The 225,971-nt window shown below is 64.6% G+C and carries 213 protein-coding genes, 1 tRNA gene and 2 pseudogenes (2 of these 216 running past the window's edge); 105 read left to right on the top strand and 111 right to left on the bottom strand.

Annotated elements, in window-relative coordinates:
• Both CIT39_RS05390 and CIT39_RS05385 read left to right on the top strand, forming a co-directional pair.
• Positions 1–706: the 3' portion of an EAL domain-containing protein gene (locus tag CIT39_RS05390; RefSeq protein WP_094973069.1), read on the top strand. The gene continues 815 nt to the left of window position 1, outside the view; only the last 706 of its 1,521 coding nucleotides appear in the window; its start codon lies beyond the left edge, outside the window; the stop codon is at positions 704–706.
• Positions 707–721: 15 nt separating this feature from the next.
• Positions 722–1,576: a TIGR01459 family HAD-type hydrolase gene (locus CIT39_RS05385; RefSeq protein WP_094973070.1), complete on the top strand. Its 855-nt coding sequence runs from the start codon at positions 722–724 to the stop codon at positions 1,574–1,576.
• 177 nt (positions 1,577–1,753) lie between these two features.
• On the opposite strand, the gene CIT39_RS05380 is transcribed toward CIT39_RS05385, so the two are convergent.
• Positions 1,754–2,149, bottom strand: coding sequence for a response regulator (locus tag CIT39_RS05380; protein ID WP_008567674.1), 396 nt, complete (start codon positions 2,147–2,149; stop codon positions 1,754–1,756).
• A gap of 230 nt (positions 2,150–2,379) precedes the next feature.
• On the opposite strand from CIT39_RS05380, the gene CIT39_RS05375 reads away from it, so the two are divergent.
• From CIT39_RS05375 to CIT39_RS05325, 11 genes are all read left to right on the top strand, one after another.
• On the top strand, positions 2,380–3,351 hold the full coding sequence (locus CIT39_RS05375; RefSeq protein ID WP_094973071.1) for a bifunctional riboflavin kinase/FAD synthetase: 972 nt from the start codon (positions 2,380–2,382) through the stop codon (positions 3,349–3,351).
• Between the two features lie 203 nt (positions 3,352–3,554).
• Positions 3,555–6,554 (top strand): isoleucine--tRNA ligase, encoded by a 3,000-nt coding sequence (ileS, locus tag CIT39_RS05370; RefSeq protein ID WP_094973072.1) that lies wholly within the window; start codon positions 3,555–3,557, stop codon positions 6,552–6,554.
• 10 nt (positions 6,555–6,564) lie between these two features.
• Positions 6,565–7,059: a signal peptidase II gene (lspA, locus tag CIT39_RS05365; RefSeq protein WP_094973073.1), complete on the top strand. Its 495-nt coding sequence runs from the start codon at positions 6,565–6,567 to the stop codon at positions 7,057–7,059.
• A 95-nt stretch (positions 7,060–7,154) separates the two neighbouring features.
• Positions 7,155–7,883 (top strand): hypothetical protein, encoded by a 729-nt coding sequence (locus CIT39_RS05360; RefSeq protein ID WP_162308361.1) that lies wholly within the window; start codon positions 7,155–7,157, stop codon positions 7,881–7,883.
• Positions 7,884–8,072: 189 nt separating this feature from the next.
• Positions 8,073–9,467 (top strand): M16 family metallopeptidase, encoded by a 1,395-nt coding sequence (locus tag CIT39_RS05355; protein WP_414645234.1) that lies wholly within the window; start codon positions 8,073–8,075, stop codon positions 9,465–9,467.
• Positions 9,464–10,831 carry a M16 family metallopeptidase gene (locus tag CIT39_RS05350; protein WP_162308360.1) on the top strand — a complete coding sequence of 456 codons (1,368 nt, stop codon included), beginning with the start codon at positions 9,464–9,466 and terminating at the stop codon, positions 10,829–10,831. Before CIT39_RS05355 ends, CIT39_RS05350 begins: the two co-directional genes overlap by 4 nt.
• Positions 10,832–10,948: 117 nt before the next feature.
• Entirely contained in the window at positions 10,949–11,371 is a 423-nt protein-coding gene (arfB, locus tag CIT39_RS05345) for an alternative ribosome rescue aminoacyl-tRNA hydrolase ArfB (protein ID WP_094973076.1), read from the top strand.
• Positions 11,372–11,513: 142 nt separating this feature from the next.
• A complete protein-coding gene (locus tag CIT39_RS05340) occupies positions 11,514–11,900 on the top strand; it encodes a c-type cytochrome (protein WP_094973077.1) in 387 nt (128 codons plus the stop codon).
• Positions 11,901–12,296, top strand: coding sequence for a VOC family protein (locus CIT39_RS05335; RefSeq protein WP_094973078.1), 396 nt, complete (start codon positions 11,901–11,903; stop codon positions 12,294–12,296).
• A 44-nt stretch (positions 12,297–12,340) separates the two neighbouring features.
• Positions 12,341–12,889 carry a Twin-arginine translocation pathway signal gene (locus CIT39_RS05330; protein ID WP_094973079.1) on the top strand — a complete coding sequence of 183 codons (549 nt, stop codon included), beginning with the start codon at positions 12,341–12,343 and terminating at the stop codon, positions 12,887–12,889.
• A 30-nt stretch (positions 12,890–12,919) separates the two neighbouring features.
• Positions 12,920–14,488 carry a GMC family oxidoreductase gene (locus CIT39_RS05325; protein WP_094973080.1) on the top strand — a complete coding sequence of 523 codons (1,569 nt, stop codon included), beginning with the start codon at positions 12,920–12,922 and terminating at the stop codon, positions 14,486–14,488.
• Between the two features lie 224 nt (positions 14,489–14,712).
• Here CIT39_RS05325 and CIT39_RS05320 read toward each other — a convergent pair whose 3' ends face one another.
• On the bottom strand, positions 14,713–15,030 hold the full coding sequence (locus CIT39_RS05320; RefSeq protein WP_094973081.1) for a ribbon-helix-helix domain-containing protein: 318 nt from the start codon (positions 15,028–15,030) through the stop codon (positions 14,713–14,715).
• A 230-nt stretch (positions 15,031–15,260) separates the two neighbouring features.
• Between CIT39_RS05320 and mutL the strand changes: the two genes are divergently transcribed.
• Positions 15,261–17,072 (top strand): DNA mismatch repair endonuclease MutL, encoded by a 1,812-nt coding sequence (gene mutL / locus CIT39_RS05315; RefSeq protein ID WP_094973082.1) that lies wholly within the window; start codon positions 15,261–15,263, stop codon positions 17,070–17,072.
• 105 nt (positions 17,073–17,177) lie between these two features.
• On the opposite strand, the gene rsmD is transcribed toward mutL, so the two are convergent.
• Both rsmD and CIT39_RS05305 read right to left on the bottom strand, forming a co-directional pair.
• Entirely contained in the window at positions 17,178–17,732 is a 555-nt protein-coding gene (gene rsmD, locus CIT39_RS05310) for a 16S rRNA (guanine(966)-N(2))-methyltransferase RsmD (protein ID WP_094973083.1), read from the bottom strand.
• 285 nt (positions 17,733–18,017) lie between these two features.
• The gene (locus CIT39_RS05305) at positions 18,018–20,126 is read right to left on the bottom strand and encodes a pseudouridine synthase (RefSeq protein WP_162308359.1); all 2,109 of its coding nucleotides are present in this window, start codon (positions 20,124–20,126) and stop codon (positions 18,018–18,020) included.
• A gap of 120 nt (positions 20,127–20,246) precedes the next feature.
• On the opposite strand from CIT39_RS05305, the gene CIT39_RS05300 reads away from it, so the two are divergent.
• On the top strand, positions 20,247–20,705 hold the full coding sequence (locus CIT39_RS05300) for a nucleoside deaminase (RefSeq protein ID WP_094973085.1): 459 nt from the start codon (positions 20,247–20,249) through the stop codon (positions 20,703–20,705).
• 100 nt (positions 20,706–20,805) lie between these two features.
• Here the strand turns inward: CIT39_RS05300 and CIT39_RS05295 are convergent, their stop codons facing one another.
• The gene (locus CIT39_RS05295; protein ID WP_094973086.1) at positions 20,806–21,708 is read right to left on the bottom strand and encodes an alpha/beta fold hydrolase; all 903 of its coding nucleotides are present in this window, start codon (positions 21,706–21,708) and stop codon (positions 20,806–20,808) included.
• Between the two features lie 370 nt (positions 21,709–22,078).
• On the bottom strand, positions 22,079–23,362 hold the full coding sequence (purD, locus tag CIT39_RS05290; RefSeq protein WP_094973087.1) for a phosphoribosylamine--glycine ligase: 1,284 nt from the start codon (positions 23,360–23,362) through the stop codon (positions 22,079–22,081).
• A gap of 364 nt (positions 23,363–23,726) precedes the next feature.
• Between purD and CIT39_RS05285 the strand changes: the two genes are divergently transcribed.
• From CIT39_RS05285 to CIT39_RS05275, 3 genes are all read left to right on the top strand, one after another.
• Positions 23,727–24,359 carry a DUF5343 domain-containing protein gene (locus CIT39_RS05285; protein WP_162308358.1) on the top strand — a complete coding sequence of 211 codons (633 nt, stop codon included), beginning with the start codon at positions 23,727–23,729 and terminating at the stop codon, positions 24,357–24,359.
• Between the two features lie 5 nt (positions 24,360–24,364).
• Entirely contained in the window at positions 24,365–24,880 is a 516-nt protein-coding gene (locus CIT39_RS05280; protein WP_202975548.1) for a hypothetical protein, read from the top strand.
• A gap of 131 nt (positions 24,881–25,011) precedes the next feature.
• Positions 25,012–26,169: a PIN domain-containing protein gene (locus CIT39_RS05275; protein WP_094973089.1), complete on the top strand. Its 1,158-nt coding sequence runs from the start codon at positions 25,012–25,014 to the stop codon at positions 26,167–26,169.
• Positions 26,170–26,403: 234 nt separating this feature from the next.
• On the opposite strand, the gene CIT39_RS05270 is transcribed toward CIT39_RS05275, so the two are convergent.
• Positions 26,404–27,060, bottom strand: a complete 657-nt coding sequence (locus CIT39_RS05270) for a hypothetical protein (RefSeq protein ID WP_148667278.1) — start codon at positions 27,058–27,060, stop codon at positions 26,404–26,406.
• A gap of 313 nt (positions 27,061–27,373) precedes the next feature.
• Between CIT39_RS05270 and CIT39_RS33145 the strand changes: the two are divergent.
• Together CIT39_RS33145 and CIT39_RS05265 are read left to right on the top strand one after the other, a co-directional pair.
• Positions 27,374–27,496: pseudogene (locus CIT39_RS33145) on the top strand (REP-associated tyrosine transposase); the annotation flags it as partial.
• Positions 27,497–27,752: 256 nt separating this feature from the next.
• Positions 27,753–28,919 (top strand): hypothetical protein, encoded by a 1,167-nt coding sequence (locus CIT39_RS05265; protein ID WP_148667277.1) that lies wholly within the window; start codon positions 27,753–27,755, stop codon positions 28,917–28,919.
• Positions 28,920–29,086: 167 nt separating this feature from the next.
• On the opposite strand, the gene CIT39_RS05260 is transcribed toward CIT39_RS05265, so the two are convergent.
• On the bottom strand, positions 29,087–29,275 hold the full coding sequence (locus CIT39_RS05260; protein ID WP_094973092.1) for a hypothetical protein: 189 nt from the start codon (positions 29,273–29,275) through the stop codon (positions 29,087–29,089).
• 417 nt (positions 29,276–29,692) lie between these two features.
• On the opposite strand from CIT39_RS05260, the gene xseA reads away from it, so the two are divergent.
• Positions 29,693–31,315 (top strand): exodeoxyribonuclease VII large subunit, encoded by a 1,623-nt coding sequence (gene xseA / locus CIT39_RS05255; protein ID WP_094973093.1) that lies wholly within the window; start codon positions 29,693–29,695, stop codon positions 31,313–31,315.
• Positions 31,316–31,544: 229 nt separating this feature from the next.
• Here xseA and CIT39_RS05250 read toward each other — a convergent pair whose 3' ends face one another.
• Both CIT39_RS05250 and CIT39_RS05245 read right to left on the bottom strand, forming a co-directional pair.
• The gene (locus tag CIT39_RS05250; protein WP_101635014.1) at positions 31,545–31,691 is read right to left on the bottom strand and encodes a hypothetical protein; all 147 of its coding nucleotides are present in this window, start codon (positions 31,689–31,691) and stop codon (positions 31,545–31,547) included.
• A gap of 251 nt (positions 31,692–31,942) precedes the next feature.
• Positions 31,943–32,767 (bottom strand): dienelactone hydrolase family protein, encoded by an 825-nt coding sequence (locus tag CIT39_RS05245; protein ID WP_094973094.1) that lies wholly within the window; start codon positions 32,765–32,767, stop codon positions 31,943–31,945.
• Between the two features lie 321 nt (positions 32,768–33,088).
• Here CIT39_RS05245 and CIT39_RS05240 point away from each other — a divergent pair, with 321 nt between their 5' ends.
• Positions 33,089–33,313 (top strand): DUF2093 domain-containing protein, encoded by a 225-nt coding sequence (locus tag CIT39_RS05240; RefSeq protein WP_094973095.1) that lies wholly within the window; start codon positions 33,089–33,091, stop codon positions 33,311–33,313.
• 218 nt (positions 33,314–33,531) lie between these two features.
• Here CIT39_RS05240 and lpxK read toward each other — a convergent pair whose 3' ends face one another.
• The 6 genes from lpxK to CIT39_RS05210 form a co-directional block, all read right to left on the bottom strand.
• Entirely contained in the window at positions 33,532–34,548 is a 1,017-nt protein-coding gene (gene lpxK / locus CIT39_RS05235; RefSeq protein ID WP_094973096.1) for a tetraacyldisaccharide 4'-kinase, read from the bottom strand.
• Positions 34,541–35,899, bottom strand: a complete 1,359-nt coding sequence (locus CIT39_RS05230; protein WP_094973097.1) for a 3-deoxy-D-manno-octulosonic acid transferase — start codon at positions 35,897–35,899, stop codon at positions 34,541–34,543. Before CIT39_RS05230 ends, lpxK begins: the two co-directional genes overlap by 8 nt.
• Positions 35,862–36,581 (bottom strand): lysophospholipid acyltransferase family protein, encoded by a 720-nt coding sequence (locus tag CIT39_RS05225; RefSeq protein ID WP_094973098.1) that lies wholly within the window; start codon positions 36,579–36,581, stop codon positions 35,862–35,864. Before CIT39_RS05225 ends, CIT39_RS05230 begins: the two co-directional genes overlap by 38 nt.
• Positions 36,578–36,820, bottom strand: a complete 243-nt coding sequence (locus tag CIT39_RS05220) for a DUF4170 domain-containing protein (protein ID WP_094973099.1) — start codon at positions 36,818–36,820, stop codon at positions 36,578–36,580. The genes CIT39_RS05225 and CIT39_RS05220 overlap by 4 nt, the downstream gene beginning before the upstream one ends.
• A gap of 62 nt (positions 36,821–36,882) precedes the next feature.
• The gene (locus CIT39_RS05215) at positions 36,883–37,629 is read right to left on the bottom strand and encodes a 3'(2'),5'-bisphosphate nucleotidase CysQ (protein WP_408612847.1); all 747 of its coding nucleotides are present in this window, start codon (positions 37,627–37,629) and stop codon (positions 36,883–36,885) included.
• Positions 37,630–37,687: 58 nt separating this feature from the next.
• Positions 37,688–39,106 carry a TldD/PmbA family protein gene (locus tag CIT39_RS05210; RefSeq protein ID WP_162308357.1) on the bottom strand — a complete coding sequence of 473 codons (1,419 nt, stop codon included), beginning with the start codon at positions 39,104–39,106 and terminating at the stop codon, positions 37,688–37,690.
• 265 nt (positions 39,107–39,371) lie between these two features.
• Here CIT39_RS05210 and CIT39_RS05205 point away from each other — a divergent pair, with 265 nt between their 5' ends.
• Positions 39,372–39,890 carry a DUF6101 family protein gene (locus CIT39_RS05205; protein ID WP_094973102.1) on the top strand — a complete coding sequence of 173 codons (519 nt, stop codon included), beginning with the start codon at positions 39,372–39,374 and terminating at the stop codon, positions 39,888–39,890.
• A gap of 103 nt (positions 39,891–39,993) precedes the next feature.
• Here the strand turns inward: CIT39_RS05205 and ubiA are convergent, their stop codons facing one another.
• Positions 39,994–40,926: a 4-hydroxybenzoate octaprenyltransferase gene (ubiA, locus tag CIT39_RS05200; protein WP_094973103.1), complete on the bottom strand. Its 933-nt coding sequence runs from the start codon at positions 40,924–40,926 to the stop codon at positions 39,994–39,996.
• Positions 40,923–41,585, bottom strand: a complete 663-nt coding sequence (locus CIT39_RS05195; RefSeq protein WP_094973104.1) for a hypothetical protein — start codon at positions 41,583–41,585, stop codon at positions 40,923–40,925. Before CIT39_RS05195 ends, ubiA begins: the two co-directional genes overlap by 4 nt.
• A gap of 210 nt (positions 41,586–41,795) precedes the next feature.
• Here CIT39_RS05195 and CIT39_RS05190 point away from each other — a divergent pair, with 210 nt between their 5' ends.
• Positions 41,796–42,551 carry a 16S rRNA (uracil(1498)-N(3))-methyltransferase gene (locus tag CIT39_RS05190; protein WP_094973105.1) on the top strand — a complete coding sequence of 252 codons (756 nt, stop codon included), beginning with the start codon at positions 41,796–41,798 and terminating at the stop codon, positions 42,549–42,551.
• Here the strand turns inward: CIT39_RS05190 and CIT39_RS05185 are convergent.
• Positions 42,548–43,558, bottom strand: coding sequence for a helix-turn-helix domain-containing protein (locus CIT39_RS05185; protein ID WP_094973106.1), 1,011 nt, complete (start codon positions 43,556–43,558; stop codon positions 42,548–42,550). The genes CIT39_RS05190 and CIT39_RS05185 overlap by 4 nt on opposite strands.
• A 10-nt stretch (positions 43,559–43,568) precedes the next feature.
• Positions 43,569–44,075 carry a hypothetical protein gene (locus CIT39_RS05180; protein ID WP_094973488.1) on the bottom strand — a complete coding sequence of 169 codons (507 nt, stop codon included), beginning with the start codon at positions 44,073–44,075 and terminating at the stop codon, positions 43,569–43,571.
• Between the two features lie 739 nt (positions 44,076–44,814).
• On the opposite strand from CIT39_RS05180, the gene CIT39_RS05175 reads away from it, so the two are divergent.
• From CIT39_RS05175 to CIT39_RS05155, 5 genes are all read left to right on the top strand, one after another.
• A complete protein-coding gene (locus tag CIT39_RS05175; RefSeq protein WP_094973108.1) occupies positions 44,815–45,966 on the top strand; it encodes an ATP phosphoribosyltransferase regulatory subunit in 1,152 nt (383 codons plus the stop codon).
• A 3-nt stretch (positions 45,967–45,969) separates the two neighbouring features.
• A complete protein-coding gene (hisG, locus tag CIT39_RS05170; protein WP_094973109.1) occupies positions 45,970–46,947 on the top strand; it encodes an ATP phosphoribosyltransferase in 978 nt (325 codons plus the stop codon).
• A 99-nt stretch (positions 46,948–47,046) separates the two neighbouring features.
• The gene (locus CIT39_RS05165; RefSeq protein ID WP_094973110.1) at positions 47,047–48,084 is read left to right on the top strand and encodes a glycosyltransferase family 2 protein; all 1,038 of its coding nucleotides are present in this window, start codon (positions 47,047–47,049) and stop codon (positions 48,082–48,084) included.
• On the top strand, positions 48,081–48,926 hold the full coding sequence (locus tag CIT39_RS05160) for a ChbG/HpnK family deacetylase (protein WP_094973111.1): 846 nt from the start codon (positions 48,081–48,083) through the stop codon (positions 48,924–48,926). Before CIT39_RS05165 ends, CIT39_RS05160 begins: the two co-directional genes overlap by 4 nt.
• A 126-nt stretch (positions 48,927–49,052) precedes the next feature.
• Positions 49,053–49,895 (top strand): DUF2076 domain-containing protein, encoded by an 843-nt coding sequence (locus CIT39_RS05155; RefSeq protein WP_094973112.1) that lies wholly within the window; start codon positions 49,053–49,055, stop codon positions 49,893–49,895.
• A gap of 128 nt (positions 49,896–50,023) precedes the next feature.
• Here CIT39_RS05155 and CIT39_RS05150 read toward each other — a convergent pair whose 3' ends face one another.
• The gene (locus tag CIT39_RS05150; RefSeq protein ID WP_162308356.1) at positions 50,024–50,833 is read right to left on the bottom strand and encodes a L,D-transpeptidase family protein; all 810 of its coding nucleotides are present in this window, start codon (positions 50,831–50,833) and stop codon (positions 50,024–50,026) included.
• Positions 50,834–51,147: 314 nt separating this feature from the next.
• Here CIT39_RS05150 and CIT39_RS05145 point away from each other — a divergent pair, with 314 nt between their 5' ends.
• A complete protein-coding gene (locus CIT39_RS05145) occupies positions 51,148–51,936 on the top strand; it encodes a protein phosphatase CheZ (protein WP_162308355.1) in 789 nt (262 codons plus the stop codon).
• 181 nt (positions 51,937–52,117) lie between these two features.
• On the opposite strand, the gene CIT39_RS05140 is transcribed toward CIT39_RS05145, so the two are convergent.
• A complete protein-coding gene (locus CIT39_RS05140) occupies positions 52,118–52,639 on the bottom strand; it encodes a hypothetical protein (protein ID WP_162308354.1) in 522 nt (173 codons plus the stop codon).
• A gap of 316 nt (positions 52,640–52,955) precedes the next feature.
• Between CIT39_RS05140 and CIT39_RS05135 the strand changes: the two genes are divergently transcribed.
• The 3 genes from CIT39_RS05135 (at position 52,956) to CIT39_RS05125 (ending at position 56,489) form a co-directional block, all read left to right on the top strand.
• Complete coding sequence (locus CIT39_RS05135) at positions 52,956–53,252, top strand: co-chaperone GroES (protein WP_094973116.1); 297 nt, start codon at positions 52,956–52,958, stop codon at positions 53,250–53,252.
• Positions 53,253–53,427: 175 nt separating this feature from the next.
• Entirely contained in the window at positions 53,428–55,056 is a 1,629-nt protein-coding gene (groL, locus tag CIT39_RS05130) for a chaperonin GroEL (RefSeq protein WP_094973117.1), read from the top strand.
• Between the two features lie 221 nt (positions 55,057–55,277).
• Complete coding sequence (locus CIT39_RS05125) at positions 55,278–56,489, top strand: hypothetical protein (RefSeq protein ID WP_094973118.1); 1,212 nt, start codon at positions 55,278–55,280, stop codon at positions 56,487–56,489.
• Between the two features lie 151 nt (positions 56,490–56,640).
• On the opposite strand, the gene CIT39_RS05120 is transcribed toward CIT39_RS05125, so the two are convergent.
• The gene (locus tag CIT39_RS05120) at positions 56,641–57,039 is read right to left on the bottom strand and encodes an META domain-containing protein (protein ID WP_162308353.1); all 399 of its coding nucleotides are present in this window, start codon (positions 57,037–57,039) and stop codon (positions 56,641–56,643) included.
• Between the two features lie 130 nt (positions 57,040–57,169).
• On the bottom strand, positions 57,170–58,834 hold the full coding sequence (locus tag CIT39_RS05115) for an L-lactate permease (protein ID WP_094973120.1): 1,665 nt from the start codon (positions 58,832–58,834) through the stop codon (positions 57,170–57,172).
• 312 nt (positions 58,835–59,146) lie between these two features.
• On the opposite strand from CIT39_RS05115, the gene CIT39_RS05110 reads away from it, so the two are divergent.
• Positions 59,147–60,907, top strand: a complete 1,761-nt coding sequence (locus tag CIT39_RS05110) for an ABC transporter ATP-binding protein/permease (protein WP_094973121.1) — start codon at positions 59,147–59,149, stop codon at positions 60,905–60,907.
• A gap of 253 nt (positions 60,908–61,160) precedes the next feature.
• Here CIT39_RS05110 and CIT39_RS05105 read toward each other — a convergent pair whose 3' ends face one another.
• The 5 genes from CIT39_RS05105 to CIT39_RS05085 form a co-directional block, all read right to left on the bottom strand.
• Positions 61,161–62,195, bottom strand: coding sequence for a TorF family putative porin (locus CIT39_RS05105; protein ID WP_094973489.1), 1,035 nt, complete (start codon positions 62,193–62,195; stop codon positions 61,161–61,163).
• 390 nt (positions 62,196–62,585) lie between these two features.
• Entirely contained in the window at positions 62,586–62,984 is a 399-nt protein-coding gene (locus CIT39_RS05100; protein WP_094973122.1) for a histone, read from the bottom strand.
• 84 nt (positions 62,985–63,068) lie between these two features.
• Positions 63,069–64,391 carry a glycolate oxidase subunit GlcF gene (gene glcF, locus CIT39_RS05095; protein WP_094973123.1) on the bottom strand — a complete coding sequence of 441 codons (1,323 nt, stop codon included), beginning with the start codon at positions 64,389–64,391 and terminating at the stop codon, positions 63,069–63,071.
• Positions 64,388–65,626, bottom strand: coding sequence for an FAD-binding protein (locus CIT39_RS05090; protein WP_094973490.1), 1,239 nt, complete (start codon positions 65,624–65,626; stop codon positions 64,388–64,390). Before CIT39_RS05090 ends, glcF begins: the two co-directional genes overlap by 4 nt.
• 72 nt (positions 65,627–65,698) lie before the next feature.
• Complete coding sequence (locus tag CIT39_RS05085) at positions 65,699–67,192, bottom strand: FAD-linked oxidase C-terminal domain-containing protein (protein WP_094973124.1); 1,494 nt, start codon at positions 67,190–67,192, stop codon at positions 65,699–65,701.
• 281 nt (positions 67,193–67,473) lie between these two features.
• Here CIT39_RS05085 and cycA point away from each other — a divergent pair, with 281 nt between their 5' ends.
• Complete coding sequence (cycA, locus tag CIT39_RS05080) at positions 67,474–67,869, top strand: cytochrome c-550 CycA (RefSeq protein ID WP_094973125.1); 396 nt, start codon at positions 67,474–67,476, stop codon at positions 67,867–67,869.
• An 866-nt stretch (positions 67,870–68,735) separates the two neighbouring features.
• On the opposite strand, the gene CIT39_RS05075 is transcribed toward cycA, so the two are convergent.
• Positions 68,736–69,692, bottom strand: coding sequence for an alpha/beta fold hydrolase (locus CIT39_RS05075; protein ID WP_162308352.1), 957 nt, complete (start codon positions 69,690–69,692; stop codon positions 68,736–68,738).
• Positions 69,693–70,034: 342 nt separating this feature from the next.
• Here CIT39_RS05075 and CIT39_RS05070 point away from each other — a divergent pair, with 342 nt between their 5' ends.
• Positions 70,035–70,217 carry a hypothetical protein gene (locus tag CIT39_RS05070; protein WP_094973127.1) on the top strand — a complete coding sequence of 61 codons (183 nt, stop codon included), beginning with the start codon at positions 70,035–70,037 and terminating at the stop codon, positions 70,215–70,217.
• Positions 70,218–70,224: 7 nt separating this feature from the next.
• On the opposite strand, the gene CIT39_RS05065 is transcribed toward CIT39_RS05070, so the two are convergent.
• The 3 genes from CIT39_RS05065 to ykgO all read right to left on the bottom strand — a co-directional run bounded on the left by CIT39_RS05065 (position 70,225) and on the right by ykgO (position 71,581).
• On the bottom strand, positions 70,225–70,485 hold the full coding sequence (locus CIT39_RS05065; RefSeq protein ID WP_094973491.1) for a hypothetical protein: 261 nt from the start codon (positions 70,483–70,485) through the stop codon (positions 70,225–70,227).
• A 226-nt stretch (positions 70,486–70,711) separates the two neighbouring features.
• On the bottom strand, positions 70,712–71,350 hold the full coding sequence (locus tag CIT39_RS05060; RefSeq protein WP_094973128.1) for a tetratricopeptide repeat protein: 639 nt from the start codon (positions 71,348–71,350) through the stop codon (positions 70,712–70,714).
• Positions 71,351–71,455: 105 nt separating this feature from the next.
• Positions 71,456–71,581: a type B 50S ribosomal protein L36 gene (gene ykgO, locus CIT39_RS05055; RefSeq protein WP_006611362.1), complete on the bottom strand. Its 126-nt coding sequence runs from the start codon at positions 71,579–71,581 to the stop codon at positions 71,456–71,458.
• Between the two features lie 310 nt (positions 71,582–71,891).
• Here ykgO and CIT39_RS05050 point away from each other — a divergent pair, with 310 nt between their 5' ends.
• Positions 71,892–72,776, top strand: a complete 885-nt coding sequence (locus CIT39_RS05050; protein WP_094973129.1) for an amidohydrolase family protein — start codon at positions 71,892–71,894, stop codon at positions 72,774–72,776.
• Between the two features lie 200 nt (positions 72,777–72,976).
• On the opposite strand, the gene CIT39_RS05045 is transcribed toward CIT39_RS05050, so the two are convergent.
• A complete protein-coding gene (locus tag CIT39_RS05045; RefSeq protein WP_162308351.1) occupies positions 72,977–73,711 on the bottom strand; it encodes an SDR family NAD(P)-dependent oxidoreductase in 735 nt (244 codons plus the stop codon).
• A gap of 147 nt (positions 73,712–73,858) precedes the next feature.
• Between CIT39_RS05045 and CIT39_RS05040 the strand changes: the two genes are divergently transcribed.
• The 4 genes from CIT39_RS05040 to CIT39_RS05025 all read left to right on the top strand — a co-directional run bounded on the left by CIT39_RS05040 (position 73,859) and on the right by CIT39_RS05025 (position 76,662).
• A complete protein-coding gene (locus CIT39_RS05040; RefSeq protein ID WP_181955160.1) occupies positions 73,859–74,230 on the top strand; it encodes a winged helix-turn-helix transcriptional regulator in 372 nt (123 codons plus the stop codon).
• A 321-nt stretch (positions 74,231–74,551) separates the two neighbouring features.
• Entirely contained in the window at positions 74,552–75,292 is a 741-nt protein-coding gene (locus tag CIT39_RS05035) for a haloacid dehalogenase type II (RefSeq protein ID WP_094973132.1), read from the top strand.
• Between the two features lie 21 nt (positions 75,293–75,313).
• Entirely contained in the window at positions 75,314–75,781 is a 468-nt protein-coding gene (locus CIT39_RS05030; RefSeq protein WP_094973133.1) for a YbaK/EbsC family protein, read from the top strand.
• 59 nt (positions 75,782–75,840) lie between these two features.
• Positions 75,841–76,662 (top strand): adenylate/guanylate cyclase domain-containing protein, encoded by an 822-nt coding sequence (locus CIT39_RS05025; RefSeq protein ID WP_094973492.1) that lies wholly within the window; start codon positions 75,841–75,843, stop codon positions 76,660–76,662.
• Between the two features lie 68 nt (positions 76,663–76,730).
• On the opposite strand, the gene CIT39_RS05020 is transcribed toward CIT39_RS05025, so the two are convergent.
• Complete coding sequence (locus CIT39_RS05020) at positions 76,731–77,093, bottom strand: hypothetical protein (RefSeq protein WP_094973493.1); 363 nt, start codon at positions 77,091–77,093, stop codon at positions 76,731–76,733.
• Positions 77,094–77,202: 109 nt separating this feature from the next.
• Positions 77,203–77,346, bottom strand: coding sequence for a hypothetical protein (locus tag CIT39_RS05015; protein ID WP_155526010.1), 144 nt, complete (start codon positions 77,344–77,346; stop codon positions 77,203–77,205).
• A gap of 163 nt (positions 77,347–77,509) precedes the next feature.
• On the opposite strand from CIT39_RS05015, the gene CIT39_RS05010 reads away from it, so the two are divergent.
• Positions 77,510–77,767 carry a hypothetical protein gene (locus tag CIT39_RS05010; protein ID WP_094973134.1) on the top strand — a complete coding sequence of 86 codons (258 nt, stop codon included), beginning with the start codon at positions 77,510–77,512 and terminating at the stop codon, positions 77,765–77,767.
• A 140-nt stretch (positions 77,768–77,907) separates the two neighbouring features.
• On the opposite strand, the gene CIT39_RS05005 is transcribed toward CIT39_RS05010, so the two are convergent.
• Together CIT39_RS05005 and CIT39_RS05000 are read right to left on the bottom strand one after the other, a co-directional pair.
• Positions 77,908–78,429 carry an REP-associated tyrosine transposase gene (locus CIT39_RS05005; RefSeq protein WP_181955138.1) on the bottom strand — a complete coding sequence of 174 codons (522 nt, stop codon included), beginning with the start codon at positions 78,427–78,429 and terminating at the stop codon, positions 77,908–77,910.
• A 57-nt stretch (positions 78,430–78,486) separates the two neighbouring features.
• Positions 78,487–79,422, bottom strand: coding sequence for a LysR family transcriptional regulator (locus CIT39_RS05000; RefSeq protein WP_094973136.1), 936 nt, complete (start codon positions 79,420–79,422; stop codon positions 78,487–78,489).
• Between the two features lie 118 nt (positions 79,423–79,540).
• Here CIT39_RS05000 and CIT39_RS04995 point away from each other — a divergent pair, with 118 nt between their 5' ends.
• The 3 genes from CIT39_RS04995 (at position 79,541) to wrbA (ending at position 81,777) form a co-directional block, all read left to right on the top strand.
• Positions 79,541–80,293, top strand: coding sequence for an SDR family NAD(P)-dependent oxidoreductase (locus tag CIT39_RS04995; protein WP_094973137.1), 753 nt, complete (start codon positions 79,541–79,543; stop codon positions 80,291–80,293).
• Positions 80,294–80,322: 29 nt separating this feature from the next.
• Entirely contained in the window at positions 80,323–81,021 is a 699-nt protein-coding gene (locus CIT39_RS04990; RefSeq protein ID WP_094973138.1) for a pirin family protein, read from the top strand.
• A gap of 156 nt (positions 81,022–81,177) precedes the next feature.
• The gene (wrbA, locus tag CIT39_RS04985; RefSeq protein ID WP_094973139.1) at positions 81,178–81,777 is read left to right on the top strand and encodes an NAD(P)H:quinone oxidoreductase; all 600 of its coding nucleotides are present in this window, start codon (positions 81,178–81,180) and stop codon (positions 81,775–81,777) included.
• A gap of 60 nt (positions 81,778–81,837) precedes the next feature.
• On the opposite strand, the gene CIT39_RS04980 is transcribed toward wrbA, so the two are convergent.
• The 3 genes from CIT39_RS04980 to CIT39_RS04970 form a co-directional block, all read right to left on the bottom strand.
• On the bottom strand, positions 81,838–82,983 hold the full coding sequence (locus CIT39_RS04980; protein ID WP_162308350.1) for a GNAT family N-acetyltransferase: 1,146 nt from the start codon (positions 82,981–82,983) through the stop codon (positions 81,838–81,840).
• A gap of 119 nt (positions 82,984–83,102) precedes the next feature.
• Complete coding sequence (locus CIT39_RS04975) at positions 83,103–84,455, bottom strand: O-antigen ligase family protein (protein WP_101635015.1); 1,353 nt, start codon at positions 84,453–84,455, stop codon at positions 83,103–83,105.
• A gap of 15 nt (positions 84,456–84,470) precedes the next feature.
• Positions 84,471–85,571 carry a glycosyltransferase gene (locus CIT39_RS04970; RefSeq protein ID WP_094973495.1) on the bottom strand — a complete coding sequence of 367 codons (1,101 nt, stop codon included), beginning with the start codon at positions 85,569–85,571 and terminating at the stop codon, positions 84,471–84,473.
• A gap of 245 nt (positions 85,572–85,816) precedes the next feature.
• Here CIT39_RS04970 and CIT39_RS04965 point away from each other — a divergent pair, with 245 nt between their 5' ends.
• Entirely contained in the window at positions 85,817–86,806 is a 990-nt protein-coding gene (locus tag CIT39_RS04965) for a glycosyltransferase (RefSeq protein ID WP_162308349.1), read from the top strand.
• A gap of 3 nt (positions 86,807–86,809) precedes the next feature.
• Here the strand turns inward: CIT39_RS04965 and CIT39_RS04960 are convergent, their stop codons facing one another.
• On the bottom strand, positions 86,810–87,838 hold the full coding sequence (locus CIT39_RS04960; RefSeq protein ID WP_094973140.1) for a glycosyltransferase family 2 protein: 1,029 nt from the start codon (positions 87,836–87,838) through the stop codon (positions 86,810–86,812).
• Between the two features lie 395 nt (positions 87,839–88,233).
• On the opposite strand from CIT39_RS04960, the gene CIT39_RS04955 reads away from it, so the two are divergent.
• From CIT39_RS04955 to galE, 4 genes are all read left to right on the top strand, one after another.
• On the top strand, positions 88,234–89,034 hold the full coding sequence (locus CIT39_RS04955; protein WP_094973141.1) for a class I SAM-dependent methyltransferase: 801 nt from the start codon (positions 88,234–88,236) through the stop codon (positions 89,032–89,034).
• A 291-nt stretch (positions 89,035–89,325) separates the two neighbouring features.
• Positions 89,326–91,695, top strand: a complete 2,370-nt coding sequence (locus CIT39_RS04950; RefSeq protein WP_094973142.1) for an exopolysaccharide transport family protein — start codon at positions 89,326–89,328, stop codon at positions 91,693–91,695.
• Positions 91,688–92,491 carry a WecB/TagA/CpsF family glycosyltransferase gene (locus tag CIT39_RS04945; protein ID WP_094973143.1) on the top strand — a complete coding sequence of 268 codons (804 nt, stop codon included), beginning with the start codon at positions 91,688–91,690 and terminating at the stop codon, positions 92,489–92,491. The genes CIT39_RS04950 and CIT39_RS04945 overlap by 8 nt, the downstream gene beginning before the upstream one ends.
• Positions 92,492–92,505: 14 nt before the next feature.
• Positions 92,506–93,498, top strand: a complete 993-nt coding sequence (galE, locus tag CIT39_RS04940; RefSeq protein ID WP_094973144.1) for a UDP-glucose 4-epimerase GalE — start codon at positions 92,506–92,508, stop codon at positions 93,496–93,498.
• Between the two features lie 54 nt (positions 93,499–93,552).
• Here galE and CIT39_RS04935 read toward each other — a convergent pair whose 3' ends face one another.
• The gene (locus CIT39_RS04935; RefSeq protein ID WP_162308348.1) at positions 93,553–97,668 is read right to left on the bottom strand and encodes a bifunctional diguanylate cyclase/phosphodiesterase; all 4,116 of its coding nucleotides are present in this window, start codon (positions 97,666–97,668) and stop codon (positions 93,553–93,555) included.
• A gap of 297 nt (positions 97,669–97,965) precedes the next feature.
• On the opposite strand from CIT39_RS04935, the gene CIT39_RS04930 reads away from it, so the two are divergent.
• Genes CIT39_RS04930 through CIT39_RS04920 form a run of 3 tightly spaced genes read left to right on the top strand, consistent with a single transcriptional unit; the run spans position 97,966 to position 101,208 of the window.
• Complete coding sequence (locus CIT39_RS04930) at positions 97,966–99,018, top strand: Ldh family oxidoreductase (protein WP_094973146.1); 1,053 nt, start codon at positions 97,966–97,968, stop codon at positions 99,016–99,018.
• Between the two features lie 21 nt (positions 99,019–99,039).
• The gene (locus CIT39_RS04925) at positions 99,040–100,407 is read left to right on the top strand and encodes an LLM class flavin-dependent oxidoreductase (protein WP_094973147.1); all 1,368 of its coding nucleotides are present in this window, start codon (positions 99,040–99,042) and stop codon (positions 100,405–100,407) included.
• Between the two features lie 15 nt (positions 100,408–100,422).
• On the top strand, positions 100,423–101,208 hold the full coding sequence (locus CIT39_RS04920; protein ID WP_094973148.1) for a fumarylacetoacetate hydrolase family protein: 786 nt from the start codon (positions 100,423–100,425) through the stop codon (positions 101,206–101,208).
• 111 nt (positions 101,209–101,319) lie between these two features.
• Here the strand turns inward: CIT39_RS04920 and CIT39_RS04915 are convergent, their stop codons facing one another.
• Positions 101,320–101,775, bottom strand: coding sequence for an Lrp/AsnC family transcriptional regulator (locus CIT39_RS04915; protein ID WP_094973149.1), 456 nt, complete (start codon positions 101,773–101,775; stop codon positions 101,320–101,322).
• A 153-nt stretch (positions 101,776–101,928) separates the two neighbouring features.
• Between CIT39_RS04915 and CIT39_RS04910 the strand changes: the two genes are divergently transcribed.
• Together CIT39_RS04910 and iaaH are read left to right on the top strand one after the other, a co-directional pair.
• The gene (locus CIT39_RS04910; protein ID WP_094973150.1) at positions 101,929–105,375 is read left to right on the top strand and encodes an indolepyruvate ferredoxin oxidoreductase family protein; all 3,447 of its coding nucleotides are present in this window, start codon (positions 101,929–101,931) and stop codon (positions 105,373–105,375) included.
• A 76-nt stretch (positions 105,376–105,451) separates the two neighbouring features.
• Positions 105,452–106,873, top strand: coding sequence for an indoleacetamide hydrolase (gene iaaH / locus CIT39_RS04905; RefSeq protein ID WP_094973151.1), 1,422 nt, complete (start codon positions 105,452–105,454; stop codon positions 106,871–106,873).
• On the opposite strand, the gene CIT39_RS04900 is transcribed toward iaaH, so the two are convergent.
• Positions 106,870–107,895, bottom strand: a complete 1,026-nt coding sequence (locus CIT39_RS04900) for a DUF3616 domain-containing protein (RefSeq protein ID WP_162308347.1) — start codon at positions 107,893–107,895, stop codon at positions 106,870–106,872. The two genes, iaaH and CIT39_RS04900, sit on opposite strands and share 4 nt — an antisense overlap.
• A gap of 374 nt (positions 107,896–108,269) precedes the next feature.
• The gene (locus CIT39_RS04895) at positions 108,270–109,181 is read right to left on the bottom strand and encodes a LysR family transcriptional regulator (RefSeq protein WP_094973153.1); all 912 of its coding nucleotides are present in this window, start codon (positions 109,179–109,181) and stop codon (positions 108,270–108,272) included.
• Between the two features lie 134 nt (positions 109,182–109,315).
• On the opposite strand from CIT39_RS04895, the gene CIT39_RS04890 reads away from it, so the two are divergent.
• From CIT39_RS04890 to CIT39_RS04880, 3 genes are read left to right on the top strand one after another with little or no spacing between them, the layout of a single operon-like run.
• On the top strand, positions 109,316–110,467 hold the full coding sequence (locus CIT39_RS04890) for an HlyD family secretion protein (RefSeq protein WP_094973154.1): 1,152 nt from the start codon (positions 109,316–109,318) through the stop codon (positions 110,465–110,467).
• A 4-nt stretch (positions 110,468–110,471) separates the two neighbouring features.
• A complete protein-coding gene (locus CIT39_RS04885) occupies positions 110,472–112,082 on the top strand; it encodes an MDR family MFS transporter (protein WP_094973155.1) in 1,611 nt (536 codons plus the stop codon).
• A 29-nt stretch (positions 112,083–112,111) separates the two neighbouring features.
• On the top strand, positions 112,112–112,573 hold the full coding sequence (locus CIT39_RS04880; RefSeq protein ID WP_094973156.1) for a carboxymuconolactone decarboxylase family protein: 462 nt from the start codon (positions 112,112–112,114) through the stop codon (positions 112,571–112,573).
• A 131-nt stretch (positions 112,574–112,704) separates the two neighbouring features.
• Here CIT39_RS04880 and CIT39_RS04875 read toward each other — a convergent pair whose 3' ends face one another.
• From CIT39_RS04875 to CIT39_RS04850, 6 genes are all read right to left on the bottom strand, one after another.
• Positions 112,705–113,565 carry a D-amino-acid transaminase gene (locus tag CIT39_RS04875; RefSeq protein ID WP_094973157.1) on the bottom strand — a complete coding sequence of 287 codons (861 nt, stop codon included), beginning with the start codon at positions 113,563–113,565 and terminating at the stop codon, positions 112,705–112,707.
• Positions 113,566–113,751: 186 nt separating this feature from the next.
• Entirely contained in the window at positions 113,752–114,483 is a 732-nt protein-coding gene (locus CIT39_RS04870) for an amino acid ABC transporter ATP-binding protein (RefSeq protein ID WP_094973158.1), read from the bottom strand.
• A 12-nt stretch (positions 114,484–114,495) separates the two neighbouring features.
• Positions 114,496–115,188, bottom strand: coding sequence for an amino acid ABC transporter permease (locus CIT39_RS04865; RefSeq protein WP_094973159.1), 693 nt, complete (start codon positions 115,186–115,188; stop codon positions 114,496–114,498).
• Positions 115,189–115,190: 2 nt separating this feature from the next.
• Complete coding sequence (locus tag CIT39_RS04860; RefSeq protein ID WP_094973160.1) at positions 115,191–115,922, bottom strand: amino acid ABC transporter permease; 732 nt, start codon at positions 115,920–115,922, stop codon at positions 115,191–115,193.
• 119 nt (positions 115,923–116,041) lie between these two features.
• On the bottom strand, positions 116,042–116,953 hold the full coding sequence (locus tag CIT39_RS04855) for an amino acid ABC transporter substrate-binding protein (protein WP_094973161.1): 912 nt from the start codon (positions 116,951–116,953) through the stop codon (positions 116,042–116,044).
• Positions 116,954–117,054: 101 nt separating this feature from the next.
• Positions 117,055–118,440 (bottom strand): M20 family metallopeptidase, encoded by a 1,386-nt coding sequence (locus tag CIT39_RS04850; RefSeq protein ID WP_094973162.1) that lies wholly within the window; start codon positions 118,438–118,440, stop codon positions 117,055–117,057.
• Positions 118,441–118,693: 253 nt separating this feature from the next.
• On the opposite strand from CIT39_RS04850, the gene CIT39_RS04845 reads away from it, so the two are divergent.
• Complete coding sequence (locus tag CIT39_RS04845) at positions 118,694–120,073, top strand: LLM class flavin-dependent oxidoreductase (RefSeq protein ID WP_094973163.1); 1,380 nt, start codon at positions 118,694–118,696, stop codon at positions 120,071–120,073.
• 3 nt (positions 120,074–120,076) lie between these two features.
• On the opposite strand, the gene CIT39_RS04840 is transcribed toward CIT39_RS04845, so the two are convergent.
• The 4 genes from CIT39_RS04840 to CIT39_RS04825 form a co-directional block, all read right to left on the bottom strand.
• On the bottom strand, positions 120,077–121,738 hold the full coding sequence (locus CIT39_RS04840) for a thiamine pyrophosphate-binding protein (RefSeq protein ID WP_094973164.1): 1,662 nt from the start codon (positions 121,736–121,738) through the stop codon (positions 120,077–120,079).
• A gap of 161 nt (positions 121,739–121,899) precedes the next feature.
• Positions 121,900–122,403 (bottom strand): GFA family protein, encoded by a 504-nt coding sequence (locus CIT39_RS04835; RefSeq protein ID WP_094973165.1) that lies wholly within the window; start codon positions 122,401–122,403, stop codon positions 121,900–121,902.
• A gap of 155 nt (positions 122,404–122,558) precedes the next feature.
• Positions 122,559–123,686 (bottom strand): alkene reductase, encoded by a 1,128-nt coding sequence (locus CIT39_RS04830; RefSeq protein WP_094973497.1) that lies wholly within the window; start codon positions 123,684–123,686, stop codon positions 122,559–122,561.
• A 120-nt stretch (positions 123,687–123,806) separates the two neighbouring features.
• On the bottom strand, positions 123,807–125,303 hold the full coding sequence (locus CIT39_RS04825; RefSeq protein ID WP_162308346.1) for an aldehyde dehydrogenase family protein: 1,497 nt from the start codon (positions 125,301–125,303) through the stop codon (positions 123,807–123,809).
• 183 nt (positions 125,304–125,486) lie between these two features.
• Between CIT39_RS04825 and CIT39_RS04820 the strand changes: the two genes are divergently transcribed.
• Positions 125,487–126,332 carry an SDR family NAD(P)-dependent oxidoreductase gene (locus CIT39_RS04820; protein ID WP_094973167.1) on the top strand — a complete coding sequence of 282 codons (846 nt, stop codon included), beginning with the start codon at positions 125,487–125,489 and terminating at the stop codon, positions 126,330–126,332.
• A 190-nt stretch (positions 126,333–126,522) separates the two neighbouring features.
• Here the strand turns inward: CIT39_RS04820 and CIT39_RS04815 are convergent, their stop codons facing one another.
• The 3 genes from CIT39_RS04815 to CIT39_RS04805 all read right to left on the bottom strand — a co-directional run bounded on the left by CIT39_RS04815 (position 126,523) and on the right by CIT39_RS04805 (position 127,917).
• Positions 126,523–126,729 carry a hypothetical protein gene (locus tag CIT39_RS04815; RefSeq protein ID WP_008145196.1) on the bottom strand — a complete coding sequence of 69 codons (207 nt, stop codon included), beginning with the start codon at positions 126,727–126,729 and terminating at the stop codon, positions 126,523–126,525.
• A 176-nt stretch (positions 126,730–126,905) separates the two neighbouring features.
• A complete protein-coding gene (locus CIT39_RS04810; protein WP_091966026.1) occupies positions 126,906–127,181 on the bottom strand; it encodes a YiaA/YiaB family inner membrane protein in 276 nt (91 codons plus the stop codon).
• A gap of 40 nt (positions 127,182–127,221) precedes the next feature.
• Entirely contained in the window at positions 127,222–127,917 is a 696-nt protein-coding gene (locus CIT39_RS04805) for a PspA/IM30 family protein (RefSeq protein WP_094973168.1), read from the bottom strand.
• Between the two features lie 104 nt (positions 127,918–128,021).
• On the opposite strand from CIT39_RS04805, the gene CIT39_RS04800 reads away from it, so the two are divergent.
• The 3 genes from CIT39_RS04800 (at position 128,022) to CIT39_RS04790 (ending at position 131,819) form a co-directional block, all read left to right on the top strand.
• Complete coding sequence (locus tag CIT39_RS04800) at positions 128,022–128,654, top strand: TetR/AcrR family transcriptional regulator (protein WP_094973169.1); 633 nt, start codon at positions 128,022–128,024, stop codon at positions 128,652–128,654.
• 131 nt (positions 128,655–128,785) lie between these two features.
• Positions 128,786–130,057 (top strand): DUF892 family protein, encoded by a 1,272-nt coding sequence (locus CIT39_RS04795; protein ID WP_094973170.1) that lies wholly within the window; start codon positions 128,786–128,788, stop codon positions 130,055–130,057.
• Between the two features lie 142 nt (positions 130,058–130,199).
• Positions 130,200–131,819, top strand: coding sequence for an ABC transporter substrate-binding protein (locus tag CIT39_RS04790; protein ID WP_094973498.1), 1,620 nt, complete (start codon positions 130,200–130,202; stop codon positions 131,817–131,819).
• Here the strand turns inward: CIT39_RS04790 and CIT39_RS04785 are convergent.
• Complete coding sequence (locus CIT39_RS04785) at positions 131,795–133,159, bottom strand: glycoside hydrolase family 3 N-terminal domain-containing protein (protein WP_094973171.1); 1,365 nt, start codon at positions 133,157–133,159, stop codon at positions 131,795–131,797. The genes CIT39_RS04790 and CIT39_RS04785 overlap by 25 nt on opposite strands.
• 190 nt (positions 133,160–133,349) lie before the next feature.
• Here CIT39_RS04785 and CIT39_RS04780 point away from each other — a divergent pair, with 190 nt between their 5' ends.
• Genes CIT39_RS04780 through CIT39_RS04770 form a run of 3 tightly spaced genes read left to right on the top strand, consistent with a single transcriptional unit; the run spans position 133,350 to position 137,158 of the window.
• Positions 133,350–134,858 (top strand): DUF4153 domain-containing protein, encoded by a 1,509-nt coding sequence (locus CIT39_RS04780; protein WP_094973172.1) that lies wholly within the window; start codon positions 133,350–133,352, stop codon positions 134,856–134,858.
• A gap of 12 nt (positions 134,859–134,870) precedes the next feature.
• Positions 134,871–135,575, top strand: coding sequence for a response regulator transcription factor (locus CIT39_RS04775; protein ID WP_094973173.1), 705 nt, complete (start codon positions 134,871–134,873; stop codon positions 135,573–135,575).
• A complete protein-coding gene (locus CIT39_RS04770; protein WP_094973174.1) occupies positions 135,572–137,158 on the top strand; it encodes an ATP-binding protein in 1,587 nt (528 codons plus the stop codon). Before CIT39_RS04775 ends, CIT39_RS04770 begins: the two co-directional genes overlap by 4 nt.
• Here CIT39_RS04770 and CIT39_RS04765 read toward each other — a convergent pair.
• Complete coding sequence (locus CIT39_RS04765) at positions 137,155–137,295, bottom strand: hypothetical protein (protein ID WP_162848615.1); 141 nt, start codon at positions 137,293–137,295, stop codon at positions 137,155–137,157. The two genes, CIT39_RS04770 and CIT39_RS04765, sit on opposite strands and share 4 nt — an antisense overlap.
• Before the next feature lie 79 nt (positions 137,296–137,374).
• Between CIT39_RS04765 and CIT39_RS04760 the strand changes: the two genes are divergently transcribed.
• From CIT39_RS04760 to CIT39_RS04745, 4 genes are all read left to right on the top strand, one after another.
• Positions 137,375–137,944, top strand: coding sequence for an alpha-ketoglutarate-dependent dioxygenase AlkB (locus tag CIT39_RS04760; protein ID WP_094973175.1), 570 nt, complete (start codon positions 137,375–137,377; stop codon positions 137,942–137,944).
• Between the two features lie 201 nt (positions 137,945–138,145).
• Positions 138,146–138,544 carry a DUF3606 domain-containing protein gene (locus CIT39_RS04755; protein WP_094973176.1) on the top strand — a complete coding sequence of 133 codons (399 nt, stop codon included), beginning with the start codon at positions 138,146–138,148 and terminating at the stop codon, positions 138,542–138,544.
• 24 nt (positions 138,545–138,568) lie between these two features.
• Positions 138,569–139,063: a hypothetical protein gene (locus CIT39_RS04750; protein ID WP_094973499.1), complete on the top strand. Its 495-nt coding sequence runs from the start codon at positions 138,569–138,571 to the stop codon at positions 139,061–139,063.
• 144 nt (positions 139,064–139,207) lie between these two features.
• Complete coding sequence (locus tag CIT39_RS04745) at positions 139,208–140,137, top strand: alpha/beta hydrolase (RefSeq protein ID WP_094973500.1); 930 nt, start codon at positions 139,208–139,210, stop codon at positions 140,135–140,137.
• A 73-nt stretch (positions 140,138–140,210) separates the two neighbouring features.
• Here the strand turns inward: CIT39_RS04745 and CIT39_RS04740 are convergent, their stop codons facing one another.
• A complete protein-coding gene (locus CIT39_RS04740; RefSeq protein ID WP_162308345.1) occupies positions 140,211–141,773 on the bottom strand; it encodes an adenylate/guanylate cyclase domain-containing protein in 1,563 nt (520 codons plus the stop codon).
• 191 nt (positions 141,774–141,964) lie between these two features.
• Here CIT39_RS04740 and CIT39_RS04735 point away from each other — a divergent pair, with 191 nt between their 5' ends.
• Positions 141,965–143,056 (top strand): enolase C-terminal domain-like protein, encoded by a 1,092-nt coding sequence (locus CIT39_RS04735; protein ID WP_094973502.1) that lies wholly within the window; start codon positions 141,965–141,967, stop codon positions 143,054–143,056.
• Positions 143,057–143,065: 9 nt separating this feature from the next.
• On the opposite strand, the gene CIT39_RS04730 is transcribed toward CIT39_RS04735, so the two are convergent.
• The gene (locus tag CIT39_RS04730; RefSeq protein ID WP_094973503.1) at positions 143,066–143,488 is read right to left on the bottom strand and encodes a RidA family protein; all 423 of its coding nucleotides are present in this window, start codon (positions 143,486–143,488) and stop codon (positions 143,066–143,068) included.
• A 215-nt stretch (positions 143,489–143,703) separates the two neighbouring features.
• Between CIT39_RS04730 and CIT39_RS04725 the strand changes: the two genes are divergently transcribed.
• Positions 143,704–144,165, top strand: coding sequence for an NUDIX hydrolase (locus tag CIT39_RS04725; RefSeq protein WP_094973177.1), 462 nt, complete (start codon positions 143,704–143,706; stop codon positions 144,163–144,165).
• An 80-nt stretch (positions 144,166–144,245) separates the two neighbouring features.
• Here the strand turns inward: CIT39_RS04725 and CIT39_RS04720 are convergent.
• Both CIT39_RS04720 and cpdR read right to left on the bottom strand, forming a co-directional pair.
• Positions 144,246–144,320: transfer RNA gene (locus CIT39_RS04720), tRNA-Val, on the bottom strand.
• Positions 144,321–144,395: 75 nt separating this feature from the next.
• Positions 144,396–144,755: a cell cycle two-component system response regulator CpdR gene (gene cpdR, locus CIT39_RS04715; RefSeq protein ID WP_007597092.1), complete on the bottom strand. Its 360-nt coding sequence runs from the start codon at positions 144,753–144,755 to the stop codon at positions 144,396–144,398.
• 330 nt (positions 144,756–145,085) lie between these two features.
• Here cpdR and CIT39_RS04710 point away from each other — a divergent pair, with 330 nt between their 5' ends.
• From CIT39_RS04710 to CIT39_RS04700, 3 genes are all read left to right on the top strand, one after another.
• Entirely contained in the window at positions 145,086–145,976 is an 891-nt protein-coding gene (locus CIT39_RS04710; protein WP_094973179.1) for an N-formylglutamate amidohydrolase, read from the top strand.
• Positions 145,977–146,507: 531 nt separating this feature from the next.
• Complete coding sequence (hisN, locus tag CIT39_RS04705) at positions 146,508–147,290, top strand: histidinol-phosphatase (RefSeq protein ID WP_094973180.1); 783 nt, start codon at positions 146,508–146,510, stop codon at positions 147,288–147,290.
• Between the two features lie 17 nt (positions 147,291–147,307).
• Positions 147,308–148,273 carry a Bug family tripartite tricarboxylate transporter substrate binding protein gene (locus tag CIT39_RS04700; RefSeq protein WP_094973181.1) on the top strand — a complete coding sequence of 322 codons (966 nt, stop codon included), beginning with the start codon at positions 147,308–147,310 and terminating at the stop codon, positions 148,271–148,273.
• A 108-nt stretch (positions 148,274–148,381) separates the two neighbouring features.
• Here CIT39_RS04700 and CIT39_RS04695 read toward each other — a convergent pair whose 3' ends face one another.
• Positions 148,382–149,272 carry a LysR substrate-binding domain-containing protein gene (locus CIT39_RS04695; RefSeq protein ID WP_094973182.1) on the bottom strand — a complete coding sequence of 297 codons (891 nt, stop codon included), beginning with the start codon at positions 149,270–149,272 and terminating at the stop codon, positions 148,382–148,384.
• A gap of 89 nt (positions 149,273–149,361) precedes the next feature.
• Between CIT39_RS04695 and CIT39_RS04690 the strand changes: the two genes are divergently transcribed.
• Positions 149,362–150,114, top strand: coding sequence for a sulfite exporter TauE/SafE family protein (locus CIT39_RS04690; RefSeq protein WP_094973183.1), 753 nt, complete (start codon positions 149,362–149,364; stop codon positions 150,112–150,114).
• A 54-nt stretch (positions 150,115–150,168) separates the two neighbouring features.
• Here the strand turns inward: CIT39_RS04690 and CIT39_RS04685 are convergent, their stop codons facing one another.
• Positions 150,169–150,801, bottom strand: coding sequence for a LysE family translocator (locus CIT39_RS04685; RefSeq protein ID WP_094973184.1), 633 nt, complete (start codon positions 150,799–150,801; stop codon positions 150,169–150,171).
• A gap of 222 nt (positions 150,802–151,023) precedes the next feature.
• Between CIT39_RS04685 and CIT39_RS04680 the strand changes: the two genes are divergently transcribed.
• Together CIT39_RS04680 and CIT39_RS04675 are read left to right on the top strand one after the other, a co-directional pair.
• Positions 151,024–152,820: an adenylate/guanylate cyclase domain-containing protein gene (locus CIT39_RS04680; protein ID WP_094973185.1), complete on the top strand. Its 1,797-nt coding sequence runs from the start codon at positions 151,024–151,026 to the stop codon at positions 152,818–152,820.
• A 195-nt stretch (positions 152,821–153,015) separates the two neighbouring features.
• Positions 153,016–155,781 (top strand): di-heme-cytochrome C peroxidase, encoded by a 2,766-nt coding sequence (locus tag CIT39_RS04675; protein WP_094973186.1) that lies wholly within the window; start codon positions 153,016–153,018, stop codon positions 155,779–155,781.
• Positions 155,782–155,826: 45 nt separating this feature from the next.
• On the opposite strand, the gene CIT39_RS04670 is transcribed toward CIT39_RS04675, so the two are convergent.
• Positions 155,827–156,774: an alpha/beta fold hydrolase gene (locus tag CIT39_RS04670; protein ID WP_094973187.1), complete on the bottom strand. Its 948-nt coding sequence runs from the start codon at positions 156,772–156,774 to the stop codon at positions 155,827–155,829.
• Positions 156,775–156,993: 219 nt separating this feature from the next.
• Between CIT39_RS04670 and CIT39_RS04665 the strand changes: the two genes are divergently transcribed.
• On the top strand, positions 156,994–157,464 hold the full coding sequence (locus CIT39_RS04665; RefSeq protein WP_162308344.1) for an Hsp20 family protein: 471 nt from the start codon (positions 156,994–156,996) through the stop codon (positions 157,462–157,464).
• A gap of 151 nt (positions 157,465–157,615) precedes the next feature.
• A complete protein-coding gene (locus tag CIT39_RS04660) occupies positions 157,616–158,386 on the top strand; it encodes an alpha/beta fold hydrolase (protein WP_094973189.1) in 771 nt (256 codons plus the stop codon).
• 126 nt (positions 158,387–158,512) lie between these two features.
• Here the strand turns inward: CIT39_RS04660 and CIT39_RS04655 are convergent, their stop codons facing one another.
• Positions 158,513–159,286, bottom strand: a complete 774-nt coding sequence (locus CIT39_RS04655) for a hypothetical protein (RefSeq protein ID WP_094973190.1) — start codon at positions 159,284–159,286, stop codon at positions 158,513–158,515.
• Positions 159,287–159,776: 490 nt separating this feature from the next.
• On the opposite strand from CIT39_RS04655, the gene gltB reads away from it, so the two are divergent.
• The 3 genes from gltB to CIT39_RS04640 all read left to right on the top strand — a co-directional run bounded on the left by gltB (position 159,777) and on the right by CIT39_RS04640 (position 166,637).
• Positions 159,777–164,522 (top strand): glutamate synthase large subunit, encoded by a 4,746-nt coding sequence (gene gltB, locus CIT39_RS04650; protein ID WP_094973191.1) that lies wholly within the window; start codon positions 159,777–159,779, stop codon positions 164,520–164,522.
• A gap of 158 nt (positions 164,523–164,680) precedes the next feature.
• Complete coding sequence (locus tag CIT39_RS04645; RefSeq protein ID WP_094973192.1) at positions 164,681–166,132, top strand: glutamate synthase subunit beta; 1,452 nt, start codon at positions 164,681–164,683, stop codon at positions 166,130–166,132.
• A gap of 97 nt (positions 166,133–166,229) precedes the next feature.
• A complete protein-coding gene (locus tag CIT39_RS04640; RefSeq protein ID WP_244607516.1) occupies positions 166,230–166,637 on the top strand; it encodes a hypothetical protein in 408 nt (135 codons plus the stop codon).
• Positions 166,638–166,654: 17 nt separating this feature from the next.
• On the opposite strand, the gene CIT39_RS04635 is transcribed toward CIT39_RS04640, so the two are convergent.
• Positions 166,655–168,412, bottom strand: a complete 1,758-nt coding sequence (locus CIT39_RS04635) for an outer membrane beta-barrel protein (RefSeq protein WP_094973193.1) — start codon at positions 168,410–168,412, stop codon at positions 166,655–166,657.
• Between the two features lie 192 nt (positions 168,413–168,604).
• Here CIT39_RS04635 and CIT39_RS04630 point away from each other — a divergent pair, with 192 nt between their 5' ends.
• The gene (locus CIT39_RS04630; RefSeq protein ID WP_162308343.1) at positions 168,605–169,612 is read left to right on the top strand and encodes a KpsF/GutQ family sugar-phosphate isomerase; all 1,008 of its coding nucleotides are present in this window, start codon (positions 168,605–168,607) and stop codon (positions 169,610–169,612) included.
• 156 nt (positions 169,613–169,768) lie between these two features.
• Here the strand turns inward: CIT39_RS04630 and CIT39_RS04625 are convergent, their stop codons facing one another.
• Positions 169,769–170,326, bottom strand: coding sequence for a carboxymuconolactone decarboxylase family protein (locus CIT39_RS04625; RefSeq protein ID WP_094973194.1), 558 nt, complete (start codon positions 170,324–170,326; stop codon positions 169,769–169,771).
• 72 nt (positions 170,327–170,398) lie between these two features.
• Here CIT39_RS04625 and CIT39_RS04620 point away from each other — a divergent pair, with 72 nt between their 5' ends.
• Entirely contained in the window at positions 170,399–170,764 is a 366-nt protein-coding gene (locus CIT39_RS04620; RefSeq protein WP_094973195.1) for a winged helix-turn-helix transcriptional regulator, read from the top strand.
• A 24-nt stretch (positions 170,765–170,788) separates the two neighbouring features.
• Here CIT39_RS04620 and CIT39_RS04615 read toward each other — a convergent pair whose 3' ends face one another.
• The 4 genes from CIT39_RS04615 to hemH form a co-directional block, all read right to left on the bottom strand.
• Positions 170,789–171,232 (bottom strand): NfeD family protein, encoded by a 444-nt coding sequence (locus CIT39_RS04615; RefSeq protein WP_094973196.1) that lies wholly within the window; start codon positions 171,230–171,232, stop codon positions 170,789–170,791.
• A gap of 54 nt (positions 171,233–171,286) precedes the next feature.
• A complete protein-coding gene (locus tag CIT39_RS04610; protein WP_094973197.1) occupies positions 171,287–172,288 on the bottom strand; it encodes an SPFH domain-containing protein in 1,002 nt (333 codons plus the stop codon).
• A gap of 226 nt (positions 172,289–172,514) precedes the next feature.
• Positions 172,515–173,483, bottom strand: coding sequence for an ABC transporter substrate-binding protein (locus CIT39_RS04605; RefSeq protein WP_094973198.1), 969 nt, complete (start codon positions 173,481–173,483; stop codon positions 172,515–172,517).
• 10 nt (positions 173,484–173,493) lie between these two features.
• Entirely contained in the window at positions 173,494–174,531 is a 1,038-nt protein-coding gene (gene hemH / locus CIT39_RS04600; RefSeq protein WP_094973199.1) for a ferrochelatase, read from the bottom strand.
• Positions 174,532–174,615: 84 nt separating this feature from the next.
• Between hemH and CIT39_RS04595 the strand changes: the two genes are divergently transcribed.
• Positions 174,616–175,014: an MAPEG family protein gene (locus CIT39_RS04595; RefSeq protein WP_094973200.1), complete on the top strand. Its 399-nt coding sequence runs from the start codon at positions 174,616–174,618 to the stop codon at positions 175,012–175,014.
• 150 nt (positions 175,015–175,164) lie between these two features.
• On the opposite strand, the gene CIT39_RS04590 is transcribed toward CIT39_RS04595, so the two are convergent.
• The 3 genes from CIT39_RS04590 to CIT39_RS04580 are packed head-to-tail and all read right to left on the bottom strand — an operon-like array spanning position 175,165 to position 179,005.
• Positions 175,165–176,289, bottom strand: coding sequence for a nickel/cobalt transporter (locus tag CIT39_RS04590; RefSeq protein WP_181955137.1), 1,125 nt, complete (start codon positions 176,287–176,289; stop codon positions 175,165–175,167).
• Positions 176,286–176,924, bottom strand: coding sequence for a DUF1007 family protein (locus CIT39_RS04585; RefSeq protein ID WP_094973202.1), 639 nt, complete (start codon positions 176,922–176,924; stop codon positions 176,286–176,288). The genes CIT39_RS04590 and CIT39_RS04585 overlap by 4 nt, the downstream gene beginning before the upstream one ends.
• A complete protein-coding gene (locus CIT39_RS04580) occupies positions 176,924–179,005 on the bottom strand; it encodes a M3 family metallopeptidase (protein ID WP_094973203.1) in 2,082 nt (693 codons plus the stop codon). The genes CIT39_RS04585 and CIT39_RS04580 overlap by 1 nt, the downstream gene beginning before the upstream one ends.
• 138 nt (positions 179,006–179,143) lie before the next feature.
• On the opposite strand from CIT39_RS04580, the gene CIT39_RS04575 reads away from it, so the two are divergent.
• The 5 genes from CIT39_RS04575 to CIT39_RS04555 all read left to right on the top strand — a co-directional run bounded on the left by CIT39_RS04575 (position 179,144) and on the right by CIT39_RS04555 (position 183,966).
• On the top strand, positions 179,144–179,398 hold the full coding sequence (locus CIT39_RS04575) for a hypothetical protein (protein ID WP_094973204.1): 255 nt from the start codon (positions 179,144–179,146) through the stop codon (positions 179,396–179,398).
• Between the two features lie 684 nt (positions 179,399–180,082).
• On the top strand, positions 180,083–181,225 hold the full coding sequence (locus CIT39_RS04570; protein ID WP_094895989.1) for a type III PLP-dependent enzyme: 1,143 nt from the start codon (positions 180,083–180,085) through the stop codon (positions 181,223–181,225).
• A gap of 130 nt (positions 181,226–181,355) precedes the next feature.
• A complete protein-coding gene (locus tag CIT39_RS04565; protein WP_094973205.1) occupies positions 181,356–181,943 on the top strand; it encodes a GNAT family N-acetyltransferase in 588 nt (195 codons plus the stop codon).
• A gap of 146 nt (positions 181,944–182,089) precedes the next feature.
• The gene (locus CIT39_RS04560) at positions 182,090–182,479 is read left to right on the top strand and encodes a RidA family protein (protein ID WP_094973206.1); all 390 of its coding nucleotides are present in this window, start codon (positions 182,090–182,092) and stop codon (positions 182,477–182,479) included.
• A gap of 44 nt (positions 182,480–182,523) precedes the next feature.
• Positions 182,524–183,966, top strand: coding sequence for a homospermidine synthase (locus CIT39_RS04555; protein WP_094973207.1), 1,443 nt, complete (start codon positions 182,524–182,526; stop codon positions 183,964–183,966).
• Positions 183,967–184,079: 113 nt separating this feature from the next.
• Here CIT39_RS04555 and CIT39_RS04550 read toward each other — a convergent pair whose 3' ends face one another.
• The 11 genes from CIT39_RS04550 to CIT39_RS04500 all read right to left on the bottom strand — a co-directional run bounded on the left by CIT39_RS04550 (position 184,080) and on the right by CIT39_RS04500 (position 192,118).
• On the bottom strand, positions 184,080–184,406 hold the full coding sequence (locus CIT39_RS04550; RefSeq protein ID WP_162308342.1) for a hypothetical protein: 327 nt from the start codon (positions 184,404–184,406) through the stop codon (positions 184,080–184,082).
• A gap of 102 nt (positions 184,407–184,508) precedes the next feature.
• The gene (locus CIT39_RS04545) at positions 184,509–185,225 is read right to left on the bottom strand and encodes an MgtC/SapB family protein (protein ID WP_094973209.1); all 717 of its coding nucleotides are present in this window, start codon (positions 185,223–185,225) and stop codon (positions 184,509–184,511) included.
• Positions 185,226–185,256: 31 nt separating this feature from the next.
• A complete protein-coding gene (locus tag CIT39_RS04540; protein WP_162308863.1) occupies positions 185,257–186,276 on the bottom strand; it encodes a WD40 repeat domain-containing protein in 1,020 nt (339 codons plus the stop codon).
• Positions 186,276–187,316, bottom strand: coding sequence for a CobW family GTP-binding protein (locus CIT39_RS04535; protein ID WP_094973211.1), 1,041 nt, complete (start codon positions 187,314–187,316; stop codon positions 186,276–186,278). Before CIT39_RS04535 ends, CIT39_RS04540 begins: the two co-directional genes overlap by 1 nt.
• A gap of 54 nt (positions 187,317–187,370) precedes the next feature.
• Positions 187,371–188,234: a metal ABC transporter substrate-binding protein gene (locus CIT39_RS04530; protein ID WP_162308862.1), complete on the bottom strand. Its 864-nt coding sequence runs from the start codon at positions 188,232–188,234 to the stop codon at positions 187,371–187,373.
• Between the two features lie 5 nt (positions 188,235–188,239).
• The gene (locus CIT39_RS04525; RefSeq protein WP_094973213.1) at positions 188,240–189,109 is read right to left on the bottom strand and encodes a metal ABC transporter permease; all 870 of its coding nucleotides are present in this window, start codon (positions 189,107–189,109) and stop codon (positions 188,240–188,242) included.
• Between the two features lie 6 nt (positions 189,110–189,115).
• Positions 189,116–189,871, bottom strand: coding sequence for a metal ABC transporter ATP-binding protein (locus tag CIT39_RS04520; RefSeq protein ID WP_162308341.1), 756 nt, complete (start codon positions 189,869–189,871; stop codon positions 189,116–189,118).
• A 2-nt stretch (positions 189,872–189,873) separates the two neighbouring features.
• Positions 189,874–190,110 (bottom strand): hypothetical protein, encoded by a 237-nt coding sequence (locus CIT39_RS04515; RefSeq protein ID WP_094973215.1) that lies wholly within the window; start codon positions 190,108–190,110, stop codon positions 189,874–189,876.
• Positions 190,111–190,154: 44 nt separating this feature from the next.
• Positions 190,155–190,655 (bottom strand): hypothetical protein, encoded by a 501-nt coding sequence (locus CIT39_RS04510; RefSeq protein ID WP_018316197.1) that lies wholly within the window; start codon positions 190,653–190,655, stop codon positions 190,155–190,157.
• The gene (locus CIT39_RS04505; protein ID WP_094973216.1) at positions 190,652–191,263 is read right to left on the bottom strand and encodes a permease; all 612 of its coding nucleotides are present in this window, start codon (positions 191,261–191,263) and stop codon (positions 190,652–190,654) included. Before CIT39_RS04505 ends, CIT39_RS04510 begins: the two co-directional genes overlap by 4 nt.
• Before the next feature lie 258 nt (positions 191,264–191,521).
• The gene (locus CIT39_RS04500) at positions 191,522–192,118 is read right to left on the bottom strand and encodes a superoxide dismutase (RefSeq protein WP_094973217.1); all 597 of its coding nucleotides are present in this window, start codon (positions 192,116–192,118) and stop codon (positions 191,522–191,524) included.
• Between the two features lie 243 nt (positions 192,119–192,361).
• On the opposite strand from CIT39_RS04500, the gene CIT39_RS04495 reads away from it, so the two are divergent.
• From CIT39_RS04495 to CIT39_RS04485, 3 genes and pseudogenes are all read left to right on the top strand, one after another.
• On the top strand, positions 192,362–192,889 hold the full coding sequence (locus CIT39_RS04495; protein WP_094973218.1) for a GNAT family N-acetyltransferase: 528 nt from the start codon (positions 192,362–192,364) through the stop codon (positions 192,887–192,889).
• 81 nt (positions 192,890–192,970) lie between these two features.
• Positions 192,971–194,356 carry an MATE family efflux transporter gene (locus tag CIT39_RS04490; RefSeq protein WP_162308340.1) on the top strand — a complete coding sequence of 462 codons (1,386 nt, stop codon included), beginning with the start codon at positions 192,971–192,973 and terminating at the stop codon, positions 194,354–194,356.
• Between the two features lie 18 nt (positions 194,357–194,374).
• A pseudogene (locus CIT39_RS04485) lies at positions 194,375–194,525 on the top strand (DUF2147 domain-containing protein); the annotation flags it as partial.
• Here the strand turns inward: CIT39_RS04485 and CIT39_RS04480 are convergent.
• Positions 194,522–195,673 (bottom strand): DUF3095 domain-containing protein, encoded by a 1,152-nt coding sequence (locus tag CIT39_RS04480; protein WP_094973220.1) that lies wholly within the window; start codon positions 195,671–195,673, stop codon positions 194,522–194,524. The pseudogene CIT39_RS04485 and the gene CIT39_RS04480 overlap by 4 nt on opposite strands.
• Before the next feature lie 224 nt (positions 195,674–195,897).
• Between CIT39_RS04480 and CIT39_RS04475 the strand changes: the two genes are divergently transcribed.
• The gene (locus CIT39_RS04475; protein ID WP_094973506.1) at positions 195,898–196,296 is read left to right on the top strand and encodes a hypothetical protein; all 399 of its coding nucleotides are present in this window, start codon (positions 195,898–195,900) and stop codon (positions 196,294–196,296) included.
• Between the two features lie 6 nt (positions 196,297–196,302).
• Here the strand turns inward: CIT39_RS04475 and CIT39_RS04470 are convergent, their stop codons facing one another.
• The 12 genes from CIT39_RS04470 to CIT39_RS04415 all read right to left on the bottom strand — a co-directional run bounded on the left by CIT39_RS04470 (position 196,303) and on the right by CIT39_RS04415 (position 206,621).
• Positions 196,303–196,512: a hypothetical protein gene (locus CIT39_RS04470; protein WP_094973221.1), complete on the bottom strand. Its 210-nt coding sequence runs from the start codon at positions 196,510–196,512 to the stop codon at positions 196,303–196,305.
• Positions 196,513–196,638: 126 nt separating this feature from the next.
• Entirely contained in the window at positions 196,639–197,364 is a 726-nt protein-coding gene (locus tag CIT39_RS04465; protein ID WP_094973222.1) for an SDR family NAD(P)-dependent oxidoreductase, read from the bottom strand.
• Positions 197,357–198,739 (bottom strand): class I adenylate-forming enzyme family protein, encoded by a 1,383-nt coding sequence (locus CIT39_RS04460; protein ID WP_162308339.1) that lies wholly within the window; start codon positions 198,737–198,739, stop codon positions 197,357–197,359. Before CIT39_RS04460 ends, CIT39_RS04465 begins: the two co-directional genes overlap by 8 nt.
• Positions 198,726–198,971: an acyl carrier protein gene (locus tag CIT39_RS04455; RefSeq protein ID WP_025032285.1), complete on the bottom strand. Its 246-nt coding sequence runs from the start codon at positions 198,969–198,971 to the stop codon at positions 198,726–198,728. Before CIT39_RS04455 ends, CIT39_RS04460 begins: the two co-directional genes overlap by 14 nt.
• Before the next feature lie 141 nt (positions 198,972–199,112).
• Positions 199,113–200,927 (bottom strand): long-chain-acyl-CoA synthetase, encoded by a 1,815-nt coding sequence (locus tag CIT39_RS04450; protein ID WP_094973223.1) that lies wholly within the window; start codon positions 200,925–200,927, stop codon positions 199,113–199,115.
• Positions 200,928–201,084: 157 nt separating this feature from the next.
• Positions 201,085–201,573: a hypothetical protein gene (locus CIT39_RS04445; protein WP_094973224.1), complete on the bottom strand. Its 489-nt coding sequence runs from the start codon at positions 201,571–201,573 to the stop codon at positions 201,085–201,087.
• Between the two features lie 145 nt (positions 201,574–201,718).
• Positions 201,719–201,991, bottom strand: coding sequence for a DUF3551 domain-containing protein (locus CIT39_RS04440; protein ID WP_094973225.1), 273 nt, complete (start codon positions 201,989–201,991; stop codon positions 201,719–201,721).
• Positions 201,992–202,024: 33 nt separating this feature from the next.
• Complete coding sequence (locus CIT39_RS04435) at positions 202,025–202,306, bottom strand: DUF3551 domain-containing protein (protein ID WP_094973508.1); 282 nt, start codon at positions 202,304–202,306, stop codon at positions 202,025–202,027.
• Positions 202,307–202,426: 120 nt separating this feature from the next.
• Positions 202,427–204,304, bottom strand: coding sequence for a molecular chaperone HtpG (gene htpG, locus CIT39_RS04430; RefSeq protein ID WP_094973226.1), 1,878 nt, complete (start codon positions 204,302–204,304; stop codon positions 202,427–202,429).
• Between the two features lie 122 nt (positions 204,305–204,426).
• Positions 204,427–204,825 (bottom strand): hypothetical protein, encoded by a 399-nt coding sequence (locus tag CIT39_RS04425; RefSeq protein WP_094973227.1) that lies wholly within the window; start codon positions 204,823–204,825, stop codon positions 204,427–204,429.
• 250 nt (positions 204,826–205,075) lie between these two features.
• Positions 205,076–205,669 carry a nuclear transport factor 2 family protein gene (locus CIT39_RS04420; protein WP_094973228.1) on the bottom strand — a complete coding sequence of 198 codons (594 nt, stop codon included), beginning with the start codon at positions 205,667–205,669 and terminating at the stop codon, positions 205,076–205,078.
• A gap of 145 nt (positions 205,670–205,814) precedes the next feature.
• Positions 205,815–206,621, bottom strand: coding sequence for a response regulator (locus tag CIT39_RS04415; RefSeq protein ID WP_162307352.1), 807 nt, complete (start codon positions 206,619–206,621; stop codon positions 205,815–205,817).
• 219 nt (positions 206,622–206,840) lie between these two features.
• Here CIT39_RS04415 and CIT39_RS04410 point away from each other — a divergent pair, with 219 nt between their 5' ends.
• Positions 206,841–207,071, top strand: coding sequence for a NepR family anti-sigma factor (locus CIT39_RS04410; protein WP_162308338.1), 231 nt, complete (start codon positions 206,841–206,843; stop codon positions 207,069–207,071).
• On the top strand, positions 207,071–207,619 hold the full coding sequence (locus tag CIT39_RS04405) for a sigma-70 family RNA polymerase sigma factor (RefSeq protein ID WP_084251855.1): 549 nt from the start codon (positions 207,071–207,073) through the stop codon (positions 207,617–207,619). Before CIT39_RS04410 ends, CIT39_RS04405 begins: the two co-directional genes overlap by 1 nt.
• Before the next feature lie 70 nt (positions 207,620–207,689).
• On the opposite strand, the gene CIT39_RS04400 is transcribed toward CIT39_RS04405, so the two are convergent.
• From CIT39_RS04400 to CIT39_RS04365, 8 genes are all read right to left on the bottom strand, one after another.
• Positions 207,690–208,388: a nitroreductase gene (locus CIT39_RS04400; protein ID WP_094973230.1), complete on the bottom strand. Its 699-nt coding sequence runs from the start codon at positions 208,386–208,388 to the stop codon at positions 207,690–207,692.
• Between the two features lie 137 nt (positions 208,389–208,525).
• On the bottom strand, positions 208,526–209,770 hold the full coding sequence (locus tag CIT39_RS04395; RefSeq protein ID WP_094973231.1) for an acyl-CoA dehydrogenase: 1,245 nt from the start codon (positions 209,768–209,770) through the stop codon (positions 208,526–208,528).
• A gap of 9 nt (positions 209,771–209,779) precedes the next feature.
• Entirely contained in the window at positions 209,780–211,024 is a 1,245-nt protein-coding gene (locus CIT39_RS04390) for an acyl-CoA dehydrogenase (RefSeq protein WP_094973232.1), read from the bottom strand.
• A 141-nt stretch (positions 211,025–211,165) separates the two neighbouring features.
• Positions 211,166–212,293, bottom strand: a complete 1,128-nt coding sequence (locus CIT39_RS04385; RefSeq protein ID WP_094973233.1) for an acyl-CoA dehydrogenase family protein — start codon at positions 212,291–212,293, stop codon at positions 211,166–211,168.
• Positions 212,294–212,446: 153 nt separating this feature from the next.
• Complete coding sequence (locus CIT39_RS04380; protein WP_094973234.1) at positions 212,447–214,318, bottom strand: AMP-binding protein; 1,872 nt, start codon at positions 214,316–214,318, stop codon at positions 212,447–212,449.
• A gap of 43 nt (positions 214,319–214,361) precedes the next feature.
• The gene (locus CIT39_RS04375; RefSeq protein ID WP_094973235.1) at positions 214,362–215,168 is read right to left on the bottom strand and encodes an enoyl-CoA hydratase/isomerase family protein; all 807 of its coding nucleotides are present in this window, start codon (positions 215,166–215,168) and stop codon (positions 214,362–214,364) included.
• A 210-nt stretch (positions 215,169–215,378) separates the two neighbouring features.
• Positions 215,379–216,137 (bottom strand): SDR family NAD(P)-dependent oxidoreductase, encoded by a 759-nt coding sequence (locus CIT39_RS04370; RefSeq protein WP_094973236.1) that lies wholly within the window; start codon positions 216,135–216,137, stop codon positions 215,379–215,381.
• Between the two features lie 54 nt (positions 216,138–216,191).
• On the bottom strand, positions 216,192–216,770 hold the full coding sequence (locus CIT39_RS04365; protein WP_244607515.1) for a TetR family transcriptional regulator: 579 nt from the start codon (positions 216,768–216,770) through the stop codon (positions 216,192–216,194).
• A 232-nt stretch (positions 216,771–217,002) separates the two neighbouring features.
• On the opposite strand from CIT39_RS04365, the gene CIT39_RS04360 reads away from it, so the two are divergent.
• Positions 217,003–218,175, top strand: coding sequence for an acetyl-CoA C-acetyltransferase (locus CIT39_RS04360; RefSeq protein ID WP_094973238.1), 1,173 nt, complete (start codon positions 217,003–217,005; stop codon positions 218,173–218,175).
• Between the two features lie 117 nt (positions 218,176–218,292).
• Positions 218,293–219,837, top strand: a complete 1,545-nt coding sequence (locus CIT39_RS04355) for an acyl-CoA synthetase (RefSeq protein WP_094973239.1) — start codon at positions 218,293–218,295, stop codon at positions 219,835–219,837.
• 119 nt (positions 219,838–219,956) lie between these two features.
• Here the strand turns inward: CIT39_RS04355 and CIT39_RS04350 are convergent, their stop codons facing one another.
• Positions 219,957–220,499 (bottom strand): methylated-DNA--[protein]-cysteine S-methyltransferase, encoded by a 543-nt coding sequence (locus CIT39_RS04350; protein WP_094973509.1) that lies wholly within the window; start codon positions 220,497–220,499, stop codon positions 219,957–219,959.
• 137 nt (positions 220,500–220,636) lie between these two features.
• On the opposite strand from CIT39_RS04350, the gene CIT39_RS04345 reads away from it, so the two are divergent.
• From CIT39_RS04345 to CIT39_RS04320, 6 genes are all read left to right on the top strand, one after another.
• The gene (locus CIT39_RS04345; protein WP_094973240.1) at positions 220,637–221,455 is read left to right on the top strand and encodes an alpha/beta fold hydrolase; all 819 of its coding nucleotides are present in this window, start codon (positions 220,637–220,639) and stop codon (positions 221,453–221,455) included.
• A gap of 2 nt (positions 221,456–221,457) precedes the next feature.
• Positions 221,458–222,270 (top strand): alpha/beta fold hydrolase, encoded by an 813-nt coding sequence (locus CIT39_RS04340; protein ID WP_094973241.1) that lies wholly within the window; start codon positions 221,458–221,460, stop codon positions 222,268–222,270.
• Positions 222,271–222,436: 166 nt separating this feature from the next.
• Positions 222,437–223,114 carry a GntR family transcriptional regulator gene (locus CIT39_RS04335; RefSeq protein WP_094973242.1) on the top strand — a complete coding sequence of 226 codons (678 nt, stop codon included), beginning with the start codon at positions 222,437–222,439 and terminating at the stop codon, positions 223,112–223,114.
• Between the two features lie 149 nt (positions 223,115–223,263).
• Complete coding sequence (locus CIT39_RS04330) at positions 223,264–224,064, top strand: phytanoyl-CoA dioxygenase family protein (RefSeq protein WP_094973243.1); 801 nt, start codon at positions 223,264–223,266, stop codon at positions 224,062–224,064.
• A 166-nt stretch (positions 224,065–224,230) separates the two neighbouring features.
• Positions 224,231–225,544 (top strand): NAD(P)H-dependent oxidoreductase, encoded by a 1,314-nt coding sequence (locus CIT39_RS04325; protein ID WP_094973244.1) that lies wholly within the window; start codon positions 224,231–224,233, stop codon positions 225,542–225,544.
• Positions 225,545–225,726: 182 nt separating this feature from the next.
• Positions 225,727–225,971, top strand: partial view of a TRAP transporter substrate-binding protein gene (locus CIT39_RS04320; protein ID WP_094973245.1) — the 5' end (the start) only. Its footprint extends 844 nt past the window's final position; only the first 245 of its 1,089 coding nucleotides appear in the window; the start codon lies at positions 225,727–225,729; its stop codon lies beyond the right edge, outside the window.

The following is a 225,971-nucleotide window of genomic DNA, read 5'->3' as shown; positions in this document are numbered from 1 at the left end:
CATGGTGATGCTGCGCTGCGTGCAGGTGCTGCGGCGCCTGATGGTGCGCAACAAGGACGTCGGCGTGTTCTGCAACGTCGCGGCGTCCACGCTCGGCAATTCCACCACCTTCGCGCAATGCCTCGACTTCCTCGAAGCCAACCGGGCGCTGGCACCCTCGCTGGTGCTGGAGTTCAAGCAATCGACCTTCCGCAATCTCGGCCCGGCCGAGACCGAGAACCTCGCCGCACTGGCCCAGCGCGGCTTCCGTTTCTCGATCGACCACGTCACGGATCTCAGGATCGAGCCGCGCGAGCTGGCCGACCGCGGCGTGCGATTCATCAAGGTGCCGGCCACGTTGCTGCTCGACCCCCGGCAGGCCTCGGCCTCGGACATCCACCCTTCCGACCTCTCCGACCTGCTTGGCCGCTTCGGCATCGACCTGATCGCGGAGCGGATCGAAGGCGAGCGCGCGGTCGTGGACCTGCTCGACTATGACGTGCGGTTCGGCCAGGGCTTCCTGTTCGCGCCGCCCCGACCATTGCGGCCGGAGGGGGCATCTGCTACCGGCGGGGCCTCGCCGAACCAGGCGCAGGACATTCAGGGATCCAATGGCTCCGCTCCCCCCAGCCAAGGTAGGATATCTGGCGCGACATCTGCCGCGACGTCAGCCGCTCCTCCGACACAACGCATCACCGGCAACGCGGCTCTCGCGCGCCGCATCTGACCGGCCGCGCGCATCATGACCACGCTGCATTTCGCCGAAAGCCTGCGCGAGCTCGTGGGTGGTGTCGATGTCGTGCTCAGCGACATCTGGGGCGTCGTCCACAACGGCCTCGAATCGTTCCCCGAGGCCTGCGAGGCGTTGCACACCTATCGCAGCCACGGCGGTACGGTGATCCTGATAACCAACGCACCGCGTCCGGCCGACAGCGTGCAGCGGCAATTGCGCAAGCTCGGCGTCGCCGACGAGACCTATGACGCGATCGTGTCGTCCGGCGACCTGACCCGGCTCTATGTCGCCGAGCATCCCGGCCGCAAGATGTTCTGGCTCGGACCCGAGCGCGACAACTCGATCTATCGCGGCCTCGATGCGAAAACCGCGCCGCTGGAGGAAGCCGATTATATCGTCTGCACCGGCCTCTATGACGACGAGACCGAAACGGCGGAAGACTATCGCGGCATGATGCTGAAGGCGCGCGAGCGCAAGCTGACGCTGGTCTGTGCCAATCCCGACATCGTGGTGGAACGCGGCGACCGGCTGATCTATTGCGCCGGCGCCATCGCGGAGCTCTACCGCGAACTCGGCGGCGAAGTGATCTTCTATGGCAAGCCGCACCGCCCGATCTACGAACGCGCAATGACGCTCGCCGGTGAACGCCAGGGCCACCCGATCGACCGGAAAAAAGTGTTGGCGATCGGCGATTCCGTCCGCACCGACTTAACCGGCGCGCGCGAATTCGGCATCGACTGCCTGTTCGTGACTCGCGGCATCCATGCCGAGGAGTTCGAGGGCCTCGACCAGCTCGACCCGAATTCGGTGATGGAGTTGTTCGGCCATCCGCCGAAGGCGCTGATGCGCGAATTGAAGTGGTAGAGAGCCGGCCGAGCGGGACGGCCAGCTCGGACCGATTGCTGACGGCTCAGAGCCGTCATGGTCGGGCTTGACCCGGCCATCCACGTCTTTCTTTGCGGATCCAAGAACGTGGATGCCCGGGACAAGCCCGGGCATGACGATCACAATGGAAAGATTGTTGTTTGGCGAAGAGCGCGCTTACGCGCTCGCCATGTCCGGGAAGACCGCCTCGATCTTGGTCTTCAGCGTCGCCGCGTTGAACGGCTTGACGATGTAGTTGTTCACGCCGGCCTTCTTGGCCGCGATCACGTTCTCGGTCTTGGATTCCGCCGTGATCATGATGAAAGGCGTGGTGGCGAGGTTCGGATCCGCGCGCACTTCGCGCAGCAGGTCGTAGCCCGTCATCGGCTCCATGTTCCAGTCGGAGATCACGAGCCCATACTTCTTGCCGCGCATCTTGTTCAGCGCTGCCGAACCATCGCTGGCATCATCGATGTTCTCGAAGCCAAGCTGCTTCAGCAGATTCCTGATGATACGGATCATGGTGCTGTAGTCATCCACCACCAAAACCGGCATCGACAAATCAACCGCCATCTCGACTCCCCCAACGCAAACCAGGAATATTACGATCGGATCTGCCCAAGCCCGGAGCCCCGGCAGTTCCACGCCCAAGCACTAGCACCAAGGCGTTAAACAGCGCGTTAATTGGGGGCGTCGCCCAAGGACTGAAATCGCATTCGATCCGGCCGCCCCCTCCCGCTTGACTTCATCCGGCGGGTCGCGCCACGGTCCCGGCCGGTCCCGCCGGTTCGAGAATTCCCCTGATGGCTCCGCATTTTACCGTTATCCGTGACACCACGCCGGACTCCGCCATTCCAAGAGGTGCCGTGGTCGCCATGGGCAATTTCGACGGGGTTCATCTCGGCCACCGCGCCGTGATCGCCGCAGCCCTGGAAATGGGCCGGGCGCAGGGCCGACCCGCCCTGGCATTGACCTTCGAGCCGCATCCGCGGCGGTTTTTCAGCCCCAATACCCCTCAATTCCGCCTGACGGACGAGCGAGCCAAGCTGCGGCTTCTGGCCGGCACCGGGCTTGCCGGCGCCGTGGTCATGACCTTCGACAAGGCCCGTGCCGGAACCAGCGCGCAAGACTTCATTCACCATGACCTGATCGGGCGGCTCGGCGTCAGCGGGATCGCGGTCGGCTACGATTTCCATTTCGGCAAGGGACGGGTCGGCTCGCCGAGCCTTCTCGTCAACGAGGCGCCCCGGCTCGGCATCGAGGTCGACGTGCAGCCCCATGTCGATTTCGACGAGCGGCCGGTGTCCTCCAGCGCGATCCGGATGGCGCTCGCCGAAGGTCTGCTCGACGAGGCCACCACCATGCTGGGGGCGCCCTGGTTCGTCACCGGCGAGGTGATCCATGGCGAGAAGCGCGGCCGCGATCTCGGCTATCCCACCGCCAACATCCGCCTGGACGCGAATTGCGGGCTGAAGCACGGCATCTATGCGGTACGTGTCGGCCGCGGGCCCGAGCGGCTCGAGGGGGTGGCAAGCTTCGGCCGCCGCCCGACTTTTGATAATGGCGCGCCCCTGCTCGAAATCTTCCTGTTCGACTTCAAGGGCGATCTCTATGGGCAGCAGCTGGATTGCGCCTTCGTCGGCTTCATCCGCGAGGAGGTGAAATTCGATGGTCTAGAGGCCCTGATCCGGCAGATGGACGACGATTCCGCCCGTGCCCGTGCCATCCTGTCCGCCGCCCCGGACGCGTTTCCGCGGCTCGGCATTGTCGATTGAGGGCCGAACCCGGCGTCCCCGAACCTTTGCGCTTCCCTTGGCCCCCTGCTATGGAGTGCCCATGTTTGCGCGGCGCATCATAGGGATTAGCGGCCCGGCTTCCGCCTGAGCTTTCGGCTCGGCGCAAGACCGGGATTTTGACGTTTCACCCCGCGATTCCGCATCGCCATCCGTTCCCGCGCCCTTCCGAGCCAGTCAGCCTCATGTCCGAAAAGCCGCAAAAGTCAGACGCCAAAGACTATTCCAAGACCCTGTTCCTGCCGCAGACCGAATTCCCGATGCGCGCCGGCCTGCCGCAGCGCGAGCCGGAGATCCTCAAGCGCTGGTACGAGATCGGCCTCTACGAGAAGCTGCGTGAGAGTGCAAAGGGCCGCGCCAAGTTCGTGCTGCATGACGGCCCGCCCTATGCCAACGGCAACATCCATATCGGCACGGCGCTGAACAAGATCCTGAAGGATCTCGTCACCAAGAGCCAGCAGATGCTCGGCTTCGATTCCAACTACGTGCCGGGCTGGGACTGCCACGGCCTGCCGATCGAATGGAAGGTCGAGGAAGAGCACTATCGCAAGAAGGGCAAGCAGAAACCCGACTTCCGCGACTCGACCGCGATGATCGATTTCCGGAAGGAATGCCGCGCCTACGCCACGCATTGGCTCGGCGTGCAACGCGAGGAGTTCAAACGCCTCGGCGTCATCGGCGACTGGGATCATCCCTACGCCACCATGAGCTATCCCGCCGAAGCCCAGATCGCGCGCGAGTTGATGAAGTTCGCCGCCAACGGCACGCTCTATCGCGGCTCCAAGCCGGTGATGTGGAGCGTGGTCGAGAAGACCGCGCTCGCCGAAGCCGAGGTCGAGTACGAGGACCACACCTCCGATACGGTGTGGGTGAAGTTTCCGGTTACCTCGCCCGCGCATGGCGCGCTTGCCACCGCAAGCGTCGTGATCTGGACCACCACGCCCTGGACGCTGCCGGGCAACCGCGCCATCTCGTTCTCGCCGAAGATCGCCTACGGCCTGTACAAGGTGACGGACGCGCCCACCGACAATTGGACCAGGACCGGCGATCTGCTGATCCTCGCCGACGCGCTCGCCGAAGAGGTCTTCAAGCAGGCCCGTGTGACGGCCTTCGAGAAGGTGCGCGACGTGCCCGGCGACACCATGGACGCAATCGAATGCGCCCATCCGCTGAAGGGCCTTGCCGGCGGCTACGATTTCGTCGTGCCGCTGCTGCCCGGTGACCACGTCACCGACGACACCGGCACCGGCTTCGTGCACACGGCGCCCGGCCATGGCCGCGAGGACTTCGATGTCTGGATGGCACAGGCGCGCGATCTCGACGCGCGCGGCATCACGACGGCGATCCCCTATACCGTCGACGAGAACGGTGCCTACACCGACCACGCGCCGGGCTTTACCGGCAAGCGTGTCATCAACGACAAGGGCGAGAAGGGCGACGCCAACGAGGCCGTGATCAAGGCGCTCGTCGAACGCGGCATGCTGATCGCGCGCGGCCGGCTCAAGCATCAATATCCGCACTCCTGGCGCTCCAAGAAGCCGGTGATCTTCCGCAACACGCCGCAATGGTTCATCGCGATGGACAAGGACGTGGCGCAGGGCGGCAAGGCGAAGAACGGCGACACGCTGCGCGCCCGCGCGCTGCACGCGATCTCGGTGACGCAATGGGTGCCGCCGTCGGGCGAGAACCGCATCAACGGCATGATCGAGGCGCGCCCCGACTGGGTGATCTCGCGCCAGCGCGCCTGGGGCGTGCCGATCGCCGTGTTCGTGCGCGAGAAGGGCGACGGCTCCGCCGAAATCCTCCAGGACGAGGCCGTCAACAGCCGCATTGGCGAAGCGTTCGAGCAGGAAGGCGCCGACGCCTGGTACGCGAAGGGCGCCCGCGAGCGCTTCCTCGGATCCCGCGCGAGCGAGGACTGGCAGAAGGTCGACGACATCCTCGACGTCTGGTTCGATTCCGGCTCGACACACGCTTTCGTGCTCGAAGACCCCGTGCACTTTCCCGGCCTCGCCGGCATCAAGCGCAAGGTCGACGGCGGCACCGACACGGTGATGTATCTCGAAGGCTCGGACCAGCATCGCGGCTGGTTCCACTCCTCGCTGCTGGAGAGCTGCGGCACCCGCGGTCGGGCTCCCTACGACATCGTGCTGACCCACGGCTTCACCCAGGCCGAGGACGGCCGCAAGATGTCGAAGTCGCTCGGCAACACCATCGAGCCGCAGTCGGTCATCAAGGAATCCGGTGCCGACATCCTCCGGCTCTGGGTCGCGTCCTGCGACTACACCGACGACCAGCGCATCGGTCCCGAGATCCTGAAGAACACCGTCGAGACCTACCGCAAGCTGCGCAACACCGTGCGCTGGATGCTCGGCACGCTGCATCATTACAAGCCGGCTGACGCGGTCGCGCCCGCCGAGATGCCCGAGCTCGAGCGGCTGATGCTGCACGAGCTCGCGATCCGCGCCGCCGCCATCGGCAAGGCCTATCGGGAGTTCGACTTCAAGTCGGTGGTCGCGATCCTGTCCGCTTTCCTGAACAGCGAGCTCTCGGCGTTCTATTTCGACATCCGCAAGGACACGCTTTATTGCGATCCGCCTTCGTCGCCGACGCGCAAGGCAGCGCTGACGACGATCGACCTGTTGTGCGCTTCGGTCCTGAAATGGCTGGCGCCGGTCCTCAGCTTCACCGCGGAGGAAGGCTGGCGCATGTACCGGCCCGATGCCGAACCGTCGGTGCATCTGACGCTATTCCCGACCGATCTCGAAGGCTTGCGCGACGACAAGCTTGCTGCGAAATGGGAGACGATCCGCAACGTCCGCCGCGTCGTCACCGGTGCGCTCGAGCTCGAACGCGCCGCCAAGAACATCGGCTCGTCGCTGGAGGCGTCACCGGTGATCTACGTCGCCGACCGGGACATGCTGATGACGCTGTTCGACGTCGACCTCGCCGAAATCTGCATCACCTCGAATTACGAGGTGCGTGAGGGCGAAGCTCCGGCTTCGGCATTCCGTCTCGATGCCGTGCCTGGTGTCGCGGTCGTGGTGGAGAAGGCGGTCGGCACCAAATGCGCCCGCTCCTGGAAGATCTCCCCGACGGTCGGCGAAGACGCCGAATACCCCGACGTCACCCCGCGCGATGCGAGGGCGCTGCGCGAGTGGAAGGCGCTGGGGGTGGGGGTCTGATCCCCCGGCCATGACCCCGCTCCGCGCCGGCATCCTCGCGGCCCTGGTCACGCTGGTGGCCGACCAGGCCTCAAAGCTCTGGCTGCTGAACGTGTTCGACCTCGCCCGTCTCGGCGTGGTGAAGGTGACGCCGTTCTTCGACCTTGTGCTGGCCTGGAACATCGGCATCAGTTTCGGCTGGCTCCAGAATGACAGCCCGGCAGCGCAGCTGGCGCTGATGGGGGTCAAGGCCATCGCCGTGGTCGCGCTGGCGATCTGGATGGCCCGCTCGCAGACGCGATTGGCCACGGTCGCGCTGGGGCTGATCATCGGCGGTGCCATCGGCAACGGCATCGACCGCCTGGCCTATGGCGCGGTGGTCGATTTCGCCCTGCTCCACATCGAGATCGGCGGAAATACCTATAATTGGTATGTGTTTAACCTCGCGGACGTGGCCATCGTTGCTGGGGTGGCGGCGCTATTGTATGATTCCTTCCTGGGGGTACCCGCCGCAAAAGCGCCCTGATCCCGGCCGATACGGACCGGCAGGTGGAACCCGGCCTTTGCGAGGGTTTGCCGCATACGCGCGGCGATCTGACACAATATGGAACAGGTACAGTGATGCGCAGCTCGAAGACCAGCATTTCGATGGTTCGAGACCCCCAATCGGGGCTTTGGCGGGCATTGAAATTGTCCGCTGTCGCGCTCGGCATCGGTCTCGTCATGTCGGCCGGGGCAGCCCGTGCCGGTGACGACGACGATGATGATGACGGGATGACCTTCGAAGAGAAGATCATCGACAATCTGATGTCCGGCATCGGCGCCAAGAGCATGGAAAAGCCCGGCATCGAATACCGCGAGCGCTCGCCACTGGTCGTGCCGCCCAAGCTCGACCTGCCGCCTCCCGCGACCCAGGCCAAGGCCGCTCCGAACTGGCCCAAGGACCCCGAGGAGAAGCGCCGCAAGGAAGCCATCGCCGCACGCAAGAAGGCAACCAAGGAAACGGAAATCTGGCAGGTCGCCCGGCCGCTGACGCCCGCCGAGATGAAGGCCGGCGAAGTTGCCGCAGCCCCCCGGACAAGCAACGACCCAATCCAGCCGGGCACCAACGGCAATCCGTCGCTCAGCCCCGCGGAGCTCGGCTTCTCCGGCGGCCTGTGGAATATGATGAGGGGAGTCGGAGGCAAGGCCGAGGCCAAGCAGTTCACCAGCGAGCCGCCGCGCCAGTCGCTGGTCGAGCCGCCGCCAGGCTACCAGACCCCGTCTCCGAGCTATGCTTATGGGGCCGGCGAGGACAAAACGCGGCGGACCTATTTCGACATCATGTCGGGCAAGGACAAGGAACAATAGCGTTCCTGTTTGCAGACCTGAAACCCCGCGCCGGCGATTCATGTCCGCCGGCCGAGGTGCATAAATTGCTGATCAGTAACTTGCCACCGCGTTGAGTTCTCTGCTTCGTGACGCGAAGCCTCAGCCGCACGGTGTAGCATGCCGTGCCTCCGAGCCGGGCATCCGGACCTCGGTCATCCCTAAAGGATCATGATGTCCGCAAACCGATCGGCTGCCTGTCTCCTTGCCGCGCTGCTTTCGACCAGTGTCCTGACATCAGGCGCGGCCCTTGCCCAGACCACGGTCACGTCGGCCCCGCCAGCCAGCTTCACGCTCGCCAACGGCATGCAGGTCGTGGTGATCCCCGATCACCGCACGCCCGTCGTCACCGAGATGATCTGGTACAAGGTCGGTTCGGCCGACGAAACGCCGGGCAAGTCCGGCCTCGCCCACTTCCTCGAGCACCTGATGTTCAAGGGCACCTCGAAGCATCCGGTCGGCGAATTCTCCCAGACCGTGCTTCGCGTCGGCGGCAACGAGAATGCCTCGACCTCGGTCGACTACACCAACTATTACCAGCGCGTGCCGAAAGAGCAGCTGGCGACCATGATGGAGTTCGAGGCCGACCGCATGACCGGCCTCATCCTCAAGGACGAGAACGTGCTGCCCGAGCGCGATGTCGTGCTCGAAGAATACAACATGCGCGTCGCCAACAATCCGGACGCGCGGCTGAACGAGCAGATCATGGCCGCGCTCTATCTCAATCATCCCTACGGCCGTCCCGTGATCGGCTGGCATCAGGAGATCGAGAAGCTCGATCGCGAGGACGCGCTCGCCTTCTACCGCCGCTTCTACGCGCCGAACAACGCGATCCTGGTGATCGCCGGCGACGTCGAGGCCGCCGACGTCCGCCCGCTGGTCGAGCGCAATTTCGGTGCGATCCCGGCCCAGCCCGCGATCCCGGCACGGCGCGTCCGTCCGCAGGAGCCGGAGCCCGCCGCGCCTCGCACCGTCACGCTGGCCGACCCGCGCGTCGAGCAGCCGAGCATGCGGCGCTATTATCTCGTGCCCTCGGCGACCACGGCTGCTGCCGGTGAGAGCGCCGCCCTCGACGTGCTGGCGCAGCTGATGGGCAGCGGCAGCAATTCCTATCTCTACCGCGCCCTCGTCGTCGACAAGCCGCTCGCGGTCTCCGCCAACGCCAGCTATTCGAGCATCTCGCTCGACCCGACCCAATTCGCGGTCTCGGCCTCGCCGAAACCCGGCGTCAGCTTCACAGAGGTCGAGCAGGCGGTCGACGCCGTCATCGCCAATGTCGCGCAGAACCCGATCCGCGCAGAGGATCTGGAGCGGGTGAAGACCCAGCTGATCGCGGAAGCGATCTACGCCCAGGACAACCAGGCGGTGCTGGCACGATGGTATGGCGGCGCGCTGACCACGGGCCTCTCGGTCGAGGACATCAGGAGCTGGCCCGACCGCATCCGCGCGGTCACCGCCGAGCAGGTCCGCGCCGTCGCCCAGAAATGGCTCGAGAAGAAGCGCTCGGTGACGGGCTATCTGATCAAGGACACCGGTGCCGCCAAGCGCGAGGAGAAGCGTTCGTGACCTATCCCTTTCTTCGACGCGCTGCATTCTCCCTTGCCACCGGCGCTGCGCTTGCGCTCGCTTCGCTCTCGCCGTCACAGGCCGCCGCAAAGATCCAGCGCCTGGTTTCACCCGGCGGCATCGAGGCCTGGTTCGTGCAGGACGCAACCGTGCCGCTGATCGCGATGGAATATTCCTTCGCCGGCGGCTCGGCCCAGGATCCCAAGGACAAGTCGGGCGTCGCCAACCTGGTCGGCGACCTCCTCGACGAAGGCTCCGGCGATCTCGATTCCAAGACTTTCCACGAGCGGCTCGACCGCCGCGCCATCGAGCTCTCCTTCAGCGCCACCCGCGACACCTTCCGCGGCAGCCTGCGCATGCTGCGCGACAACAAGGACGAGGCTTTCGACCTGCTCAGGAGCGCGCTGACCTCGCCGCATTTCAACACCGCCGATGTCGAGCGCATCCGCTCGCAGGTCATCTCGGGCCTGCGCCGCGAGACCACCAACCCGACCTCGCTGGCGAGCCGCAAATTCCTGGAGGTCGCCTTCGGCGATCACCCCTATGGCCGGCAGACCAACGGCAATCTCGACAGCGTGCCGACCATCACGGTCGCCGACATGAAGGACTATGTCGGCCGCGTGCTTGCGAAGGACGGACTGAAGATCGCAGTCGTCGGCGATGTCGACCCGGCGACGCTCGGCAAGCTGCTCGACCACACGTTCGGTAGCCTGCCCGCCAAGGCCAACCTCACGCCGGTCCCCGACGTCGAGGCTGCAAAGCCGCCGCAGCGCGCCTTCGTCACGCTCGACGTACCGCAGACCGTGATCACGTTCGGCGGCCCCGGGGTGAAGCGCAACGATCCGAACTTCATGGCTGCCTACGTCGTCAATCACATCCTCGGCGGCGGCGGATTGTCTTCGCGCCTTTATCGCGAGGTGCGCGAGAAGCGCGGGCTGGCCTATTCGGTGTTCGAATCGCTGCTCTGGATGGAGCATTCGGCGATCTTCATCGGCAACACGGGCACGCGTGCCGACCGTGCCGGCGACACCATCGACGCCATCGACAAGGAAGTGCGCCGGATCGCAGAAGAAGGTCCGACCCAGAAGGAGCTGGACGAGGCCAAGTCCTACCTCAAGGGCTCGCAGATGCTGGCGCTCGACACCTCCTCCAAGCTGGCGCAGGCGCTGCTGCAGTATCAGCAGGACAAGCTGCCGATCGACTATATCGAGAAGCGCAACGCCATCGTCGATGCCGTGACGCTGGACGACGCCAAAGCCGCCGCCAAGCGCCTCTGGGGCCAGGGCCTGCTGACCGTCGTCGTCGGCCGCGCCCCGCAGGCCGCGGCGCAACCGTCGGCAGCGCCGGCGACGAAGTCGAACTGACGTCTCTCTCAGACGTCCGAAATGGCCGGGCTCGCCCGGCCATTTGCGTTTCCAGCAAGCACCATTGCCGAACGTGGATGTTCCGCGATATGTCCTGATATCACGAATGGTGCCACCATGCTGCGGATATCCCGCGATCTCGTCATCGACGAGGACGACATCGAGATCGGCTTTGTCCGCGCCTCCGGCCCGGGCGGGCAGAACGTCAACAAGGTCGCGACCTCGGCACAGCTGCGCTTCGACACCCGCAAGCTGACTCTCCCCGATGATGCGGCTCTCCGCCTTGCCCGCCTTGCCGGTCAGCGCATGACCAAGGACGGCGTGATCGTGATCCAGGCGCAGCGCTTCCGCACCCAGGAGCGCAACCGCCAGGATGCCATCGACCGCCTCACGGAAATGCTGCGCGAGGCCATGGTGCGGCCAAAGCCGCGGCGCGCGACGAAGCCGACTTTCGGCTCCAAGCAGCGCCGCCTCGAGGGCAAGAAGCGTCGCAGCGACGTCAAGGCCGGACGCGGCGGGGGCCGCAGTTTCGACGACTAGATCAAGCCCCGTGACCGCGCCGAACCACGTCGTGCGTTGTGCGCTTTGTTCCCGGTCGAAATAGCCCGCTACTACCACCGCATGTTTGGCGGCGCCTAGAGTTTGCGCACGCTGAATTTGACATGGATGCGGGTTCTTGGCGATGCGCGCGATCGTGCTGGGATTGTGCACCGCAGTAGTGCTGACGGTGCGGGTTGCCGACGCGCAAATGCCTCTGCCGGCCGCAAAGCCGCCGGATGGCGCGACGCTCTTCAAGCAACAATGCGCGGTGTGCCACACGTTGAGCCTGTCGGAGCCGGCGCGCCAGGGACCGCCGCTGCTCAAGGTCGTTGGCCGTCCCGCCGGCAAGATCGAGGGCTTTCGGTATTCGCAAGGCCTCGCCAACGCGGACTTCGCCTGGGACGAAGCCCGGCTCGACGCGTGGCTGACCAATCCGCAAGCCGTCATTCCTGGTGTGATCATGGCCTATCGGCAAGGCAAGCCGGAGACGCGCACCGCCATCATCGCCTACCTGAAGGAGCAGAACTGAATGGCAAAGCCCGTTCATTCCATGATCCGCGTGCTGGACGAGGCACGCGCGCTCGACTTCTACAGACGCGCCTTCGGTCTCGAAGTCGCCGACCATCTGAAGTTCGCAGACTTTGCCCTGATCTATCTGCGTCACCCTTCCTCACCTTTCGAGGTCGAACTGACGGTGAACTTCGATCGCAAGGAGCCTTATGCGCTCGGCGACGGCTATGGCCATCTGGCCGTGGTGGTCGAGGATCTCGATGCCGAGCACGCCCGCTTCGAGCGCGAGAAGCTCGCGCCGGGGCCGTTACGCGATTTCAAGCACGGTGGCAGGACGCTGGCGCGCTTCTTCTTCGTCAGCGATCCCGATGGCTACAAGATCGAAGTGATCCAGCGGGGCGGACGCTTCGGCTGATCAAGCTACAAAAATCAAAATCACAAAAATCAACGGAGGAACCCATGAGAGAAGTCGATCGTCGAAGCAAGCACAGCCGCCGTGTCTTTCTCAAGGGCGCGGTGACGGCCGTTCCGGTCGTCGCTGTCGCGACCAGCGTCGCCGTCAGCATTGAGGACGCCTGGGCCGAGGATGCGAGCGCACTCTCGCCCGCGACGATGAAGACATTGCTGAAGGTCGCGCGCGACATCTATCCGCATGATGTGCTCGGAGACAGCTACTACATCACCGCGATCAAGCCGTGGGACAGCAAGGCGGCCAAGGACGCGTCCGTCAAGTCGCTGATCAGCGACGGCATCACGCGGCTCGATCAGAACGCGCGGGACCGGCACAAGGTGGCCTACATCGAGGTGCCCTGGGAAGCCGACCGCGTGGTGCTGCTGAAGGAGATCGAGGGAAGCGACTTCTTCCAGAAGGTGCGCGGCGACCTCGTCGTATCGCTCTACAACCAGAAAGAGGTCTGGCCGCGGTTCGGCTACGAGGGCTCCTCGGCCGAGCACGGCGGCTACATCAACCGCGGCTTCGCCGACATCGACTGGCTGCCGAAGGCTTGAGATCCACCCCAACGGTTCAGGAGAACGCATATGGCAAAATTCGATCTGAACGACTCCAGCGTTGTGGTGATCGTCGGCTCCGGTGCGGGCGGCGGCACGCTGGGCAACGAACTCGCACAGAAGGGCGTCAAGGTGGTCATTCTCGAAGCGGGTCCCCGCATCGAGAACCACGACTTCGTCAACGACGAATGGGAGAGCTTCTCCCAGCTCGCCTGGACCGATGCGCGCACCACGTCGGGGACGTGGCGCGTCGCCAAGGATTTTTCCGGCCTTCCCGCCTGGATCGTCAAGGCGGTCGGCGGCTCGACGACCCATTGGGCCGGGGCGTCGCTGCGCTTCGACGAGCACGAGTTCAAGGTGAAGAGCACCTATGGTGGCCTGCCCGGCGCAAACCTGCTCGACTGGCCGGTGACGCTCGCGGAGATGGAGCCGTGGTACGCCAAGGCCGAGAACAAGATGGGCGTGACCCGCACCAACGGCATCCCCGGCCTTCCCGGCAACAATAACTTCAAGGTGCTGGAGGCCGGCGCCAAGAAGCTCGGCTACAAGACCGTGCACACCGGCAACATGGCGATCAACAGCCAGCCGCGCGATGGGCGCGGCGCCTGCCAGCAGATCGGCTTCTGCTTCCAGGGCTGCAAATCCGGCGCGAAATGGTCGACGCTCTACACCGAGATCCCGAAGGGCGAGGCGACGGGCAATCTCGAAGTCAGGCCGAGCAGCATGGCGATCAAGATCGAGCATGATGCCGGCGGCAAGGTGACCGGCGTCGTCTATGCCGACGGGAGCGGCGCGATGCAGCGCCAGAAGGCGCGCATCGTGGCGGTCGCCGGCAACTCGATCGAGAGCCCGCGGCTGCTGCTCAACAGCGCCTCGACCATGTTTCCCGACGGCCTCGGCAATTCATCGGGCCAGGTCGGCCGCAACTACATGCGGCACATGACCGGCAGCGTCTACGCCGTGTTCGAGAAGTCCGTACACATGTATCGCGGCACCACCATGGCCGGCATCATCCGCGATGAAGCCGCCAACAATCCGAAGCGCGGCTTCGTCGGCGGCTACGAGATGGAGACGCTGGCGCTCGGGCTGCCGTTCATGGCCGCGTTCCTCAATCCCGGCGCCTGGGGCCGCCCGTTCACCGCAGCGCTCGACGGCTATCCCAGGATGGCTGGCATGTGGCTGGTCGGCGAGGACATGCCGCAGGAGACCAACCGCATCACGCTCGACCCTGTCGTGAAGGACAAGTTCGGGCAGCCGGTGGCGAGCGTGCATTTCGACGATCATCCCAACGATCTCGCGATGCGCGCGCACGCCTACAAGCAGGGCGCTGCAGTCTACGACGCCGTCGGCGCCACCGTGACCTATCCGACGCCGCCTTATCCGAGCACCCACAATCTCGGCACCAACCGAATGAGCGAAAAGCCCAGGGACGGCGTCGTCAACAAGTTCGGCCAGAGCCACGACGTCAAGAACCTGTTCGTCTCCGACGGCAGCCAGTTCACCAGCGGCGCGGCCTGCAACCCGACGCTGACCATCGTCGCGCTGGCGATCCGGCAGGCGGATTACATGGCGGGCGCGATGCAGAAGAAGGAGATTTAATCTCTCGCAATCATCGCATGGAAGATCTTGGCAGGAAGTTCGCCTGTACCCATCCTTCGAGACGCCCGCCTCCTGCGGGCCCTCAGGATGAGGTCCGGTTTTGCGGCGAGATATCAAACCCTCATGATGAGGAGCCCGCCAAGGCGGGCGTCTCGAACCATGCAGGCCGAACACGTTCGACAGGACGACGTTGAAAATGCGGGTGCCGGCTCTCGCTGTCGTGGCTATTCGGCCGCGTCGAGCATAGGCGCGACTGTTCCCTTGAACTCCTGCACCGGCGCCACGTTCCGGGATCGATAGATCAGGCAGGAGCATCGCAGCAGCGAGGCGAAATTATTGACCTCGCCGTGATGGTCGAGCACCTCGTTGTAGAGCGTCGTCAGGAATTTCCCGACGCTCATGCTCTCCTTGACCGCGATCTCCTCCAGCGTATCCCAAAACGCCATTTCCAGCCGGATCGAGGTACAGTGCCCTCCGATCCGCAAGGAGCGGGTCTGGGATTCGTAGTCACGTTGGGGCTGGTGCGCGAAGAGATGGCACATGGCGTCCTCCCGTCCTGTTGCTATTTTTTCACGATGCTACACCGCTGCCCGCCACCCCACAATCAAGTCTGAGGGAGGAGGACAGCCGGCGCGATTTGCTCGAACGTCCAATGGCTTCAGGGCAATCGTCCACAACCCTCCCCGGCGGGCCGGGTTGCCTGTTGCTTGGCACATGCTTTTGACGCAACACGGCATAGAATAGCGCGTCCAGCGAATCCAAGAACCAGCCCATGCCCGTCCGCCAGCTTCCAGAGCAGGTCGTCAACCGCATCGCCGCCGGCGAGGTGGTCGAACGTCCTGCGAGCGTAGTCAAGGAACTGGTCGAGAACGCCATCGATGCCGGCGCGAGCCGGATCGACGTGTTCACCGACGGCGGCGGCCGGCGGCGAATCGGCATCACCGACGACGGCGGCGGCATGACCGCGAAGGACCTTGCGCTTGCGGTCGAGCGTCACGCGACCTCCAAGCTCGACGACGAGGATCTGCTGCAGATCCGCACCCTCGGGTTCCGCGGCGAGGCGCTGCCCTCGATCGGTTCGGTGGCACGGCTGTCCATCACCACCCGGCATGCCGGCGAGCCGCATGCCTGGGCACTCAATGTCGAAGGCGGCGAGAAGTCCGAGATCATGCCGGCGGCGCTGGCGCATGGCACCCGCGTGGAGGTCAACGATCTCTTCTACGCGACACCGGCCCGGCTGAAATTCCTGAAGACCGACCGCACCGAGGCAGAGGCGATCCGCGAGGTGGTCAGGCGGCTGGCGATGGCGCGGCCCGATATCGCGTTCACGCTGGCCGGCGAGGAGCGCGCGCCGGTGACCTGGGCCGCGGCGCTGCCCGGCGCCGCCGGCCGCCTGACCCGGCTTGGCGACATCCTGGGCGCCGAGTTTCGCAGCCACGCTTTCGAGGTCCATGCCGAACGCGAGGGCGTGGTCGTCGCCGGCTATGCCGCGGCGCCTGCGCTGACCAAGGCCAACGCGCTCGGGCAATACCTCTTCGTCAACGGGCGTCCGGTGCGCGACAAGCTGATCTTAGGCGCGGTGCGCGGAGCCTATGCCGACTATCTGCCGCGCGACCGCCATCCGGTGCTGGCGCTGTTCGTCACGCTGGATCCACGCGAGGTCGACGCCAACGTCCATCCGGCCAAGACCGAGGTGCGATTCCGCAATGCCGGCCTCGTCCGCGCGCTGATCGTGCACGGGCTGAAGGAAGGGCTCGCGCGCGAAGGCCGCCGCACAGCCGCCAATAGCGGCGAGAGCGCCCTGTCCGCGTTCCGGCCCGCCTTCGCGCCGCGTCCCGCAAGCTGGGACTGGCGGGCCTCGCCGTCCGCGCCTGTCGCGCCGATTCCGTCTTTCGAGGGCGCCGCCGCGCCTGCCTTTGCCGAGCGTTCGCAGGCGGCCTTCGACGTCGGCGCGCCCAGCGCGGACGTGCGGTTCGAGTCGCAGCCCATCAGCGATCTCGTCGACCGCCCGCTCGGCGCTGCGCGCACGCAGATCCACGAGACCTATATCGTCTCGCAGACCCGCGACGGTCTCATCATCGTCGACCAGCATGCCGCGCATGAGCGCATCGTCTATGAGCGGCTGAAGGCCTCGCTGGCCGCGAACGGCGTGCAGCGGCAGATCCTCCTCATCCCCGAGATCGTCGAGATGGACGAGGCGACGGTCGAGCGCCTGCTCGAGCGCAGCGAGGAGCTGGCGTCATTCGGCCTCGCCATCGAATCCTTCGGCCCCGGCGCAGTCGCGGTGCGCGAAACGCCCTCGCTGCTCGGCAAGACCAATGCGGGCGGCCTGCTGCGCGATCTCTCCGAGCACATGGCCGAGTGGGACGAGGCGCTGCCGCTGGAGCGCCGCCTGATGCACGTCGCGGCGACCATGGCCTGCCACGGCTCGGTGCGCGCCGGCCGAAGGCTGCGGCCGGAGGAGATGAACGCCCTGCTCCGCGAGATGGAGGACACCCCGAACTCCGGCCAGTGCAATCACGGCCGGCCGACCTATGTCGAGCTGAAGCTGAGCGACGTGGAGAAGCTGTTCGGGCGAAGGTGATTTTGTAGGGTGGGCAAAGGCGCGAAGCGCCGTGCCCACGAGCTCTGCATGATCGAGACAGGTGGTGGGCACGCTCCGCTTTGCCCACCCTACGGCAGCGCCGCGCTACGGCTTCCTCAAAAAAACGAACTCCGTGTCGTCATACGCGCGCCGCTCCAGTTCCTCGTAGCCTTCCGGCGTCACGAACTGCGCGGCCTTTGCCTCTTCCACCACGAGCAAAGCGCCCGGGGTGAGCCAGCCGCCGTCGCGCAAGCTTGCGAGCGCCTTCTCCGCGAAGCCCTTGCCGTAGGGAGGATCGAGGAATGCCAGCGAGAACGGCTCGACGGGATGCGCGGGGCCGAGATCGGTGGCATCGCGGCGATAGACCTTGGTCACGCCGCCGAGGCCGAGCGACTCGACGTTGTTGCGCAGCAGCGCCCGCGCCTCCGCGCCGTTGTCGACGAACAGCGTGAACTTCGCGCCGCGCGAGGCCGCCTCGATGCCGAGCGCGCCGGTGCCGGCGAAGAGATCGAGCACGCGCGCGTTCGCAATCGGATCGTCATAGGCGTGCACGAGGATGTTGAAGACGGATTCGCGCAGGCGGTCCGCGGTGGGGCGGATGTCGCGCGAGGACGGTGAGGCGAGATTGCGCCCCTTCAAACGACCGCCGACGACGCGCATTACATGGCCCGTCCTGTGGCCACACGAACGGTCGCCTCCCTCCCCCGCTTGCGGGGGAGGGTCGGGGTGAGGGTTGTCTCAGCGATGGGACCATCGAGACGCGCCGAGGAAATCCCCCAGAGGTGAGAACCCTCACCCGCCGCGCTCTGCGAGCGCGTCGGCCTCTCCCGCAAGCGGGAGAGGCGGAGCAAGCCCGCAGGCCGCCGCCGTGAAAGCAAATGCGATTCCCCTGCCGGCAAGAGTGAAGGGAACGAAGCAGTGCGGAGTGACCGACCGCTCAGCATGTCAGTCCTCCTTCGGCGACAGGTCGCGCTTGCCGTGATAGCCGCGCTTGGGACGGCGCGGCGGGCCGTAGCCGCTGGCCTCGGCCTCGTTGCGCTCGCGCGCCTCCTCGCTGCCGGTGCGCTGCACCAGCACGCGGCGGCCCTTGCGGTCAGCGATCACGTCACGCTTGCTGGCGGGCTTCTTCTCGCGCGGCGTTTCGCCCTCTTGTGAAGAAGATTTCTGCGGCACGTCGAACTGCGCGCCCGACTTCTCGATGATCTTGTCGCCGAGCTGGTCGCGCAGCACGCGCGACTTGATCTCCTCGACCTCGCCTTCGGGAACTTCGCCGAGCTGGAACGGGCCGTAGGAAACACGGATCAGCCGGTTCACCTCGAGCCCGAGATGCGCGCAGACATTGCGCACCTCGCGGTTCTTGCCTTCGCGGATCGCGAACACCAGCCAGACATTGGCGCCCTGGTCGCGCTCCAGCGTCGCGTCGATCGGGCCGTATTTGACGCCCTCGATCTCGACGCCGTCCTTGAGCTCGTCGAGCTGCGCCTGGGTGACGTCGCCATGGGCGCGAACGCGGTAGCGGCGCAGCCAGCCGGTGTCCGGCAGTTCGAGCGTGCGCGCCAGCCCGCCGTCGTTGGTGAGCAGCAGCAGGCCTTCGGTGTTGAAATCGAGCCGGCCGACGCTGATCAGCCGCGGCAGGCCTTCGGGCAGATTGTCGAACACGGTCGGACGACCCTCGGGGTCGTCATGCGTGGTCATCAGCCCGCGCGGCTTGTGATAGAGGAACAGCCGCGTGCGCTCGCGCTCCGGCAACGGCTTGCCGTCGACCAGAACGACGTCGTTCCTGGTGATGTCGAGCGCAGGCGAGTTGATGACGCGGCCGTTGACGGTGACACGGCCCTGCGTGACCATCTCCTCGGCATCGCGGCGCGAGGCAAGCCCCGCGCGGGCCAGCGCCTTGGCGATGCGCTCGCCGGCCTTCTTCGGCTTCGGCTCTTCCTCCCGGCGCGGGCGGCGATCGGAGTCACGATCGCGCTCGCGATAGGCGCCGCGGCCGCCGAAGGCGGGGCGCTTCTCGAAGATCCGGCTCTCGTCCTCGTTTTCACGGCGCGGACGATCGCCAAAACGGCCCTCGTTGCGCGGATGCTCGTGCCAGTCGGAGCGCCCCTCGGAGCGCTCGCGCGGCCGGTTGAATTTCGGGCGATCACCGCCGCGTTCGCCGTCGCCACGGGGCCGATCGAATTTGGGACGGTCGTCGCGGGGACGATCGAATTTCGGCCGCTCGCGGAACGGACGATCGCCCGACGGACGATCATCGCGCGAACGCGAGAACCGGGGACGGTCATCGCCGCCTTCGCGCTTCTGCCAGGGCTTGTCCCCGCCGCGGTCACGACCGCCGAAATCCTTGCGCGGCCCGCGATCGCGATCCGGTGCGCCTCGCGAAAACTTTCGCTCGCCGTCGAACTTGCGCTCAGGACGGTCGCCGCGTGGCGCACGATCACCGCGATCGAAATTCGGGCGGTCTCCGCGCGGCTTGAAGCTGCGCTCGCCACGATCCTCGCGCGGTCCGCGGTCGGGTGCGCCGCGCGAGAATTTCCGCTCGCCGTCGAACTTGCGTTCCGGACGATCGCCCCGCGGGGCGTAGGGCTTCTTGTCGCCAAACTTTCTGTCACCGGTCCGGCCGGCGGGGCGGGAATCGTCGCGATCCCGGCGCGGCGGACGGTCGTCGCGGCCAAAGGACGGGCGATCACCACGCGGCTTGAACGGGCGCTTCTCGCCATCGCGCGAGGAGCGATCGGAGAAAGGCCGGTCGCCACGCGGCTTGAAGCTGCGCTCGGCGCGATCTTCCCGGGGCCGGTCGTCGCGATTGAATTTCGGCCGCTCGCTGAAGTCGCGGCGCGGGGCATCGCCGTCCGCGCGGGGGCGGAACGGACGGCTGTCGCGGTCGCCACGGGGTGGGCGGGCGTCGCTCCTGCCCTCGGGGCCGCGCTTGGCGAACTTCTTGTCCGGGCCGCGCGGCTTGCCGGACCGGCCCTTCGGCGGTCCCTTGTGCGGACCTCCCCTTGCCGGGCCTCGCCGGCCGCGGGAATCGTTGTCTTTGTCGCTATCGCGAGGCATGAATGATCTCACTCGAGGGGGTGGCCATTGGGCATTGTGCGCGCTCGTTGGGAGCCGCAGGCCCAGGCAAAACCGGTAAGCACTTCTGCTGAAGGCGCAGCTACTAGCAGGTTTCTTGCGATGATACGAGGCTTGAAAGCCCCCTCTTTCATGGATTTGGCGCTTCTGGCGGCCGAAAATGCCGGAAAAGCGGGCGAAGTTCCTGTTGGCTGCGTGGTGGTCCGCAATGACGAGGTCATCGCCACCGCCGCCAACCGGACGCTGACCGACCGCGACCCCACCGGCCATGCCGAAATCGTCGCGCTGCGCGAGACGGCGAAAAAGATCGGCAGCGAGCGCCTGGTGGACTGCGACCTCTACGTGACGCTGGAGCCCTGCACCATGTGTGCGGGCGCGATCTCGTTTGCAAGGGTGAGGCGGCTCTATTACGGCGCCGCCGACCCCAAGGGCGGCGCGGTCGACTCAGGCGTGCGCTTCTTCGCCGCTCCGACCTGCCACCACGCCCCGGACGTCTATTCCGGCGTCGGCGAGAGCGAGGCGGCGCGGCTGCTCAAGGAGTTCTTTCGGGAGCGGCGGTGACGGCTTCCGTCATTGCAGGCGCAGTGCGTAGCCCGGATGAGCGCAGCGACATCCGGGATCACCGCGAAAGATGTCCCGGGTGTCGCTGCGCTCACCCGGGCTACGAGGAGAAGAACTCGCGCAGCGCCTTCGCGGTGACGTCCGGGTTCTCCTCGGTCAGGAAGTGCCCCGAATCCACCGGCATGCCCTCTACGTTGGTCGCCCACTGCTTCCAGATATCGAGCGGCGTCGCGGCGGCCTGCGCGATGCCGACGCCACCCCACAGCGCCAGCATCGGCACGGTGATCTTCTTGCCGGCTTCGAAATCGGCCTTGTCGAGATCGTAGTCGAAATAGGCGCCGGCGCGGTAATCCTCGCACATCGCATGGATGCGGGCGGGATCGCGGAACGGGGCGAGGTAGTGCTCGAGCGCGCGCGGGTCGATGGCATCGAGCGTCTTGGATTTGGTCTGGCTCGCCATCTTGAAGCGCAGGAAGAACTCGCCCTGCCCTGAGATCAGCGTCTCCGGCAGCGGCGCGGGCTGGGCCAGGAAGGTCCAGTGATAGATCTTCAGCGCATAGGCGCGGTTCATCCGTTCCCAGTAATTATAGGTCGGCAGGATATCGAGCACCGCGAGCTTCGACAGCCGGCCGGGATGGTCGAGCGCCAGCCGATACGAGACGCGGCCGCCGCGGTCGTGGCCGGCCAGCGCGAAGTGCACGTGACCGAGCCGCTCCATCACTTCCACCATCGCCTTGGCCATGGCGCGCTTGCTGTAGGGCATGTGCAGCGCGTCGCTCTCGGGCATGTCGGACCAGCCGTAGCCCGGCAGATCCGCGATGATCAGCGTGAAGGCGTCCGCCAGCTGCGGCGCCACGCGGTGCCACATCACGTTGGTCTCGGAGAAGCCGTGCAACAGCAGCAGCGGTGGGCCCTTGCCGCCGACGCGGGCGAAGATGCGGCCGAACGAGGTATCGATCCACTCGGACGCAAAGCCCGGATAGAGGTCGGCGAGATCGGACATCTTGTTGCATCCTTGATGGGTTCAGGCGGGGTCGGCCCCCGACCCCAAAAGTGCGAAAACAACCCCATGCACAGTACCGGTATTATCATCGGGGCCACTAACCCCTGATGGCGATTGTACATTCTGGCGGGCGGATGTGGCGATCCGGTGACGCGATCATCGAGATTCCGCTGCGGGTTGTCACCTCTCCCGCTTGCGGGAGAGGTCGGCGCGTCCGGGCGATGCGCAGCATCGTCCCGCGCGCCGGGAGAGGGCTATCTCCTCTTGGGGATTCTCCCATTGCGGAAACAACCCTCTCCCCACCCCTCTCCCGCAAGCGGGAGAGGGAGCGCACCTTCCTTGTCGCGATCAAGCCTGATCACATCACGCGCTAATTCTTGGCCTTCTCCGCCTCGACCGCCTGCCAGCCGATGTCGCGGCGGCAGAAGCCCTCGGGCCAGTTGATGCGGTCGACGGCCTGGTAGGCGCGGGCCTGCGCCTCGGTCACGGTTGCGCCCAGCGCGCAGACATTGAGCACGCGGCCGCCATTGGCGAGGATCGCGCCGTCCTTCGCGACCGTGCCGGCGTGGAAGATCTCGACCGTGTCGACCTCTGCCGCGTCGTCGAGCCCGTCGATCCGCGTGCCCTTCTGATAGTCGCCGGGATAGCCCTTCGCCGCCATCACCACGGTGAGCGCGGTTTCCTTGTGCCAGCGCAGGTCGAAATTCTTCAGCTGCCCGTCGCAGGCGGCGAGCAGCGCCGGCACGATGTCGCTCATCATGCGCAGCATCAGCACCTGGCATTCAGGATCGCCGAAGCGGACGTTGAACTCGAACAGCTTTGGCCCCTGCGTCGTCAGCATGATGCCGGCATAGAGGATGCCGCGGAACGGCGTGCCGCGCTGCTTCATGCCCGCGACCGTCGGCAGGATGATCTTCGCCATGATCGCGTCGTGGACCTGAGGCGTCACCAGCGGCGTCGGCGAATAGGCACCCATGCCGCCGGTGTTCGGCCCGACATCGTGGTCGAACACGCGCTTGTGGTCCTGCGCGGAGGCCAGCGGAATGGCGGTCTCGCCGTCGCACAGCGCAAAGAAGCTGATCTCGCGGCCCGGCAGAAACTCCTCGATCACGACTTCAGTGCCGGCCTCGCCGAACGCGCCCTCGAACATCATGGCGATGGCGTCCTCGGCCTCGCGCACGGTCTTGGCGACGACGACGCCTTTGCCGGCGGCGAGACCATCGGCCTTCACCACGATCGGCGCGCCCTGGCTCTGCACATAGGCACGCGCGTCATCGGCATTGGTGAACCCCTGATAGGCCCCGGTGGGAATGCCGAACTCGGTGCACAGCGCCTTGGTGAAGCCCTTGGAGCTTTCGAGCTGGGCCGGAATTTTGTTCGGCCCGAACGCCTTGATGCCGGCGGCCGTGAGATCATCGACGATGCCGGCCGCCAGCGGCGTCTCCGGCCCGACCACCACCAGCTCGACCTTGTTCTGCTTGCAGAAGGCGATCACCGCCGCATGGTCGGCGACATCCAGCGCCACGCACTCCGCCTCCTTCGCGATGCCGGCATTGCCGGGCGCGCACCAGAGTTTGGTCACCAGGGGGGAGGCTGCGATCTTCCATGCGAGAGCATGTTCGCGGCCGCCGGAACCGAGCAGGAGAATGTGCATAAGAGGCTCAGAATGAGGGGTTTTGCTGGGGGCGGAGGTGGCATGAATCGGGGTGGGGCTCAAGGGGGGCTAGAGGCCGAACTTTCTGTCATTCCAAGGCGCGGCGCCACTCCGCGGGTTTGGGCAGCAAGCGGTGATGCAGTTGCGCTCGCCGGACCGGTCCGACCAAACAAACCGTTGGGGGCTCGCCTGGCATCTACGTGACGCGTGCTCGACCCATAGAAGGGCGCCTTGAAAAATAGCGAAGCCGCATAGCCCCTCGTTGAGTGCCAAACTATGTGAATAGGGAGAATAACTCGCGTTTCCGCTTGCGACTCACGTATTAGTTGCAGCCTCCTCAAGCATTGTCGAGGAGGGAAGTCTTTTGGCTATATATCCGTACACGCCCGTCACGGGCAAATTGAAGGGCTTGCTTCAGAAAGTTCGCACAACCGGCATTCCACCAAAGCTAACTACAGCTCACCTTAAGACGCTCGGATTTACCTCAAGCAACGATCCCAGCATGATCAACGTCTTGAAGTTTATTGGCTTGGTCGATAGCTCGACTATTCCGACCCCGCTGTGGAGCGAATATCGGGGCCAGAATCATCGAGCAGTTCTGGGGAAGGCGATAAAGCAGGGTTACTCTGACCTATTTGCGCTCTATCCTGATGCAAACACCCAGTCCGCGGCAGTCTTGACACATGTCTTCAGCACCAGTTCCACGGGCGGAGAACAAGTCATCAGGCAGACCGTGCAGACCTTCAAGAGCCTTGTCGAAGAGGCCGATTTTTTACCGGCCGACGCAAACGATCTGAACGTCCTATCGACCGGCCCATTACATACGCCAGCCGCGCCGTCGATGGCGCCCGTTTCTCCATCAGCTAACGGCAGGTCTCCTCCGCACCCGGCGGTACACATCGATATCCAAATACACATTTCCCCGGAATCATCTGCGGAGCAAATCGACAAGATTTTCGAAAGTATGGAGAAACACCTGTACGGTTCTAAGTCTTAGCAATCATGACCTCAGCAAGAAATGTGTTCGCGGCGGCGCAAGCAATCAACGCCGACGTAGAGCGAGAATTGGGGCCACCTGAGGAGGGTTTGGCTCCCAATTCACATCAGGTCATCATGAAGGCGCTGACCAGCAACACCCGGACCTATATCTTAGCAATCGCGCAACAGATCAACGGCGCTTACGAGAAGGGCTGGTACGATGCTTGCGCTGTGATGATCCGTCGCTTGATCGAGACGCTCATCATCGAGACTTTTGAAAAGCACGGTGTTGCCCACAAAATCAAAAGTCCGAGCGGTGACTACCTTTTCCTTAGGGACCTAATCGCTGCAACACTACAAGAAACCGCCTGGAATCCCAGCCGAAATCTGAAAGCGGCGCTTCCAAAGCTAAAAGAAGTGGGCGACAAGTCATCACACAATCGCTTTTTCGTGGCGAAGAGAGGCGACATTCAGCCGTTGATCGGCGACATTCGAAGCGTGGTTCAGGAGCTCTTGTATCAAAGCGGTTTAAAGCGATGATTCCCAACCCAATTGCTTAGTGACAACGGAGTCGGATGGCTCGATCGACTATCGTTCGCGAAACCAAGGATAACGAATAAAAGCGGCGCAATAGTTGATACCGCTTTGTGCGATTAGGACGCATCCATCTCATGCACTACGATGCTGTCACGTTCGATACCCAAACAGTGGAAACGAACTCCTTCCACTTCGATGGTGGTCTGCTGTCGCAACTCAAGCAATTCAGAAACGGCCCCGTACGGGTCGTTGTCTCTGAAATCGTAGTGCGTGAGATTTACAAGCACTTGGTGGATAAGACCAAAGCAGCAAAAGACGCAGCGACGGCTTCCCATAAAAAGGCGGTAGACTGTGGGCTTGCCGCAGTGGAAGCTCCATTCATTCTCGATACCGTTGACATTCGTGCGGTCGCCCGTGCTCGGCTGAACAACTTTCTCCGAGACATCGGCGCGGAAATCATCAGATCAGCTGATCTTCCGATGTCAGAATTGGTCGAGGCATACTTCCAGCCAACGCCGCCATTCTCAGCGGCAGGCAAGAACAAAGCTGAATTCCCAGACGCAATCGCCCTATTTAGCCTCAAACGATGGGCAAACGCCTCAAACCTAAAAGTCTTAGGCGTCAGCAACGACCGAGGATGGCAAGCCTATTGCGTGCCGGAGGCGTGGATTGACCTGCGCCAAGAGCTGGCCGACGCCTTGTCCCTGTTGCAAAGACACGCACAGGAGGCTGGCACCGTCATTCAGGGATTGCTCAAAGCCATCGAGAATGAAAGCGCGCCTGAGCTTGGAGGCCGCTTTGAAACCCTGCTGCAGGACGGGCTTTCCAGCTACGATGTGTATGGTGAAGCCGAAAGTTTCTATTCCGTTGAGCCCGATCATGTCGAATTAGAGTTAGTAGAGTTCCGATTTGGAGGAGATGAAGAGAGCTATTCATTTTCCGTTGTTCAAAGCGGACCGCACATCCTTGCAGCTGAAGTTGAGCTGGAAGTCTCGGTGAAGGCTGAAACAACTTTTTACATGTCCATCTATGACTCCATCGATAAGGACTATACCCCAGCAGGTTCAACCGCCGCTGCTACCGAGGCAGAACTTGATTTCAAAGCCCTGCTCACTTTCGAGAGGGATGAGGATAAGGCGCCGTTCCAACTGTCTAAGGTTGAACTCGTTAGCGGCCCCAGTTCCATTGGATTCGGATTCGTTGAGCCGGATTACGAGCCGGAGCCAGAAGATGACTACGAGATACCCGACGATCTTCCGGATCATATTCCGGACGACAATCTCCCATTCTAATAATGCTTAGCCCGTAGTGGGTTGAGCCTTTGCGAAACCCATCACACGTGCCCCTCGAAGAGCCTGTGGAGCTGGCCGACCGCGCCTCATCGTCACTTGCAGTCGGATGATGGCCGCGAAGATGGAGAACGGGAATACGAAAGCGATGGGTTTCGCAAAAGGCTCAACCCATCCTACGAGCTGATCGAGTTCGACAGACTAGCCCGGGCGATAGAAGCGGCTTTCAAGTAGCCGCTAATTGATTTTCGGAGGATACGGGCCGATGGAAATGATCTGAGGTTTATTGCCAAAGACGTACTCGCTAGCAGCCTTAACGGGGGTGCAGCTAGGCTCGATCTTGATGTACCCAGCCAGACGCTCTTGGAAGTTTAGGATCTTCGCATGCTCCGCAGCATATTCCTTAAAGACATCGGGATAGGCTTTGGCTCCCTCTTCAGGAAACACGCCGTCTAAAATATCATCGAACAGAGGCTTATAGTGGCCATGATCGACCCAATATCGACCTGGCTTCAATGTGGCGAAGGGCTCTGGGATCGACACCGGCGTCGCAGAGGTCCTCCTGTCTATTTCCTGCAAGCGCATAGCCAACGTCCGCAAGCTGACGCCGGTGAAATTCGTCGCAGGGATGTTGGCAAACCCTTTTCGAAGCTTCGTCGGATCGCTCGTCGTCGCGACCAAGTTGAAAACGTATCGATGGCGACGAGTAATTTCGTCCATCAGCTCGGCACGGTCCTTAATCAAGCCATTCGCGGTCTGGACGCAACTATTTTGAGCTGCGAATGCGGACCCGATCAAACCCAGCGCCCCTCCCAGCACGAAAAGGACAAGGGGTGTATTTAGGAAGGTCCAAGTTTTTCCGGAGCCCGGTCCGGCACTTTGCTCGTCACCCACTCCTGCCTCCACCAGAGAACGCCCCAGCATACAAAAGCTGAGGCGTTTCGCTAGTAGGGTATCTCGTCACCCACTTTCTGGTTTTGCACCGCAGGCGTGGTCTCATCACACCATGGTCCTTTTGGCGGAGCCAATCCGCCGCCTGAGAGGCGTTGGAGGCGATCAAGAAGATGGCCCGGCTGAACGTAGAATCTGTCAAACACAAAATGCATATCGGCGGCACAACAGCCCGTAGGACGGGTTGAGCCCTTGCGAAACCCATCGCGCTTGTTTCATGATGTGATCGCCTGGGTGCTTCTTCTTCACCGTCAATCTGGCGGAGCGGAGGCTGGCGTTGCTGACGGATATCGAGGTGTTGCGCGGGGCGTTTCGCGAAACGCATCGGCGCCATCCATTCACGATCGACGCCATCGTGGTGCTGCCCGACCCCCTTCACACTGATGGGCTCGGAGCAGTGTGCTCCGCATACCCGCTGTGGTGGCACGACCACAATCACAGGAAAACAACCTCGATGTGAGTTTTCCGCTTGACGTGTCAAAACCGCTCAGACACGCTGAAGCTGTATGTTGTTAGTTCGCGTCATTGCGCTCGCCCGGGGGCAGTTCAAAAATCATTTTGTCACGAAAGCCCTGATTCAGAAGAGTCTCACGTGCGCGACAATCGATAGCGTTCCTTGTAAAGGGGCGACATTTATGCGTGGGATCAATTTGGTTGGCTGCATTTTAGCCGCGGGACTTGGAGGCTGCTCTCTCTATCCCATTCCTGACGATGTGAGCCCATACCGCACCGAGCACATCGTGCGCCACGGTCGTTGCGAGGTGAGGACGGCGCTGTTCGATTATATGATCGGCAAGGGCATCGTCTCCGCGCACGATGATTCCAAACAACTCGCAAGCCGGATCAAGGCAGCAAGAGAGTTCGAGAAAAAGCTCAAGGCTACAAAGAAAGCCCCCTCAAACGACGAGGAAAGAAACTTGCTTGAGTTGGCGAGATTGTCAAAAGTCGGCGTAGCCTATTCGTTCGACTTCAACATCACTGAAGTAAACAAAGCGGGCGCAGACGCGGGCTTCAGGCTTCCCGGATTGACTTCTGTTCTCGACGTCGGGGCCACGGGTGCGCTTGACCTGACGCGCAATGGTTCCCGCGTATTTGGGACCGAGGATAGTTGGGACGACTTGATCGTCAATACTTCGCTTTGCGAGAATTTGGCTGAGCGACGGCCAGTGAATGTTTTCTATCCGCCGACCGGTTCGATCGGAGTTGGCCGGGTCGTCGAGACATTCATCGATATTGACGAGCAAGGCGGCGCCAAGGACAATTTCGTCGACACGCTGACGTTCACCACGCTGGCCAGCGGTGGCGCCAACGCCTCTCTCAAGCTCGATCCGGTACCGAACCAATTCCGGCCTATTTCAGCGACGGCCGCAATTGGCGCTTCGCGGCTGGACATTCACAAACTGACCATCAGCCTTGCGTTTCCGCAAGACATACCCAAAGCGATCACTGGGGTCACACGTGAAGATGGAGATCTGAACGCACCGACCGACAGGCCATTTGCCCGGCCTCCAATCTGGCGAGCACGCTACAACCTTTGCGTCCAGGACGCCCGCACACGCGAAGCCACATTCAAAATGCTGCGTCTCACTGATCCCCTCGTCTATTGCATCAGTTACGCCGATTCATTTGCACCCAGATATGGCCAGCCGGTTGTCACGGTGCTGCGGAGGAGGGCTGCACAACCTCCGACTCAACTCAAATCGCTGCTAGAAAATCAACCAGCAGCCCGCACCAGAGTGGTGCCGGAGACGGTCATCCGGCAACCATTCCGCCCGAACGCGTCCCCTTCATATGTTCAATGATCAGGAAACTCGAAAGTTCACCGATCGAAACGTCAGCCCGTAAGGTGGTTGCGAAACCCATCGCACTTGTTTCGTTATAAGGTCGCATCGTGACCGCGTAGCGCCGGTGAGCGTGGATAGAGAGATGACGGGTTTCGCTAGGGCTCAACCCGTCCTACGAGCTGCTTTCAACCTTTTTGTTTCTCTTCTGCGCTTTTTCCATCGGAGCTTTTCGAGCGCTCTTCGAAACGATCAGACCCCTTGGCCAGATCGTGCCCCATCTTGCTCTCGTTCTTCGCTTCTTCCTTGGACGTCGCTTTGCGCAGGCCTTCAGCGGCCTGTTCCCCCGCCTTTGATGATTTTCGTTCGTCATCCATTGGTGGCTCCTCCCTAATACAGACGCCTCCAGGAGCTCGCTGGTTGATCCCGGATGGACGTACCATCGTTCCAATCGGATCACCTGGACATTGTTCCCCGCCCCACTGAGGCTCTTAGTCGAACCGGCACATACCAGCCGAACCGGCGAGGCCAACATCGATGCGCCAACCACGCTTCGACGCGGCTCAACAGCGCTCGAAATGTCTGCCTGGTCTAGGCCGGTGGGCTCGTCAAGCGGGTGCCTGACTGGCGCCTCCTCGTTTCATCGCCGCGTCGGCTTGGCGCGACTGCAATTTTGGAGAACGGGGATAGAGAAGCAAGGGTTTCGCAATGGCTCAACCCATCCTACAAACTGGCGCCGGACCGCGAAAATCCGTAACGTCCGTCTCAATCTCAGAACCCCGAATCGTTTGCCGATGCCGCCTGCGGAACCCCTGCTCAACGCCCCCGAATTCACCGTTTCCGAGCTCTCCCAGTCCCTGAAGCGGACGGTGGAGGACGCCTTCGGCCATGTCCGGGTTCGCGGCGAGATCTCCGGCTTCCGCGGTGCCCATTCCTCCGGCCATTGCTATTTTGCGCTCAAGGACGAGAGCGCCAAGATCGAGGCGGTGATCTGGAAGGGCGTGCACGGCCGGATGCGCTTCAAGCCCCAGGAGGGGCTCGAGGTCATCGCCACCGGCAAGCTCACGACCTATCCGGGCTCCTCGAAATACCAGATCGTGATCGAGGCGCTGGAGCCGGCCGGCATCGGCGCGCTGATGGCGCTGATGGAGGAGCGCAAGAAGAAGCTCGCCGCCGAAGGGCTGTTCGACGAGGCGCGCAAGCAGCTGCTGCCGTGGCTGCCGGAGGTGATCGGCGTCGTGACCTCGCCGACCGGCGCGGTGATCCGCGACATCCTGCACCGGCTGGAGGACCGCTTTCCGCGCCGCGTGCTGGTGTGGCCGGTGAAGGTGCAGGGCGAAGGCTCGGCCGAGCAGGTCGCGGCCGCGATCCGCGGCTTCAATGCGCTGCCGGAAGGCGGCAAGATTCCGCGGCCCGACGTGCTGATCGTCGCGCGCGGCGGCGGCTCGCTGGAGGACCTCTGGTCGTTCAACGAGGAGATCGTGGTGCGGGCGGCAAGCGAAAGCATGATCCCGCTGATCTCGGCCGTCGGCCACGAGACCGACATCACGCTGATCGATTTCGTCGCCGACAAGCGCGCGCCGACGCCGACGGCCGCGGCCGAGATGGCGGTGCCGGTGCGCAGCGATCTCTTCGTCGAGGTCGCCGATCTCGGCCGCCGCACCCGCGCCTATTGGCAACGCAGTCAGGAGAGCCGCCGCAGCGAGTTGCGCGCCGCCGCGCGCGCGCTGCCGGCGGCCGGCGATCTGCTCGCCATTCCCAGGCAACGGCTGGATTCGGCGGGCGCGTCCCTGCCCCGCTGTCTCAAGGCCAATACGCACGCGCATTTCCGCAGGTTCACCGCCGCGAGCTCGAAGCTGACGCTGCGGGTGCTGCACGGCCAGATCTCGCAGGCCGACCACCGGCTCACCGTGTGTGGCGAGCGGCTTGGTCTGTCCGCGCGCTCGCTGCTGCGGCGCCGGCGCGACCGCTTTGCCGGGTTAGAAATTCGCCTGCGCGCCTCGAAACTGTCCAACGCGCAGGCGCAGCGCAACGCCATTGCCCGCCAGCGCGAGCGCACCCATCGCCTCAGCGAACGCGCCGGCCGCGCGCTCGTCACGTTACTGCAGCGCCTGGAGGCCCGTGTCGACAACAGCGGCAAGCTGCTGTCGGCCCTGTCCTATCGCAGCGTGCTCGCGCGCGGCTTCGCGCTGGTACGGGACGAAGCCGGACATCCGCTGCATGCGGCCGACAGCATCGGTCCCGGCGCACGGCTCGAGATCGAGTTCGCGGATGGACGTGTTGCGGCGACCGCAGACGCAGATCGTGCAGCTCCACCGGCCAAGCGCGCGCCGGCGCAGGCCAAGCCGGCGGCGCAGGAGGCAAAGCCCGCGCCGAAGCGCGTGGCCAAGCCGGTGGATCAGGGCAATCTGTTCTGAGGCGCGATGGCGCTTCAATCTCGGTGTCATTCCCCGCGCAGGCGGGGAATCCAGTACGCCGCGGCCTATCGATTCAATCACAACCGTCTCGGAGTACTGGATCGCCCGGTCAAGCCGGGCGATGACGGCGCGTGTTGAGCATGAGTTGTAGCCCGCATGAGCAAAGCGATATGCGGGAACGGTTGTCCCGGATGTCGCTTCGCTCATCCGGGCTACGGCACCGTCATGCCTACCGGCACGACAATCCCGCGTCGATCGTGGTCCAGAAGCCGCAATGGTCCGGCGCGCGCTGCGGGGCGCCGGCGTGGGCCTCGTAGAGGAAGATCGCGACGGTGAAGACGGCCAGTGCGGAGGCGAGCGTGAGGCGGTTGCGCATGAGGATTGCGTTTAATCGACATCGTGGTCGAACTAAGGCGCCGTCACCGGCTGAAACCCGCACCGTGCGCGATCCGTAGATTCCCGGTCGGCCATCAAGTCCGTGCAGGGCGGTGGTCGATGCGGGGCTGCTCGCCTGAATTGTTCCTCGGGCGGCCCCGCTTTTGGAGCCGAAAAATGTAGCCCGCATGAGCGCAGCGATATGCGGGACCACTCGCCCCGGATATCGCTTCGCTCATCCGGGCTACGGGATTACCGCGCCAGCCATTGCGCGACGTCCCTCTGCGACTCCGCGCGCGCCTCGGCGTCCGTGCCGAGATGGCCGTGCTCCGGCGCGGCCGCATCGTTGCTGCCGCCGGCTGCGTGCAGCTGCGTGTTGGCGCGGTCGAAATCGTGATCGGCGCCGGGATAGACCACGATGCGTGCGAGCGCGCTGCGGCCGTGCGCGCCCTCGACCATCTGGCGGCAGGCCGGCGGCGAGGAAACGTCGTCATTGGCGCCGATCAGCACCAGGGTCGGCACCCGCGTGCTCCAGCCGAGACCGGCGGAGATCCGGCAGTCCGGATAGAAGGCGACCGCGGCGCGGAAATCCGGCCCAAGCTCACGCGCCGCGCTCTGCGGCCGCACCGCCCAGAGCAGCGCGCTCGCGCCATTGGCCCAGCCCATCAGGCTGACGCGGTTGCGTGCCACCCAAGACTGCTTCATCAGCCAGGCGTGCGATGCTGCGATATCGATGACGCGCTCACGCCGCGCCTTGAAGTGCATCTCCTTGACGCGGCATTGCGGCCCGAGATCGCGCGAGCCATAGCTGTCCGGCAGCAACACGGCATTGCCTGCCCTCAGCAGACGCTCGGCCCAATCGCGATAGCGCGGCAGCACGGGATCGGAATGGCCAGCGAGGCCGCCGCAGCCGTGCAGCGCGATCACGGCCGGAAACGGCCCCGCACCTTCAGGCTTGTAGAGCTGTGCATGCAGCACGCCCGACGCCAGCGGAATGTCGACCGGCTGCGGCGCCGGCGCGGCATGCGCGGCCGACATCAGCAGTGTCAGGAACAGGGCGGTCAGTCGAAGGCGCATCGGACTCTGCCATGGGAGATGCCTGATACAGCGATCCTTCGCCCAAGCACGAGAGCCATTTCCGTTCCGATGGAATCGGAACGGGGCTCTCGATTGTTATTTTGACGCGGTTTCTTCACGCGAACCGGTTTCCACTTCGCTCGAAAACGCTCTATCACGCGGGCACGGCGGCAAAACATCACAAACCGGTGGGTTTAACGGGCGGACAAGCCACCCTATCTATGCTACATCCCATCCAACACATCGTGCCCTCCAGGGTTTCCCTTTAAGGTTTTCCTTTAAAGTTTTCCTGGAAGCGGCCTTCCACGGAGACTTTCGACCGTGCTGAACAAGTTCGGCCCCTCGGGCCATGGCGAAGCGCAAGTGCAGTATCTCGACGGCGACTTCCGCGTGATCTCGCCGGGGACCTTCGTGCGCTGTGCCATCACCGACGCGCGGATTCCGCTCGACGAGCTGAAATACTGGAGCGTCGATCTGCAGGAAGCCTACGCCACGCCCGCCGCCGTGCTGCAGCGGCACTTCCCGGGCGCGCCGAAACCGGCGTGACGCTTCGGCTGGCGGCGACGGCTGCGGACGGCCATTTCATCGAATTCTCCTGATCGCCGGAGATCGATAGAAGTCTTGCGATGAATGTCGCCTGAATGATGGTGCCGTAGGGTGGGCAAAGCGCAGCGTGCCCACCACCTGTCTCCGAACACAAAAGATGGTGGGCACGGCGCAAGAGCGCCTTTGCCCACCCTACGGGATCCGCACCAGAGGCGAGATCAGCGCCTGGAGAACCTTCGCTCGCGCGCCTTGTAGAGGTGATCGCTGATCAATTGCCGCAGCTTTGCCGGGTCGTCGAATTCGAGCTGAACCGCGAACGGCACGATTCCATCGGGCACGCCCTCGCTGCCGTGCAGGCGCGCAAGGTCCTTTTCCGTCGTCACCAGCGTCAGCTGCTCGCGCTCGGCATCCGCCGCGAGTGCGGCGATCTCCTCGCGGGAGAACATGTGGTGGTCGGCAAAGGGCCGCGTGCGCACGACCTCGATACCGCTCACGCGAAGGGTGCGGAAGAAGCGCTCGGGATCGCCAATGCCGGCAAAGGCGAGAACATTTTTGCCGAACAGCTGCGCGAGCGAGGCTGCATCCGGCTTCAGGCGCGCGCGCAACTCCGGCTTGTCGCGCTTGGCAAGCTCTGCCGCAACTTCGTTGGCGGCACGACCGTCGCCGATCAGCACCAGCGCGTCGGTGCGGTCGAGCTGCGCCTTCAGCGGCGCGCGCAGGGGACCGGCGGGAAATACCTGGCCGTTGCCGAGGCCGCGTTCGCTGTCGATCACGATCAGCGAGGCGTCCTTGAGCAGGCGCGGGTTCTGGAAACCGTCGTCCATCAGGATGACGGTGGCGCCTTGCGACTTCGCCAGCGCAACGCCGTCGAGGCGGTCACGCGCGACGGCGACCGGGACGTCGCGCGCCATCATCAAGGGCTCGTCGCCGATGTCGGCCGCGGTGTGGCGTGTGCGGTCGACCATGACCGGACCTTGCAAGCGCCCGCCATAGCCGCGGCTGAGCACCACCGGGGTCTCGCCGAGTTCGCGAAGGAGCCTTGTCAGCGCCAGCACGGTCGGCGTCTTGCCGGCGCCGCCGACGTGATAATTGCCGACGCAGATCACGGGGATACCGGCATCCGCGCCCTGGCGCAGCATGCGCCGTTCGGTGATCGCGCCGTAGAGCGCTCCGAGCGGCCATAACGCGTAGGACGGGAGGGAACGTGGCCGGTACCAGAAGGCCGGCTCACGCATTGGCGGCTCCCATCTCGATCCGCAGCTGCAGCAGATACGGCTCGAGCGCGGCCATGGTGCGGTTGAGCGCGCCGCCGAGATCCTCGACCACGCCCGAGCCTGCGCGCTGCATCTTGTCGCGTACGGTCGGCTCGGCCAGCAGCAGGCCAAGCTGCTTGACCAGCGCCTCCTGCGTGTCGGCCTGGCGTGCACCGCCGCGCGCATCGAGCGCCTCGTAGACATCGGCGAAGTTGAAGACGTGCGGACCATGCACGATAGCGGCACCCAGCTTGATCGCCTCGATCGGGTTCTGGCCGCCATGGCGGATCAGCGATCCCCCCATGAACACGATCGGCGACAGCCGGTAGAACAGGCCGAGCTCGCCCATGGTGTCGGCGACATAGACGTCGGTGGTCGCGGTCGGCAGTTCCTCGCGCGAGCGCAATGCGGGCTTCAGGCCCGAGGCCGTGATCAGGCCCGCGATCGAGGAGCCGCGATCGGGATGGCGCGGCACGATCACGGTGAGGAGCTGCGGGAAGAAGCCGGACAGGCTGCGATGCACCGCGACCAGCATCTCGTCCTCGCCCGGGTGGGTCGAGGCCGCGACGATGATGGGGCGCCCGCGCGTCATCGCCATCAGCCGTTCGAGCTTGGCGGGATCGGCCGGCGGCGCCGGCACGTCGAGCTTGAGGTTACCCGTGGTGACGACGTCGCGGCCGCCGAGCGTGGAGAAGCGTTCGGCATCGGTCCTGGATTGTGCGAGGCAGATGTCGAAGCGCGACAGCAGCGCCGAGATGGTGCCCTGCATGCGCCGCCAGCGCGGGAAGGAGCGCGGCGACATCCGCCCGTTGATCAGCACCATCGGCACCCGGCGCGTCGCGCCCGCCAGGATCAGGTTCGGCCACAGGTCGGATTCGATGAACAGCGCAAGCGACGGCTGCCAGTGATCGAGGAAGCGCGCGACATAGCGCGGCGAGTCATACGGCACGTATTGATGAATCACGTCGGGCGGGAAGCGCTTTGCGACCACGGCGGCCGAGGTGACGGTACCCGAGGTCAGCAGGATGCGCAGATTGAGATCGCGCAGGCGCTCGATCAGCGCCGCCGCGGCCAGCACCTCGCCGACACTGGCGCCGTGGATCCAGACCAGCGGGCCATGCGGCCGCACGTCCCGGGACAGGCCGCGCCGCTCGCCGACGCGCGCGGGATCCTCCTTGCCCTGCTTCAGCCGCCGCCTGATCAGTGCGGGCGCAAGCGGCACCAGGCCGGAAGCAAGGCGACGATACAGCCGCAGCGTCAGCGGCAGCGAGCCAGGCAACGACTTGGGAAGCAGCTTAGCCATCTTGAGGCCCAGGGCGGCCGAGTTGCGCATAGGCGCGGCGGGTCGCCTCGTTCAGCGTCTCTTCCAGCTCCAGCCGCAACGCTTCCATCATGGCGGCGTCGGCATCGGCGGGAACGTGGATTTCCTTGATGCCGACCAATGCGCCCCGCCCGAATGGAAGATTGATGGTGGTGCGGTCCCAGTTCTTGAGCCGGACGAAGCGGCTGGTCGCCATCGCGAAAGGCATGATCGGCCGCCCCGATTCCCGTGCCAGCATGATAATGCCGAGCCCGGCCACGCGCGAGCGCTTGGGGACGTCGGCGGTCAGCGCGACATTACAGCCGGCCTGGAGCGTGCGCACCATTTCCTTGAAGGCGCCGACCCCGCCCTTGCGGTGGAAGGCGCCGCCATGATCGCCGGAACCGCGGATGGTGCCGATGCCGAGCCGCTCCGCGGCGATCGCATTGAACTCGCCGTCGCGATGGCGGGAGATCAGCACCTTGGCGCGGTAGGAGGCCTTGTTCTGGTTCTTGATGAAGGGCGTGAGGAAGTGCTGGCCGTGCCAGAACGCGAAGATCGCAGGGAGCTGCGGCTCGACCCGCGCATAGACGTCGGGCGGATCCAGCGTGAATTTGTTGGTCCGCCAGACCAGACGCAGATATTCGGCCGCCAGAACCCCGACGGCACGCTGAAACCAGCTGCTTCGCAGCGTATTGCGAAGCAGCTTTTTCAACGCGCCGGTTCTTGATTCGGGTCGAGCAGCCGGTGGAGATGGACGATGAAATAGCGCATCTGCGCATTGTCGACCGTGCTCTGCGCCTTGGCCCGCCAGGCGGCATGGGCGGTCGCATAGTTCGGATAGAGGCCGACGACCTCGACGTCGTCGAGATTCTTGAAGGTGTTTTGCGTGAGATCGACGAGCTCGCCGCCGATCACGAGGTGAAGCAATTGTTGCGGGGCACTATCTGGCATGAGTTCTGTTCCTAACGGGCTGCCCGGCAAAGCAGTGTTCGAGAAGCACGACAAAAAGCGCTTTAGGCCAAGGGACGGTTTCGAAAATGCGCGACAATGCCCGCATGACGATCGCGTCCCGCTGCCACCAGCACCCCGTGCGCCACTTCCCGGCGGTTATAGAGGATGGGTTCTCCGGAGAGGTCGCTCATCCTACCATCGGCTTCCTGCACGATCAAATCGGCCGCCGCAAGGTCCCAATCATGGCTGTTGCCCCCCGCAAAAGCCGCATCCAACGCGCCATGGGCGACCCGGCACAGCCGCAGCGCGAGCGAGCCGATTCGCGGATGCAGCTTGATCTCGCCGCCCGAGCTGTTGAGCCGCTCGACCATCGGTTTCGGGCCGGCGACGCGGGAGAAGTCGAGCGCGGATCCGGGCGAAGCCTGCACGGCTGCGCCGTTGAGCGTGGTGCCCTGGCCGCGTGCGGCGAAGAAGAACTCGCCGCTGACAGGCGCGAACACCGCGGCCAGCACCGGCGCGGTATCCTGGACCAGCGCGACGCTGACGCACCAATCGTGGTGGCCATTGAGGTAGTTGCGCGTGCCGTCGATGGGATCGACGATCCAGGTCAGCCGCCGCGACAGCCGCGCGGCATCGTCGGCGCTCTCCTCCGAGAGCCAGCCATAATCCGGCGTCGCACCGCGCAGGCGCGCTTCGAGCAGATCGTTGACGGCGATGTCGGCTTCGGAGACCGGCGAGGACGCGCCTTTGGTCCATGTCTTCAATTCGGTGCGAAACATCGACTGCGCCAGCGCGCCTGCTTCGCGCACCGTGTCCTGCAGCAGCGCCGCGTCGCGCGTCAGGATGGTTTCGCCGGGGGCGTTCGCCTCAACGTCCGCCAAGCGTCAATCCCTCGATGCGCACCGTCGGCGCATTGATGCCGTAACGGAACTCGAGATTGTTCGCGGGCTGCATCGACTTGAAGATCTCGAACAGATGGCCGGCGATCGTCACCTCGCTGACGGGATAGGTGATCTCGCCGTTCTCGATCCAGAAGCCGGAGGCGCCGCGGCTGTAATCGCCGGTGACACCGTTGACGCCGGAGCCGATCAGATCGGTGACGTAGAAACCCTGCTTGATGTCGGCGATCAGCTCAGCCGGGGTCGGCGTGCCGGGCTCGAGATGCAGATTGTAGGGCCCTGGCGAGGGCGACGACGAGACGCCACGATGGGCATGGCCGGTGGTGGTGAGGCCGAGTTCGCGCGCGGTGGCGCAGTCGAGCAGCCAGGTCGTCAGCACGCCCTCGTCGATCAGCGCGATCTTCTTCACAGCCACGCCCTCGGCGTCGAACGTTTGTGAGCGCAGGCCGCGCTTCCGCAGGGGATCGTCGATGATGCGGATGTTCTTCGCAAACAGCTGCTGGCCGAGCTTGTCCTTGAGGAAGCTGGTCTTGCGCGCGATCGAGGCGCCGTTGATGGCGCCGACGACGTGACCGACCAGGGAGCCGGCGACGCGCGGATCGAACACGACGGGCACCTTGCAGGTCTCGACCTTGCGCGGATTGGAGCGCGCCACGGTGCGCTCGCCGGCGGAACGGCCGACGATGTCAGGCGACAACAGGTCGGCGCCATGCGGCGCCGAGGTGAAGTCGTAATCGCGCTCCATGCCGGTGCCTTCGCCCGAGATGGCGGTGGCGGAGATGCCCTGGCTGGAGCGCAGGTAAGAACCGTGGAAGCCGGTCGAGGTGACCAGCACCATCCCGCCCATGCCCGCGGACGCCGAGGCGCCGCCGGATTTGGTGACGCCCTTCACGGCGAGGGCCGCAGCTTCGGCTTCGAGCGCGCGGCGCTCGAGCTCGCTGGTGGCGGGCACATCGGGATCGAGCAGATCGAGATCCGGGAAGTCGCGCGCGAGCAGCGATGGGTCCGCGAGGCCGACATATTTGTCGTCGGGCGCGACGCGCGCCATCGCGACCGCGCGTTCGGCAAGCTTGGTCACGGCATCGCCGCTGACGTCGTTGGTCGAAACTACCGCCTGGCGCTGGCCGACCAGCACGCGCAGGCCGACGTCGTCACCCTCGGAGCGCTCGGATTCCTCGACGCGTCCATCGCGCACCTCGACGCCTTGCGAGACGCCGCGCACCGCGACCGCGTCGGCCGCATCCGCGCCGGCGCGCTTCGCCGCCTCCACCAGCCGCTGCGCCAGATCCGACAAAGCGGACTGGTCGAACAGGTCGCGGCTGGCCTTTGACCCCTTGGAGGAATCCTTGGACGAAAGCGTCGAGCTTGCGGATGGTGAAGAGTTCACGAACGAAATCCTGTTGGGGCGGGGGTTCGGGACCGGAACCCACAGATGTGCCCTGATCGCGCGGACTTCAAGCATTTTCAGCCCGCCAGAAGCTCAGATTCGCACCTTTGACGCAACGTCTCGTCAATCATGCGCGCCAAGGTCTTGTCAATCATGAGCCACGGTGACGGTGGGTTAACCAGCCTTTTTAAGCGGTTTCGGAAAGCCGCGCGCTAAGGTCCTCGCATCGACCGGGAACATAATCCCGGCGGGGAGAACTAAAGCCGTGAGGCGTCAAACAGCAACATGCGGGATCGCTCCCGCCGGGTCGAGCCGCTCTCTGCGGCTCGACCCCCTTTCCCTTCCGGTCCGCTTCGATGCGCACGATCCGCGCGCCGACGGATACACGAGGCAGATCGAGCTTCATCGCGAACGTGTCGTGCTTCGCCGTGCCGTTCGCGGCATGCAGATGGCAATCAACGTCCGCGTCAGCGATTTCACCGGCGTCGCGCTGCGCGGCAATGACGAGGCGCAGGCCATCGTCCTCGTGCATCGCGATCCCTCGCTCTCCGTTCCGCTGCTCGTCGGCGCCAACTCCGACGAGTTCGTCGAGGCCTTGGCAATCTGGAGCGAGCTGTTCGCGCTTCCGCAGCTCGACGAAGGCGCGCGCAAGCCCGCCGCCCGCCGCCGCCGTGCCAATGCGATCCGCGCCCGCCGTCCGAAATTCCTGATGCGCCGCCGCGTTGCGATGGCGCGTGAATTGTCGGTTCATCGCGAAGAACGCGAGATCATCGCGCGGAATTGAAGGTGCCGTAGGGTGGGCAAAGCGCAAGCGTGCCCACCTTTCCTATCAATCATTGAGAGAACGTAGGCACGGCGCAAGGGCGCCTTTGCCCACCCTACAAGACCTACGCCGCCCGCATCACCGCGTCGGCGAGCAATCCCGCAAACAGCAACAGGCCAGCTTCCCTGTTCGACTTGAACAGGCGCAGACACAGCCCGGGATCCTCGATCCGCAAGCGCACGATCTGCGATGCGAGGTGCACGGCGAAGGCGACCAGCCCGAGCCAGGCCGGCCAGCGCGCATCGGCGGAGGCCAGCGCGACGCCGATCAACATCACAGCGAGCCCGTAGAACAGGATCAGCGCCTGGTGCGTATGCGCGCCGAACAGGCGCGCCGTGGACTTGATGCCGATCAGCGCGTCGTCCTCGGCGTCCTGATGCGCGTAGATCGTGTCATAGCCGATCACCCATGAAATCGCGCCGGCATAGAGCACCATCGCGGTGACGTCGATGCGCCCGAAGGTGACGGCAAATCCCATCAGGGCGCCCCAGGAGAAGGCAAGGCCGAGCACGATCTGCGGCCACCAGGTGATCCGCTTCATGAAGGGATAGATCGCGACGATCAGGAGCGAGGCGATGCCGGTCAGGACCGCGAAGCGGTTGAATTGCAGCAATACGACGAGACCGGTCACGGCCAGCGCGATCATGAAGGCCAGCGCCTGCTTCGTGCTCACCTGTCCCGAGGGCAACGGCCGCGAGCGGGTGCGCTCGACCTTGGCGTCGAGGTCACGGTCGGTGATGTCGTTCCAGGCGCAGCCCGCCCCGCGCATCACGAAGGCACCGATGAAGAACAGCACGATGGTGAGCGGCAGTCCGCGGACGTCATGCGCCATGCCGCTCGCGAGCGCCGCCGACCACCAGCACGGCATCAACAGCAGCCAGGAGCCGATCGGACGATCGAAGCGGGACAATCGCAAATAGGGCCGCGCCCATTGCGGCGCGCGCGTATCGACCCAGTTGCCGGTGGAATCGGCAACGCGGGCGGATGTATCGCTCATCGGGTCAGGACGTTGCCGTTGAGCGTGTCGAAGGTGCTGCCGCCCTTCTTGCCGGCATTGGCCTCAGGCGCCGAGCCCGAACCCAGCACCTCGCTCAGCGACGGGCCCGCCGGGCCGCGTGGCTGGTTCTGCATCTGCTGAGCGACGTTGCAGACCTTCGTCGCCATGGCCTCTGTGTTCTTGTGACCGGACTTCATCTGGTCGCCGATCTGCTGCGGAATTCCGCATTTGGCGGCGTGGGTCTCGATATACTTGATCATCTTGGTCTCGGCCTGGCTGAAATTGCGGATCAGCTTGCAGGCCTCGTCCGGGGGCGCGTGACGGTCGCTCGCGGCCTTGATCAGCTTGCCGCGTTTCTCGGCTTCCTCGCGCAGGGGGATGAAAGCCTTCATGCAGTCCTCGCCGGGGCCGCCCTGGGTCGGCGGGGCCGCGCTGAACGCGCCAGCGCCGCCGATGGGCGCGGCGCCGTTCACGGGAAAGGACGATTGCGGCGCCGTGCCGACCGAAGCGATCGGCGCCGAGCCGTTCACCGGGGGAAACGCGGAACTGGTAGCAGCCTGGTTCGGTAGCGGCGCCGGGAAGGCGCTTTGCGCAGAGGCGCCCGCGGCGCTCAGGGTGACCATGGCGGCAGTGATCGGAACCATCAAATGACGGATCATCAAGATAGTCTCTCCGGCAGGAGCTACGGGGTTCGGCGCCTTCCCAATTGAAGCGCAACCAGCGTGTTCGCGTTTTTACGATTCCCGCCGACGCTTAACAACCCGTTGAATAGGGCAAGAGCGCGGCGCGGGGACGCACCATTTCGGCAATATTTACCCCCGGAATGGCTGCTTTCGGTTAAGAACGGCCGCAAATCGGACCCCTGAACGATGCCCTCCCACGATTTTCGCGGCCCCCGCCTGTTCGTCGACGCTCCTCTTGCCCAGGACGCCAGGATCCCGCTCGACCGCGACCAGAGCAATTATCTCGGCAATGTGCTGCGACTTGCCGCCGGAGCCGAGGTTTTGGCCTTTAACGGCCGGGACGGCGAGTGGCAGGCCGCCATCGAAGGTCGCAAGCGGCCGGACGGCCTCGTGATCCTTCAGCAGACCCGGCCCCAGGACAGGCTGCCTGACGTCGCCTACGTTTTCGCCCCGCTCAAGCATGCCCGGCTCGACTACATGATCCAGAAGGCCATCGAGATGGGCGCCGCCGCCCTGCACCCGGTCCTGACCCGGTTCACCCAGGCCTCCCGGGTCAACACCGAGCGGATGCGCGCCAATGTCGTCGAGGCGGCCGAGCAATGCGGCATTCTGAGCATCGCCACGGTCGCCGAGCCAATGCCGCTGGAGCGGTATCTCGGTCAGCGGCCCGCCGATCGCCTGCTGATCTTCTGCGACGAGGCGGCGGAGGTGCGAAACCCCGTTCAGAGCCTGCAGAACGCCCGTGAGGCCGGACAAGGTATCGACGTACTGATCGGCCCCGAAGGCGGCTTTGCCGAGGAAGAGCGGGCGCTGCTGCTGCGGCAGCCGAAAATCCTGCGGCTGGCCCTGGGTCCCCGGATCATGCGGGCCGACACCGCCGCGGTGGCGGCGCTGGCTCTGGTGCAGGCCGTATTGGGCGACTGGGGCAGCGGAAACGGCTAGATCGTTTCCCGCATCGCCCGGTGCAAGGTCTCAGACGGCAGTTCACCGAACGCCGCCTTGTAACTCGCCGCGAACTCGCCCAGATGCCAGAAACCGTGCGCAATCGCGCAGGCCTTCACGCTGCGCCGTCCCACGCCGATGCGCAGCTGCTTGCGCACCGACCAGAGCCGCAGAATCCGGTCATAGCGATGTGGGCTGATGCCGCAAATGGCCTGTGTCGCGCTCTGGAGCGTGCGGACGGACACCCCCACCTGCTCTGCGAGCTCAGGCGTCTTGTGCGAGATCGTCAGATCCTGCTGGATGAGGCGTTCCATGTCTGCGACGATCCGGCGATAGCCGTCCATCGCGGACGACGCGGGTCCGCCTTTCGCGCTGGTGGTCAGCGCAGTTTCCATCGTGCTGAGCAACGATTGCTCGACGACGCTCAACGATATCGGCTCCCTCAGGAAGTCCGGATCATGCGCTGCGGTTTCCAGCGTGACGGAGACCAGACGGCGCAATGAGGTAAGCGCGTCCGATGTGGGGTTCACCAAATGGTAGCCATCATCCAGTTGCGCCCAGGGTTCGCGCCGCGGCGGGGTGAAATACACGACGGCTATCAGCCGGCCCTCCGGCTCATGGACCAGGCAATCGGAATTGCCTTTCAGAATGACGATCGAACGACCGATTGATTGCCCGTTGATGCGGGCCGAGGTGACGTGATCCATCGGCACCGCGACAGCGATGGCATTCGTCAGTTGATAGCCTCGGACGATCCGCGGAAGAGTCTTCACCAGAGACAGGGTCAGGGCCGGCAGGCTGAGCCGGGCGCGCATGATGGCTGTGGCTCCGACCGCCAGCGGCATGCTGGATGCGCCGGCATATCTCTCGGTCTCGCTGAAATGGTCGATGTCATACGCCCGGAGTTCGAGGGCCGAGGATGGCTTGAGCCCCTGGAAGGACATCAAGCGGTCCGCCGCCGCCGTTTGCGCTCCGTCGCGCGCAGTCTCGAAATGGCCCTGATCCATGTCGTGCCGATTACTTTGCCTTCCTTGCAGACGGGGCTCCCCTGGACGCGCGCAGATCGTCCGGCCCGTTGATGCCGGCGCGCTTGAGATCGCGAAGCAGCTTCGTCAGCAGTAACATGTTGGTCTTCTGCAGTTCATGGTTGTTTCCAAACCTGAATGCGTTCTGCTCGGTCACGATGAGTCCTGCTTCGGTCTCTTCGAGAATCTTCCGCCTCTTCAGCCCGGTGACGCGACGGCGAACCGTCTCGAGCGGCAGGCTGAGGAAGCGAGACAGTGCCGCACGAGAGACCCCTTGCTTGATCACATCCGGCTCGACGTCATGAATGCTGGAGAACCGCTCGTCCAACACCGGATCGTTCATCACATTGATGACATTCGCGTTCAGGACCGCATGAACGATCAGAAGGTCCAGAGGATCGAATTCATCGTAGTGCCGAAACATCTCACTTATCGAAAACAGCATATAGGCCAGCGTGTGTCGCGAGACCGTGCGGATGATATCTGAAGCATTGCGCATGAATCGGAATCCAACATTCATCTTGTAAACGACGAATAGTGCGAACGGATCGTCCGCCATACCCAAAATGAGTATGCGACGACTTGCCAGCAGTCCTCAATTTCTCATTGTGAAGCCCGGCCTCGGCCGCATCGAAATCGCTCGCCGACGCGTTCGCGCAGCACCATGAAGGTTGGACCTCGACATGCAGCGGAAGCGCTGGCCGACAGCACTTTGTCGCACGATCGCGGATTCGACTACTCGATGACGGACGGTATCGAGGTGGCGGGCGATGGAAGGCGTGGCGATGAACGATGATGTCGTGCGGGACGCGAGGGGATGCGAAGAGCTGCGGCTCATCAGAGCGTTTCTCCGCCTCAGGGACCCCGGTCGAAGGCGGAGGATACTCGAACTGGCGGAGCAACTCGTGGAAGAAGTCGGGCCCGCTGCGACTGGAGCAGCCGTGCCGGCGCATCATCCGTCGAGCCAGTTGGAGACGCCCCCGGGCCCGGCCGAATGAGACCGTCCAGCCCGTCCCAAGCATTGGCGCAATGAGGTATTTATTACCCTGTTCGGCGCGACGGCGAATCTCCGTTTTCAGCCGCTGACCGGCGGGCGAGGCCCGCTTCAAACTCGTTAAGCGATTGATCCTTTGGAGGTCGAAACCGCTTTCGGGCCATGCTAAGGGCAGCGCAATTCGCTTGCCTCCCCTTGCCTCCCCCTTGCCCTGCCCGGTTCCGCCGGGACGATGGACCCAGTTATGACCGCGACTGCCACCTCAAATGCTGCCGGCTCCGCCGCCTGGCCGGATACGCTGCTGCTGTCGTTCGCGCAGGCCGGTTATGTCAGGGCCGAACCCGCGATCCTGCAGCCGGCCGAGCCGTTCCTGGACCTCTCCGGCGAGGACATCCGCAAGAGCCTGTACCTGACGACGGACCTCACGGGCGAGGAGCTCTGCCTGCGCCCGGATCTGACCATTCCGGTGGCGCGCGACTACCTGAGCTCCGGTCGTGCCGGCCAGCCGGCCGGGTTCAGCTATCTCGGCCCGGTGTTCCGCTACCGCAGCGGCCAGACCAGCGAATTCCTGCAGGCGGGCATCGAATCGTTCGGCCGCCAGGACCGCGCCGCGGCCGACGCCGAGACGTTGGCGCTCGGGCTCGAAGCGACCGCGGCCTTCGGTGTCCACGACGTCGAGATCCGCACCGGCGACGTGGGGCTGTTCAACGCGCTGCTTGATGCGCTGAACCTCTATCCGGTCTGGCGCCGCCGCCTGGTCAAGGATTTCAACCGCAAGATCAGCCTGGAGCAGGATCTCGAGAAGCTGGCGGCTGCGACCACCGCGAGCCCCAGCGAATATGAGGGCGTGCTGGCCGCGCTCGCCGGCTCCGACCGCAAGGCCGCGCTCGCTTTCGTCACCGACCTGATGTCGATCGCCGGCACCACCAATGTCGGAGGACGCACCACCGCCGAGATCGCCGATCGCTTCCTCGAGCAATCGACGCTGAAGGGCGGCGCGCTGCCGCGCGAGGCGATTACCGTGCTCAAGCGCTTCCTGACGATTGCAGGCAATCCCGACGATTCCATCGCCGAGCTGCGCGCGCTCACGGCCGACGCCAGGCTCGACCTCACGGCTGCGATCGACCAGTTCGAGAGCCGGGTCGGCTTCATGGCGGCGCGCGGCATCGACGTGAAGCAGACTCGCTTCTCGACCGCGTTCGGGCGCGGTCTCGACTATTATACCGGCTTCGAATTCGAGCTGCATCACCGCGGCAACGGCGCCGAGCCACTGGTCGCCGGCGGCCGCTATGACGGCCTGATGACCCAGCTCGGATCGGCTGAGCCGATCCCCGCGGTCGGCTTCTCGGTCTGGGTGGATGCGCTGACGAAGATCGGCCGCAAGGTGGGAGCTTAAGTCATGAGCGCGCCATTCGTCCTGGCCGTTCCCTCCAAGGGCCGCCTGCAGGAAAACACCGAAGCCTTCTTCGCCCGTGCCGGCCTCAAGCTGTCGAAGGCCGGCGGCGCCCGCGACTATCGCGGCACGCTTGCAGGCCTCGACCATGTCGAGGTCGCCTATCTCTCGGCGAGCGAGATCGCCTCGCAATTGTCGCGCGGTTTTGCCCATCTCGGCGTCACCGGGGAAGATCTGGTGCGCGAGAACATCGCGGACGCCGACAAGCGCGTGTCGCTGATCGATGGGCTCGGCTTCGGCTATGCCGACGTCGTGGTCGCGGTGCCGCAGGCCTGGATCGACGTTCGCACCATGGCCGATCTCGACGACGTCACCACCGGCTTCCGCGAGCAGCATCACATGCGGATGCGGGTCGCAACCAAGTTCGTCAACCTCACCCGCGCCTTCTTCCAGAGCCACGGCATCACCGATTACCGCATCGTTGAAAGTACCGGCGCAACCGAAGGCGCGCCGGCGGCCGGCAGCGCCGAGCTGATCGTCGACATCACCACGACGGGCGCAACCCTCGCCGCCAACGGCTTGCGGGTGCTCGACGACGGCGTGATCCTGCGCAGCCAGGCCAATCTGGTCGCCTCGAAAGAGGCCGACTGGACGCCGCAGGCGCGAGAGACCGCGCGAATCATCCTCGATCACATCGCGGCAAGGGCGCGGGCCAACAAATACCGCGAGGTCCGCACCCGCTTCCGGCAATGCGACGCCGCCATGCTCGGCGAAGCCCACAGCCGGTTCGGCGTCGAGGCCCCGTTCGGCGGGCCGACCTCGTCAGGCATGCTGACGTTGCACTGCCCGCCGGGGCAGCTCTATGCGCTGGCAAGCTTCCTGCGCGAGCATGGCGCCGAGACCGTCTCGGTGGCGTCGCTCGACTACGTGTTCGACCGGGAGAACCCGCTGTTCGCCAGGCTCGAGGCGTTCCTGCGGCAGTGAGCCCCAGGTCCGTTCAGCTTGACCGTTCAGCTTTGCGACAGCAAACGGCAGCTACCATATGCTGTTGAGATGACTTTGAACGCCTCTGGGACTTGACCGATGACGCTGGGCTCTGACGTTTCCGGCATGACGACCACCGCAGCCACCGCCGCGGCAAAAGGACTGTCGATCGTCGTCCCCGTCTACAACGAGGCGGCCGGCCTTGCCGGTCTGCATCAGCGCATCTGCGATCTCGCAAAGACCTTGCGGGAGCGCTATCGGCTGGCTTGCGAGGTCGTCTATGTCGACGACGGCAGCAAGGATGCGACGCTGGCGATCGCCCGCGCGCTGCCGGCCGACGCGATCGACGTCCAGGTGGTGTCGCTGTCGCGCAATTTCGGCAAGGAGGCGGCGCTGATGGCCGGCCTCGACCATGCCCGGCTCGGCGCCGTCATGTTCATGGACGGCGACGGCCAGCATCCGCCGGCCCTGATCGAACAGCTGGTGCGGCACTGGATCGATGACGGCTATGACGTCGTCTACACCGCCAAGGCACATCGCGACAACGAGCCGTTCTTGCGCCGGATCGCCGTGCACGGCTTCTACGCGCTGATCAATTGGGGCGCACGGCAGAAGATTCCCGAGGACGCCGGCGACTTCCGCCTGCTGTCGCCGCGCGCGGTCACGGCGCTCAGGCAGCTGCCCGAGCGCAACCGGTTCTTCAAGGGCCTCGCCAGTTGGATCGGCTTCCGCCAGATCCGCGTCGATTATGAGCCTTCGGAGCGCGCCCATGGCGTCACCACCTTCAATGCCGCAAGCCTGCTCGGCCTGTCGATCGAAGGTCTGACCTCGTTTTCGGTCGCCCCGTTGCGCTTTGCCAGCCTGCTCGGCGTCATTCTCGCCGGCGGCGCTTTCCTGTTCGGCCTTTCGATCCTCTGGGAGGTGTTCACGACCGGCAAGCAGGTGCCCGGCTATCCCTCGCTGGTGATCGGGCTGATGACGATCGGCGGCGTGCAGCTCATCATGATCGGCATCGTCGGCGAATACATCGGCAAGATCCTCTCCGAGATGAAGGCGCGCCCGATCTACTTCGTCGCCGAGCACAGTGAAAAGCACTTCGAAGCCGACGACGCCGCGAAGAGGACGGCCGCCGAATGAGCGCGGCCGCGGGCCTGCGGCGGATCTGGCTCTGTGCCGACGATTACGGCATCAGCCCGGGCGTCAACCGCGCCATCCGCGACCTGATCGAACGCGGCCGCCTCAACGCCACCTCGGTGATGATGGTGGGCCCGGCGGTCGAGCGCAGCGAGATCGAAGCGCTCCAGGCATCCGCGAAGGTTAGCCCGCGCTGCGCGATCGGATTGCACGTGACGCTGTCGGCGCCGTTCCGCCCCCTCACCATGCATTTCAGGCCGCTCGACGGCGACATGTTCATGCCGTTTCCGAAGCTGCTGCGCGCAGGCGTTCTGCGGCGGCTCGACCGCGAGTTCTTCCGCAACGAGGTGAAGGCGCAGCTCGCTGCCTTTGCCGATGCGTTCGGCCGGGTGCCCGACTTCGTCGACGGCCATCAGCATGTGCAGCTCTATCCGCAGGTGCGCGACGGCTTTGTCGAAGCGGTCAGCGAAGGCGCGCCAAACGCCTGGGTGCGCCAGGGCGGCCGCGACCTGCCGCTCAAGCAGCGCCTCGCTTCACCCAAGGCGATCGTGCTCGATATTTTCAGCGCGCAATTCCGCCGCCGCGCCGGCAGCGCCGGCCTCAGCTTCAACCCCGGCTTCGCCGGCGCCTATGACTTCACGCGGGCGGCCGATTTTGGCGAACTGATGCGGCAATTCCTGGAAGGCTTGCCGGATGGCGGCCTCGTGATGTGCCATCCCGGCTTCGTCGACGACGTCCTCGCCGGCCTCGACCCGATGACGGATGTCCGCGAACGCGAGCACGCCTATCTCTCAGGTGACGCCTTCGCGCGTCTGCTGGCGGACAGCGGCGCCACGCTGGGATGACGCCCGCGGAAAGCAGGCCGCGAGGCAGCTTGTCGCATACCGAAATTTAATCCGGCCGGCACTGTTGGGGCCACAATGGAACCCTACATCTCCTGCGCGCTTGGTTTTGCGCGAAGGAGACAGATCATGACGCCGCAGGAACGCCAGCTCGTCGACGACCTTTTCGACCGGCTTTCGAAGCTGGAAAATGCACCGCGCGATCCCGACGCGATCGCCGCGATCTCCGACGGGCTGCGCAAGGCGCCCGGCGCGGTCTACGCGCTGGTGCAGACCACGCTGCTGCAGGACGAGGCGCTGAAGCGCGCCCATAACCGCATCCAGGAGCTGGAGGCGGCCCACGCGCCCGAGCAGGCGCAGTCCGGCGGCTTCCTCGACACCATGCGCGACACGCTGTTCGGCGGAAGCCCCTCGCGCGGCTCGGTTCCGAACGTGCCGCCGCGGGACGCGCGGCCGGTCTGGAACAGCGGCGGAGCGATGCAGCAGACCCAGCCGGGCTACGGCCAGCCGCCTTACGGACAGGCTTACGGCCAAGGTCCCGGTCCGGGCCCGGGCCCGGGTCAGGGATATGGCGCACCGCCGATGGGCGGTGGCGGCGGCTCGTTCCTCGGCACGGCGGCGGCAGCTGCCGCCGGTGTCGTTGGCGGCTCGCTGCTGCTCTCCAGCATCCGCGGCATGATGGGCGGATCGCATCAGCAGGCCTTCGGCGACACCAATGCCCTCGGCGACCGCAGCGCTGGTGGAAGTCCTTGGGGCGGCAGCGATCAGTCCGACGGCTCGCTCGCGCGCGATGCCGGCCTCAACGACATCGGCTCGAACCGCGAGTCCCGCCAGGGCTTCTCCGACCAGGCGAACAACGATCATAACGACAACGATCAGAACTACGGCGACAACAACGACGACGGCAATACGGACGTGGCCGACGACAGCGATTTCGGCGGCGACGACGATGGCGGCAGCGACTACGCGTAAGGTTGCTGTGCCGCGCTACGAACAACAACGGCCGCCCAAGAGGCGGCCGTTTTCATTTCAGGGTCCTTGGTCCTTGGTCATCGCTCTTCCTCCGCACGTTGCGGAGCAAGTGAGCGGCGAGCGCCTGGCTACATCACCACGACCTTGGTGCCGACATTGACGCGGCCGTAGAGGTCGATGACGTCTTCGTTGCGCATCCGGATACAGCCCGAGGAGACGTTGGTGCCGATGGTCCAGGGCTCGTTGGAGCCGTGGATGCGATAGAGGGTCGAGCCCAGATACATCGCGCGGGCGCCGAGCGGGTTCTCCGGTCCGCCTTCCATGTGCCTCGGCAAATCAGGACGACGCGCGATCATTTCCGCCGGCGGCGTCCAGTCCGGCCATTCGCGCTTGGCCGTGATCGCCTTCACGCCGGACCAGGTGAAGCCGGGACGCCCGACGCCGATGCCGTAGCGCATCGCCCTGCCATTGCCCTCGACGAGATAGAGGAACTTGTTCGGGGTATCGACCACGATGGTGCCGGCACTTTCCTTGCCGCTATAGTCAACAGATTGTTTCTCGAACCTCGGATCGAACTGACGCTGCCGCGGGTCCGCCGCCTCCTGCTGAACCGCGCCTTGCTGATATCCACCCTGCTGCGGCTCGCCCATCGGCGGCAGGCGGCGCTGGTCGTAATAGCCGGGCTGTTGTTGATAGACCGGCTGCTCGGGCGCGTAGGCCGGACCGCGGCCGGGGCCGTCGCCGAACAGGAACTCGATGAAGCCGCCGCCCATGTTCGCATTGGAGGCGACGCGCACCGGCGCCGGCGGCACCTGCGGCTGGTAGAGCACCGCGGGCGGATCGTTCGGCACCGAATTGTCGAAGGCGCTGGCACTGTTTGCGCCGGCAATGAAGGTGCAAGCGCTGCCGAGCAGCGCAACAGACATTTTCTTGAACATCGACGTACTCTGTACTGTTTCGTCTAGATCACATGCGCCGTGGCGAGCTGATGGCTGATCGGCGTCCGCGACGTGGTCAATAAAAAGCAAAAGGCGTTTTGTTTGGTAAACGGAAGCCGCGTTTTGATTCACCACGTCGCGAGCGAGGGGCCAATTTGGCGATCAGCGTTTATTTTCGATGAACGCTGCACGGCCATGGTTAATCGCTTCTTTGCACGCCGTCGCCTGCAACCGCACAACAGTTCCGGCCGTGAACTTCGTGTTAAATCGCTTCTGCCTACAAAGACGCGTGAGTGAGGTGGGGGAGTATCCTGATGGCTGTTCACCGCAAACGTTTTCGCGTCGAGGATATCGCTGGTGGCGGCGAGATGCCGAGTTTTGACGTATCTGAAGAGGCAATCCCGATGCATAGCGAGATCATGGCGGAGCTGCGCGCGATCCGCGCACAGATGGCGAAGGGCAGCGTGCCAGCGCCCTTGTCCGGCAGCGCAGCCATGGCGGCGATCGACGCCTCCACCGCCCATGAGCTCTCCGAGGCTCGGACCATGCTCGAAACCTATCGGGCCCAGATCGAGCAGTGCGAAAAGCTCAAGGTCGAGCTCGACCTGATCCATGACGCCATCGACCGCACCAAGCGCGAAATCGCGACGCTGCACGGCAAGAGCTTCGATGGCGGCGAAATGGCCAAGGTCAATGGCGAGCTCGGCGCGGTGGTCGGCGGCACCGAGCAGGCGACCCAACAGATCCTCGAAGCCGCGGAATCGATAGACCAGGCCGCCAGCGCAATGTCGAAGGTGGACTCGGTCGACCAGCAGAAGCGGCTCGCCGACGACATCCAGGAACGCGTCATCTCGATCTTCGAGGCCTGCAACTTCCAGGACCTGACCGGCCAGCGTATCAGCAAGGTCATGGCTACGATGAAGTTCATCGAGCAGCACATCAACTCGATGATGGACATCTGGGGCGGCGTCGACGCGATCAAGGCCCACGTCGTTCCGCAGGCCGACAATCGCAGCGAGGACGACAAGCTTCTCAACGGCCCCAAGCTCGCCGGCGACGTCGGCCACGCCTCGCAGGACGACATCGACGCGCTGTTCGACTGAGCGGGCGCGAGAGACAGAAAAACAAAACGCCGGCGAAAGCCGGCGTTTTTTTGTTTTGGGAAGCTATCTCACGCTGTCATTCCGCACGCGAAGCGTGAACTTTGGTGCGCACTTGCGCACCTGAGAATCTCGAGATTCCGGGTTCGGTCCTGCGGACCGCCCCGGAATGACGGAGTAGAAATCACGCCCGCGGCGCGCAGCGGACGTAGACCATGTTGCCGTAGCGGGTGGCGGCGTCCTTGTCGATGAAGCGGGTGATCAGGACGCGGCCGTCGAAGGAGACGATCTCGCGATCCTGCTCGCCGGGGGTCGGGCCCGCCGGTCCGATGTAGTTCTTGCCGCTCGGCGACCCCTTCAGCCGCAGCTCCTGCGGGGTTGCCTGGTCGGCCAGATGCATGATCACGCCGCCGGAGGAGCCGGCGGTGATCACGTAGGGATTTTTGCACTGGGCCCGGGCGGCGGCCTCGGTGCGGGCGCGGTCGGCCGGGTTCTGGAACGAGGCGAGACCCCAGCGGCCGACGATCTCGTCGGCGCGAATGGTCGCGGGCATTTCCGGGGCGGTGCCAGGCTCGGCTTCGGGCGGCGGCGAGGACGACGAGAAGGACGGCAGGCTCATGCCGCCGCCGCAGGCGCCCAGCAGCAGCGCCAGACAAGAGGCGGCGGCCAGATTGGCAACCGTGCGCGCGTGAGCTGAATTGATCATGGCATTCCCCCGGACAAGACCATGGCCGCACCCCTCCTGCAGCCAAGCGTAAAAACGCTGCCGGAGCAATGGCGTCCTTTGATACGCCGGCGCCCCGAACAAGTTTCCAATACCACCATCCTATATCCGCCTCACCAATCGCTTAACCACCTTTGCTTGACAGGATCGCGGCCAAGCCATATTTCCGGGCCCACTATTAGCACTCGGAAAGCCCGATTGCTAAGCGCGCCGTTCGATCCCTGGGATAGGGGGTGGGCGGAAGCGCCGCCCCACCCACTTCCACTACCTCCGAAGCGAGCCTCCAAAGGGAAACGTCATGGCTAAATCCAAATTTCGTCCGCTGCATGACCGTGTCGTGGTCAAACGTATCGACGCCGAGGAAAAGACCAAGGGCGGCATCATCATTCCGGACAGCGCCAAGGAAAAGCCGTCCCAGGGCGAAATCGTCGCCGTCGGCCCCGGCGGCCGCGACGAGACCGGCAAGCTGACCCCGATCGACCTCAAGGTCGGCGACCGCGTGCTGTTCGGCAAATGGTCGGGCACCGAGGTCAAGATCGACAACGAAGAGCTCCTGATCATGAAGGAGTCGGACATCATGGGCGTACTGGCTTAAGGCCACCCGCCTGAACAGCCGCTGAATGCTTCATTGTCATGCCCGGGCCTGACCCGGGCATCCATCATTTTTCGCACCAGGATGGATTGCCGGGTCAAGCCCGGCAATGACGAAGAGAGCGCGGCAAGACACAGAATCAAACAAGACACATCACGACACACGAGGGATTGCAGAAATGGCTGCCAAAGACGTCAAGTTTTCCGGAGACGCGCGCGATCGCATGCTGCGCGGCGTCGACATTCTCGCCAACGCCGTCAAGGTGACGCTCGGCCCGAAGGGCCGCAACGTCGTCATCGAGAAGTCGTTCGGCGCGCCCCGCATCACCAAGGACGGCGTCACCGTCGCCAAGGAGATCGAGCTCGAGGACAAGTTCGAGAACATGGGCGCCCAGATGCTGCGCGAGGTCGCCTCCAAGACCAACGACCTCGCCGGTGACGGCACCACCACCGCGACCGTGCTGGCCCAGGCCATCGTGCGCGAAGGCGCCAAGTCGGTTGCCGCCGGCATGAACCCGATGGACCTCAAGCGCGGCATCGACACCGCGGTCGCGGCCGTCATCAAGGACATCGAGAAGCGCGCCAAGCCCGTCGCCGCCTCCTCCGAGGTCGCCCAGGTCGGCACCATCTCGGCCAACGGCGATGCCGCCATCGGCAAGATGATCGCCCAGGCGATGCAGAAGGTCGGCAACGAGGGCGTCATCACCGTCGAGGAGAACAAGTCGCTCGACACCGAGGTCGACATCGTCGAGGGCATGAAGTTCGACCGCGGCTATCTCAGCCCCTACTTCGTCACCAACCCCGAGAAGATGACCGCCGAGCTCGAGGACGCCTACATCCTGCTGCACGAGAAGAAGCTCTCGGGTCTGCAGGCCATGCTGCCGGTGCTGGAAGCCGTGGTGCAGTCGGGCAAGCCGCTCGTCATCATCGCCGAGGACGTCGAGGGCGAGGCACTGGCAACCCTGGTCGTCAACCGCCTCCGCGGCGGCCTCAAGGTTGCCGCCGTCAAGGCGCCGGGCTTCGGCGATCGCCGCAAGGCCATGCTGGAAGACCTCGCGATCCTCACCGGCGGCCAGCTGATCTCCGAGGACCTCGGCATGAAGCTCGAGAACGTCACGGTGAAGATGCTGGGTCGCGCCGGCAAGGTCGTGATCGACAAGGAGAACACCACGATCGTCAAGGGCGCCGGCAAGAAGCCGGACATCGAGGCCCGTGTCGGCCAGATCAAGGCCCAGATCGAGGAAACCACCTCGGACTACGACCGTGAGAAGCTCCAGGAGCGCCTCGCCAAGCTCGCCGGCGGCGTCGCGGTGATCCGCGTCGGCGGCGCCACCGAGATCGAGGTCAAGGAGAAGAAGGACCGCGTCGAGGACGCGCTCAACGCCACCCGCGCCGCGGTGCAGGAAGGCATCGTCCCCGGCGGCGGCGTCGCGCTGCTCCGTGCCAAGAAGGCGGTGGGCCGTCTCACCAACGCCAATCCCGACGTCCAGGCCGGCATCAACATCGTGCTGAAGGCGCTGGAAGCTCCGATCCGCCAGATCGCCGAGAACGCGGGCGTGGAAGGCTCGATCGTCGTCGGCAAGATCCTGGAGAACAAGTCCGAGACCTTCGGCTTCGACGCCCAGAACGAGGACTATGTCGACATGGTCGAGAAGGGCATCATCGACCCCGCCAAGGTGGTGCGCACCGCGCTCCAGGACGCCTCCTCCGTGGCCGGCCTGCTGGTCACCACCGAGGCCATGGTCGCCGAGCTGCCGAAGGAAGCTGCGCCCGCGATGCCGGCCGGCGGCGGCATGGGCGGCTTCTAAGCCTCCGTTCCATTACAGCATTGCGAAGGCCGCCTCCGGGCGGCCTTCTTTTTTGCCGACCCTGCCCCTCCGCTTTCCGATTCAACCGACGGCCGAAACCAACTACGGTGACGCGCCGATTCGAATTGTTTGGGCATGATCCTCTCGGAAAACCGCTTCGCACTTTGCGCTAACGCGGTCCTCCGGGTCCGAATCATCCCCGTTGCGCGAGGATTTCATCGATGCGTGCGCTTCTGGTTTGTTCGACAGCCCTTTTTGCGGCTCTGCTTGCAGCTTCTCCGCATCCCGTTTCCGCCCAGATGAAGCTGTCGCCCAAGACCACGACGCCCAGTGGTCCGGAGACACGCTATTTCACCTCGATCGACGGGCTGATGGACGGCAATGCCGACGTGATCCTGAAGGAGACGCGCCAAGGCAAGACGGTGACGGCAGCGGTGCTCGACGTCTGCTATCCCGTCGCCAAGAATTCCGACCGCAAGGACCGCTTCGTCGTCAATCTCCAGGTCGCGGGCCAGACCCTGACCGGCACCACGCAGAGCGTCGGCGAGAAGGCGCCGGTCAGCGTCAAGCTGCTGCGCAAGCAGGCCGGGGACAGTTTCGAATTCCGCGGCCAGATCAGCATCGGCCAGGTGGTGACCGAGGTGACCTCGTCCGACAATTCCGATCTCAGCGAGAAGGAATTTCAGGACAACCAGACCTCCGACGACGGCATCACGCCGCAGCCGAAGGATTTCACCGACGTCTCGCCGGAAGCGATCGCGGTCAAGGTCAAGCTCGACGCCGCGACCGACTTCCTGAAGAGCCTGAAGGGCCAGGCCGTCGAGGTGACGCTGGCGAGCCTCACCGTCGGCTGCGATGCGCTGCGTGCGGGCGAGCAGACCATCAGCATGTCGGTCGATCCCGAGCGCGCCGGAGCGCTGCTGGCGAAGTTCAAGGCGATGCCGGGCGTCACCGCCGCGGGCTGGACCGCGGGCATGACCGAGATGGACCGCACCATCCGCTTCGCCGCAGCCGACTGGCGCGAGGGCGACAAGATCAGCAAGGACAAGCTCGCGGCCGCTGTTGCGAACGTTTTGAGCCGGACGCTCGCGGCAAAGCCGGCGTCGCAGAGCTTCAACCCCGCCACGGGCAAGCTCAAGCTGGTGTTCAAGCGGCCGAACCCGGATTTCCCCGCACTCGATCTCACCGACACGATCGAGGTTGCGGGGCTCGTCTCGCCCGACAAGCCCGGCACGACCGACAAGCTCATGCTCTGGATCGGCAGCCCCGCGACGACGACCACTGATGAGAGCAGCGGCGCCAAGCTCAATCTCTCCGACGATGCCTCGGTCGACGAGGAAGGCGATCAGCCCGACGACAACGGTTCGATTGAAGCGCTAGCCAAGGAGCTGAAGGGGCAGCGCTGGGACGCCGACAAATCGGCGTGGAAGTAGGCTCTCGTGCCGCGGACGTAGCGCGAAGCGCTACGAGCCGGGGCCCGAAGGCCGCAAGCGAATTTGTCGATAGATTCCTGAGGCTCGGCTCTGCGGCGCATCGCTTTCGCGCTGCGCCTTGTCCGGGACACGGGGAAAACCGCGAGCGGAGCTAATTCCCCGTCGTCCTGAAGCGCAGCGGCTTGGGGCCGATCAGCGTCAGCACGTCGCCCTGGCGCTTCCAGGTCTCGACGCTGCTGAGCGCCGCGACGAGTTCGTCGTCGGCCTGCGCTCTTGCCGGCGGGCAGTTGCGGTCCTGGATCTGGCCGGGGACGAAGATCACGGTGTTGCCGGCGACCGAGAACTGGCCCTTGCCGCCCTTGCACCAGAGCTCCAGCACGACCTCGCCATGGTCGCCGATCTCGATGTTCGGAATTCGCTTCGAGCCTGCTTGCGGCAGCGCTTCCAGCGTCATCTCGGTGCCGAACGGAAAACCGTCCTCGGCACGCGCGACAATGGACATCGCGAGCATTGCAACCGCAGCACACACCAATCGCTTGAGCGAAACCATGAGACCTCTCGACCGACCTGATTTGCGGCACCTTCTATAAGACTGCGGGCTCATTGAGAAGGTTCGCTCGCACGCAAAAATCCCCGCGGAGACACCCGCGGGGATCTGCATCGAAACCGGACGTGGCCTGTTACTTCAGCACCATCGCCGTGAACGGATAGACATAGGCCTGCAACGTCACGAGCACACCGACGAGACAGGCCAGCACGATCGAGTGCCAGAACACGAAGCGCAGGATCGTGCCCTCATGGCCGTACCAGTTGGTGGCCGTGGAGGCGACCACGATCGACTGTGCGTCGATCATCTTGCCCATCACGCCGCCGGAGGAGTTCGCGGCGGCCATCAAGATCGGCGATATGCCGAGCTGTTCGGAGGTGATCTTCTGCAAATTGCCGAACAGGATGTTCGACGACGTATCCGACCCCGTCAGCGCCACGCCAAGCCAGCCGAGCAGCGTGCCGAAGAAGGGATAGAGCACGCCGGTTGCAGCGAAGGCGAGGCCGAGCGTCGCGTCGACACCGGAGAGCCGCGTCAGCGTGCCGATCGCGAGCATCGCCGAGATCGTGATCAGCGAGATCGCGCACAGCCGGATGGTGCGGCCGTACTGGGTGATGAGTTGACCGGGACCGACGCCCATCAGGAAGCCCGAGATGATCGCCGCGATCAGCATGCCGGTGCCGGTGAAGGAGAGGTAGGTGAAGCCGAACACCGCGCTCTCTTTCGTCGGCCCTGGCGCCACCGGCGGCATCTTGTTGATCATCTGGTGCAGCTCGGGAACGGGATAGTTCCAGACGAAGATCGAATTCGCCCAGGTCTTGAAGCCGCCGTTGCCCCAGACCAGCATCACGATACAGACGATGATCCAGGGCAGCAGCGCGCTGAACAGCTCGCTCTGCGTGAGCGGCGTCTTGTCCAGCGGCTTTGCAGTGGCCATGGTGGAGGCCGATTCATCATTGCCGCGGAGCGCAGGGGACAGCCAGAGCTGCTTCGGCTGCCACACCTTCAGGAACAGGATCAGCGCACCCATCGAGATCAGCGACGCTCCGATGTCGACGATCCAGGGGTTGATGTAATTCGAGATCACGAATTGCGGGACCGCGAACGACACGCCGGTGACCAGGATCGCCGGCCAGACGTCCTTCATGCCTTTCCATCCGGCGAAAGCCCATATCACCCAGAACGGCACGATCAGCGAGAAGAACGGCAGCTGCCGTCCAACCATCGCGCCGAGGATGTAGGGATCGAACCCGGTGACCGAGGCAAGACCCTGGATCGGCGTGCCCAGCGCGCCATAGGCGACCGGCGCGGTGTTGGCGATCAGCGACAGGCCAGACGCCGCAAGCGGCGAGAAGCCGAGGCCGATCAGCACGGCACCGGTGATGGCGACCGGCGTGCCGAAGCCGGAGGCGCCCTCGAAGAACGCGCCGAAGGAGAACGCGATCAGGAGCAATTGCAGCCGCCGATCCTCGGTGACGCCGCCGATGGCGCGCTTGAGCAATTCGAAGCGTCCCGTGCTCACCGTCACCTGGTAGAGGAAGATGACGTTGAGCACGATCCAGCCGATCGGGAAGAAGCCGGTGACGATGCCCAGCACCGAGGCCCGGATCGACATGTTCGCCGGCATGGTGAAGACGAAAATCGTGATCAGATTGGCCACGATCACGGCGATGACCGCCGCGATATGCGCCTGGACGCGTCCGCTCGCGATCAGGACCAGCAGCGTGACGACCGGCACCGCCGCGGCAATCGTCGACAGCACAGGGCTGTGCAACGGATCATAGACTTGATTCCACATGGTCTTCCTCCCCACGCATGTTTGTGGCAGACGGCCCGCGTGGAGAGCCGACCTGCTTGACGCTGGAAGCGATAACCCCCGAGCTGGACGCGAATTCCTCGCGAATGCGGCGGTTCCCGTCCCGCTCACAAGCTCGCGAAATCCCGAAGCACCCCACCCCGCGCCGCCGAACCCCATGCTAGGGTTGCGGGCTGCGACAAGACAACGCAAATTGCAGCACTTGCGACTTTAGTCTAAGCGCGCCCATTTCCGCCATTGCCCCAAACCCTTGGCACAGGGCATTTGTGCACCCCCCTCAGGAGACAGAGCTCTGTGAAGAACATCAGCGCCACGCTCGCGATCGTCTGGCGAATCGCGATCCCCTATTTCCGGTCGGAGGACAAATGGGTCGGCCGCGGCCTGCTCGCCGTCGTCGTCGCGATGGAGCTGGTGCTGGTCGCGATCAACGTGCTCCTCAATCAGTGGCAGAACCGGTTCTACAGCGCCCTGCAGGCCTATAACCTGCCCGAATTCGTCAAGGAGGTCTGGATCTTCCTGGGCCTTGCCTTCACCTTCGTCGCACTGGCCGTCTACAAGCTCTATTTGAACCAATGGCTCCAGATCCGCTGGCGACAATGGCTGACGCAACACTATCTCGGCGAATGGCTCGACGGCGCCACGCATTACCGCATGCAGCTCAAGGGCGACGCCGCCGACAATCCGGACCAGCGCATCACCGAGGACGTCAAGAATTTCGTCGAACAGACGCTGGCCATCGGCCTTGGCCTCTTGTCGTCGATCGTGACACTGGCCTCGTTCGTCGTCATCCTCTGGGGCCTGTCCTACAAGGCGCCTTTGTATATTTACGGCACCGATATCCTCGTCCCCGGTTTTCTGGTCTGGTGCGCACTGGCCTACGCGATCGTCGGTACGGCGCTGACGCACTGGATCGGCGCCCCGCTCATCAATCTGAATTTCGAGCAGCAGCGCTTTGAAGCCGACTTCCGCTTCAACCTGATCCGCGTGCGCGAAAATTCCGAGCAGATCGCCCTGTTGAAAGGTGAGCACGCGGAGCGGGGGCGTCTCCTGCACCGCTTCGGCTTCGTCATCGGCAATTGGTACGCGATCATGAGCCGGACCAAGCGCCTGACCGCGTTCACGGCAAGCTACGGCCAGGCTGCGACGATCTTTCCCTATGTGGTGGTGGCGCCGGCCTACTTCGCCAAGCGCATCCAGCTCGGCGACATGATGCAGACCGGCTCGGCGTTCGGCAGCGTGCAGGACGCGCTGTCCTTCTTCGTCACCGCCTATCGCTCGCTCGCAGAGTGGCGCGCGGTGATCGCCCGTCTCGATGGCTTCGAGATGTCGGTCAGCTCCGCCGCCCACGGCGTGGCGAGCGAGCCGACCATCGACGTCGCCCCCTCGAACGGCAAGGCCATCACGCTCGAGCAATTGCTCGTCAGGCTGCCGAACGGCACACCCTTGGTCACAGCCGATGCCTTCACGATCCAGCCGTCGGAGCGGGTGCTGGTGACCGGCCCGTCGGGCTCCGGCAAGTCGACATTGTTCCGGGCCATTGCCGGCGTCTGGCCGTTCGGCACCGGCACGATTGCGATCCCAGAGACGGCGAAGCTGATGATGCTGCCGCAGCGGCCGTATTTCCCGATCGGCCCGCTTGGCGACGCCGTCATCTACCCGGCCGAGCACGGCTCCATCCCGCCCGAGAAGATCCGCGACGCGCTGATTGCCGTCGGCATGCCGCGGCTGGCGGCCCGGCTCGACGAGGACGGTCACTGGAACCGGACATTGTCGCTCGGCGAGCAGCAGCGCCTGGGGCTTGCCCGTGCGCTGCTGCACGTGCCGGACTATCTGTTCCTCGACGAGGCGACTGCCTCGCTGGATGAGCCGTCCGAGGACCGGCTCTATCGGCTGCTGACGGAGAAGCTGCCTCAGGCCACCATCGTCTCGATCGGCCACCGCTCGACGCTGGACGCCTTCCATACCCGCAAGGTGGCCTTGGTGGAGGATGGCGAGGTCCACGTCCTCGGCAAAGCCGGCGAGCCGGCCCGGACGGAGCCGACCACGGCGCGCTGAGGCGCGGCGCAGCGGTGGCCTGTTTCGGGTGTGCTTGGCTCGAACATCCGCTCCCCCATGCTCGTCACGTTCGGGCTGGTCTCGCCTGCCAGGCTTTCGCCTCGCCGAAGGAGCCCCGCAGGCGCGTCAAGCCCGGCCATGATGATGCAGCAGCACCGCGCACGGCACGCGCAACTCCAGCCGTCGCCCTCTCTCCAAAGTGAAAGGGCGGCAGATCGCTCTGCCGCCCTCGTCAACTCGGTTCGGAAAGACCTTACTTCAGGTTGCTCATCGCGGTCAGGTCGACCGACAGCTTGGCGACGCCCGCCGCGCTGCACCAGTTGGAGCCGAACGCAGTGGCCGCATTCGCGCCGCCATTGATCGGCGTCACGAAGCCAGGGCTGGAGTTGGTGGCCGAGAAGTCGCTGGTGAAGGCGTTGCAATCACCCTTCGACAGGTCCGTGTCGTAGTAGCGCAGGTCGAGGGTGAACACCTTGTAGGTGAAGCCGACACCCAGATTCCAGGTGTTGTAGCTCGGCTCCTTGATGCCGTTGGAATACAGGGGGTCACCCGCAATGCCGTAGAAGACGTCGGAGGTGCCGAGCCACTGGCGGCCGAACTCACCCGATACGTACATGCCGATGCCGCTGGCACCAAAGGTCGTGCTCGGCGCAGTCCACTTGGTGGTGATCGAGGCGTAGTTGCCCCAGGCGCCGATGTTGAGGAAGTTCGGCGAGTAATATTCGTTGAAGCCAACGACCCACTGGTCGTTCACGTTGATGGCCAACTTGGCATAGACTTCGTAGAAGCTCGCGTCCTTCTTGGCGAAGTTGCCATTGATCGGAAGGCCGATCGCGCCCTGGGAGTTGTCGAGGCTGGTGCCGCAATTGCCCTGAACAAGGGTGCCCTGCGAGCCGAAGCAGCTTCCGCCCGGATACAGGTAGCCCCAGACGCCGAAGTCAAAGGCAAACATGCCGAAGGTCGGGCGGATACCACCGTAAATATCGACTTCGGCGGCGGCGCGGTTCGGGAAGGAGATGCTCGACGCGGACGTACCGACGTACAGCTGGAGATCCTTGTTGACGTTGTAGCGCGGCTCGAAATAGGCCGAGACCGACGGATTATGGTTCGACTGGGTGATACCGCGGAAGATGTAGTCGTTCGTGATACCGGCGCCGAAGGCGATATCCCAGGGGTCGAAGGCGGGCGGCGGCGGGGCCTTCAGGGCCTTGACCCTCATGTCCGCCGCGAAAGCCGAACCCGTCATCACCATTGCCAGCGCCGTTGCCAACAAAGCCACTTTCTTCATTTCGATCCCCATCACCAGTTCTTACCCAGTCGGATCCCGGAAGCCCCCCGGAGCGAACGACCTGAGTGCAAAATTGCGTTACCGCGACAATGTGGATTGAGGGATGTGGCCCGTGAAGCAAAAATCACGGGCATCTGCCGACTTTTTGGGCGTTTTGACGATTCCACGAAAGGTTGTCGGGCTGTGTGTCTTCTCGATCACATTATTTGCATTCCAAAGTGCACGAAGAGACCGGGCAAGTACGGGGAAGGCAGATAGCGTGACAGCCAAGCTACGAATCAGACTTGCGGGGGGAGAGACGGCTTCCGGAGGTCCTTGCGGCGATGCAAAAAGGCCGCAGCGTCACCGCGGCGGCCTTCCCTGTTGGCGATCGCGCTCGCTGGATGGGACCTAGCTTTGCCCCTCGGCGGGTGCGGCTTCCGCAGAAGACGAAGGCATCGCCCAGCTCGTCTCGGCGGCCGGCTCGGGAGCCGGAGTTGCCGCCGGCGCTGACGGCTTCGGCGCGGGAGCTGCCTTCGCCTTCTTCGGTGCCGCTTTCTTCGCAGCCTTCTTCGGTGCAGCCGGCTTGGCCGCCTTCTTGGCCGCCTTCTTCACAGCCTTCTTCGGCGCGGCCTTCTTCGAAGCTTTCTTGACAGATTTCTTGGCAGATTTTTTGGCAGATTTTTTGGCAGATTTCTTCGCGGACTTCTTGGCTGCCTTCTTCGCGGATTTCTTCGCGGATTTCTTCGCCGCTACAGCCTTCTTGGCCTTTTTGGCCTTCTTGCTTTTTTTCTTCTTCGCTTTCGCCATCGTGGTCCTCCTGTTGTCGACGAACAATGGTCGATCGGGCGTCGTTCCAGCGCCGCCTCCGGACGAAAGCTCAGGCTTGAAAGCTCAAACTTGCGCGTTCAATGCCGGTCGCGACCCGCCCGTAGCCCAATCGAGAAGCTCAATCGTGTGTACGACCGGAACTGACGTGCCACTGGCAATCTGCACCATGCAGCCGATATTGCCCGCGGCAATCATGTCCGGCTTGACGCTCGCGATGTTGGCGACCTTGCGATCGCGCAACCGGCCCGCAAGCTCGGGCTGGAGAATGTTGTAGGTCCCCGCCGAACCGCAACACAAATGGCTCTCCGGTACATCTTTCACCACGAATCCATTCTTGGAAAGCAATTCTTTCGGAAGCGTCGTGATTTTCTGCCCGTGCTGCAACGAACACGCTGAGTGATAGGCGACGACGATGTTGTCCTGTCGCGCAGTCGGCTCGAGTCCGAGGCCGGCGATGTATTCGGTGATGTCCTTGGCGAGCGCGGACACCTTCGCCGCATCAGCGGCGAATGCCTTGTCCTCGCGCAGCAGATAGCCGTAGTCCTTGATCACGGTGCCGCAGCCCGAGGTCGTCACCAGGATCGCGTCGAGCCCCTCGCCGGCCGCTTCCCTTTGCCAGGCCGTGATGTTGGCTCGCGCCCGCGCCAATGCATCCTGATCGTTGCCGAGGTGATGGGTCAGCGCACCGCAGCACTGCTCGTCCCTGACAAGGACAACCTCGATGCCGTGGCGGGTGAGGAGACTGATGGCGGCCTGGTTGATGCGCGGCGCCAGCACCTGCTGGGCGCAACCCTGCAGCAGCGCGACCCGGCCGCGCTTCTTGCCGAGCGCCGCGAACACGCTACCCGGCAGCGCCCCCCGCGGCGGCAGCCGGTTGGGCGCCAGCGCCAGCATCGCCTTGAGACGCTGGATCAGGCCGGGTGTCGCCGAGGGCCGCGGCGTCGGCAGGAACACGGCAAGCGGACGGGCGAGCCGCGCCAGCACCATGCTGATGCGAAAACGCTGCGGGTCCGGCAGGACGAAGGCCAGAACCTGACGCAGCAGCCGCTCGGCCAGGGGCCGCTGATAGCGCTGCTCGATCCTGACCCGGGCCTGGTCGACGAGGTGCATGTAGTTCACCCCTGAGGGGCAGGTCGTCATGCAGGCCAGGCACGACAGGCAACGGTCGACATGCTTGACCACCTCGGCCGTCGGCGCCTGGTCCTTCTCCAGCATCTCCTTGATCAGGTAGATGCGGCCGCGCGGGCTATCGAGCTCGTCGCCGAGCAGCACATAGGTCGGACAGGTCGCGGTGCAGAAGCCGCAATGGACGCAGGCGCGCAGGATCTTGTCGGCTTCCGCGATGTCGGGATCGGCGAGCTGGGCAAGCGAGAATTCGGTCTTCATGCCACGGCGCCTCGGCTCAAGCGGCCCCGGTTGAGAACGGTCTTTGGATCGAAGCTGGCGCGCACCCGCTCGCTCAGGGCGGCAATGCCTGATGCCTGCGGATGGAAGACGTCGACATCGCGCCTGACGTCCTCGGCCGCCCGGATCAGCGTAGCGTGGCCGCCGACGGCATTGGCCCGCATCCGCACCGCCGGTGCATGCGCATCGTCCTTCGGCGGCAGAGCCGCCCAGATCAGCCCGCCGCCCCAATCGTAGATCACGTCGCCCCCCGTCTCCCGCGCCAATAGCGTGCCGATCGCAGCGCCCGAGGCCGGTGGGCAGACGATGCGCCAGACCGGCCAGCCGCCGAGCGCGCCGCCGGCCGCGAACGGCAGCACGTCGCGGACCGTCGCCCACAGCGCGGCAGATGCCGCGTCCTCGATCAGGGTCGCGGTTCCGAACGGCGCCAGCAATTCCCGCAGCGAATCGGCGCGGTGGGCGGCTGAGGCCGTGATGCCCTCGAGCCGCAGCACGGTCAGCGGCTCGCCCTGCCCTGCGAGATCGCCGAGTCCGTCGGTCCCGGCCAGGAACGCCGATTTCGGCAGGTGAGCCGCACCGGAGACGTCGAAGGGCGAGCCGAGCGCCGCGGTCATCGCCTTGTTGGCGACGGCATCATCCAACCCGCGCAGCAGCAGCGTCCGCTCGGCCTCGGGCTTCGGCATCACCTTCAGCGTGACCTCGGTCATGACCGACAGCGTGCCCCAGGAGCCCGCGAGCAGCTTGCAGAGGTCGTAGCCGGTGACGTTCTTCACCACCTTGCCACCGGTCTTGAAGCTGTCGCCGAAGCCGGAGACGGCATGCGCCCCAAGCAGATGGTCGCGCGCCCCGCCCGCCCTGATGCGGCGCGGACCGGCGAGCCCGGCTGCGATCATGCCGCCGATGGTTCCGAGCGCCGGCGTGCCGAGCAGCGGCGCCGTATTCATCGGCTCGAAAGCGAATTGCTGGTTCTTGGCATCGATCAGCGACAGCACATCGGCCAGTGGCGCGCCGGCCTGGAGCGTGACGATCAGCTCGTTGGGCTCGTAGGCGGTGACGGCATTGAGCGCGGAGAGATCGAGCACGGCATTGGTCGCCATCGCGTGGCCAATGCCGCGCTTTGAGCCATGACCGATGATCTCGAGCGGCTGCTCATTGGCAATCGCCGCGCGCACCACCTCTTCGACGTCTTTGGCGTCACGTACCTTGAGCGTATCCACGAGTGAGCCGGTATCCAAGTTGAGAGCGGAAAGCAAATTTGGGGCGTTGCAGCGAAGGCGCTGCGATCGACGCTAGAACCGCGGAATGTCCGGAAACGCCAGCTTTCCGGCATGGACATGCATGCGACCGAGCTCGGCGCATCGGTGCAGGGTCGGAAACACCTTTCCGGGATTGAGCAGACCTTGCGAATCGAAGGCGCATTTCAGCCGCTGCTGCTGGTTGAGGTCTACTTCCGAAAACATCTCCGGCATCAGGTCGCGCTTCTCGATGCCGACGCCGTGCTCGCCGGTGAGCACGCCGCCGAACTCGACGCAGGCGCGCAGGATGTCGGCGCCGAAGGCTTCGGCGCGCTCGATCTCGCCGGGCTTGTTGGCATCGTAGAGGATGAGGGGATGCAGATTGCCGTCGCCGGCATGGAACACGTTGGCGCATCCGAGCTGGTATTTTTCGCCGAGCTCGCGGATGCGAGCCAGCGCCTTCGGCAGCGCCCCGCGGGGAATGGTGCCGTCCATGCAGAGATAGTCCGGCGAGATCCGGCCCACCGCGGGGAACGCGGCCTTGCGGCCGGCCCAGAACAGATTGCGTTCGGCCTCCGAGGTCGAGATCTGGCAGGTGGTCGAGCCGCAGCCGTTCGCAATGGTCTCGACGCGCGTGATCAGCTCGTCGACCTCGATCTTGGGCCCGTCGAGCTCGATGATCAGCAGCGCCTCGACATCGAGCGGATAGCCGGCATGCACGAAAGCTTCAGCGGCGTGGATCGCCGGCTTGTCCATCATCTCCATGCCGCCGGGGATGATGCCGGCGCCGATGATGCGCGCCACGCATTCGCCGGCGGCCTCGACCTCGGCGAAGCCGACCATCAGCGCGCGCGCCGTCTCCGGCTTCTGCAGGATGCGCACCGTGATCTCGGTGATGACGCCGAGCAGGCCTTCGGAGCCGGTGATGACGCCCATCAGATCGTAGCCGGAATTTTCGCACCCCTTGCCGCCAATGCGCAGGATCTCGCCGCTCATCAGCACGATCTCGCAACCGAGTACGTTGTTGGTGGTCATGCCGTATTTGAGGCAGTGCACGCCGCCGGAATTCTCCGCGACATTGCCGCCGATCGAGCAGGCGATCTGCGAGGAGGGATCGGGCGCATAGTAGAAGCCGGCATGCGCGACCGCCTGGCTGATGGCGAGATTGGTGACCCCAGGCTCGGTGACGACGACGCGGTTGTCGAAGTCGATCTCGCGGATGCGCTTGAACTTGCCGAGCCCGAGCAGCACGCCGTCCTCGAGCGGCAGCGCGCCGCCGGATAACGATGTGCCGGAACCGCGCGGCACCACCTTGATGCCTTGCCCTGCACAATATTTCAGGATCAGCGAGATCTGCTCGGTCGTCTCGGGCAGCACCACGACCATCGGCGGCTGTCGATACGCCGTCAGCCCGTCGGACTCATAAGCCCGCATCTCCGCAGGCGCATCGATCACACCCTCGCCGGGCACGATCGCGCGCAACGCAGCAACGATCTCGGCGCGGCGCGCGAGCACGGCCTGGTCGCTCGCAGGCATCATGATGGCCATGTTGAATCCTTCATGATTTATCCTTCCACCTCACGCCGCCCGATTCAATTTGTCTCGGCAAATCAATCACGTCCGCGGGTGTTTGGGTAGGCCATCCGAAAGTCGAATCGACCATCTGCCGCCAGTTCGCTCTGGGACAAGTCGGAAATCGTGAAACCTGTCATGGTTTGGTGGCTTGTCCAAGCCGAGCAGGCCTGCCAAAACCGGCAGGTCGGGCGATTGCCGATCCGGCAAGAGACTGACCAGCCCAGACCCACCAGGGAAGAGACGAAGAGCACCCGATGACAAAACTGATTTTTGGCGCACTGACGATCCTCACCGCGATTGCCACCGCACCCGCCGCGATGGCGCAGGATGTTGCGGCCGGCAAGACGTCGTTCAACAAATGCCTGGCCTGCCACGCGATCGGCGAAGGCGCCAAGAACAAGGTGGGCCCCGAGCTCAACGGTCTCAACGGCCGCAAGTCGGGAACCGCTCCGGACTACAATTATTCGGACGCGAACAAGAATTCCGGCATCACTTGGGACGAAGCCATCTTCAAGGAATACATCAAGGACCCCAAGGCCAAGATCCCCGGGACCAAGATGGCGTTCGCCGGCATCAAGAACGAGAACGAGATCAACAATCTCTGGGCCTATGTGTCGCAGTTCGACAAGGACGGGAAGATCAAGCAGTAAGCACGTAGCGGACAGCCGAAGCAGCTTCGGTTCTGATCGAGTCAGGACCGAAGCTGTCGCTTTTTGGCTTGCGCACATGGCTTCGCGTTCTCGCGGCGTAATTCGCCCAAGCTTTGCTTCATCTTTCACCCTCTAAATCCAAGAGGGCACAGGGAAGGCCGGGTGCCGGCTGGCACCCGCGGTCCGCTGCGCGAAAGGCACGCGCAAAAAGAACCGCACAGCAGCATACAGGTGTCGCCGATCACTCGGCCTTCCCTGCGCAGTGGTCGGACGGCTTATGCCGTGATCTCCCGGGAGCCGACCATTCCTTTTGGCCTCCCTCGCCCCGCGAATTTGGATGATGCAGTCTGCCCGGTTGGGCTCGCTCGCACCTTCGCAAGAGCTTGACCGTGGCAACGACGGCCAGGACCACACGGTTTTGCCGTACGCACGGCCCGCCATGTCGCCGCAGTATTCCCAGGCCCCGTCGACAGAGCCGGAAACTTACGAGCGAGACGAAGCCTAGCAGCGCCGTCGTCCGCACGCGGTTACGGACTCACAGGGACTACCCGCCCTGCCCGCACCTCTCATGCCGACGCTGCCGCGTCCACCGCAACCCCGGCTCGCGAACATGACGACGACACGTCGCCCCTCTTGGGTGAGCCGGGATGGGCGACACATACGCCGAAACCGAATTTCGGTAAAGTGGAATATTTTTGCGCGCGTGGATTGACAGAGGCCGACACAGGCATGGTCCCGTAGCCCGGATGAGCGGAGCGACATCCGGGATACTGCGAAATGCCGGGCGAGCGGTCCCGGATTACGCTTCCGCCTTCGCTCTGCGAGCTACGGCGGAAGCTCCACCGGGGCTACGGGAGCATTCCGCTCTAATCAGCCGCCGCCTGCGCCGGGGCGATTTTCCCGATCATGGTCTCGATTTCCATCTTCACGAGTTCCGGCACGGCGTTCTGCACCATGTGGCCGAGATCGGGCAGCACGATCAGCTTCGCATGCTGCACCATGGCCGCGAACGGGCGCGCGTGGATGTTGGTCTTCACCGTCTTGTCGGGCTCGCCGGCGATGATCGTGACCGGCGCCGAGATCTCGCCGTAGCGCGCGGCTTGCGCCGTCACCGCCTGCTTCAGCGTCACCAGATCATAGGCATTGGCGATGAACTCGCGCGGGCGCAGCAGCAGCGGCGTCGCGGAATCCTGCACGAATCCATCCGGCATCATCTGCGGCAGGAATACGTTGCGCGCACCGGGCTCGGCCAGAAAGTAGCCGAGCGGCAGGGTGACCGTGTAGGCGAGCAGCGGACCGATCACCGGCGTTGCAATGATCTCGTTGTAACGGCCGACGCCGCCGCGCCAGGGATGGGTGACGGGGGCGAGCATGACCAGGCCCGCGACGCGGCCGGGATGATCGAGCGCAATCCGCGCGCCGAGCGCACCGCTCCAGGAATGAACGACGAAGACCGCGCGATCGATTCCGAGCTTGCCCAACGCCTCGTCGATCATCCGCGCCTGGATCTGCGGCGTGGAATCCTGGCGCCGCGCGCGCGTGCTCCAGCCATGGCCGGGACGGTCGACCAGGATGACGCGATGGTCCTTGGCGAGGAGGTCGCCGAGCGGGCGCCGCATCGCTTCGAGATTGGAGCTCGCACCGTGCAGCATCACGATCGGCAAGCCTGCATCGCGCGGGCCGATATCGACGACGTGAAGCGTCGCGCCGTCGACCTCGACCATCCCGCCCTGCGGCGGAAAGGCACGTTGCACGGCGACGATTCCAGCCTGCGTGATCAGCGCCAGCAGAACCAGCGCCGTCACGACTGACATCACGATCATGGAGAGAATCCGGGAGATCCTGGGCACAGGGCAGTTACGGCTCTCGTGGGCAACAGTTTCGCTCCGCCGGCTTTCCGTGCGTCCACAAAAAAGGCTGGGGCTGTGGATATGTGCATAATTGAAGAACGCAAAAGCTCAATGGAATCAACAATATTCCATGAGCACGCGCAAGTCTCGGAACGCTTCATGCAGCCGTCATCGCGGCTTCCTTATAATCGCCACGGTCGGTTCCGCCATCTAGGCGCGGGTGGGCGCCGATCCTCCTCGCAGGCCCCAGGGCAATCTCAGGGGATACGGGAAAGACCGGCAGGATTTGTCCTGATTTGAACCGGAGGATTTTCGATGAGCTTCAGATCGAAAGACACTGCGATCGACGAGATCGTGGCGAGTTGCAACGGCGATCTGCGCGGTGCCGTGCGGGCGCTGCTGCTGATCAACGAGCACCTGGAAACGGAGCTGGCAATGGCTTACGCCGCAGCCATCGATCGCGGCCCGGTCGAACGCGGCGGCAGCGCCCTGCATTGATGACCGGCTAGTTCGTGCCGTCCTCTTCCTTTTCCTCGTCCGGCGTGGGCGCGGGACAGGCGCGGATGGTCGAGCGGGCAAGCTTGGCATCGGCCCTGGACTTGTAGGGACCGTCGCCGAACCAGATATCGCCGATGATCACGGGATTGCTGGTCACGATGTTGCATTTTCCGGTGGCGCGGTTGCCGACCACCCAGAACAGTCCGTCGGCGAAGCTCAACGTCCCCGACGCCAGCAGCAACACACCCGCAAAGATCAAACGCTTCATGGCTTTTGCTCCTGCCATGCAGGTAGGCCTGCGGCGGCGCCGGCAATAGTGCTCACGATGCCGCGCTTCCGATCGTGGTTAATCCGAAGCCGCCGCGTTCACTCAAGACATGATCGAGTTCTAAAGCATGATCCGGAAAAGTGCGCAGCGGTTTTCCGGAAAGATCATGCGCAAACAACAACCTGAAGCGCGATGACGATCCATCCTGATCGCATCGCGCTTTGGGCTAAATATCGCGTCCCTCGACCTTCTCGGTCAGCGATTTGACCTGGTCGGGGATCTTTTCGAGGTGCGGATTGACGGCGAGCGCCTTGCGATAGGCATCGAGCGCGCGCTTCTCGTCGCCGACCTCCTGCATGATCATGCCGAGGCCTGCGAGCGCGCCGAAATGGCGCGGCTCCCGGATCAGCACCTGCTGGATATCGGCGAGCGAACGGCCATAGTCGTTCTGCATGTAGTAGAGCGTGGCGCGCCGGTTCCAGGCCTCGATGTAGTCGGGCCGGAGCTTGATGACGGAATCCAAAAGCTTGATCGCGACATCGATCTTCTTGGCATCGACCGCGGTCTTCGCCCGCGACATCAGCAATGACGCGGTGTCGCTCGGGGTCTGCAGCCAGATCGCCCAGATCCGCGCCTCGACATGCTTGGCGCTGACCTCGTCGGGCGCCGCCTTCAACGCGCCGAACAGGAAATCGAGATTCTTGGTGCGATCGACCTTGGGCAGCTTGGCCGGCGCTTCCGGGAGCTTCTTCTGCTTGCCCGGCGGCGTCGGAGGATCAGCCTGCGCCTGCGCCGGAGCGAGGCCGACTGTTCCCAGCACGAGGGCCAGACAAAAAGTGCGCGCGAAAAGGAATCTCACTGCCATGGTCAAAGTGTAAACGCGTAAAGCCGCCCTTGCAAAGCAAAGGCGGCGTCAAACTCGTGTGAGCAGTGGTCTTCCGGGGCGCGCGAAAGGCCCTCGGCAGGGATATCAGCCCTGACGAGCCTTGAAGCGGCGCTGCACCTTGTTGATCACATAGACCCGGCCCTTGCGGCGGACCAGGCGGTTGGCGCGATGGCGACCGCGCAGCGACTTCAGGGAGTTACGGACCTTCATGGCAGAATCCTGAACGTTCGAAAGGCCGTGTTCGGCACTACCGTTTCGGCACGCGCGAATGTGGCAAAATGAGATTTTCCCGCCGGCGGACGACCGCCCGGGACGGGGCGGTTCTTAAGGCATGGCGGGAGGGGATGTCAATGTTAACTGCCCCGTTCCACCCCGGCAAAATCTCGAAAACAACCCCTGCACCGGAGAAGCGTCCGGATCGGCCCGATTTATCGTCAAGGAAATCGGGGGTCTTTCGACGACGCCTTGCCAAGTTCGTTATATCATATAATCAATTCGGCAACCCGTCGGGAGGAAACCCATGCCGAAGCTGAAGCTGCCTGATATCGACAAAGTCGTTGCCATCGACATCCACACCCATGCCGAGGAGCCCTGCGGCTGCCATCCCGACGACGGCTATGACGATTTCCAGGCGCAGATGGCGGAGTACTTCAAGTCGCCGAACAAGCATCCGCCGACCGTGCCGGAGACCGCGGCCTATTACCGCTCCAAGAACATTGCCGCGGTGATCTTCCCGGTCGATGCCGAGCGCGAGACCGGCTTCCGCCGCTACACCAATTACGAGATGATCGAGGCCGCCTCCGACCATCTGGACGTCCTCATCCCCTTCGTCTCGATCGACCCGCACAAGGGCAAGCTCGGCGCGCGCGAGGCGCGCAAGCTGATCGAGGAATACGGCGTGCGCGGCTTCAAATTCCACCCGACCATGCAGGGCTTCTACGCCAACGACCGCATGGCCTATCCGCTCTACGAAGAGATCAACAATGGCGGCGCGGTCGCGCTGTTCCACACCGGCCAGACCGGTGTCGGCTCGGGCATGCCCGGCGGCATGGGGATGCGGCTGAAATATTCCAACCCGATGTACATGGACGACGTCGCGGCCGATTTCCCCGACCTCAAGATCATCCTCGCCCACCCTTCCTTCCCCTGGCAGGAAGAGGCGCTGTCGGTCGCGACCCACAAGCCGAACGTCTATATCGACCTCTCCGGCTGGTCGCCGAAATATTTCCCGCCGATCCTGGTGCGTTACATCAACTCGATCCTGCAGGACAAGATGCTGTTCGGCTCGGACTGGCCGGTGATCACGCCCGACCGCTGGCTGTCGGACTTCGCCAAGATCGAGATCCGCGACGAGATCCGGCCGAAGGTGCTGAAGGCCAACGCGCGCAAGCTGCTGGGGATCTAATCCAGGCGTGATGAGATCACGTTGATGACTACGACGGAGGCGCACTCCCTCTCCCGCTTGCGGGAGAGGGTCGGGGAGAGGGTGTTTCCGCAAAGGGACAATCGCCAAGAGGAGAAAGCCCTCACCCGGCGCGCGGGACGATGCTTCGCATCGCCCGGACGCGCCGACCTCTCCCTCAAGCGAGAGAGGTGAACGGAGCCTCAGATCTGAGCGAGGCCGCCGTCGACGAAGACTTCGCTGCCCGTCATGAAGCTGCTGTCCGACGACGCCAGGAACGCGGCGACCGCGCCCGTCTCTGACGGGGCTGCCACGCGGCCGAGCGGCGTCGTGCTGCCGAGCGCATCGAAGGCCTCCTCGCCGACGATCTCCAGTGCCAGCTCGGTCTTGGTCGGCCCCGGTGACAGCACATTGACGCGGATGCCGGTGCCGCGCAGGTCCTGCGCCCAGCTCCGCGCCAGATTCCGAACCGCGGCTTTGGTCGCGCTGTAGATGCTGAACTGCGGCGTCCCCATCACCCCCGTGCTCGACCCGGTCAGGATGATCGACGCGCCCTTCGTCATCAGCGGCAGCGCCTTCTGCACGGTGAAGACCAGCCCCTTCACGTTGACGTCGAAGATATGATCGTAATGCTCGACCGTGATCTCGCCGAGCGGCGCGAACAACCCGGTGCCGGCATTGGCGAACAGAATGTCGAGCCCGCCTCGTTCTTTCCGCACCGTCTCGTAGAGCCGGTCGAGGTCGGCCAGATCCGTCACCGAGCCCCTGATGGCTCGCGCCGAAGATCCGAGCTTCGCCACGGCGGCGTCGAGCTGCTCCTGCCGTCGCCCGAAAATGTAGACGAACGCGCCCTCGTCGATGAAGCGCTTCGCCGCTCCAAATCCGATGCCGGTTCCGCCGCCGGTCACGACTGCCGTCTTGCCTTGTAGTCTGCTCATGATGTGCTCCTTCACTGAGGTTGCACTGAGCTGGCGGCGTACACACCTATCGACAAGTATGCACCTTTTGGTAAGTACCCAAAAATGTCAGACACCACTCTCCCGCCTGCACAGGCTCAAACACCGGTCCAGAGCTGCACGCCGACTTTGCCCGGCTTCACCTGCGGCCTGGATGCAACCTTGCGGGTCGTCGCCGGCAAGTGGAAGCCGCTGATCCTGTACTTCGTCGCCCAGGACGGCCCGACCCGCTACGGCGAGCTTCGGCGCGCCATCCGCGACGTCAGCGACAAGGTGCTGATCCAGCAGTTGAAGGAGCTGGAGGCCGATGGGCTCGTGAAGCGGACCGACTACAAGGAAGTGCCGCCGCGGGTGGACTACAGCCTCACCCCGTTGGGCCACAGCCTGGCCCAGGCTCTGGTGCCACTCTGCACGTGGGGCACGGAGCACATGGCCGAGGTCAGCCAAGTGTTCGCAGAGCGGGCGACCTGGACGCGGCGAGGGCGTGAGCCGATTGGCTAGATTGCGCTGCATTTCGTGCGAGGGCTGCTCCGCTCCAGATAGAAGCGCGTTGGCGCAGCCCACCTTGAGTCCGGCTTGGTCCAAATCTGGGCATCAACAGGACGGTGCCACACATGGCGGCTTGTCGGCTGTCATAGTCCGGCAGGTTTTTGCCTTGCGTTGATCGCCGGATCAGCGGACGGCGCGCCAAGTCCGCTCAGGGTGACAAGCCGCCGATCACACTTTCATTGGCAGACTTCCGCTGTGCTTTGGTAAGCTGACGGCTATACGCACTCCCCAAGCGGGGTTCTTGTGACTACGACGATCCCGGAGGACTGGTCGATGCCCATCAACGCCGTCGTCTTCGACGCCTACGGAACGCTCTATGACATCCAATCGGTCGCCGACGTCACAGAGGATGCGTTTCCGGGCTATGGCGAGATCATCACGCAGGTCTGGCGCATCAAGCAGCTCGAATACAGCTGGTTGCGCTCGCTGATGGGACGATACCAGGACTTCGCAGCGGTCACGCGCGACTCGCTCACCTATACGCTGCGCATGTTGGGACTTGCCTACGAGCGCGAGGCATTCGAGCGCGTGATCGAGAAATATCTGCACCTCGAACTCTATCCGGATGCGACAAGCGCGCTTGCAGCCCTGAAGCCGCGAAAACTCGCGATCCTCTCCAACGGCAGCCCGGACATGCTGAATGCACTGGTGCGCAATTCCGGCCTCGACGGCCTGCTCGATGCAACCATCAGCGTCGATGCCAAGAAGATCTTCAAGCCGAGCCCGGCAGCGTATGAGCTGATCGGCGAGGAGCTCGGCACCGCGCCGCATGAGGTTCTGTTCGTGTCCTCCAATCCCTGGGACGCGGCGGGGGCAAAGTCGTTTGGACTGAACGTCGCCTGGATCGAGCGGGTGACGCCAGAAGCCATGGCGCTGGCTTGCCTCGAGAACGAACTCGTGGCACCGCTGACGATGTTCAAGGCGATCCGCACCCAGATGGACGAGCTTGGCTTTGCACCTGACCACCGCGTCCGTTCACTCTCGGAATTGCCTTCACTTGCCGCCCGCCCGTAAGTCCTCGATGAGCCGACCTGAATGAGCCTGGAATCCGTTCGCGCCTTTTTCGCCGAGAAAGCCCCCGACATCTCCGTCATCGAATCCGAGGTCAGTTCGGCCACAGTGCCGCTGGCCGCCGAAGCCTATGGCGTCGAGCCCGGAATGATCGCCAAGACGCTGAGCTTGCGCGTCGGCGAACGCGTGATCCTGATCGTCGCCGCCGGCACCTCGCGGATGGACAACAAGAAGGTCAAGGCGCAGTTCGGCGGCAAGCCGAAGATGCTGGGACTGGAAGAGGTCGCCGACATCACCGGACACGAGGTCGGCGGCGTCTGCCCGTTCGGCCTGAAGTCGCCGCTGCCGGTCTATTGCGACGTCTCGCTGAAAGCGTTCGACGTGGTGGTCCCGGCCGCGGGCTCGACCCACGGCGCGGTGCGCATCACGCCGGACCGGATGGCCGAACTGACCGGCGCCGATTGGGTCGATGTCTGCGAGGTCAGGCCGTAAGGCGGCACCGGATACGATCTCTGGTGCATTTGCCGGTCAGGGAGGCTAGCATGGCGCCGATGACCGACGACAAGGTGAAACGACGACTGACTACCGTGCTGTGCGCCGACGTGTACGGCTATTCGCGTCTGATGGAAGCGGACGAGACAGGAACGCTGGAGACGCTCCGCCGCTACCGCACGGCCATCGCGCGATTGGTCGAGCGCCATGACGGCCGCATCGTCAATACCTGGGGCGATGCCGTCATCGCCGAGTTCGCCAGCGTCGTCGAGGCCGTGCAATGCGCGGTCGAGATCCAGCAGGAAATCGCAAGTCACGCTGCGGACGCGCCGCAGGCGAGCCCGATGCAGTTTCGCATCGGCATCAACCTCGGCGACGTCATGGTGGACGGCACCGACATCTATGGCGACGGGGTCAATATCGCATCGCGGCTGCAAGAGCTCGCCGAGCCCGGCGGCGTCGTGATCTCGAGCTCCGTCTACGATCAGGTGCACAACAAACTGTCCGTTGGCTTCGACTGCCTCGGCCAGCGTCCGATGAAGAATATTGCCCCCCTGACCAGTTATCGGCTGACCCTGGGCGGCCAGACCGCTGTGCCGGGAGGCTTCCCGATCGAGGCGAGTGCAGAGCGCCCGCGCGCTTCGCGGATGGACGACAGGCGCGAGCCGTCGTCGGCGCCGAACATCGTCTCGGATTGGCTCGCAAAGCTGCCCCGCCCGCTTGCCGCGGCCCTCACGGTGTCGGCCTTCCTGATTCTGATCAATCTTTTCACCGGCAGTAAGATCTGGTTCCATTGGCCGGTCGCAGCCATTCTGTTCGGTGTCGTCCTGCGGATGGCGCTCGGACATCGACCTGAATCGAACAGCAGGACGGAGCGCTGAACGAGGCGCACGCCAGCATCGTCGCACCCGGCGCTGCGCAAATTTCCGGATCAAGCGCTCGTCAGAGCTTAATCGTTGTCGTTGTCATCGTCATAGGGACGCGGTTGCGCCTGCGGAGGTGGCGGCAACGCATCGTCATAGCGCGGCAGCGTTGCGGCTCGATTGCGTGGCACCTGCTGCTGCGGCGGCATCTGGTTGTTGGACTGGAACACGGCGCGGCAGCCGCTCGATAGCTGCGGCGTATTCTGCCGCAGGCAGGCGGTGATCCGGCCGACGTCCGGAATCTGATCGCTGCACAGACGCCAGACGTCCGGCGTGCAGGCCATCTGCTGTTCCATGGTCCCGCGATATTCTTCGGCGAATGCTGCGCCCGGCGCCACCATGCCGCCGATCGCGAGCACGACGCCCAGCGCAATTCGCTCTGTTCGCATGTCCCGATCCTTCTCGATTCCCATCTTCGATTTCCTGGGATTCTCATCAGTCAATGAGGCGGGAGCCGGTTCTGGACCAACAACAAAATGTGAAAAAGGGGTCTGGAACCTACTCCACCTTGCCGATCTTCTTCACCGCCGCAATCAGCCGCCTGCTGTCGGTCGCGACGAATTTCGCGAAGCCCGGACCTGGTAACGCAGCGCGCAGCAACGGCAATGCAGCAGCGGCGCGCAGGACATCGCGTCGATCCATGGCAGGTCCCTCCCCCGATTTTTTCTTGGTTCGGCACCAGCCTGGCGTGACGATCGGCAAGAACAAGGCGTTAACGAAACATTATCCATGTTTGGCCCGCAGCCCGGAACGCCGCACCAAAGCCACCGTTGCCTTCCCAGATCCGCTCGTCAGGGAGTGTGCCATGGGAAAGCTTGCGACCATCGACGTAGCCCTCGACGAGATGCTGGTGAATCTCGCAGCGATCGTCCTGCGGCTGTCAAAGCCCGAATTGACGCGAACCCCGGAAGCACGCAACGCATTGGCGCAATCGGTGCATCAATACGCGGTGTGCGCGGCGCGCTCCACCGATCCGCGTGTGCACGAATTGAAATCGCAGTTGGAAGAGACGCTAAAACCGAACTTGCGTATTGTTGCAAGAGACGGCGTGAAGGTGTCGTAGTCTCGTGGTGGGCACGCTTCCGCCGTCGCTCTTCGAGCTATGACGGACAAGTCGCTTTGCCCGCCCTTCGGGAATTGCGCGGACGATCGACGAGCGAGATCTCGTAGGGTGGGCAAAGGCGCAACGCGCCGTGCCCACCATCACTCGCCGAATTTCCCCGAAACGTCCCGCATGTCCCCTCCCCAATCTAAGGGAAGCAATCCTTGCTCGACGTAGCGATGGAAGCTGCTGTGAGGCCAATCGCGCACACGTGTGACGAGCCCGTGCTTCACCGGGTTGAAATGAATGTAATTCACATGACGCTCCAAATCCGCGTCATTGCGAATTGCATGCTCCCAATAGCGGCGTTGCCAAATGCCCTTCTCGCGCTTCTTCAATTTGCTTGTTGAGCGCGACTGCGCTTCCAACCCTCTCGAAAAACCTCCCTTGATCAAACTCCATCGCGACGAAAAGTCGGAATCATCTTCCGGCAGCGCCCAGATCGCGTGCAGATGATCAGGCAGAACGCAGATCGCGATTGTCTCGAACGGTCGACGCTGCAGGACCGCTCGGTAGATTTGTCGCAGACGATCAATCTGGTCTACCAACAGCGTGTTTGACCGATCGGCGAGCACGACGGTGAAGAAGAACATGTTGCCTTGAGCTCGGCGATATTGAGGCACTTGCGCCCTCTTCGCGCATATTGGTGGGCACGCTTCGCTTTGCCCACCCTACAAGAGTCAAACTACTTTCGCGCTCTTCTTCGGCCGCCGCTTGCAGGTGCCCGGTAACTTCGCCGCGAGGAAATCGCCGAGCGCTTCGACGCGGGCGGGACGCGGGCCGCCGGGGGGCGTCACCAGGTGCACCGCGCCTTCGGCCTGTTTCCAGTCCTTCAGGATCACTTCGACCTCTCCCGAGGAGATGGCCTCGCCGACGATGAACTCCGGAAGCTCAGCAATGCCGAGGCCGGCGATCAGCGCCGGCATCACGGCTTCGCCGTTGTTGACGCGGAGCTGTCCGCCCGGGCGCACGCTGGCCTGCTCGCCGGCCGAATTGGTGTAGTGCCAGACATTGGGCGTCGAGAGATAGGCGTAGCTGAAGCATTTGTGCTCGGCCAGATGCATCGGGTGCGTCGGCCGTCCGTGCTTCTTCAAATAGGACGGCGCCGCTACCGTGAAGCGCGGCATGGTGAAGAGCCGGCGGGCGATCAGCGAGGAATCCGGCAGCCGCGCGATCCGCACCGCCATGTCAAAGCCCTCGCCGATCAGGTCGATGGTCGCATCGCTCAAATGCAGATCGACCGAGACTTCCGGATAGGCCTCGAAGAACTCCGGCAACAGCGGCGCCACCGCCTTGATCCCGAACGTCATGGGCACCGCGAGCCGCACCAAGCCGCGTGGCGCCACCGATTGCGCCAGCGCCTCGTTCTCCGCCGCTTCGCCGTCGGTCAAAAGGCGCGTCGCGCGCTCGGCGAGCTTGTGCCCGGCGTCGGTCAGCGCAAGCCGGCGGGAGGTGCGGTTGAACAGCCGCGCGCCGAGTCGCTCCTCCAGCCGCGTGACGGCCTTGGACACCGTCGCCTTGGACATCGCCAGCTCGCTCGCGGCCCCCGCAAAGGACCGTAATTCCACGACTTTCGCGAAGATCGCGAGCGCCTCGAAATCGGGGAGTTTTGCCATGACAGCCCATCCGCAGGGGTATTTATGGAAACAATGCGTTTCAACAGTTTCTATTTCTATACCACAGGCGGAGGCTTATCCAAGGGTCAATCACAAACCCACGGACTGGAGAAATCCAATGACCAAGAAGCTCTCAGGCAAGGTTGCCCTCGTCACCGGCGGCTCGCGCGGCATCGGCGCGGCCTCTGCCCGCGCCCTCGCCGATGAAGGCGCTGATGTCGCCATCAGCTATGTCGCCTCGCCCGACAAGGCGGAGGCCGTCGTCGCCGAGTTGAAGGCCCGGGGCGTCAAGGCCCGCGCCTTCAAGGCCGACCAGGCCTCTGCCAAGGACGTCACCAAGCTCGTCAACGATGTCGCCAAGGAATTCGGCCATCTCGACATCCTCGTCAACAACGCCGGCGTCGCCGCTGGTGGCGCTGCCGACGATGCCAATGCCGACACTGGCGCGCTGGAGCGTCAGGACCAGGTCAATGTCCACGGCGTCATCGCCGCGATCCGCGCCGCTTCGCAGTTGATGGGTGAAGGCGGCCGCATCGTCACCGTCGGCTCGATGCTGGCCGACCGCGCCTCGTTCCCGGGTCTTGCCGACTACGTCGCGACCAAGGCGGCCGTCGTCGGCTACACCAAGGGCGCGGCGCGCGATCTCGGCCCGCGCGGCATCACCGTCAACGTCGTGCAGCCCGGCTCGATCAACACTGACATGAACCCGGACGACGACCGCGACTTCGCGGAAGCCCAGCGCAAGCAGCACGCGCTGCAGCGCTTCGGCCGTCCCGAGGAAGTCGCAGCCGGCATCGTGTTCCTCGCGAGCCCGGACGCCTCCTTCGTCACCGGTACCGTTCTCAACGTCGATGGCGGCTTCGGCGCCTGAGACGTCAAAATCAAACAAGGACCACGCAAATGATTGAACTCAGACCTTTCGACAAGCTCGGCGGCGCCGATCACGGCTGGCTCAAGGCCAAGCACCACTTCTCCTTCGCCAGCCATTATGACCCCGACAACATGGGTCACGGCGCCTTGCGGGTGTGGAACGACGATGAGATCGCACCGAACACCGGCTTTCCCGCCCATCCCCACGCCAACATGGAGATCATCACCTATGTGCGCGAGGGCGCGATCACCCATCAGGACAGCCTCGGCAATCAGGGTCGTACCGAAGCGGGCGACGTGCAGGTGATGAGCGCCGGCAGCGGCATTCGCCACTCCGAGTACAATCTGGAGCCGAGCAACACCCGGATCTTTCAGATCTGGATCGAGCCAACGCTGCGCGGGGGACAGCCGACCTGGGGCTCGAAGCCGTTTCCGAAGGCCGATCGCTCCGGCAAGCTCGTCACCATCGCGAGCGGGATCGAAGGTGACACGGACGCGCTTCCGATCCGCGCCGATGCGCGGGTGCTCGCCACCACGCTGAAGGCCGGCGAGAGCGCGGAGTACGCGCCGCAGAAGTCCCGGCATCTCTACCTGGTGCCTGCGGCAGGCGCAGTCGAGATCAACGGCGTGCGCGTCAACGCCCGTGACGGCGCCGCAATTCGCGACGAGGATCGGCTGAAGATCACCGCGCTGGAAGATACGGAGCTCGTGCTCGTCGACGCTGCGTAAGCGCGCCCCACACACAACCCGTCATGCCCGGGCTTGACCCGGGCATCCATCGCCTTCGCAAGGAGCTTTTCCGAGCTTGATGGATTGCCGGGTCAAGCCCGGCAATGACAGCGAACAAGACAACTCAACGCATCCAACCCACACACGGAGCCCATCATGACCAAAGTTCTCGTCCTCTATTATTCCGCTTACGGCCACATCGAAGCGATGGCCAACGCCGTCGCCGAAGGCGCGCGCGAGGCCGGCGCCACCGTCGACATCAAGCGCGTGCCGGAGCTGGTGCCGGCCGAGGTCGCAAAGGCCTCCTATTACAAGGTCGATCAGGCCGCCCCTGTCGCTGCGATCGACGATCTCGCCAATTACGACGCGATCATCGTCGGCACCGGCACCCGCTTCGGCCGTATGGCCTCGCAGATGGCGAACTTCCTCGACCAGGCCGGCGGGCTCTGGGCCAAGGGCGCGCTGCACGGCAAGGTCGGCGGTGCCTTCACCTCGACCGCGACCCAGCATGGCGGCCAGGAGACGACGCTGTTCTCGATCATCACAAACCTGCTGCATTTCGGCATGGTCGTTGTCGGCATGAACTACGGCTTCGCCGGCCAGATGAAGCTCGACGAGGTCACTGGCGGCGCGCCCTACGGCGCCACCACGATCACCGGCGGCGACGGCAGCCGCCAGCCCAGCGCCAACGAACTCGCCGGCGCGCGCTATCAGGGACGCCAGATCGCGGAGACCGCCAGGAAGCTCCATGGCTGACGTGAACGGCTGAGCTTCATGGCTGATGGAAACGCGGCATTCCCGTTCGGGAATGCCGCTTCAGCGTATTCCCTTGCCCAGGACTCGCGCCGCAAGAGCTGCGACGGCTGGATGGCGGCGCAGGCCCTGCGCGGCATGGTCGCGCCACGCAAAGGGAGCGCCGCGCCAGGACAGCGCGACGCTGACGTCGGTCAGCGGGACCCTCTCGGCGCCGAAGCGACGCTTGTAGTCCTGGTTGCCGATGCTGAGGTCGAAGCGGCGCACGCCCCCGGCATGCAGCGCCGCCATCGTGCGCTCGATGACGAGCAGCCCCGGCGAGCAGCTCGACCATGAATTGCCGCCGTGGCTGATGCGGAGGAGGTAATAGGTTGCGCCGGATCTGACGCCGAACGCGGTGGCGACGGTCCCCTCGTCGCAGACGAGCGCCGTGACGACGGCATAGCCTTCCGCGACGCCCCGGCGGGCGACCTCGCGGTAAAACCGGGCATGGGCGTCGTCGTTGAGGACGAACCGCGAGCCGAGCTGGCGCATACGCGCCTGCTGCTGCACATCCATGACGTCGAGCAGCTCATGCGCGCGCGCAACGTCCGCCGCGATCTCGAACCGCGCGCCCTCATGCCGGTCGAAGACGCGCCAGCAGCGCGGCATCTGCATGCGCTTGATCGAGGCCTGATAGTCGGCATAGTCGTCGCCCATCAGCACGACATTGCCGTTCAGCGATGACGATCCGATCCGCCCCATCGCGACCAGCGGATTCGGCTTGCCACTGACCTGGGCCGGCATCTTCCTGAGGCGCAGCAGGTCGAAGCGGTCCGGCAAGGCGCGCAACGCCTCGACCAGGGCCCCGCCGATCGCATCCATCGCCGGGGTGTCCAACGCGGCATCGAGCGCCAGGATCGGCGCGTTGTTGTCGGAGACGCCGAGATCGGCGAATTCGACGATGCGGATGCCGCGCCTGATATGGCTGACCATCGGCACCAGCGCGATGTCCTTGCCGGTGGCGGCGTCCGAGATCACCGCGATCAGCGGTGCAAAATCGTGAAACGCCTGATACCACGCATCGAGCCAGTGACAATGCTGGAATGCGGTGCGATGCCCGGCGCTCAGCCGCGGCGCAGCCTGCCGCCAGTCACGCACGAAATCGATCGCGATCTTCGGCGTGCTGGACACGAGATCATCTGGTTGCTCGACGCTGAGGAACGTCATCTGCGGGGCATACGATTACGGAACGTTTCGAGATGGATTATGTTTTGTCGCACTCCGCAAGAGACCTAGCCGCTCAATCGTTAAGCCAATGCCACCGTCGCGCCGGCTGCGACAAGCTGTCAGCGCTCCGGCTTCATCTGCTCGACGCATTGGAACCTGGCGAGGAAATGCAGGCCGGCCACCGCGAGCGCGAACATGAACCAGATCGGATTCTGCCGCTCGAGCAGGAAGGTCTCGGTCGCGCCGTAATACAGGCCGAACAGCCAGATGGTCAGGAACAGCTTTCCCAAAGCGCCGCTGCGGCTGTGAGTCTGTGCAGACTGGAAATTGCCGAGTGGTGCGAGCACGAAGACGAGGATCACGAGCAGCAGTCCCGGCAGACCGATGGTGACGGCGAGGTCGAGATAGCTGTTGTGGCTGTGCGCCGCCGAGGTCGCCCATTCGGCGCCTTGGGCGGTCTGCCGCGCCGTGACGTTGTCCCAGAAGGCCGCGTAGCCGTGGCCGATGATCGGTTTCTCGGCGACGGCCGCCAGCGCAAACTCCCAGATCGCGGAGCGGCCGGTAAAGGTCGGATCGAGCGGCAGCAGGCGCGTCATCGCGCCCAACGCCGGGCTCAAGACACTGCCGACCGTCAGCAAATTCATCACGATCAGCGGCACGAAGCAGATGATCCGCTTGAGCCACAGGCTGGGGGTGACATAGACCAGCGACGCCAGCGCGTAAACCGCAAGGCACAGCACCGACGAGGTCTTGCCGCCGGTGAAGATCAGGAAGATGCCGGCCAGCGCGGCGATCGCGGGTCCCATCACGAACGAGCCGACGGCGGTCAGGTAGATCCCGACATAGACCAGGATGGTCATCACGGGCGAGGCGATATTCTTATGGCCGAAACTGCCGCGCCAGTCGCCGGCAAGCTGTGGCTCGCCGATATCGAGCGCGGTGTGGATCGAATAGTGCGGCGCGAGGAAGACGCCGAGATAGCACAGCGCGAGCAGCACCAGCGCAGCTCCGCCCAGGCACCAATTGAAGCTGCGCTGCGTCGGCGGCAGCAATGGCAGCAGGACGGCAAGCGACGTTATGCTGGCCGCGAGCACGAAGCGCTGGATCGAGACGCCGCGGCTTTCGGAGAGGGCGATGTCGATCACCAGCCAGCCCACGAGGCAGAGGTGAAGCGGTGTCACCAGCGTCTTCAGCGCGGGCGCATCCGTGGTGGCGACGAGCAGCACCGCGACCGCGGCGAGCAGCCCCCAGGCAACATAAGTCAGCGCCATTCGCCCGCCGACGACGGCGGTGACATCGGGATTGCGCAGGTCCGGGAAGGGATCGAGAGTTACCAGCACCAGCAGCAGCGCTGCGACGGCGACGAGGCAGCGCGCCGCCTGCACGGCATTCAGCTCCGCCAGGCCATCGCGCAGGGCACGGGCCAACGAACGGGTATCGAGATCAGTGATGTCGGCGGCGCTGCGGTCCATGCTGCGATCCACGGCTCAAGACACCTGGTGACGCCGGGGAAGCTCCAGGTCCGGGCTCAGCCCCGTTGAGAGTCCGTCGCCAGGCCCTTCGGACGTCTGCGCCGCCGGCTGCCGCACGATGCTGCGCGCGATCTCGTAATATTGCAGCGCCCGTTGCTCCAACGTGAGACTGCCCAGAACGTAACCGCGCGGATCGAACGCGTCCGCGGCACATCCTCCCCAGAAATTTTGCCAACCCGCCTCGAAGCCCGCGACGTCGACGAACTTGGCGCCGCAACGCTCATCCCAATATGGCACCGACGACACCGGCGCGAACTGTACGCGGTGCGGATAGTAATCGGGGTCCCGCCATGGGCCGCCCGGATCCCAGGCGAAAACAGGCACGCCGCACGACAAGGCCTGCTGATAGGCGATGCCCTGGCTCTCGTTCTGGCACAGGAAGATCATCGCGCGCGAACGCGCCAGCGCTTCCTGATAATCTTCTTCCTTGTAGCTGCCATAGCGCAGCTCCGTGAACGAGCGGCCCTCTTGGCGCAGACGGGCGCGGACGGGTTCGATCAACTCCGGCGCATAGCGCTCGCGGTCCCAGTGGACCTTGTCGTAGACCAGCACGTCGATCGTCTTTTGCGCTTGCGCCGACGGCGCCCACAGATCGGTGTCGATGCCGACCGGCCATGCCTCCGTCTCGGGCCAATACGGCCGGTACATGTCGACATACCAGGGGCCGGGCACCACGACCTTCTTCACCGGCAGGCGCTTGAACAGATCGGGGTCGTCGAGCGGATGATTGTGGGCGGCGACGCCGAGCAGAATCGGGTTCTTCCACGCGAACTTTTCGAGCAGGAAGGTGCGGCCGATGATGCAGGCGAGCTCTTCGGGATGCTGCGCGATGTAGCCGTAGTCGTTGACGCGGTAGCGGATGCCGAGCCGGTCGAGTCCCGCACAGAGATTGAGGAACACGCGAAGCTGGCCACTCATGCGCGGCTCGCCCATCAGCATGCGGCGCGCCATGCGCCGCAGATGCCGGTCGCCGGGAAACCAGCGGTCATCCTTGTCCTCGTAGAAGAGGTTGAGGATCATCGCATCGGGGTCGTGTTCGAACGTCTTAGCGGGCACTGGATCCATCCGCGGCAGCCTAGTGCGCATTCTCGCATGGGACCGGCTGCCGCACTCCCCCAAATTTACCTCAGGCTTAATGCCAGCGGCTTAACGCTAACTGACGAAACCCGCGCCGCGCACCCGATCCCGTCAACGATCCGACTGTAATGCGAGTATCATTCGCGGGCATGCCCATGTTGCGATCGATCGCATCATCCGTTCAGTCGCATGCGACCTGGTTAACAGACTCTTAAAGGCGAGCCGTGGCTCAGATCACCGCCGAAGACGTTCTCGATTTGCCGGCCACCACACGCTTGGTTCCGGCGGTTCGCCAGCCGCTGTCGAGCTCGACCTGGTCGGTGTCCGTCGTCATTCCCGCCAAGAACGTTGCGGCCTATGTCGGCGAAGCCATCGCCAGCGCACTGGCGCAAGGCGAGGTGGGTGAAGTGATCGTCGTGGACGACGGCTCGACCGACTACACCACCGCCATCGTCCGCGGCATTCGCGATCCGCGGCTGCGCCTGATCACCAATGATTCCGCCGGCGTGTCGGCAGCGCGCAATCTCGGTGCGCGATATGCCCGCTGCGACTGGCTGCTCTTCCTCGATGCCGACGACCGCCTTCGCCCCGGCGCAGTGGAGGCGCTGCTGGCGGCGGCACGCGGGGCTCCGCGGGCGGTGCTCGTCTATGGCGATTACAACACGATCGACAGCGAGGGACATCAGATCGGCCGGCGCGGCCTGCTGAAGGGGCGCCGGAAGCCGTCCGGCGACGTGCTGACGCGGCTCGCCGCCGGCAATTTCATCGTCAATGGCGGCATCGCGCTCGCACGCACCGAAGCTTTCCGGGCCATCGGCGGCTTCGATACGTCCTTGAGATATTGCGAGGATTGGCATTGCTGGTGTCGTCTGGCGGCGATCGGCGAATTCGAGTTCGCGCCAAAACTGCTGCTCGATTATCGTCTGCACACCGCCAACACCATGAACGCCGCGGTTCGGACGCCGAAGGATTTCTTCCCTGCCATCGCGCGGGTGTTCGACGACGGACTGATCCTGGCACGCCTGCCCGAGGGCACGGCGGTCGGACTGCGCCTCGCCGCCGAACTTCATCTCATCACCTATTCGGCGATGCAGGCGGTTCGCTTCGGCCGATATCGCCAGGCGTTTTTCTATCTCGGAATGGTCGGCCGGCGCTCGCTCAAGGCGTTGCCGCGCGCCGCGGCCAGGACCGCCCTCGCCCGCTTCGGCATCTGATCGTCACGACACGATCTTCGAGGCCTCATAGGGCTTCGGCTCGATCCCGAACGCCGCAAGCATGGAGCCGAGCGCGACCATCACGGGATGCATCGCCACGACGGCCTTCGACGACGTCAACAGACCTGCGGAACGAACCAGCGAGAGCGGCAACCGCCCGAGCATCCGCACGAACACTCGCGCGCGCGCCGATGCGCTCTGCGCGGCCTTGTACTGCACACGATAATTGATCGCCCCGATGCGCAGGCCGCGCTTGGCGATCCAGCCGAGGCTGGTGCGGCCCTGCGGCACGGTCTCGGTGATGACCGCCTCCGCCGTCCAGTGAAAGACCATGCCGGCATCGCGGCACCGCACGAAGAAATCGCAATCGCCGCCGCCGAGGAAATTGAAGCGCAGGTCGAAGGCGGGACGATCGAACCGCTCGAAGGCGGACCGCGTGATCAGACAATTGCCGCAGCCATAGATCAGCGGCACAGCGCCGGAATAGTCGTAGGCGGGACAGAAGGCGGGATGACGCGACAGCCAGGGCTTGCTGTCGTCGTCGAAGTCAGGCAGCACCGGACCGCCGACCACGTCGGCGCCGGTCGCCTCCGCGGTGCGAACCATCAGCTCGAGCCAGTCGCTCGATGCGATCTCGTCGTCGTCGATCATCAGGAAGCGGGTCGCGGCAGGAAACAGCGCCTGCGCCGTCTCGAATGCGGCGTTGATCGCCTGGCAATTGCCCTGCCGCTTCTCAACGAGGCAGACGCCCTGCAGCCTGCCGGCAGCCAGAAACTCCGCGGCAACCGGCGCGCTCTCGCGCTGCGCGGCATCGTTCTCGACCATGACGACGGCGAAGGAACGCGGAGTCCGCTGGTTCGCCAGCGATTCCAGCGTCAGCCGCAGATGCTGAGGACGGCGGAAACAGGGAATGCAGACCACGATACCGACCGACAGGTCGATGACCCCGGAGCTCGCCACGATCTCCCGGTTGGGATCGCGCACGGCATCCGAGATACGCGTGGCGGACAGGTCTGTCGGGATCAATGTCATGACGTTCTCAATGTCCGAGATATGTTGAAAAAGCCCTGCTTCAATTACGCATTCCCGTGACGGCACACCGCCGCGGGACAGATTCGTCCCGGAATGAACGGCCTGTCGATGGCGCTTGCCCAGAGCTCGCGCCGGTTTCCCGGCCGTCCCAGGGAAACATCATGCGCTTAACCGCTTTCGCCTGTTTCTCCTGCGAAACCATGTGCGCGTGGTACTGCAATTCGCGGTCCATGCGCCCATGAAGACCCAACATGAACAATGCCGTAGTTAATGCCCATGCGCATTAACCCGACCGTAAGCACTGCAACCGGTGGGACGTCGCGGCATCGGATTTGCTCTTCGGGCACGCGAGTTTTTTCCTGTAAATTTGAATAGAACAAGCGCGGTCAGAAAATATGAACAAGCCAGCCACGATCGATTTTGCGACAGCCACGGCGATCCGGATCCCCGCGGCCGCCGCACCCGTCCAGGCGCTTCACGATCTCGTCCCCGGCGAAGCGCGCGACAGCCTGCTCGCCGTTCACGACGTGCTGCGGCGCGAACTGCCGCAAGGCCAGCTCGCCATCTATGAAGCCGGCGGCGGCTCCTGCAGCGTCCTGCCGTCGGAATTGCCTGGCCGCAGCAAGGTCACCGTGGTCGACATCGACGAAGACCAGGTCCGCAACAACACCTACGCGGATGAGGCGATCCTCGGCGACGTGCAGACCTACCGTTTCGCCCGCGAGACCTTCGACCTCGTGATCTGCTACAACGTGATCGAGCATCTGCCCCATGTCGACGCCGCGCTGCTGAACTTTCGCGATGCGCTCAAGCGCGGCGGGCTGATCCTGATCGGCGCGCCCAATCCCCGCTCGCTGTCCGGCATCGTCACCAAATATTCGCCGCACTGGTTTCACGTCTGGTTCTACCGGCACATCCGCGGCATCAAGGATGCCGGCCTGCCCGGCGAGCCGCCGTTTCCGACCTTCTTCCATCCGCTGGTGACGCTGCCCCGGCTCGAAGCCTTCGCGACCGCCAACGGGCTGGAGATGATCTACCGCCGTGAGGTCGAGAGCCCGCGCTATCCCGAGATGCGCCGGCGCAAGCCGCTGTTCGCGGCGCTCGTGGACGCCGGCGCGGCCGTGCTGAATACCATGCTGTCGCGTGGGACCGACGTCCGGCGCGGCGACTATCACGTCATCCTGCGGAAAAGCTGAGCATCATGACGCGCGCGCGGCTCGTTGCAGAACAGGCGGAGCCTCGCGGCCATGCCGTGCGTGGTAACGAACCGTTAATCTCCCGGCAGCCCCGGCATCGCCGGCGTCACGAGGACGCACCGCGGAGTGACGAGCGCTTAAACGCTTTGTTTGCCATTTCGTTGAATAGTCCCTCAATGAGTATGGTTAATTTTCCCTGTTGCGTTGATTGGGCACCTATATCCCGGGTGCATGGCGTAGAGCGAAGAGTGACCCCTCAGCCTGCGGCATTTGGAATGAAAGCTGGGGATCATGCTTGACTATAGTCAGCCGATAGATCGGGCGAGACCCGAGCCCCCTCAACAGAAGTCTCAGGCCGGTTTCAACGTTCTGGAGCTCGCCAATTTGCTCTGGCGGCGCAAGATCGCGATTGCCGCGGCTGCCCTGCTCGGCGCAACGCTTGCCGTCACCGTGGGCAAGAGCCTGACGCCACGCTACACCGCCACCGCCCAGCTCTATGTCGATCCGCGCGAGCTTCAACTCGTCGATCGTGAGCTCACACCGCGCGCGCAGGACGTCTCCGGCATGTCCATGGTGGTGGAGAGCCAGGCGCGGCTGATCACCTCCAACAGCGTGCTGCTCAAGGTGATCCAGCAGGCTGCTCTCGACAAGGACCCGGAATTCGGCGGCGGCGGTGACGGCCAGAGCCTGATGTCGTCGCTGCTCGGCCTGATCGGCCTGCAGCCTCGCGCGCCCTCCGCTGCGGACAACAAGGAAGTGCAGCTTGCGGCGCTCGAGGCGCTGAACCGGCACATCACGATCCGCAAGACCGAGAAGAGCTTCATCGTCGACATCGAGGTCTGGTCGACGGATCCGGCGAAAGCGGCGATGCTCGCCAACACGCTGACCAATGCCTACCTCGCCGAATCCCGCAACTCGCAGGCTTCGGCCGCACGGCGCGCCACCAACGATCTCTCCGGCCGCCTCAAGGAGCTGCGCGAGCGGCTGCGCAATGCCGAGACCACGCTCGCCACCTACAAGGCCCAGAACAATTTCGTCGGCACCCAGGACGCGCTGATCAGCGATCAGCAGCTCTCGGCCAGCAACCAGCGGCTTTCCGCGGCCCGCGCGGCGACGATGGATGCGCAGGCGCGGCTCGACCAGATCGAGGCGAGCCGCCGTACCGCTGCCGATGCCGGCGCGATCCCGGAAGCGCTGCAATCGCCGACGATCGCGAACCTCCGCGCGCAATATGCCGATGCGCGCAAGAAATACGCCGAGCAGGCCGGCGAGCTCGGGCCGCGCCATCCGGCGCTGCGCCAGACCGAGAAGCAGGTCGAGGATCTCAAGCGCACCATCAGCGAGGAGATCGACCGCTTCGCCCAGTCCGCCAAGAACGATCTGACGCGCGCCCGCGACTACGAGGCCTCGCTCAACCGGGCCATGGAAGCGCAGAAGCGGCAGAGCTTGCAGCTCAGCCAGGCCGCCGTCCGCCTGCGCGAGCTCGAGCGCGAAGCCGATGCCAGCCGCGACGTCTACCAATCCTTCCTCAAGCGCTCGCGCGAGACCGAGGAGCAGGAGACGCTGAACACGTCGGCGGCCCGAATCATCGGCGAGGCGACGGTGCCGCAGCGGCGCTCGTTCCCGCCCGCCATGAGCATGTTCGCCATGATCGGCTTCATCTTCGGCGCGCTCGCGGCGTCGAGCTGGTTTGCCGCGGCCGAACTGCTGCTCGTCGGCGCGCCGGCGCCCGCACCGGCCAACCGTGAGCGCAAGCCGGCGCCGGAAAGAACGCGCACTCCCGAGGTTTTGCCGGCTCCGGAAGCGCCGCAGCCTGCCCAGGTCTCTCGACTTGCGGAAGTGGCGCAGGACCTGCCCGAACTTGTCGCGCCGTCGCTGCAGCCTGCGATGGTCGAAGAGCCCCTGATCGAAAAGCCACTGATCGCGCGCCTCCAGGAGGCCGACGTCATCCACACGTTAGGCGCCATTCTCGCCACCGGCGGCGGCGTCGACCTCACCCGGCTGGGCTGGCCGACGTTGCGGCCCGGTTTTCCCCTGACGAAGCTGCTCAACACCTGGCGCGACATGCGCACTGCCGCGGCCCGGCGCGCCGGCGACAAGGCGATGCCGGTCATCGCGATCGTCGGTGCAGGCGAGACCAGCGGGCGCAGCGTGAGCGCGCTGAACTTCGCGCTTGCGGCGGCGCGCGACGGCGCCCGCGTGCTGATGATCGATACTGACCATCAGGCCCACGCGCTCTCGAACAAGGTCAGCCGCCCCGGCAAGAGCGAGCCGAGCAGGCTCGGCTGGCTCCCGATCGGCAGCAAGGCCGCCCGCGAGATCAAGACGGTCAACGGCATTTCGGTGCTGCCGGTCGGCGAAAGTGACGCCGGCAAGGCCGCCGACGCGATCCGCAAGGCGATTGCGCAGGCGCGCGCCGCAGGCGGCTATGACCTCGTGATCCTCGACGGCCCCGCGATGCCGCTCTCGGCCGGCGGCCGCAAGCTGCTCGACGACACCGACGCGCTGGTGGCGGTGCTGCCGACCAGCCTCGACATCAACGACAGCCTGGAAGAAATCCTGACCGCGCTGGGCCGCGCCGAGCGCAAACTCGTCGGCGTCGTGCTGGACGAACTCACCCCGGCACTCCAAACGCGCCAGCGAGGCAGACAATATGCTTGAGCGTCGCGTCAACATCGATGGACGGGCAGCAACGGTCGACGTGCCGCGCATCACCGTCGGCGGGCTTCGCATGGCCGCGATCGATCTGGAAGCGACCGCCGATTTCATGATCGAGGCGACCGATCCCGACAATCGCATCGGCCGCCCGTTGTTTCTGACCTCGGCCAATGGCGAGGTGCTGGCGCGCTGCTCGACTGAGCCGCAGACCGAGCGCCTGTTCCGCGCCGCCGACCTGATCAACGCCGACGGCCAGCCGCTGGTGGCGGCCTCGAGGTTGCAATCATGGTTTCCCCTGCCCGAGCGCGTCGCGACCACGGACCTGTTCCACGTCGTCGCGCGCAAGGCGGAGGCGGTCGGCCGTACCTTCTACCTGTTCGGCGCCAGCGAGGTCGAAAACATCGTGGCCGTCGAAAACGTCCAGAAGATGTATCCGAACCTCAAGATCGTCGGACACAGCCACGGCTATCTGAGAGGCGAGGCGCTGCGCGCCAAGGTCGAGGAGATCAACGCCCTGGCGCCGGACTATCTTTGGGTCGCGCTCGGCGTGCCCAACGAGCAGGCATTCGTGGAGGAGTTCACGCCGCACCTGACCAATGTTGGCGTTATCAAGACATCGGGCGGCCTGTTCAACTTTTTGTCGGGCAGCCGTTCCCGCGCGCCGCGATGGATGCAGAAGGTCGGACTCGAATGGGCCTGGCGCACCTTGCTCGAGCCGCGCCGCCTGTTCTGGCGCTATTTGACCACCAACCCCCGCGCGCTCTATCTTCTCTTCAGCCGCAATAAACCCCTCCGCTAAGAGAAGAAGACGACATGACCGACCGACCGACTGTCCTCGTCACTGGGGGCGCGGGCTATATTGGCTCGCATGCCTGCCGCGCATTGACCGCCGCCGGCTACCAGCCCGTCGTTTATGACAATCTTTCGACAGGTCATCGCAGCTTCGTTGCCGGCCCGCTGGTGACGGGCGATCTGCTCGACGGCACGGCGCTGGCACGCGCCTTCGCCGACCATGAGATCACGGCGGTGATGCATTTCGCCGCGGCGAGCCTGGTCGGCGAGTCCATGACCGATCCGCAGAAATACTACATCAACAACGTGCAGGGCACGCTGTCGCTGTTGCAGGCGATGCGCAACGCAAACTGTCAGCGCATCGTGTTCTCCTCGACCGGCGCCGTCTACGGCAACGCCGATTCCAAGGAACTGCCGGAAGACTTTCCCTGCATGCCGATCAATCCCTACGGCGCATCGAAGTTGATGATCGAGCGGATGCTCGCCGATTACCGCTCGGCCTACGGTTTCGGCGCGTTCTGCCTGCGCTATTTCAACGCCAGCGGCGCCGATCCGGCGGGCGGCATCGGCGAGCTGCGCGACAATGAAACCCACCTCATTCCCCGCGCCATGATGGCGCTGCAGGGCCATGTCGAATTCGCCGTGTTCGGCGAAGACTACGACACGCCCGACGGAACCGCGATCCGCGACTATATCCACGTCACCGACCTCGCCGCGGCGCATGTCGCTGCCCTGAAGCTCCTGGAAGGCGGGCATGCCGGCGGCAGCTTCAATCTCGGCACCGGCTCCGGCTTTTCCGTGCGCCAGATCCTGAACGCGATCAGGCAGGAGACCGGCCGCGAGGTGCCGCACACCGTCAAGCCGCGCCGCGCCGGCGATCCGACTTATCTGGTCGCGGATCCTTCCGCGGCGAGAAAGGTGCTGAACTTCGTACCTGGCCATTCCGACTTGGCTACGGTCATCCGCACCGCCTGGGCCTGGCACCAGAAGGCGCATCCGTTCAGGCAGCGTTAGCCGACCGGGGCGCCCGCGTCTTGCTCCAGCGGCAGCGGACTGCACCCGCGGCCGTCAGACGACAGCGCGTTTCAGCCGTAACGCCGCAGCTTCCGTGGCGGCAACGTCCGGCTCCGGCTGGAGCGGCGGGGCGATCGGCAGGACCATCGGCCGCAGCAGCTCGGCCATCTGCCTGGCCGGCAGCGGCTTCGAGATCAGGAAGCCCTGCATCTCGTCGCAGCCATGGGTGCGCAGGAATGCCTCCTGCTCGGCGTTCTCGACGCCTTCGGCGACGACGGTCATGCCGAGCGCCTTGCCCATGCTGATGATGGCCTGTGCGATCGCCTGGTCCTCGGAATCCTGCGGCAGGTCGCGCACGAAGGAGCGGTCGATCTTGATGGTGTCGATCGGGAAGTGCTTCATCAGCGACATCGACGAATAGCCGGTGCCGAAATCGTCGATGGCGAGGCGGATGCCGCGGCTCTGGATGGCATCGAGCACCTTGAGCGCGCGGCCGACGTTGCGCATCATCATGCTCTCGGTAACTTCGAGCTGGAGCAGCACCGGCGACATGCCGCTGGCCGCCAGTGCCTCGTCGACGTCCTGCAACAGATGCTCGTCGGCGAACTGCCGCGGCGACAAATTGACCGCCATCGACAACGGCAAGAGGCCGCGGCGTTGCCACGCCATGGCCTGCGCGCAGGCTTCCCTCAGCACCCAGCGGCCGATCGGCACGATCAGGCCGGTCTCCTCCGCGAGCGGGATGAACTGAGCCGGCGAGATGTTGCCGAGATCGGGATGCGCCCAGCGCAGCAGGGCTTCCACGCCGGTGATCTGGCCGGTCGCCATGTCGACCTTGGGCTGGTAGTTCAGCGAGAACTGCTCGCGCTCCAGCGCGCGGCGCAGCGCGCTCTCCAGCGACAGCCGCTCGATCGACTGCGTCGTCACTTCCTTGGAGAAGAAGCGGTAGCCGTTCTTGCCGTCCTCCTTGGCCAGGTACATCGCCATGTCGGCGTTCTTGGTCAAGGTCTGCGCGTCGGAGCCGTTGGCCGGATACATCGCGATACCGATCGAGGCCGTGGTGTGGCACTCGTGTCCGGCCAGCTCCATGGGCTCGGCGAGTGCCGCGAGCAGCCCGGTCGCGATGCGCTGGACGTCGCCGATCTCGCCGCACCGGTCGAGGATCACCACGAACTCGTCACCGCCGAGGCGCGCCACCACGTCGCTTGCCCGAAGCGCGTCGCGCAAGCGGTTGGCGACTTCGAGCAGGAGCAGGTCGCCGGCCTCATGGCCGAGCGAATCGTTGATGACCTTGAAGCGGTCGAGGTCGATGAACAGCACCGCGAAGCGGTGATCATGGCGTTCCGCCGTATCGATCGCCTCCCGCAGGAGTCCGTTGAAGGTCTCGCGGTTGGGAAGGTCGGTCAGGCTGTCGTGCGAGGCAAGGTACTCGATCCGCTCGTCCGCCTCGTTCTTGGCATCGGCGCGATCGAAATTCTCCATCGCAAAGGACACGTTGTCGGCCAGACGCTGCAACAGCTCGACGAACTCGGTCGTGAAGGTGCCGGGCTCGGTCGACATGTAGATCATGACGCCGACGGGCTGGTCGTGCGCGATGAGCGGAAATGCCGCGCCCGAGCGCGCCCCGTCGCCACGGACGACAGCATGGAAGGCGCGGACGCGATCGTCGTTGAGATAGTCGTTGCTGATGCAGGGTTGTCGCGTGCGGAACGCCGTACCGCTCATCCCGCGCCCTTCGGGTCGCTCCGGATCGACGGAGAGGCGAACGTTCCGCGTGGTGTCGGCGGACGGGCCCGCGCTCGCCACGATCTCCAACTGGTCGCTGTCGGCCCTGGCCAGCGCGATCGTGGTCGACGTGAACTTCGCGCCGTTCGATGCGGCAAGGCAGACCAGGTCGAACAGCTCGGCGCGCGACTTCGCCCGCATGATCGCCTCGTTGGTCGCGCTCAGGGCCGCGAACATGCGCGTCAGGCGCTCTTTCTGCGCCTCGGTACGGGCCTTTTCCTCGGCACGATCGAAATTGTCGAGGGCGAAGGAGACGTTTTCGGCAAGGCGCCCGAGCAGCTCGACCAGATCGGGCGTGAACGTGTTCGCCTCGGGTGCGAGGAAAAGCAGAATGCCGATCGATTCCTGGCCTGCTTTCAGAAGCGGGAAGCAAGCGGCGGCCCGCGTTCCATCCTCGATCGCCTTCGTCCGCCAGTGGGCCGATCGCGGCTCGTTCAGATAGTCGTTCATGACGCTGGGCCGGCGGGCCCGGAGCGAAGTGCCGATGATCCCCTGGCCTTCGGGATGGTCGACGGAAATGCTGCAGGTTCGTCCGACCATTTGCTGCTGCAGCCGCCCCTTCACCGCGACGACGCGAACCAGCTCTTGTTCCTTGTCGATGATACCGATCGTGGCCGACGCGAACACGTCACCGAGGACGGCCGCCTGGCACGCCGCCTCGAACAGGTCTTCGCGCGTCTTGGCGCGCATGATCGCTTCGTTGGTTGCGCTCAGCGCTTCGAACATTCCGCTCAGGCGGTTGCGCAGCTTGTCTGCCCGTGCCTTCTCCTCGGCACGGTCGAAGCCCTCCAGTGCGAAGGCGACATTGGCCTGCAGCTTGCGCAACAACTCGACGAATTCGGGTGTGAACGTGCCGCGCTCCGGAGAGTTGAACAGGAACACGCCCTCGACCTGATCGCCGTTGAACAGCGGCAAGGCCGCGGAGGACGCGATCCCGTTGCGGCGCGCGCTGGCGTGCCACGGCGCGATACGTTCATCGGCGAGCACGTCGTTGCTGACGGCCGGCCGGCGTGTGCGGAACGCCGTACCCGTCAGTCCGCGCCCCTCCGGCACATCCTCGGAGATCGAGAACTTGAAGTTGCGAATCTGGTCCGCGTTCGGCCCGTAACAGGCGACGACACGCAGCAGCTTGGCGTCACGGTCGACCATGGCGATGTTGGCCGACGTGAACTTGGCGCCCTTTGCCGTCGCCTCGCAGACGAGATCGAACAGTTCGGCGCGCGACCGCGCCCGCAGGATCGCCTCGTTGGTCGCGCTGAGTGCGGCATACATGCGCGCCAGCCGCTCCTCCTCGGCCGCGATTTGGACCTTCTCGGACTCTCGACCGAAATTGTCGAGGGCAAAGCATACGTTTTCGGTGATCCGGAACATCAGGGCGACGACTTCTTCGTCCCTGGCCCACGAGCTGCTGACGAAGGACAGCATGACGCCGATGCTTTGCCCATGCTTGATCAGGGGAGCAGCGACACAGGCGACGACGCCAGTGCTGACGTTGGCTTGCTCCCAGGGCGTGCCCTTGGTGCGGCGGGGCAGATCGTCCTCCAGGCATGGCTTTTGCGAGCGAAACACCTCACCTGAGATGCCGCGGCCATGGGGATTATCCGGATCGACGGAGTACCGGGCCTGAGCGACCAGCTCCAGATTCTTGCCCGTGCCGGCGACAGGTTTCAGCCAATCGGAATCCTTTTCCTTCAGCAAGATGAAGGTCGCCAGCGATTTCCCTCCGTGGACGGAGGCATCGCACACGAGCTGATACAGCTCCTGCTCGGTCTTGGCACGCAGGATGGCCTCGTTGGTAGCGCTGATCGCGCCGTACATGCGGTTGAGCCGCCGCGCCGTTCGCTCGCTGGTCTGCCGCGCGGTCTCACGCGCGAAATTGTCCAGCGCATAGGAAATGTTGGCCGACATGCGCTCGAACAGCGACACCATCTGGTCGCTGAGCGAATTCGGGTCGCTGCGGGTCACCAACAGCACGCCGACACATCTGCCGTCGCAGAGCAGTGGCAGCGCAGCGGCCGCGCCTATGCCAGCCGCAGCCGCCCCCTCGCGCCACGCCAGCGAGCGCGGATCGTTCAGATAATCGTTGCTGATACACAGCTTCTGATCGCGAAACGCCTCGCCCCCGACGCCCGAGCCTTCAGGCGTGCCGGCTTCCGTCGTGATCAGGATGGAGCGCAGTCGCGGAATGTCGTCGCCGCAGCCGGCCGCAAAACGAAGCCGTCCGCCATCCTGTCCCGCCAGGAACACGGTAACGGCCAAGAAATCCCCACTCGAAAACCCGGCGTCGCAGACCTTCTGGTACAGCTCATCCGGCGATTTCGCGTAGAGGATCGCTTCGTTAATGGCGCTCAACGCCGCAAAGGTGCGCGCGAGTGTCGTCGACACGATCTCAACTCCCGGGCATTTCTGCCTATTTGTCCCGGGTGACTTTATGAGGGCCATCGCCTAAGTGGTCGTTATTGCGCGCTGCAAACAATCGATCAAAGTGAACGAGCTGCGAACGACCCGGGCAAAATCATCGAAAATACCGCCGCACGGGACGGATCCTCAGCGAGAGGCGCGACCTCTTTACGAATTTGCAGCCCTGTATTGGTTTACGAGAGATTGATATCGCAGCTGCGCTTTGAGACGATGGCCTCCAACAATCAGTGCCCGCCAAGGGCAAGGACCCCGGGGAACGCCATGCCGATCGTCACGGCCGATCGCCTCACGCGCGTCGGCGCCGCGCTGCTCCGCGCCGCCGGAGCTTCCGAGGAAGAAGCCGACGCCGTCGCGGTCGGCTGCGTCAACGCCAATCTGGCCGGCCATGATTCCCACGGCGTGATCGCCGTTCCCACCTATATCGACCGCATCAAGGCCGGCCACATCGTTCCCGGCGCCAAATGGACCGTCGTCCAGGAATCGCCGACCACGACCGTGATCGACGGCCATTGGGGCTTTGGTTTCCACGTCAACGCCAAGGCGATGGCGCTGACGATCGAGAAGGCCAGGACGGCGAATGTCGCGGCCTGCACCGTGTTCCGGCAAAGCCACGTCGGCCGCCTCGCCGCCTACCCCTTGATGGCGATGCGAGCAGGCATGATCGGGATTGCCACGGCGGATTCCGGGCGCTCGCCGAAGCACGTGGCGCCGTTCGGCGGCAAGGAGGCACGGCTCGGCACCAACCCGATCTCGATCGCGGTGCCCTCCGATCTCGACGCGCCGTTCTATCTGGATATGGCGACTTCGGCGGTGGCGGCCGGCAAGATCCAGCTCGCGGTCGCGCGCGGCGAGGAGATTCCGGCGGGCTGGATCATCGATGCCGACGGACGGCACACCACCGACCCGACGCAATACCGCAAGGGCGGCGCGCTGCTGCCGCTCGGCGGCACCGAGGGCTACAAGGGCAGCGGTCTTGCCGCCATGGTCGAGGTGCTCTGCGGCCTGCTCACCGGTCTCGGCTTCGGCGTCGAACCGACGGGCCGTCACAACGACGGATGCTTCATGGCCGTGTTCAACGTCGCCGCCTTCCGGCCGCTGCAGGAGTTCAAGCGCGAGGTCGCGGAGTTCGCGCGTTATCTGAAATCGACGCCGCCGTCCGAAGGCAGCAAGGGCGTGTTCTATCCCGGCGAGATCGAAGGCCTGCGCGAGCAGCAGCGCCTGCGCGACGGCATCGAGATCGAGGATGCCACCTGGGAGAAGCTGCGCTCCCTGGCGCGCGAGTACAGGCTCGACACCGTCCTCGATCTGACCTGACGGCATCAGGAGAACAGCAGCATGACGAGACAGATGGTCCTGGTCGGCTTCCTCCAGGCGCAGAACTGCACCAATCTGCCGAGCTCCTGGCGGCATCCGGACTCGCGCGACGATTCGATGTCGGCGGACTATTATCAGGAGATCGCCAGAATTCTCGAAGCCGGCAAGTTCCACATGGCCTTCTTCGACGATCGCCTGGCGATGCCGGATCGCTACGGCAACGACCACGCCCATACCGTCGAATACGGCATCCGCTGCGTGAAGATGGATCCGCTGATCGTGCTGACCACGATGGGCATGGTCACCGACAAGCTCGGGCTTGGCGCGACCTGCTCGACCACTTATTACGAACCGTTCGACGTCGCTCGCCGCTTCGCGACGCTCGATCTGATGTCGGGGGGGCGCGCGGGCTGGAACGTCGTCACCTCGCTCAATGACGGTGAAGCGCTCAACATGGGGCGCGACTCCCATCCCGAGCATGATTCCCGCTACGACAAGGCCGACGAGTTCATGGAGGTCGTGCTCGGTCATTGGGACACCTGGGAGGACGGCGCCCTCATCATGGACAAGCACAGCGGCCGCTTTGCCGATCCCGCCAAGGTGAAGCGGCTCGATCACAAGGGGGCCGCGTTCAAGTCGCGTGGGCCGTTCACCGTGCCGCGTTCGCAGCAAGGCCATCCCGTGATCATCCAGGCCGGGGCATCGGGCCGAGGCCAGCGCTTTGCCGGGCGATGGGGCGAGGTGATCTTCACCGCCGCGCGCAACCTTCAGGCCGCCAAGGACGGCTACGCATCCGTGCGCAACGAGGCCGCCAAGGCCGGTCGCGATCCCGATGAGATGTTCCTCTGCAATTTGACGACGCCGGTCTGTGCCGCGACCAAAGCCGAAGCCGAGGACAAGATGGCGCTGATCAACAAGCTGCCGCTGCAGATCGACGCGCTGTCGCTGCTTGCCGAAGCTCTCAATTACGACTTCGCCTCCAAGGATCTCGACGAGCCACTGACGACGGACGAGCTGAAGAGCATGCAGGGCATCCTGGGCATCCGCGACGGCGTGCTGAAGAATTCGGGCAAGAGCAATCCGAGCGCGCGCGACTTCGTCACCTTCTCCGGCCGCGGCCAGGTCCAGGACGCCATGGTCGGCGGTCCCAAGGAGATCGCGGACAAGCTCGAGGAGATGTTCGTCGAGCGCGGCTGCGACGGCTTTGTCGTCGCCGCGACCTACGTGCCCGGCTCCTACGCCGATTTCGTCCAGCATATCGTGCCGGAGCTGCAGCGCCGCGGACTGTTACAGAAGGACTATCGCGGCAAGACATTGCGGGAAAACCTTGGGCTCGAGCGACCGGCGGCCGGCGCCTGGAAAGTGCGGCCGCGCGATGCCGCGGAATGATGGCGGGTACATCACATGCGCTGGTTGAAGTTCACGGAGACAGGCAAGTCCTCGTGGGGGATTATCGAGGGCGACAAGGTCATCGCGGTCGACGGCGATCCTTTCGGCGAATGGCAACGCAGCTCACGCAGGCATCCGCTTGGCGACGTCAGGATCGAGCTGCCGCTGATACCGCGCACCTTCTACTGTGTCGGCCTGAACTATCTGAAGCACCTGAAGGAGGCCGCTGACAAGCGCGGCGAAGTGCCGGCCGTGCCCGATAGGCCCGAGATCGGCTATCGCGCCCAGAACGCGCTGATCGCGCATGACGAGGACGTGGTGATCCCGTCCTTTGCGACGGAGAAGATCCACTATGAGGGAGAGCTCGTCGTCGTCATCGGCAAGAAGGTGAAGCACCTCACCGAAGAGAACGCGATGGATTGCGTGTTCGGCTACACCATCGGCAACGACGTCAGTGAGCGCAGCTGGCAAAAGGCCGATCGCAGCCTGTGGCGCTCGAAGAACGCCGACACGTTCAAGCCGATGGGGCCGTGGATCGAGACCGAGGCCGATCTCGAAAAGATGGAAACGATCGTCGGGGTCAACGGCCAGGAGACCAACCGCTTCGCCACCGCCGACATGATCTTCGGCGTGGTGCCGTTCCTTGTCGAGCTCACGAAGTATTTTACGCTGTGGCCCGGCGACGTGATCTGGATGGGCACGGACGGTGCCTCACCTGACATCAAGCATGGCGACGTCGTGGAGATCGAGATCACGGGGGTCGGGACGTTGCGGAACAGGTTTGTGCGGGAGGGGCGGTAAGCAACGGTGCCGTAGGGTGGGCAAAGCGAAGCGTGCCCACCGCGTTTGCAATTGAAAGATGGTGGGCACGGCGCTGTGCGCCTTTGCCCACCCTACGGCATCTCTCTCATCTCAAAACGGTAGCGCCACGCTCGACTTGATCTCCTTCAATACCACGTTGCTGCGGACGTAGCGGATGCCGGGGATGCGGAACATGAACTCGTCGAGGAATCTGTTGTAGGCCGCCATGTCCTGCACGACGACGCGCAAATGATAATCGGCATCGCCCGTGGTCGCAAAGCACTCCAGCACCTCGCGCCGCTTGGTCACCTGCGTGACGAATTCGTCGACGAACTTGGCGTCGTGCCGCTCCAGCGAGACGTGAAGGATGGCCGACATCGCAAAGCCCGCCTGCTCGCGCGCGATGAGCGCCGCATAGCCCTGGATGATGCCGGCTTCCTCCAGCGCGCGCACCCTGCGCCAGCAGGCCGAAGTGGACATGCCGACCTCGTCCGCCAGTTGCTGGTTGGTGGCACGGCCATCCTTCTGGAGATGAGCGAGAATCCGCACGTCCTGGTCTTCAATCATGGAATCTCCGGGTTTGATAAGAAGCTACCAAAATCGACAACGATATGCAAAATTCTACCGATATCGTGTTCGACATCGGTTGATTAGGTAAGACCTACCAGCGGCCCGGGCATACCCTTGCGTCATTCGGCAGGATGCCGCGGGAGGTCCGCCATGGACGCCGTTCCGTCACTCGACACGTACGAACTCTCCGACCGCTACGATCGCGAGGAGGGCCGCGTCTTCCTCACGGGAACGCAGGCCATCGTCCGCATCGCGCTGGATCAGGTCAGACGCGACCGGGCCCATGGCCTCAACACCGCCGGTTTCATCTCGGGTTATCGCGGCTCGCCGCTCGGCGGCATCGACCTCGAGCTCTGGCGCATCCAGGAGCGGCTGACGCGGGACCGGGTCGAATTTCTGCCGGCCGTCAACGAAGACCTCGCCGCGACCGCCGTGCTCGGCTCGCAGCAGGTCGAGACGCAAGGAGATCGCGAGGTCGATGGCGTGTTCGGGCTCTGGTACGGCAAAGGTCCCGGCGTCGATCGTTCCGGCGACGCGCTGAAGCATGGCAATGCCTACGGCTCCTCCCCGCATGGCGGCGTGCTGGTGGTCGCAGGCGACGACCACGGCTGCGTCTCCTCCTCGATGCCGCATCAGTCCGACGTGGCCTTCATGAGCTGGTTCATGCCGACGCTGCATCCCGCGAGCGTCAGCGAGTATCTCAAGTTCGGCGAATATGGCTATGCGCTGAGCCGCTTCTCCGGCATGTGGGTCGGCTTCAAGGCGATCTCGGAGATCGTCGAGTCCGGCGCCTCCGTCGCACTGCGTCCGCCGCGCGTCTTCCGCACACCGGACTTCACGCCGCCGCCGGGAGGTCTGCACTACCGCTGGCCGGATTTGCCGGGCCCACAAATCGAGGAGCGGCTGGAGGCGAAGAAGCACGCGGTCTACGCCTTCGCAAAGGCCAATCCAATCGACCGTCGCATCTACGACGTTCCGGATGCGACCTACGGCATCGTCACCACCGGCAAGGCCCATCTCGATCTGATGGAGGCGTTGCGGCTGATGGGTCTTGACGAAGCCGCCTGCCGCAGCATCGGCATCGATATCTACAAGGTCGGCATGGTCTGGCCGCTGGCGCTGCATGACGCCATGGATTTCGTGAGGGGCAAGCGCGAGATCCTCGTGGTCGAGGAGAAGCGCGGCATCATCGAGAGCCAGTTCAAGGAGTATTTTTACGATTATCCCGGCAGCAAACCCGAACGCATGGTCGGCAAGCACGACGAAACCGGCGCAAGGCTGATGTCCTGGATCGGCGAGCTGTCGCCCCGCGCGCTGGCCGGCGTGCTGGCGCGCCGGCTTGATCCGATGTTTCCGGGCCTCAATCTCGCCGCACGCGCGGCCGCGCTGATGCCGGAGGCCGCACGCACCATCAACGTATCAGGCGCAACGCGCACGCCCTATTTCTGCTCAGGCTGCCCGCACAACACATCGACGAAGGTGCCTGAAGGCTCCAAGGCGCTGGCCGGCATCGGCTGCCACTTCATGGCGAGCTGGATGGACCGCGAGACATCGTCGCTGATCCAGATGGGCGGCGAGGGCGTGAACTGGGCAGCGTCGTCGAAATTCACCGGCCGCAAGCACGTCTTCCAGAATCTCGGCGAAGGCACCTACTACCATTCCGGCTCGATGGCGATCCGGCAGGCGATCGCGGCCAAGGCCAATATCACCTACAAGATCCTGTTCAACGATGCCGTCGCGATGACAGGCGGTCAGCCGGTCGACGGTCCCATCAGCGTGCAGGCCATCGCCCACAGCGTCCGCGCCGAGGGCGTGACGCGCATTGCGCTGGTGTCGGACGATCCCGCACAGTTCTCGCCTGCTGATCTGCCGGCCGGCGTCACCCTTCATCCGCGCGAGGAGATGGATGCCGTGCAGCGCGAGCTGCGCGATATTCCCGGGGTCTCGGTCCTGATCTATCAGCAGACCTGTGCCACGGAGAAGCGGCGCCGGCGTAAGCGTGGGCAGATGGCCGACCCAAAGCGCTTCGCTTATATCAACGATCTCGTCTGCGAGGGCTGCGGCGACTGCTCGGTCGAGTCCAACTGCCTCAGCGTCGAACCGAAGCAGACGCCGTTCGGCCGCAAGCGTCAGATCAATCTCTCAGCCTGCAACAAGGATTTTTCCTGCCTCAACGGCTTCTGCCCGAGCTTCGTCACCGTCGAGGGCGCCACGCGCCGGAAAAAGGGCGCAAGCCAGATCGACGCGATCGGCCGGGCCGCCACACTTCCCCTGCCCGCTCCCGCAACGCTTGAGCGGCCCTGCGACCTGCTGGTGACCGGCGTCGGCGGCACCGGCGTGATCACCGTTGGCGCGCTGATCGGCATGGCCGCGCATCTGGAACATCGCGGCGTCTCGGTGCTCGACTTCACCGGCTTTGCGCAGAAGTTCGGGCCTGTGCTGAGCTACATCCGCCTTGCCTCGAGCCCCGAGACGCTGCATCAGGTCCGTATCGACCAAGGCGCGGCCGATGCGCTGATCGGCTGCGATCTCGTCGTCAGCTCCTCGCCAAAGGCGTCCGGTACCTACCGCCGCGGCACGCGCGCTGCCGTCAACACCGCGGAGATGCCGACCGGCGACGTCGTCCGCTTCCGCGACGCCGATCTCGCCTCCCCCGCCCGCCTGCGCGCGATCGGCCAAGTCATCGGCGAGGGCAATCTCGGCACCATCGATGCCAACGCGCTCGCCGAACGGCTGCTCGGCGATGCCGTCTACGCCAACATCATCATGCTCGGCTTTGCCTGGCAGCGCGGGCTGGTCCCGATCTCGCTTGCCGCGCTGCTGCGCGCGATCGAGCTCAACGGCGTCGCAGTCGAGCGCAACAAGCAGGCCTTTGCCTGGGGCCGGATCGCGGCCGCCGATCCCGACCTCTTGAAGGCGGACGATGCGCCCAAGACCGAAACGCTCGACCAGCTCATCGACCGTCGCGCCGACTTCCTGACCGCCTATCAAGATGCCGCCTATGCCGCACGCTACCGAACGACCATCGCAAAAGTCCGCAATGCCGAAGCTGTCCTGAGCAGCGAGGCTCTGACCGAGGCGGTCGCGTGCGCCCTGTTCAAGCTGATGGCCTACAAGGACGAATACGAGGTGGCACGGCTGCACATGCAGAGCGGATTCCTCGATGAGCTGAAACGCGAATTCGAGGACGGCTTCAGCGTCCAGTATCACCTCGCACCGCCATTCCTGCCGTCGCAGCGCGACGCTCGCGGGCGGCCGCGCAAGCGCGCCTTCGGCCAATGGATCCAGATGCCGCTCGCCATGCTCGCGCGGCTGAAGGGATTGCGCGGAACTCCGTTCGATCCGTTCGGCTACGCCCGGGAACGGCGGACCGAGCGCGAACTGATCACATGGTATGAAGCTCTGATCGAACGGATGCTCGGCGAGCTCGGCACGGCGCGTCTTCCGGATCTCGTCGCGATTGCCAAGGCGCCGATGGAAGTCCGCGGCTATGGCCCGGTCAAGGACGCCGCGATCGGGAAGACGAGGACCGAGGTCGAGCGATTGCTTGGCGAACTCCACACGTCGTCGCCGGCAAAGATGCGCGCCGCCGGTTGACGCGGAGCCGGCGAGGCTTCAGCCTCTATGCTCGGGAGGGCGCTCTGATGGCTGCCCGCCAGGAGAGTGACGCATCATGGATTTCGACCAATTGACCCTGGGCCAGGCCGCAGCCGGCCTCCGCGCCGGGACTGTCACGAGTGCAGCCCTCACGGCGGAGGCTCTTGCCCGCGCCAAGGCCAACGCCGATCTCAATGCCTTCATCACCCTGGACGAGGCCGGCGCCCTGAAGGCCGCCGCGGCATTCGACGCGACGGGCGACAAGGACAAGCCGCTCGGCGGCGTGCCCATCGTGATCAAGGACAACATCGAGGTCGCGGGACTGCCTTGCAGCGCCGGCACGCCTGCCCTCAAGGATTACGTTCCAAAGGCCGATGCGCCGGTCGTGGCAAAGCTGCGCGCGGCGGGCGCGATCATCATCGGCAAGACCAGCATGCACGAGCTGGCCTTTGGCATCTCCGGCTACAACACCGCGTTCAGGACCGGCGCCGAGTTCGGCGTGCGCAACGCCTATGACCGCACCCTGATCGCCGGCGGCTCCTCGTCCGGGACCGGCGCTGCGATCGGCGCGCGGATCGTCGCAGGCGGGCTCGGCACCGACACCGGTGGGTCGGTGCGCGTGCCCGCCGCGCTGAACGGATGCGCCTCGCTGCGCCCGACAGTCGGCCGCTATCCGCAGCAAGGCATCGCTCCCATCTCGCATACCCGCGACACTGCGGGCCCGATGGCTGCGACCATGGCGGACGTCGCGCTGCTCGATCGCGTGATCTCGGGCGGCGATGCGATCACGCCGGCCGGCCTGAGCCAGGTGCGGATCGGCATCGTGAGGACGATGTTGACCAATCTCGATGCCGATACCGAAACCGCCTTTCAGGCCGCCAGCGCGCAGATGAAGACAGCCGGCGTCACGGTCGTTGAGGTCGAGATGCCGCAGCTCGCCGAGCTCAACGGCCAGGTCGGCTTTCCCGTCGCGCTATATGAAGCCTACGACGACATGGTCGAATATCTCGCCCACACCGGCACAGGCCTTACCATCGAAGCGCTGGCGATGGAAATTGCCAGCCCCGACGTGAAGGGCACCTATGATGGCCTGGTGATCCCGCGCAAACTGCCGGGTCCGGACGATACGCTGCTCGATGCCAAGCCGATCTACGACGCGGCGGTCAAGACCGCGCGTCCGGCGCTACAGGCGCTCTACAGCAAGATCTTTGCTGACAACCGGCTCGACGCCATCACCTTCCCGACCACTCCCCGCGTTGCGATCCCCTCCAATCCGGAGTCCAGCACGCTCGAGAATTTCGCTCTGTTCATCCAGAACACCGATCCCGGTAGCAATGCCGGCATTCCCGGAATCCAGATCCCGATCGCGCTCGGCGCCACCAGCAAATTGCCGATCGGACTCGAACTCGACGGCCCCGCCGGCAACGATCGTCGCCTCCTCGCGATCGGCATCGCGCTCGACGACGTATTCGGCCGATTGCCGGCGCCGACGCGCTAGCCGCTGGAGCAGGGCGGAGGTCGAGGCCCCGATGCCGATATTTCGATCGGGGTGGGCGCACCTTCCTTGTCGCCATCGAACAGGATGAGGACACGCCATCCGGTGGACGTCTTGTCCAGCGGCAGGAGTCCCTCCGGCTTTCGCTTCGGATCGAATGGCAGGTCCTTCAGCAACTCGACGGATTCCGATGCGCCGTCCCACGCATAAACGGCGTAAGTCCCGGGTCCGTCCGCACCTGGACCTGCCAGAACGAGAATGCGATCCCCGAAGGATGCGAGATCGCGCACGCCGCGTCCGTCGCCGAGCGGCAGCCTGTACAAGCGATGGTCCGAACTCTTTCCGTCGCCAAACAGGGACGCCACCTCGACCGCCAGGACGACGGCGCACTTGCCGTCCAGCACGGGACCGCGGAATCCCGCGAGCAATGTCCGGTCGTCCTTGATCGCCACTCCCTCGATGGTCAGACCGTTCTTCTCCAGCCGAACATCCATGAAGTTGCGAAGGGCGGGCTCGGCGCCGATGACATCTCTCAGTTTCGACGTACGCTCGAGGCCCGACACATTGCCATCTGCACCTGTGGTGCGGAACCGGACGATCTGGCTGCTCGCGGCGATCTTCGCTCGAATCTTATCGGCATGTTTCGTCGGATCTAACTCGTGGTCCTTGTCCCGGGGATGGCCGTGCGAGCCGATGACGTAATAATGCCCGTAATCCCCTTTAGAGAAGGCGACGCCCTCGCCATCGAGCTCGAGCGCTTTGTCGTTGAAACTGTTGTCGATCAATTTGACCGGGCTGCCGGCAAAGAGCTTGCCGTCGGTCAATTCGACGAATTGGGCGTCCTGGAGATTGTCGTCGATGACGAGGCACGATCGCGGAAACCCTGTTGCGGTCGCGCAGGCAATGCCACTGACATCCTTGGACTTGCCGTCGTCCTCGCCGATCAGCCTTTTCTTGACCGGCCACGCATCGTCGGCCGCGGCAATGGAAGGCTGCACGCCCGCCACGACGAGCCCGAGCAGCAACGTCGCAAGCCATCCCGTTCTGGCGAGGGTCATCGCAGCCTCCCTTCAGCGTTTGTCGGCTCAGTCATGTCCAAGCCGCCCGGCTTCACCGCAACATGATGCCGCCGATCCCGGCGAAGCTCTCGCACAATCGATCGTCGATCGGCTTGCCGCCTGCCGATGCGTCAAAACAAGGCCCGAGCTGGGGAAGCGGAGCCGGAAAAAGCCGGCTTGCACGAGACGTCACATCGAACGAAACGTCACATCGAAGAAACAGGATCGGACCGAACCATCTCGGTCCAAAATAAATCAGCATATCTTAGGTTGCATTGTTCCAGATACCCAGCTGATGTCAACTCACTTTCCGGCGGACATGGCGCCGTCGGCGAGAAGTCTCATGAATACGGATTGATCAGCTTTTGCTGCTCGGCGCTGTGCTGCGCGAGCAGGTCGATGAAGGTCCTGACCTTCGCCGACAAATGATGACGATGCGGATAGACCGCGTTCATGGACAGCTCGATCGTCCGAAGTTCCGGCAAGAGGCGCACGAGGCGGCCGGCTTCGAGGTCGTCCTGAATGAGAAATCCCGCCATCAGACAGATTGCGGCCCCGTCCAGTGCGACCTTGCGCAGCGCTTCCCCGCTATTGGTGACGAAACTGCCCGAGATGCGTACGGAGGCCGGTGCGCCTTTGCGATCGAGGAAACGCCATTCATCGCCGAACGGATAGTTCAAGTGCCGGCCACAATTGTGCGCGGCAAGCTCGTCGAGCTTCTGCACCCGGCCGTACTTCTCGAGATAATCGTGCGAGCAGCACAGGACGTGACGCCAGGTGGCGAGGCTGCGGACGATCAGGCTCGAATCCGGCGGCGAGGTCATGCGCAGGGCGACATCGTAGCCTTCCTCGATGAGATCGACGTCGGCCTCGCCCATGCGCAGATCGACCTTGAGCTCCGAATAGGTCGACAGCAGCTTTGCCACCACAGGCGCGACGAACTGCACCATATGCGTGGCGACGTGGATGCGCAGCGTGCCGCGGGGCACCGACTGCAATTCGCTGGCGATATCGTCGGCCTGTTCGAGATCGGCGAGGACCTGGGTCGAGCGGTCGTAATAGGCCTTGCCGATTTCGGTGAGGCTCACCTTCCGCGTGGTGCGGTTGAGCAGGCGCACACCGAGCCGATCCTCCAGCGCCTGCACGTGATTGCTCACCATGGTCGTCGACATGTTGAGCCGGCGCGCGGCGGCGGAAAAGCCGCCGTTTTCGACGACGTGGACGAAGGCAGTGAGGCTGGTAAAGCGATCCATGGCTCTGATTATCCACTCTTGCTGGATAATGCTTCAACTTATTCCAAGATTATCACAAGGACCGCGACAGCACATCTTACCGGTACCCAACAAGGCACCTTCAGTGCGGGCCGTCTGGGATTTCCGAGGATGCCATGTCGAACGCTACTTATGTCACTGAAACAAAAAGAAAAATCAGCCTGCGCCCGTCCCGGCAGGCAATCGGGCGTGCAGCAATCGGGCTGGCGCTGGCCATCGGCGTCGCGATGGCCGCCGACTATGGCTACGACTATTTGAAAACGGGTCGCTACCTCGAGACAACCGACGACGCCTATGTGAAGGCCGACTCCACGATCATCGCGCCAAAAGTCTCCGGCTACATCGCCAAGGTGCTGGTCAGTGACAACGAAAAGGTGAAAGCGGGCCAGGCGCTGGCAAAGATCGACGATCGCGACTTCAGGGCGGCGCTCGACCAGGCCAAAGCCGACGTGGCCGCCGGCGAGGCCTCGGTGCGCAACATCGATGCCCAGATCGAACTGCAACAGCCGATCATCGAGCAGAGCACGGCTGATGTCACCGCAGCCGACGCCAACCTGAAATTCGCCCAGGAAGAGCGCGCCCGCTACGACGACCTCATGAAGACCGGCTCCGGCACCATCCAGCGCGCGCAGCAGACCGACGCAGCGCTGCGCGCAAGCAGCGCGCAATTGCAGCACGCGAAATTTGGCCTGCTGGCCGCGCAGCGCAAGATCGACGTGCTCACCACCCAGCGTGCCCAGGCCGCGGCCCAGCTCGAACGGGCCCGCGCGGTCGCGCAGCAGGCGGCGCTGAACCTGTCCTATACCGAAATCACCGCGCCGGTCGAGGGCACCGTCGGCGCCCGGAGCTTGCGGGTCGGCCAATACGTCCAGGCCGGCACGCAATTGATGGCGGTGGTGCCGCTCGATGCGGTCTATGTCGTCGCCAACTTCAAGGAGACCCAGCTCACACATATGCGCCCGGGTCAGCCGGTCGAGTTGCACGTCGACAGCTTTCACAATCGAACCCTGCACGGCCACGTCGACAGCCTGTCGCCGGCGAGCGGGCTCGAATTCGCGCTGCTGCCGCCCGACAATGCCACCGGCAATTTCACCAAGATCGTGCAGCGGGTCCCGGTGAAGATCGTGCTCGACGACCACAGCCTCACCGGCCTGCTGCGCCCCGGCATGTCCGCGGTGCCGACGGTCGACACCAAGCAGACGGTGCTGGCCGGGCGCGAGACGGCGAAGCGGCTGGCGGACAACACGTCCCGCCCCAACGGCGGCTGAAGCCATGAGCACGCTCCAACCCACTGTAAACGCCGCCGCGCGTGTCCCAGCTCCCACTGCGCCCGCCGCTCCGGCGGTATCCGCAAAAACCTGGGTCGCGGTGATCGGTGCGACGCTCGGCGCCTTCATGGCTGTGCTGAACATCCAGATCGTCAACGCTTCGCTCGCCGACATCCAGGGCGCGATCGGCGCCGGAATCGATGACGGCGGCTGGATCTCGACCTCCTATCTGATCGCGGAAATCGTGGTGATCCCGCTCTCGGGCTGGCTGGCGCAGGTGTTCTCGATCCGGATTTATCTTCTGACCAACGCGGTCCTGTTCCTGGTTCTCTCGGCGGCCTGCGCGCTTGCACAGGATCTGTCGCAGATGATCGTACTGCGCGCCGTGCAGGGATTTACCGGCGGCGTGCTGATTCCGATGGCGTTCACGCTGATCATCACGCTGCTGCCGCGCGCAAAACAGCCGGTCGGCCTCGCGCTGTTCGCACTGTCGGCGACGTTCGCGCCCGCGATCGGCCCGACCATCGGCGGCTATCTCACCGAGAATTTCGGCTGGGAATACATCTTCTACGTCAACCTCATCCCCGGCGCGGTGATGGTCGGCATGCTCTGGTACGCGCTCGACGCCAAGCCGATGAAGCTGGCGCTGCTGCGCGAGGGCGACTGGGCCGGCATCGTCACCATGGCGATCGGCCTCTCCGCGCTTCAGACCGTGCTGGAGGAAGGCAACAAGGACGACTGGCTCGGTTCGCCCTTCATCGTCAAGCTCAGCGTGATCGCGGCCGTCGCGCTGACCGCGTTCCTGATCATCGAGCTCACGGTGAAGAAGCCGCTGCTCAACCTGCGCCTGCTGGTCCGCCGCAATTTCGGCTTCGGCATGCTCGCCAATTTCCTGCTCGGCATCGCGCTGTACGGCTCGGTCTTCATCCTGCCGCAATATCTGTCGCGCATCCAGGGCTACAATTCCGAGCAGATCGGCATGGTGCTGGCCTGGACCGGATTGCCGCAGCTCCTGCTGATTCCGCTGGTGCCGCGCCTGATGCAAAAATTCGATGCGCGGATCATCATCGGCATCGGTTTCGTGCTGTTCGCGGCTTCCAATTTCATGAACATCCATATGACCAGCGACTACGCCGCCGACCAGCTGCTGTGGCCCAACGTCGTCCGCGCCGTCGGTCAGGCGCTGGTGATGGCGCCGCTGTCGGCGGTCGCGACAGCAGGCATCGAAGCGGAGAACGCGGGCTCGGCCTCCGGCCTGTTCAACATGATGCGCAATCTCGGCGGCGCCGTCGGCATCGCCCTGCTCCAGACCGTGCTGACCAAGCGCGAGCAGTATCACTCCAACGTGCTGATGCAATCGGTCTCGGTGTTCGAGCAGGCCACCCGCACACGGCTGGAACAGCTGACGCAATATTTCGTCAATCACGGCATCCTCGACCGTGCCGACGCGGCGCATCGCGCCTATGTCGCGCTTGGCCATACCGTGCAGAAGCAGGCCTATATCTTGGCCTTCAGCGACACGTTTTATCTGCTCGGCGTGGCGCTGATCGTCGCGCTCGCCGCGGTCCTGTTCCTGAAGAAGCCCGGCCAGACCTCGGCCGGTGGCGCTCACTGACCTCACCCCAGCAAGCAAGGAGAACGACCATGAAGCCCCGCATGAATTTCTACCAGGCCGCACCCGACACGATGAAAGCGCTGATGGCGCTTGAGACGCAGATCCAGTCCACGGGACTGGAGAAATCGCTGATCGAAATCGTCAAGATCCGCGCGTCGCAAATCAACGGCTGCGCCTTCTGCATCAACATGCACACCGAGGACGCCCGCAAGCGCGGCGAGACCGAGCAGCGCATCTACCTGCTCGACGCCTGGCGCGAATCCCCGCTCTACACCGATCGCGAACGCGCCGCGCTGGCCTGGACGGAATCGGTCACGCTGATCTCGCAGACGCATGCGCCTGATGACGTCTACGAGCAGGTCCGCGCGCAGTTCTCCGAGGAAGAAACGGTGAACCTGACCATGCTGATCGGCGCCATCAACGCCTGGAACAGGATCGCGATCGCGTTTCGCGCGGTCCATCCAGTGAAGGTGAAGGCATCGGCGGCGTGAGCCAACCACAACCACAGTCTTGTAGGGTGGGCAAAGCGAAAGCGTGCCCACCTTCTGTGGCTACCAGCAGAGAAGACGTGGGCACGGCGCGAGGCGCCTTTTGCCCACCCTACAACAACAGAGTACGCGCCTCAGACCGCCGTCGCCTTGGCGAACTCCACATAGATCTCGCGCAGCCGCATCGCCATCGGGCCGGGCTTGCCATCGCCGATCTTCTTGCCGTCGACAGCGACCACCGGCTGGACGAACGAGGATGCGCTCGTGATGAATGCTTCCTTGGCGGCGTGCGCTTCGGCGACCGTGAAGGAACGCTCCTCGACGCGGAGCTGACGTTCCTCGGCGAGCGCGATCACGGCCTTGCGGGTGCAGCCCGGCAGGATCGCGTTGGAGTTTTGGCGGGTGACGATGACATCGTCCTTGGTCAGGATGAACGCGGTGGACGAGCCGCCCTCGGTGACATAGCCATCCTGCAGCATCCAGGCCTCGCCGGCGCCGGCTTCGGCCGCGGCCTGCTTCGCCAGCACCTGCGCGAGCAGTGCAACGCTCTTGATGTCGCGCCGCTCCCAGCGGATATCGGGCACGGTGATCACGTTGATGCCGGTCTTTGCGACCGGAGTGTTGATGATATCCTTCTCCGAGGTGAACATCACCAGGCTCGATTTAACGTCAGCCTTGGGGAATGGGAAGTCGCGGCCCTTGTCGGCGCCGCGGGTCACCTGGAGATACACCAGCCCGTTCTCGACCTTGTTGCGCGCAATCAATTCCTTCTGAATCTCGGTGATGCGTTCGAGCGTCTCCGGCAGCTTCAGCTTGATCTCGCCGACCGAGCGCTCCAGACGCGCCAGATGCGAGGCGTTGTCGACCAGCTTGCCGTCGAGCACGGCCGAGACCTCATAGATGCCGTCGGCGAACAGGAAACCGCGATCGAGGACCGAGATTTTGGCGTCCGAGAGCGGGACGAATAAGCCGTTGACGTAGGCGAGCGGATCCAAGGCAGGTCTCCTAGGGGAAGGGATTTGGCGCGGTTATACGCCGATTGAGGGGCGTCGGGCACCCTCGTTTCGTCATTCCGGGGCATTCGCGCAGCGAATGAGCCCGGAATCCATTCCACTCCGGGTGTTGCCGCCCGACGGATTTCGGGCCTGCGCCTTCGGCGCATCCCGGAATGACGGCGGGAATTAATGCGACAATATCTTCGACAAGAACTTCTGTGCGCGGTCGCTGCGCGGCTTGCCGAAGAAGTCTTCCTTCGCCGCGTCCTCGACGATCTCGCCGCGGTCCATGAAGATCACGCGATTGGCCACTTTGCGGGCAAAGCCCATCTCGTGGGTGACCACCATCATGGTCATGCCTTCATGAGCGAGATCCACCATGACGTCGAGCACCTCGCTGACCATTTCCGGGTCGAGCGCCGAGGTCGGCTCGTCGAACAACATGACGATCGGATCCATGGCGAGCGCACGGGCAATCGCAACGCGCTGCTGCTGGCCGCCGGACAGGTTCGCGGGATACTTTTGGGCCTGTTCCTTGAGGCCAACACGCTCCAGCAGTTGCATGCCTTTCGCCATCGCCTTGTCGCGCGACCGGTCGAGGACCTTCTGCTGCGCGAGGCAGAGATTGTCGATGATCTTGAGATGCGGAAACAGCTCGAAATGCTGGAACACCATGCCGACGCGCGAGCGCAGCTTAGGCAGATTGGTCCTGGGGTCGTTGACCTTGGTGCCGTCGACGCTGATGTCGCCGCTCTGGAACGGCTCCAGCGCATTGACGCATTTGATCAGGGTCGACTTGCCCGAGCCCGAGGGGCCGCAGACCACCACGACTTCACCCTTGGTGACGCTGGTTGTGCAATCGGTCAGCACCTGGAAGCTCGGGCTGTACCATTTGTTGACGTGGCTGATTTCGATCATGACGGACACGCTCTATCGAATGATGGCGATGCGCGCCTGAAGGCGACGGACGCCGAAGGACGCGATACAGGAGATGGTGAAGTAGACGACCGCTGCGAACAGGTACATTTCGACGAGACGCCCGTCGCGCTGCGCGACCTTGCTTGCCGCGCCCAGGAAGTCCGTGATCGACAGGACGTAGACCAGCGAAGTGTCCTGGAACAGCACGATGGTCTGCGTGATCAGCACCGGCAGCATGTTGCGGAAGGCTTGCGGCAACACGACGTAGCGCATGGTCTGGGCGTAGGTCAGCCCGAGCGCGTTGGCCGCGGCCGGCTGGCCGCGCGAGATCGACTGGATGCCGGCGCGCATGATCTCGGAGAAGTATGCTGCCTCGAACATGATGAAGGTGATGAGGCAGGATGCGAAGGCGCCGACGCTGATCGGGCGCGAGGCGCCGGTCAGCCATTGCCCGATATAGGGCACCAGGAAGTAGAACCAGAAGATGACCAGCACCAGCGGCAGCGAGCGCATGAAGTCGACATAGACGCCGGCAATGCGCCCGAGGATCTTGTAGCCGGACAAGCGCATCAGCGCGAGCGCCGTGCCGAAGACCAGGCCGCCGAGGGCTGCAAGCGCCGTCAGCGTAAGCGTGAACGTCATGCCCTCGTAGAACAGATAAGGCAGCGCACGCCGGATGACGTCGAAATCGAGGTTGGAGAACATCGCTATTTCCCCGTGATGTAGCCGGGGATCGCGACCCAGCGTTCGAGGAAGCGCATCGCCGTCACGACCACGGCATTGACGAGGAGGTACAGGATCGTCGCGGCAGTGAAGGCCTCGAACACCTGGAACGAGAATTCCTGCATCGAGCGCGCCTGCCCGGTCAGCTCGAGCAGGCCGATCGTGATCGCGACGGCCGTATTCTTGATGGTGTTGAGGAATTCGGAGGTGAGCGGCGGCAGGATGATGCGGAACGCCATCGGCAGCAGCACGTAGCGATAGGCCTGCACGGTGGTGAGGCCCAGCGCAGTGGCCGCCATCTTCTGCCCTCGCGGCAGCGAGCCGATACCGGCCTGCAGCTGAACGGCCACGCGCGCCGACATGAAGAAGCCGATGCCGATCGCGGCCGTCCAGAACGGCGCGTTCGGGAGTTGCTTCAGCCAGGTACCGGCAGCCTTGGGCAGCAACTCCGGCAGCACGAAGAACCACAGGAACAGCTGCACGAGCAGCGGCATGTTGCGGAAGAATTCGACCCAGCAGAAGCCGAACCAGTCCGCGCCCCGGGAGGGAAGCGTGCGCATGACGCCGACGAGCGAGCCGAAGATCAGCGCGATGATCCAGGCGAGCGCGGCCGTCTTAAGGGTCAGCACCAGTCCCGACAGCAGCATGTCGAGATAGGTGCCCGTCCCCATCGGGTTCGGCTGGAAAAAGATTCCCCAGTTCCAGTTATAGTTCACGTGTCCCCCGCGCGAACGCGCCACTGATAGAGATTGTCCCGGCGCCTATGCAAATGTCCGGCCACCCCTATGTCAAGAGTGGCCGGACATGATCCCGATCGAAAGATCGAGGTTGTATCTTACTTGTAGTCGTCCGGGTTCGGCGAATCCGTGGGCTTCGCGAACTCGTTCTTCAGCTCGGGCGAAATCGGGCTATTGAGGTTGAGGCCCTTCGGCGGGATCTTCTGGGTGAACCACTTGTCGTAGATCTTCTGGCCCTCGCCCGAGGTGTAGAGCGCGGCAGTCGCGGCATCGACCACCTTCTTGAACGGCGCGTCGTCCTTGCGCAGCATGATGCCGTAGGGCTCGGGCTTGGAGAACGCGTCCTTGGAGATGACGTAGTCGGCCGGCGACTTCGAGCCGGCCACGAGGCTCGCGAGCAGGATGTCGTCCATCACGAAGGCGACCGCACGGTCGGTCTCGACCATCAGGAAGGCTTCAGCATGGTCCTTCGCCGGGATGATGTTGGCGCCGAGCTTTTTCTCGACGTTGGCCTCGGTGAGCTGCTTGATGTTCGTCGTGCCGGCGGTGGAGACCACCGTCTTGCCCTTGAGGTCGTCGATCGACTTCAGGCCGCTCGACTTCTTGAAGACGTAGCGGCTGGCGGTCAGGAAGTGGGTGTTGGTGAAGGCAACCTGCTTCTGGCGCTCGGCATTGTTGGTGGTCGAGCCGCATTCGAGGTCGATGGTGCCGTTGGCCATCAGCGGGATACGGGTCGCCGACGTCACCGGGTTGAGCTTGACCTCGAGCTTGTCGAGCTTGAGCTCCTTCTTCACGGCGTCGACGATCTTGTAGCAGATGTCCATCGCGAATCCGACGGGCTTCTGGTTGTCGTCGAGATAGGAGAACGGGATCGAGGAGTCGCGGAAGCCCAGCGTGATGGCGCCGGTGTCCTTGATGTTCTTCAGCGTGCCTGTCAGCTCCTGGGCCCCGGCCTGGCTGACGGCGAAGGTCGCGGCGAGCGCAAGCCCGATGCTACGAAAATGTTTCACTTTTTTGGTCCCCTTTCAGGATGATGCGGCCCGGATGCAAGCACAGATTGGGCCAGATTAGAATGTGACTTTCGGCTGGCTTGTGGCTCAGGTTAATGGGCTCAGGTCAGCGGCTTGGGTAATTCCCCGAGATCCCAGAACAGCCCGGCCATCACCGTCAAGGCTTCTTCCGTCAGAGGCAGCAGGATGTGCTCATTGGGCGCATGCTGGGAGCAGCCGGGATAGGAATGCGGGACCCAGATCGTCGGCAGACCCAGGATCTCGGAGAACACGTCGTTGGGCAGCGAGCCGCCGAAGTTCGGCAGCACCGCCGGCAGCTTGCCGGTGGTCTCTTTCACCGAATCCGCCGCCCATTTGATCCAGGGGCTGTCGAAATCGGTGCGCGAGGCGGCAAAGCTCTGCGCCGCCCGCACCTCGACCATCGGAAAGCCCTTCTGGACAAGATGCGCGCGGATCGCCTCGATCAGGCCGCCGACCTCGGTGCCGACCACGAAACGCAGTTGCAGCACGGCATTGGCATGGCCCGGAATGGCGTTGGCCGGCTTCTCGATATTGCCCGACGACATCGCCAGCACTTCCAGCGTATTCCAGGCATAGAGCCGTTCGGCCGCCGACAGACCCTCCTCGCCCCAGTTCTCCGCCAGCGCCGGCTCGTCCTCGGTCGGGACCACCTGCACGTCGGCGAGATAGGAGCGGATCTGGTTGGTGAGGCGCGGCGGCTTCAGCGCATCGAGCAGAAGACGACCGTGGCCGTCGACCAGCGTCGAGATGGCGTTGACCAGGATGGTCGCGGGGTTGGCCAGCACGCCGCCCCAATTGCCGGAATGATGGCCGCCATCGCGCAGGTTCACATCGAGATGAATGCGGATGCCGCCGCGGCATCCCAGGAACAGCGTCGGGCGGTCGGCGGACAAACGGGGCCCGTCGGAGGCCATGAACAGATCGGCCTTGAGCGCGTCGCGATTGAGGTCGCAGACCTTGCCGAGATCGGGCGAGCCGATCTCCTCGCCCATTTCGACGATGAACTTGGCGTTGAAGCCGAGCTTGCCGCCACGGGCGTCGCGCACCGCGCGGAGTGCCGCCATGTTGATGCTGTGCTGGCCCTTGTTGTCGGCGGTGCCGCGGCCATACAGCCGGTTGCCCGCAACCGTCGTGCGCCAGGGATCGCGGCCGTCGCGCCACTCGCCTTCCATACCGTCGACGACATCGCCATGGCCGTAGATCAGCACGGTCGGTGCTGAGCCGCTTTCGAGATGCTCGGCGAACAGGAACGGTGACTTGCCGCTGGGGGACTCGACGATGCGGCTGGTGAAATCGAGCGCGGCAAACGCCGGCTGCATCTCCTGTTCCAGATAGGCGCGCAGCTCGGGGCCACGCGACGGATTCTGGCTTTCGGTCTGATAAGCGACGCGGCGGTCGAGTTCAGCGAGGAACGCGCCGGATTTGAAGTCGTCCCGGGCGCGGGCGATGGCGTCGGCTCTGGTCATTGCTTTTCGTTTTCAAGGTCTCGAGGCGAGCGAACCTAGCGGGCTACACTGGCCGTCGAAAGTGGCGGGGAGTTGGATAGTTCTTGTACTTCTCTTGTGATTTCGTTCTTGCTCTCTTGAGATTGGCTTGCCAAAGGCGGGAGCCCGCTGATTTTGGCCTTGCCAAGCGCAGCTTATATGCAAGAACTTCGCCAAGTTCGGGCGCACATCTACCATTCGAAGAGCGCTCGGTATAGAGCGCCGGGGAACGATCATGGCCAAGCAGATCAGGCTCAACGCCTTTGCGATGAATTGCGTCGCGCACCAGTCGCCGGGTCTGTGGACCCATCCACGCGACCGTACCGCCGAGTATAACCGCCTGCCCTATTGGATCGATCTCGCCAAAACGCTGGAGCGCGGGCGTTTCGACGGTTTGTTCCTGGCCGACGTGCTCGGGGTCTACGACGTCTATGGCAACAGCCCCGACGCGGCCTTGCGCAACGCCGCTCAGACGCCGTCGAACGAGCCGCTGCTGCTGCTCTCGGCAATGGCCGCAGTGACGAAAAACCTCGGCTTCGGCGTGACCAGCAATCTCTCCTTCGAACCGCCCTATCCGTTCGCGCGGCGGATGTCGACGCTGGACCATCTCACCGAAGGCCGGATCGGCTGGAACGTCGTCACCGGCTATCTCGACAGCGCCGCGCGAGGTGCCGGCAAGGACAAGCAGACCGGCCACGACGTCCGCTACGACATCGCGGACGAATACATGGAGGTCGTCTACAAGCTCTGGGAAGGGAGCTGGGAGGACGACGCCGTGCTGCGCGACCGCAAGCGCGGCATCTTCACCGATCCCAGCAAGGTTCACCGCATCAATCACGAGAGCGCGAACTACCGCATCAACAACACCATCCATCTCAGCGAGCCGTCGCCGCAACGAACGCCGGTGCTGTACCAGGCCGGCACCTCGCCGCGCGGTCGGCAGTTCGCGGCCAAGCATGCCGAATGCGTGTTCATGTCGGGACCGTCGGCAAAGATCATCGCGCCGCGCGTCTCAGCGATCCGCCAGGAGGCCGCCGCACTCGGCCGCGATCCCGCGGGAATCCTGATGTTCAACATGATGACGATCATCCTCGGCAACACGGAAGCAGAGGCTGCGGCGAAATATGCCGACTACCGCTCGCATATCAATCCGGAAGGCGCGCTCGCGCTGATGTCGGGATGGACCGGCATCGACTTCTCCGGCTACGAGCTCGACCAGGAGGTCCGCCACGTCCAGAACGATGCCGGCCGCAGCGCCCTCGATAACGTCACCCGGGGCGACCCCGACCGCGTCTGGACCGTGCGCGACGTCATCGAGCATGTCGGCATCGGCGGCGCCGGCCCCGTCGTGGTCGGCACGCCGGAGAGCGTCGCCGACAAGATCGAGGACTGGTTCGAGAAGACCGATGTCGACGGCCTCAATGTCGCGTTTGCGGTCTCGCCCGGCGATTTCGAGGATATCGCCGACATGCTGGTGCCGGAGCTGACCAAGCGCGGACGGTACAAGCCGGAATACGCCAAGGGCACGCTGCGGGAGAAGCTGTTCGGCGATGGCCGCGCACGGCTCGACGCGCCACATCCCGCGGCGGGATATCGGGTGGGGAAGACGGGGTAGAGCCTACACTTTCCCGTCCACCATCACCTCGATCAGCTTCGTCCCCGGCCGGCCAAACGCCGACGCCAGCGTCGCCTTCAGCTCGCGGGGATCGCTCACCTTGATCGCCTCGCAGCCGAGCGCCCTGGCAACGCCGGCGAAATCCACGGGCGGATCGATAAAATCCATGCCGACATAATTGTCGTCGCCATGGAAGGCGAGCAGGCGCTGCTTGATGATGCGGTAGCCGCCATTGTTGGCGATGACGACGTTGAGCGGCAGCTTGTGATGCGCCGCGGTCCACAGCGACTGGATCGAATACATCGCGCTGCCGTCGCCCGAGAAGCACACCACGGGGCGATCCGGATTGGCGATGCTGGCGCCGACCGAGGCCGGCAGGCCCCAGCCGATGCCGCCTGAGGCAAGGCCGTGATAGCCGTAGCGATCGCGATGCGGTCGCAGCGCCGTCACCTGGCGGCTGGAGGTGAGGCCCTCGTCGACGAGGATCGCGTTGTCGGGCATGGCCTCGACCATCTGCAGCACCAGATAGTCCGGATCGATCGGGGTGCGGCTCGCGCTCTTGCCGATCTGCTCGATGAGCGCGGTGCGACGTGCGGTCCAGTTCTTCGGCGCGAGCTCGGCGAGGCGCTGCCTCGCCCGGCTCGCGAGCGCGGCACCACCCATCTCTTTCAGCACCGGGATCAGCGCGCGCAGCGTTTCCTTCAGGTCCGCCTTCAGCGCGATCTCGGCGCTGTAGTTCTTGGCGATCTCCCAATCGACGAGACCGATCTGCACGATGCCGAGTCCGTCAGGCAGCGCATCGACCTCGCTGTAAACAGACATCCGCAAGGGATCGCCGCCGAGCGCAATCAGGAGGTCGTAGGGCGCCAGCGTGTCGCGCGCCACCTTCTGCACGCGTGCAAGCGTGCCGACGAAGCTCGGACTCTCCGAGAGGAAGTGCGAGCCATAGGGCGTCGAGGACTGGTAGGCGGCAGCTCCAAGCAGCTCGGCGAGTTCAGCCGCTTCCTTCAGCGCATCGCTCTTCACCACCTCGTCTATGGTGACGATGACGGGGCGCTCCGCCTTCAGCAGGCGCGCGGCAAACGCCCTCAGCACCTCGTCCGATGGCCTTGTCCGCGCGTCGATGCGGGTGGAGCGGCCGAGATCGATGCCGGCTTCGCTATTCAGGATGTCGCCCGGAAGCGAAATGAACACCGGACCGGTCGGCGGCGTGGTTGCGATCTTGGCGGCACGGCGCACGATGCGCGGCAGGTCTTCCAGACGCGTCACCTCCACCGCCCATTTCACCAGCGGCTCGGCCATGCGCACCAGCGGACCGTAGAGCACCGGCTCCATCAGGCCGTGGCCCTGCTCCTGCTGGCCGGCGGTGAGAATCATCGGCGTGCCCGTGAACTGGGCGTTGTAGAGCGAGCCCATGGCGTTGCCGAGGCCGGGGGCGACATGGACGTTACAGGCGACGAGCTTGCCGGAGGCGCGGCTGTAGCCGTCGGCGATCGCGACCACCAGACTCTCCTGCATCGCCATCACATAGGTGAGATCGGGATGGTCCTTCAGCGCATGCATGATCGGCAGCTCGGTGGTGCCGGGGTTGCCGAACAGATGCGTGATGCCCTCGTCCTTGAGCAGCGCGAGAAAGGCGGAGCGGCCGGTGATCTTGTTCTTCATGTTTCCTCCAGGAGCGGTCGTTGCCGCAAGGACGGAAGGCATGATGGCCGAAGTTCTGGCAGGCGCGCAAGGAAGCGTGGTCATGGCTGCGTTGCGTGCGACGGTCTCGTGTCCCGGAAGCGACGCAGCGCGTCCGGGACACGAGAGCGGAGCGAACAGGGCTACATCTCCTCCCGCCCCAGCTCGAACGGATCCTCGCCACTCGCCCGCTTCTTCTTTTTCGACCGCTGCCAGACCACGCCCGGAAAGCCTTTCAGCGGCACCAAGGGCTCGCCGGTATAGGCCCATTCCTGGAGCTCCTCGATCGCAATGTGATAGAGCGGCTGGCGGCCGGTGCGCTCCCTAAAGAGCGCGCGGGGGATGTTGACCATGTGCGGGCCGCGCGGACGTTCATAGGCAATCGGCGTGCCGCACTGCGAGCAGAAGCTGCGCGTGGTTTTGGTCGACTTGTCCTCGTAGCGGGTGAGAGCGGTCTTCCCGGACGTGATGCGAAACCGCTTCTTCCAGCTGCCGACATAGGTGGCGTAGGCGGCACCATGCGCGCGGCGGCTGGCGGACGAATGATCATGCCAGGCCCAGCGCACGGGGACGTCGATCTCGAAGGTGACCTTGCCGCAGAGGCATTGCCCGGTGGCGATCCCTGCGGCGGTGGCGAGTTTGGCCATGGTATCTCCCCGTCGTCATTGCGGGGACAACAATACATGATTGTCATTCCGGGGCGCGACGAAGTCGCGAGCCCGGAATCCATCGCGCAGCAAACCAGGACGTGAAATGGATTCCGGGCTCGACGCTTCGCGTCGCCCCGGAATGACGGAGGGACTTACGCCGGCGTCAGTTCGTCATAAACTGGGTAATCCGTATACCCCTTCTCCTCGCCGCCGTAGAACGTCGCGCGATTGTACGGCGTGATCGGATAGTCGTGCTCCAGTCGCCGCGGCAGGTCCGGATTGGAGATGAAGATCCGGCCGAAGGCGATGATGTCGGCGTGGCCGTCGGCGATCGCCGCGTTCGCGGTCTCGCCGGTGAAGCCGCCGGCAGTCATCAGAACGCCGCTGTAGAGCGGCCGGAACAGTACCATTGCCGACGGCACGTTCTGCCAGTTGACCTCGGCGCGACCCGAGCCGCTCGATCTCGGCTCGATGAAGTGCAGATAGGCGAGGCCGAGCTTGTCGAGCGCCTTCACCACATGAGTGTAGAGCGGCATCGGATCGGGCTCGCCGGAATCATTGGCGATGCCGTAGGGCGACAGCCGTACGGCAACGCGATTGGCACCCCAGACGTCGATCGCGGCCTGTGTCACTTCGAGCAGCAGCCGGGCGCGGTTCTCGATCGAACCGCCATATTGATCGGTGCGCTGGTTGCTGCGGGACTGCAGGAATTGCTCCAGCAGATAGCCGTTGGCGCCGTGGATCTCGACACCGTCGAAGCCGGCCGCAAGCGCGTTCTTCGCACCTTGCCTGAAGGCCTCGACGATACCCTTGACCTCTTCGGTCTCGAGCGCGCGCGGCGTCTCATAGTCCGAGATCTTGCCGTCGGCCGTCATCGCCTTCATGCCCTCGGCCTTGATCGCGATGGCCGAAGCAGACACCGGCAGCTGGCCGCCATGGAAGGAGGAATGCGAGACCCGGCCGACATGCCAGAGCTGGAGGAAGATGATGCCGCCCTTGGCGTGCACCGCATCCGTCACCTTGCGCCAGCCGGCAATCTGCGCCTCCGAATAGATGCCCGGCGTCGCGGGATTGCCGCGGCCCTGCGAGAGCACCGGCGAGGCTTCGGCGATGAGCAGGCCGCCTTGCGTCGCGCGCTGGCCGTAATATTCGGCGTTGAGCGGTCGCGGCGCAAAGCTCTCGCGCTCGGCCCGCATGCGCGTCAACGGCGCCATCGCGACGCGATGCGCAAGCTTGTACGGACCGACCTGCAACGGCCTAAACAACGCTTCGAATTTCATGCGGGCCCCGAATGTCTGTGAAAGGATGCGGATCATATAGCGTGGGGCGGCCACCGGAAAAGGCGCCGCCCCACGAAAAGCAAATATTCCCCCTCGCGGAACGCGGGGAGAAAACAGGCCTCAGGCCGTCTTGATCCAGACGGACTTCACGTTGAGATATTCCTCGACATGCTGCTTGCCGGACTCGCGGCCGTAGCCGCTCATCTTGTAGCCGCCGAAGGGCACGGCCGGGTCCATCGCCTGGTAGCAGTTCACCCACACCGAGCCGGCACGCAGCGACTTCGCGACCGCATGCGCCTTGCTGACGTCGCGCGTCCACAGTCCCGAGCCGAGGCCGAAGGTGGTGTTGTTGGCACGCTTGACCAGCTCGTCCATGTCCTTGAACGCGATCGCGGAGATGACCGGACCGAAGATCTCCTCCTGCGCGATACGCATGTTGTCCTGCACGCCCGCGAACACGGTCGGCGAGACGAAGAAGCCCTTCGACAGCGCGCCTTCGGTGACGCGGCCGCCGCCGGCGAGCGCCTTCGCGCCTTCCTTCTGGCCGATGTCGAGATAGCTGGTGACGCGCTCGAGCTGCTGCTCGGACACCAGCGGACCGATCTGCACGTTGGGATCGAGCCCGTTGCCGACCTGCAGCTTCTTGCCGAATTCGGCAACGCGGCCGACGAACTCCTCGTAGATCGACTGCTCGACGAACAGCCGCGTGCCGGCGCTGCAGATCTGGCCCGAATTGGCGAACACCGCCATCGCCGCACCCGGCACCGCGGCGTCGAGATCGGCATCCGCGAACACGATGTCCGGCGACTTGCCGCCGAGCTCGAGCGAGACGCGCTTGAGGTTGCCGGCGGACGCACGGATGATCGACTGCCCCGTGACGTGCGAGCCGGTGAAGGCGACCTTGTCGACGTCGTGGTGCGAGGCGAGCGCGGCGCCCGCGGTCTCGCCATAGCCGGGCACGACGTTGATGACGCCGGGCGGAATGCCCGCCTCCATCGCCAGCTCGGCGATGCGCAGCGAGGTCAGCGGCGCCTCTTCGGCGGGCTTGAGCACCACGGTGCAGCCGGTCGCGATCGCGGGGCCGATCTTCCAGATCGTCGCGGTGAGCGGCCCGTTCCAGGGAATGATGGCGCCGACGACGCCGATCGGTTCCTTCAGCGTGTAGGAGAAGATCTCGCCGGGCAGCGAGTTCTCGATGGTCTCGCCGTGGATCGCCGTGGTCTGGCCGGCATAATAGCGCAGCATGCCGACGGCGCGCAGGCGATAGGCGCGGGTGCGGCTGAGCGGCGCGCCCATGTCGAGCGTGTCGAGCTGCGACAATTCGTCGAAATTCTTCTCGACGAGGTCGGCGAGCTTGAGCAGCAGATTCTGCCGCTCGAACGGTTTGACCTTGCTCCAGGGGCCCTCGAAGGCGCGGCGGGCCGCGGCAACCGCACGATCGATGTCTTCCTTGTCGCCCTCGGCGACGGTTGCGAGCAATTCGCCGGTGGCAGGGTTATGAGTCTCGAAGCGCTTGCCTGAGGCGGCATCGATCCACTTACCGTCGATCAGCATCTGCTTGTAGGACCCGTTGGCGAACGGATGGCGCGTGATCGGAATAGCCTGCGACACAGCCATGGCTGCACTCCCTGTCAGGTGTTTGATTGGTTCGATCTGGGCGGGATCGTTAGGCTGAAGGATACAGCCGCGCCGGATAGGCGTAAAGGCAGCGTCGAACGAAGACCTCCCATGCCGACTTGTGCAGGGTCGGACTGCTGCCATGTTATAGCTCGACCGAGAGTTCTTCCCCGGAGACGATCCATGCCACATCCCACCATCGTCAAAGACAATGTCGCCGTGATCACAGGCGGCGCATCCGGAATCGGGCTTGCCGCCGCGGCGGCCTTCGCGCGCGCCGGCATGAAGGTGTGCATCGCGGATGTCGACCGGGAACGGCTGGCGGACGCCGCGACAAGACTGTCATCTGTCACATCTGCCACAAACGTGATGACCTCAGTCGTCGATGTCAGCAGCGCGGAGAGCGTGAGGGAACTGGAACGTGCCGTGAGCGCGCAATTCGGCGGAACGGACCTGCTGATGAACAATGCCGGCATCCAGCCGGGCAGCACGCTGTTCGGCGAACCCGACAATTGGCAGCGCATCATCGACGTCAACATGTGGGGCATCATCAACGGCTCGCGCATCTTCGCGCCCAACATGATCGCGCGCGGCAAGACCGGCATCATCATCAACACCGGCTCGAAGCAGGGTATCACCACGCCGCCGGGCGACCCCGCCTACAATGTCTCCAAGGCCGGCGTGAAGGCATTTACCGAAGCGCTGCAGCACGAGCTGCGCAACACGAAAGACTGTCGCCTCACGGCACATTTGCTGATCCCCGGCTTCGTCTTCACCGGCCTCACCGCGAAGGGACGCACCGAAAAGCCGGCCGGCGCCTGGACGCCGGAGCAGACGGTCGATTTCATGCTGGCGCGGCTGGAGGCTGGCGATTTCTACATCCTGTGCCCGGATAACGACGTGCCGCGCGCGCTCGACGAGAAACGCATCCAATGGGCCGCCGGCGACATCGTCGAGAACCGCCCGCCGCTGTCGCGCTGGCACCCGGATTACACGGATGCGTTCACGAGGTTCGTGGAGAGGGAGTAACCGTCAAATCCTCATGGTGAGGAGCGCGCCCTTGCGCGCGTCTCAGGAACGATGCTTCGCATCGCCTGAAGAACCATGCAGGCCCGGCTGCAGCGGCCCGGCCTCGATCCTTCGAGACGCCCGCTTTCGGCGGGTTCCTCAGGATGAGGGGTTGGAGTGTTCGCGGCGCGGCAAGTTCGCGCAAGCCGCCCTACAGCGTCTCTTGCTGGTGCCCGCAATTCTTGCAAGCGAACTTGACCCGGGTCTGGCCTTTTTCCGCCTGGACCCGATTCGGCGCGCCGCACTTGCCGCAGACGGCCTCGATGCGGGTCGCGCCCTGCTTGACGACGATGGTCTTCTTTTCCATCGATTCGCGGATCAGGCGCTCGGCCTCCTCACGCAGCGATTGTTTCGACAAAGCTCGTCTCCGCATCTGGAAAGCGCGAGAGCCATATCGCACCTGCGTTCGAAGTACAATGCGGGATGCGGATCGGAAGGCCCGATCAAAACGTCATTCCGGGCGGACGCGCGAGCCGCGGCGCGTCGCTCCGCGGCTCTCGTGCTCGTCGTCCGGATTGGCGCAAGGCAGATTCTTCAAGCCGCCTTGGAAACTTCCATCAGCAGCCGTTCGGCCTTGGCATCCTCGATGCGGTTCACCAGTCGGCTGCTCTCGTGATTGTCACGTACGGTCTTGGTCAGGGTGATGCAGGTCTGGATCAGCATGACGATGCCCATGGTGAGATAGCCCTTCATCCAGAAGTCGATCGGCAGGAAGAAGATACCGATGGCGATGAGGAACGCGGAGGCTGCGAAGGACGCGTAAGTGAAGGTCACCCAGGCGCTGCTATGGGGTTGGCCGTTCTGGTTCATGATGGTCTCCTGTTGGTTCGAATGATGATGGGGTTGGGGATCAGGCGGTCGGCGCGCGCTTGGACTTCAACCGGACCAGCACGTCGTCCGCAGTCGTCTTCAGCCGTGGGCCAAAACCCTGCTCGGCAAGTCTCTCGGCGGTGGCGAGCGGTCCGGTGGCCGCATCGAGCTCGACCAGCGCATCATCGGCGGCCTGGGCTTCCATCTGCCGCTCGCGCAGGCGCCGCAGGGTGCTCTCCGCCTCCGGCAGCGTGGATTCGTAAGGACGTGCCGCCTCGATGCCACTGCGGCGAAGCGAGCGCACCGCCTCCGAGGCTCGGGCGACCCGGCGGCCGCGATCGAGCTCGGTGATGCGGGCCTGCGCGGTTGCGACGTGCCGCTTCAGCCTGATGATCTCGGTCGCGAACAAGGCGCGGGCCGTCATCGCCGCATCGCGGTCAGCCTCCAGGCCTGCGATGGCGTCGGCAGCGTCCCTGGCGAGATCCTCGCGGCCGCCATCGAGCGCCGCGACCGCGCGCGTCTCGAGATCGGCGATGCGGGCGACGGTCGCCTCGAGCTTGCGGCCCTCCTGCTGGTCCTGCGCGATCGCAAGCGCCAGCGTCCGCTTGCTGCGCTCGACGGCGGCGGCCGCATCGCGCATCTGCTGGTCGAGAATGAGGAGGGCGGTCCGGTCCTCCAGTTCCTCGCCGGCGGCGGCCACGCTGCCCCGGAAGAGTGTCACGACGGTCTTGAACATCTGCTGCTCCCTGTTTATGAGCGTTGCTCACAAATCGTTTGTAGCAACAACTATGAACATTGTTCAAGAATAATTTGAGCAACGCTCAAGAATTTGATAGGCGCATGTCTAAAGCCTTGGAACGTCGAGAGAAACTTCGAATCGACCTCATCCTGACGGCGGAGCGGATGATCGCCGACCGTGGCTTGTCGGGGCTGAAAACCCGCGATCTCGCCCGCGAGATCGGCTGCGCCAATGGTGCGGTCTATAATCTCGTGGCCGATATGGACGAGCTGATCCTGCGGGTGGGCTCGCGCACGCTGCACCGGCTCGACGAGGCGCTGAGCGCGGCGGAAAGCTCGGGCGCCTCCTTGCCGCAGGAGACGCTGGTCCGCATCGCCATCGCCTATTGCGATTTCGCGGCGAAGAATCTCCAGCTCTGGCGCGCACTGTTCGAGCACCGCATGGAGGCCGACAAGGTCGTTCCCGACTGGTCCGTCGATGACCAGATGCGGTTGTTTCGCCACATCTACCAGCCGCTGGTCTCGCTGTTTCCAAAACGCGGCCCGGAAGAGCTCGGAATCACCGCGCGCAGCTTGTTCTCGGCGGTGCATGGCATGGTGGCGCTGGGGTTGGAGCAGAAGCTGGTCGCGGTGCCGCTGCTGGCGCTGCGCAAGGAAATCGCAGGCCTCGTGCGCGCGATGATTGACGGACTGATCGCACAGGCCGGGCAGAGCCGCGCAGCAGTGGGACCGTAGAGACCTCGCGGGCATCAACGAACGCGCAGACGCGCTCTGCAGCACCGGACCTGAATCTCGACGAGAACTAGGAACGAACATTCCGAGGGCCGGTTGACGCGCATGGTTTCCCTCTCAGCGCGAGCCCTCCCATGTATCACCACGTCAAGAAACTGATGTTCACCGTGCGTGTCGACGAACCCGATCCGCGCTTCGGCAATATGCTGCTCGAGCAGTTCGGCGGCGCCAATGGGGAACTTGCGGCGGCGATGCAATATTCGATTCAAGGTTTGAATTGCGAGGATCCCGACCGCAAGGATCTCCTGATGGATATCGGCACCGAAGAGCTCAGTCATCTCGAAGTCGTCGGTTGTCTCGCGCGGATGCATCTTGCGCCTTCGAAGAACGACCGCCAGGCGGCAGAGGCCGATCCGCTGATTGCGATCGCCGGCGGCGGCGGCGTCAATCTGTTCAATTCACAAGGCAATCCCTGGACCGCCGACTATCTCAAGATCACCGGCGAGCTCGACGTCGATCTCCGCAGCAACATCGCCGCCGAGGCGCGCGCGAAGATCGTCTATGAACGGCTGATCAATTTTTGCGACGACGCCGGCAGCAAGGACGCGCTCCAGTTCCTGATGACGCGGGAAATCACTCATATGAAGGCGTTCGCGCGCGCGCTCGAAAGCCTGTCGAAGCCGGCCTTCAGCATCGGCAGGCTCGCGCCGACGCCCGGCCTCGTGAACCAGTACTTCAACGATTCCACCGGCAGCGGCGACCACGGAGAAATCGACACCCGCGGTCCGTGGAACGAGGGCGAGGACTGGGTGTTCACGGAATCGCCCGCTCTGCAGTCCACCGATGCCGGCGCCGGCACACCGATCGTTGCGGAGAGCTCATCGCCCGTGGACGAGGCGGGCCTGACCGATCTCCTGCTCCATGAACTGCGCGACATTCTCCATGCCGAGAAGCAGTTGACCAAGGCGCTTCCCAAGATGGCGCAGGCCGCCCGCTTCGACCAGCTGCGGGAATTGTTCGAACTGCATCTGGCCGAGACCGAGAATCAGGTCGAGCGCATCAACGAATGCTTCGAGCTGCTCGGCGAGACCGCACGCGCCAAACCCTGCAAGGGCATGATGGGCCTCATCGAGGAAGGCCAGGAAGTCATGAAGGAAGCCGAAGACAAGGAAGACGCTGCCGCCGACCTCTCACTGATTTCTGCGGCTCAACGCGTCGAGCATTACGAGATGTCCGGCTACATCACCGCGCGCAATCTGGCGCAGCAGCTCCGGCATAGCGCAGTGGTCGCCCTGCTCTCCAAATCCCTCGCCGAGGAAGAAAACGCCGATCTCCTGCTCAATCAGGTCGCGCGATCGCTGATGTCGGTTGCGAAGATGCCTGCCGCAGTGGAGCAGGCCGAATAGGAAGCGCCTGACGCAACGCACAGACAACACCGCCTCGCGCCCTCGCGCGGGGCGGTCGGCCACGGATACGGTACGATCGTTCGTGCCGGGTGGCACACACCTTGCCTCTCGATGCCGGATGATTGTCGGACAGGAGGCCTCCATGAGCCGTTCACCCTTCCATATGAGCCGCCGCAACGTGATTGGCGGCGTGGGTGCCGCCGGCATCAGTGCCGTTGCTCCGCCATTCGCTTGGGCGCAGGGACGTAGTGAGACGCTGCTGGTGGTGCAGGAGCTGGGTCCGAACTCGCTGGACATGCAGGGCGTCGGCTCCAACCAGACCGTAAATGGGCTATCGTGGAATTGCTACGACCGCCTGCTTTCCTACGGCTCCATGACGCTGCCGGACGGAACGCTGTCGTATGATCGCGAGAAGCTCGCGCCCGAACTGGCCGAGAGCTGGGAGGTCGCAGCCGACGGCATGTCCTGCACCTTCAAGCTTCGCAAGGACGCGAAATTCCACGACGGCACGCCTGTCACCGCCAAGGACGTCAAATGGTCGTTCGACCGTGCGGTGAAGGTTGGCGGCTTTCCGACCTTTCAGATGTCGGCGGGATCGCTGGAAAAGCCCGAACAGTTCGTGGTCGTGGACGATCACACCTTCCGCATCGACTATGTCCGCAAGGACAAGATGCTGCTGTTCAACGTCGCCGTGGTCGTGCCCTTCATCATCAACTCGGAACTGGCGAAGAAGAATGCTAGTCCGGAAGACCCCTGGGCATTGACGTGGCTCAGGAACAACGAGGCCGGCGGCGGCGCCTACAGGATCGAAAGCTGGAAGCCCGGCAGCGAGACCGTGCTGGCGCGTTTCGACGACTGGAAGAGCGGACCCTTGCCGAAGATCAGGCGCGTGATCGCACGCGACGTTCCCTCCGGCGGAACGCGCCGCGCCATGCTGGAGCGAGGCGACGCCGACTTGTCGAGCGGCTTTGCGCCGCGCGATTTCGACCAGCTCATCAGGGAAGGCAAGGTCAAGGTGTCGGGCGTGCCGATCCCCAATGCGCTCTGGTACGTTGCTCTGAACACCGCAAAGCCGCCTTTCGACAATATGAAGCTGCGCCAGGCCATCGCCTGGGCGATGCCATATGAGCAGATCCAGAGCAGCGCGTTCTTCGGCCGTGCCGTTCCGATGTACGGAGGAGCCGCAGAAGTCTCAAAGCCGGTCTGGCCGCAGCCGTTTCCCTATGCCACCGACCTCGACAAGGCCAAGGCCTTGATGAAGGAAGCTGGCTTCGGGTCCGGCCTGGAGACGACCTTGTCGCTCGACACAGGCACCGCGACCGTCGGCGAACCCACGGCGATCCTGATCCAGGAGAGCCTCGCCAAGATCGGCATCAAGGCATCAATCGAAAAGATCCCCGGTGCCAACTGGCGCACGACGCTGAACAAGAAGGAGCTGCCGCTCGCGCTCAACCGTTTCAGCGGCTGGCTCGACTATCCCGAATATTACTTCTACTGGAATTTCCACGGCAACAATTCGATCTTCAACATCTCCTCCTACCAGAACAAGGAGATGGACGCGCTGATCGACAAGGCCCGCTTCACCGCTGATACGGCCGAGTACAACAAGGCGGTGAAGGATTTCATCGCGCTCTGCATCCGCGACGTGCCGGTCGTTCCGCTCAACCAGCCGATCCACGACGTCGCCATGCAGAAGGGCATCACCGGTTACGAGTTCTGGTTTCACCGCGAGCCGGATTACCGCCAATTTTCGAAGGGCTGATGCCGCTCGACGACGCGGAGCACATCTGACGCAGCCCGCGCCTGCTCGATCGAAAAACCTCGCGTCAGCCGCGCCTCGCTCGCGCGCAGCGCTGCTGTATCCAGCATGCCTTTCCGCGAGCCTTCCAGGGCGCAAGCGAAGATGCGGTAGAATTGCGCGCCGTCATAGGCGACCAGCAGCAGGTCGACGCCGGCATTGATCGCCTCGACCACGGCCTTGCAGACGTCGTTCTGGTAGATCGCGCCCATCACGAGGTCGTCGGTCATCACCACGCCCTGATAGTCCCATTTGTCCCGGATGATGCCATCGACGACGCGCTTGGAGTGCGAGGCGGCGCGTTCGGGGTCGACCGCGGTGAGCGTGACATGGCCGACCATCAGTGCGCTGCGCGAATGCGACAGCACCTCGCGGAACGGAAGCCAATCCGAGGCTTCCAATTCCGCAACCGGCGCGTCGAGATTGGCACTGAAATGATGCGTGTCGGTGCGGACGCGGCCGATTCCCGGAAAATGCTTGAGCGTGGCACCGACGCCGGATTCTTCCAGCCCGCGCACATAGGCGCTCGCGATCGTGCTGACGACAGCCGGATCGGCTGCAATTGCGCGCTGGCCGATCAGCGTGTGGAAATCGAGGCGGTTGCGCCGCGCCGGCGGCTTGAGGTCGAGCACCGGCGCGAGATTGAGGTTGACGCCTAGGCCCGCAAGCTCGCGTCCGTGGATACGACCGAACTCTTCAGCCTTGGCCTGCTGGTCGTCGGGAGCGAGACCGGCGAGCGTCGCCAGCGCCGGCACCTTGGTCAGCGGCGGCGCCAGATGCCCGACGATGCCGCCCTCCTGGTCGGCGGCGACGACCAGCGGCGGCAGGCCCGCCGCGCGCCGCTTGTCCTGAAGCGCCGAGATTTCCGCACGTAACGCCGCGACGGTCCGGTCCCGGATGTTGTGCCGGGTCACATAGACGCCGCCGATCAATCCCTGCTCGGCCAGCCTCGCGACCTCGGGAAACGAGGAATAGCCGACCATGAAGTGAGGCCCGAGCTGGCGCGCCTCGGCGGCACTTGCGCCGAGAACGTCGTGCTTGCGCAATTCGAGTTTCAGATGCGCCGCGGACATCAGGACCGGCGGCAGGCACCAGAGCGTGACCAGCAGCTTGCCTGCGACAGTCCGCCAACGCCCTCCGCGCAGCAGCAGGAGAACAATCACGATGCTTGCGACGACAAGCGCCAAGTTTCCGGCGCCGCGCAACGGGACCAGATAGGGATCGTTCTTGTTCGCGGCCGCGAATGCGACGACGGGCGCGGCAAGCCAGAGCAGAATGTGACCGATACGGCGGAGGAATTGCATGATGCATCACGCGCTTGGAGGGGCGAATGCTTCGCACCTATCAAAGCAATTCACGCCGGACGAGAGGCAAAAGCGCGCCTGCACGAAAACTGCAAAAGACTCCTGAAACCGTGCAGACGATGATCCCAGCTTCTGCACAAGCACCGTTCAGACTTCGTGATGCCACCCATCACGAAAGGTCTTTTCGGATATGACAAGCCTGGCTTCGACGATCGTAGAGGAAATCAAGCCGATCGGTCATGCCTCGATCCCCGCCAAGGTCGGCCTCGCGCTGGTGCTGGCCGCACTCGCCGACTGGCTGTTCTACGGGCAGCGGATCGGGCTCTCGCTGACGCTCTTTGCGATCGTGCTCGCCGGGGTGTCGACGCTCTTCAATCATGCGGCTCTGGACCTGCGCCGCGCGCTGATCGGCTCGGCCGTCCTCGTCGCCGGTCTGGTGCCTGTCATCGAGGAGCTCAACACGCTGTCGTTCCTGATCCTGATCGCGTCGCTCGCGATTGCGTTGCTGCTCGTAACCAATTCCGAAACGACCGGACTCGCCGACCGCGCCCGCGCGCTGCGCAACTTGGTGCTGCTCGGGCCCTTCAGGTTCTTCCTCGATGCGCCCCAGGCGTTCAACGCGTCGGCGCTGACCCGCGGCATCGCGCGCTGGCTGCTGCCGGCAGCGCTGAGCACGGTCTTCGTCGCGCTGTTCGCCGCAGCCAATCCGGTGATCGAGCAATGGGTGTTCCTGCTCAATCCGAAGCTCATTCTGCAATATGTCAGCGTCCCGCGCGTGCTGTTCTGGGGCTTGATGCTGGCGCTGGTCTGGCCATTCATCCATGTGCGCTGGCGGCGCAAGACGAACGTCACCACCGCCGTCGCGGACGGTCCTGTACCGCCGCAGCTCCCGCCTCTGGTTTCGGTGGAGTTTCTTGGTCCCTCCACCATCCTGCGCTCGCTGATCCTGTTCAATTTGCTGTTCGCGGCGCAGTCCATTCTCGACGGCATCTATCTCTGGGGCCATGTGGCGCTGCCGGACAATCTGACCTATGCGGGCTACGCACATCGCGGCGCCTATCCGCTGATCGTGACCGCCCTGCTCGCCGCGGCCTTCGTGCTGGTGGCGATGCGCCCGGGCGGGCCGGCCGAGAAATCGAAGGTGATCCGGCCGCTGGTCTATCTCTGGGTCGGGCAGAACGTGCTTCTCGTCGCTTCCTCCATCCTTCGCCTCGACCTCTACGTCGACATCTACATGTTGACCTACTGGCGGATCGCGGCCTTCATCTGGATGGGGCTGGTCGCGCTCGGGCTGATCCTGATCGTGACCCGCATCGCCCTCAACCGGTCCAACCAATGGCTCGTCGGCGTCAATCTGATAGCGCTCGCGATCGTGCTCTACGGCTGCTCGCTGGTGAACTTCGATGCCTTCATTGCCGACTACAATGTGAGCCACAGCCGGGAGGCATCCGGCAAAGGCCTGCAGATCGATATCAACTATCTCCTGACGCTCGGGCCGCAGGCACTGCCCGCGATCGACAAGGCCATCTTGCTGCGGTCTGGCAACCCCGAGAGCTGTCTTGTGTCGCGTCGCGACCGCCTTGTAGAACAGCAGCGCCGGGATCTGGCCTGGCGGAGCTGGGGCTTTCGGAGCTGGCGGCTGCAGCGCAGGCTGGACGCGCAGGCGAAAGATCAGTCCGGCAACCCGCCGGCAGGGTGAGCGGAGAGTTTCTTGGCGCATCGCATTCTCATCGTCGACGACGAAGGCCATATCCGCGAGGTCATCCGCGTCGCCCTGAAGAAGGCCGGCATGGACGTGATCGAGGCCCGCGACGGCAAGGAGGCGCTCGCCCGCTTTGCCGCCGACAGGCCCGATCTGATCGTGCTCGACATCGGCATGCCCGAGTTCGACGGCCTCGACGTCTGCCGCGAGATCCGCAAGAATTCCGACGTGCCGATCCTGTTCCTGTCGGCGCGCGACGAGGAGATCGACCGCATCCTCGGCCTCGAAATCGGCGGCGACGATTACGTGACGAAGCCGTTCAGCCCGCGCGAGCTGGTGGCGCGGGTCAATGTCATCCTCCGCCGGCTCAGCCCGCGCAATGGCGAGATCAAGGCTGGTCCCACCGCGCTGTCGCAAGGCGGCCTGCTGCTCGACCCCGAGCAGCATGTCGCGACCTTCGCCGGCACGCCGCTGAAGCTGACCGCGATCGAGTTCGGCATCCTGCGCGCGTTCCTGAGTCGGCCGACTTCAGTATTCAACCGCGAGCAGCTGATGCGGGCAGCCTATCAGCTCAACATCCAGGTCTCCGACCGCACCATCGACAGCCACATCCGCAACATCCGCGCCAAGCTCGCGGCCCTGAATTGCGAGAACGTCATCGAGACCATCCACGGCGTCGGCTTCAAGCTCGGCCGCTGCGAGAAGGCGGCATGAGCGCGGCGCCCGACAAATGGCGGCCGTCGCTCGGGCTCGTCATCTTCGCGGTGCTGACGACCGTTGGCGTGCTGCCGCTGGTCGGCCTGTTCTTCTTTCGCCTCTACGACAACCAGCTGATCCGCCAGACCCAGGCCGAGCTGATCGCGCAGAGCCGCGTGCTGGCGACGATCTATGCGCAGGAGGTCACGGCCAGGCTCGACAGCGGCCTGACGCTCGGCGCCGAGGTGCCGCCGAACGTGCTGCCCGATCCCGGCGACCAGGTTACGCCGATCCGCCCGGCACTCGACCTCACTGCCAACGATCTGCTGCGGCGGCGACCGGATGCGCAGGCCGCGCCTCATCCCGCGCAGGCGGCCTATGTCGAGATCGGCGCAAGGCTGACGCCGATCATCCGCGAGACCCAGAAGGTGACGCTGGCGGGCTTTCGCATCCTCGATCCGCAAGGCGTCGTGATCGCCGGGCGCCAGGAGGTCGGCCAGTCGCTCGCCCATATCGAGGAGGTCGCCGACGCGCTGCACGGGCAATATCGCGCCACCTTGCGCAACCGCGTGCCGGACAAGCCGCCGCCGCCGATCTATTCCTTCAGCCGCGGCCTCGGCGTGCATGTGTTCTCGGCCATGCCCGTCATCGTCAACAACCGCGTCGCCGGCGTGATCTACACCACGCGAACGCCCAGCAACATCTTCGACCATCTTTACCAGGAGCGGGGCAAGTTCGTGCTGGCGGGGCTCGCCGTCATCCTCGGCACCATCGCGATCGGCCTGGTGTTCTCGCGCACCATCACGCTGCCGATGCGCGAGCTGATCGACCGCGCCGCGCGGATCGGCCGTGGCGACCGCGAGGCATTCCAGCCGCTCCGGCACTACGGCACCCGTGAGTTCGCCCAGCTCTCGCACAGCTTCCTCGGCATGGCCGAGCAGCTGGCAAGGCGCTCCGACTATATCGCGACGTTCTCGGCCCATCTGACCCACGAGCTGAGATCGCCGCTGACCTCGATCAAGGGCGCGGCCGAGCTACTGCAGGATTCGGTTCAGGGCAAATCCGAGGGCCTGACACCGGCCGAACAGAAGACGTTCATCGCCAACATCCTGTCCGACACGCAGCGGCTGGAGGCGATGGCGCAGCGGCTGCGGGAGCTCGCCCGCGCCGAAAGCCTGCCGCAGAATGAGCGCACGGAGCTGGCGCCCGTGATCGCCGACCTCAAGAACCGGTTTCCGGCCAGCTCCATCGAGGCCAGCGGCAGCCTCGACCGCTCCATCGGCATGTCCGGCGAAAAGGCGCTGATCGTGCTGTCGCATCTCGCCGACAACGCGATGCGGCACAAGGCCGGGACAATCAGGCTGGAGGCTGTGGACGAACGCACGACCCTGCGTCTGACGGTGAGCAATGACGGCGAACCGATCTCGGCACCGAACCGCGACAGGATTTTTGATGCGTTCTTCACCACCCGCCGCGACCAGGGCGGCACCGGGATGGGGCTTGCGATCTCGCGCGCGGTGATGGCGAGCCATGGCGGCTCGATCAGGCTCAAGCCGACCGACGAGGGCGCGGCCTTCGAGCTCCAATTCCCTGTCGCCTAGATCGCGAACACCCAGGCGGCGACGATGGTGCCGATGGTGATCAAGCCGGCGATGGTCCAGCCGGCGGCATATTCGAGCTCAGGATGACCGGTCGCCCGCATGATCTCTGTCGGATCGGCGGTATGCTTGTGTGCCATGACAGCCTCGCACGTTTCTCCCCGCGTCATATGTAAGTCGCATCAGCCGCCATTAGGTTCCATCACGGAAATGCGAGGAATGACGCAGCTTGGCTTGTTCGCCGTCCCTGACGAAGGTCCGGCCGGCCTTCGCCACACGGACAATTTTATCGAACCCGCCGTCGAGCAATCCTTGGTCGGCCGCATCACAGCATTGCCGCTCGAGCGCTTCCAGTTCGGGGCGTTCGAGGGCAACCGCCGGGTGGCGTCCTTCGGCTGTCGCTATGACTACACGTTGCAGCGGCTCGCCGAGGCGGAGCCGATCCCGGACTGGCTCATGCCCATCGCGCGTCAGGCCGAGGCCTGGGCGAAGCTGCCGGAGGCCAGCGTCCGGCAGGTACTCTGTACCGAGTATGAGGCCGGCGTCGGCATCGGCTGGCACCGCGACAAGCCGCACTTCGACAAAATCCTCGGCCTGTCGCTCGGCTCGGCCTGCAAATTCCGCTTCCGCCGCCGCCGCGGCGACAAATGGCAGCGCCACACGCTCGAGGCCCGCCCGCGCTCGCTCTACATGATGGAGGGCGAGGCGCGCTCGCAATGGGAGCACAGCATTCCGCCGGTCGAGGCGCACCGTTACTCCATCACGTTCCGGACGATGAAGCAGGCGTAGCGCGGCCGGCAATCAAAAAATGCGAAAACAACCCCATGCAAAGTAGAACGCCCGTTCAGCCCGAGGCGCGGCCACGCCGCACAAGGGTTTGACACATCGGTGCAAAACCGCCGCCTTGCGCAATCACCGCAGGCTTGCCGTCTTGCCTTCCGAATCCGGTTGCATGCTAGATTGGCACGCATTCCAAGGCAGGAGGGAAGCATGGCCGACAACAAGGCAAAGCGCGGCGGGACCGATCGGGCGCTGATTGCGCTCACCGAAAAATATGAACTCGCCTACTGGTCGAAGAAGTTCAAGGTGACCCCGGCCAAGCTGAAATACGCCGTCAAGAAGGTCGGCCACTCCGCCAAGAAGGTCGAGGCGTATATCAAGCTCCAGAAGCACCGCGCCTCCGACAAGAGCCGGATCGCGCTGAGCGAGGCCTATGAGGTCCGCTACTGGTCGAAGAAATTCAAGATCACCCCGGCCAAGCTGAAGGCTGCCGTCGCCGCGGCCGGCCATTCCGCGAAGAAGGTCGGGGCCTATGTCGCCGCCCAGAAGGCGGCGAAGAAGGCCAAGAAGACAACCAAAAAGGTGGCCAAGCGCAAGAAGACGGCCTGAGATTTCCGGTCCATGGAGGCAAGCATGCGATCCGGTCGATTTATCGTCAGCTGCACCCTCGTCCTTGTGAGCCTGTCCGGCATCGCCGGGGCGTCCGGCGCCACGCCGGCAAAAGTCTCCGGCGCGACGGCGCTGGCACTCGCGGGCGTGATCGCGCCGCTGTCGCCGGATCTGTCCGGCGCCGAGAGGAAGGCGGTTGCGATGCTGTTCGCCGGTGGCAGCGACGTTCCCTACAAAAAGGCGATCGTGGTCACCGCTGACAGGATCGTCTGTCGTACCGGCAATGTCGATATCACCGTTCGCAATTGCGAGGTGACCTTCGGCAAGACAGTGAGGACCGTGAACGGCTCCACCGCCAACGAGATCTTCGCCACCGAGGCGTTGGCCGGCATCCCGCCGGACGGTGCCGCGGGATCGAACTTCGAGAGCCTGACCCGGCTGAGCTGCACGATCGATCCCAACGCGATCAGGCGCAAGGACGGAAGCGGAGCGGACTGCACGTTCCAGCCGGGAAACTGAGCTTGGCTTTGGCTTGGCTTGAAGCGAAGTTCGGCGGGCGAACCAAAGGCGCCGTGAAATCGCCTCAAGGCGAACGAATAAGGCGAATTGAAAAGACAGGCCAAACCTGCGAACCAATATGAGGGGCGCAAGGCCGGCATCGAAATGAAGAATTACCTCGCTTTTTTTCTGTTTCTGACCATCACGACCGCCTCCGCGCATGGCCCGTTGCCGGCGCGGTTGACGGTGCCCTCCGACCTCGTTCGGACAGGCCTGACCGATTCCGACACCACGGCTGGCGGCACCGCGCGGCTTTGCGAGCAGGTCACCTTCTCCCGGGGCCTGCGCTACGGCGAGAGCGAAGCCAACGTGCTCGACGTCGCCGCCAGCACGACCAAGGCGGATACGCCGCGGCCGGTGCTGCTGTTCGTGGCCGGCGACACGTTCACTGGGGACCACGCCGCGCCTGAGCTGTCGCGCCAGATCCAGGACCAGGTCATGTGCTTTGCCGCCCGCAACGAGATGATCGGGGTGCGCGTCAACTATCGCCTGGCTCCCGGCGCGACCTGGCCGATGGGAGCAACCGACGTGGCGGCGGCGCTGTCCTGGGTCCACGGCAATATCGACCTGTTCAACGGCGATGCCCGCGAGATCGTCGCGATCGGCTACGGCGCCGGCGCGTTCCATGTCGCAACCCTGCTGGCGCATCCCGAGCTTCAGGCCGACCGCGCCGATGTCGCTGCCGTCGTGCTGGTGTCCGGCATCTACCGCGTCGGCAAGGACGCCAGCGACAGCGAGAAGGCCTATCTCGGCGGCGACGCCAGCCAGTACAACACCCGCTCGGTCTTCCCCGGCATCCTCAATGTCGATGTGCCGATCGTGCTGGCCTGGGCTGCGGACGATTCTGCCGGTGTCGTGGCGCAGGGCGAGACCCTGAAGAAGACCCTCTGCGGCGCCGGCCACTGCCCGCGCGCCTCGCTGCTGCGCAGCCGCGACGGCATCGCGAGCGCCTTCGGCCTCGACGGCTCCGGCGACAGTCTTGCGGAGCCGACAATGCTGCTGGTGAAGCAGCTAGAGGCGCGGGGGCTGCCGTAGGCGAGTCGCTGCTCGCTTATCGACGGCTCACACTATTTGCTGTGGGGACTCTTCCGATCAGAGAACCGCTCGTTCACGCCGGCTTCAGCGAGGCCAGCGCGTTTTCCAGCAGCGAGCGCACGCGGGCGGCATCGCCGGACTTCACCACGGCCGGATCCAGATAAAGCTCCAGCCCCGGCGCGCGCTCGGTGATGACGCCGCTGCGCTCCGCCGCCGCGTCGTTCAGTGCGTCGACGGAATAGGGAATGACCTCACGGCTGATACCCTTCATCGTGATCGCCGGCAGGGCGTGGGCGCGGACGATGTCGGTGACGAGCGCGAAGGTCTCGTAGCTCAGCACGATGCCGCCGGGCTCGGCGATCGATTGCAGGCGCGCGGCGAGGTTCGCCTCCGCACCGATGATGGTGTAATCCATGCGGTCGCTGCTGCCGAAATTGCCGACATTGCAATAGCCGGAATTGATGCCCATGCGCGAGCGGAACGGCTGCTCGATGCCGGACGCCCGCCATTTCGCATTCAGCTCGGAAAGGCGCTGTTGCATGCGCCATGCCATCTGCAGGCACGCCTGCGCATCGGCGCGATCACCCCTGCTCTCCGGATCGCCGAAAAAGATCAGCATGGCATCGCCGATGAACTTGTCGATGGTGCCGCCATATTCGTGCGCGATCGCCGACATCTCGGTGAAATATTCATTGAGGAGCTGGGTCAATTGCTCCGGCTGCAGCCGCTCGGCAGTCGCCGTAAAATTCTGGATGTCGGAGAAGAAAATGGTGAGCTTCTTGCGCTCGGTGTGAATGGTGACGTCCTTCTGGCCGGAGAAGATGCTCTTGTAGACCTGGGGCGGGATGTAGCGCGAGATCTTCATCGACAGCGAGGCCAGGAAGTCGTTGGCGGATTCGAGCTCCTTGTTCATGCCCTTGATGCGGCTGGCCTGGCGGCGCTGCAGCGACAGGAACGCCAGGCCGCTGCCCGCGGCGATCAGGAAATAGGCCAGCAGGAACTTGAACGAGAAGATGTTGGCGGCGATCGGCTGCGCGATGATCACCTCCTGGATGCCTCTGACGTCGCCAACCTTCCAATCCCTCTTCGGGCTCTCGGGATGGCTGTTGTGGCAGCTCACGCAGGCCGGGCCCATCGTGACGGGGGCGACGAGGCGGACCTTGTCGTTGAACAGCGAAGTCTCTGTCTCCACGATCTTCTGCTCGGGATCTTTCCGCAGCGCATCGAGCGCATCCTTCTCGAACTTGTCGAGCTGGTGCGGGGCGCGGTTCTGGAACGGGAAATCGGAGACGAAGCGGTAGGTGATGTTCTCCTGCTGCGCCCCGATCACCCGTCCGAGTTCCAGTGACAGCGTCGCCGGGATCGGGATCGCGCCGGGGATGGATTCGTAATTGTGCACGACCTTGGTGGTGCCATCGGGGTTGGCCAGCACGCGCCCGACCACGTTGGAGGCGTAATAGCCGCGCACGCTGGTGATGACCGAATTGAGATCGACCGCCTGCCGGCGCAGCGCCGTCTTGCTCAGCTCGGTCAGGTCCAGCCACACCGCGAGCGGCAAAGCGAGCAGGAGGAATGCGATCACGGTGCCCGTGAGCAGGCCGCTCTTGCGCTGTTCTTCGGAGATCTCTCGTTTCACTCTGTGGCTCCGTTGTAAGCGATTTTGTCGCAAATTGCCCGAAATATGCGACAAGGAATGCCGCGGCACAGAGCCAATAAACGACGGCCGGCGCAACCCAATTCTATGGTGGTCGGGCAAGACGGCTTTTCGTTTGATCACGGATGCTTAAGATCGGGGCCGACCTGCATCCGCCCCGCCGGGAGAGACCCATGACCGAGACCATTCGCATCAAGCGCTTCAACGCGCGGCCCGTGATCGTGCCGATGAACCTGCCGCTGCAGACCTCGACCGGCTCGGTCGCCAGGGCGCCGCTGGTGCTGATCGACTGCGAGACCGACCATGGCGCGGTCGGGCACGCCTATCTGTTCTCGATCACGCCGTCGGCGTTGAAGCCGCTGACGGCGATGGTCACGGAAATGTCAGAGCTGCTCGCCGGCGACGAGCTGCTGCCGTTCGAGATCGAACGCAAGCTGACCCAGCGCTTCACCCTGCTCGGCCTCGCCGGCCTGCAGCGGCTGGCGCAATCCGGCATCGACATGGCCGCCTGGGACGCGCTCGCACGAGCCAAGGGCCTGCCGCTGGCCCGGCTGCTCGGCGGCGCGCCGAAGCCGGTGAGGGCCTACAATTCGAAGGGTCTCGGCATCATGCCGGCGGGGGCCGCGGTCGAGGAGGCACACAAGCTGCTGGCCGAAGGATTCCAGGCCGCCAAGATCCGCGTCGGCCGGCCCGATGCGCGCGAAGACCTCGCCGTGGTCCGCGCCGTGCGCAAGGCCGTCGGCGATCATGTGACGCTGATGTGCGACTACAACCAGGCGCTGACGGTGACGGAGGCGATCCGCCGCGGCGAGATGCTCGACGACGAGGGCCTGACCTGGATCGAGGAGCCGATCCGCCACGACGATTACGCCGGTAACGCGCGCATCGCTGATGCGCTGCGCACGCCGGTCCAGATCGGCGAGAATTTCGACAGCGCGTTCTCGATGCAGACAGCGCTCTCCGCTGAAGCCTGCGATTACGTGATGCCCGACGTGCAGCGCATCGGCGGCGTCACCGGCTGGCTGCGCGCCGCCGCGCTCGCCCATGCCGCCGGCATCGAGATGTCAACGCATCTGTTCTCGGAAGTCAGCGCGCATCTGCTTTGCGTAACGCCGACGGCGCATTGGCTGGAATATGTCGATTGGGCCGACGCGATACTGTCGACGCGGCTGACGATCAAGGACGGCTTTGCACTGCCGAACGAAGAGCCCGGCAACGGGATCGGGTGGGACGAGGCAGCGGTCGCCAAATATCTCGTGGGGTAAGGCCGTCTGCTACGACCGAACAGCGGCGATCATGCTCAACTCGACCGGCGCTCCTCGCGGCAGCTCGGCGACGCCGACGGACGTGCGCGTATGACGACCGCGCTCGCCGAGACATTCGATCAGCCGGTCGGAGGCGCCGTTCATGACCTGCGACTGCTGGGTGAATCCGGGCGCCGAGGCGACGTAGCCCACGAGCTGCAGGACCTGGACGATCCTGTCCTCGCCACCTGTTGCATGGTTGATGGCGGAAACGCAGAGATCGGCGCAGAGCGCAGCAGCCTCTTGCGCGGACGCAACATCGACGCCTGCTCCGACCTTGCCCACATACAGCAGGTCTTCGCCGCGACGCGGCAGCTGGCCACTGACATAGGCGAGCCCACCATGGATGATTACCGGCAAATAGTTTCCGCCGGGCTTGTTCACGCTGCTCATCTCGATGGCCTGCCTCGTCAAAGTCCGGCGAACGATGCATTGCGCTGAAGGGCAAGGCGCCGGATTGTCGTCGCTGTGGTGGACTGGACATTGGCAGGCGACACGCCGCGGATCAAGGCTGCGAAGCTTGGGCAGATCGGAGATGGGGCGGGCTCGGCCGGCGACCCTTGCCTGCCCGAATTGCGCAGTGCTGGCAGGCGCGATAACGATCCTCCATGACCACATGGCGTCCGCATCCTCACATCCGCGTCGTCGCGCTCGGACTGCACTGGCGCGACGGACGGCTGCTCGCGGCCGAGATTCGCGATGATGCGAACCGGATCAAGGGCGTACGCCCGCTCGGCGGCGAGATCGAGTTCGGCGAGAGCTGGCAGGCGGCTCTCATCCGAGAGTTCGACGAAGAGCTCGACATCGACGTCAGCATCACGAGCGAGCCGCTGGTGATGGAGAACATCTTCGTGCACGAGGGCGCGACCGGCCACGAGGTGACGTTCATCGTGGAGGTCGCATTCCCGGATGGTGCGTTCGCAGGCCAGGACCGCATCGACTTCCGCGAGGACAATGGTGAGGAGATCATCGCGCGCTGGTTCGACCTCGCCGAGCTCGACGCCGAGGGTGGACCCTGCCTCTATCCGACCGGGTTGAAGGGCCTGCTACTCGAAGGCAAGGACAGGTGAGGGTTTCTACCTTCGAGCTGCGCCGGACACGCTTCGCCGCCATCAGCTGGGCTGTGCCACGCGAAGCCGTAGGCGAAGCGTGGTGGGCGCGACAGGGATCGAACCTGTGACCCCTACCATGTCAAGGTAGTGCTCTCCCGCTGAGCTACGCGCCCTAATAGTCCACTTGCGTCGGGTGGGGTCCCTATAACGGACGAGGGGACCCTGTGCAAGGACGGAACAAGGCCGATTTAGGCGGCCAGCATCTTGTTCACTTCGCTGACCAATTCGCGCAGATGCACGGGCTTGGACAGCACCTTGGCGTTCTTGGGGGCGTCCGAATCCGAGTTCAGGGCGACCGCGGCGAAGCCGGTGATGAACATGATCTTGATGTCGGGATCGAGTTCCGAGGCCCGGCGGGCAAGCTCGATGCCGTCCATCTCCGGCATCACGATGTCGGTGAGCAGCATCTCGAACGGCTCTTCCCGCAGCCGTTGATAGGCGGCCATGCCGTTGTCATGGGACGATACCTGAAAACCGGCGTTTTCCAGCGCCTTGACCAGGAAACGGCGCATGTCGTTGTCGTCTTCGGCGAGCAGGATCTTTGGCATGGCAGGAATCGTCGCATCCCCAGAGGATATCAGCAGAGATCACTAAGCCCGACAGAGGGTAAATTTGGGGTGAAAATCTTTACCCTGAGCCGGCCGCGCTGCCGGACTCTTGTGAACCGGAAAACCGCTCGAAGCAATCGAGCCGCGCCGGCCCATCCCCGCCTCCCTGCCCACACGGTTAAGACGTGTTCCAATGACCATCACATCTTTTCGCTTGGCAGAATGGTTGCGATTCCCGACAATGACGACACATAAGAGCCGCTCGATCGGCCGAATCGATGCGGTCTGGCCACTGCCAGATCCCGGCGCGAAGGGACGAAGCCTGAGAAGATGACCCGGTTTGACGGCGAGATGTCGCCAGCCTTCGAGATCTTTGAGCCCGCGCAATGGCGCGCGCCCGTCATCTTCAACTCGCCCCATTCCGGCTCGACCTATCCGGACGAATTCCTCGCGGCGTCCAGGATCGACCTGCCAACGCTGCGGCGGTCCGAAGATTCCTTCATGGACGAGCTGATCGGCCATCTCAGCGAGCGCGGCTTTCCGACCGTGCGGGTCAACTTTCCCCGCTCCTATGTCGACGTCAACCGCGAGCCCTATGAGCTCGATCCCCGCATGTTCAGCGGACGGCTGCCGAGCTTTGCCAATACCCGCTCGATGCGGGTCGCCGGCGGCCTCGGCACCATTCCGCGCGTGGTCGGCGACGGCCAGGAGATCTACCGCGAGCGCCTCCTGGTCGACGATGCGCTGGGGCGGATCGAGACGCTGTACAAGCCCTACCACCGCGCGCTGCGCCGGCTGATCAACAAGGTGCACCAGATGTTCGGCACCGTGGTGCTGGTCGACTGCCATTCGATGCCTTCGGTCGGCGTGAGCAGGGACGAGCCGCGCCGGCCCGACGTCGTGATCGGCGACCGCTACGGCACGAGCTGCACCCCGCTGCTGCCCGACCGGGTCGAGGAGACCATGACCGGGCTCGGCTATTCGATCGGCCGCAACAAGCCCTATGCCGGCGGCTTCATCACAGAGCATTACGGCAATCCCGCGAGCGGCCTGCACGCGGTGCAGCTCGAGCTCAACCGCGCGATCTATATGGATGAGCGGCGGCGCGAGCGGGGTGCGCGCTTTGCGCAAGTGGCGTTCGACTTCGGCGTTCTCGCCGACGTGCTGGCGACCACGATTCCGTTCGGCGATCTCGGCCCGTTCCAGGCGGCGGCGGAATAGGCGCCGGCATTTCTTTCGTCAGATCGTGTTGTGCTTGACTGGCGCGAACGCGTCTTCGCTTCGCTTTCGCTGCGCACTTCGAAACGAAAACACCTGTGCAAAGAAAAAAGGGCCGCTTCTGATGAAGAAGCGGCCCAAGTCTAGGGAGGAAACGCCCAAGGAGGGCAGCGGTAACGCAGAGCGCTACCGCACCGCAACAATATGCGACCGCGCCGCACAAAGTGCAAGGGCTTTTGAGCCGTTTCCCATGCAATCTGCACATGGCTCAATTGCTTCTACGGAAACCCAGATTCAGTTTCTTTGATAAGGAAATTCAATGGGTTGATAGTCATTTGCATACGAACAAGGCATGATCGGAACTAAGTTTTCAACTCTATGATCGATATTTGGCCAGCAGGTGACTTGGATGGGGCAGTTAGCTTCGGCATCCAAAATACCAGGGTGCAAATTCAAGACAGCGCTGCACGCGGGCTGCGAATTGAGCTAGGCAGGAGGGAGCTTCATTCCACTTTCGCTTTGAGGATTCGGCCTGTGACGGTGATCGACTTCTCCGCCTTCATCGGACGGCTCGCCACCGCCTCCGGCGAAACCATCCTGCCGTTCTTCCGCACCTCACTGTCGATCGACGACAAGAGCAAGACCCGGGAATTCGACCCCGTCACGGAGGCCGACCGCGCCGCCGAGGCGGTGATGCGGCGGCTGATCAAGGCCAACTTCCCCCAGCACGGCATCGTCGGCGAGGAATTCGGCAACGAGCGCGAGGACGCCGACTATGTCTGGGTGCTCGACCCCATCGACGGCACCAAATCCTTCATCGGCGGCTTTCCGATCTGGGGGACGCTGATCGCACTGCTGCACAAGGGTGTGCCGGTGTACGGCATGATGCACCAGCCCTTCATCGGCGAGCGTTTCTCCGGCGACAATGGTTCGGCCATCTACAAGGGCCCGTCCGGCGAGCGCCGGCTTCAGGTCCGCCGCTGCGCCTCGCTTTCGGAGGCCACGACCTACACCACCAGCCCGCTGCTGATGAACGAGCGCGACCGCGCCATTTTCAGCCGCATCGAGAAGGGCGCGCGCCTGTCGCGCTATGGTGGTGACTGCTACTCCTATTGCATGCTGGCGGCAGGCCATGTCGATCTCGTGGTCGAGACCGAGCTCAAGCCTTACGATATCGCGGCGCTGATCCCGATCGTGACCGGCGCCGGCGGCGTCGTCACCACCTGGGAAGGCCAGCCGGCCCAGGGCGGCGGCCGCATCGTAGCGGCCGGCGACGCCAGAGTTCACGAAGAAGCACTGAAACTGCTCAACGGGTAAGAGGGCGGGGAGCCTGCATGAAAACTCGCCGCACGCTCCTCCTCGCAATCCTGCTTCTGCTGCCGACGCTGGCGTCCGCGCAGAATTTTCCCACCAAACCGATCAAGCTGATCGTGCCGTTCCCGGCCGGCGGGCCCAACGACATCATCGCGCGTGTGATCGGCCAGCGCATGTCGGAGCTGTCAGGCCAGCCGGTGCTGATCGACAATCGCGGCGGCCAGGGCGGCGTGCTCGGCACCGACGCGGTGTCGAAGGCCGCGCCGGACGGTTACACCATCGCGATTTCCAGCGCCGGCGCGCTCGCGATCAGCCCGAGCATGGAGAAGGTCGCCTACGACACCTTGAGCGATCTCACGCCGGTGACGCTGGTCGCGACCGTGCCGGAAATGCTCGTGGTTGCCACCAATGTGCCGGCGAAGGACATCGGCGAGCTGATTGCGTTGGCCAAGGCGCAGCCCGGAAAGCTCAACTTCGCCTCCTCCGGTCCCGGCAGCCTGCCGCACCTTGCCGGTGAATTGTTCAAGCTGACGGCCAGGATCGACATCGTGCACGTGCCCTATCGCGGCGCGGCGCCGGCGGTGAACGATCTGCTCGGCCAGCAGGTGCAGATGACGTTCCTCGATCTCCCCGTGCTGCTGCCGCAGGTCAAGGCGGGCGCCTTGCGGCCGATCGCGATCGGCTCGGCCGCGCGCGCGCCGACCGCACCCGATGTGCCGACTCTCTCGGAAGCCGGTTTTCCCGATCTGCGCGTCGAGAACTGGTACGGCATGGTCGCGCCGAAGGGCACGCCGAACGAGATCGTCACCGCGCTGCACGGCCTGGCCACGAAGGCCATGGCGGATCCGGCGGTGAAGGAGAAGCTCGCGGCGCAAGGCGCGACGCTGGTCGGCGACGAGCCGGAGCATTTCCGGCAGTTCATCGCGGACGAGACGAAGAAGTGGGCGAAGGTGATCAAGGACGCCGGCGTGGAGACGGCGAAGTAGACACCACACCGTCATGGCCGGGCCTGTCCCGGCCATCCACGCCATCCTCCAAGGTACGAAGAACGTGGATGCCCGGGACAAGCCCGGGCATGACGAGTTTGTGGTGCTTCACACCGCCTCCGCCCTTAAATGCTCCACCAGCAGCTTCGCCGGCCGCGGCAGTGCCTTGAAGCTGCGCGCGCAGATCACGAGGCGGCGGTTGGCGAAGGCATCGCGCAGGCGGACGATGGCGAGCGGCATCAGCTTCGCGCAGCGGCGGGCGGCGGCTTCGGGCACGAGGGCAACGCCGACATCGGCGGCGACCATCTGGCAGATCGCGTCGAAATCGCGCAGGCGCGCGCGGAAATGCGGGCGCATGCCGAGCCTCGCCGCGTGCTTCGAAATATGCATCTGGAGCGCGGTGGCGCTGGTCAGGCCGACGAAGTCGCACGTCCCCGCTTCCTGGAAATCAATCTGGCGGCGGCCGGCGAACGGGCCGCGTTTCGACGTCACCAGTGCCAGGCGATCCTCGCTGAACAGGAAGCGCTCGATGTGGTCGGGCAGCGCGTGCTCGGCGGCGAAGCCGAGATCGGCCGCGCCCGCGGTGATTGCGGCTGCGATGTCGGTGCTTTCGCGCTCCTCGATGTCGACTGCGACATCGCGATGCTCGCGCAGGAAGCCGGCCAGCGCCTTCGGCAGATGCTCCGACAGGCCCGACGTGTTGGCGAGGAAGTGCACGCTGGCGCGCACGCCCGAGGCAAAGCCGGCGAGATCGCCGCGCATGGCGTCGATCTGGTGGATCACGAGCCGCGCATGGTCGAGCAGGCTCTCGCCGGCCGCGGTCAGTTCGACGCCGCGCCGTCCGCGCTTGAGCAGCGCGACGCCGAGCGCGTCCTCCAGCCCCTTGATGCGCGCGCTGGCCGAGGCCAGGGCCAGATGCGACCGCTCCGCGCCGCGGGTGATGCTGCGCTGGTCGGCGACCGCGATGAAGAGCTGGAGGTCGACGAGGTCGAAACGCATGGCAGGTCTCCGCAGACTTCGTCTGAAACGAAGGCTTACTCCGTAACCTCCAGATTGTGCGCCGGCGCGGCTTCGGTCAATGTGCCCGGATGGTCGACCCGCTTCTCATCCTCATCGCCGCCGTCTTCCTCCTCGCCGGATTCGTCAAGGGCGTGGTCGGGCTCGGCCTGCCGACGGTGTCCATGGGCCTGCTCGCGGTGAGCATGGCACCAAGCCGCGCGATCGCCATCGTCATCGTGCCCGCCATCGTCACCAACATCTGGCAGACCTTCGTCGGCCCCTATCTGCGCGACATCCTGAGGCGGCTGTGGCCGTTGATGATCGGCACCGTGATCGGCTGCTGGCTCAATGCCGGCGCGCTGACCGGCCCGCATGCCCGCTATGGCACGATCGTGCTCGGCGTCCTCCTGGTGATCTACGCCATCATCGGGCTGAACAAATTCCAGTTCCACGTCGCGCCGAAGAACGAGAAATGGGTCGGCGGCGTGGTCGGCGTGATCACCGGCGTGATCTCGGCCTCGACAGGCGTGCAGGTCATCCCCTCGATGCCGTTCATGCAGGCGATCGGCATGGAGAAGGACGAGCTGGTGCAGGCGCTCGGCGTGTTCTTCACGACGGCGACGCTGGCGCTCGCCTTCAACCTCACCGCCAGCGGATTGCTGACGCCGGCCAATGCCGTGCCCGGCGCCGTTGGCATGGCCATGGCCTTCGCCGGCATGTTCATCGGCCAATCGGTGCGCGCACGAATGCCGGCCGAAGCGTTCCGCCGCTGGTTCCTGATCGCGATGATCCTGCTCGGCGTTTATCTCGCCGGCAGCGCGCTGGCGAAGGAGTTTGCGTAGAGCCTTTGCAGGCTGGGTTGCACGACCCCGGCTCCCATCATTGTTCGAATGAGCTTACCGCGTCTCCAGCATGGCGACGCGGATGCCGAGATAGATGAAGAGGCCGCCGAGCGCGCGGTTGACCCAGGCGATCGCGCCTTCGGACTCGCGCAGGCGGTGGGCGGCTTTGGCCGCGAACGCGGCCAGCACCAGGCACCAAAGCGTCCCTGTAAAGATGAAGATCAGGCCGAGCGTCAGGAAGGCGAGCGGCTTGTGTGCGGAATCGGCTGCGACGAATTGCGGCAGGAAGGCCAGGAAGAACAGCGCGACCTTGGGATTGAGCGCATTGGTGAAGACCCCCTGGAGGAAGACCCGCCGCAGCGAGCTCCGTACCGGCTCGTCGAGCGCCGCCGCCAGCACCGGGCGCGACCACAGCATCTGAAGCCCGGTGAACACGAGATAGGCCGCGCCGACCAGCTTCAGGATCGAGAAGGCGGTCGACGAGGCCATCAGCAGGGCCGAAAGGCCGATCGCAGCGGCCGCGACATGGACAAAACAGCCGCAACTGATGCCGAATGCGGCCGCGGCTCCGCCCCGCCAGCCCATCTGCATGCTGCGGCCGATGACGTAGACGGAATCAGGCCCTGGCGTGATGTTGAGCAGCACGCCCGACAGGATGAAGAGCCAGATTTCGTGAATGCCCAGCATGCGAGGTGCCTCTGCCGCCATCGGGGCGGTCGCAGTTTCCGCTTAGTCGGTTCGTCCTTCGCCGTCCACCGCCGGAATTGCGTCGGATTTGCCTCGAATTTGCAGGACGGATCATACTTCCGCTCGGCCGCATCTGCTTTATAAAGGCAGGGTTCTTGAAATGCGGGATTCGAGGCGACTGCCACGCTGCGGCCGGTTTGCCTTCCCTTGGAGTCCGGGACTATGGAAAGACGTCTGGCTGCCATCGTCTGCGCCGATGTCGCCGGCTATTCGCGCATGATGGGCAGCGACGAGGCCGGCACCCATGCTGCCTTCAAGGCCCATCGCAGCGCGATCCATCCCATCATCCTCAATCACGGCGGCCGCGTCGTGAAGAACACCGGCGACGGCTTCCTGCTGGAATTCCCCTCGATCGTCGGCGCCACCGAGGCCGCCATCGCGATGCAGACGCTGATGGCGGAGCGTAACCGCCATCTGCCGGCCGACCGCACCATGCAGTTCCGCCTCGGCATCCACATGGGCGACGTCATTGCCGACGAGGACGAAGTGTTCGGTGACGATGTCAACATTGCCGTCCGCCTGGAATCGGTGGCGAGCCCCGGCGGCTTTGCGATCTCGGCCAAGGCCTACAAGGAGGCGAGCAAGCATCTCACCGTGCCGCTGGTCGATGCCGGCAATCATCGCTTCAAGAACATCAAGGATCCGGTCGGGGTCTGGACCTGGACAGCCGAGGGTGCGCCGGCGCTCGCGCCCGAGCTTCGGGAGGCGTCCGCCCTCTCGCAGCAGTACCGCACCGCGATCGTCGGCGTGCTGCCCTTCGCCAATCTCAGCGATGCCCAGGACGAGTATTTCTCCGACGGCCTCACCGAGGATCTGATCCACGCGCTGTCGCTGCAATCCTTCTATCGCGTGCTGAGCCGCAACTCGACCTTCGCCTTCAAGGGCACGAACACCAGCACCCGCCTGATCGCACGCGAGATCGACGCCACCTATCTGGTCCAGGGTTCGGTGCGGCGCGCCGGAGCCAAGATCCGCGTCACCGCCGAGCTGATCGCGCCGGAAACCGGCGAGCAGCTCTGGACCGGCCGCTACGACCGCGACATCGGCGACTTCTTCGCGATGCAGGACGAGATCACGACCAATCTGTCCGCCGCCATCGCCACCGAGATCGTCCGGGCGGAAGCCTCGGCGCCCGCGCGGCTCTCGACGGACGTCACCGCCTGGGATCGCTTCCTCAAGGGACTGTCGCATTACTACCGGCAGACCAAGGAGGACCTGACTGCCGCCGTCGACCTGTTCCGGGAAGCCATCAGGGTCGATCCCAAACTGTCGATCGCGCACGCCTATCTCGCCACGATCCAGATCCAGAGCATCCAGTTCGGCTGGGTCAAGGGCACGCGCGAGATGTGGGCGGAGGCGATGAACCTCGCTGAGACCAGCGTCCGGCTCGACCCGCGCTCGTCCTTTACGTTCTCGATCCTGTCCTGGGCACATGCCATGGAAGGGCATTACGAGGCAGCGATGGACGCGGCCAAGCGCGCAGTCGCGCTCAATCCCTACGACATGGGCGCGCGCGGCGTGCTCGGCATCTGCCATTTCGTCATCGGCGAGCACCGGGAGGCGATCGAGCTGTTCTCGATGGCCGCGCAGCGCGACAACAGTGACCCGCGCTACCAATGGGCGGCGCTGAACGCGTTCAGTCATTATCTGTTGCGCCAATATGACGCGACCCTGTCATGGGCGCGCGAGCAGCTCTACATCAACCCGAACCACATGCAGGCGCTGGCGATCCGCGCCGCGGCCCTGGCACAATTGGGGCGGAGCGCCGAGGCGAGCGAGGCGACCGGCGTGCTGATGGGCAACTACCCAACTCTCAATGTCGATCGTCACTTGCGCAACTTCCACTGGAAACGGCCTGAGGATCTCGCCCACTATCGCGAAGGGCTGCTGAAGGCCGGCGTGCCGCTCGCCAAGCTGACCCTGGTGCAAAGCGACCTCAAACGCGCCGCCGAGTCCTGACGGGCAGGCCATAGGCCCCCCGCAGCCATTCTCTCAATTCTTTGGCCAGAACCTGCCTGCCCTTGTTGATGGGACAGTGAATTGGGCCACACTTCGCCACACGCTGAAGTAGTATAGTACGTTGTCGGTTTGTTTGAACTTTCCGCGCTTGATCGGCGCCTCATTCACGATTCGCTGTTTTCAGGATTTTGGGCCATGCATGACCCCGTTTCGAAACCGCCGCTCGCCCCCTCGATCCAGGTCTCGCCGAACAATCCCTGCCCCTTCCTGCGCGGCCTCGTCGGCGAGGGCTTTGTCGAGGGCGGCACTGTCCCGCTCGGCAAGCTGTCGGAGACGATCGCGAACGCGACCGGCGAAACCGGGCTGAAGAAGGCGTCCGCCCGGCTCCAGGTCCGCGGCGTGGCGCTGATCGCCAACGGTCTCGGTCACATCCTCAAAAGCATCTTTTCGGGCGCACAACTCGATGCGCTGCGCGGCGGCCCGCTGGACAAGCGCGGTGCCGGCTCGCGCATCCTCGGCGTCGACGGCAAGGTCAACGAGGGCGAGATCGCGCGGTTCGCGAGTTTCGGCCGGACTTACACCGATCCGAACGGTGGCTCCGAGCTGGGCCTCAACGCCTCGGAAATCGAAATCTTCATGCGCGACAACCTCAAGCGCGCCGGCAGCGCCGCGCGCTGGTACTACCCGCTGCTGATGAAGTTCGAATGGCCAATCCTCCTGAAGATCATCGGCAAAGGCACGGGCGAGGATCGCTATCTCGGCGTTGCCGACGTCCGCACGCTGTTCAACGAGCGGCAACTCCCCGCGCGGATCAACCAGCGGCTCGTATCGCAACCGATACTGTCGACCTGCCAGCGCGTGGTGCGGGGTGCCCTCAAGCTTGCAGCCCTGCTGATCGCCATCGGCCTCGTTACCCTCGTCGCGGTGGCCGAATTCCCCAATCAGGTTCGTGCCGTGCTGCCGCAGAAGGGAATTCTCGTAAATCTCTTGCCGCCGCCCTTGCCCGCGGTCCCGGAGGCCAAGGCCGCCTTCTGGCTCGAGCAGAACTGGTCGCTGAAGGACCGGCACTGGTTCCATCATGCCAGCCAGGGCACCGCGACCTTCCCGGTGCCCTATGAATGGTTCATGGCGCTGGAGCAGCCGCGCCTCCATCTGTTCTCGAAGCCGGGCATGATCAAGGAGAGCGCCTATCTCGAACGCTTCGGCTTCATCCCGAGCCCGCAATCGGTTCAGACCGACACCACGACACTGCGCCGCTTCGGTTACGCCAATGTCTATGAGACGACGCAGGCGCCGGACTGGTCGACCAGATGGACGCCGGCGGAGAACGTCGACGGACTGCCGGTCGGCTTCGCACGGATGACCGGCGTCGTCGATCCCGCGACCGGCCGTCGCGAGGAGGACAAGATCGGGCTGACCTGCGCGGCCTGCCACACCGGCCAGATCCATTATCAGGGCGTGGACGTGCGCTTCGACGGCGGCCCGGCCATGACCGATTTGAAGAAGCTCGAGCTCTCGACCGGCCTGTCGATCGCCTACACGCTCTATGTCCCGTTCCGCTTCCAGCGTTTTGCCGATCGCGTGCTCGGCCCCGATGCCAGCAAGACGGACCGCGCTGCGCTCAAGCAGAAGCTCAGCGCGATCGGCACGTTCCTGATCGACTGGGCGAAAACCCAGCAAAAGACGGTTGAAAGCAAGAAGACCTGGAACGGCAGGCAGCAGCAGGACACGGAAGAAGGGTTCGGCCGGCTCGACGCGCTCAATCGCATCGGCAACCAGGTCTTCTCCCAGGATCTCGCGCTGAGCGGGATCAAGGGGTTCGAGAAGAACCTGCACGCCCAGGACGCGCCGGTCAGCTATCCCGCGATCTGGACCGTGCCCTGGTTCAAATTCGCCCAATACGACGCTTCGATCGAGCAGCCGTTGATCCGCAACGCTGGCGAAGCGCTCGGAGTGACCGCACTGCTCAACCTGTCCGACGCCTATCCGGAGGACCGGCTGTGGCGGTCCTCGGTGAACATCAGGACACTCGGCTGGATCGAGGACATGCTGAGAGGCCCCGATCCGTTCAAGACGGTCGATCCTTCCGCCGGCCCGAAGTTCGGCGGCCTGCTCGCGCCGAAATGGCCTTCGCAGATCCTCGGCGATGCATGGCGGCTGAAGCCCGATCGCGTCGAGCGCGGCCGCGCCATCTACGCCGAGATGTGCTCCGGGTGCCACCTTCCGGCCATCGACACCCCGGCCTTCTGGTCATCGAAGCATTGGGAGCCGAGCGGCGACAGCAAGGTCCTGAACGCGGTCACGATTCCCCTCAAGGAGATCAACACCGATCCCGAACAGTCCCTTGTTCTCAGCAACAGGATCGTCGATGTGCCCGGCTTCCTGAAGGTGAATACGGCCGACCTCCAGACATGGTGGCAGTGCGACATCCCGACCGCGAGCAAATCGCCCACTGAGATGGTCTACGCGCTCGGCCTCATGACGGTGGTCGACCTCGTCGCCCGCAAATGGATGGACGACGAGAAGGTCCCGGACGCCGAACGGGCGAAAATATGGAATCTCGCGCGCAAGAACTGTCTCAATCCGGCGCCCGACCCGCGCTATCGCGCGCGGCCGTTGAACGGCATCTGGGCAACGGCGCCTTACCTGCATAACGGTTCGGTACCGTCGCTATATTGGTTGCTGAAGCCGGCGAGCGAGCGCCCGACCAAATTCTGCATGGGCCGCCGCGACTATGATCCCGTGACCGTCGGCTTTGCGGTGACCGCGGATGAGACATGCAAGACGGGCGAAACGCAGTTCTCGGCGGGGTCGGAGAAGGACCCGATCCAGGGCAACAGCGTGCTCGGCCATTCCTTCGAGCGCAGGGAAGGCGAACCGAAGCGCGACGGCGTGATCGGGCGGATGTTCAAGAACGATGCCGAGCGCTACGATCTGATCGAGTATCTGAAGACGTTGTAGCTGATCTTCACCTAGCCCGCTTGCGGGGAGAGGGAGAAGACCCCCTCACTTGAACAGCGGCGTGCCCGGCACGAAGGCGTCGAAGGCGGCCCAGAATTGGGAGCGGTAGCGGTCCTGCTCCTGGAGGATCTCGTGCTTGGCGCCGGCGATCACGAGATGGGAGCCGGCGCGTAAGTGATAGGCGAACTCCTCGATCGCCGCGGTCGAGACCACGGCGTCGTTGGACGCCGCCAGCATCAGGATCGGCTGGCGGATCTGCGAGGGGTAGTTCGTGCGCTTGAAGGTGTGCATCGCGCGGAAGGCGGTATCGGCCCAGGCAACCGTCGGTGACGCCAGCCCGAGCGTCGGATCCTCCTCCAGGATCGCGGCATTGCGTGCATAGCGCACCGGATCGCTGGTCACGGGATTGTTGATGAAGGGATCGAGCCCGGTAAGGCGGTCGCTGCCGCCGGGGACATAACGGCCGCCCTGCCCGAGCAGGCGCATGGTCTTGAGCAGCGCGCGCACCGGAAGCGAGGTGGTGCGGCCGGGCAGGTCGATCATCGGCGCCGACAACACCATGCGGTCGAACCAGCGCTTGCCCGCATGCGCCACCCGCAGCATCACCGTGCCGCCCATGGAGTGGGCCAGCGCGAAGAACGGCGGTGGGCAATCGGGCAGCACGACCTGCTGAACGAAGGCCTCCACGTCGACCTCGAAATCGGAGAAATCGCGTACATAGCCCTTGCGCGGGTCGCGCAGGCGGCGCGAGGAATGACCCTGCCCGCGCCAGTCGATCATGGCCACCGCAAAGCCGCGGTCGCGCAGATCGCGCACGGTCTCGAAATATTTCTCGATCTGCTCGCTGCGTCCTGTGAAGACGCAGACCGTGCCCTTGCGGTTCGCCGGCGGCGCCCAGCGCGCAAAGCGCAGCTCGGCGCCATCGGGCGTCTTGATGGTACCGCTGACGACGTCTTCGGGGACGGGATTGGACGGGATCGAGACCAGCGTCATGATGGGAGGTGGTTGGGCGCGACGTGCTGCAAATCAGGAGCGGGAGCGCCGAAAAGGCGCCAATTCCGCCCTCTTGAACGCCGTTCCCCTGAACCCATATCACCTTGGTGCAGGCCGCTACCAGTGTTTCGAAACCGGAACATCAGGCTGCACACAGACGAAAGCCCGGCCCGATTGGCGGGCGGGTTACCCAACAGTCGCTCAATGGAGGACTTGACCATGCGTACCTACGACCTCACCCCGTTCTATCGTTCCACTGTCGGCTTCGACCGCCTCTTCAGCCTGCTCGACCAGGCCGGTTCGGATGGCAGCCCCGGTTATCCCCCCTACAACATCGAGCGTACCGGCGAGAACGCCTACCGCATCACCGTTGCGGTCTCGGGCTTCGCCAAGGACGAGCTCTCCATCGTCGCGAAGGAAAACACGCTGACGATCAAGGGCGAGAAGGTCGCCAACGAGAACAGCAAGGCCGAAGTGCTCTACCGCGGCATCGCCGCGCGTGCCTTCGAGCGCGCATTCCAGCTTGCCGACTTTGTCCAGGTGAAGGACGCCTCGCTCGAGAACGGGCTGCTTCACGTCGACCTCGTCCGTGAGATTCCAGAGGCGAAGAAACCGCGCCAGATTGCGATCAATACCGGTGCGCAAGGCGCACAGGTGATCGAGAACTCGGCCGCGCAAGTCGCCGCTTAAATCGCACACGCCACTTCCAGGTTACGAAAACGCCCCGGTGCCCCGGGGCGTTTTTATTTTGCGCCGCATCACAGACCGGTGAGGACGCGTAACTTCGCCGCCGCACGCTCCGTCCTTTGGACATCGCATCAGAAGAAGACGGAGAACGATCATGACACTTTGGCGCAGCCTTTTCGTCGCCGCGAGCCTGCTGACGGCCCCCATCAGTTTTGCCCATGCGCAGACGCCGCAAACGGTGAAGGCGAAAAACGTCGTGCTGGTGCACGGTGCCTGGGCCGACGGGTCGAGCTGGTCGGAGGTAATCCCGATCCTCCAGGCCGCAGGCCTGCATGTCACCGCCGTGCAGAATCCGCTGTCGTCGCTCGCGGACTCGGTCGAGGCGACCAGGCGCGCGCTGGCCGAGCAGGACGGGCCGACCGTGCTGGTCGCGCATTCCTGGGGCGGCACCGTGATCAGCCAGGTCGGCACCGATCCGAAGGTGACTAGCCTCGTCTATGTCGCCGCCCGCGCACCCGATGCGAACGAGGATTTCGTCGCGCTGTCGAAGCAATTTCCGACCGGCCCGGTGCGCGCCGGCGTCGTCGAACGCGACGGTTACACCAAGCTCTCGGAAGATGCCTTCCTGAAATACTTCGCCAACGGCGTGAAACCCGAGCAGGCCAAGGAACTCTACGCCGTGCAATGGCCGACCGCGGCCTCGATCTTCGCCGGCCGCACCACGGAAGCGGCGTGGCATTCGAAGCCGAGCTGGTACGCGGTGTCGAAGAACGACTACACGATCAATCCCGATTTCGAACGCTTCCTCGCCAAGCGGATGAACGCGACCACCGTTGAGCTCGATGCCGGCCACCTCTCGCTGGTGTCGCATCCGAAGGAGGTGGCGGATTTGATCCTGGACGCCGCGGGGTACCCGCGGAGCTGAGGCGCGAGTGCTGAGATGCAAGAAGCGCCTGAGCACTCAGGCGCCTTTTGTTTTGCTCAACTCTCTCCCCTGGGTCGTCCCCGTGAAGACGGGGATCCAGGACTCCGGGAAGCAGTTTGGCGGCAGCTAATCCAGCCCCTGTGCCGCAGGCATCTCCTGCGTAGGCAGGATCGCCGGAGCAGGCTTGGCCTGCCCGACGGTCGACGCAGCGGCCTCGGCCGGCTTGGCCGCCGCTGTCGCGGTCTGCTGCGCAGGTTGAGTCTTCGGCGCTTCAGCCTGCTGAGCCACAGGCTCGGCCGGCTTGGCTGCGACCGGCGTCTGCCCGCGTGGCGGGGCGGCCCTGGGCAACGGCACGGTGCGGCTGGCCACGTGCGGGATCAAGGCCGGTGGGCGAGGCGGGCCGGCGCGGATCACGGTCGGCGGCGGTAGCGCGCTTTGCCGGCCATAGGGTCCGATTGCGGGCTCCTCGACGGCGGGGGCCATGCCGTAGGCGTCGGCGGCCGGCATGAAACGGATGATCCGCCCGTCGCGCGCATCGATGACGAGCCGGCCGTCGTCGCCGCGACGGTCGATCACCGCGATGGTGTAGACGCTGCCGCGCAGGCGCGGGATGCCGAGCGGCGAGAAGCCGTTTTCGCGCAAGACCGCATAGACCTCGGTCGATGGCAGCAGCGCCGGACCGCGCTCTTCGTAGCCATAGTTGTAACCATAGCCTTGGCCGTAACGCGACGGTGGTGGCGGGGCGGCTTCGGGCCGCGCATAGGGTCCGTCGAAATCCGACACCGCGATCACCCCTCTCGCGATACCGTTCGCGGGAACTTGCGCCAAAACCTTCCCGTGCCCGGCGCTGATGGCGAGCACCAGCGTGGCGGCAGCCACACATCCTGTGAAAAACTTCATGGTCGACACGCTCCTGTCAGGCCCCCGAAGGCGTCGCGCTCTTTCGCTTCTCGTGGCGTGGCGCGCCTTTCGAGGGGTTGATCCGAAGCTTCATTCGGGATTTCGGCGCCCACAGGGCCGGATCGGGGCGCGTTTGCTTCAAAACAGGGGCTGCGCAACTTTCGGAAAGCGATCGATTGACATATCGGGAATCGGGACTTCCGCACGCTTGTGTGATAGACAAAAATTTGGCAAGGTGACGTTTAGGACAGGAAGACTGTCTCAATTTTGCTTGCGGTTCCGGCATAGGGATTGCAACGAAAGTCGGTGCTTTCGAGCGCCATAAGGCAACAGGCAAAGCCGTTCTCGGGGACGAAGAACGCCTAGCCTGAATTTAAGAAAATGCGGCTCGCAGCGGACGAGCGGTGACCCAGAGGCGGGTGCCGCGGTACGCCCAAGGTGCGCCGAAGGTGGCGGTGAGGCAGCTTGCCGCATGGAGAGGATTGGAACAATGAACGGGTCGCAATTCGAGAGCGCAAACATCGTGGCAGAACAACTGTCGGCGACGGTCGCCTCGAAAACGACTGATCCGATCACCTCACCGATTCAGGAACACAATTCGCGCCCGCCAGCCGTTGGCCTCTACGATCCGAGCCTGGAGAAGGATTCCTGCGGCGTCGGCTTCATCGCCAACATCAAGGGCAAGAAGTCCCACGAGATCGTGGCGGATGCGCTGAGCATCCTCTGCAACCTCGAGCACCGTGGCGCCGTCGGCGCGGACCCGCGTGCCGGCGACGGCGCCGGCATCCTGGTGCAGATCCCACACGCCTTCTTCAGCCGCAAGGCCGGAGAGCTCGGCTTCGCGCTGCCTCAGCCCGGCGAATATGCCATCGGCGCGCTGTTCATGCCGCGCGACACCGCATGGCGCAACGTCATCAAGAGCATCATCGCCGACCAGATCAAGGAAGAGGGCCTGACCCTGCTCGGCTGGCGCGACGTGCCGACCGACAATTCCTCGCTCGGCGTCACCGTGAAGCCGACCGAGCCCGCCTGCATGCAGGTGTTCATCGGCCGCAACGGCACCGCCAAGACCGAGGACGATTTCGAGCGCCGGCTCTACATCCTGCGCAAGTCGATCTCGCAGGCGATCTACCAGCGTCGCGACCGCGGGCTTGCAGGCTATTACCCCTGCTCGATGTCCTGCCGCACCGTGATCTACAAGGGCATGTTCCTCGCCGACCAGCTCGGCAAGTACTATCCGGATCTGCACGAGAAGGATTTCGAGAGCGCGCTGGCGCTGGTGCATCAGCGCTTCTCGACCAACACCTTCCCGGCCTGGTCGCTGGCGCATCCCTATCGCATGATCGCGCATAACGGCGAGATCAACACGCTGCGCGGCAACACCAACTGGATGGCGGCGCGCCAGGCCTCCGTCAGCTCCGAGCTCTATGGCAAGGACATCAACCGGCTCTGGCCGATCTCCTACGAAGGCCAGTCGGACACCGCCTGCTTCGACAACGCGCTCGAATTCCTGGTGCAGGGCGGCTACTCGCTGCCGCACGCCGTCATGATGATGATTCCGGAGGCGTGGGCCGGCAATCCCCTGATGGACGAGAAGCGCCGCGCCTTCTACGAATATCACGCCGCGCTGATGGAGCCGTGGGACGGCCCCGCCGCGATCGCTTTCACCGACGGCCGTCAGATCGGCGCCACGCTCGACCGCAACGGCCTGCGGCCGGCGCGCTATCTCGTGACCAAGGACGACCGCATCGTGATGGCGTCCGAAATGGGCGTGCTGACGATCCCCGAGGACCAGATCATCACCAAGTGGCGGCTGCAGCCCGGCAAGATGCTGCTGGTCGACCTCGAACAGGGCCGTCTCATTCCCGACGACGAGATCAAGGCCGATCTCGCCCGGAGCCATCCCTACAAGGAGTGGCTGGAGCGGACCCAGATCGTGCTGGAAGAGCTGCCGAAGGTGCCGACGACAGGCGTGCGCTCAAACCTGTCGCTGCTCGATCGCCAGCAGGCGTTCGGCTACAGCCAGGAAGACATCGCGATCCTGATGACGCCGATGGCAGCCACGGGTGAGGAAGCCGCCGGCTCGATGGGTAACGACACGCCGATCTCGGCGCTGTCGGACAGGGCCAAGCCGCTGTTCACCTACTTCAAGCAGAACTTCGCGCAGGTCACCAATCCGCCGATCGATCCGATCCGCGAAGAGCTGGTGATGAGCCTTGTCTCCATCATCGGGCCGCGGCCGAACCTGTTCGACCTGCAGGGCCTTGCCACCACCAAGCGTCTCGAAGCGCGCCAGCCGATCCTGACCGATGCGGATCTCGAAAAGATCCGTTCGATCTCGGACGTCGCCGACTCCCACTTCAAGTCGCGTACGCTCGACACGACGTTCCACGCCGGTCTCGGCGCGGCCGGCATGGACCAGGTGCTGGATGAGCTCTGTGCGCGCGCCGAAAGCGCGGTGCGCGAGGGCGTCAACATCATCATCCTGTCCGACCGCATGGTCGGCACCGACCGCGTGCCGATCCCGTCGCTGCTGGCCTGCGCCGCCGTGCATCATCACCTGATCCGCACGGGCTTGCGCACCTCGGTCGGCCTCGTCGTCGAATCCGGCGAGCCGCGCGAAGTGCATCACTTCGCCTGCCTTGCCGGCTACGGCGCCGAAGCGATCAATCCGTATCTCGCGTTCGAGACCATCGTCGCGATGAAGGACCGCCTGCCCGGCTCGCTCGACGACTACGAGATCGTCAAGCGCTACATCAAGTCGATCGGCAAGGGCCTTTTGAAGGTGATGTCCAAGATGGGCATCTCGACCTACCAATCCTATTGCGGCGCGCAGATTTTCGACGCGGTCGGTCTCAAGGCCGAGTTCGTCGGAAAATTCTTCGCCGGCACGCATACCCGCGTCGAGGGCGTGGGCCTCGGCGAGATCGCCGAGGAGGCGGTGCGCCGTCATGCCGACGCGTTCGGCGAGGCTCTGGTCTACAAGAGCGCGCTCGATGTCGGCGGTGAATATGCCTATCGCAGCCGCGGCGAGGACCATGCATGGACCGCCGAGTCGGTCGGGCTGCTCCAGCACGCCGCCCGCGGCAACTCGCTGGAGCGCTATCGCGCCTTCGCCAAGATCCTCAACGAGCAGTCGGAGCGGCTTCTGACGCTGCGCGGCCTGTTCCGGATCAAGAATGCCGAGGAGGACAAGCGCAAGCCTGTCACCCTCGACCAGGTCGAGCCGGCCAAGGACATCGTCAAGCGTTTCGCCACCGGCGCGATGAGCTTCGGCTCGATCTCGCGCGAGGCGCACACCACGCTTGCGATCGCCATGAACCGGATCGGCGGCAAGTCGAACACCGGCGAAGGCGGCGAGGAAGCCGACCGCTTCAAGCCGCTGCCGAACGGCGACAGCATGCGCTCGGCGATCAAGCAGGTTGCCTCGGGCCGCTTCGGCGTCACCACGGAGTATCTCGTCAATTCCGACATGATGCAGATCAAGATGGCGCAGGGTGCCAAGCCCGGCGAAGGCGGCCAGCTGCCCGGCCACAAGGTCGACGCGACCATCGCCAAGGTCCGGCACTCGACGCCGGGCGTCGGCCTGATCTCGCCGCCGCCGCATCACGACATCTACTCGATCGAGGATCTGGCGCAGCTGATCTACGACCTCAAGAACGTCAACCCCACCGGTGACGTCTCGGTCAAGCTCGTCTCCGAGATCGGCGTCGGCACGGTCGCCGCGGGCGTCGCCAAGGCGCGCGCGGACCACGTCACCATCGCGGGCTTCGAAGGCGGCACCGGCGCTTCGCCGCTGACCTCGATCAAGCATGCCGGCTCGCCGTGGGAGATCGGCCTCGCCGAAACCCACCAGACGCTGGTGCGCGAGCGGCTGCGCAGCCGCATCGTGGTCCAGGTCGACGGCGGCTTCCGCACCGGCCGTGACGTCGTGATCGGCGCGCTGCTCGGCGCTGACGAGTTCGGCTTCGCCACCGCGCCGCTGATCGCGGCCGGCTGCATCATGATGCGCAAGTGTCATCTCAACACCTGCCCGGTCGGCGTGGCGACGCAAGACCCCGTGCTGCGCAAGCGCTTCACCGGCCAGCCCGAGCACGTCATCAACTACTTCTTCTTCGTCGCCGAGGAAGTCCGCGAGATCATGGCCTCGCTCGGCTTCCGCAGCTTCAACGAGATGATCGGCCAGGTTCAACTGCTCGACCAGACCAAGCTGGTCGCGCACTGGAAGGCCAAGGGTCTCGACTTCTCCAAGCTGTTCGTCAAGCAGAAGGAAGAGAAGGGCCAGAAGATCTATCACTCCGAGCGCCAGAACCATCATCTGGAGGCGGTGCTCGACCGCACGCTGATCGAGCAGGCGCAGCCCGCGCTCGACCGCGGCGCGCCGGTGAAGATCGAGGCCAAGATCAACAGCACCAACCGCTCCGCGGGCGCGATGCTGTCGGGCGCCGTCGCCAAGATCTACGGCCATGCCGGCCTGCCGCACGACACCATCCATGTCAGCCTCAAGGGCACCGCGGGCCAGGCCTTCGGCGCGTGGCTCGCCCACGGCGTCACCTTCGAGCTCGAGGGTGAAGGCAACGACTATGTCGGCAAGGGCCTTTCGGGCGGCAAGATCATCGTCAAGCCGCCTGCCAACAGCAGCATCGTGCCGGAAGAAAGCATCATCGTCGGCAACACCGTGATGTATGGCGCGATCCAGGGCGAGTGCTACTTCCGCGGCATCGCCGGCGAACGTTTTGCCGTGCGCAACTCGGGCGCGGTCGCCGTGGTCGAGGGCGCGGGCGATCATTGCTGCGAATACATGACCGGCGGCATCGTGGTCGTGCTCGGCAAGACCGGGCGCAACTTCGCGGCCGGCATGTCCGGCGGCATCGCCTACGTGCTCGACGAGACCGGCGATTTCGACCGTCTCTGCAACATGGCGATGGTCGAGCTCGAGCCCGTGCTGTCGGAGGAGATGATCAACGCCGACACCTATCACGCCTCCGGCGACCTCGAAGCGCACGGCCGGGTCGACGTGTTCAAAAACCTGCTCGCCTCCGACGTCGAGCGGCTGCACGTGCTGATCTCGCGCCACGCGAAAGCCACCGGTTCCAAGCGCGCCGCCGACATCCTGGCCAATTGGAAGGAATGGCTGCCCAAATTCCGCAAGGTGATGCCGGTCGAGTACCGGCGCGCGCTGCGCGAAATGGCTGCCAACGCGGACGCCGAGCCGAAAATCGCGATCGGCGCGTAGGGAAAAAGCCTCATGGTGAGGCGGCGCGAAGCGCCATCTCGAACCATGAGACAGCCATCCGGGCCTTCATCCTTCGAGACGCGGCGCGAAGAGCGCGCCGCTCCTCAGGATGAGGGGAGAGAGAACAAAGAATTCAAGCGGCAGGGACTTCGGGTTTAATGGGCAAGATCACGGGTTTTCTCGAAATCGAACGGCATGACCGCAAGTACACCCCGGTCGCCGAGCGCGTGAAGCATTACAACGAGTTCGTCGTTCCCTTGACCGAAAAGGAAACGCGCGATCAGGCCGCGCGCTGCATGAATTGCGGCATTCCCTATTGCCACGGCACCGGCTCGGTCGCGCCAGGCACGCCCGGCTGCCCGGTCAACAACCAGATCCCCGACTGGAACGACCTCGTCTACCAGGGCAATTGGGAAGAAGCCTCGCGCAATCTGCACTCGACCAACAACTTCCCGGAGTTCACGGGACGTATCTGTCCGGCGCCGTGCGAGGCGTCCTGCACGCTCAACATCGACGACAACCCCGTCACCATCAAGACCATCGAATGCGCGATCGTCGACCGCGCCTGGGACAATGGCTGGCTGAAGCCCGAGATCGCCGCCCACAAGACCGGCAAGAAGGTCGCCGTGATCGGCTCGGGCCCGGCCGGCATGGCCTGCGCGCAGCAACTCGCGCGCGCCGGCCACGACGTGCACCTGTTCGAGAAATACGCCAAGGCCGGTGGCCTGCTGCGCTACGGCATCCCCGACTTCAAGATGGAAAAGGGCGTCATCGACCGCCGTGTGGCGCAGATGGAAGGCGAAGGCGTCACCTTCCACTACAACAGCCATGTCGGCACCGAGGGCAATGTCGATCCGCGCGAGATGCTCAACGAGTACGACGCGGTGGCGCTGACCGGCGGCGCGGAAGCCCCGCGCGACCTGCCGATCCCCGGTCGCGAGTTGCAGGGCATCCACTACGCTATGGACTTCCTGCCGCAGCAGAATCGCCGCGTCTCCAGCGAGCCCCTGAACGGCGTCCAGGAGATCCTGGCCGGCGGCAAGCACGTCGTCGTCATCGGCGGCGGCGACACCGGCTCCGACTGCATCGGCACCTCGCTGCGCCAGGGCGCGCTGTCGGTGACCCAGCTCGAGATCATGCCCGCCCCGCCCGAGCGCGAGAACAAGGGCCTGACCTGGCCGAACTGGCCGTTGAAGATGCGGACATCCTCCAGCCAGGCCGAAGGCGCGGTGCGCGAATTCGCCGTGCTGACGCAGAAGTTTTCCGGTGAGAACGGCAAGGTCAAGAAGCTGCACTGCGTCCACGTCGACGACAAGTTCAAGCCGATCGCCGGCACCGAGTTCGAGCTCGATGCCGATCTCGTCCTGCTCGCGATGGGCTTCGTGCATCCCGTGCACGAGGGCCTGCTCAAGCAGCTCGCGGTCGAGCTCGACCCCCGCGGCAACGTCAAGGCCAACACGCTGGACTACCAGACCTCGCGTCCGAACGTGTTCAGCGCGGGCGACATGCGTCGCGGCCAGTCGCTGGTGGTCTGGGCGATCCGCGAAGGACGGCTGTGCGCACGGTCGATCGATACGTTCCTGATGGGGAAGACGGACCTGCCGCGCTGAGGCAATTTACGGCGCGGGGGATTTTCTACGCTACGATCTTCAGCGAAGTTACGAGCGTAGGCGGCCAGCGCCTACCGCTTTCTCAATGGGCGAGCAAATGTCCAGATACCTTGCCCTCGCCCAGCCGGTCGCATTCAAGACAAGCCTGAGCGACCTCATCACTTTGACTTGGGAAGACCAAGGAGTAAGTGCCGACTTTGCCATCCCAGGTGATGCATCGCGGGCTCTCACGGTTCAGTTTGACAGAACGCATGTTGTTCGAATTCTCGATGAAATGCCGCTTAGCACGGAGAATTTGAACACACCGTCCGAGGGGCTGGTCGCCGAGCACTTCGCGTATCTGGTTGAAGATTCACGGTTCTGGAAATCACAATCCGAAGCGCTCAAGCTCGTTCACAGTAACGCCCGCCATTATCGGTTTGTCACTGGGTGGACCTGCCTTGATGTCATTTCAGACGAGAAGCCGGTCATGATCGTGACTGCTAGAGGGCCAAGCCGTCGCTAGCTAAGCGGATGGCGGCCTCAATTCTGCAGCCTCACCCCCACCAACATCACCGTGCCCTGCGAGCTCGATCCCGGCTGGTTCGAATCCAGGATGTCGTGGCGCAGCGTGCCCTTGATCCAGATGTTGCGGTTGAGCTTGTAGATCAGATTGCCTTCGAGCGAGTAGGTCTTGTCGTTGCGATTCTGGCCCTGGTAGTCGTAGGTACCGTAGGTGAACTTGCCGACAGCGGTGAGCCAGCGGCGGAAGTCGTGATCGACTTCGGCGGCGTAGGTGCGCACCAGGACGCCGGAGGAGCCTGGGATCGTGGTCTCGGCGATCTGCGTGTCGGTGAAGAATTTCACCGTGGTGAGGCCGCTCGCATTCCAGATCAGCGAGCCCGAGGTCAGGAAGCCCGCGAGCTGGCTGAGGCGCGGGTCAGTATAGTTGCGCGCGGAATAGCCGACCGAGATTTCGCCGATGAGGATGCGCGAGAATTCAAAGGACGTGCCGACCTTGGCGTAGCCGCCGTTCGAATCGCGGAAATAGCCGTTGCGATCGGCGGCCTGGTCGTGAACGCGGGTGTCACCCTGGATCTCGACGAACGGCTTCAGGCCCGGCTTGAGGTCGTAGGAGAAGCGCCCGATGCCGCCATACTGGTTGAAGTCGCGATCGCGATTGCCGAAGGTCGAGCCGTCGGTGAGCTTGGAGTCCGTGTAGGCGGTGCGATCGACGGTGCCGCCGGCGGCGACCTGGAAGCGATTGAAGGTCTGGTCGAAGCCGACAGTGGTGCCGTAGGCAGCGTAGACAGGATATCTCTGCAGGCCGGCCTGCACGTTGGGGCTGCCGGGATTGTCAGTGGCGAGCCGCAAGCGCAGCTGCGAGGTCAGCTTGAGATCGCGGCTGACATCGAGCCGGCCATCGACATGGCCGGTGAAGTCGGGGCGGTCGGCTTCGACCGGCGAAGGCGAGGCAAAGCCGTCGATCGTCGCCGGCATGTTTTGGGTGTAGCCGGAGAACGAGCCGCGCAGGTCAGCCACCAGCGCGTGGCGCTCCCAGTCCGAGACCACGAGGAGATCGGGCGCGACGACATAGACCGGGGAGCCGACCGGCTTGTTCAGACGCGTGGGATTGGTGTCGTAGCCGGTGGAGAGCTCGAGCCCACCCTTGATCAGGAAACTGCCAGCGTAGTCGCCGACGGCGCCAAACGCGTCGTCATCAGCCTTGAGGCGGCGGCGCAGCGGCTGGCCGGGCACGGTGCCCGCCATCGCTGCCGGCACCGGCGCCTTGTTGGCGGAGGCGGATGGCGGCGGCGCAATCTTCGGCAGGCCGAGCGTCGACGGCGGCGGCGCCGTGGTCGGCACCGGCGAGCCGGGACCGGCAGCGCGCTTCGGCTTCGGCTGGCCCGGATAGAGCTTGGGTTGCTGCCGCTTGCGGTTGAGCGAATCGTAGCCGGAGCTGCTCGCGCCGGTGGCGGCAGGCAGGCCGTAAGTCGGGACCTGACCGATGCGCGAGGTCGCCGGCTTCTCGCGGGCCTTGCGCGGATCGGCATTGGGATCGGGCAGCGCCGGCAACGCATCCGACGGCGCCTGCGGCACGCCCGCCGTGCGGCGCGTCGGCAGCGTGTCAGGCGAGGCGAAGCCGCCGCGGTTGGGATTGAACAGGTCGGGCGTGAGGCTCTGGGCGGCCGCGGGCGTGCTTCCCAGGGCGGTCAGCGCAAGACCCGGCACAAGGCACGGCAAAGCCGCGCGCAGAAACTGCGCGCGTTTGCTCCGGCCAATGCCTGGAGACGACCCCACGATGGAATAACTCCAACGAAATCAAACACTTCCACGATGGTCTCCACCGGGAGGCGGGAACCACCGTTAATGGAGTTAAACAATTATGGTTAATGACCGGTTGAGGGTGTCGGCGCGCTCGTCGCCTCCAGAGCCGCGGCGTGCTAAGGAGGCGCCGACCGGGCGAACGCCCCCTCCTCCCTGGACCAGAACATGCCGAGTTCGAAACCGCTGATGACCGCATCATCCGGCCCCATCCCCGACAGCGTCGAATCCGCGCTCCGCACGCTGGAGACGGAGAGCGGCGGCATCAACGCGCTCGCAGCCGCCCTGCGCGGCCCGCTCGGCGCGACATTTGCGAAAGCCGTCGATCTGATCCGCAACGCCAAGGGCCGCGTCATCGTCACCGGGCTCGGCAAGTCGGGCCATATGGGGCGCAAGATCGCTGCGACGCTGGCCTCGACCGGCACGCCGGCGTTCTTCGTGCACGCCGCCGAGGCCGGCCACGGCGACCTCGGCATGATCACCACCGACGACGTCATCATGGCGCTGTCCTGGTCCGGCGAGCAGCCGGAGATGAAGAACCTCGTGAACTACTCGGCGCGCTTTGCGATTCCCATGATCGCGGTGACGTCGAATGCGGCCTCATCGCTGGGACAGGCCGCCGACCTCGTGATCGAGCTGCCGAAGGCGCGCGAGGCCTGCCCGCACAATCTGGCGCCGACCACCTCGACGCTGATGCAGGCCGCGATCGGCGATGCCCTCGCGATCGCGTTGCTCGAAGGCCGCGGCTTCACCGCGCTGGAGTTCGCGCATTTCCACCCCGGCGGCAAGCTCGGCGCGATGCTGAAATTCGTCCGCGACTACATGCGCACGGGTGCCGAGATCCCGGTCAAGCCCCTGGGCACCAAGATGTCGGACGCCGTGGTCGAGATGTCGGCCAAGGGCCTCGGCTGCGTCTGCATCGTCAACGCAGCGAACGAGGTCGCGGGCATCATCACCGACGGCGATTTGCGCCGCCACATGCGTCCCGACCTGTTGACGGCGTCGGTCGACGACATCATGACGAAGCGGCCGAAAACGGTGCCGCCCTCGATGCTCGCCACCGAGATGATCGAGGTGCTGAACACACGCAAGATCACGACGCTGGTCGTGACCGAGGCCGGCAAGGTGGTGGGCATCGTGCATCTGCACGATCTGCTGCGCGCGGGCGTGGCCTGATCTGTCATCCCGGGGCATCGCGAAGCGATGAGCCCGGGATCCATCGGGCCACAGAGTTTGTCTCTCGATGGGTTCTCAGATGCGCAATTGCGCATCATAGCTTGCGCCAAGTGGCGCGCCCCGGAATGACGGAGAGTGTGCGTACGCTCTCCGCCGTTAGAGCGGGGCCGGAAACCGCGCTGCCATTTCCTCCAGCGGCAGCTTCAGCCCGTTCGCCAGATACGACACCGTGCGATAGAAGCCGCACAGCACCATGATCTCCAAAATCTGCGCCTCGTCGTAATGCGCCGACAGCGCGGCAAACTCTTCATCGCTCAACGTTGCGCGGTAATGCAGCGCATCGACCGCTGCGATCAGCGCCTGCTCGCCCGGTGACCAACATGACGACGCGGCATCGCCCTGCACTGTGGCACGCACCTCGTCTTCGGTGAGCTTCGCCGGCCCGGCAAAGATCGCGACATGCACGCCCCATTCATACTCGCATTGATTCAGCGCGCAGGTGCGGTCGATGACGATCTCGCGCTGGCGCAGGGAGAGCGGGCCGGGATCGAGCAGGCCGCCGGCTCGAAACTTGTCCCAGGCGCGGCTGTGGCCTGCCATCACCCGGAACAGCAGCAGCGGCGGCGCGCCGCGCATGATACGGTCGAACTGCGCCTGGATATCCGGGGGATAAGGCGGGGTGAGCGGGGCGATGCGCGGCGTGGATTGGGACATTGGCCGCCTCCTTTGCTACTTTTATTGTAGCAGAACGCTACACTATCTGTAGCACGACGCAAGGGGGAGACAATGGGAAAGCAGGCGGCATCAGGAAGCGTCCGCGGCTCGCACAGCGGGCGGCCGGTCATGGCGCTGCTGGACCTGCTCGGCCGGCGCTGGAGCCTGCGAATATTGTGGGAATTGCGCGGCGAGCCCCTCACCTCCCGCGCATTACGCACCGCTTGCGACGAGGCCTCACCGACGGTGCTGCAGGCGCGACTGACGGAGTTGCGCGAGGCGGGGTTCGTGGAGCTGGGCGATGGCGGAGGCTATGGGCTGACTGCGCTCGGGCGGGAGTTGTGCGGGATGGTCATACCGCTGCACCGGTTCGCGGAGAGGTGGAAGCCTTCTCCCTCGCCCCGCTTGCGGGGCCGCGACGAGCGCCGCTCGCGCTGAGAGCGTCGGGGCGAGGCGAAGAAGCTACGCCGCGCCCACGGTCAGGTTCGCACCATCCACCTGCACCACCTTCACCCGCGTTCCCGCCGGCGTATCGGGGCCCGCGACGCGCCACACCGTGTCGCCGATGCGCATGGTGCCGCTGCCGTCGACGATCGGCTTCTCCAGCGTGAACTCGCGCCCGAGCAGCGCATCGGCGCGCTTGTTGAGGAACGGACTGGCGCTCGCATCCGGCTTCGGCCGGGCGAGACGGCGCCACACCGGCACGGCGGCAGCGGCGAACAGTGCGAACATCACGAGCTGGATCTGCCACGACAGGGCGACCGTGAACGAGATCAGGCCGACGAGCAGCGCGGCAAGTCCCAGCCAGAACAGGAAGATACCCGGCGCCAGCACCTCCAGCGCCATCAGGATGAAGCCGAAGATCAGCCAGTTCCAGGTGCCCAGCGATACGAACATGTCGGTCATGACACGACCTTCTATCATGGTGCATGCCCCTGTCGAAGGGGCATGCGCCGGTGACTATCCCTGCCGCGGCGGCACCGCCGGCGGCGTGCCGCCTGACGGCACTGAGCTCGGACGGCGCGCGGCGGCAGCAGCGGAAGCCGCGCTTTCGCCGAACGTTGCCTTGGCGATCTCGCCGATGCCGGCGAGCGAGCCCAGCATGCTCATCGCCTCGACCGGAAGCATGATGACCTTCTGGTTCGGCGAGTCGGCCAGCTGCCCGAACGCCTTGATGTATTTGTCGGCGATGAAGTAATTCAGCGCAGCCACGTCGCCCTTGGAAATCGCTTCGCTGACCATCTGGGTCGCCTTGGCCTCGGCCTCGGCAGACCGCTCGCGGGCTTCGGCATCGCGGAACGCGGCTTCCTTGCGGCCTTCGGCCTGGAGGATCTGGCCCTGCTTGGCGCCCTCGGCGCGCAGGATCTCGGACTGGCGCTGGCCTTCGGCGGCGAGAATGTCGGCGCGCTTGACGCGTTCGGCCTTCATCTGCCGGCCCATGGCTTCGACGAGGTCGGCCGGCGGCACAATGTCCTTGATCTCGATGCGGTTGACTTTCAGGCCCCAGGGTGAGACCGCGGCATCGACCACGCGCAGCAGGCGCTCGTTGATCTCGTCGCGGTGCGACAGCACCTGGTCGAGATCCATCGAGCCCATCACGGAACGGATGTTCGTCATGGTCAGGACGGTGACGGCCTGGGTCAGGTTGGAGACCTCGTAGCTCGCTTTGGCGGCATCGAACACCTGGTAGAAAGCAACGCCGTCCACCGTCACGGTGGCGTTGTCCTTGGTGATGACCTCCTGCTCCGGGATGTCGATCACCTGCTCCATCATGTTGATCTTGCGTCCGACGCGATCGAAATAGGGCACGATCAGATTGAGCCCGGGGCTCAGCGTCTGCGTGTATTTGCCGAACCGCTCGATGGTCCAGTCATAGCCCTGCGGCACCGTCTTCACGCCGGCGACCAGCGTGACGATGACGAGCAACACCAGAACAATCGCGAAAATGTCGAAACCGCTCATATTTCCTCCAAGGCAGGAAAAACGACCTTTCCCGCGCCGTATGTTGGTCGGTATCGCAACCCTACCGGTTCAGCGGTCGCAATTCACGTCGGTATCGGCTCAATTCTGCACAAGTCGTCCAGGCAGGGAATGGCCCCGATATGTATTTGCGAGAGACCCTTGAAAGCGTGCAGGCGCAAGCCTAGCGGCGGAACTTAACGAATCCGAAACGGCTGTTTGGACGACTTCATTCGATCACGTCATTCGCGAGGGCGATGAGGCCCGGGTGAACTGTCACGCCGGACTCCCTGGCCGTCTTGAGATTGACCGTGAGCTCGAACTTGGTGGGGTTCTGCACGGGCAGGTCGGCTGGCCGCGCCCCCTTCAGAATGCGATCGATATAATCCGCGGCACGGCGGAGCTGCTCGGCGCTGTCGGTGCTGTAGGACATCAGCCCGCCCTCATCGACGAAGGTGCGGCTCCAGAACACCGCCGGCGCGCGCGCCTGCGCGATCGCCGCCAGAAGCTGGCCGCGATTGGCCATGGTGAAGAAGTCCGGCAGGATCAAAAAGCCGCCGTCCCTCCGCGAAGCCAGCGCGGAGATGGAAGCCGCGTCATGTACCGGCGCGGGCTCGACCGTCACATGGAGCGTCCGCGCCGCGTCCTCGATGGTGCGCAGCATCAGGGGCGCGAACGGCGCCGTGGCGGGATTGTAGACGACGACAACGCGGGACGGTTTCGGGGTGACCTGCGTCAGCATCTCCAGCCATTTGCCGGCCAGCGGGCCGTCGTAATCTGTGAAACCTGTGACGTTGCCGCCGGGATGCGCGAGGTTGTCGACAAAGCCCTGGCTGACGGGATCGGTGACGACGGCGAACACGATCGGGATCGTCGTGCTGCGCCGGCGCAGCTCCTCGACCGAGGGCGTGCCGAGCGCGAGCAGGACGTCGGGCCTGAGCGCGATCAGCTCGTCGGCGAGCCGCGCGATGCGGGCGCGGTCGCCGCCACCGCTGCGCCAGTCGATCTCGAGGTTGTCGCGCTTTTTCCAGCCGAGGCCGGCGAGCGCCTCGGCCAGACGGGCCTGGCCGATCACGTCATCGGAGGCGATGACGGAGAGCACGCCGAGCCGGCGTGCAGTGCTCGGCGGCTGCGCCAGGACCGGGACCGGCAGCGCCGCGATCATCCCAAGAAGCGCCAGACACTCACGGCGATTCATGGGACGCCCATCAAATCCAGCCCTGGAGCTCGCGCAGCACGAGGGTGCGGATCACGTCCATGCCGGGGTCGCTGTCGTTGAGGCAGGGGATTGCGGAAAACTCCTCACCGCCGTTGTGCTTGAAGATCTCGGCGTTCTCCTGCGCGATCTCCTCCAGCGTCTCCAGGCAGTCGGAGGAAAAGCCTGGCGTCACCACGGCGAGGCGGCGCACGCCCTCCTTCGCGAGCCGCTCCATGGTCTTGTCGGTGTAGGGCTGGAGCCACTCGGCATTGCCGAAGCGCGACTGGAAGGTCAGCAGTAGCTTCGTCTCGTCCATACCGAGCCGGCGACGCAGCGCCGCCGTGGTGGCGATGCAGTGGCTCTGATAGGGATCGCCCTTCTCGACATAGGATTTCGGCATGCCGTGGAACGACGCCACGATCAGCTCCGGCTTGAAGGACAGCGTCGCCAGATGGGTTTCGATCGAGACCGCAAGCGCCTCGATATAGGCCGCGTCCTCGTAATAAGGCGGCGTCACCCGCAGCGTCGGCTGGTTACGCAAACGGGCGAGCACCCGGAACACTTCGTCGCAGACCGTCGCCGAGGTCGAGGCGGAATATTGCGGATAGAGCGGGACCGCCAGGATGCGCTCGCAGCCTTTCGCGATCAACGCGTCGATGCCGGATTTGATCGAGGGATTGCCGTAGCGCATCGCCCAGTCCACCACGACGTGAGCGCGGTCCGACAGGGCGGCGGCCAGCTTGTCGCTCTGCGACCGCGTAATGGTCTTCAGCGGCGACTCGTTCTTCTCGGTGTTCCAGATCTTCTGGTAGTCGAGCGCCTTGGCGCGGGGACGGCTGCGCAGGATGATCCCGTTCAGCACGGCTTTCCAGATCAGGCCCTGGTCCTCGATGACGCGGGCGTCCGAGAGGAACTCCTTGAGATAGACCCGCACGCCCGGCGCATCGGCCGTGTCGGGCGTTCCGAGATTGATCAGGAGCACGCCAGCGCGCGGCAGGACGGATTCGGCGGCCGGTCTCGCGGCCTCGCTGGGAACGACACTGGTCATGGCTCTGTGGGTCGCGCGTTGGTCTGAACTTGTCAAGATGAGGCCGGTTTCGTTAGGGTCGCACCCCGGGCGGGGGGAGAAAAGATGACACTCGCGGAATGGTGCGTCTTCGGAGCGCTGCTGCTCTATCTGTCTACGATCGCCGCGATCAAATGGATCAGGTTTCGGCGCTTCGACAATTCCCGGCCGCGCGACCCCGCCTTCTACGATGACGCGCTCTCGCAGCGCGCGCTCGGCGCACACCAGAACGGCATCGAGACCTTCCCGTTCTTCGCCTTCGCGGTACTTCTCGCCGAATACCGGGACTCACCGCAGCGGCTGATCGACGAGCTCGCGGCACTTTTCCTCATCGTGCGCCTCGCCTATGTGCTGACCTATCTCGGCAACCGCCCGACGCTGCGCTCGATCCTCTGGACCATCGGCTTTGCGATCAATCTCGGGATCTTCTTCATGCCGGCGCTGAAGCGGTTCTTGCCGGTGTGAGCCCCGCGTCCCGGTCTCGGTGCAGCGCGCCTGCGCTGCTCCGCAGAGTCGGGCCCCAGAAAGCTACAGGCCACCGTCCGGAGAGATGGGCCCCGGCTCTGCAGCGCATCGTCGAAGGGACGCTGCGCTGCGTCCGGGGCACGAGTGTGCCTAGAAACACGTGGTCCGTTCGGCCGCGATGTAACCCAACAAGAGACCTGTGCCGAACAGCAGCACGACGCCCGCGGCCGCGAATTCGATGCCGCGCATGAACAGCGCACCGCCGCCGTCGCGCCCGGCGCTGAGGCGGGTGGCAATGTCCTTGGCGGAGACGGCGACGACCGCGATGGCCGCGACCGTGATCGCAGTGCCGATCCCCATCAGGAAGGTCGCGGCGATGCCGGCCCAGAACAGTCCCTGGGCCAGCGCGAACACCAGCACCAGGATCGCGCCCGAGCAGGGGCGGATGCCGACGGTGAGGATCGCGGCGAACCCGCGCCGCCAGCCGCCGGGGCCGGCGAGCTCGCTCGGCGTGGGGCCATGGGAATGGCCGCAATGTTCGTCATGGACGTGGTCATGCCCGTGATGGGCCTGGGCGTGGGCATGATCATGATCATGATCGTGGCGATGTCCGTGATCGTGATGATCGTGGGCATCATGATGATGGTGATGACCGTGATCATGGTCGTGCGGCACGCCGGCGAGCGCCGGCACCGGCTGGACCGCTTGCAGCGCCCTGATGAACGTGCGGCCCTTGACCCACACCAGCCGCAGGCCGAACAGCGCAATCAGGCCATAGCTCGCGATCTCGATCGCGCCTTCCGCCTTGCACATGGTTTTCGCGGTCGCATTCAGCACCCAGGCCGAAATGCCGACGATCAGGATCGCCACCAGCGACTGCATCAGCGCCGAGGCGAACGACAGTGCGATGCCGCGCCGCGCGGTCTCACGGTTGGCGACGAGGTAGGAAGCGATCACCGCCTTGCCGTGGCCAGGGCCGGCGGCGTGGAAAATGCCGTACGCAAATGAGATGAAGAGCAGCGTCCACACCGCCGAGCCGTCGGACTTTGCGGCGCGGATGGTCGACGACATCTGGCGATAGAATTCCGACTGCTTTGCCAGCAGCCAGCCGATGATCCCGCTGGCCTCGGGTTCAGCGGCTTGCGCCGGCTTCGGCGCGCCGAACGGATTTTGCGCGAGGACATCGTGAAGCGCGGCATCGGCCACCACCAGCACGGCGACAAGCGCGGCGCAGGCAACAAGCCCGCGGGCAAGCGGGGAGAGCTTTGGCTTCAAGGGCAATCCACCGTGATCTTGTTGGCGAACATCATGCCGAAATTGCTGTTTTCGCCGTTCAGGAACGTCTGCTCATTGAGCTTCTGGGCCATGGCGGAGCCGTCGCTGGGCCGGTCCAGCTTCATCTGGCAGCCCGCGGGCGCGCCCACCAGCTTGACCGGATTGTCCTTGGCCATCTGGAAGTCGATGAAGTAGGAGCGGTCGAACACTTCGAGCACCAGCTGCTTGGGCTTGACCGGGTTCTTCAGCGGCAGCGTGAAGTGCAGGGTCAGCACCGTGTCCTTGTAGTCGAGGAAGTAGTCGACCGGCTCGTTAAAACGCTCCTTCTTGCCGTCGGCTCGCGCAAAGGTGAAGTAGGCGTATTCCTTCAGCGACTCGACATTGGTCTGCGCCAGCGGCCCGAGCTCCTCGCGCGTATAGGCGCCCTTGGTCTTGCTCTCGAGCCCCTGCACCGCATAGGCCGAGAACATGTCGTCGAACTTCCAGGCGTGACGGACGCCGGTGATCGAGCCGTCGCCGGCGTAGAGCAGCTCGCTGGTCGCGGTGATCCAGACATGCGGATGGGCGTGCGCCGCGCCCGCCGCGAGTGACAGGCCGGCAGCGAGCAGCAAGCCGAACAGGGCGCGCACGCCCATCAGGCGGCCTTCGCGTCGTCGAGCAGGCCGCGGCGGCGGAGCAGCGCGTCGGGTTCCGGAGGACGACCGCGGAAAGCCTCATAGGCGGCTTCCGGATCGAGCGATCCGCCACTCGAATAGATGTCGTCATGCAGACGCTTGGCGACGGCGGGATCGAAGATGTCGCCGGCCTCCTCGAACGCGCCGAAGGCGTCGGCGTCCATCACCTCCGACCACATGTAGCTGTAATAGCCGGCGGCATAATGATCGCCGGTGAAGATGTGGCCGAACTGGGTCGGACGGTGACGCAGCGCGATCTCCTCGGGCATGCCGATCTTCTCCAGCTCGCGTCTCTCGAAGGCGCGGACATCCTGCGCGGCGGCGGCCGGCTGGGTGTGGAATTCGAGATCGACCAGCGCCGAGGAGACGAACTCGACCGTGGCAAAGCCCTGGTTGAATTTTCGCGCGGCCAGGAAGCGTTGCAGCAACTCGTCGGGCAGCGGCTCGCCTGTCTGGTAATGACGGGCGAATTTCTGCAGCACCTCGGGCCGCTCCTGCCAGTGCTCGTAGAGCTGCGACGGCAGCTCGACGAAATCGGTGAACACGGAGGTGCCCGACAGCGACGGATAGGTCACGTTGGAGAGCATGCCGTGCAGGCCGTGGCCGAACTCGTGGAACAGGGTGCGGGCATCGTCGGGCGACAGCAGCGAAGGCTCGCCGCCGGCGCCCTTGGCGAAATTGCAGATGTTGAGAACCAGCGGCGCGACCTCGCCGTCGAGCTTTTGCTGGTCGCGCAGCGAGGTCATCCAGGCGCCGGAGCGCTTCGACGGCCGAGCGAAGTAGTCGCCGTAGAACAGCGCCTTGTGCTTGCCGTCCGGCCCCTTCATCTCCCAGACCCGGACGTCGGGATGCCAGACCGGAACGTCCTTGCGCTCATCGAAGGTGACGCCGAACAGGCGCGTGGCGCAGTCGAAGGCGGCGGCGATCATGTTGTCGAGCGAAAGATACGGCTTGATCGCGGAATCGTCGAAATTGGCGCGCTGAAGGCGCAGCTTTTCGGCGTAGAAGCGCCAGTCCCAGGGGGCAAGCTTGAAATTGCCGCCCTCTTCCGCAATCAGCGCCTGCATGTCGTCGCGGTCGGCAAGCGCCCGCGCCCGCGCCGGCTTCCAGACCCGTTCCAAGAGGCTCCGCACCGCGTCCGGCGTCTTGGCCATGGAGTCCTCCAGCCTGTAAGCGGCGAAGGTCGGATAGCCCAGCAGCTTGGCGCTCTCTTCGCGCAGCTTCAGGACCTCGACGATGGTTCCATTGTTGTCGTTGGCATTGCCGTTGTCGCCCCGCGCGGTGAAAGCCTTATAGGCCTTCTCGCGCAGATCACGCCGGGCGGAGCTCTTCAGGAACTGTTCGACCGAGGAGCGCGACAGCGTGACGATGGCCTTGCCTTCCATGCCGCGCTCTTCTGCCGCAGCCTTGGCGCTGGCGACGAAGCTCTCCGGCAGGCCCTGGCGGTCGGCCTCCCCCAGCTCCATGACCCAGTCCTGCTCGTCGCCGAGCAGATGATGGCTGAAGCTGGTGCCGAGCTGGGCGAGCCTCTCGTTGATCTCGGCCATCCGCGTCTTGGCCTCATCGGAGAGGCCGGCTCCGGCGCGGTGGAAACGGGTATAGGTGCGCTCCAGCAGGCGAAGCTGCTCTGGAGAAAGATCCAGCTTGGCGCGGTTCTCGTGCAGCTGGGCGATGCGGCCGAACAGCACGGCGTTCATCATGATCGGATTCCAGTGCCTTGCCATCCGCAGCGAGACCTCCTTGTCGATCTCCAGGATGGCCGGGTTGGAATGCGCCGACACGAGGTCGTAGAACACGGACGCCACCTTGCTCAGCAGCTTGCCCGAGCGCTCCAGCGCCGTGATGGTGTTGGCGAAGTCGACCGCCGCCGGATCGCTGGTGATCGCCGCGATCTCGGCGGAATGGTCGGCAAAGGCCTGCTCGAAGGCCGGCAGGAAGTGCTCCGGCTCGATCTCGTCGAAGGGCGGGGTCGCAAACGGCGTCACCCAGGCCTTCAGCAGCGGGTTGGTCTCGGAGTCCGTAATTTGGCGGGGTTCTGACATCACAAGTCCCAATTTCATGGCTCAATTGTTGCGGCCAGCTATAGCACGCGATGGGGCTTTTTTGGGCCATTTGCCCTTGCTCCCGGCCGCCTTTTCGAGGAGATTGCGGCCCTCGACAGACCCCGGACCCCTGAGCTCATGAACGCGCCTTCCTCCTCTTCCCGTCAGATTGCCTGGCCAAGCGTCATCACCGTCATCAGCGCCGCCATCCTGATCGGCGCCGAGGTGTTCGGCGCGGCGTTCGCCGGCGGCTGGGCGCTCGCGATCCTGTTCGGGCTCGGCGATCAGGGCACGCACATCCTGCAGGCCGTGCTGTTCGCGCTCGGCGTGCTCGTGATGACCGCGTTCATCCGCACAGCTCAGCGCATCGAGCCCTTCACGAAGCGCGGCTGACGTTGCTCGCTCGAGTGACGCGCGCTACTCGGCTCAAAAACTTAACGCTCGTTCATCTTCCGCGTCGCTCGCGCAACACTGCGCAAGCAGATGTTAGGCAATTCTGTTCTCAGCCTAAAAAAATTCTTGCGAAGCAGAGTCAAAACGCTTATGTGCGCTCTTGCCCAATTTCGCACGTGCCTGTGGTCGTGTGTCAGTCGGTAGGTATCCGGACAAGAGGCCGGACAGCCGCCAAGGGGTGAAGAAGCCGAGGGGCTCTTCGGAAGTGCGGAAGTCAAAGACCGAAAGTCGCAAGACATGAAGGTCGGAAGACGAAGCAAACCCGGAGCGTCCAGCATCTCTCTCAAGAGATGCCTTGTCGAAGGTGACTTCACTTTTTGCAACCGTGACTGGCAGCCGGAGGCGAACCGGCGCACCCCGCTCTCAACGGGGGACGCGACTTAAAGCAACGACGGATCGGGCTTTTTTGGTCTCTACCGGCATTCCAACGCCGGCGCGGGCTACTGAAAAGGCTTGTCCTTCATTGCCAGGTGTGCGGGCGGGAAATTCCCAACCAATCCACGGCAGCACAGTCTGATTTGAGTCTTTGGCTCGTCGCGCCTCCATCGCGCGATCTGGCCGGGGCGCTTATCCGACGACATTTTTTGAACGGATCCCCGTCGCTGGGCCGTTTGGGAGAGTGCTATGACCGAACGTATTCAGGAATTCCTGCGCAACCGCCGCAGCGAGGGCCAGGACACCGAGCCTTGCCTCGTGGTCGACCTCGAAGTCGTGCGCGACAATTACCAGACCTTCGCCAAGGCGCTGCCCGACAGCCGTGTGTTCTATGCCGTCAAGGCGAACCCGGCGCCGGAAGTGCTGTCGCTGCTCGCGTCCATGGGCTCCTGCTTCGACACCGCGACGGTCGCCGAGATCGAGATGGCGCTGGCCGCGGGTGCGACGCCCGACCGCATCTCCTTCGGCAACACGATCAAGAAGGAGCGCGACATCGCGCGCGCCTTCGCGCTCGGCATTCGCCTGTTCGCTGTCGATTGCACCGCCGAAATCGAGAAGATCGCCCGTGCCGCTCCCGGCGCGAAGGTGTTCTGCCGTATCCTCTATGACTGCGCCGGCGCCGAGTGGCCGCTGTCGCGCAAGTTCGGCTGCGACCCGGAAATGGCCGTCGAGGTGCTCGACGCTGCCAAGCGCCTGGGTCTGGAGCCGTGCGGCATCTCCTTCCATGTCGGCTCGCAGCAGCGCAAGGTGAAGGCGTGGGACCGTGCGCTGGCGATGGCCTCGCAGGTGTTCCGCGACTGCGCCGAGCGCGGCATCAACCTGACCATGGTCAACATGGGCGGCGGCTTCCCGACCAAGTATCTGAAGGACGTGCCGCCGGTTGTGACCTACGGCCGATCGATCTTCCGCGCGCTGCGCAAGCACTTCGGCAACCAGATTCCGGAGACCATCATCGAGCCGGGCCGCGGCATGGTGGGCAACGCCGGCATTATCGAATCCGAGGTCGTGCTCATCTCGAAGAAGAGCGACGAGGACGAGGTGCGGTGGGTGTATCTCGACATCGGCAAGTTCGGCGGTCTCGCCGAGACGATGGACGAGTCGATCCGCTACGCCATCCGCACCCGTCACGACGGCGCGGACATGACGCCGTGCGTGCTCGCAGGTCCGACCTGCGACAGCGCCGACGTGCTGTACGAGAAGAGCCCGTATCCGCTCCCCGTCACGCTTGAGATCGGCGACAAGGTGCTGATCGAAGGCACCGGGGCCTATACGTCGACCTACTCGGCGGTGGCGTTCAACGGCATCCCGCCGCTGAGGACCTACCACATCTGATCCGCCTCTTTCTCTGAGGCCTGACGAACCCGGGAGCCGGCTTGCCGGCTCCTCCCCTTACATTGCCATTCTGACGACGCTTGAGCCCGCGTGCCGTTGGCGCACGGATTCAAGCGGGGATTGACGCGCCATGACTGCTTTTCGGAAGCCACAGATCGCCCTCACCTCGAAAGCCACTCCGTTCGTGATCCGCGCGGAGCGTGCTGCCGACGTCGCTGTGCGTGAAGCGCTGCTCGATGCCTGCTTTGGCGAGACCCGCCACGGCCGCACCTGCCAACGCCTGCGCGATGGACGCGCACCTGCCGCGGGGCTTGCCCTGTCGGCGGTGCGCGAGGGCAACGTCGTGGGAACCGTGCGGCTGTGGCACGTCAGCGCCGGAGGCAGGCCCGCTCTGGTCCTCGGACCACTGGCGGTGGATCCTGCCTGCCGCGAGCTCGGGATCGGCGCCGCGCTGATGCAACAAGCGCTGGCCGCCGCCCGGGCGCGCGGGCATGAAGCCGTGATCCTGCTCGGCGATGCGGCTTATTATGCCCGCTTCGGCTTCTCGCCAGAGAGGACCGGCGCATTGATGCTGCCCGGCCCGTTCGAACGAGACCGGTTGCTGGCGATCGAATTCCAGACCGGTGCGCTGGATGGCGCCAACGGGATGATCGTCCCGACCGGCGCGGCCCTGCCCAAACGGAGGGGAGTTCGCGCCCTCCAGGCGCACGCGGCCTAAGGGATTGCCATGATGGCGACGGCCGAAGCCACATTGAGCGGCCACGGCCAGCCGCGCCTGCGCTAAGCTCTATTCCTTTGGGGTTGCGCGAGCCCCGGAAACGCCCTTTAACCCGCGAAACACCCGTTCAGTTGAGACCTAAACCCATGTCCCGTCGCCTGATCTCCACCGGCTCCCCGTTCGAGAAGACCGCCGGCTACAGCCGCGCCGTGATCGACGGCGACTTCGCCTTCGTCGCGGGAACGACGGGCTATGACTACGCGACCATGAGCATGCCGGCCGATGTCACCAGCCAGTCACGCAACTGCTTCAAGACCATCGAAGCGGCCCTGAAGGAGGGCGGATTCGAGATGGCCGACATCGTCCGCGTGACCTACTACCTCACCGACATCAAGGACGCGGACGCCCATTTCGCGGTCTGCGGCGAAGTCCTCGGCGAGATTCGCCCGGCCGCAACGCTTCTCGTCGTCTCGGCGCTCTACAAGCCCGAGATGAAGGTCGAGATCGAAGCCACCGCCAAGCGCCGCAGCGCCTGATCCCCTCACCCTTTGTCGCCAGCACGTTCCGGAGAAACCATCCCATGAGCCCCGCCTCGCAGATCTACGCGAAGATCACCGGTCCCATCGTCATGGTCGGCTTCGGCTCCATCGGCAAAGGCACGTTGCCGCTGATCGAGCGGCATCTCGATTACGACAAGTCGCGCGTCACCGTGATCGATCCCAAGGACGAGGGCCGCAAGGCACATTGCGAGAAGCACAATGTGCGCTTCATCCAGAAGGCCGTGACCAAGGACAATTATCGCGAGTTGCTGACGCCGCTGCTCACCGAAGGCGGCGGCCAGGGCTTTTGCGTCAATCTGTCGGTCGATACCGGCTCGACCGACATCATGGAGCTCTGCAACGAGCTCGGCGCGCTTTATATCGACACCGTCAACGAGCCCTGGCTCGGCTTCTATTTTGATGCCTCCAAGGGCCCGGAGGCACGCTCAAATTACGCCCTGCGCGAAGCGACGCTGGCCGCCAAGCGCGCGCGCCCTGCGGGCTCGACGACCGCCGTCTCCTGCTGCGGCGCCAATCCCGGCATGGTCTCCTTCTTCGTCAAGCAGGCGCTGCTCAATGTCGCCGCTGACCTCAAGCTCAACGCCCCCAAGCCCAAGACCAAGGCCGAATGGGCGGATCTGATGCGGCAGGCCGGCATCAAGGGCATCCACATCGCCGAACGTGACACCCAGCGCTCCAAGACGCCGAAGGAGCCCGACGTCTTCGTCAACACCTGGTCCGTGGAAGGTTTCCTGTCGGAAGGCGTGCAGCCGTCCGAACTCGGCTGGGGCACCCACGAAAAATGGATGCCGGAGAATGCGCGGACCCACGAAGCCGGCTGCGGCGCTGCCATCTATCTGATGCAGCCCGGCGCCAACACGCGCGTGCGGACCTGGTGCCCGACCCGCGGCGCGCAATATGGCTTCCTCGTCACCCACAACGAGTCGATCTCGATCGCCGATTACTTCACCGTGCGCGACGCCTCGGGCAATGCGGTCTACCGGCCGACTTGCCACTATGCCTACCATCCGGCAGACGATGCCGTGCTGTCGCTGCACGAAATGTTCGGCCGCGCCGCGAAGATGCAGGAGAAGCACCACATCCTCGACGAGAACGAGATCGTCGACGGTATCGACGAACTCGGCGTGCTGCTGTTCGGCCACGACAACAATGCCTATTGGTACGGCTCGCAGCTCTCCATCGAGGAGACCCGCAAGCTCGCGCCCTATCAGAACGCCACCGGCCTGCAGGTGACCTCCGCCGTGCTCGGCGGCATGGTGTGGGCGCTGGAGAACCCCAGGGAAGGTATCGTCGAAGCCGACGAGATGGATTTCGATCGCCTGCTGGAAATCCAGCTGCCCTATCTCGGCCCGGTGAAGGGTTTCTACACCGACTGGACGCCGCTGACGGACCGGCCCGGACTGTTCCCGGAAGATATCGACACCAGCGATCCCTGGCAGTTCCGAAATATCTTGGTGCGGTAATCACCGCCGTCATGCCCGGGCTTGTTCCGGGCATCCACGGACTTGCTTTGCAGCATGCCAAAAACGTGGATGGCCGGGACAAGCCCGGCCATGATGCTGCTAGCGCGAACTCCCTACTTCTTCTCCATCGGCGGCGCGATCTTCTCAGCCGGTGCTGGCGGCAGTGCCGGCTTGGTCGCCGTGCCCTGGGTCTGCTGGTCCGGGCGCGCCGGCTCTGGAGCCGGTGTGGTCGGACGGTCGCCGCCGGGCTTGGCTTCGGCAGGCTTGTTCTGATCGTCGGACGGCGTACCCTGCAGCGGCTGCGTCGCCTGCGCCAGATCCATGCGACCTTCAGCGCGGATTTGCGCAATCGATACCCCCGATATCACGACGCCGGCCGCAAGCATCGAGCAGGCGATCATGAAGTCGAGTTTCAGTCTGCGCTTGTCATTGCCGATCATGTCGATCACCGCCTTTTGTCTGCGAGATCAACGAAGTCGCCGGGCCGCGGTTCCGTAGCCGCTCAAGCGGGAACCGCCCGGTCGCGCGCCAAAACGCCGCGCTCAGTCCGAAGTGCTGACCTCCCAGGTGGCGTGGCGTACGCCCGGCAGGTGCTGGAGAGCGGTCGCCACCGCGTTCAGCTCGTTCGGATCGACAGCCGTCGCGACCAGCTTGGCCACGATCTCCAGATTATCTTCGCCGATCTCGACCACGTCGATATCGGCCACCGGATATTTCGCAGCCTCCAGCTTTTCGACGAGACGATCACGCATATCGGGGAGCGCGTCGGTCGCGACAGCGAGCTTGAAGTAATAGGTTGCCTCGGAGGCCTTCTCGTTCAGCGGGATGCGGTTGATGGCGTTGACCAGCGGGCGCAGCATGGTGTTGCCGGCGATGACGAACACGGTCAGCGCGGCCGCTTGCGCGATCATGTCGGCGCCGGCACAGGAGCCGACCGCAGCCGAGGCCCACAGCGTGGCAGCAGTGTTGAGCCCACGCACGTCCATGCCCTGCTTCATGATGACGCCGGCGCCGAGGAAGCCGATGCCCGAGACGACATAGGCAATCACCCGGACCGCGCCGTCGGCGCCGTCCAGCTGCATGGCGAGATCGACGAAGGCGGCCGCGCCGACCGCGACCAGCACATTGGTGCGCAGGCCGGCGGTGCGCTGGCGATATTGCCGCTCGGCGCCGATCAGCGTGCCCAGCACGAAGGCCGTGGTCAGGCTGACCAGCGTGTCGGCGAAGTCAGCAATCTGGAACGTCGTCAGAAACCGCATGGTCCCCCTATACGGTCAGAGCGATGACAGATTAAAGCTCGAGAAGGCCGCCGTCCCCGTTTTCATCCGCAAATGCGAGCAGCGTGCCCTTGGCGTTCCAGGCGAGCGCGGCCACGGGTGGGGTGCCGTTGCGGCGGACCAGGATTTCCGCACCATCCTCCAGCCGCACCATCAGCACGGTGCCGTCGCTGTAGCCGGCGGCGAGGATGTCGTTCTTCGGATGGCAGGCCACCACGGAGACCCGCGCCTGCAACGGCGCCAGCATCGCGGGCTCCTTACCCATCGGGCCGTCCTTGCTGGCGAACGGCCATATGATGACGGTGTCGGCACCCGAGGTCGCCAATCCCTTGCCGCCCGCGCTCCATGACATCGAACGGACGCGGCCGGGATAGCCGGTCATGCGCATGTGCCTGTTATCGGCGAGGCGCCAGCCGTGCAGCGCCGACTCGTGCATCGTGGTGACCAGGAATTTGTTGTCCGGGCTGAAGGTGACGCCGAGATGCGATCCGGCCCAGGGCAGGAATTCGGCTGAGCCCTCCATGTTCGGAAACCACAGCGTTGCGCCGTTGTAATGGGCGATCGCGAGCCGCAGGCCCTTCGGCGCGAACGCGAGGCCGCCGACGGTCGAGGGAACCTCGAGCGACTTCTCCTCGGTCTTGCCGCTCTTGACGAAAGCCGTCTTGCCGGCCGACCAGGCGAAGGCGCCGTCCGCATGCAGCGCCACCGCATCGATCCAGCGCCGCTTCGGATCGGTGGCGAGCAGCGTCACCTCGCCCTTGGCGTCGAGCGAGACGACCTTGCCGTCGTCGCCGCCCATCACGAGGCGCTTGCCGTCGCAGGCGGTGGAGAGAATGCCGCCGCTGTGAACAGTGACCGTGCTGATCTCGCCCTTGTCATCGACGAACGCGACGTTCTCCTCGCCACCGACGAAGGCGGCGCGATCTCCGAGGAAATGCACCGAGGTCACGCCCATGCCGAGCGTAACAGGCTTGACGCGATCCGTGACGGAGACGATCGAGGCGGAATCGGGGGCCGGCGTAAACTCTTTCATCACGAGACGATGCAGCTCTCGAAACCCTCGCGGATGGCCTTCTCCGGCAATTCGCGGCCGATGAAGACGAGACGGCTCTGGCGCGGCTCGCCCTCCTTCCACTTCCGCTGATGGTCGCCCTCCAGCATCATGTGGACGCCCTGGAAGACGTAGCGGTCGTCGTCGTCGTGGAAGGAGAGAATCCCCTTGGAGCGCAGGATCTTGCCGCCCTCGACCTGCACCAAATTCTGCAGCCAGGGCATGAACACGTTCGGATCGAGCGGCTTGTCGGTCTTGAGCGACAGCGACTGCATGTCCTCGTCGTGATAGTGCTTCAGGCCGTGGCCATGATCATGATGATGGTCGTGGCCGTGGTGGTGGTGATCATGGTCGTGGTCATGATCGTCGGCATTCAGAAAGTCCGGCTCGACTTCGAGGATGCGGTCGAGGTCGAACGCACCACGGTCGAGCACGTCGGCCAGGGCCACCGCGCAGCGCTCGGTGCGATGCAGCTTGGCATAGGGGTTGATGGCGCGAATGCGGGCCTCGACCTCGGCAAGCTCGCCCTTGCTGACGAGATCGGTCTTGTTCAGCACGATGACGTCGGCGAAGGCGATCTGGTTCTTGGCCTCGGGCGCGTCCTTGAGCCGGTCCGACAGCCATTTGGCGTCGGCCACCGTGACCACGGCGTCGAGCCGCGCATTCTTCTGCACGTCCTCGTCGACGAAGAAGGTCTGGGCGACCGGCGCCGGATCGGCGAGGCCGGTGGTCTCGACGATGATGGCGTCGAACTTGCCCTTGCGCTTCATCAGGCCGTCCATGATGCGGACGAGGTCGCCGCGCACGGTGCAGCAGATGCAGCCGTTGTTCATCTCGAACACTTCCTCGTCGGCGCCGATGATGAGATCGTTGTCGATGCCGATCTCGCCGAATTCGTTGACGATCACGGCGTATTTCTTGCCGTGGTTCTCCGACAGGATGCGGTTGAGGAGCGTGGTCTTGCCGGCACCGAGATAGCCGGTCAGGACGGTCACGGGAATTTTCTGGGACGCTTCAGACATAACAACTCCGACATCGGGCTTTTTCGCGCGACGCGAGGCGGGGTGGCCCCTGCCTTAGTGGTCAAGCGCGCTGGTCAGGGCCTTTATATTATGCCTGACCATATCAATGTAAGTGGGTGCAGGCCCCTTTTCGCCGGTCAAACCGTCCGAAATCAGGGTCCCGCCTACTTTTGAGCCGGTCTCCGCCGCGATCCGCCGGATCAGCCGGTCATCGCTGATGTTTTCCAGGAACACGGCCGGTATTTTCTGGGCCTTGATCTGGCCGATGATGGCCGCGATGTCGCGCGCGCTCGGCTCGGTTTCGGTGGAGACGCCCAGGGGGGCGATGAACTGGATACCGTACTCGGCGGAAAAATAGCCAAAGGCGTCATGGGTTGAGATCACCTTGCGCCGGTCCGGCGGGATCTTGGCCACGGCCTCGCGGACCTCGCGGTCGAGCGTTTCGAGCCTTTCCAGGTAGGCTTTTGCCTGAGCCCGGAAGAACTCCGCATCATCCGGCGCGGCCACGGCCAGCGCATTGGCGATATCGGTCGCGTAGACCTTGGCGTTGGGGACGGACTGCCAGGCATGGGGATCTGGGGCCGAGCCGAGCTTCAGCGGCGTGATGCCGGCGCTCGCGGTGACGACTGTTGCCTTGCTGCCGGAGGATTGCACAAGGCGCGGCAGCCAGCCTTCGAGACCGAGCCCGTTGACGACGACAAGCTTCGCATCAGCGATCCGCTTCGCATCGCTCGGCGCCGGCGTGTAGACGTGGACGTCGCTGTCGGGGCCGACCAGCGTCGTGACGTTGACCCGGTCGCCGCCGATGGTGCGGACGATGTCGCCGAGGATCGAGAAGCTCGCGACGACGTTGAGCCGCTCCGCGGCGCGCAGCGGCGAGGCAGCCAGCAACAGCACACAAAGCAGGATGAGCCGCATCACCGTCACGCTTCCAGATGCCGGCCGGGAAACAGCTGCCGGACGATGCCGCCGACGCGGCCGAACAGCACGGAGACGATGTAGAGCATGGTTGCGACCAGGATGATCGCAGGGCCCGACGGCACGCGGGTCTGGAACGACAACACGAGGCCGGCATAACCCGAGATCGCAGCCGCGACCACCGCGATGCAGATCATGGCAGTGAGATCGCGCGACCAGAACCGCGCGATACCCGCCGGCAGGATCATCAGGCCGACCGCAAGCAGCGTGCCGAGCGCCTGAAAGCCGTTGACGAGGTTGATCACGACCAGCGCAAGGAAGGCGAGATGCGCGGGACCGCCGGCGCGGCTGACAGTGCGCAAGAACAAGGGATCGACGCTCTCGATCACCAGCGGGCGGTAGATCACGGCGAGCACCAGCAGCGTCACCGTGGCGTTGAAGGCCACCACCAGCAGCGTCTGGTCGTCCATCGCGAGGATGTTGCCGAACAAGACATGGAGCAGGTCGATATTGGTGCCCTTGATCGAGACGATGGTGACGCCGAGCGCCAGCGAGGCCAGATAGAAAGTTGCGAGCGAGGCGTCCTCCTTCAGCCCGGTCGAACGCGCGACCACGCCGGCGAGGATCGCCACGGCAAAGCCCGCGATCAAACCGCCCGCCGTCATCGCGAACAGGTTGAGGCCGGAAAGCAGGAAGCCGACAGCGGCGCCCGGCAGGATCGCATGCGCCATGGCATCGCCGACCAGGCTCATCCGCCGCAGCATCAGGAAGACGCCGATCGGCGCACCGGCCAGCGAGAGCGCGATCACGGCGGCCAGCGCGCGCCGCATGAACTCGAATTCGGTGAACGGGCCGATCAGCGCGTCATAGAGCATCGGTGATCACGCCGCCCGCGAGCTGATATCGTCGCCTGCGCAGGCTGCGGCGGTGTCGTCGAACGCCTCGCACATCCGCATCGCCACCAGCAGGTTTTCCGGCGTCAGCACCTCCGCCGTCGGTCCCCACGCGACGGGGCCGCGCGCCAGCACCAGCGTCTCGCTGAAATGGTTGCGCACCATCTCCATGTCGTGCAGCGCGGCCAGCACGGTGCGGCCCTCGCCGTGCCAGCGCTCGACCAGCGCGAGCAGGTCGGTCGTGGTCTTGCTGTCGATGGCGTTGAAGGGCTCGTCGAGCACGATGAGCGAGGCGTCCTGGAGCAGCACGCGCGCGAACAGCACGCGCTGCATCTGGCCACCCGAGAGCGTGCCGATCGGGCGGTTCTCGAAACCGTTGAGGCCAACGGCGCCGATCGCGCCCAGGATCTTCCCGCGAGCGGCCTTGCCGATGCCGCCGAACAGGCCGGTCCCGCGCCACAGCCCGGTGCCGACGAAGTCGAACACCGAGATCGGGAAGCTGCGGTCGATCTCCGCGCTCTGCGGCAGATAGGCGATATCGCGGGAGTCGAGCCCGCCGAGATAAATGCTGCCGTCGAGCGGCCGGAGGATGCCGACGATGCCGCGCAGCAGGGTCGACTTGCCGGCGCCATTCGGTCCGATTACGGCGACCAGCGCGCCCCGCGCGACCTCGCCGTTGAGATGGTGCACGGCCGGGTGCCGGTCGTAGCCGAGCGTGACATTGTGAAAGTGCAGCGCCGCCATAGTCACCTCATCGCCAGCAAGACCACGCCCCAGAGCACGGCACAGACGGCGAGCGCGGCCAGAAGGCGCGCGGCCATCGTCATGCGCAGGATCGACCAGTGCGCCGTTTGGGCGGGATGCGGAGAGGCAGCGTCGTGGACATGGGCATGGCTGTGGTCGTGCCCGTGAGCATGCCCGTGGCCATGGGAGTGGCCGTCGGCATGGTCGTGATGACGGGCGTGAGACACGGCGGGAACCATGCTAAAGACGTTATATTATAACATTACCCCTGTCCACGCCGGGCTCAGGGCTTGCCGATCACCATCGCGATGGCGGCTGCCACGAACGGAAATGGCACCGACACCGCACAGCGGAACCAGACGAAACGGGCCGGCATGAACGGGATTTCCCACAAGATCACCCGCTGGAAGGCAAACAGGGCCCAGGCGACGACATAGGCCACCACCTGCGGCACCCCGCCGCCCGACTTCAGCGCCACGGTGCCGATGGAGAAGCCGATCACGGGCCCGCCGGGCGTGGCCGCGCCGGCGACCACGGCGGTCGCAACGCCGAGCCAGCCGCTGTCCGGCCCGAGCCAGCCGGTGATCACCTCCTGCGGGATGATGGCGGCGATGTAGCCGGAGCCGATCACCCCTAACGCGATGCGTGGCACGATGTTGATGAAATCCATCGAGCCTTCGCGCAGCGAGGCCTTGAACACCGGAGGGCCGCGGCGAAAGGCGATCAGGCCGACGCCGAACACCGAGCCCCACAGCAGGATGTCGATGAAAAGCGCGGCGCTCAAGTCTCGTCGTCCTTGGTCTGGGGCTGCGGATACAGCCGGACATAGACGAAGCGGCCGAGGGCCCCGGCGAGGACCGGCAGCGGCAGCGAGATCAGAATCCGCCACAGCGTGAAATCTGTGCCCATGATCGGGATTTCCCAGGCCACCGCCCGACCATAGCCGATCAGGGTCCAGCTCACGACCATGGCGATGGTGGCGCCGAAATCGGCGCCGACCGCGAGCAGCGCGCTCGCCACGGGATAAGCGGTGAAGGGCCCGCCGGGCAGGATCGCACCAAAGGCGGTGCCGATCAAAAGCCCCTTCAGGCCGGATTTCGGCCCGAGCGAGCGCGAGACTTTTTCGTGCGGCAGGATCTCCGAGATGAACGCGCCAAGCAGGCAACCGGCGAGCACGCGCGGCAGGATGCCTGAGAACAGCGAGAGATCGTGAGTGAGAATGTCGAGAACGCCGTCGGTGCCGTCACGCCGCCAGACCATCGCCGCACTCACTGCGACCAGCGCTGCGATGATGATGGTCGACCAGCCGATTGGCTTGCGGATCCGCCCCGGACGCGGCTCGGACTCCGCGTCCTCGGCAGGCGCCGGGTTCTTCGCGAAAGGTTCTGGCAATGGGTGTGAGCGGCTCGAGGGTGATGCCCGTCCTGATTAAGGGCGGCATCCGTTCGATGCAAACGGTACCATCACAGGCTGATGCGCGTACTGTGCAGGACTCGTTCAATCAATTCCGCACAGCAAAAGGGCGGCCGCGCATGCGACCGCCCTTTTGTCATTCCGGGGCGGCGAAGCCGAACCCCGGAATCCATGTATCCGCTCGGGCTGACGCCCGATGGATTCCGGGCTCGCGCGTCGCGCGCCCCGGAATGAGGCTTACGCCTTCTCGTAGAGGGACTCGACGTATTCCCAGTTCACGAGGTTCTCGACGAACGCCTTGAGATAATCGGGGCGGCGGTTGCGGTAGTCGATGTAGTAGGAGTGCTCCCAGACGTCGCAGCCGAGGATCGGGGTTGCGCCGTGCACCAGCGGATTCTCGCCGTTCGGGGTCTTGGAGATCTCGAGCTTGCCGTTCTTGACCTGGAGCCAGCACCAGCCGGAGCCGAACTGGCCGACGCCGGCCGCCTGGAAGTCGGTCTTGAACTTCTCGAAGCCGCCGAGGTCCTCGTTGATTTTCTTCTCGATCTTGCCCGGCAGCTTGGTGCCGCCGCCATTGGGCTTCATCCAGCTCCAGAAGTGGATGTGGTTGTAGTGCTGGCCGGCATTGTTGAACACCGCGGGGTTCTTGCCGAACGAGCCCTTGACGATCTCCTCAAGGGACTTGCCTTCCCATTCGGTGCCCTTGAGCGCGTTGTTGCCGTTGGTGACGTAGGCCTGATGATGCTTGTCGTGGTGGAATTCCAGCGTCTCCTTCGACATGAACTGGCCGAGGGCGTCATAGGCGTAAGGGAGGGGGGGCAGCGTGAAGGTCATGGGATGTTGTCCGCGACTGATGGGGAACTGGCTTAACGGGGAGTCTTATAGAAGGTTCCGGCGCCGTTAAATACCGCCAATTTGCGAAAAGGCGCGATGGGACGGCTGGGCCGGATTGCACAACTTCGCCGCACAGAGCGACGATCAACCCGGGGCCGGTCAGCCACCGCAAAATCTCATTGCCTTTGAAGCGGTTATGACAGAACGAATGGACCGCGCAGCCGCGTTGCGAGAGACAGAGCCATGAGCATCGAGATCGACATTTTGAACGGTGACGCCTCGTGGCGAATCGCGGAGCCGCTGCATCAGGCGGTCTGGGGCCCGCAACAGGTTGCGGACAAGCCCTGGGCCCATGTCAAATGGGCCAATGCCGATTTGCGTGTGCTGATCGAGACGCCCGAGGACGGCCTCGTCTGTCATGTCGGCATCTATTTCCGCACCGTCACCTGGAATGGGCAGAAGGTCCATATCGGCGGCATCGGAGGGGTCTGCACCCGCGAGGATCAGCGCGGCCGCGGCTATGCGACCGTGGCGATCGATGCGGCGGTTCATACCATGCGCGCCAACGAGGCCGTCCGCTTCGCGCTGCTGTTTTGCGAACCGCACAATTTCTCGTTCTACGAGACCCGGAGCTGGCTGCCCTTCAAGGGCGAGGTCCATTGCGAACAGCCGGAGGGGCGGATCCGTTTCACCGCCATGGCGCCCTACGTCTTCAACATTGTCCGCGCGCCGACGCTGGGCACCATCGACCTATGCGGCCTGCCATGGTGAGCCCTGCGTGAGCGAGGGCTGCGCCGGCCGCCTCGCGACCTATAATATGTCGATCATCATCCAATATTCCGCCCGGTGAACATGACGATCGACGCCCCCGTAGACGCCGTCCCGCCGCTTGCGCCGGTCGCCTCCCCGATCGCCAGTCTGCTGAGCGCGCCGATCCTGCCGACGCTGCTGCGGCTCGCGATCCCCAACATGATCGCGATGGTCGGCAGCACGCTGGTTGCGATCGCCGAGACCTCCTATATCGGCCGGCTCGGCACCATACCGCTCGCCGCGATCGCGCTGGTGTTTCCGTTCGCGATGCTGACCCAGATGATGAGCGCGGGCGCGATGGGCGGCGGCGTCTCGTCCGCGATCAGCCGCGCGCTCGGCGCCGGGGATCGCGACCGCGCCGCGACGCTGGCGCTGCATGCCGCCATCATCGGCCTCTGCGGCGGGCTGTTCTTCACGGTGATGATGCTCGCCTTTGGCCGCTCGTTCTTCACGCTGCTCGGCGGACGCGATCGCGTGCTCGAGGAGGCCAGCGGCTATTCGCAGGTGCTGTTCTCCGGCGCGGTCGCGATCTGGCTCGTCAACACGCTGGCCTCGGTGATCCGCGGCACCGGCGACATGCGCCTGCCCTCGATGACACTGATCGGGGCCAGCGTGCTGCAGATCGCGCTCGGCGGCACCTTGGGGCTCGGCCTGTTCGGCGTGAAGGCCTTCGGCATGCCGGGCGTCGCCAGCGGCCAGTTGATCGCGTTCACCTGCGCCGCGATCTTCTTTCTCTGGTATCTCGCGTCCGGCCGCAGCCGGCTGCCGCTAAACTTGCGCGCGTTTCATTTCGAGCGCGCGATGTTCCTGGACATCCTCAAGGTTGGTGCGGTGGCCTGCCTGTCGCCGCTCCAGACCGTGCTCACCATTTTGATCTTTACCAAGATCCTGGCCACGTTCGGCACCGAGATGCTGGCCGGCTACGGCATCGGCTCGCGGCTGGAATTCCTGCTGATTCCGATCACCTTCGCCATCGGCATCGCCTCGGTGCCGATGGTCGGCATGGCCATGGGCGCCGGACATGTGAAGCGGGCGCGCCGTGTCGCCTGGACGGCGGCCGCGGCCTCAGGACTCACGGTTGGTCTGATCGGGCTCGTCATCGCGCTCGATCCCTCGCTGTGGGTTGCGCTCTTCACGCAGGATCCCGGCGTCACCGCCGCCGCGCACAGCTATTTCCACTGGGCCGGCCCGGCCTTCGTGTTCTTCGGCATCGGCGTGTCGCTCTACTTCTCCTCGCAAGGCGCCGCGCGCGTCGGCGGCCCCGTGCTCGCTTCCACCGCGCGGCTTCTGATCGTCGCGATCGGCGGCATCGGCCTGATGATGGCGCAGGCGCCGGCCTGGACGTTGTTCGCATTGGTCGGCGGCGCCATGGTCGTGTTCGGCCTGTCGACCGCAGCCTCGGTCGCCTTCGCGCGCTGGGGCAAATGAGCGCAGGCAAGTAGGCAACCGAACAAATGGGCGGGCCAGATCTACAATGCCGACGATGGCAGGACCTATGCCAGCAGCGTCACCCGTGACGGGAGCGGAGTCGCTGCGGGTCGAAGGCTGCGTTGGCGCGCTCTGCGGCGGCGAGACCTGGACGCGCGCGGGGCGCTAACTCGCGACCGTCATCGCCTTCAGCGCCGTCGCCGCCGAAGCGTAGCCGCCTCGTGCACCGTCGATGAAGTGCACGTGATCGCTGCGCAGCACCGACGGGGTGAAGCAGGTCATCATGGCGGCGTCCTGCTGATGAAGACCGTAGCGCACGATACCCTCGCGTGCGGCCGCCGCCAGACGACCGCTGAGGGCGCGCTCGAGCTCCGGCGTACAATCGAGGATCATACGCAGACCGTCGTCATATTTCCTGAAGTCGGAGTTCTCGACCACCTGCCGCTTGTAGACCTTCGGCACGAAGCCGCCGACCTCGAGGTCGAAGCGCATGACCAGATAGATGAACAAGTTGTAGGCCAGCACGCTGGCGCGGCGCGCGAGCAGCGGACCACCGCGCCTGGTGCGGGCTTCGTATTCCACCCCCTGCGGCGGCCATTTCAGCGGCGGCCCTTGCGCCGGCACCGGACGGGCGCCGTCCGGGCTGCGTTCGACGAGGTGAACGATGTCCTCGATCACCTTGCGGAAGGCATGCGGGTCGGCGCCACGCGCCGGCATCACCAGTACTGACAGGATCAGCCCCCGCGAGGCCGGCATCACTTCGAAGCGGCAGGACAGGCCCGAGAGATCGGGCTGCGTGCCCGCCGGGGCTTCCGGCACGGCAAACTCGCCGCGTTTCATCGCGGCATCGGCGAAGGCGAGCCCGCCGCCCGAGAACATCGCATAGGACAGGTTCGCGGACGGCCCGAAGCGCGCGACCCGCACGTCGAGGCCCTGCGCGCGGATGGCGCTGACCGGCACCAGCGCGACGCGCATCGTCAGATCGAGATCTTCCCGCACCCAGGTCGCGGTTGCCGCCAGCGCGTCGCGCGCAGCATCAAGGTCGGAGGGCGCAACCGCAAAGCTGGCGCCGTCGCCGCCAAACACGAAGGGGAATTCGCGGCCCTCCAATGCGTTCGTCACCGCCGCAATCACGGCAGCGCCGGCCATGTTCACCGCCTTGTAGCGCTCCGCCGCGATCGCCTTGGTGGAATCGACGATGTCGGCAACGCCGATGCTCCAGTCGTCCGGCAGCGGCGCATAGAGCGCGGGGTCCATCAGGCTGGTGAAGCCCCGGAAGACCGGAATGCCGCCATAGAAGGAGTCGCCTGAGGTCATCGGGGATGCCGTATGGTTGGAATGCGAAACAAATACGTAGCGGGATCGATCCGGGTTCGCCGGCCGGGGGCTCTTTGCGATCATTGGCCGAAACGGGCCAGGACAACAAGATACGGCAACAACAGGATGCGGCCGCGTTGCAATGCCGCAGCGTGTCATTGATCGGCATCAAGCGACCTGCCGGGAAGAGCGGCTATCGTCCTCAACTCCAATGGTTGCATGGGATGATCGAGGTGTCCGACTTCGGCAACAAGGACTCCGCCTCTCCGGTCCGCCGGCGCACGGGCGTCGACCCGATCAGCGCGGTGAAGATGCCCGAACGGCTGACGGAAGCCGTCGATGCCTGGGCGGAAGCTCATCGCCTGACCCGCGCAGACGCAATCTGCAAGCTGATCGAGCTGGGCCTGCAGATCGCAACCCCGGTCCTCACGTCGGAGCATCCGATCGCATCGGACGCCACCAGGATCGAAGAGATCGCAGTCCACGAGATCGAGGCGCTGCTCGATCCGGCATTGCCGGCCGACGAACGCGAACGCCGCATCCGCCGCCTTACCGAAGGGCCGCCGGAATTTTCACACGAGCGGATCGACCTGCCGAAGGACCCGCCGAAGCACCGGACGTGAGGATAGCTAGTGCAGCTTCTCGTCCTGGCGCTTGCGCAAGCTATCGAGAGACGCATCGTGGCAGCCGACCAGACGTACGAATTGCTGCGGATACATCTCGTGGCCGTGGTCACCGGAATTCTGATGCGCCATCGGCGGGCAACGGACGTCGTCCGGCTTGCCGCGCGATTGCTCCGTCCGGCCCTGACCTGAAGCGGTTACGTTGGGCATGGTCATGGACTGCTCCCTGTCGATTAGGGCAGATCGATTGACGTAACCCAATCGATTGCGGGGCATCTTATGACCAAATCCGGCTGAATGTCATTGTGCCGGATCAATTCAATTGTGGCGGCGGAGTTCCGCTTACGCCGTGTTTCCCGCATCGATGGTGAACACGGTCCCGGTGACGTTGCGACCGCCCTCGCCGAGCAGATATTCCACCATGCGCGCGACGTCGTCCGTTTCCGGCAGGCGGCGCAGCGCGCTGCGGCCGGCGATGCGCTTGCGCGCCTCGTCGGACAGGTTGTGCGTGAGCTCGGTGTCGATGAAGCCCGGCGCGATCGCGTTCACGGTGATGCCGAGCTTGCCGACCTCGCGCGCCAGCGAGCGGGTGAAGCCGGTGGCAGCCGCCTTGGTCGCGCCATAGACGGACAAGCCGTTGTAGCCGGTGGTCGCGATGATCGAAGAGATGTTGATGATGCGGCCGGCGCCGTCGGCCATCATCTGCCGCGCGACATATTTGGTGAGGATGATCGGCGACAGCACGTTGAGCTGCACCAGCGCCTCGATCTCGGAATTGTGCATGGTGGCAAGCAGGCCTTCGGTGCCGAGGCCGGCATTGTTGACGAGGCCGTAGGTCGGCCCGAATTCGTCGCGCACGAGTTTTGCAAACGCCGGAATGGCGTCGATCACGGCAAGATCGCAGGCGCGGAAATGCAGGCGCCCGCCCGACTCGGCAATCGCCGCCTTGAGCTCGTCGCTCTCTCGTCGCGCCGCCGCGATCACGTTGTAGCCGGCGCCGACCAGGCGTCTGCCGATCGCAAGACCGATGCCGCGGCTGCCGCCGGTGACCAGAACATTATCATGCATCGGTGCGCGCCAGTTTTCCGGCCGGGGTGACGTCGAGCGCATCGACGAAGCGGATCACCGCCGGCACCTTGTGAGACGCGAGCTGCGCGCGGCACTGATCGAGGATCTGCTCGCGAATCTCCTTCGCGCGGGCGGGATCGGTGCCCTCAGCGAGGATCACGTCGGCGACGACGATGCCGCCGGTGATCGGGCTCTTGCGCGATTTGGCCCGCGACATCCGCACGTCGGCATGGCGGTTGATGACCGCCTCGATCTCTTCGGGGTGGACCTTCAGCCCGCCGATATTGATGATGCCGCCGCGGCGGCCCACGAAATAGTAGCGCTCGCCGCGCAGCTCGACGATGTCGCCGCTGTCGACAAATCCATCGCCATCGGTGAGCGCGGCGGCATTGCGGCCGACATAGGCGTGCGCGGTACGCGTCGAACGGATACGGAGCGAACCGTCGACCACTTTCATCTCGACGCCATTGCGATTGCCGAGATAGTCGGCCGGAAAGCCTTCCAGCCCGTCATTCACGGCGAAACCGACACCGGCTTCGGTCGAGGCATAGGCATGACCGACGGAGGAACTGGGGAATGCCGCCTTCAACCCGTCGAGCACCGCCTGGTCGGCGATTTCGCCGGAGAGGCGGACATAGCGAGGTGTGAACTGCGCGGCCGAACCGCTCATCAGGAGCTTGCGCCAGTGCGAGGGGGTGCCGGAGATGTGCGAGACCCCGCACGCCTTCAGCCGCGCGACGTGATCGCCGAGCGCTTCGTGCGGGTCCGACAGCACCATCGAGCCGCCGGAGAGGACGGCGCGGAGGAATATCTGCAGGCCGCCATAGCGGCGGATGTCGTAGAAGGTCGCCCAGACCGGCGCGGGTCCCCGTGCGGGGCCTTCGGCAACGATCGCACCCGTCAGTGCGTCCAGCGTGTGGCCGACGATCTTCGGCACGCCCGAGGTGCCCGAGGTGAGCATCAGCCATTCCGTCGCGCGTTCGGTCTTGGCCGGCGCAGCGGCTTCGAGCGGCAACCGCGGGGTGACGATGAGCGGGACGCCTGTGCCGGCCCAGCGATCAGGCTCGTCGGTCACGACGGCATCGATTCCGGCATCGGCGATCAATGCATCCAGATGCGCAGGATTGATATCGGGCGGGCACAGCAGCATACGACGGGCGATGCCGTCGAGCTCGATCATCGCAAGGCCCGACCGCAGCTGATCGGACAATTTGAGCAGCACGGAGCGGCCGGACAATTCGCGCAGGCGGCCGCCCAGGACCGTCTGCGACAGGATATCTGTCAGCGACACGCTGGTCCGCGCATCGGACAGCGTACGGCCGGTCAGCTCCGCGCCGAGATGGTCGCGAAGCGCGAAGATCTCACGCGGGGACATTTTCGTAGGCCCGCACGAAATCGCCCACCGTGGCGGGAAACGCTGCGTCCTCGGAAATGGTGAAGGGATCGACGCCGGTCTCGTCCTCGAGACGCGCGACCAGAATAGCGAAGGCGAGCGAGTCGAAACCCGTCTCATGCAGCGACAGATCGTCCGAGAGTACGGGAAGCGTGACGTGCTGCTCTTTGGCGATCTGCTGGATCGCCTCAATGACCTTAGACCTTACCGACATGGCTCGCTCGCTTTGTTATCATTGGTGTTGCGGCGGCTCTTGCTGGCCGCCTCCCTATGGCCGCTTGTTTACCCGAGAGAAGTAAATGGCTTCTTGGACAATTCAGATAAAATTGGACCTATCAGCGGATTTTGGCGGCATCTACAGCCTGATCGAGCCGTCCACGATCCGCGCATGGGCCTCCGTATCCAACGCCACATAGGTCCCGGACTTCGGGTCTGCCATGAACAGCGGGTCGGAGATCGCGCCGGGATCGAAGCCCTCCCGTGCGAGGTCGCCCTTCTTCTGCTTGAACGTCTCGGTCGCATCGATCTCGCTGGAGATGCGAATGAAGACCGGGCGCGCATAGGCCGGCAAGCGTTGCGCCAGATGTGCGGGCAATGCCTCGATGTCGAAGCCCCCATTGACGACGATCGCGCTCATGCCGGCGCGGCCGTCCGCGCCGGGAATGTTGACGCCGTAGGTGGTGGCGTCGACCACACCGGTAAAGTCGCGCATCGCGTCGTTCACCTCCGAGGTCGCGACGTTCTCGCCCTTCCAGCGGAAGGTGTCCCCGATCCGATCGACGAAATGGAAGAAGCCCTTGTCGTCGATCCGCATCAAATCGCCGGTGCGAAACCAGGCATCGCCGCTGGCGAAGACATCGCGAAGAACCTTCTTCTCGGTCTCGCCGGCATCGGTGTAGCCCTCGAAGCGGCCACCGCCTTCATCGGCGGTGCCGATGCGGCCGATGGCCTCGCCAGCCTCACCGCGGGCGCAGGCGAGGCAAAACCCCTCTTCGTTGCGCAGCGGCACGCCGCTGTCAGGGTCGAGCTTGACGAGATTGGCGGGAAAGCGATGCGCCAGCAGCGGCGGGATGCGGCCGATCGCGCCCGGCTGTCCCTCGACGTTGAACAGCGAGAAATTGCCTTCGGTGGCCGCATAGAATTCGAGGATGCGCGGAATGGCAAAGCGCGCCTGAAAGTCTTCCCAGATGTCGCCGCGCAGGCCGTTGCCGCAGACGAGGCGGAGACGATGCCGGTTCTCATATTCCGAGGGCGCCGCCTTGAGCAGATAACGGCAGAGCTCGCCGATATATTGAAACAGCGTGCAGTCATGCCGCACGATGTCTGACCAGAAATGCGAGGCCGAGAATTTCTCCGCGATCACCACCGAGCCGCCGGCGGCCAGCATGCTGCACGGCGCGACGATGCCGCCGACCGAGTGGAACAGCGGCAGGCAATCGTAGAGCCGGTCTTGCGGGCTCGCGCCGGTGAGACCGGCGAACCAGAAGCCCCAATTGAGAATGCGGCGGTGGCTGATGCTGGCGGCCTTCGGCAGGCCTGTCGTGCCCGAGGTGTAGATCAGCAGCGCACGGTCGTCGATGGTGACCTCACCGCGCTCCTCCGGCGACATGGGAGCATCGTCCAGCGCCGCGAGGGCGACGTCGATGGCGCGCTCGCTGCGGGCATCGCCATGGGTCCAGACCTTGGCCTGCGTCTTCAGATGCGGCGTTGCACTCTCCAGCATCTCCGTCAGCTCCTGCGCAACGATGATATGCGAGGGCTTTGCGACGTCGAGGCAATGCGCGAGCGACTGTCCCACCAGCTTGGTGTTGAGCAGCGCGGCCACGCCGCCGATCCGGCTGATGCCGAGCCATGCCGCGACATAATCGACGCCGTTCGGCATGATCAAGGCGACCGTATCACCCTTGGCCACGCCGGCCGAGCGCGCCCAGCGCGCGTAGCGGTTGATGCGCTTCGACAGGCCTTCATAGTCGAGACTTGCGTCGTCCGTGGTCAGCGCGACGCGGTCGGGCTGCCGCTGCGCCCAATCGTCGATGACGTCCGCGAACAGACGTCCCGGCAGCGTCTCGATCCGCGCGGTGAGCTCGATGGCCTTCAGCCAGATCTTTGAAGCCGAAGGCGCACGGGCGGCTTTCGGGCGCTCGATGATACCGGTCGTCATACCGTTCATGCTTTCGGGGCTATCTGCTGTCTTCCGAAGCTTAGCCCGCGCGCCCTGCCCAGGTGTTAAGAGACAAGGTAAAACCCGGTTAGGACGCGATTAACTCTAGCGATCCTTTACCACGCCAATGGGATCGGCATGCGCGGTTGCAGAGTATCGCGCTGCCTCAATCCGCCGTGAATTCGAGATTGAACCGGATCGGATTGATCGGCTTCGTGACGAATCCGACCGTCTTGCCGTTCAAGCCGGCGAATGGGCCGGATGCGAACTTGACGATTCCCTTGCCCACGGATTCGACGCCAACGGGCTTGCCGTCCTTCATCACGGCCTTGGCGGAGCCTTCGGTCAGCTGCGTCACGAGGCGTCCGCCGGGAATGCGGTGCACGCCGCCACCCATCACCATCGTCGCTTTGGGGCCGTCCCACTCGACGACATTCGACGCGGAATAGACCGCGCCCTTCAGCAATCCCTCGACGCCGACGCAGACATAGTCCTGCGCCACCAGATTGTGATCGGGATGGTCGCCAATCGGCTCCTGGGTGAAGAAGCCGGCAAGGCTGCATTCGTAACGCGCGATCACGTCCGCGCGGGCCGGCTGGACGGCGATCATGACAAGGGTCGAGCCGACGAGCGCCGTAAGGGTGCACCTGTTCATGGAAATCTCCTCGCGTCATCCGCCCGATCTGAAGGGCCGGCATGATGCCGGACTCCTGACGTCGGACTGCGCACCGAGAGTGCCCGAGGACGCAGATGCAGACGTTGACCTGGCTCAACCATCGTCGCCCACGGGAGCCCAAAGGCTAACGGACGCGCGGATTGCGGGAATGGTACGATGCCGGCGCGTGGACCGGATAATACGGGTTGAGATCGCAGATTGCGGAGCGGCCCGATGCGGTGGCGCGGCACTGCGGCAACGAGGTGAAGGAGCAATCGTACCACTCCCCGCCGCCCCCGTTCGCACCTGAATAAACGTGCATGCAGACGGGGTACCGCGGATCAAAGGTCTGCGCATGCGAGGACGCGGGCGTGAGCAGCGTCCCGGCGATCATGATCAGGCCGAATGAGAAACGCATGAGCTGTGTTCCGATACCCTGCATTGCGGATCCTCAATGCTGTTTCTTGTGACGCCGGCGCGGCTGCTGCGGCGGCTGGTCGAAGCGGTAGTAGGGGTTGACGTCGCAGCTCGCCGAGCGGCCCGACGCGGTCGCACGGCACTGCGGCAGCGAGGTGAAGGAGCAGTCGAAATAGTCGCCGCCGCCACCGCCGAAGCCGCCGGGCGTATAGACGTGCATGCACACGGGGTAGCGCGGATCGTAGGTTTGGGCGCTGGCATCGGCCGCGACCAACAGCGTGGCAATCGCGGCGAGAGTCAGAATCGGCAAGCGCATGAACTTCATCCTCGAATCGGCGGCCCGGCTGATGCCGACGACCTGCTATGGCATAACACGAGGCCGACGGCGACTGTTCCTAGGACAGATGACGGCAAGGTGAGTGCTGGGACTGCGGCGCTAGGCGCCAAGCCCTTGCAACACCAGCCGGTTCAGCCTCGCCGCAAACGCGGCCGGATCCTCCGGCAGTTCACCGTCCAGGATCTGCGCCTGCTCGAGCAGGAGCAGGCTGAGATCGTCGACCGCCTTGGAGCCGGCTTGCGCCTTGGTGATCGCGCCCACCATCGGATGGCGCAGATTGATTTCCAGGATCGGCTTGGTCTTCATGCCGCGGTTCTGCTGCGACAGGATGCGCTCGAGCTCGCGGCTCGGGCCCTGGCTGTCGGCGACGAGGCAGGAGGCCGAGCTGGTGAGGCGCGTCGAGGCCTTGACGTCGCTGACGCGCTCGCCGAGCGCGGCCTTGATGACGGCGATGGTGGCCGCTTCATCGGCCTCCGGCTCGTCCTTCTTTGCTTCATCGTTGTCGTCGACGCGCGGAATCAGGTCGAGATTGAGATCACCCTGGCTCAGCGACTTCAGCGGCTTGCCGTCGAACTCCGACGGCATCGAGGTCCAGAACGCATCGACGGGATCGGACAGCAGCAGCACCTCGATGCCGCGCGCGGTCGCAGCCTCCAGCCGCGGATTGGATTTCAGCCGCTCGATGCTGTCGCCGACGAGATAATAGATCTCGGTCTGGTTCGGCTTGAAATCGGCGATGACCTGCTTCAGCGACCGCTTCTCGCCCGATGTCGTTGTGAAGCGTGACAGTGCCAGCAGCTTTTCGCGGCGCTCGAAATCCTCGTAAATGCCTTCCTTGAGCACGGCACCGAACGCGTCCCAGATTTTGGCGAAGTTCTCCGGATCCTTCTCGGCCAGGCTTTCGAGCTCCGACACGACCCGGGTCGCCACGGCCTTGCGGATCTGCGCCAGCTGCGGATTGTTCTGCAACATCTCGCGGGAAATGTTGAGCGGGAGGTCCTCGCTGTCGACGACGCCGCGGATGAAGCGCAAGTATCCCGGGAGCAGATCGGCATCGTCGGTGATGAAGACGCGGCGGACGTAGAGCTTCACCCGGCCCTTGCGGTTCGGCTCGAACAGGTCGAATGGCTTGGTTGAGGGCGCGAACAGCAACACGGCGTAAGAGTAGCGGCCCTCGGCGCGGTAATGCAGTGTCATCGCGGGATCGTCGAAGGCGGATGCGATCTGCTGATAGGCCTTCTTGTAGTCGTCCGCCGTCAGCTCGGATTTCGAGCGTTGCCACAACGCGCTCGCCGAATTGATCTGGCGCGGCTCGCCTTCTTCCGGCACCAGCTCGATCGGGAACAGGATGTTGTCGGAATAGGCACCGATGATGCGCTCGATCTCGAAGGCCTCGAGATATTTCTTGGCGTCATCTTTCAGATGCAGGACGATCTCGGTGCCGCGCGTCACACGCGCCGCTTCCTCGTCGCTGGCACCGGCGATCTCGAAGCCGGAGCCGCCGGAGGACGTCCAGGTCCAGACGTCGCTCTCGCCGGCGCGGCGGCTGACCACGACGATCTTATCGGCGACCATGAAGGCGGAATAGAAGCCGACGCCGAACTGGCCGATCAGGCCGAGGCCGTCCTTGGCCTCCTTCAGCTTGGACACGAACGCCTTGGTGCCGGAGCGGGCGATGGTGCCGAGATGGTCGATCAGCTCCTGCCGCTCCATGCCGATGCCGTTGTCGGCGATCGTGAGCGTCCCGGCCGCCTTGTTCGGGATGATGCGGATCTTGAGCGCGTCGCCCTCGCCCAGCAGCGAAGGACTTGCGATCGCCTCATAGCGAAGCTTGTCGCAGGCGTCCGAGGCGTTGGAGACGAGCTCGCGCAGGAAGATATCGGTCTCGGAATAGACGGAGTGCACCATCAGGTGCAGCAGTTCGGAAACCTCGGCCTGGAAAGGCTGTGTATGCACAGCCGTGTCTGACGTCGTCATGCGTTTACCCGGTCAAAACGAAAGGGAAGAAACCCGGGATATAACGCGAGCGTACAGGGGATCAAGTGGATGTGAAGAATCGCCTCCGGGCCGGATAACGATCTATCCGGCGCCCCGGCGGGTCAGGTCACGCAGCGGCCCGGCTGGAGCAGCTTTGCGACCTCGGTAAGGGAGCTGACCATTGGCTCGCAGGCGATCGTCGGCTTGTTTCGGCCCTGCTTCTGCAGCGTGAGCGGCGGCTTGGCACTGCCGGTCTCGATGACTGCGGGGACGCGGAGCAGCACTGACGTCGCGGGAAGGTCATTCAACCGCATGGAGACGGTGCGGGTGGGAACTCCCTGCTTGATGTCGGCGAGCCGGTCGGACTTGCCGGAGCGGTTGATGTTGTGGCCGGGCTGATCGGCTTTGCCGGCGACCGTCTGCCAACGGTCGGCCAGATCGTGGCCGGAGGCCAGCTGCGCAGCGCCGAGCGCGAATGTAATCGCGGCGGCACCGAAAAATGTTTTATAAATCTGTGACATGGCTGTCGATCCCTCGCCCCATGGCGATCGGGGGAACAACGCCGGGAAAGGACCCGGGGTTCTCAGCGGTTACGATCACTTAACCGTGTCCGATATCCGCTGCAGCGTGCGCAAAATATTTCGCACGGCGTGGAACGTCTCGCGCAGGCGGGAGTCGTCTCAACAGCCGGCTATTCCCCCCTGCCCCATAAGCCGGCGACGTAGGGCGCGACTGTGGTGATGCCAGTCGCGCCTTACTCTTGTCTGGGGTTCACTTCCCCGCCAGCCATTCCCGCCCTTCGCCGTAGAGCTTCTCGACCTCGGGGCCAATCAGGCCCGGCATGTCGCGCTTGACCTTGTAGCCGATCAGCTCCTGCATGTAGGCGAGGTGGCGATAGCCTTCAGGGAGCGCGGCGAGCGCTTTCTGGTCGAGGCGGAGCTCTGCTGCGGGATCGACCGGGTCGATCCGGTCCTTCTCGTAGATCGGCTGGCGGCGGACGATGCCCCAGCGCCCCTGTCGCTTTTCCAGGAAATCGTAGAAGCGGCCGGTACAGACGACATCGCAGACCACGTCGTGCACCGGGGCGCGCTGCGAGATCGTCATCTTGGTCTGGGCGATGGCGCGCGCGCCTGCGAGATCGATGCTGGTGCCGCCGAGGAAATGCAGGATGCGAACGCCCCTGGCAAACCCCTCCTGGCTGACGCGCATGAAATCCCGCGCGGGCCCCTGAAACCAGGTGGCGGACATCCAGCCCTCGTCGTGCCAGACCGTGGCGAAGCGCTCCCAATCACCGGCATCGCGCCAGACCGCCCAGTTCTCGACGAGGTCGCGGATGGCGAGGCGGTCGAGCAACTGCTGGTCCATGGGCACATCTCATCTCCGGCTGGGATCCCTGCAGGAGGTATGAGCGGCGGAGCCGGCACGCGTCAAGCACGACAGGCGGTCACGAAAAATCCGGCGTGCCTTGCGGCACGCCGGATCGGATCGTTTCGCCAAATGGCCGGCGCTGTTAAGCCGCCGGCGCCTTCGGCGCGCGGTTGCGCGAGTTGCGCTGGAAGAACAGTGCCTGGCTCGCCACCGCCGACACCATCGCGGGCTGGAACGGCTTCGAGATCAGGAACGCCGGCTCGGGGCGCTCGCCGGTGAGGAAGCGCTCCGGGTACGCCGTGATGAACACCACAGGCACCTCGAAGGTGCGGAGCAGCTCGTTGACCGCGTCCAGGCCCGACGAGCCGTCGGCGAGCTGGATGTCGGCGAGGATGAGGCCGGGCCGCTTGTTCTTGGCCAGTGCCACCGCATCAGCATGCGTGCGGGCGACGCCGACGACATTGTGGCCGAGATTTTTCACCAGGCTCTCGAGGTCCATGGCGATGAAGGTCTCGTCCTCGATGATCAGCACGTCGGTGGCGATCTCGGCGGCCATCTCGCGTCCCGCGGCATCCGCAAGCCGCCGGGTTTCGGCGACGTCGGTACCAAGGATGTAGCCGACTTCCTCTTCCGAAAATCCCTCCAGCGAGAGCAGCAGGAACGCCTGCCGCGGCAGCGGCGTGATGTTCGACAGCCGCCGCTCCGGCGGCATCGGCAAGGTCGCCACCTCGGAATCGTCGTTGACGGAGACCGAATTCCAGATCTGAGTGAACAACCGGAACAGGCCGACGCGCGGCCCGTGGCTCTCGTCGAGCACCGCCGGATCCCCCAGCATGGCTTCCAACATGGCTGCGACATAAGCGTCACCGGAGGCCTGGCTGCCCGTCAGGGCGCGTGCGTACCGGCGCAACAACGGCAAGTGTTCAGCAACAAGCTGTGAACGGGACATCCCCACTCCATTCATCTTCGGACCTACCTTGACGTCCAGGCAATCGGAGGGGGGCCCGGGTTCCCCTGCTGGGCTGTTTACGCCTCAGGCCAAGAAAAGTTCCGCCTGAGCGGGAACTATTTATCGAACCTGGAATTGTGCCTATCCAGGGAACGGCTCCCGGTTGAGAAAACTTCTCGATTTTACAGTCACTTAACTCGGGGAAACGTGGAACAGGTCATGAAAGATCTCAAGTCTCAAGCCAGCAGAAGCACGACCCCCGGCAAGGGAGGCCTCACTCCGGAGATACAATCCCGGATAGGGCATCAGTTGCGCGCCATGTACGACGATGTCGTGCGACAGGGGGTTCCGGATCGGTTCGCCGAACTGATCAAGAAGCTTGATGCGCCGGGGGCCGCACCCCAATTGGGCGAAGAGGGCGGATCCAACGACAACAATGGGAGGGATTAATGCCTCTCACGGACTCCCTGCGTAACGACATCCTGGCGGCCGTGCCGAGCTTGCGCGCGTTCGCCATTTCGCTCAGCGGCAATGCGGACCGCGCCGATGATTTGGTCCAGGAGACGCTGCTCCGCGCCCTCGCCAACATCGACTCGTTCCAGCCCGGCTCCAATCTGCCGGCGTGGCTGTTCACGATCCTGCGCAACCTGTTCCGCTCCGACTATCGCAAGCGGCGGCGCGAGGTCGAGGATGCCGAAGGCAACTACGCCAAAACGCTGAAGACACAGCCGTCGCAGAACGCGCATCTCGAATTCGAGGAATTCCGCACGGCGCTCGAAAAACTTCCGCAGGACCAGCGTGAAGCGCTGATCCTGGTCGGCGCCTCCGGCTTCTCCTACGAAGACGCGGCCTCGATCTGCGGCTGTGCGGTCGGCACGATCAAGAGCCGCGTCAACCGCGCGCGCTCGAAGCTCGCCGCGCTGCTCTATGTCGACGGCGCCGAGGACTTCGGGCCCGACGAGACCATTCGCGCCGTAATCGGTGGCAGCGGCGGATAGCGGCCGGCGTCAATCGATCCGAAACCGATGTAGAGGCGGCCGTTCTCGCGGCCGCCTTTGCGCATATCGATCACTCGTCGGCGAAAGTTGCCGTTTCAGCCACGCTCGCACGCGAGGTGCGGTAGCTGTTGACCTTGTGCGCGTTGTCAGCGTAGCCGAACGAGATGCCGCAGACGATGCGGCGATCGTCAGGCAGATTGAAGTGGCGGCGGATCAGGCCGGAATGCCGCGCAAGCGCCGCCTGCGGAATCGTGCCGAGTCCGAGCGCCTGCGCAGCCAGCATGAAATTGGAGACATAGGCGCCGCAATCGATCGCACCGTAGATGCCGAGCGGCTCGTTGGTGTGAATGACGGCGACATGCGGCGCGCCGAAGAAATTGTAGTTCTCGAGCGCCTGCCTGGCGTAGGCGCTTCTGTCGCCACGGGCGATGCCGAGCGTGTTGTAGAGCTGAAAACCGCTTTCGCGGCGGCGATCGAGATAGACGCCGACATATTCGCGCGGCGGGGTGAAGTCGTAATCGTCACCGAGACCGCCCGAGGCCTCCTTGTAGATCGCCTGGCGAAAGCGCTCCTTGGCCTCGCCACTGGCGATGATCACCTGCCAGGGCTGGCTGTTGCACCAGGACGCCGTGCGCTGTGCGGTCGTCAGCACATGCTCGATAGTCGCGCGGTCGACCTCTTTGGGCAGGAAGGCGCGGACGGAGTAGCGCTCGTTGAGCAGCTCTTCGAGCACGCCGATGCGGTCGTTTTGCTTCACTTGTGCGTCCATGGATCAGCTCGCGCTCTTCTCGTAGGATGGGCAAAGGCGCATGGCGCCGTGCCCACCGACAGAATTGCCCCGGAGCATCTGGATATGGTGCGCACGCTTCGCTTTGCCCACCCTACGAGATACCGCGAGACGTAAGATCACCGTCCCTTGGTCGGGATCTTGTTATAAGGCACGTCTTTGTCGACTCGGATGTCGCCGGGCAGGCCCAGCACCCGCTCGGCGATGATGTTGCGCAGGATCTCGTCGGTGCCGCCGGCGATGCGCATCGAGGGCGACGACAGCAGCATCTGCTGGAACTGGCCCTGCACCGTCTCCTCGTCGTTGCCGGTGAGAACACCGGCCGCACCTTGCAGGTCCATGGCGTAGGTCGCGATGTCCTGCAGCATCATGCCCGACACCAGCTTGCCGATCGAATTCTCCGGCCCCGGCCGCTCGCCCTTCGACAGCGCCGAGATGGTGCGATAGCTGGTGAATTTCAGCCCGTTCGACTTCGCCGCCCAGCTCGCGAGTTTCGAACGCACCGCAGGATCGTCGATGGCGAGACCGTCCTCCAGCATCAGATTGGAGCAGAACTCGAACATCTCAGGCACGCCGGTGGCAAGGCGCGAGCCGATCGACATGCGTTCGTTCATCAGCGTGGTCAACGACACGCTCCAGCCCTCGCCGACGGCGCCCAGCCGCTGGCTGTCGGGGATCACGACATCGGTGAAATAGACCTCATTGAACTCCTGCATGCCATTGGCCTGCCTGATCGGCCGGACCTCGACGCCGGGGCTCTTCATGTCCAGGAAGAACATGGTGAGGCCCTTGTGCTTGGGCACGTTCGGATCGGTGCGCGCGATCAGAAGGCCGTAATCGGAATAATGGGCGCCCGAGGTCCAGATCTTCTGGCCGTTGACGACCCAGTTGTCGCCCTTCTTTTCCGCGCGGGTGCGCAGGCCTGCGACGTCGGAGCCGGCGGACGGCTCGGAGAACAGCTGACACCAGATCTCCTCGCCCGAAGCGAGCTTCGGCAAATAGCGGCGCTTGGCATCCTCGCTGCCGAAGGCCATCACGGTCGGGCCGCACATGCCCTCGCCGATCTGGAACGGCTGCGTCAGCTTGCCGTAGACGCCCTCTTCCTGCTGCCAGATCACCTTCTCGATCGGCGTCGCGCCACGGCCGCCATATTCCTTCGGCCAGTGCAGACAGGCCCAATTGCCCTCGAACTTCTTCTTCTGCCAGACCTTGCCGACATCGACGATGTCGTGGCTCGCAAGCCGGATACGGCCGAGCGAGGATTTCGACAGCTCGGCATGCAATTCCTTCGGCGCATTGGCATCGATCCATTTGCGCGCGGTGGCGCGGAATGCGGCTTCCGGCGGGGTGTCGTCGAAATTCATGGCGAACCTCTACCCTCTTCCCTTGGTCGGGATCTTGTTGAACGGCACGTCCTTGTCGACCCTGATGTCACCCGGCAGGCCCAGTACCCGCTCGGCGATGATGTTGCGCATGATCTCGTCGGTGCCGCCTTCGACGCGCGTGCCGGGCGCACGCAGCAGCATCGCCTGGAAACGGCCGGCAAGCTCGGCGTCCTCGCCGCTGACGACACCGCTCGCGCCCTGCAAATCCAGCGCGTAGGTCGCGACGTCCTGGATCATCGAGCCCGCCACCAGCTTGCCGATGGAATTCTCCGGGCCCGGCCGCTCGCCCTTCGACAGCGCCGAGATCGCGCGCATGCTGGTGTATTTCAGCCCGCTCGCCTTCACCGCCCAGTTCGCCAGCTTCGAGCGCACCGCGCGATCCTCGATCGCCGGGCCGTCGTCGAGCATCAGGCTTGAGCAATATTCGAACAGCTCGGGGAAGCCTGTCGAAACGGCTGCGCCGATCGCGCTGCGCTCGTTCATCAGCGTGGTCAGCGAGACGTTCCAGCCATCGCCGACCTCGCCGAGGCGCTGGTGATCGGGAATCCTGACATTGGTGAAATAGACCTCGTTGAAGTCCGAGGCCCCGCTCGCCTGCTTGATCGGCCTTACCTCGACGCCGGGGCTCTTCATGTCCAGGAAGAACATGGTGAGGCCCTTGTGCTTGGGCACGGTCGGATCGGTGCGGGTCAGCAAAATGCCGTAGTCGGAATAATGCGCGCCCGAGGTCCAGATCTTCTGGCCGTTGATGACCCAGTCGTCGCCGTCCTTCTCCGCGCGCGTGCGAAGCCCCGCGACGTCGGAGCCGCCGGCCGGCTCGGAGAACAGCTGGCACCAGACTTTTTCGCCGGAGGCGAGCGGCGGGAGGTAGGTGCGCTTATGCTCCTCGCGCGCGAACGCCATCATGGTCGGTCCGCACATGCCGTGGCCGATGATGAACATGCGGGACAACAGGCCGAACGGCCCCTCCTCCTGCTGCCAGATCACGCGCTCGATCGGCGACGACCCGCGGCCGCCATATTCCTTGGGCCAATGCAGGCAGGCCCAGCCGGCGTCGGCCTTCTTTTTCTGCCAGGCTTTCGCCACGTCGAGAATGTCGGCATTCCTGAGCACGGTGCGGCCGAGCGAGGATTTGCGCAGCTCGTCCTCGTATTGCTTGGGCGCATTGGCACCGATCCAGGCGCGGGCGGTGGCGCGAAATTCGGCTTCCTGCGGCGTGTCTTCGAAGTTCATGGTCTCGTCTCTGTCTTCGTAGGGTGGATTAGCCGAAGGCGTAATCCACCTCTTTGGTTTCCATCGGGAGAAGAGGTGGGTTACGCCAAGCGACTTGCGCTTCGCGCAAGCCGCTCGGCTAACCCACCCTACGCACCTGCATCACGCCGCGTTCTTCTTCCGCATGCGGTCGATCAACTGGTCTTCCCAATAAGAGAGACTGCCGAGCCCGAGCGCCATCGCGTTGGCGCGGCGGTAGTACATGTGGCAGTCGAACTCCCAGGTGAAGCCCATGCCGCCGTGAACCTGGATGTTGTTCTTGGCGCAGTGCTGGAACGCCTGCGTCGCGCTGATGCGCGCGGCCGCTGCGGCTTCCGGCAATTCGGCTGCGTTGGTCGAGAGCGCCCAGGCGCCAAAATAGCTGTTGGAGCGCGCCAGCGTCGCCGACACATACATGTCGGCCAGCATGTGCTTGACCGCCTGGAACGAGCCAATCTGGCGACCGAAGGCGATTCGGTCGAGCGCGTAGTCACGGCCCATCTCCAGCGCGCGGTCGGAGCCGCCGACCTGCTCGAACGCACAGAGTACGGCGGCGCGATCGAGCACCTGAGTGAGGATGCTCCATCCTTCGCCGGCAGCCCCCAGCGGCTCGGCCTTGCAATCGCTAAAAGTGATCTCGGCTTGTCCACGGGTCGGATCGAGATTGGTGAGGCTCTTCACCTCGACGCCGGCGCCCTTGAGATCGACCAGGAACAGCGAGATGTCGCCATCGCGCCCGCTCGATCCCGTCCGCGCTGCGACCACCGCGAAATCCGCAATCGCACCATCCGGGACCGGCTTCTTGACCCCGTTCAAGACGCCGTTCGCAGCCGTGAGCTTGACGTTCTTCGGCGCCGGATTGCCCTTGCCCTCGAACAGCGCCAGCGTGCCGATCGCCTCGCCCGAGGCAATCGCCGGCAGCCACTTCTTCTTCTGCGCGTCGCTGCCCGCGATCAGCAGCGCCTCGGCGGCAAGGTACACGGTCGAGGAGAACGGCACCGGCGCATTGGCCCGGCCCATCTCTTCTGCGATGACGCAGAGTTCGAGATGGCCGGCGCCGGCACCACCAAACTCTTCGGGGATCGCGACTCCGAGAAAGCCCATCTCGGCGAGGCCCTTCCACAGCTCCTTGTCATAGGGCGCCTTGCCGTCGAGCACCACGCGTACCGCCTTCGGGGAGCATTTTTCAGCGAGGAATTTGCGCGCCTGATCGCGAAGCTGCTTCTGGTCGTCAGAGAAGTCGAAGTTCATGGCGGCTTACCTCTTATTCATCGTTATTGAGACCGTCATTCCGGGATGGCCCGAAGGGCCAGGCCCGGAATCCATAACCCCGACTGGTGGTTATGGATTCCGGGTTCGCGACTTCGTCGCGCCCCGGAATGACGAGGTTGAGAGAGCGTTGCTTCATCGCAGCACGATCACATCCTGATCCGGCTTGTCGGCATAGAGCCGCTCCACCAGCACAGCGCGGCGTTCGAGGCCTGCGCGCTGGTTGATGTAGCCCTTGTCTGTCAGCTCGTTGCCGTCGATCGACGGAGGCTCGGCCATCAGCATCGCGCGCCCGATGATGCGGCTGCTGGCGCCCTCGCAGTCCCGATTGTGCGCTTCCAGCCCTCGCCTGAAGCAGGCGATCACCTCGGGATGCTTCACCGCGTCCTCGAAGCTGAGATCGGCGTTGCCGACGAGCTGGCGGCAGGCGTGCAAATTCGGCCAGGCCAGCAGGCCGATGAAGGCACGATCCTGCCCGGCGACCAGCGCATCATGCACGACAGGCGTCGCGGCTGCGATCGCATCGGTGCGGAGCGAGCCGACATGCACGAAGGTGCCGGTGGTGAGCTTGAAATCCTCGACCACGCGCCCGGCGAAGATGATGCCCTTCACCGGATCGGCATCGTCGACGAAGATGCCGGCATCGCCGATGCAATAAAAGCCCTCCTCGTCGAACATCTTCTTCGTCAGCTCCGGCTGGCCGAAATAGCCGGGCGTGACGTTGACGCCGCGAAGACGCAGCTCGTATTTCGAGCCGCACGGCACCATCTTCAACTCGACGCCGGGGAACGGCAGGCCGATCAGGCCGACGCGCTCGGTGTCCCAATAGGTGCCGGTCGAGGTCGGTGCGGTCTCCGTCGAACCCCAGCCGGTATAGAACACGATGCGCTCGCCGGTGGTCTTCACGGCGAGAGCTTGCATGCGGTCGTAGAGATCGTCGGGCAGCCGCGCGCCGCCATAGGCCATGATCGAGAGGTTCTTGAAGAAGGAACGACATAGCGCGTCGTCCTTCTCCATCGCGGCCGCGAGCGCCGCGTAACCTGCCGGCACATTGGCGTAGTAGGTCGGCGAGATCTCGCGGAGGTTTCGCAGCGTCTCCTCTAACTGGCCCGGCATCGGCCGGCCGTCGTCGATATAGAGCGTGCCGCCATCGACCAGGATCGGGTGAAACGCCGCGTTGCCGCCCATGGTGTGATTCCACGGCATCCAATCCAGCATGGTCGCGATCGGACCATCAGGCGAACGCGGCCGCACCTGCATCATCATCGCAGCATTGGCGCACATCATTGCTTGCGTGTTGATGACGGCCTTGGGCATGCCGGTCGAGCCGGACGTGAACAGTAGTTTTCCGACCGTCTGCGGCGCGATCTTCGCGATCGACGCGCCGACATCGGCAGTCACTGGCGTCGCCGCGAGATCGACGAAACTGACGCTTGTGATGCCGTCGCAGGGGCGCATGACGTGAACCACGGTCACGCCGGTGAGGTCGATCGCCTTCAGCGCCTTCTCGAAAGTCGGGCCGTCCTGCACCATCACCACGGTCGGCTTGATCAGATCGAACAGGTACTTCAGCTTGACGTGATCGTGGCTCATCAGCGAGTAGGCTGGCGACACCGGCGCGGCGGGCGAGCGAGCCTGCATCGCGGCCTGCGTCATCAGCGCATGCTCGATGGAATTTCCGGAGAGGATCGCAACGGGACGACCGTCGAGTCCGAGATTGAGCAGGCCTTGCGTCAGCGCATCCACGGTGCGCTTGGCTTCGCCATAGGACACCTTGCGCCATTCGCGGTTGGGGCCGCCGCGCTGCGCCAGCCAGATGCGCTCGGGCGCTTCCTTCGCCCATTTCGCCAGCGAGGCCGGAATGTGCGTCTCGTAAGCTTGCAGCGGAATGCGCGACTTCAGCACAACCGTACCGTCGCTGCGGCGCTCGACGTCGATGTCGCGCTTAAGCCATTCGATCTTGCGAAAGGCGGGCTTCGTCATCACGGCCGCCGCGCTTCCACTCATTTTGCGTCTCCCGGAATTATCGTCCTTTGCGGATCGTTCTCGTTCAGCGCTTGATATAGACAGGCTTTCGCTTCTCAAGGAAGGCCCTGATGCCTTCCGAAAATTCCTCGGAACGGCTGCACAGGACCTGGTTGCGATCCTCCATGGCGATGACAGCCTCGAGCGATCCCGCATCGACGCTCATGTTGAGGCATTCCTTCGACAGCCGCAGGCCCACGGGCGAAGCCGTCATCATCGCATCGACATAAGGCTCGGCCGCGGCGTCGAGCTTGTCTTCCTCCACGACCTCGGACACGAGCCCAACCGCAAGCGCCCGCTCGGCGCCGATGAAGCGTCCCGTGAGGATCAGCTCCGACGCCACCGACACCCCGACCAGCCGCGGCAGGAAATAGCTGGTGCCGATGTCACAGCCGCCGAGCCCAAGCTTGATGAAGGCGCAATTCATTCGCGCCGATTTCGTCGCGATACGGATGTCGGACGCCAGCGCCAGCGCAAAGCCGCCGCCGGCCGCCGCGCCCTGCACCAGCGACAGGATCGGCTGCGGACAGCGCCGCATCAGCATCACGATGTCGGCGATGCGCCGCTGCGAATCGAGTGACTCCGTGACACCGGGCGGCTCCTGTTGCCCGGCCCGGCGAGCCATCGCCGCCTTGAGGTCGAGGCCTGCGCAAAAATTCTGACCGGCGCCCCGGAGTACGACGACGCGCGTCTCCCGGTTGCGCTGGAGGCCCTGGAAATAGTCATTGAGCGCGTCGATCAGCGCCGGATCGAGCGCATTGAGACTGTCAGGACGATTGAGCGTCACCCGGTCGACGCCGTCGTCATGCTCGATCAGCAGCGGTTGGGACATGGGAGCCTCGTCCTTTCGTGCCACACGGAGGCCGTCTACCACCCTCCCCTGGAGGGGGAGGGTCGGCTCACGTTGAGCGCAGCGAAATGTGAGACGGGGTGGGGTGACAGTCTCTCCACCTGAGACGCTGCCCGTGTGGAGAGATCACCCCTCCCCGCTCGCGCTTCGCGCGATCGACCCTCCCCCTCCAGGGGAGGGTAAGAAGCCCGCCTACCGCGGCGCCATGCGGATGGCGCCGTCGAGGCGGATGGTCTCGCCATTCAGCATCGGATTCTCGACGATATGCACGGCGAGCGAGCCGTATTCCTTGGCGTCACCGAGACGCGAGGGATGCGGCACCTGGGCGCCCAGGCTCTTGCGGGCTTCCTCGTTCAGCCCCATCAGCAGCGGCGTGAAGAACAGGCCGGGAGCGATGGTGTTGACGCGGATCTTTTGGCTGGCGAGGTCGCGCGCGGCCGGCAGGGTCAGGCCGACGACGCCGCCCTTCGAGGCCGAATAGGCGATCTGGCCGATCTGGCCTTCGTAAGCGGCAACCGACGCCGTGTTGATGATGACGCCGCGTTCTTCACCGACCGGCTCGATCGTGACGAGGCGCTCGGCGAACAGCCGCAGGCAGTTGAAGGTGCCGATCAGGTTGACATTGATGATGCGCGCGAATTTCTCCAGCGGATAGACGCCGTCGCGGCCGACGATGCGTTGCGAGCCGCCAATGCCGGCGCAGTTCATCAGCACGCGGGCAACGCCATGGGCAGCTTCCGCCTTGGCAATCGCCGCCTTGATCTGCTCCTCGCTGGTGACGTCGGCATGGAGCGCGACGCCCTTCACCTCGGCCGCGACCTTCTCGGCATTGTCCTTGTTCTGGTCGATCACGCCGATCCTGGCGCCCTTGGCCGCCATGGCGCGGGCGGTCGCTTCGCCAAGGCCCGAACCGCCGCCGGTGATGAGAACGGCTACGTCTTTCAATTCCATCGCTTGTACCTTTCCTTGGGCGTTTCTTCTCTAGACTTCAAAGTCTCGGCCGGATTATCCGGCCGCGGCAGCTTCCTCGACTTGCGTGAGGATGCCGCCGCAGATCAGCGTTTCCATGTGCTTGATATATTGCCGGCAGACGTCGTCGGTGACCGGGCCGACGCCGGTCGCGCGAGACATCGCGTGCCGGCCGAAGAACAGGTGATCGCAGGCGCCGATCAGGCTGGTGTAGAACAGCACCGGATCGGTGGCGCGGAACTCGCCGCGGCTGACGCCCTCGGCGAGCAGGCGGCGGTGAAAGTCGAGCAGCGGCGCGACGAAGAACTTTGAGACTTCGTCGGCGGAGCCGGCGACGCTCTCGTGCAGGAGATAATGGATCAGCCGGTTCATATAGGGGAACCGGTGATAGGCCCGGATGATGCCGGCGATATGCAGCTTCAGCTTCGCCGTCGCCGTGATCGGTTGCGCCAGCAGATATTCGAGATTGGACATCTCCGTCGCCGCGTCCCGCGCGAGCAGCGCCAGCAGCAGGCCGTCCTTGTTGCCGAAATGATATTTGACCAGCGCGGCGTTGGCGCCCGACTTCTGCGCGATGTCGCTGAGTGAAATCTCGATCGAGGAGCGTTCGATCATCAACTCGCTCGCGGCCACGAGCAATTTCTCTGCCGTGGAATTTTTTCCGCTCGGGAGCCTGTTCGGTACGCTGGTAACCACGGATATCCCTGAATCTGCGTCGAGAGGGCGCAGATAAGCGCAAGCAGCGCCTCATCACAAGAGTTAATTGATCGATTGACTAAATCACGTCGCGCCCTTTTAATCCGCCGCGACAACCAGCCTATTCAGAGCAATTCAGGGAGAGACCGACATGGCCGAGGCATACATCGTCGCCGCTGCGCGTACCGCGGGCGGGCGCAAGGGGGGCCGTCTCGCCGGCTGGCATCCGGCGGATCTCGCCGCAAAAGTGCTGAACGAGCTGGTCGACCGCACCAAGGCCGATCCCGCCATGGTCGAGGACGTGATCATGGGCTGCGTCATGCAGGTCGGCGAGCAATCCAACAATGTCGCGCGCAATGCGATCATGGCCTCGAAGCTGCCGGAGAGCGTGCCGGGCACCTCGATCGACCGCCAGTGCGGCTCCTCGCAGCAGGCGCTGCATTTCGCCGCGCAGGCCGTGATGTCCGGCACCATGGACGTCGTGATCGCCGCCGGCGTGGAATCGATGACGCGCGTGCCGATGGGTCTATCCTCGCAGCTGCCGGCCAAGAACGGCTTCGGCAATTACAAGAGCCCGGGCATCGAGGCGAGATATCCGAATATCGTGTTCAGCCAGTTCACCGGCGCCGAGATGATGGCCGAGAAGTACGGCCTGTCGAAGGATGATCTGGACCAATATTCCTATAACAGCCATCAGCGCGCGATCGCGGCAACGCAAGCCGGGCACTTCAAGAAGGAGATCGTGCCGCTCGACATCACCCGCGCCGACGGCAGCAAGGACACCCACCACATCGACGAGGGCATCCGCTTCGACGTCACGCTCGACGGCATCAAGGGCGTCAAGCTGATCGCCGAGAACGGCAAGCTCAGCGCCGCCAGCGCCAGCCAGATCTGCGACGGCGCCTCCGGCGTCATGGTCGTGAACGAGCGCGGGCTGAAGCAGCTCGGCGTCACACCGCTGGCGCGCATCCACCACATGACCATGACCGGCGGCGACCCCGTCATCATGCTCGACGCTCCCCTGCACGCCACCAAGCGCGCGCTCGAGAAGGCCGGCATGAAGATCGACGACATCGACCTGTTCGAGGTCAACGAGGCCTTTGCCTCGGTGCCGACCGGCTGGCTGAAGACCACCGGCGCCGACCCGGCGCGCCTGAACGTCAACGGCGGCGCCATCGCGCTCGGCCATCCGCTCGGCGGCTCCGGCACCAAGCTGATGACGACGCTGGTCCACGCCCTGCACCAGCGCGGCAAGCGCTACGGCCTCCAGACCATGTGCGAAGGTGGCGGCATGGCGAATGTGACGATCGTGGAGCGGCTGTAAGAAAAACAAAAGCGAGTAGTGAGTGGCGAGTTGCGAATGGTGACTAGGCGAAGAGAGGTTTACCCTTCTTCCCTATTCGCCTTTCGCTGCTCGCCATTCGCGTTTTGAGGAAACGCCATGACCCACCCCTCCATCCACGCAAAGACCACGCCCGACAAGATCGCCTACCGAATGGCCGGGACCGGCAAGGCGATCACCTATCGCGAGCTCGACGAGCTTTCGAACCAGGGCGCTCAGCTGTTCCGCTCGCTCGGCCTCAAGGCTGGCGACCACATCGCTCTGCTGATGGAGAATCGCCTCGCCTTCATGGAGCTGTGCTGGGCCGCGCAGCGGAGCGGACTCTATTACACCGCGATCAGCCGCTATCTGAAGCAGGACGAGATCGACTACATCATCGCCGATTGCGGCGCCAAAATCGTGATCACCACGCCGAAATGCGCCGATCAGATCAAGGATCTCGTCAAGGGCGCCGCCGGCGAGCCGCTCTTCTACATGATGGACGACCCGCTGCCCGGCTTCCGCTCCTACGACAAGGAGGCCGCCGCGCAGCCGACCACGCCGATCGCCGACGAGGTCGCCGGCTACGACATGCTGTATTCGTCCGGCACCACCGGCCGCCCGAAGGGCATCAAGAAGGCCTTCGAGGGCAACAGGATCGACGCGCCGAACGCCTTCCTGCGCGTGCTCTGCGCCGACATGTGCGGCATGAACGCCGACAGCACCTATCTCTCGCCGGCACCGCTCTATCACGCAGCTCCCTTGCGCTTCAACATGATGGCGATCGTGCTCGGCGGCACCTCCATCATCATGGAGCACTTCGACGCCGAAGAATTCCTGAAGTTGGTCGAGGCACACAAGGTCACGCAGTCGCAGCTGGTGCCGACCATGTTCGTGCGCATGCTGAAGCTGCCCAACGAAGTCCGCACCAAATACGACGTTTCCACGCTCAAGGGCGCGATCCACGCCGCCGCGCCTTGCCCGGTCGACGTGAAAGCGAAGATGATCGAGTGGTGGGGACCGATCCTGATCGAGTATTATGCCGGCTCGGAAGGCAATGGCGTCACCGTCTGCAACTCGCAGCAATGGCTGGAGCATCGCGGCAGCGTCGGCCGCGCCGTGGTCGGCAAGATCAAGATTCTCGACGAGAACGACGAGGAGCAACCGACCGGCGAGATCGGCACGGTCTATTTCGCCGACGCCCCCGCGTTCACCTATCACAACGACGTCGAGAAGACGAAGAAAGCCTACAACGCCAAGGGCTGGTCCACGCTCGGCGACGTCGGCTATCTCGACAAGGACGGCTTCCTCTATCTCACCGACCGCAAGTCCTACATGATCATCTCCGGCGGCGTGAACATCTATCCGCAAGAGACCGAGGACGTGCTGATCACCCACCCCGACGTTGCCGATGTCGCCGTGTTCGGCGTGCCGAACGAGGAGATGGGCGAAGAGGTGAAGGCGGTGGTGCAGCCGCACGACATGGCTCGTGCCGGCAAGGCGCTCGAGGCCGATTTGATCGCCTACTGCAAGACGCGGCTGTCGGCGATCAAATGCCCGCGCTCGATCGACTTCGAACCCGAGCTGCCGCGCACGCCCACCGGCAAGCTGGTGAAGCGGCATCTGCGGGACAAATACTGGCCTAAGACGGCGGCGAAAATTTAGGCTGGTACTTGTAGGGTGGGCAAAGGCGCAAAGCGCCGTGCCCACCATTTTTCCTCGTTACGATCGATGTGGTGGGCACGCTTGGCTTTGCCCACCCTACGACGCCAGCGCAAGCCGCCTCAGTCAAACAAACTCGGCGTGTGGTTCACCAGCGCGCCTTCGATCTCCAGCATCTTCAGCTTCGTCACCACGCCGCCATTGGCCGAGAAGCCGCCGGGCTTGTTGCCGGCGGCGAGCACGCGGTGGCAGGGCACGACGATCGGGCACGGGTTGTGGCCGAGCGCCTGGCCGACGTCGCGCGACAGCTGCACGCCGCCGAGCTGCCTGGCGATGTCGCCATAGGTGACGGTCTTGCCGGGCGGAATGGCGCGGGCGATCTCGTAGACGCCGCGGTTGAAGTCAGGCACGCCGTCGAGATCGAGCGGAATGTCGGTGAGATCGTCAGGCTCGCCCGCGAGCAGCTTGACGATGCGGTCGATCGCCTGCCGCACCTCGGCGGTCGGCTCGGCCTCGATGGCATCACCGTGGCGCTGGCTGATGCGGGTGCGGATCTTCTGCTCGCCGCCCATCGGCAATTGCGTCCCGTTGATGCCGCGCGGGCCCCAGGCGACGGCGCAGAGGCCGATCCTGGTGTCGAACAGGGCGAAATGCTGGTCGGTCATGGCCTGTTTCCTGAGCTTGCGTTGCCGTCGCATGCCCCCAATGTGATCTCGGGCGAAATCTAGGCTTGGAAATAGTTGCGATCCACCCGGTTTCCGGGAATCTTGCACAGGAGTTCCGCCCGCCTCGCGAGTCCCGAATGCAAAGCCTCCACGTCAACGGTTACGACATGCCCTATCTCGACGTGGGCGAGGACAGCGGCCGGCCGCCGCTGGCCTGCGTGCACGGCTCGCTCAACGACTTCCGTGTCTGGGGCTGCGTGCTCGGCCCGCTGACCCAGCGGCATCGGGTGATCGCCGTCAGCCTGCGGCACTTCTTTCCGGAGAAATGGGATGGTGTTGGCGACACCTATTCGATCGCCCAGCATGTCAGCGACGTCATCGCCTTCATCGAGAAGCTCGACCTCGGCCCGGTCGACCTGATGGGCCATTCCCGCGGCGGCCACATCTGCTTCCGCGTAGCGCAGCGCCGGCCGGACCTGCTGCGGCGGCTGGTGCTGGCCGAACCGGGCGGTGAGCTCGATGCGAGCCTCGACCCCGACTATGCCGGCGGTCCCTCGCCGTTGCTGGCGCGCTTCACGGCCTCGGCCGAGAAGATCGCGGCCGGCGATGTCGACGGCGGCCTCGCCGTCTTCGTCGACACGCTGGAAGGCGCCGGCACCTGGCCTCGGCTGCCAGCCCTGGTGAAGCAGAACCTGCGCGACAACGCCACGACCCTGATCGGCCAGGTCCGCGACAATCGTCCGCCATTCTCGAAGGCAGATGCGGAGGCGATCAAGATGCCGACGCTGTTCATCCTGGGGGCGCGGACCAAGGGCCTGCTGCCGAAGGTGCTGCATGCGCTCGCCGCGCATGTGCCTTACTCCAAGACGGCGATAATTCCCAACGCGACGCATCCGATGTTCGAGCAGGCGCCGCAGAAATACTCCGAAGTCGTCCTGGATTTTCTGGCGAGCTGATCATGCAGACCTTTCGCGTCAACGGTTACGACATGGCCTATCTCGAAGTCGGAGAGGGTCATCCGCTGGTCTGCGTGCACGGCACGCTCGGCGACTTCCGCACCTGGTATGCGGTGCTCGGGCCGCTGTCGAAGAGCCATCGCGTGATCTCGGTCAGCCTGCGGCATTTCTTCCCCGAGCATTGGGACGCCGTCGGCGACGACTACAAGATGGCGCAGCACGTCTCGGATGTGATCGCCTTCATCGAGCAGATCAAGCCCGGACCGGTCGACCTGATGGGCCATTCGCGCGGCGGTCACATCGCGTTTCGCGTGGCGCAGGCCCGGCCGGATCTGGTGCGGAAGCTGGTGCTGGCCGAGCCGGGCGGCGATCTCGACGCATCCCTGCCGGTGCCGGAAGGCACGCCCGCGCATCCGCCGCTGGCGGCGCGCACCGCGCGATCGGTCGAGATGATCCGTGCCGGCGATATCGAGGGCGCGCTGCAGAATTTCTACGAGGGCATCGAGGGCGACGGCTCGTGGCGGCGCGTGCCCGCGGCGGCCAAGCAGCAGCTGCGCGACAACGCGCTGACGTTCCTCGGCCAGATCAACGAGCAGCGCCGGCCCTACACGCTGAGCGATGCGCAGGCGATCAAGACCCCGACGCTGCTGATCGGCGGCGGCGCTACCACCGGCAGCCTGTCGGTGATGTGGCGCGTGCTGGCCGAGCACATCACGGGGAGCAAGACGGCGGTGATTCCGAACGCCGGCCACTGGATGTTCGAGCAGGCCCCGCTGGAGTTCGGGGAGCGGGTGAGCGTGTTTCTGGCGGAGTAGGTCCTCCCTTCCGAACCCTTTTTCTGCGAAAACAACCCCATGCACAGCAGGCCACCCCAATGAAATCAGTGGCTTAGCAGGTCTAAAATGGGCTGCCTTGACGCCCTTCCCCTCCTGCAATACCCTCGAATACGGAATTCCGTATTCGCTCGCAGGAGCCGCTGGCGTGATCCCCCTCGACCCGCTCCCGAACCTGATCGATCAGGTCTATGCCCGAATCCTGGAGGCGATCTCCGACCGCACGCTTCAGCCCGGCCAACGCATCCGGCAGAACGAGCTGGCCGACAAGCTCGGCGTCTCGCGCCAGCCTGTCTCGCATGCGCTGCACCTGCTCCACCGCCAGGGTCTGGTCGCCGAGAGCGGCAAACGCGGCTTCGAGGTCACTCAGCTCGATCCCGCGCGCATCCGCCAACTCTACGAGGTCCGGGGCGCGATCGACGCGCTGGCCGCCCGGCTCGCGGCTGAACGCGCGGGATATGACGCGGCCGGCCGCGCGCGGCTGGAAGCGGCACTCGCCGCCGGACGCGGCATCGACCGCAACACGACACTCGCAGAGCTGATCGTGCGCGACGTCGATTTTCACCGCGCGATCTATCAGCTCGCCGGCAATCCCGTAATCGAGGAGACCATCGCACCGCAATGGCCGCATATGCGCCGCTCGATGGCGACGGTGCTGTCCGAGCTCGACTATCGCGGCAGCGCCTGGGCGGAGCATGCCGGCATCGCCGGATACATTCTCAGCGGTGATGCGAATGCGGCCGAACGCGCGGCGCTGTCGCATGCACAGACGGCGGGACGGATGACTGAGGAGAGATTGAGGGCGACGAAGGACGCGGCGGCGTAACCCACGATCTCCGTCGCCGTCATGCCCGGGCTTGTCCCGGGCATCCACGTTCTTCCTGGACGTGGAACGAAAGACGTGGATGGCCGGGTCAAGCCCGGCCATGACGGCAGAGAAAATACGACAACAAAAACAAAACAGGAGGACGACCCATGAGACTGTCTCAGGAGCAATTGGAGTTCTTCCACCGCGAGGGCTGGCTGTTTTTGCCCGAGCTGTTCAGCCCGGAGGAGGTCGATTTCCTCGCGCGCGAGGCGGTCGGCATTTACGATGCCGACCGGCCCGAGGTCTGGCGCGAGAAGAGCGGCGCGCCGCGCACGGCGTTTGCCGCGCATCTCTACAACGAGGCGTTCGGCCTCCTCGGCGCCCATCCGCGCATGATCGACCCGGTCGAGCAGCTGTTCGGCGAGCCGGTCTACATGCATCAGTTCAAGATCAACGCGAAATCGGCTTTCACCGGCGACGTCTGGCAGTGGCACCAGGACTACGGCACCTGGAAGCGCGACGACGGCATGCCGGAGCCGCGCGCCATGAACATCGCGATCTTCCTCGACGAGGTGATGCCGATCAACGGCCCCCTGATGCTGGTGCCGCGCAGCCAGAACGCCGGCGATCTCGAAGCCTCGCACGACCTCGCCACCACATCCTATCCGCTGTGGACGCTGGACGAGGCCACCGTGACGCGGCTGGTCGCGCAGGGCGGCATCGTGGCGCCGACCGGAAAGCCCGGCGGTATGCTGATGTTTCACGGCAATCTCGTGCACGGTTCGGCCGGCAACATCACGCCCTTCCCGCGTAAGATCGTGTACCTGACGCTGAACGCGGTTTCGAACCACATCCGCAATCCCACGCGGCCGGACTACATCGCGCATCGCGACTTCGCCCCGATCAAGACGGTGGACGACGACGCGCTGCTGCGCCTCGCACGTGCGCCGCGGCAGGCGGCGGAATAGAACTCCTCGCGCAACATCCTCAGTCGTCATGCCCGGGCTTGACCCGGGCATCCACGTCTTGACACAGTCGCCAGCCGCAAGTCGGGGATGGCCGGGTCAAGCCCGGCCATGACGAGCTGATAGACACGCGCGTCTCACAACAATTCTGCATCATCGGAATCCGCCCATGAACCTCTACCGCCTCCTCCAGGCCCGCGCGTCCGCCGGCAAGCCTGTCCGTGTCGCCCTGATCGGCGCCGGCAAGTTCGGCTCGATGTTCCTGGCGCAGGTGCCGCACACGCCGGGGCTGGAGGTGCCCGTCATCGTCGACATCGACCGGGACCGCGCACGCGAGGCGTGCCGCACCGTCGGCTGGAGCGCCGAGCGCATTGCCGCCACCGTCTTCACCGATGACGGCGCGCGCGCCATTGCCGGCGGCGCGATGGACGTGGTGGTGGAGGCGACCGGCAATCCAGCCGTCGGCATCAAGCATGCGCGCGCCGCGATCGCCGCGGGCAAGCATATCGTGATGGTGAATGTCGAAGCCGACGTGCTGGCGGGCCCGCTGCTCGCCGAGGAAGCGCGAAAAGCAGGCGTGGTCTATTCGCTCGCCTATGGCGACCAGCCGGCGCTGACCGCCGAGATGGTCGACTGGGCCCGCGCCACCGGCTTCCGCGTCGTCGCCGCCGGCAAGGGCACGAAATATCTGCCCGCCTATCACGACGTCACACCGGACGGCGTCTGGCAGCATTACGGCCTCACCGCGGGCGAGGCACAGTCGGCCGGCATGAATCCGCAGATGTTCAACTCCTTCCTCGATGGCACCAAATCGGCGATCGAGATGGCCGCGATCGCCAACGCCTGCGCTCTCGACGTGCCCGCGGACGGCTTGCTGTTTCCGCCCTGCGGCGTCGACGATCTGCCTCACATCATGCGGCCGCGCTCGCGCGGTGGCGTGCTGGAGCGGTCGGGCCTGGTCGAAGTCGTCTCCTCGCTCGAGCGCGACGGACGGCCGGTGTTTCGCGACCTGCGCTGGGGCGTCTATGTCGTGCTGGAGGCGCCGAACGACTACGCCGCCGACTGCTTCAGGCAATACGGCCTCAAGACCGACGGCAGCGGGCGCTTTGCCGCGATGTACAAGCCGTATCACCTGATCGGGCTCGAGCTGAACATCTCGGTGCTGTCGGCCGCGCTGCGCGGCGAGCCGACCGGCCAGGCCAGCGGCTTCCGCGGCGACGTCGCGGCGGTCGCCAAGCGCAATCTGCGCGCAGGCGAGATGCTGGACGGCGAAGGCGGTTACACGGTGTGGGGCAAGCTGGTACCGGCGGCGGCGAGCCTGAAGGCCGGCGCGCTGCCGATTGGCCTCGCCCACCGCGTGAAGCTGAAGCATGACATCGCGCACGGCGCGGTGGTGCACTGGAGCGACGTCGAGTTCGACGCCAGCAACGAGACGGTGAAGACCCGCAAGGCGATGGAGAGTGCGTTCGCAGCGCAGCATTAATCGGCGACACCGCAAGCACAACCAAAGTGCGCTTGCTTTGCGATCCTCCTTTGGTCATCCTGCCCCCCGATCCGGGAACACAGATTTTCGGACGCCAAAAACGTCGGCCACCGGCGAAGACAAAGCGGCGTCAAGACCGCAATCCCCTCGTCGAGGACTCGACATCACAGGGAGGGAAATGCATGGAACGTCGTAAATTCCTGACGGCAGGCGGGCTGGGCCTTGCCGCGAGTGCCGTTGCCGCACCGGCTATCGCACAGTCGATGCCCGAGGTGAAATGGCGGCTGACGGCGAGCTGGCCGAAATCACTCGATACGCTCTATGGCGGCTGCGAATATTTCTGCAAGCGCGTTGCCGAGATCACAGACAATCGTTTCCAGATCCAGCCCTTTGCGGCCGGCGAGATTGTGCCGGGCCTGCAAGTGCT

The sequence above is a fragment of the Bradyrhizobium symbiodeficiens genome (assembly GCF_002266465.3).
GTDB lineage: Bacteria > Pseudomonadota > Alphaproteobacteria > Rhizobiales > Xanthobacteraceae > Bradyrhizobium > Bradyrhizobium symbiodeficiens.
The sequence above is the reverse complement of the archived record's forward strand: the minus strand, read 5'-3'. Positions and strand labels throughout refer to the sequence as shown.

What these genes read in the sequence shown, in the direction of transcription:
- ileS (WP_094973072.1), top strand. Translation starts at nt 3,555, where the DNA reads ATGTCCGAAAAGCCGCAAAAGTCAGACGCCAAAGACTATTCCAAGACC.
- CIT39_RS04565 (WP_094973205.1), top strand. Translation starts at nt 181,356, where the DNA reads ATGACTGCTTTTCGGAAGCCACAGATCGCCCTCACCTCGAAAGCCACT.
- CIT39_RS04840 (WP_094973164.1), bottom strand. Translation starts at nt 121,738, where the DNA reads ATGAAGAACAAGATCACCGGCCGCTCCGCCTTTCTCGCGCTGCTCAAG.
- CIT39_RS04550 (WP_162308342.1), bottom strand. Translation starts at nt 184,406, where the DNA reads ATGATCGGCAATGACAAGCGCAGACTGAAACTCGACTTCATGATCGCC.
- CIT39_RS05245 (WP_094973094.1), bottom strand. Translation starts at nt 32,767, where the DNA reads ATGCGCCTTCGACTGACCGCCCTGTTCCTGACACTGCTGATGTCGGCC.
- CIT39_RS04800 (WP_094973169.1), top strand. Translation starts at nt 128,022, where the DNA reads ATGTCTAAAGCCTTGGAACGTCGAGAGAAACTTCGAATCGACCTCATC.
- CIT39_RS05050 (WP_094973129.1), top strand. Translation starts at nt 71,892, where the DNA reads ATGCCGAAGCTGAAGCTGCCTGATATCGACAAAGTCGTTGCCATCGAC.
- CIT39_RS04630 (WP_162308343.1), top strand. Translation starts at nt 168,605, where the DNA reads ATGCCGAGTTCGAAACCGCTGATGACCGCATCATCCGGCCCCATCCCC.
- CIT39_RS05140 (WP_162308354.1), bottom strand. Translation starts at nt 52,639, where the DNA reads ATGATCAATTCAGCTCACGCGCGCACGGTTGCCAATCTGGCCGCCGCC.
- CIT39_RS04665 (WP_162308344.1), top strand. Translation starts at nt 156,994, where the DNA reads ATGCGTACCTACGACCTCACCCCGTTCTATCGTTCCACTGTCGGCTTC.
- wrbA (WP_094973139.1), top strand. Translation starts at nt 81,178, where the DNA reads ATGACCAAAGTTCTCGTCCTCTATTATTCCGCTTACGGCCACATCGAA.
- hisG (WP_094973109.1), top strand. Translation starts at nt 45,970, where the DNA reads ATGAGCGCGCCATTCGTCCTGGCCGTTCCCTCCAAGGGCCGCCTGCAG.
- CIT39_RS04920 (WP_094973148.1), top strand. Translation starts at nt 100,423, where the DNA reads ATGCGCTGGTTGAAGTTCACGGAGACAGGCAAGTCCTCGTGGGGGATT.
- CIT39_RS04575 (WP_094973204.1), top strand. Translation starts at nt 179,144, where the DNA reads ATGAACGCGCCTTCCTCCTCTTCCCGTCAGATTGCCTGGCCAAGCGTC.
- CIT39_RS05340 (WP_094973077.1), top strand. Translation starts at nt 11,514, where the DNA reads ATGCGCGCGATCGTGCTGGGATTGTGCACCGCAGTAGTGCTGACGGTG.
- CIT39_RS05150 (WP_162308356.1), bottom strand. Translation starts at nt 50,833, where the DNA reads ATGTTCAAGAAAATGTCTGTTGCGCTGCTCGGCAGCGCTTGCACCTTC.
- CIT39_RS05230 (WP_094973097.1), bottom strand. Translation starts at nt 35,899, where the DNA reads ATGCGCAACTCGGCCGCCCTGGGCCTCAAGATGGCTAAGCTGCTTCCC.
- CIT39_RS05375 (WP_094973071.1), top strand. Translation starts at nt 2,380, where the DNA reads ATGGCTCCGCATTTTACCGTTATCCGTGACACCACGCCGGACTCCGCC.
- glcF (WP_094973123.1), bottom strand. Translation starts at nt 64,391, where the DNA reads ATGAAGACCGAATTCTCGCTTGCCCAGCTCGCCGATCCCGACATCGCG.
- CIT39_RS05045 (WP_162308351.1), bottom strand. Translation starts at nt 73,711, where the DNA reads ATGAGCAGACTACAAGGCAAGACGGCAGTCGTGACCGGCGGCGGAACC.
- CIT39_RS05160 (WP_094973111.1), top strand. Translation starts at nt 48,081, where the DNA reads ATGAGCGCGGCCGCGGGCCTGCGGCGGATCTGGCTCTGTGCCGACGAT.
- CIT39_RS05295 (WP_094973086.1), bottom strand. Translation starts at nt 21,708, where the DNA reads ATGTCCGATCTCGCCGACCTCTATCCGGGCTTTGCGTCCGAGTGGATC.
- CIT39_RS04605 (WP_094973198.1), bottom strand. Translation starts at nt 173,483, where the DNA reads ATGAATCGCCGTGAGTGTCTGGCGCTTCTTGGGATGATCGCGGCGCTG.
- CIT39_RS04950 (WP_094973142.1), top strand. Translation starts at nt 89,326, where the DNA reads ATGCTTGACTATAGTCAGCCGATAGATCGGGCGAGACCCGAGCCCCCT.
- CIT39_RS04405 (WP_084251855.1), top strand. Translation starts at nt 207,071, where the DNA reads ATGCCTCTCACGGACTCCCTGCGTAACGACATCCTGGCGGCCGTGCCG.
- CIT39_RS05380 (WP_008567674.1), bottom strand. Translation starts at nt 2,149, where the DNA reads ATGGCGGTTGATTTGTCGATGCCGGTTTTGGTGGTGGATGACTACAGC.
- CIT39_RS04480 (WP_094973220.1), bottom strand. Translation starts at nt 195,673, where the DNA reads ATGACCTCAGGCGACTCCTTCTATGGCGGCATTCCGGTCTTCCGGGGC.
- CIT39_RS04785 (WP_094973171.1), bottom strand. Translation starts at nt 133,159, where the DNA reads ATGCAATTCCTCCGCCGTATCGGTCACATTCTGCTCTGGCTTGCCGCG.
- CIT39_RS04460 (WP_162308339.1), bottom strand. Translation starts at nt 198,739, where the DNA reads ATGTCCCCGCGTGAGATCTTCGCGCTTCGCGACCATCTCGGCGCGGAG.
- CIT39_RS04845 (WP_094973163.1), top strand. Translation starts at nt 118,694, where the DNA reads ATGGCCAAGCAGATCAGGCTCAACGCCTTTGCGATGAATTGCGTCGCG.
- CIT39_RS04810 (WP_091966026.1), bottom strand. Translation starts at nt 127,181, where the DNA reads ATGAACCAGAACGGCCAACCCCATAGCAGCGCCTGGGTGACCTTCACT.
- CIT39_RS04535 (WP_094973211.1), bottom strand. Translation starts at nt 187,316, where the DNA reads ATGTCTGAAGCGTCCCAGAAAATTCCCGTGACCGTCCTGACCGGCTAT.
- CIT39_RS05000 (WP_094973136.1), bottom strand. Translation starts at nt 79,422, where the DNA reads ATGGCAAAACTCCCCGATTTCGAGGCGCTCGCGATCTTCGCGAAAGTC.
- CIT39_RS04390 (WP_094973232.1), bottom strand. Translation starts at nt 211,024, where the DNA reads ATGAACTTCGAAGACACGCCGCAGGAAGCCGAATTTCGCGCCACCGCC.
- CIT39_RS04610 (WP_094973197.1), bottom strand. Translation starts at nt 172,288, where the DNA reads ATGAGCGGTTTCGACATTTTCGCGATTGTTCTGGTGTTGCTCGTCATC.
- CIT39_RS04415 (WP_162307352.1), bottom strand. Translation starts at nt 206,621, where the DNA reads ATGTCCCGTTCACAGCTTGTTGCTGAACACTTGCCGTTGTTGCGCCGG.
- CIT39_RS04825 (WP_162308346.1), bottom strand. Translation starts at nt 125,303, where the DNA reads ATGGCTGTGTCGCAGGCTATTCCGATCACGCGCCATCCGTTCGCCAAC.
- CIT39_RS04835 (WP_094973165.1), bottom strand. Translation starts at nt 122,403, where the DNA reads ATGGCCAAACTCGCCACCGCCGCAGGGATCGCCACCGGGCAATGCCTC.
- CIT39_RS05115 (WP_094973120.1), bottom strand. Translation starts at nt 58,834, where the DNA reads ATGTGGAATCAAGTCTATGATCCGTTGCACAGCCCTGTGCTGTCGACG.
- CIT39_RS05360 (WP_162308361.1), top strand. Translation starts at nt 7,155, where the DNA reads ATGCGCAGCTCGAAGACCAGCATTTCGATGGTTCGAGACCCCCAATCG.
- CIT39_RS05355 (WP_414645234.1), top strand. Translation starts at nt 8,073, where the DNA reads ATGATGTCCGCAAACCGATCGGCTGCCTGTCTCCTTGCCGCGCTGCTT.
- CIT39_RS04655 (WP_094973190.1), bottom strand. Translation starts at nt 159,286, where the DNA reads ATGAAGTTTTTCACAGGATGTGTGGCTGCCGCCACGCTGGTGCTCGCC.
- CIT39_RS05145 (WP_162308355.1), top strand. Translation starts at nt 51,148, where the DNA reads ATGGCTGTTCACCGCAAACGTTTTCGCGTCGAGGATATCGCTGGTGGC.
- CIT39_RS04380 (WP_094973234.1), bottom strand. Translation starts at nt 214,318, where the DNA reads ATGAGTGGAAGCGCGGCGGCCGTGATGACGAAGCCCGCCTTTCGCAAG.
- CIT39_RS04805 (WP_094973168.1), bottom strand. Translation starts at nt 127,917, where the DNA reads ATGTTCAAGACCGTCGTGACACTCTTCCGGGGCAGCGTGGCCGCCGCC.
- CIT39_RS04445 (WP_094973224.1), bottom strand. Translation starts at nt 201,573, where the DNA reads ATGAACAGGTGCACCCTTACGGCGCTCGTCGGCTCGACCCTTGTCATG.
- CIT39_RS04490 (WP_162308340.1), top strand. Translation starts at nt 192,971, where the DNA reads ATGACGATCGACGCCCCCGTAGACGCCGTCCCGCCGCTTGCGCCGGTC.
- CIT39_RS04340 (WP_094973241.1), top strand. Translation starts at nt 221,458, where the DNA reads ATGCAGACCTTTCGCGTCAACGGTTACGACATGGCCTATCTCGAAGTC.
- CIT39_RS04375 (WP_094973235.1), bottom strand. Translation starts at nt 215,168, where the DNA reads ATGTCCCAACCGCTGCTGATCGAGCATGACGACGGCGTCGACCGGGTG.
- CIT39_RS05275 (WP_094973089.1), top strand. Translation starts at nt 25,012, where the DNA reads ATGCACTACGATGCTGTCACGTTCGATACCCAAACAGTGGAAACGAAC.
- htpG (WP_094973226.1), bottom strand. Translation starts at nt 204,304, where the DNA reads ATGACGACGTCAGACACGGCTGTGCATACACAGCCTTTCCAGGCCGAG.
- CIT39_RS05125 (WP_094973118.1), top strand. Translation starts at nt 55,278, where the DNA reads ATGCGTGCGCTTCTGGTTTGTTCGACAGCCCTTTTTGCGGCTCTGCTT.
- CIT39_RS04980 (WP_162308350.1), bottom strand. Translation starts at nt 82,983, where the DNA reads ATGACGTTCCTCAGCGTCGAGCAACCAGATGATCTCGTGTCCAGCACG.
- CIT39_RS04685 (WP_094973184.1), bottom strand. Translation starts at nt 150,801, where the DNA reads ATGCTGGGCATTCACGAAATCTGGCTCTTCATCCTGTCGGGCGTGCTG.
- groL (WP_094973117.1), top strand. Translation starts at nt 53,428, where the DNA reads ATGGCTGCCAAAGACGTCAAGTTTTCCGGAGACGCGCGCGATCGCATG.
- CIT39_RS04770 (WP_094973174.1), top strand. Translation starts at nt 135,572, where the DNA reads ATGAGCGCGGCGCCCGACAAATGGCGGCCGTCGCTCGGGCTCGTCATC.
- CIT39_RS04455 (WP_025032285.1), bottom strand. Translation starts at nt 198,971, where the DNA reads ATGTCGGTAAGGTCTAAGGTCATTGAGGCGATCCAGCAGATCGCCAAA.
- CIT39_RS04585 (WP_094973202.1), bottom strand. Translation starts at nt 176,924, where the DNA reads ATGGGCGTGCGCGCCCTGTTCGGCTTGCTGCTCGCTGCCGGCCTGTCA.
- galE (WP_094973144.1), top strand. Translation starts at nt 92,506, where the DNA reads ATGACCGACCGACCGACTGTCCTCGTCACTGGGGGCGCGGGCTATATT.
- CIT39_RS04995 (WP_094973137.1), top strand. Translation starts at nt 79,541, where the DNA reads ATGACCAAGAAGCTCTCAGGCAAGGTTGCCCTCGTCACCGGCGGCTCG.
- CIT39_RS05300 (WP_094973085.1), top strand. Translation starts at nt 20,247, where the DNA reads ATGATACGAGGCTTGAAAGCCCCCTCTTTCATGGATTTGGCGCTTCTG.
- CIT39_RS05325 (WP_094973080.1), top strand. Translation starts at nt 12,920, where the DNA reads ATGGCAAAATTCGATCTGAACGACTCCAGCGTTGTGGTGATCGTCGGC.
- arfB (WP_094973076.1), top strand. Translation starts at nt 10,949, where the DNA reads ATGCTGCGGATATCCCGCGATCTCGTCATCGACGAGGACGACATCGAG.
- CIT39_RS04795 (WP_094973170.1), top strand. Translation starts at nt 128,786, where the DNA reads ATGTATCACCACGTCAAGAAACTGATGTTCACCGTGCGTGTCGACGAA.
- CIT39_RS04500 (WP_094973217.1), bottom strand. Translation starts at nt 192,118, where the DNA reads ATGACCTTCACGCTGCCCCCCCTCCCTTACGCCTATGACGCCCTCGGC.
- CIT39_RS04975 (WP_101635015.1), bottom strand. Translation starts at nt 84,455, where the DNA reads ATGGACCGCAGCGCCGCCGACATCACTGATCTCGATACCCGTTCGTTG.
- CIT39_RS05155 (WP_094973112.1), top strand. Translation starts at nt 49,053, where the DNA reads ATGACGCCGCAGGAACGCCAGCTCGTCGACGACCTTTTCGACCGGCTT.
- CIT39_RS04365 (WP_244607515.1), bottom strand. Translation starts at nt 216,770, where the DNA reads ATGATCGAACGCTCCTCGATCGAGATTTCACTCAGCGACATCGCGCAG.
- CIT39_RS04870 (WP_094973158.1), bottom strand. Translation starts at nt 114,483, where the DNA reads ATGATCGAAATCAGCCACGTCAACAAATGGTACAGCCCGAGCTTCCAG.
- CIT39_RS05195 (WP_094973104.1), bottom strand. Translation starts at nt 41,585, where the DNA reads ATGATCCGTCATTTGATGGTTCCGATCACTGCCGCCATGGTCACCCTG.
- CIT39_RS04620 (WP_094973195.1), top strand. Translation starts at nt 170,399, where the DNA reads ATGGGAAAGCAGGCGGCATCAGGAAGCGTCCGCGGCTCGCACAGCGGG.
- lspA (WP_094973073.1), top strand. Translation starts at nt 6,565, where the DNA reads ATGACCCCGCTCCGCGCCGGCATCCTCGCGGCCCTGGTCACGCTGGTG.
- CIT39_RS05185 (WP_094973106.1), bottom strand. Translation starts at nt 43,558, where the DNA reads ATGGATCAGGGCCATTTCGAGACTGCGCGCGACGGAGCGCAAACGGCG.
- CIT39_RS05265 (WP_148667277.1), top strand. Translation starts at nt 27,753, where the DNA reads ATGCGTGGGATCAATTTGGTTGGCTGCATTTTAGCCGCGGGACTTGGA.
- CIT39_RS04330 (WP_094973243.1), top strand. Translation starts at nt 223,264, where the DNA reads ATGAGACTGTCTCAGGAGCAATTGGAGTTCTTCCACCGCGAGGGCTGG.
- cycA (WP_094973125.1), top strand. Translation starts at nt 67,474, where the DNA reads ATGACAAAACTGATTTTTGGCGCACTGACGATCCTCACCGCGATTGCC.
- CIT39_RS04830 (WP_094973497.1), bottom strand. Translation starts at nt 123,686, where the DNA reads ATGAAATTCGAAGCGTTGTTTAGGCCGTTGCAGGTCGGTCCGTACAAG.
- CIT39_RS04530 (WP_162308862.1), bottom strand. Translation starts at nt 188,234, where the DNA reads ATGCGGCTCATCCTGCTTTGTGTGCTGTTGCTGGCTGCCTCGCCGCTG.
- CIT39_RS04525 (WP_094973213.1), bottom strand. Translation starts at nt 189,109, where the DNA reads ATGCTCTATGACGCGCTGATCGGCCCGTTCACCGAATTCGAGTTCATG.
- CIT39_RS04885 (WP_094973155.1), top strand. Translation starts at nt 110,472, where the DNA reads ATGAGCACGCTCCAACCCACTGTAAACGCCGCCGCGCGTGTCCCAGCT.
- hemH (WP_094973199.1), bottom strand. Translation starts at nt 174,531, where the DNA reads ATGACCAGTGTCGTTCCCAGCGAGGCCGCGAGACCGGCCGCCGAATCC.
- iaaH (WP_094973151.1), top strand. Translation starts at nt 105,452, where the DNA reads ATGGATTTCGACCAATTGACCCTGGGCCAGGCCGCAGCCGGCCTCCGC.
- CIT39_RS04750 (WP_094973499.1), top strand. Translation starts at nt 138,569, where the DNA reads ATGCGATCCGGTCGATTTATCGTCAGCTGCACCCTCGTCCTTGTGAGC.
- CIT39_RS04660 (WP_094973189.1), top strand. Translation starts at nt 157,616, where the DNA reads ATGACACTTTGGCGCAGCCTTTTCGTCGCCGCGAGCCTGCTGACGGCC.
- CIT39_RS04680 (WP_094973185.1), top strand. Translation starts at nt 151,024, where the DNA reads ATGGAAAGACGTCTGGCTGCCATCGTCTGCGCCGATGTCGCCGGCTAT.
- CIT39_RS04475 (WP_094973506.1), top strand. Translation starts at nt 195,898, where the DNA reads ATGATCGAGGTGTCCGACTTCGGCAACAAGGACTCCGCCTCTCCGGTC.
- CIT39_RS04890 (WP_094973154.1), top strand. Translation starts at nt 109,316, where the DNA reads ATGTCGAACGCTACTTATGTCACTGAAACAAAAAGAAAAATCAGCCTG.
- CIT39_RS04960 (WP_094973140.1), bottom strand. Translation starts at nt 87,838, where the DNA reads ATGACATTGATCCCGACAGACCTGTCCGCCACGCGTATCTCGGATGCC.
- CIT39_RS04765 (WP_162848615.1), bottom strand. Translation starts at nt 137,295, where the DNA reads ATGGCACACAAGCATACCGCCGATCCGACAGAGATCATGCGGGCGACC.
- CIT39_RS04780 (WP_094973172.1), top strand. Translation starts at nt 133,350, where the DNA reads ATGACAAGCCTGGCTTCGACGATCGTAGAGGAAATCAAGCCGATCGGT.
- CIT39_RS04700 (WP_094973181.1), top strand. Translation starts at nt 147,308, where the DNA reads ATGAAAACTCGCCGCACGCTCCTCCTCGCAATCCTGCTTCTGCTGCCG.
- CIT39_RS04425 (WP_094973227.1), bottom strand. Translation starts at nt 204,825, where the DNA reads ATGTCACAGATTTATAAAACATTTTTCGGTGCCGCCGCGATTACATTC.
- CIT39_RS04560 (WP_094973206.1), top strand. Translation starts at nt 182,090, where the DNA reads ATGTCCCGTCGCCTGATCTCCACCGGCTCCCCGTTCGAGAAGACCGCC.
- CIT39_RS04440 (WP_094973225.1), bottom strand. Translation starts at nt 201,991, where the DNA reads ATGCGTTTCTCATTCGGCCTGATCATGATCGCCGGGACGCTGCTCACG.
- CIT39_RS05280 (WP_202975548.1), top strand. Translation starts at nt 24,365, where the DNA reads ATGACCTCAGCAAGAAATGTGTTCGCGGCGGCGCAAGCAATCAACGCC.
- CIT39_RS04545 (WP_094973209.1), bottom strand. Translation starts at nt 185,225, where the DNA reads ATGCGGTTTCTGACGACGTTCCAGATTGCTGACTTCGCCGACACGCTG.
- lpxK (WP_094973096.1), bottom strand. Translation starts at nt 34,548, where the DNA reads ATGCGTGAGCCGGCCTTCTGGTACCGGCCACGTTCCCTCCCGTCCTAC.
- CIT39_RS05100 (WP_094973122.1), bottom strand. Translation starts at nt 62,984, where the DNA reads ATGGCGAAAGCGAAGAAGAAAAAAAGCAAGAAGGCCAAAAAGGCCAAG.
- CIT39_RS04345 (WP_094973240.1), top strand. Translation starts at nt 220,637, where the DNA reads ATGCAAAGCCTCCACGTCAACGGTTACGACATGCCCTATCTCGACGTG.
- CIT39_RS05260 (WP_094973092.1), bottom strand. Translation starts at nt 29,275, where the DNA reads ATGGATGACGAACGAAAATCATCAAAGGCGGGGGAACAGGCCGCTGAA.
- ykgO (WP_006611362.1), bottom strand. Translation starts at nt 71,581, where the DNA reads ATGAAGGTCCGTAACTCCCTGAAGTCGCTGCGCGGTCGCCATCGCGCC.
- CIT39_RS04515 (WP_094973215.1), bottom strand. Translation starts at nt 190,110, where the DNA reads ATGGTTCCCGCCGTGTCTCACGCCCGTCATCACGACCATGCCGACGGC.
- xseA (WP_094973093.1), top strand. Translation starts at nt 29,693, where the DNA reads ATGCCGCCTGCGGAACCCCTGCTCAACGCCCCCGAATTCACCGTTTCC.
- CIT39_RS04645 (WP_094973192.1), top strand. Translation starts at nt 164,681, where the DNA reads ATGGGCAAGATCACGGGTTTTCTCGAAATCGAACGGCATGACCGCAAG.
- CIT39_RS05320 (WP_094973081.1), bottom strand. Translation starts at nt 15,030, where the DNA reads ATGTGCCATCTCTTCGCGCACCAGCCCCAACGTGACTACGAATCCCAG.
- CIT39_RS05335 (WP_094973078.1), top strand. Translation starts at nt 11,901, where the DNA reads ATGGCAAAGCCCGTTCATTCCATGATCCGCGTGCTGGACGAGGCACGC.
- CIT39_RS04435 (WP_094973508.1), bottom strand. Translation starts at nt 202,306, where the DNA reads ATGCGCTTGCCGATTCTGACTCTCGCCGCGATTGCCACGCTGTTGGTC.
- CIT39_RS05165 (WP_094973110.1), top strand. Translation starts at nt 47,047, where the DNA reads ATGACGCTGGGCTCTGACGTTTCCGGCATGACGACCACCGCAGCCACC.
- CIT39_RS04495 (WP_094973218.1), top strand. Translation starts at nt 192,362, where the DNA reads ATGAGCATCGAGATCGACATTTTGAACGGTGACGCCTCGTGGCGAATC.
- CIT39_RS05075 (WP_162308352.1), bottom strand. Translation starts at nt 69,692, where the DNA reads ATGATCGTGATGTCAGTCGTGACGGCGCTGGTTCTGCTGGCGCTGATC.
- CIT39_RS04925 (WP_094973147.1), top strand. Translation starts at nt 99,040, where the DNA reads ATGACGAGACAGATGGTCCTGGTCGGCTTCCTCCAGGCGCAGAACTGC.
- CIT39_RS05330 (WP_094973079.1), top strand. Translation starts at nt 12,341, where the DNA reads ATGAGAGAAGTCGATCGTCGAAGCAAGCACAGCCGCCGTGTCTTTCTC.
- CIT39_RS04955 (WP_094973141.1), top strand. Translation starts at nt 88,234, where the DNA reads ATGAACAAGCCAGCCACGATCGATTTTGCGACAGCCACGGCGATCCGG.
- gltB (WP_094973191.1), top strand. Translation starts at nt 159,777, where the DNA reads ATGAACGGGTCGCAATTCGAGAGCGCAAACATCGTGGCAGAACAACTG.
- CIT39_RS04555 (WP_094973207.1), top strand. Translation starts at nt 182,524, where the DNA reads ATGAGCCCCGCCTCGCAGATCTACGCGAAGATCACCGGTCCCATCGTC.
- CIT39_RS05015 (WP_155526010.1), bottom strand. Translation starts at nt 77,346, where the DNA reads ATGGATCGACGCGATGTCCTGCGCGCCGCTGCTGCATTGCCGTTGCTG.
- cpdR (WP_007597092.1), bottom strand. Translation starts at nt 144,755, where the DNA reads ATGCCAAAGATCCTGCTCGCCGAAGACGACAACGACATGCGCCGTTTC.
- CIT39_RS04540 (WP_162308863.1), bottom strand. Translation starts at nt 186,276, where the DNA reads ATGAAAGAGTTTACGCCGGCCCCCGATTCCGCCTCGATCGTCTCCGTC.
- CIT39_RS05220 (WP_094973099.1), bottom strand. Translation starts at nt 36,820, where the DNA reads ATGCCAGATAGTGCCCCGCAACAATTGCTTCACCTCGTGATCGGCGGC.
- CIT39_RS04895 (WP_094973153.1), bottom strand. Translation starts at nt 109,181, where the DNA reads ATGGATCGCTTTACCAGCCTCACTGCCTTCGTCCACGTCGTCGAAAAC.
- CIT39_RS05190 (WP_094973105.1), top strand. Translation starts at nt 41,796, where the DNA reads ATGCCCTCCCACGATTTTCGCGGCCCCCGCCTGTTCGTCGACGCTCCT.
- CIT39_RS05135 (WP_094973116.1), top strand. Translation starts at nt 52,956, where the DNA reads ATGGCTAAATCCAAATTTCGTCCGCTGCATGACCGTGTCGTGGTCAAA.
- CIT39_RS05025 (WP_094973492.1), top strand. Translation starts at nt 75,841, where the DNA reads ATGACCGACGACAAGGTGAAACGACGACTGACTACCGTGCTGTGCGCC.
- CIT39_RS04820 (WP_094973167.1), top strand. Translation starts at nt 125,487, where the DNA reads ATGCCACATCCCACCATCGTCAAAGACAATGTCGCCGTGATCACAGGC.
- purD (WP_094973087.1), bottom strand. Translation starts at nt 23,362, where the DNA reads ATGCACATTCTCCTGCTCGGTTCCGGCGGCCGCGAACATGCTCTCGCA.
- CIT39_RS04520 (WP_162308341.1), bottom strand. Translation starts at nt 189,871, where the DNA reads ATGGCGGCGCTGCACTTTCACAATGTCACGCTCGGCTACGACCGGCAC.
- CIT39_RS04745 (WP_094973500.1), top strand. Translation starts at nt 139,208, where the DNA reads ATGAAGAATTACCTCGCTTTTTTTCTGTTTCTGACCATCACGACCGCC.
- CIT39_RS04465 (WP_094973222.1), bottom strand. Translation starts at nt 197,364, where the DNA reads ATGCATGATAATGTTCTGGTCACCGGCGGCAGCCGCGGCATCGGTCTT.
- CIT39_RS04640 (WP_244607516.1), top strand. Translation starts at nt 166,230, where the DNA reads ATGTCCAGATACCTTGCCCTCGCCCAGCCGGTCGCATTCAAGACAAGC.
- CIT39_RS04350 (WP_094973509.1), bottom strand. Translation starts at nt 220,499, where the DNA reads ATGACCGACCAGCATTTCGCCCTGTTCGACACCAGGATCGGCCTCTGC.
- CIT39_RS05250 (WP_101635014.1), bottom strand. Translation starts at nt 31,691, where the DNA reads ATGCGCAACCGCCTCACGCTCGCCTCCGCACTGGCCGTCTTCACCGTC.
- mutL (WP_094973082.1), top strand. Translation starts at nt 15,261, where the DNA reads ATGCCCGTCCGCCAGCTTCCAGAGCAGGTCGTCAACCGCATCGCCGCC.
- CIT39_RS04370 (WP_094973236.1), bottom strand. Translation starts at nt 216,137, where the DNA reads ATGGAATTGAAAGACGTAGCCGTTCTCATCACCGGCGGCGGTTCGGGC.
- CIT39_RS04880 (WP_094973156.1), top strand. Translation starts at nt 112,112, where the DNA reads ATGAAGCCCCGCATGAATTTCTACCAGGCCGCACCCGACACGATGAAA.
- CIT39_RS04710 (WP_094973179.1), top strand. Translation starts at nt 145,086, where the DNA reads ATGACCCGGTTTGACGGCGAGATGTCGCCAGCCTTCGAGATCTTTGAG.
- CIT39_RS04615 (WP_094973196.1), bottom strand. Translation starts at nt 171,232, where the DNA reads ATGACCGACATGTTCGTATCGCTGGGCACCTGGAACTGGCTGATCTTC.
- CIT39_RS04865 (WP_094973159.1), bottom strand. Translation starts at nt 115,188, where the DNA reads ATGTTCTCCAACCTCGATTTCGACGTCATCCGGCGTGCGCTGCCTTAT.
- CIT39_RS04755 (WP_094973176.1), top strand. Translation starts at nt 138,146, where the DNA reads ATGGCCGACAACAAGGCAAAGCGCGGCGGGACCGATCGGGCGCTGATT.
- CIT39_RS04735 (WP_094973502.1), top strand. Translation starts at nt 141,965, where the DNA reads ATGACCGAGACCATTCGCATCAAGCGCTTCAACGCGCGGCCCGTGATC.
- CIT39_RS05175 (WP_094973108.1), top strand. Translation starts at nt 44,815, where the DNA reads ATGACCGCGACTGCCACCTCAAATGCTGCCGGCTCCGCCGCCTGGCCG.
- CIT39_RS04915 (WP_094973149.1), bottom strand. Translation starts at nt 101,775, where the DNA reads ATGATTGAAGACCAGGACGTGCGGATTCTCGCTCATCTCCAGAAGGAT.
- CIT39_RS04725 (WP_094973177.1), top strand. Translation starts at nt 143,704, where the DNA reads ATGACCACATGGCGTCCGCATCCTCACATCCGCGTCGTCGCGCTCGGA.
- CIT39_RS05385 (WP_094973070.1), top strand. Translation starts at nt 722, where the DNA reads ATGACCACGCTGCATTTCGCCGAAAGCCTGCGCGAGCTCGTGGGTGGT.
- CIT39_RS04570 (WP_094895989.1), top strand. Translation starts at nt 180,083, where the DNA reads ATGACCGAACGTATTCAGGAATTCCTGCGCAACCGCCGCAGCGAGGGC.
- CIT39_RS04595 (WP_094973200.1), top strand. Translation starts at nt 174,616, where the DNA reads ATGACACTCGCGGAATGGTGCGTCTTCGGAGCGCTGCTGCTCTATCTG.
- CIT39_RS04690 (WP_094973183.1), top strand. Translation starts at nt 149,362, where the DNA reads ATGGTCGACCCGCTTCTCATCCTCATCGCCGCCGTCTTCCTCCTCGCC.
- CIT39_RS04730 (WP_094973503.1), bottom strand. Translation starts at nt 143,488, where the DNA reads ATGAGCAGCGTGAACAAGCCCGGCGGAAACTATTTGCCGGTAATCATC.
- CIT39_RS04910 (WP_094973150.1), top strand. Translation starts at nt 101,929, where the DNA reads ATGGACGCCGTTCCGTCACTCGACACGTACGAACTCTCCGACCGCTAC.
- CIT39_RS04695 (WP_094973182.1), bottom strand. Translation starts at nt 149,272, where the DNA reads ATGCGTTTCGACCTCGTCGACCTCCAGCTCTTCATCGCGGTCGCCGAC.
- CIT39_RS04360 (WP_094973238.1), top strand. Translation starts at nt 217,003, where the DNA reads ATGGCCGAGGCATACATCGTCGCCGCTGCGCGTACCGCGGGCGGGCGC.
- CIT39_RS04850 (WP_094973162.1), bottom strand. Translation starts at nt 118,440, where the DNA reads ATGACCAGAGCCGACGCCATCGCCCGCGCCCGGGACGACTTCAAATCC.
- CIT39_RS05070 (WP_094973127.1), top strand. Translation starts at nt 70,035, where the DNA reads ATGAGCTTCAGATCGAAAGACACTGCGATCGACGAGATCGTGGCGAGT.
- CIT39_RS05065 (WP_094973491.1), bottom strand. Translation starts at nt 70,485, where the DNA reads ATGAAGCGTTTGATCTTTGCGGGTGTGTTGCTGCTGGCGTCGGGGACG.
- CIT39_RS04930 (WP_094973146.1), top strand. Translation starts at nt 97,966, where the DNA reads ATGCCGATCGTCACGGCCGATCGCCTCACGCGCGTCGGCGCCGCGCTG.
- CIT39_RS05030 (WP_094973133.1), top strand. Translation starts at nt 75,314, where the DNA reads ATGAGCCTGGAATCCGTTCGCGCCTTTTTCGCCGAGAAAGCCCCCGAC.
- CIT39_RS05085 (WP_094973124.1), bottom strand. Translation starts at nt 67,192, where the DNA reads ATGGCCATCATGATGCCTGCGAGCGACCAGGCCGTGCTCGCGCGCCGC.
- CIT39_RS04395 (WP_094973231.1), bottom strand. Translation starts at nt 209,770, where the DNA reads ATGAATTTCGACGACACCCCGCCGGAAGCCGCATTCCGCGCCACCGCG.
- CIT39_RS04625 (WP_094973194.1), bottom strand. Translation starts at nt 170,326, where the DNA reads ATGTCCCAATCCACGCCGCGCATCGCCCCGCTCACCCCGCCTTATCCC.
- CIT39_RS05060 (WP_094973128.1), bottom strand. Translation starts at nt 71,350, where the DNA reads ATGGCAGTGAGATTCCTTTTCGCGCGCACTTTTTGTCTGGCCCTCGTG.
- CIT39_RS04675 (WP_094973186.1), top strand. Translation starts at nt 153,016, where the DNA reads ATGCATGACCCCGTTTCGAAACCGCCGCTCGCCCCCTCGATCCAGGTC.
- CIT39_RS05180 (WP_094973488.1), bottom strand. Translation starts at nt 44,075, where the DNA reads ATGCGCAATGCTTCAGATATCATCCGCACGGTCTCGCGACACACGCTG.
- CIT39_RS04990 (WP_094973138.1), top strand. Translation starts at nt 80,323, where the DNA reads ATGATTGAACTCAGACCTTTCGACAAGCTCGGCGGCGCCGATCACGGC.
- CIT39_RS04410 (WP_162308338.1), top strand. Translation starts at nt 206,841, where the DNA reads ATGAAAGATCTCAAGTCTCAAGCCAGCAGAAGCACGACCCCCGGCAAG.
- CIT39_RS04470 (WP_094973221.1), bottom strand. Translation starts at nt 196,512, where the DNA reads ATGACCATGCCCAACGTAACCGCTTCAGGTCAGGGCCGGACGGAGCAA.
- rsmD (WP_094973083.1), bottom strand. Translation starts at nt 17,732, where the DNA reads ATGCGCGTCGTCGGCGGTCGTTTGAAGGGGCGCAATCTCGCCTCACCG.
- ubiA (WP_094973103.1), bottom strand. Translation starts at nt 40,926, where the DNA reads ATGAGCGATACATCCGCCCGCGTTGCCGATTCCACCGGCAACTGGGTC.
- CIT39_RS05020 (WP_094973493.1), bottom strand. Translation starts at nt 77,093, where the DNA reads ATGCGAACAGAGCGAATTGCGCTGGGCGTCGTGCTCGCGATCGGCGGC.
- CIT39_RS04580 (WP_094973203.1), bottom strand. Translation starts at nt 179,005, where the DNA reads ATGTCAGAACCCCGCCAAATTACGGACTCCGAGACCAACCCGCTGCTG.
- CIT39_RS04385 (WP_094973233.1), bottom strand. Translation starts at nt 212,293, where the DNA reads ATGAACTTCGACTTCTCTGACGACCAGAAGCAGCTTCGCGATCAGGCG.
- CIT39_RS04325 (WP_094973244.1), top strand. Translation starts at nt 224,231, where the DNA reads ATGAACCTCTACCGCCTCCTCCAGGCCCGCGCGTCCGCCGGCAAGCCT.
- CIT39_RS05120 (WP_162308353.1), bottom strand. Translation starts at nt 57,039, where the DNA reads ATGGTTTCGCTCAAGCGATTGGTGTGTGCTGCGGTTGCAATGCTCGCG.
- CIT39_RS05105 (WP_094973489.1), bottom strand. Translation starts at nt 62,195, where the DNA reads ATGAAGAAAGTGGCTTTGTTGGCAACGGCGCTGGCAATGGTGATGACG.
- CIT39_RS05305 (WP_162308359.1), bottom strand. Translation starts at nt 20,126, where the DNA reads ATGCCTCGCGATAGCGACAAAGACAACGATTCCCGCGGCCGGCGAGGC.
- CIT39_RS04760 (WP_094973175.1), top strand. Translation starts at nt 137,375, where the DNA reads ATGACGCAGCTTGGCTTGTTCGCCGTCCCTGACGAAGGTCCGGCCGGC.
- CIT39_RS04450 (WP_094973223.1), bottom strand. Translation starts at nt 200,927, where the DNA reads ATGAACGGTATGACGACCGGTATCATCGAGCGCCCGAAAGCCGCCCGT.
- CIT39_RS04945 (WP_094973143.1), top strand. Translation starts at nt 91,688, where the DNA reads ATGCTTGAGCGTCGCGTCAACATCGATGGACGGGCAGCAACGGTCGAC.
- CIT39_RS04355 (WP_094973239.1), top strand. Translation starts at nt 218,293, where the DNA reads ATGACCCACCCCTCCATCCACGCAAAGACCACGCCCGACAAGATCGCC.
- CIT39_RS04670 (WP_094973187.1), bottom strand. Translation starts at nt 156,774, where the DNA reads ATGACGCTGGTCTCGATCCCGTCCAATCCCGTCCCCGAAGACGTCGTC.
- CIT39_RS04420 (WP_094973228.1), bottom strand. Translation starts at nt 205,669, where the DNA reads ATGGACCAGCAGTTGCTCGACCGCCTCGCCATCCGCGACCTCGTCGAG.
- CIT39_RS05010 (WP_094973134.1), top strand. Translation starts at nt 77,510, where the DNA reads ATGGGAAAGCTTGCGACCATCGACGTAGCCCTCGACGAGATGCTGGTG.
- CIT39_RS04790 (WP_094973498.1), top strand. Translation starts at nt 130,200, where the DNA reads ATGAGCCGTTCACCCTTCCATATGAGCCGCCGCAACGTGATTGGCGGC.
- CIT39_RS04400 (WP_094973230.1), bottom strand. Translation starts at nt 208,388, where the DNA reads ATGGACGCACAAGTGAAGCAAAACGACCGCATCGGCGTGCTCGAAGAG.
- CIT39_RS05035 (WP_094973132.1), top strand. Translation starts at nt 74,552, where the DNA reads ATGCCCATCAACGCCGTCGTCTTCGACGCCTACGGAACGCTCTATGAC.